Annotated in this window: 194 protein-coding genes, 1 other RNA gene, 5 pseudogenes and 1 CRISPR repeat array; of the genes and pseudogenes, 145 read left to right on the forward strand and 55 right to left on the reverse strand. The window is 44.0% G+C overall.

Annotated features, from left to right (window positions below):
* Nucleotides 1-180: 180 nt before the first annotated feature.
* A complete protein-coding gene (locus JCM15548_RS02210; protein WP_062122249.1) occupies nt 181-2,655 on the forward strand; it encodes a TonB-dependent receptor in 2,475 nt (824 codons plus the stop codon).
* A 156-nt stretch (nt 2,656-2,811) separates the two neighbouring features.
* Here the strand turns inward: JCM15548_RS02210 and JCM15548_RS02215 are convergent, their stop codons facing one another.
* The 3 genes from JCM15548_RS02215 to JCM15548_RS02225 all read right to left on the reverse strand — a co-directional run bounded on the left by JCM15548_RS02215 (nt 2,812) and on the right by JCM15548_RS02225 (nt 6,362).
* The gene (locus JCM15548_RS02215; protein WP_062122250.1) at nt 2,812-3,501 is read right to left on the reverse strand and encodes an RluA family pseudouridine synthase; all 690 of its coding nucleotides are present in this window, start codon (nt 3,499-3,501) and stop codon (nt 2,812-2,814) included.
* 39 nt (nt 3,502-3,540) lie between these two features.
* Nucleotides 3,541-4,359: a 3-methyl-2-oxobutanoate hydroxymethyltransferase gene (panB, locus tag JCM15548_RS02220; protein ID WP_062122251.1), complete on the reverse strand. Its 819-nt coding sequence runs from the start codon at nt 4,357-4,359 to the stop codon at nt 3,541-3,543.
* A gap of 191 nt (nt 4,360-4,550) precedes the next feature.
* On the reverse strand, nt 4,551-6,362 hold the full coding sequence (locus JCM15548_RS02225; RefSeq protein WP_062122252.1) for a hypothetical protein: 1,812 nt from the start codon (nt 6,360-6,362) through the stop codon (nt 4,551-4,553).
* A 293-nt stretch (nt 6,363-6,655) separates the two neighbouring features.
* Here JCM15548_RS02225 and JCM15548_RS02230 point away from each other — a divergent pair, with 293 nt between their 5' ends.
* From JCM15548_RS02230 to JCM15548_RS02265, 9 genes are all read left to right on the forward strand, one after another.
* Nucleotides 6,656-9,163, forward strand: coding sequence for an endonuclease MutS2 (locus JCM15548_RS02230; protein WP_062122253.1), 2,508 nt, complete (start codon nt 6,656-6,658; stop codon nt 9,161-9,163).
* 111 nt (nt 9,164-9,274) lie between these two features.
* Entirely contained in the window at nt 9,275-9,658 is a 384-nt protein-coding gene (locus JCM15548_RS02235) for a hypothetical protein (protein ID WP_062122254.1), read from the forward strand.
* Nucleotides 9,655-13,641, forward strand: a complete 3,987-nt coding sequence (locus JCM15548_RS02240; protein ID WP_062122255.1) for a M6 family metalloprotease domain-containing protein — start codon at nt 9,655-9,657, stop codon at nt 13,639-13,641. The genes JCM15548_RS02235 and JCM15548_RS02240 overlap by 4 nt, the downstream gene beginning before the upstream one ends.
* A 244-nt stretch (nt 13,642-13,885) precedes the next feature.
* Nucleotides 13,886-14,419 carry a hypothetical protein gene (locus JCM15548_RS22650; RefSeq protein WP_227625357.1) on the forward strand — a complete coding sequence of 178 codons (534 nt, stop codon included), beginning with the start codon at nt 13,886-13,888 and terminating at the stop codon, nt 14,417-14,419.
* Between the two features lie 17 nt (nt 14,420-14,436).
* Complete coding sequence (locus JCM15548_RS22655; RefSeq protein WP_262486859.1) at nt 14,437-14,736, forward strand: LytTR family DNA-binding domain-containing protein; 300 nt, start codon at nt 14,437-14,439, stop codon at nt 14,734-14,736.
* A gap of 335 nt (nt 14,737-15,071) precedes the next feature.
* A complete protein-coding gene (locus JCM15548_RS02250) occupies nt 15,072-15,578 on the forward strand; it encodes a YfiR family protein (protein ID WP_083984924.1) in 507 nt (168 codons plus the stop codon).
* A gap of 340 nt (nt 15,579-15,918) precedes the next feature.
* On the forward strand, nt 15,919-16,305 hold the full coding sequence (locus JCM15548_RS02255; protein WP_062122257.1) for a hypothetical protein: 387 nt from the start codon (nt 15,919-15,921) through the stop codon (nt 16,303-16,305).
* Nucleotides 16,306-16,465: 160 nt separating this feature from the next.
* Nucleotides 16,466-17,554, forward strand: a complete 1,089-nt coding sequence (locus JCM15548_RS02260; RefSeq protein ID WP_062122258.1) for a GRAS family protein — start codon at nt 16,466-16,468, stop codon at nt 17,552-17,554.
* 33 nt (nt 17,555-17,587) lie between these two features.
* Nucleotides 17,588-17,986 (forward strand): hypothetical protein, encoded by a 399-nt coding sequence (locus tag JCM15548_RS02265; RefSeq protein WP_062122259.1) that lies wholly within the window; start codon nt 17,588-17,590, stop codon nt 17,984-17,986.
* Between the two features lie 16 nt (nt 17,987-18,002).
* On the opposite strand, the gene JCM15548_RS02270 is transcribed toward JCM15548_RS02265, so the two are convergent.
* A complete protein-coding gene (locus JCM15548_RS02270) occupies nt 18,003-18,512 on the reverse strand; it encodes a Crp/Fnr family transcriptional regulator (protein WP_062122260.1) in 510 nt (169 codons plus the stop codon).
* Nucleotides 18,506-18,679 carry a hypothetical protein gene (locus tag JCM15548_RS21450; RefSeq protein ID WP_157482337.1) on the reverse strand — a complete coding sequence of 58 codons (174 nt, stop codon included), beginning with the start codon at nt 18,677-18,679 and terminating at the stop codon, nt 18,506-18,508. Before JCM15548_RS21450 ends, JCM15548_RS02270 begins: the two co-directional genes overlap by 7 nt.
* A 343-nt stretch (nt 18,680-19,022) precedes the next feature.
* On the opposite strand from JCM15548_RS21450, the gene JCM15548_RS02275 reads away from it, so the two are divergent.
* From JCM15548_RS02275 to JCM15548_RS02315, 9 genes are all read left to right on the forward strand, one after another.
* On the forward strand, nt 19,023-21,161 hold the full coding sequence (locus tag JCM15548_RS02275; protein WP_062122261.1) for a PAS domain S-box protein: 2,139 nt from the start codon (nt 19,023-19,025) through the stop codon (nt 21,159-21,161).
* Between the two features lie 168 nt (nt 21,162-21,329).
* Entirely contained in the window at nt 21,330-21,713 is a 384-nt protein-coding gene (locus JCM15548_RS02280; RefSeq protein WP_062122262.1) for a response regulator, read from the forward strand.
* A 92-nt stretch (nt 21,714-21,805) separates the two neighbouring features.
* Nucleotides 21,806-23,872, forward strand: a complete 2,067-nt coding sequence (locus JCM15548_RS02285; RefSeq protein WP_062122263.1) for a chemotaxis protein CheA — start codon at nt 21,806-21,808, stop codon at nt 23,870-23,872.
* A 10-nt stretch (nt 23,873-23,882) separates the two neighbouring features.
* The gene (locus JCM15548_RS02290; RefSeq protein WP_062122264.1) at nt 23,883-24,395 is read left to right on the forward strand and encodes a chemotaxis protein CheW; all 513 of its coding nucleotides are present in this window, start codon (nt 23,883-23,885) and stop codon (nt 24,393-24,395) included.
* Nucleotides 24,396-24,464: 69 nt separating this feature from the next.
* Nucleotides 24,465-26,534, forward strand: a complete 2,070-nt coding sequence (locus JCM15548_RS02295) for a methyl-accepting chemotaxis protein (RefSeq protein WP_062122265.1) — start codon at nt 24,465-24,467, stop codon at nt 26,532-26,534.
* A gap of 162 nt (nt 26,535-26,696) precedes the next feature.
* Nucleotides 26,697-27,554, forward strand: a complete 858-nt coding sequence (locus JCM15548_RS02300; protein WP_062122266.1) for a CheR family methyltransferase — start codon at nt 26,697-26,699, stop codon at nt 27,552-27,554.
* Complete coding sequence (locus JCM15548_RS02305; protein WP_062122267.1) at nt 27,555-28,640, forward strand: protein-glutamate methylesterase/protein-glutamine glutaminase; 1,086 nt, start codon at nt 27,555-27,557, stop codon at nt 28,638-28,640. It begins immediately after the preceding gene.
* A 226-nt stretch (nt 28,641-28,866) separates the two neighbouring features.
* Nucleotides 28,867-29,835 carry a family 43 glycosylhydrolase gene (locus tag JCM15548_RS02310; protein ID WP_062122268.1) on the forward strand — a complete coding sequence of 323 codons (969 nt, stop codon included), beginning with the start codon at nt 28,867-28,869 and terminating at the stop codon, nt 29,833-29,835.
* Nucleotides 29,836-29,919: 84 nt separating this feature from the next.
* Nucleotides 29,920-30,276 carry a hypothetical protein gene (locus JCM15548_RS02315; protein ID WP_062122269.1) on the forward strand — a complete coding sequence of 119 codons (357 nt, stop codon included), beginning with the start codon at nt 29,920-29,922 and terminating at the stop codon, nt 30,274-30,276.
* A gap of 107 nt (nt 30,277-30,383) precedes the next feature.
* Here the strand turns inward: JCM15548_RS02315 and JCM15548_RS02320 are convergent, their stop codons facing one another.
* From JCM15548_RS02320 to JCM15548_RS24950, 3 genes are all read right to left on the reverse strand, one after another.
* A complete protein-coding gene (locus JCM15548_RS02320; RefSeq protein ID WP_062122270.1) occupies nt 30,384-32,186 on the reverse strand; it encodes a T9SS type A sorting domain-containing protein in 1,803 nt (600 codons plus the stop codon).
* A gap of 383 nt (nt 32,187-32,569) precedes the next feature.
* Nucleotides 32,570-32,656, reverse strand: coding sequence for a hypothetical protein (locus JCM15548_RS26085; RefSeq protein WP_369403669.1), 87 nt, complete (start codon nt 32,654-32,656; stop codon nt 32,570-32,572).
* Between the two features lie 29 nt (nt 32,657-32,685).
* Entirely contained in the window at nt 32,686-34,632 is a 1,947-nt protein-coding gene (locus tag JCM15548_RS24950) for a sensor histidine kinase (RefSeq protein ID WP_062122271.1), read from the reverse strand.
* A gap of 193 nt (nt 34,633-34,825) precedes the next feature.
* Between JCM15548_RS24950 and JCM15548_RS02330 the strand changes: the two genes are divergently transcribed.
* The 5 genes from JCM15548_RS02330 to JCM15548_RS02350 all read left to right on the forward strand — a co-directional run bounded on the left by JCM15548_RS02330 (nt 34,826) and on the right by JCM15548_RS02350 (nt 38,031).
* A complete protein-coding gene (locus JCM15548_RS02330) occupies nt 34,826-35,140 on the forward strand; it encodes an ArsR/SmtB family transcription factor (protein ID WP_062122413.1) in 315 nt (104 codons plus the stop codon).
* A 57-nt stretch (nt 35,141-35,197) separates the two neighbouring features.
* Nucleotides 35,198-35,437, forward strand: coding sequence for a thioredoxin family protein (locus JCM15548_RS02335; RefSeq protein WP_062122272.1), 240 nt, complete (start codon nt 35,198-35,200; stop codon nt 35,435-35,437).
* A gap of 25 nt (nt 35,438-35,462) precedes the next feature.
* A complete protein-coding gene (locus tag JCM15548_RS02340) occupies nt 35,463-35,894 on the forward strand; it encodes a nitrophenyl compound nitroreductase subunit ArsF family protein (RefSeq protein ID WP_062122273.1) in 432 nt (143 codons plus the stop codon).
* A gap of 61 nt (nt 35,895-35,955) precedes the next feature.
* A complete protein-coding gene (locus tag JCM15548_RS02345) occupies nt 35,956-36,654 on the forward strand; it encodes an aromatic aminobenezylarsenical efflux permease ArsG family transporter (RefSeq protein WP_062122274.1) in 699 nt (232 codons plus the stop codon).
* A gap of 57 nt (nt 36,655-36,711) precedes the next feature.
* The gene (locus JCM15548_RS02350) at nt 36,712-38,031 is read left to right on the forward strand and encodes a permease (RefSeq protein ID WP_062122414.1); all 1,320 of its coding nucleotides are present in this window, start codon (nt 36,712-36,714) and stop codon (nt 38,029-38,031) included.
* 96 nt (nt 38,032-38,127) lie between these two features.
* On the opposite strand, the gene JCM15548_RS02355 is transcribed toward JCM15548_RS02350, so the two are convergent.
* On the reverse strand, nt 38,128-38,382 hold the full coding sequence (locus JCM15548_RS02355; protein ID WP_157482339.1) for a hypothetical protein: 255 nt from the start codon (nt 38,380-38,382) through the stop codon (nt 38,128-38,130).
* Between the two features lie 266 nt (nt 38,383-38,648).
* Here JCM15548_RS02355 and JCM15548_RS02360 point away from each other — a divergent pair, with 266 nt between their 5' ends.
* From JCM15548_RS02360 to JCM15548_RS22675, 14 genes are all read left to right on the forward strand, one after another.
* Complete coding sequence (locus JCM15548_RS02360; RefSeq protein WP_062122276.1) at nt 38,649-39,746, forward strand: hypothetical protein; 1,098 nt, start codon at nt 38,649-38,651, stop codon at nt 39,744-39,746.
* A 114-nt stretch (nt 39,747-39,860) separates the two neighbouring features.
* Nucleotides 39,861-40,013, forward strand: coding sequence for a hypothetical protein (locus JCM15548_RS21455; protein WP_157482342.1), 153 nt, complete (start codon nt 39,861-39,863; stop codon nt 40,011-40,013).
* Nucleotides 39,998-40,582 (forward strand): hypothetical protein, encoded by a 585-nt coding sequence (locus JCM15548_RS02365; RefSeq protein ID WP_157482344.1) that lies wholly within the window; start codon nt 39,998-40,000, stop codon nt 40,580-40,582. The genes JCM15548_RS21455 and JCM15548_RS02365 overlap by 16 nt, the downstream gene beginning before the upstream one ends.
* A 159-nt stretch (nt 40,583-40,741) precedes the next feature.
* Complete coding sequence (locus JCM15548_RS02370) at nt 40,742-41,284, forward strand: hypothetical protein (RefSeq protein WP_062122278.1); 543 nt, start codon at nt 40,742-40,744, stop codon at nt 41,282-41,284.
* Between the two features lie 392 nt (nt 41,285-41,676).
* Nucleotides 41,677-44,763, forward strand: coding sequence for a SusC/RagA family TonB-linked outer membrane protein (locus JCM15548_RS02375; protein WP_227625359.1), 3,087 nt, complete (start codon nt 41,677-41,679; stop codon nt 44,761-44,763).
* A gap of 63 nt (nt 44,764-44,826) precedes the next feature.
* A complete protein-coding gene (locus JCM15548_RS02380; protein WP_062122280.1) occupies nt 44,827-46,509 on the forward strand; it encodes a RagB/SusD family nutrient uptake outer membrane protein in 1,683 nt (560 codons plus the stop codon).
* A gap of 62 nt (nt 46,510-46,571) precedes the next feature.
* The gene (locus tag JCM15548_RS02385) at nt 46,572-47,762 is read left to right on the forward strand and encodes a DUF4960 domain-containing protein (RefSeq protein ID WP_062122281.1); all 1,191 of its coding nucleotides are present in this window, start codon (nt 46,572-46,574) and stop codon (nt 47,760-47,762) included.
* A gap of 132 nt (nt 47,763-47,894) precedes the next feature.
* Complete coding sequence (locus JCM15548_RS02390; RefSeq protein ID WP_227625369.1) at nt 47,895-49,385, forward strand: glycoside hydrolase family 32 protein; 1,491 nt, start codon at nt 47,895-47,897, stop codon at nt 49,383-49,385.
* Between the two features lie 69 nt (nt 49,386-49,454).
* Nucleotides 49,455-51,257 (forward strand): glycoside hydrolase family 32 protein, encoded by a 1,803-nt coding sequence (locus tag JCM15548_RS02395; RefSeq protein ID WP_062122283.1) that lies wholly within the window; start codon nt 49,455-49,457, stop codon nt 51,255-51,257.
* 12 nt (nt 51,258-51,269) lie between these two features.
* Nucleotides 51,270-52,610, forward strand: coding sequence for a sugar porter family MFS transporter (locus tag JCM15548_RS02400; RefSeq protein WP_062122284.1), 1,341 nt, complete (start codon nt 51,270-51,272; stop codon nt 52,608-52,610).
* A 37-nt stretch (nt 52,611-52,647) separates the two neighbouring features.
* A complete protein-coding gene (locus tag JCM15548_RS02405; protein WP_062122285.1) occupies nt 52,648-53,520 on the forward strand; it encodes a carbohydrate kinase family protein in 873 nt (290 codons plus the stop codon).
* A 289-nt stretch (nt 53,521-53,809) separates the two neighbouring features.
* Nucleotides 53,810-56,479, forward strand: a complete 2,670-nt coding sequence (locus tag JCM15548_RS02410; protein ID WP_062122286.1) for a hybrid sensor histidine kinase/response regulator transcription factor — start codon at nt 53,810-53,812, stop codon at nt 56,477-56,479.
* A 206-nt stretch (nt 56,480-56,685) separates the two neighbouring features.
* Entirely contained in the window at nt 56,686-57,279 is a 594-nt protein-coding gene (locus tag JCM15548_RS22670; RefSeq protein WP_227625360.1) for a hypothetical protein, read from the forward strand.
* A gap of 163 nt (nt 57,280-57,442) precedes the next feature.
* Complete coding sequence (locus JCM15548_RS22675; protein ID WP_262486860.1) at nt 57,443-58,219, forward strand: Fic family protein; 777 nt, start codon at nt 57,443-57,445, stop codon at nt 58,217-58,219.
* 284 nt (nt 58,220-58,503) lie between these two features.
* Here JCM15548_RS22675 and ssrA read toward each other — a convergent pair.
* The 3 genes from ssrA to JCM15548_RS02430 form a co-directional block, all read right to left on the reverse strand.
* Nucleotides 58,504-58,903: a transfer-messenger RNA gene (ssrA, locus tag JCM15548_RS02420) on the reverse strand.
* A gap of 136 nt (nt 58,904-59,039) precedes the next feature.
* Nucleotides 59,040-59,699 (reverse strand): ribulose-phosphate 3-epimerase, encoded by a 660-nt coding sequence (gene rpe, locus JCM15548_RS02425; protein WP_062122287.1) that lies wholly within the window; start codon nt 59,697-59,699, stop codon nt 59,040-59,042.
* A 26-nt stretch (nt 59,700-59,725) separates the two neighbouring features.
* On the reverse strand, nt 59,726-60,592 hold the full coding sequence (locus JCM15548_RS02430) for a sigma-70 family RNA polymerase sigma factor (protein ID WP_062122288.1): 867 nt from the start codon (nt 60,590-60,592) through the stop codon (nt 59,726-59,728).
* A gap of 523 nt (nt 60,593-61,115) precedes the next feature.
* On the opposite strand from JCM15548_RS02430, the gene rho reads away from it, so the two are divergent.
* From rho to nifJ, 3 genes are all read left to right on the forward strand, one after another.
* Nucleotides 61,116-63,071 carry a transcription termination factor Rho gene (gene rho, locus JCM15548_RS02435; RefSeq protein WP_062122289.1) on the forward strand — a complete coding sequence of 652 codons (1,956 nt, stop codon included), beginning with the start codon at nt 61,116-61,118 and terminating at the stop codon, nt 63,069-63,071.
* A 335-nt stretch (nt 63,072-63,406) separates the two neighbouring features.
* Nucleotides 63,407-64,594, forward strand: coding sequence for an AAA family ATPase (locus JCM15548_RS02440; RefSeq protein ID WP_227625361.1), 1,188 nt, complete (start codon nt 63,407-63,409; stop codon nt 64,592-64,594).
* Nucleotides 64,595-64,668: 74 nt separating this feature from the next.
* Nucleotides 64,669-68,208 (forward strand): pyruvate:ferredoxin (flavodoxin) oxidoreductase, encoded by a 3,540-nt coding sequence (nifJ, locus tag JCM15548_RS02445; RefSeq protein ID WP_062122290.1) that lies wholly within the window; start codon nt 64,669-64,671, stop codon nt 68,206-68,208.
* Between the two features lie 158 nt (nt 68,209-68,366).
* Here the strand turns inward: nifJ and JCM15548_RS02450 are convergent, their stop codons facing one another.
* Nucleotides 68,367-69,080 (reverse strand): FkbM family methyltransferase, encoded by a 714-nt coding sequence (locus JCM15548_RS02450; RefSeq protein ID WP_062122291.1) that lies wholly within the window; start codon nt 69,078-69,080, stop codon nt 68,367-68,369.
* A 240-nt stretch (nt 69,081-69,320) separates the two neighbouring features.
* Here JCM15548_RS02450 and JCM15548_RS02455 point away from each other — a divergent pair, with 240 nt between their 5' ends.
* The 12 genes from JCM15548_RS02455 to JCM15548_RS02510 all read left to right on the forward strand — a co-directional run bounded on the left by JCM15548_RS02455 (nt 69,321) and on the right by JCM15548_RS02510 (nt 83,428).
* The gene (locus JCM15548_RS02455; RefSeq protein ID WP_062122292.1) at nt 69,321-70,331 is read left to right on the forward strand and encodes a dihydroorotate dehydrogenase-like protein; all 1,011 of its coding nucleotides are present in this window, start codon (nt 69,321-69,323) and stop codon (nt 70,329-70,331) included.
* A 420-nt stretch (nt 70,332-70,751) separates the two neighbouring features.
* On the forward strand, nt 70,752-73,457 hold the full coding sequence (ppdK, locus tag JCM15548_RS02460; RefSeq protein ID WP_062122293.1) for a pyruvate, phosphate dikinase: 2,706 nt from the start codon (nt 70,752-70,754) through the stop codon (nt 73,455-73,457).
* Between the two features lie 149 nt (nt 73,458-73,606).
* The gene (gene ruvX, locus JCM15548_RS02465; protein WP_227625362.1) at nt 73,607-74,041 is read left to right on the forward strand and encodes a Holliday junction resolvase RuvX; all 435 of its coding nucleotides are present in this window, start codon (nt 73,607-73,609) and stop codon (nt 74,039-74,041) included.
* Between the two features lie 39 nt (nt 74,042-74,080).
* Complete coding sequence (def, locus tag JCM15548_RS02470) at nt 74,081-74,635, forward strand: peptide deformylase (protein WP_062122294.1); 555 nt, start codon at nt 74,081-74,083, stop codon at nt 74,633-74,635.
* Between the two features lie 247 nt (nt 74,636-74,882).
* Nucleotides 74,883-75,941: a GNAT family N-acetyltransferase gene (locus JCM15548_RS02475; protein ID WP_083984926.1), complete on the forward strand. Its 1,059-nt coding sequence runs from the start codon at nt 74,883-74,885 to the stop codon at nt 75,939-75,941.
* A gap of 465 nt (nt 75,942-76,406) precedes the next feature.
* Complete coding sequence (locus JCM15548_RS02480) at nt 76,407-77,474, forward strand: protein kinase family protein (RefSeq protein ID WP_162198165.1); 1,068 nt, start codon at nt 76,407-76,409, stop codon at nt 77,472-77,474.
* 194 nt (nt 77,475-77,668) lie between these two features.
* Entirely contained in the window at nt 77,669-78,751 is a 1,083-nt protein-coding gene (locus tag JCM15548_RS02485) for a GNAT family N-acetyltransferase (RefSeq protein ID WP_062122297.1), read from the forward strand.
* A 21-nt stretch (nt 78,752-78,772) separates the two neighbouring features.
* Nucleotides 78,773-79,999 (forward strand): hypothetical protein, encoded by a 1,227-nt coding sequence (locus JCM15548_RS02490; RefSeq protein ID WP_062122298.1) that lies wholly within the window; start codon nt 78,773-78,775, stop codon nt 79,997-79,999.
* A gap of 47 nt (nt 80,000-80,046) precedes the next feature.
* A complete protein-coding gene (locus JCM15548_RS02495) occupies nt 80,047-81,081 on the forward strand; it encodes a GNAT family N-acetyltransferase (RefSeq protein WP_062122299.1) in 1,035 nt (344 codons plus the stop codon).
* A gap of 208 nt (nt 81,082-81,289) precedes the next feature.
* The gene (locus tag JCM15548_RS02500; protein WP_062122300.1) at nt 81,290-82,090 is read left to right on the forward strand and encodes a GNAT family N-acetyltransferase; all 801 of its coding nucleotides are present in this window, start codon (nt 81,290-81,292) and stop codon (nt 82,088-82,090) included.
* The gene (locus tag JCM15548_RS02505) at nt 82,072-82,329 is read left to right on the forward strand and encodes a hypothetical protein (protein WP_062122301.1); all 258 of its coding nucleotides are present in this window, start codon (nt 82,072-82,074) and stop codon (nt 82,327-82,329) included. Before JCM15548_RS02500 ends, JCM15548_RS02505 begins: the two co-directional genes overlap by 19 nt.
* Nucleotides 82,330-82,399: 70 nt before the next feature.
* Nucleotides 82,400-83,428 carry a GNAT family N-acetyltransferase gene (locus JCM15548_RS02510; RefSeq protein ID WP_062122302.1) on the forward strand — a complete coding sequence of 343 codons (1,029 nt, stop codon included), beginning with the start codon at nt 82,400-82,402 and terminating at the stop codon, nt 83,426-83,428.
* Here the strand turns inward: JCM15548_RS02510 and JCM15548_RS02515 are convergent.
* Nucleotides 83,423-84,583, reverse strand: coding sequence for an NAD(P)-dependent oxidoreductase (locus JCM15548_RS02515; protein ID WP_062122303.1), 1,161 nt, complete (start codon nt 84,581-84,583; stop codon nt 83,423-83,425). The two genes, JCM15548_RS02510 and JCM15548_RS02515, sit on opposite strands and share 6 nt — an antisense overlap.
* A 366-nt stretch (nt 84,584-84,949) precedes the next feature.
* Here JCM15548_RS02515 and JCM15548_RS02520 point away from each other — a divergent pair, with 366 nt between their 5' ends.
* The 33 genes and pseudogenes from JCM15548_RS02520 to JCM15548_RS02670 all read left to right on the forward strand — a co-directional run bounded on the left by JCM15548_RS02520 (nt 84,950) and on the right by JCM15548_RS02670 (nt 112,169).
* Nucleotides 84,950-85,285, forward strand: coding sequence for a hypothetical protein (locus JCM15548_RS02520; RefSeq protein ID WP_062122304.1), 336 nt, complete (start codon nt 84,950-84,952; stop codon nt 85,283-85,285).
* Complete coding sequence (locus JCM15548_RS02525) at nt 85,243-86,745, forward strand: ABC transporter ATP-binding protein (protein WP_227625371.1); 1,503 nt, start codon at nt 85,243-85,245, stop codon at nt 86,743-86,745. The genes JCM15548_RS02520 and JCM15548_RS02525 overlap by 43 nt, the downstream gene beginning before the upstream one ends.
* Before the next feature lie 3 nt (nt 86,746-86,748).
* Nucleotides 86,749-87,141 carry a sugar 3,4-ketoisomerase gene (locus JCM15548_RS02530; RefSeq protein ID WP_062122306.1) on the forward strand — a complete coding sequence of 131 codons (393 nt, stop codon included), beginning with the start codon at nt 86,749-86,751 and terminating at the stop codon, nt 87,139-87,141.
* Nucleotides 87,116-87,577, forward strand: coding sequence for a sugar 3,4-ketoisomerase (locus tag JCM15548_RS02535; protein WP_062122307.1), 462 nt, complete (start codon nt 87,116-87,118; stop codon nt 87,575-87,577). Before JCM15548_RS02530 ends, JCM15548_RS02535 begins: the two co-directional genes overlap by 26 nt.
* Nucleotides 87,552-88,463 carry a DegT/DnrJ/EryC1/StrS family aminotransferase gene (locus JCM15548_RS02540; protein WP_062122308.1) on the forward strand — a complete coding sequence of 304 codons (912 nt, stop codon included), beginning with the start codon at nt 87,552-87,554 and terminating at the stop codon, nt 88,461-88,463. Before JCM15548_RS02535 ends, JCM15548_RS02540 begins: the two co-directional genes overlap by 26 nt.
* Nucleotides 88,460-88,966 (forward strand): acyltransferase, encoded by a 507-nt coding sequence (locus tag JCM15548_RS02545; protein ID WP_062122309.1) that lies wholly within the window; start codon nt 88,460-88,462, stop codon nt 88,964-88,966. The genes JCM15548_RS02540 and JCM15548_RS02545 overlap by 4 nt, the downstream gene beginning before the upstream one ends.
* A complete protein-coding gene (locus JCM15548_RS02550; protein WP_062122310.1) occupies nt 88,963-89,454 on the forward strand; it encodes an acyltransferase in 492 nt (163 codons plus the stop codon). The genes JCM15548_RS02545 and JCM15548_RS02550 overlap by 4 nt, the downstream gene beginning before the upstream one ends.
* A 19-nt stretch (nt 89,455-89,473) precedes the next feature.
* Complete coding sequence (locus tag JCM15548_RS02555) at nt 89,474-90,046, forward strand: hypothetical protein (RefSeq protein ID WP_062122311.1); 573 nt, start codon at nt 89,474-89,476, stop codon at nt 90,044-90,046.
* On the forward strand, nt 90,043-90,420 hold the full coding sequence (locus JCM15548_RS02560) for a GNAT family N-acetyltransferase (RefSeq protein ID WP_157482354.1): 378 nt from the start codon (nt 90,043-90,045) through the stop codon (nt 90,418-90,420). Before JCM15548_RS02555 ends, JCM15548_RS02560 begins: the two co-directional genes overlap by 4 nt.
* 89 nt (nt 90,421-90,509) lie before the next feature.
* Nucleotides 90,510-91,516, forward strand: a pseudogene (locus tag JCM15548_RS02565) (DegT/DnrJ/EryC1/StrS family aminotransferase).
* Nucleotides 91,517-91,522: 6 nt separating this feature from the next.
* Nucleotides 91,523-92,446, forward strand: a complete 924-nt coding sequence (locus JCM15548_RS02570) for a glycosyltransferase family 2 protein (protein ID WP_062122313.1) — start codon at nt 91,523-91,525, stop codon at nt 92,444-92,446.
* A 13-nt stretch (nt 92,447-92,459) separates the two neighbouring features.
* Nucleotides 92,460-93,395, forward strand: coding sequence for a glycosyltransferase family 2 protein (locus tag JCM15548_RS02575; RefSeq protein ID WP_062122314.1), 936 nt, complete (start codon nt 92,460-92,462; stop codon nt 93,393-93,395).
* Between the two features lie 4 nt (nt 93,396-93,399).
* Nucleotides 93,400-94,388 (forward strand): annotated as a pseudogene (locus tag JCM15548_RS22685) (glycosyltransferase family 2 protein).
* A gap of 6 nt (nt 94,389-94,394) precedes the next feature.
* Nucleotides 94,395-95,381 carry a glycosyltransferase family A protein gene (locus JCM15548_RS02585; protein ID WP_062122316.1) on the forward strand — a complete coding sequence of 329 codons (987 nt, stop codon included), beginning with the start codon at nt 94,395-94,397 and terminating at the stop codon, nt 95,379-95,381.
* A gap of 18 nt (nt 95,382-95,399) precedes the next feature.
* Entirely contained in the window at nt 95,400-96,044 is a 645-nt protein-coding gene (locus tag JCM15548_RS22330; RefSeq protein ID WP_062122317.1) for a CatB-related O-acetyltransferase, read from the forward strand.
* A 48-nt stretch (nt 96,045-96,092) separates the two neighbouring features.
* Nucleotides 96,093-96,968 carry an N-acetylneuraminate synthase family protein gene (locus JCM15548_RS02595; protein WP_062122318.1) on the forward strand — a complete coding sequence of 292 codons (876 nt, stop codon included), beginning with the start codon at nt 96,093-96,095 and terminating at the stop codon, nt 96,966-96,968.
* Complete coding sequence (locus JCM15548_RS02600) at nt 96,959-98,122, forward strand: acylneuraminate cytidylyltransferase (protein ID WP_062122319.1); 1,164 nt, start codon at nt 96,959-96,961, stop codon at nt 98,120-98,122. The genes JCM15548_RS02595 and JCM15548_RS02600 overlap by 10 nt, the downstream gene beginning before the upstream one ends.
* A 30-nt stretch (nt 98,123-98,152) precedes the next feature.
* On the forward strand, nt 98,153-99,538 hold the full coding sequence (locus JCM15548_RS02605; RefSeq protein ID WP_062122320.1) for a glycosyltransferase family protein: 1,386 nt from the start codon (nt 98,153-98,155) through the stop codon (nt 99,536-99,538).
* A 24-nt stretch (nt 99,539-99,562) separates the two neighbouring features.
* On the forward strand, nt 99,563-100,705 hold the full coding sequence (locus tag JCM15548_RS02610; protein ID WP_062122321.1) for a glycosyltransferase family 4 protein: 1,143 nt from the start codon (nt 99,563-99,565) through the stop codon (nt 100,703-100,705).
* Nucleotides 100,698-101,084, forward strand: coding sequence for a hypothetical protein (locus tag JCM15548_RS02615; RefSeq protein ID WP_062122322.1), 387 nt, complete (start codon nt 100,698-100,700; stop codon nt 101,082-101,084). Before JCM15548_RS02610 ends, JCM15548_RS02615 begins: the two co-directional genes overlap by 8 nt.
* Before the next feature lie 11 nt (nt 101,085-101,095).
* Nucleotides 101,096-102,091, forward strand: a complete 996-nt coding sequence (locus tag JCM15548_RS02620) for an O-antigen ligase family protein (protein WP_062122323.1) — start codon at nt 101,096-101,098, stop codon at nt 102,089-102,091.
* Complete coding sequence (locus tag JCM15548_RS02625) at nt 102,088-103,218, forward strand: glycosyltransferase family 4 protein (RefSeq protein WP_062122324.1); 1,131 nt, start codon at nt 102,088-102,090, stop codon at nt 103,216-103,218. Before JCM15548_RS02620 ends, JCM15548_RS02625 begins: the two co-directional genes overlap by 4 nt.
* Nucleotides 103,218-103,412, forward strand: a complete 195-nt coding sequence (locus JCM15548_RS21460) for a hypothetical protein (protein WP_062122325.1) — start codon at nt 103,218-103,220, stop codon at nt 103,410-103,412. The genes JCM15548_RS02625 and JCM15548_RS21460 overlap by 1 nt, the downstream gene beginning before the upstream one ends.
* Complete coding sequence (locus JCM15548_RS02635; protein WP_062122326.1) at nt 103,403-104,113, forward strand: glycosyltransferase; 711 nt, start codon at nt 103,403-103,405, stop codon at nt 104,111-104,113. The genes JCM15548_RS21460 and JCM15548_RS02635 overlap by 10 nt, the downstream gene beginning before the upstream one ends.
* The gene (locus JCM15548_RS25930) at nt 104,059-104,307 is read left to right on the forward strand and encodes a glycosyltransferase (RefSeq protein WP_083984931.1); all 249 of its coding nucleotides are present in this window, start codon (nt 104,059-104,061) and stop codon (nt 104,305-104,307) included. Before JCM15548_RS02635 ends, JCM15548_RS25930 begins: the two co-directional genes overlap by 55 nt.
* Nucleotides 104,308-104,378: 71 nt before the next feature.
* A complete protein-coding gene (locus tag JCM15548_RS21465) occupies nt 104,379-104,543 on the forward strand; it encodes a hypothetical protein (RefSeq protein ID WP_157482359.1) in 165 nt (54 codons plus the stop codon).
* Between the two features lie 19 nt (nt 104,544-104,562).
* Nucleotides 104,563-105,624, forward strand: coding sequence for a glycosyltransferase family 4 protein (locus JCM15548_RS02645; RefSeq protein WP_062122328.1), 1,062 nt, complete (start codon nt 104,563-104,565; stop codon nt 105,622-105,624).
* Nucleotides 105,624-106,910: a phenylacetate--CoA ligase family protein gene (locus JCM15548_RS02650; protein ID WP_062122329.1), complete on the forward strand. Its 1,287-nt coding sequence runs from the start codon at nt 105,624-105,626 to the stop codon at nt 106,908-106,910. Before JCM15548_RS02645 ends, JCM15548_RS02650 begins: the two co-directional genes overlap by 1 nt.
* Before the next feature lie 4 nt (nt 106,911-106,914).
* Nucleotides 106,915-108,546 (forward strand): hypothetical protein, encoded by a 1,632-nt coding sequence (locus tag JCM15548_RS02655; protein ID WP_062122330.1) that lies wholly within the window; start codon nt 106,915-106,917, stop codon nt 108,544-108,546.
* 19 nt (nt 108,547-108,565) lie between these two features.
* Nucleotides 108,566-109,228: a non-hydrolyzing UDP-N-acetylglucosamine 2-epimerase gene (wecB, locus tag JCM15548_RS26090; RefSeq protein ID WP_369403665.1), complete on the forward strand. Its 663-nt coding sequence runs from the start codon at nt 108,566-108,568 to the stop codon at nt 109,226-109,228.
* Nucleotides 109,225-109,740, forward strand: a complete 516-nt coding sequence (gene wecB / locus JCM15548_RS26095) for a non-hydrolyzing UDP-N-acetylglucosamine 2-epimerase (protein ID WP_369403666.1) — start codon at nt 109,225-109,227, stop codon at nt 109,738-109,740. Before wecB (JCM15548_RS26090) ends, wecB (JCM15548_RS26095) begins: the two co-directional genes overlap by 4 nt.
* Entirely contained in the window at nt 109,733-110,956 is a 1,224-nt protein-coding gene (wecC, locus tag JCM15548_RS02665; protein ID WP_062122331.1) for a UDP-N-acetyl-D-mannosamine dehydrogenase, read from the forward strand. Before wecB (JCM15548_RS26095) ends, wecC begins: the two co-directional genes overlap by 8 nt.
* Nucleotides 110,957-110,978: 22 nt before the next feature.
* Nucleotides 110,979-112,169 carry a glycosyltransferase family 4 protein gene (locus JCM15548_RS02670; protein ID WP_062122332.1) on the forward strand — a complete coding sequence of 397 codons (1,191 nt, stop codon included), beginning with the start codon at nt 110,979-110,981 and terminating at the stop codon, nt 112,167-112,169.
* A gap of 63 nt (nt 112,170-112,232) precedes the next feature.
* On the opposite strand, the gene JCM15548_RS02675 is transcribed toward JCM15548_RS02670, so the two are convergent.
* A complete protein-coding gene (locus tag JCM15548_RS02675; RefSeq protein WP_157482361.1) occupies nt 112,233-113,534 on the reverse strand; it encodes a hypothetical protein in 1,302 nt (433 codons plus the stop codon).
* A gap of 4 nt (nt 113,535-113,538) precedes the next feature.
* Nucleotides 113,539-114,825: a hypothetical protein gene (locus JCM15548_RS02680; protein WP_062122334.1), complete on the reverse strand. Its 1,287-nt coding sequence runs from the start codon at nt 114,823-114,825 to the stop codon at nt 113,539-113,541.
* A 265-nt stretch (nt 114,826-115,090) separates the two neighbouring features.
* Here JCM15548_RS02680 and JCM15548_RS02685 point away from each other — a divergent pair.
* The 5 genes and pseudogenes from JCM15548_RS02685 (at nt 115,091) to JCM15548_RS02705 (ending at nt 122,163) form a co-directional block, all read left to right on the forward strand.
* Nucleotides 115,091-115,647: pseudogene (locus tag JCM15548_RS02685) on the forward strand (sugar transferase).
* Nucleotides 115,648-115,707: 60 nt separating this feature from the next.
* On the forward strand, nt 115,708-116,715 hold the full coding sequence (locus JCM15548_RS02690) for a glycosyltransferase (protein WP_062122335.1): 1,008 nt from the start codon (nt 115,708-115,710) through the stop codon (nt 116,713-116,715).
* Between the two features lie 46 nt (nt 116,716-116,761).
* Nucleotides 116,762-117,937: a DegT/DnrJ/EryC1/StrS family aminotransferase gene (locus tag JCM15548_RS02695; protein WP_062122336.1), complete on the forward strand. Its 1,176-nt coding sequence runs from the start codon at nt 116,762-116,764 to the stop codon at nt 117,935-117,937.
* 292 nt (nt 117,938-118,229) lie between these two features.
* Nucleotides 118,230-120,140 carry a polysaccharide biosynthesis protein gene (locus JCM15548_RS02700; protein ID WP_062122337.1) on the forward strand — a complete coding sequence of 637 codons (1,911 nt, stop codon included), beginning with the start codon at nt 118,230-118,232 and terminating at the stop codon, nt 120,138-120,140.
* Between the two features lie 232 nt (nt 120,141-120,372).
* On the forward strand, nt 120,373-122,163 hold the full coding sequence (locus tag JCM15548_RS02705; protein ID WP_062122338.1) for a right-handed parallel beta-helix repeat-containing protein: 1,791 nt from the start codon (nt 120,373-120,375) through the stop codon (nt 122,161-122,163).
* Nucleotides 122,164-122,173: 10 nt separating this feature from the next.
* Here the strand turns inward: JCM15548_RS02705 and JCM15548_RS02710 are convergent, their stop codons facing one another.
* From JCM15548_RS02710 to nifH, 19 genes are all read right to left on the reverse strand, one after another.
* Nucleotides 122,174-123,058 carry a sulfate/molybdate ABC transporter ATP-binding protein gene (locus JCM15548_RS02710; RefSeq protein ID WP_227625363.1) on the reverse strand — a complete coding sequence of 295 codons (885 nt, stop codon included), beginning with the start codon at nt 123,056-123,058 and terminating at the stop codon, nt 122,174-122,176.
* Complete coding sequence (gene modB, locus JCM15548_RS02715; protein WP_062122339.1) at nt 123,043-123,723, reverse strand: molybdate ABC transporter permease subunit; 681 nt, start codon at nt 123,721-123,723, stop codon at nt 123,043-123,045. The genes JCM15548_RS02710 and modB overlap by 16 nt, the downstream gene beginning before the upstream one ends.
* A gap of 15 nt (nt 123,724-123,738) precedes the next feature.
* On the reverse strand, nt 123,739-124,182 hold the full coding sequence (locus tag JCM15548_RS02720) for a TOBE domain-containing protein (RefSeq protein ID WP_162198166.1): 444 nt from the start codon (nt 124,180-124,182) through the stop codon (nt 123,739-123,741).
* A gap of 4 nt (nt 124,183-124,186) precedes the next feature.
* Nucleotides 124,187-124,936 (reverse strand): molybdate ABC transporter substrate-binding protein, encoded by a 750-nt coding sequence (gene modA, locus JCM15548_RS02725; protein WP_083984933.1) that lies wholly within the window; start codon nt 124,934-124,936, stop codon nt 124,187-124,189.
* Nucleotides 124,937-124,954: 18 nt separating this feature from the next.
* Nucleotides 124,955-126,238 carry an alginate export family protein gene (locus JCM15548_RS02730; RefSeq protein WP_062122342.1) on the reverse strand — a complete coding sequence of 428 codons (1,284 nt, stop codon included), beginning with the start codon at nt 126,236-126,238 and terminating at the stop codon, nt 124,955-124,957.
* A 72-nt stretch (nt 126,239-126,310) separates the two neighbouring features.
* A complete protein-coding gene (locus JCM15548_RS02735; RefSeq protein WP_062122343.1) occupies nt 126,311-126,643 on the reverse strand; it encodes a winged helix-turn-helix domain-containing protein in 333 nt (110 codons plus the stop codon).
* A gap of 2 nt (nt 126,644-126,645) precedes the next feature.
* Nucleotides 126,646-126,915 (reverse strand): TOBE domain-containing protein, encoded by a 270-nt coding sequence (locus JCM15548_RS02740; protein ID WP_083984934.1) that lies wholly within the window; start codon nt 126,913-126,915, stop codon nt 126,646-126,648.
* 45 nt (nt 126,916-126,960) lie between these two features.
* On the reverse strand, nt 126,961-128,175 hold the full coding sequence (locus JCM15548_RS02745) for a hydroxymethylglutaryl-CoA lyase-like TIM-barrel protein (protein ID WP_227625364.1): 1,215 nt from the start codon (nt 128,173-128,175) through the stop codon (nt 126,961-126,963).
* A gap of 136 nt (nt 128,176-128,311) precedes the next feature.
* The gene (locus JCM15548_RS02750; RefSeq protein WP_062122344.1) at nt 128,312-128,620 is read right to left on the reverse strand and encodes a (2Fe-2S) ferredoxin domain-containing protein; all 309 of its coding nucleotides are present in this window, start codon (nt 128,618-128,620) and stop codon (nt 128,312-128,314) included.
* A 128-nt stretch (nt 128,621-128,748) separates the two neighbouring features.
* Complete coding sequence (locus JCM15548_RS02755) at nt 128,749-129,774, reverse strand: radical SAM protein (protein ID WP_227625372.1); 1,026 nt, start codon at nt 129,772-129,774, stop codon at nt 128,749-128,751.
* 4 nt (nt 129,775-129,778) lie between these two features.
* Nucleotides 129,779-130,021 (reverse strand): hypothetical protein, encoded by a 243-nt coding sequence (locus JCM15548_RS22690; protein ID WP_227625365.1) that lies wholly within the window; start codon nt 130,019-130,021, stop codon nt 129,779-129,781.
* A 91-nt stretch (nt 130,022-130,112) separates the two neighbouring features.
* The gene (locus JCM15548_RS02760; protein WP_262486861.1) at nt 130,113-131,156 is read right to left on the reverse strand and encodes a nitrogenase component 1; all 1,044 of its coding nucleotides are present in this window, start codon (nt 131,154-131,156) and stop codon (nt 130,113-130,115) included.
* Nucleotides 131,141-131,518, reverse strand: coding sequence for a nitrogenase component 1 (locus tag JCM15548_RS24955; RefSeq protein ID WP_262486862.1), 378 nt, complete (start codon nt 131,516-131,518; stop codon nt 131,141-131,143). Before JCM15548_RS24955 ends, JCM15548_RS02760 begins: the two co-directional genes overlap by 16 nt.
* 19 nt (nt 131,519-131,537) lie before the next feature.
* The gene (gene nifE / locus JCM15548_RS02765; protein ID WP_062122345.1) at nt 131,538-132,866 is read right to left on the reverse strand and encodes a nitrogenase iron-molybdenum cofactor biosynthesis protein NifE; all 1,329 of its coding nucleotides are present in this window, start codon (nt 132,864-132,866) and stop codon (nt 131,538-131,540) included.
* 42 nt (nt 132,867-132,908) lie between these two features.
* On the reverse strand, nt 132,909-134,288 hold the full coding sequence (nifK, locus tag JCM15548_RS02770; protein ID WP_062122346.1) for a nitrogenase molybdenum-iron protein subunit beta: 1,380 nt from the start codon (nt 134,286-134,288) through the stop codon (nt 132,909-132,911).
* A gap of 23 nt (nt 134,289-134,311) precedes the next feature.
* Nucleotides 134,312-135,940 carry a nitrogenase component I subunit alpha gene (locus tag JCM15548_RS02775; protein WP_062122347.1) on the reverse strand — a complete coding sequence of 543 codons (1,629 nt, stop codon included), beginning with the start codon at nt 135,938-135,940 and terminating at the stop codon, nt 134,312-134,314.
* A gap of 14 nt (nt 135,941-135,954) precedes the next feature.
* Nucleotides 135,955-136,320 (reverse strand): P-II family nitrogen regulator, encoded by a 366-nt coding sequence (locus JCM15548_RS02780; protein WP_062122348.1) that lies wholly within the window; start codon nt 136,318-136,320, stop codon nt 135,955-135,957.
* A 97-nt stretch (nt 136,321-136,417) separates the two neighbouring features.
* On the reverse strand, nt 136,418-136,741 hold the full coding sequence (locus JCM15548_RS02785) for a P-II family nitrogen regulator (RefSeq protein ID WP_062122349.1): 324 nt from the start codon (nt 136,739-136,741) through the stop codon (nt 136,418-136,420).
* Between the two features lie 71 nt (nt 136,742-136,812).
* Nucleotides 136,813-137,637, reverse strand: a complete 825-nt coding sequence (gene nifH, locus JCM15548_RS02790; protein ID WP_062122350.1) for a nitrogenase iron protein — start codon at nt 137,635-137,637, stop codon at nt 136,813-136,815.
* 428 nt (nt 137,638-138,065) lie between these two features.
* On the opposite strand from nifH, the gene JCM15548_RS02795 reads away from it, so the two are divergent.
* The 3 genes from JCM15548_RS02795 to JCM15548_RS02805 all read left to right on the forward strand — a co-directional run bounded on the left by JCM15548_RS02795 (nt 138,066) and on the right by JCM15548_RS02805 (nt 139,246).
* Nucleotides 138,066-138,491: a hypothetical protein gene (locus tag JCM15548_RS02795; RefSeq protein ID WP_062122418.1), complete on the forward strand. Its 426-nt coding sequence runs from the start codon at nt 138,066-138,068 to the stop codon at nt 138,489-138,491.
* A gap of 237 nt (nt 138,492-138,728) precedes the next feature.
* Nucleotides 138,729-138,893 carry a type II toxin-antitoxin system HigB family toxin gene (locus tag JCM15548_RS26100; protein WP_439645439.1) on the forward strand — a complete coding sequence of 55 codons (165 nt, stop codon included), beginning with the start codon at nt 138,729-138,731 and terminating at the stop codon, nt 138,891-138,893.
* Between the two features lie 2 nt (nt 138,894-138,895).
* On the forward strand, nt 138,896-139,246 hold the full coding sequence (locus tag JCM15548_RS02805) for a helix-turn-helix domain-containing protein (RefSeq protein ID WP_062122351.1): 351 nt from the start codon (nt 138,896-138,898) through the stop codon (nt 139,244-139,246).
* Between the two features lie 68 nt (nt 139,247-139,314).
* On the opposite strand, the gene JCM15548_RS02810 is transcribed toward JCM15548_RS02805, so the two are convergent.
* The 4 genes from JCM15548_RS02810 to JCM15548_RS02825 all read right to left on the reverse strand — a co-directional run bounded on the left by JCM15548_RS02810 (nt 139,315) and on the right by JCM15548_RS02825 (nt 142,369).
* The gene (locus JCM15548_RS02810) at nt 139,315-139,554 is read right to left on the reverse strand and encodes a Nif11 family protein (protein ID WP_157482363.1); all 240 of its coding nucleotides are present in this window, start codon (nt 139,552-139,554) and stop codon (nt 139,315-139,317) included.
* A gap of 160 nt (nt 139,555-139,714) precedes the next feature.
* A complete protein-coding gene (locus JCM15548_RS02815; protein WP_062122353.1) occupies nt 139,715-140,119 on the reverse strand; it encodes a hypothetical protein in 405 nt (134 codons plus the stop codon).
* A gap of 206 nt (nt 140,120-140,325) precedes the next feature.
* Entirely contained in the window at nt 140,326-140,811 is a 486-nt protein-coding gene (locus JCM15548_RS02820; RefSeq protein WP_062122354.1) for a GNAT family N-acetyltransferase, read from the reverse strand.
* Nucleotides 140,804-142,369 carry a sigma-54 interaction domain-containing protein gene (locus JCM15548_RS02825; protein ID WP_062122355.1) on the reverse strand — a complete coding sequence of 522 codons (1,566 nt, stop codon included), beginning with the start codon at nt 142,367-142,369 and terminating at the stop codon, nt 140,804-140,806. The genes JCM15548_RS02820 and JCM15548_RS02825 overlap by 8 nt, the downstream gene beginning before the upstream one ends.
* A 175-nt stretch (nt 142,370-142,544) precedes the next feature.
* Here JCM15548_RS02825 and JCM15548_RS02830 point away from each other — a divergent pair, with 175 nt between their 5' ends.
* Nucleotides 142,545-142,934, forward strand: a complete 390-nt coding sequence (locus JCM15548_RS02830) for a hypothetical protein (RefSeq protein ID WP_062122356.1) — start codon at nt 142,545-142,547, stop codon at nt 142,932-142,934.
* 7 nt (nt 142,935-142,941) lie between these two features.
* Here the strand turns inward: JCM15548_RS02830 and JCM15548_RS02835 are convergent, their stop codons facing one another.
* Genes JCM15548_RS02835 through JCM15548_RS02845 form a run of 3 tightly spaced genes read right to left on the reverse strand, consistent with a single transcriptional unit; the run spans nt 142,942 to nt 145,562 of the window.
* On the reverse strand, nt 142,942-143,595 hold the full coding sequence (locus JCM15548_RS02835) for a response regulator (protein WP_062122357.1): 654 nt from the start codon (nt 143,593-143,595) through the stop codon (nt 142,942-142,944).
* Nucleotides 143,585-144,547 carry a sensor histidine kinase gene (locus tag JCM15548_RS02840; protein WP_062122358.1) on the reverse strand — a complete coding sequence of 321 codons (963 nt, stop codon included), beginning with the start codon at nt 144,545-144,547 and terminating at the stop codon, nt 143,585-143,587. The genes JCM15548_RS02835 and JCM15548_RS02840 overlap by 11 nt, the downstream gene beginning before the upstream one ends.
* Nucleotides 144,548-144,569: 22 nt before the next feature.
* Entirely contained in the window at nt 144,570-145,562 is a 993-nt protein-coding gene (locus JCM15548_RS02845; protein ID WP_062122359.1) for a TlpA disulfide reductase family protein, read from the reverse strand.
* Nucleotides 145,563-145,874: 312 nt separating this feature from the next.
* Here JCM15548_RS02845 and JCM15548_RS24960 point away from each other — a divergent pair, with 312 nt between their 5' ends.
* Both JCM15548_RS24960 and gap read left to right on the forward strand, forming a co-directional pair.
* The gene (locus tag JCM15548_RS24960; protein WP_262486863.1) at nt 145,875-146,006 is read left to right on the forward strand and encodes a hypothetical protein; all 132 of its coding nucleotides are present in this window, start codon (nt 145,875-145,877) and stop codon (nt 146,004-146,006) included.
* Between the two features lie 293 nt (nt 146,007-146,299).
* The gene (gap, locus tag JCM15548_RS02850; protein ID WP_062122360.1) at nt 146,300-147,313 is read left to right on the forward strand and encodes a type I glyceraldehyde-3-phosphate dehydrogenase; all 1,014 of its coding nucleotides are present in this window, start codon (nt 146,300-146,302) and stop codon (nt 147,311-147,313) included.
* Nucleotides 147,314-147,395: 82 nt separating this feature from the next.
* Here the strand turns inward: gap and fldA are convergent, their stop codons facing one another.
* Nucleotides 147,396-147,902: a flavodoxin FldA gene (gene fldA / locus JCM15548_RS02855; protein ID WP_062122361.1), complete on the reverse strand. Its 507-nt coding sequence runs from the start codon at nt 147,900-147,902 to the stop codon at nt 147,396-147,398.
* A 562-nt stretch (nt 147,903-148,464) separates the two neighbouring features.
* On the opposite strand from fldA, the gene JCM15548_RS02860 reads away from it, so the two are divergent.
* From JCM15548_RS02860 to JCM15548_RS02885, 7 genes are all read left to right on the forward strand, one after another.
* Entirely contained in the window at nt 148,465-149,457 is a 993-nt protein-coding gene (locus JCM15548_RS02860) for a type IV toxin-antitoxin system AbiEi family antitoxin (protein ID WP_062122362.1), read from the forward strand.
* The gene (locus JCM15548_RS02865) at nt 149,435-150,277 is read left to right on the forward strand and encodes a nucleotidyl transferase AbiEii/AbiGii toxin family protein (RefSeq protein WP_062122363.1); all 843 of its coding nucleotides are present in this window, start codon (nt 149,435-149,437) and stop codon (nt 150,275-150,277) included. The genes JCM15548_RS02860 and JCM15548_RS02865 overlap by 23 nt, the downstream gene beginning before the upstream one ends.
* A gap of 107 nt (nt 150,278-150,384) precedes the next feature.
* Nucleotides 150,385-150,738, forward strand: a complete 354-nt coding sequence (locus JCM15548_RS02870) for a GNAT family N-acetyltransferase (protein WP_062122364.1) — start codon at nt 150,385-150,387, stop codon at nt 150,736-150,738.
* 848 nt (nt 150,739-151,586) lie between these two features.
* The gene (locus JCM15548_RS02875) at nt 151,587-152,525 is read left to right on the forward strand and encodes a serine hydrolase domain-containing protein (protein WP_227625366.1); all 939 of its coding nucleotides are present in this window, start codon (nt 151,587-151,589) and stop codon (nt 152,523-152,525) included.
* Nucleotides 152,526-152,562: 37 nt separating this feature from the next.
* Nucleotides 152,563-152,721: a hypothetical protein gene (locus tag JCM15548_RS21470; RefSeq protein WP_157482365.1), complete on the forward strand. Its 159-nt coding sequence runs from the start codon at nt 152,563-152,565 to the stop codon at nt 152,719-152,721.
* A 103-nt stretch (nt 152,722-152,824) separates the two neighbouring features.
* On the forward strand, nt 152,825-154,471 hold the full coding sequence (locus tag JCM15548_RS02880; protein ID WP_062122366.1) for an ATP-binding cassette domain-containing protein: 1,647 nt from the start codon (nt 152,825-152,827) through the stop codon (nt 154,469-154,471).
* On the forward strand, nt 154,464-156,062 hold the full coding sequence (locus JCM15548_RS02885; protein ID WP_062122367.1) for an ATP-binding cassette domain-containing protein: 1,599 nt from the start codon (nt 154,464-154,466) through the stop codon (nt 156,060-156,062). The genes JCM15548_RS02880 and JCM15548_RS02885 overlap by 8 nt, the downstream gene beginning before the upstream one ends.
* 38 nt (nt 156,063-156,100) lie before the next feature.
* Here the strand turns inward: JCM15548_RS02885 and JCM15548_RS02890 are convergent, their stop codons facing one another.
* Entirely contained in the window at nt 156,101-156,589 is a 489-nt protein-coding gene (locus JCM15548_RS02890; RefSeq protein ID WP_062122368.1) for a YehS family protein, read from the reverse strand.
* A 215-nt stretch (nt 156,590-156,804) separates the two neighbouring features.
* Between JCM15548_RS02890 and JCM15548_RS24965 the strand changes: the two genes are divergently transcribed.
* The 3 genes from JCM15548_RS24965 to JCM15548_RS26105 all read left to right on the forward strand — a co-directional run bounded on the left by JCM15548_RS24965 (nt 156,805) and on the right by JCM15548_RS26105 (nt 160,535).
* Complete coding sequence (locus JCM15548_RS24965; protein ID WP_062122369.1) at nt 156,805-158,799, forward strand: DUF6055 domain-containing protein; 1,995 nt, start codon at nt 156,805-156,807, stop codon at nt 158,797-158,799.
* Nucleotides 158,694-160,067, forward strand: a complete 1,374-nt coding sequence (locus JCM15548_RS02900; protein ID WP_083984941.1) for a DUF6055 domain-containing protein — start codon at nt 158,694-158,696, stop codon at nt 160,065-160,067. Before JCM15548_RS24965 ends, JCM15548_RS02900 begins: the two co-directional genes overlap by 106 nt.
* Nucleotides 160,068-160,292: 225 nt before the next feature.
* Complete coding sequence (locus JCM15548_RS26105; protein WP_227625375.1) at nt 160,293-160,535, forward strand: DUF3788 family protein; 243 nt, start codon at nt 160,293-160,295, stop codon at nt 160,533-160,535.
* Between the two features lie 135 nt (nt 160,536-160,670).
* Here the strand turns inward: JCM15548_RS26105 and JCM15548_RS02910 are convergent, their stop codons facing one another.
* Nucleotides 160,671-162,296: an RICIN domain-containing protein gene (locus JCM15548_RS02910; RefSeq protein WP_062122372.1), complete on the reverse strand. Its 1,626-nt coding sequence runs from the start codon at nt 162,294-162,296 to the stop codon at nt 160,671-160,673.
* Nucleotides 162,297-163,005: 709 nt separating this feature from the next.
* Between JCM15548_RS02910 and JCM15548_RS22705 the strand changes: the two genes are divergently transcribed.
* From JCM15548_RS22705 to JCM15548_RS20935, 4 genes are all read left to right on the forward strand, one after another.
* Nucleotides 163,006-164,418, forward strand: coding sequence for a ligand-binding sensor domain-containing protein (locus JCM15548_RS22705; RefSeq protein WP_227625367.1), 1,413 nt, complete (start codon nt 163,006-163,008; stop codon nt 164,416-164,418).
* Between the two features lie 184 nt (nt 164,419-164,602).
* On the forward strand, nt 164,603-165,439 hold the full coding sequence (locus tag JCM15548_RS22710; protein WP_227625368.1) for a helix-turn-helix domain-containing protein: 837 nt from the start codon (nt 164,603-164,605) through the stop codon (nt 165,437-165,439).
* 93 nt (nt 165,440-165,532) lie between these two features.
* Complete coding sequence (locus JCM15548_RS02920) at nt 165,533-167,899, forward strand: glycoside hydrolase family 31 protein (RefSeq protein WP_062122373.1); 2,367 nt, start codon at nt 165,533-165,535, stop codon at nt 167,897-167,899.
* Between the two features lie 213 nt (nt 167,900-168,112).
* Nucleotides 168,113-168,376: a DUF3781 domain-containing protein gene (locus tag JCM15548_RS20935; RefSeq protein ID WP_157482367.1), complete on the forward strand. Its 264-nt coding sequence runs from the start codon at nt 168,113-168,115 to the stop codon at nt 168,374-168,376.
* Between the two features lie 32 nt (nt 168,377-168,408).
* Here JCM15548_RS20935 and JCM15548_RS02925 read toward each other — a convergent pair whose 3' ends face one another.
* The gene (locus JCM15548_RS02925; protein WP_062122374.1) at nt 168,409-168,951 is read right to left on the reverse strand and encodes a hypothetical protein; all 543 of its coding nucleotides are present in this window, start codon (nt 168,949-168,951) and stop codon (nt 168,409-168,411) included.
* A gap of 128 nt (nt 168,952-169,079) precedes the next feature.
* Here JCM15548_RS02925 and JCM15548_RS22715 point away from each other — a divergent pair, with 128 nt between their 5' ends.
* Both JCM15548_RS22715 and JCM15548_RS02935 read left to right on the forward strand, forming a co-directional pair.
* Nucleotides 169,080-169,382 carry a helix-turn-helix transcriptional regulator gene (locus JCM15548_RS22715; protein ID WP_062122375.1) on the forward strand — a complete coding sequence of 101 codons (303 nt, stop codon included), beginning with the start codon at nt 169,080-169,082 and terminating at the stop codon, nt 169,380-169,382.
* Nucleotides 169,383-169,395: 13 nt separating this feature from the next.
* Complete coding sequence (locus JCM15548_RS02935) at nt 169,396-170,337, forward strand: AraC family transcriptional regulator (protein ID WP_062122376.1); 942 nt, start codon at nt 169,396-169,398, stop codon at nt 170,335-170,337.
* A gap of 123 nt (nt 170,338-170,460) precedes the next feature.
* Here the strand turns inward: JCM15548_RS02935 and JCM15548_RS02940 are convergent, their stop codons facing one another.
* The 7 genes from JCM15548_RS02940 to JCM15548_RS02970 all read right to left on the reverse strand — a co-directional run bounded on the left by JCM15548_RS02940 (nt 170,461) and on the right by JCM15548_RS02970 (nt 176,493).
* Nucleotides 170,461-171,270: an NUDIX domain-containing protein gene (locus tag JCM15548_RS02940; RefSeq protein ID WP_062122377.1), complete on the reverse strand. Its 810-nt coding sequence runs from the start codon at nt 171,268-171,270 to the stop codon at nt 170,461-170,463.
* A gap of 11 nt (nt 171,271-171,281) precedes the next feature.
* A complete protein-coding gene (nadE, locus tag JCM15548_RS02945) occupies nt 171,282-172,787 on the reverse strand; it encodes an NAD(+) synthase (protein WP_062122378.1) in 1,506 nt (501 codons plus the stop codon).
* A gap of 84 nt (nt 172,788-172,871) precedes the next feature.
* On the reverse strand, nt 172,872-173,147 hold the full coding sequence (locus tag JCM15548_RS22720; protein WP_062122379.1) for a nitrilase-related carbon-nitrogen hydrolase: 276 nt from the start codon (nt 173,145-173,147) through the stop codon (nt 172,872-172,874).
* Between the two features lie 87 nt (nt 173,148-173,234).
* Nucleotides 173,235-174,392 carry a nicotinate phosphoribosyltransferase gene (pncB, locus tag JCM15548_RS02955; RefSeq protein ID WP_062122380.1) on the reverse strand — a complete coding sequence of 386 codons (1,158 nt, stop codon included), beginning with the start codon at nt 174,390-174,392 and terminating at the stop codon, nt 173,235-173,237.
* A 27-nt stretch (nt 174,393-174,419) separates the two neighbouring features.
* Nucleotides 174,420-174,800, reverse strand: a complete 381-nt coding sequence (locus JCM15548_RS02960) for a polysaccharide lyase (protein ID WP_369403668.1) — start codon at nt 174,798-174,800, stop codon at nt 174,420-174,422.
* Nucleotides 174,725-175,183, reverse strand: a complete 459-nt coding sequence (locus JCM15548_RS02965) for a polysaccharide lyase (RefSeq protein ID WP_062122382.1) — start codon at nt 175,181-175,183, stop codon at nt 174,725-174,727. The genes JCM15548_RS02960 and JCM15548_RS02965 overlap by 76 nt, the downstream gene beginning before the upstream one ends.
* Before the next feature lie 29 nt (nt 175,184-175,212).
* On the reverse strand, nt 175,213-176,493 hold the full coding sequence (locus tag JCM15548_RS02970; RefSeq protein WP_062122383.1) for a lipopolysaccharide biosynthesis protein: 1,281 nt from the start codon (nt 176,491-176,493) through the stop codon (nt 175,213-175,215).
* 184 nt (nt 176,494-176,677) lie between these two features.
* Here JCM15548_RS02970 and JCM15548_RS02975 point away from each other — a divergent pair, with 184 nt between their 5' ends.
* The 15 genes and pseudogenes from JCM15548_RS02975 to JCM15548_RS03035 all read left to right on the forward strand — a co-directional run bounded on the left by JCM15548_RS02975 (nt 176,678) and on the right by JCM15548_RS03035 (nt 190,476).
* On the forward strand, nt 176,678-177,790 hold the full coding sequence (locus tag JCM15548_RS02975; protein ID WP_062122384.1) for an AI-2E family transporter: 1,113 nt from the start codon (nt 176,678-176,680) through the stop codon (nt 177,788-177,790).
* Between the two features lie 107 nt (nt 177,791-177,897).
* A complete protein-coding gene (locus JCM15548_RS02980) occupies nt 177,898-178,470 on the forward strand; it encodes an RNA polymerase sigma factor (RefSeq protein WP_062122385.1) in 573 nt (190 codons plus the stop codon).
* A gap of 4 nt (nt 178,471-178,474) precedes the next feature.
* Entirely contained in the window at nt 178,475-179,041 is a 567-nt protein-coding gene (locus tag JCM15548_RS02985; RefSeq protein ID WP_062122386.1) for a hypothetical protein, read from the forward strand.
* The gene (locus tag JCM15548_RS02990) at nt 179,022-180,230 is read left to right on the forward strand and encodes a hypothetical protein (protein WP_157482369.1); all 1,209 of its coding nucleotides are present in this window, start codon (nt 179,022-179,024) and stop codon (nt 180,228-180,230) included. Before JCM15548_RS02985 ends, JCM15548_RS02990 begins: the two co-directional genes overlap by 20 nt.
* Before the next feature lie 46 nt (nt 180,231-180,276).
* Complete coding sequence (locus JCM15548_RS02995) at nt 180,277-180,789, forward strand: hypothetical protein (RefSeq protein WP_062122388.1); 513 nt, start codon at nt 180,277-180,279, stop codon at nt 180,787-180,789.
* Nucleotides 180,790-180,874: 85 nt separating this feature from the next.
* The gene (locus tag JCM15548_RS03000) at nt 180,875-181,249 is read left to right on the forward strand and encodes a hypothetical protein (RefSeq protein WP_157482371.1); all 375 of its coding nucleotides are present in this window, start codon (nt 180,875-180,877) and stop codon (nt 181,247-181,249) included.
* Entirely contained in the window at nt 181,207-181,554 is a 348-nt protein-coding gene (locus tag JCM15548_RS03005; RefSeq protein ID WP_157482373.1) for a hypothetical protein, read from the forward strand. The genes JCM15548_RS03000 and JCM15548_RS03005 overlap by 43 nt, the downstream gene beginning before the upstream one ends.
* Before the next feature lie 255 nt (nt 181,555-181,809).
* Nucleotides 181,810-182,514, forward strand: coding sequence for a carboxypeptidase-like regulatory domain-containing protein (locus JCM15548_RS21480; protein WP_157482375.1), 705 nt, complete (start codon nt 181,810-181,812; stop codon nt 182,512-182,514).
* Between the two features lie 2 nt (nt 182,515-182,516).
* A complete protein-coding gene (locus tag JCM15548_RS21485) occupies nt 182,517-183,974 on the forward strand; it encodes a TonB-dependent receptor plug domain-containing protein (protein WP_157482377.1) in 1,458 nt (485 codons plus the stop codon).
* Nucleotides 183,934-184,161 carry a hypothetical protein gene (locus JCM15548_RS21490; RefSeq protein WP_157482379.1) on the forward strand — a complete coding sequence of 76 codons (228 nt, stop codon included), beginning with the start codon at nt 183,934-183,936 and terminating at the stop codon, nt 184,159-184,161. The genes JCM15548_RS21485 and JCM15548_RS21490 overlap by 41 nt, the downstream gene beginning before the upstream one ends.
* 4 nt (nt 184,162-184,165) lie before the next feature.
* Nucleotides 184,166-185,044: a DUF4249 domain-containing protein gene (locus JCM15548_RS03015; protein WP_062122391.1), complete on the forward strand. Its 879-nt coding sequence runs from the start codon at nt 184,166-184,168 to the stop codon at nt 185,042-185,044.
* Between the two features lie 123 nt (nt 185,045-185,167).
* Nucleotides 185,168-185,863, forward strand: coding sequence for a T9SS type A sorting domain-containing protein (locus JCM15548_RS03020; protein ID WP_062122392.1), 696 nt, complete (start codon nt 185,168-185,170; stop codon nt 185,861-185,863).
* Nucleotides 185,864-185,870: 7 nt separating this feature from the next.
* Complete coding sequence (locus tag JCM15548_RS03025) at nt 185,871-187,661, forward strand: glycoside hydrolase family 53 protein (RefSeq protein ID WP_062122393.1); 1,791 nt, start codon at nt 185,871-185,873, stop codon at nt 187,659-187,661.
* Between the two features lie 52 nt (nt 187,662-187,713).
* Nucleotides 187,714-189,053 (forward strand): annotated as a pseudogene (locus tag JCM15548_RS03030) (glycoside hydrolase family 1 protein).
* Between the two features lie 121 nt (nt 189,054-189,174).
* Nucleotides 189,175-190,476, forward strand: a complete 1,302-nt coding sequence (locus JCM15548_RS03035) for an L-cysteine desulfidase family protein (protein ID WP_062122394.1) — start codon at nt 189,175-189,177, stop codon at nt 190,474-190,476.
* A 101-nt stretch (nt 190,477-190,577) separates the two neighbouring features.
* On the opposite strand, the gene JCM15548_RS03040 is transcribed toward JCM15548_RS03035, so the two are convergent.
* Both JCM15548_RS03040 and JCM15548_RS03045 read right to left on the reverse strand, forming a co-directional pair.
* Nucleotides 190,578-191,255 (reverse strand): type 1 glutamine amidotransferase, encoded by a 678-nt coding sequence (locus JCM15548_RS03040; RefSeq protein WP_062122395.1) that lies wholly within the window; start codon nt 191,253-191,255, stop codon nt 190,578-190,580.
* A gap of 96 nt (nt 191,256-191,351) precedes the next feature.
* Entirely contained in the window at nt 191,352-192,122 is a 771-nt protein-coding gene (locus JCM15548_RS03045) for a class I SAM-dependent methyltransferase (protein WP_062122396.1), read from the reverse strand.
* A gap of 306 nt (nt 192,123-192,428) precedes the next feature.
* Here JCM15548_RS03045 and JCM15548_RS03050 point away from each other — a divergent pair, with 306 nt between their 5' ends.
* The 17 genes and pseudogenes from JCM15548_RS03050 to JCM15548_RS03125 all read left to right on the forward strand — a co-directional run bounded on the left by JCM15548_RS03050 (nt 192,429) and on the right by JCM15548_RS03125 (nt 207,295).
* Nucleotides 192,429-193,211, forward strand: a complete 783-nt coding sequence (locus tag JCM15548_RS03050; RefSeq protein ID WP_062122397.1) for a sulfite exporter TauE/SafE family protein — start codon at nt 192,429-192,431, stop codon at nt 193,209-193,211.
* 24 nt (nt 193,212-193,235) lie between these two features.
* The gene (locus tag JCM15548_RS03055; protein ID WP_062122398.1) at nt 193,236-193,955 is read left to right on the forward strand and encodes a phosphatidate cytidylyltransferase; all 720 of its coding nucleotides are present in this window, start codon (nt 193,236-193,238) and stop codon (nt 193,953-193,955) included.
* Nucleotides 193,956-193,977: 22 nt separating this feature from the next.
* Complete coding sequence (locus JCM15548_RS03060; RefSeq protein WP_062122399.1) at nt 193,978-194,652, forward strand: diacylglycerol/polyprenol kinase family protein; 675 nt, start codon at nt 193,978-193,980, stop codon at nt 194,650-194,652.
* Between the two features lie 27 nt (nt 194,653-194,679).
* The gene (locus JCM15548_RS03065; RefSeq protein WP_062122400.1) at nt 194,680-195,267 is read left to right on the forward strand and encodes a CDP-alcohol phosphatidyltransferase family protein; all 588 of its coding nucleotides are present in this window, start codon (nt 194,680-194,682) and stop codon (nt 195,265-195,267) included.
* Between the two features lie 140 nt (nt 195,268-195,407).
* Nucleotides 195,408-196,310, forward strand: a complete 903-nt coding sequence (locus JCM15548_RS03070) for a helix-turn-helix transcriptional regulator (protein WP_062122401.1) — start codon at nt 195,408-195,410, stop codon at nt 196,308-196,310.
* Between the two features lie 99 nt (nt 196,311-196,409).
* Nucleotides 196,410-197,177: a CRISPR-associated endoribonuclease Cas6 gene (gene cas6 / locus JCM15548_RS03075; RefSeq protein WP_062122402.1), complete on the forward strand. Its 768-nt coding sequence runs from the start codon at nt 196,410-196,412 to the stop codon at nt 197,175-197,177.
* Between the two features lie 65 nt (nt 197,178-197,242).
* On the forward strand, nt 197,243-198,667 hold the full coding sequence (gene cas8a1 / locus JCM15548_RS03080) for a type I-B CRISPR-associated protein Cas8b1/Cst1 (RefSeq protein WP_062122403.1): 1,425 nt from the start codon (nt 197,243-197,245) through the stop codon (nt 198,665-198,667).
* A gap of 12 nt (nt 198,668-198,679) precedes the next feature.
* A complete protein-coding gene (gene cas7i, locus JCM15548_RS03085; protein WP_173427640.1) occupies nt 198,680-199,777 on the forward strand; it encodes a type I-B CRISPR-associated protein Cas7/Cst2/DevR in 1,098 nt (365 codons plus the stop codon).
* Nucleotides 199,777-200,436, forward strand: a complete 660-nt coding sequence (gene cas5b, locus JCM15548_RS03090; protein ID WP_062122405.1) for a type I-B CRISPR-associated protein Cas5b — start codon at nt 199,777-199,779, stop codon at nt 200,434-200,436. The genes cas7i and cas5b overlap by 1 nt, the downstream gene beginning before the upstream one ends.
* Nucleotides 200,433-202,715 carry a CRISPR-associated helicase/endonuclease Cas3 gene (locus tag JCM15548_RS03095; protein ID WP_062122406.1) on the forward strand — a complete coding sequence of 761 codons (2,283 nt, stop codon included), beginning with the start codon at nt 200,433-200,435 and terminating at the stop codon, nt 202,713-202,715. Before cas5b ends, JCM15548_RS03095 begins: the two co-directional genes overlap by 4 nt.
* Nucleotides 202,716-202,957: 242 nt before the next feature.
* A complete protein-coding gene (gene cas4, locus JCM15548_RS03100; protein WP_062122407.1) occupies nt 202,958-203,479 on the forward strand; it encodes a CRISPR-associated protein Cas4 in 522 nt (173 codons plus the stop codon).
* 15 nt (nt 203,480-203,494) lie between these two features.
* A pseudogene (locus JCM15548_RS26110) lies at nt 203,495-203,740 on the forward strand (SWIM zinc finger family protein); the annotation flags it as partial.
* A 117-nt stretch (nt 203,741-203,857) separates the two neighbouring features.
* Nucleotides 203,858-205,186, forward strand: a complete 1,329-nt coding sequence (locus JCM15548_RS03105) for a hypothetical protein (protein ID WP_227625376.1) — start codon at nt 203,858-203,860, stop codon at nt 205,184-205,186.
* 34 nt (nt 205,187-205,220) lie between these two features.
* Nucleotides 205,221-206,228, forward strand: coding sequence for a type I-B CRISPR-associated endonuclease Cas1b (gene cas1b, locus JCM15548_RS03110; protein WP_062122409.1), 1,008 nt, complete (start codon nt 205,221-205,223; stop codon nt 206,226-206,228).
* A 52-nt stretch (nt 206,229-206,280) separates the two neighbouring features.
* Complete coding sequence (gene cas2, locus JCM15548_RS03115) at nt 206,281-206,544, forward strand: CRISPR-associated endonuclease Cas2 (protein ID WP_062122410.1); 264 nt, start codon at nt 206,281-206,283, stop codon at nt 206,542-206,544.
* Between the two features lie 141 nt (nt 206,545-206,685).
* Nucleotides 206,686-207,027 (forward strand): type II toxin-antitoxin system RelE/ParE family toxin, encoded by a 342-nt coding sequence (locus JCM15548_RS26115; RefSeq protein WP_062122411.1) that lies wholly within the window; start codon nt 206,686-206,688, stop codon nt 207,025-207,027.
* Nucleotides 206,996-207,295, forward strand: coding sequence for a helix-turn-helix domain-containing protein (locus tag JCM15548_RS03125; protein WP_062122412.1), 300 nt, complete (start codon nt 206,996-206,998; stop codon nt 207,293-207,295). Before JCM15548_RS26115 ends, JCM15548_RS03125 begins: the two co-directional genes overlap by 32 nt.
* Before the next feature lie 468 nt (nt 207,296-207,763).
* Nucleotides 207,764-208,513: direct repeats of the CRISPR family, unit length 30 nt; unit sequence CTTTTAACCGCACCAGAGTGGAATTGAAAT.
* Nucleotides 208,514-208,550 lie beyond the last annotated feature (37 nt).

A 208,550-nucleotide genomic window follows, 5' to 3' on the forward strand; every position in this document is an offset into this window, starting at 1 on the left:
ATCAAAGCACTGAGAATGGCCCCCCCCTTTTTAATTTATTCTACAATGGGGTGCCCTCAATAATCGGGCTGAGATCATACCCTCTGAACCTGGTCGGGTAATGCCGACAAGGGAAAGTGTTTATCTCCAACTTATCCTCATTGCAGTTTTGTTTAATTTTTAAATTTTAACTGCTTTAAAATGAAGAAATCTGTTTTATTATTGCTGGGACTGTTATTTGTCTCAGCTATGGCCAGCTCGCAGTATCGTGTGAGCGGATTGGTGACCAATTTGTCAGGGGAAGTATTGCCCGGGGCCATTGTGAGTTTGGGTGAAGAAAACCTGGTGGTGCCCGCCAGCGGTCGCTTTGTCTTTAACGGGGTAGCTGCCGGACAACAAGCACTGGAAGTTCGTTTTCTGGGTTATGAACTGCACCGTCAGGTTTTGAATGTGAATCGCGATTTAGACCTGTCGGTTCGCTTAAGCGAAACCAGTTTTTTTACCGATGAGGTCACCGTTTCTGCCATCCGGGCAAAGAAGACGGATCCTGTGGCTTACACAGAATTGTCCCAAGAAGACATTGAAAAGAACAATTTTGGTCAGGATTTACCCTATCTGTTGAATATGACGCCCGGTCTGGTCGTCAGTTCAGATGCGGGTACGGGCATAGGCTATACCGGCATGCGTTTAAGGGGTACGGATATTACCCGAATCAATGTGACGGTTAATGGTATTCCCTTGAATGATGCGGAATCGCAAGGTGTTTTTTGGGTCAACATGCCCGACTTTGCAGCCTCTGTGAGCCAGGTGCAGGTGCAAAGAGGCGTGGGGACTTCTACCAACGGGGCTTCCTCTTTTGGCGGTTCTATTAATTTCAGCACACTTAATGGTCCCGGAGAGCAAGAAGTAGTGGTGGACAACGCTTTTGGTTCCTATAGTACCTGGCGCAATAGCGTGCAGGTGCAGACCGGCTTATTGGATAACGGATGGGCCTTTGATGCCCGATTATCCCGAATCGCGACGGATGGTTTCATTGATCGTTCCGCTTCCGATTTAAAATCCTTTTATTTTTCGGGGGGCTATTTTGCCGAAGCCACATCGGTTCGGCTGGTGACCTTCTCGGGCCAGGAAAAGACCCATCAGGCCTGGAATGGGGTGCCCAAAGTAAAGTTGGAAAACGATCAGGCCGGTATGGAAAAGCTGATTTATGACGATGGGTGGTCTGAGGCTGAGGCCGAGAATTTGTTTAATTCTGACGCAAGGACCTTTAACCGGTATTTGTATGACAACCAGACGGACAACTATCAACAGGATCATTACCAGCTTCATTTCTCCCACAAACCTTCGGGCAATCTTCTTTTGAATGCTGCTTTGCATTATACCAGAGGCAAGGGGTATTATGAGTCCTATAAGTATAATGAAGATTTTGGTGATTACATCTTGCCTGTCCCCACTATGGTGATTGAGGGGGAAGTGGTGCCGGCACTTGAAATTGAAGGTGATACCATTACCAGCACCGATTTGGTGGCTCAAAAATGGCTGGACAACCATTTCTATGGAGCTACAGCCTCCGCGGTTTACCAATATGCCAATCTTCACATGGTGTTGGGGGGTGGTTGGAATCAATACGATGGAGATCATTATGGAGATGTTATCTGGACGGCTGTGAATGCCGGTATTCCTGCCGATTATCGGTGGTATCAGAACGATGGTACCAAAACGGACCTGAACTATTTTGCCAAGACCACTTATGAATTCCTACCCGGATTTAGTGCCTATGGTGATCTGCAAATGCGGCATGTGTCTTATGATATTCAGGGTTTGCACGACGATCAGCGGGATTTGACCCGCTCGACCAGCTATGTTTTTTTCAACCCGAAATTTGGACTGAATTACGAAATGGAAGCTGGAAAGCGTATTTATGCTTCTGTTGCTGTGGCCAACAGAGAGCCATCGAGAAGCGACTTTCGAGATGCGGACGATGAGGTGGTGCCCCAGGCCGAAAAGTTGATCGATTATGAGCTCGGTCTTGATTGGATGGCAGACCGGTGGGGGATTCAGCTCAACGGCTTTTATATGGATTATCAGGATCAGCTGGTGTTGACAGGAAGAATCAATACGGTTGGTGCCTACATCATGAACAATGTGCCGGAGAGTTATCGGGCAGGTGTGGAACTGTCGGGTCAGGTAATGGTTTCTCCCCGACTGGTATGGGGTGGTAACGTGGTTATTTCAAGCAGTAAAATAAAGAATTTTACGGAGTATGTCGATAACTGGGATACCTGGGGCCAGGAAGTGAATGCCTTGGGAACCACCGACGTGGCTTTTTCTCCCAATCTGACTTTTGCCAGTCGCTTTGAAGCCGAGCCGGTGCAAAACCTGAAAGCGATACTAAACACCCGCTATGTGGGCGAGCAATTTGTTGATAATACTTCCAGTTCTGAACGCCAATTGGAAAGTTATCTGGTGAACGATTTAATTTTACGTTACCAGATCAAGCGTCCGGGACTGCCCCACATTGAGCTCGGAGCACAGATCAATAATCTATTGGATGCGCAGTATGAATCAAATGCCTGGGTCTATAGCTATGTCTTTAATGGCCAGCGTGATGTGTTGGATGGTTACTATCCGCAGGCCGGACGTCATTTTATGGGACAGGTGGTCATTCGTTTCTAGGATCCACGAATAGGATAGAAAAATAGGTCCACGAATTACACGAATTGAAAATTGGTGTAATTGGTGTAATTCGTGGATAAAACATTGTTCTTAGCGTCCCACCCCATCTACCCCATCAACCTAATCCACCCCATTTACCCAATCACCTAAGACCTTTTACTTTTTAACCACATTCGCAAATTCCCGCCACAAATTATCCTCAGTTGGAACGGGGGCGATGATTTCTATCGGTTCTTGTTTGACCGGGTGAATAAAACGCAAATAACGGGCATGCAGGGATATGCCGCCATCGGTATTGGAGCGTGGGGAACCATATTTCAGGTCACCGCGAATGGGACAACCAATTTTGGCCAACTGGGCACGAATCTGGTGGTGCCGACCCGTTTGCAGATCCACCTCTAAAAGGTGGTACTTGGCCGAGCTGGAAATCAGTTTGTAACTTAAGATGCCTTCCTTGGCGCCGGAGCGCATTTTTGGAAAGGCGTGCGACTTGTTCTTTTTACCATCTTTCAGAAGGAAATGACGAAGCGTGGCTTCGTCCTCTTCCGGCAAATTTTGCACAATAGCCCAGTAGGTCTTTTTAATTTCTTTATCCTGAAACATCTTGTTCAAGCGGGTTAATGCCTTGCTGGTTTTGGCAAATAGTACAATGCCCGTAACCGGTCTGTCCAGACGGTGAGCAACGCCCAAATAGACATCACCGGGTTTGTTGTATTTCTTTTTAATGTATTCTTTAACCTTGTCGGATAAAGGTTCATCGCCGGTTTCATCGCCCTGAACGAGGTCGTGCCCGCTTTTATTAATGGCAATCAGGTGGTTGTCTTCGTAGAGAATATCTAACTTCATGTCTGTTTTATCTGTGTTTAATTCATTCAGCGCTACCCTTTAGTACTGCTCGCGTTGGTTGGGGAAGTCTCTGGATTTTACATCTTCTATATAATTGCCTACGGCACCGGTGATTTCAGCATACAGGTTGTGGTAGCGGCGTAAAAAGCGGGGGGAGAACTCCTGGTTGATCCCCAGCATATCATGAATGACCAGTACCTGACCATCCACACCTCCACCAGCCCCAATACCAATAATCGGAATGGTCAACTCCTCGGCCACTTTTTGAGCCAGGGTGGCAGGGATTTTTTCCAGTACAATGGCAAAAACGCCCGCTTCCTGTAAAAGGCGCGCATCTTCAATCAGTTTTTGTGCTTCTTCTTCCTGCTTGGCACGGACGGTGTAAGTGCCGAATTTATGGATGGATTGCGGGGTGAGTCCGAGGTGTCCCATAATGGGAATACCGGCTGAAAGAATGCGGTTGACCGATTCGAGAATTTCAGAACCTCCTTCTAATTTCAGGGCATCGGCGCCCGACTCCTTCATCATGCGAATGGCGGAGGCGATGGCCTCCTTGCTGTTGCCCTGATAGGTACCAAAGGGCAGGTCTACCACAACCATGGCCCGGTGAACAGCTCGTACCACGGAGGCTGCATGGTATATCATCTGGTCGAGCGTGATGGGCAGCGTTGTTTCCCAACCTGCCATCACATTGGCGGCAGAATCGCCCACCAAAATAACATCCAGGCCAGCCTTGTCCACAATTTTGGCCATGGAATAATCATAAGCCGTGAGCATGGTAATTTTCTCACCTTTCATTTTCATCTCACTCAGCACATGAGTGGTTATCTTTTTGGGGCCCTCTTTTGCTACAGACATCTTAAATGAATTTAAATGGCAAAGATAAGGAGTCTTTACAACAAAACGTCAAATACCATCCCGAAAGATAGGATGGAGCGTTACAGTCTTTCTTTCCGTTGTCGATAATGATTAAGGTAGCCTGTGGTATAAAAAAGGCGCAACTTGCGTTGCACCTTTTTGATATAGCTGATGATGTGTTCTCTGGTTGACTAGGCCTTTGACAGGGCTTGTTCCTTGATGTTAAGATGTTTGGCCGAAAGTTGATCCAGTCTCGTCTGACATTTTTTCAGAAGGTCCCTGGTCTTTGCAATGGTTTCATCTGACCAGCCGGCTCCCTTTGTGAACATTTCGTGGTAATACTGAATACCATCCTGAAGATTGTTCAAAAAGTCGTTCCACGACTTTAACTGGCGGTTGTCCGGTGTTGCAAGCTCTTCGAACTCCTCATCAATATAGTCCTGATACATCGTCAGTTCTTTCACAAAGAGATTGGGACGCGCAGGGTGGGTGATGAGGTTGGTCCGGCCGTTGATGTGATCCACCATTTCCTTAAGGGAAGCCTGGCGGGTGAAATAAGCCAGATTGGGACCGGGGCAAACAGATACGCCCGTACCTTCTTTTTTGGTATCCATGCCATGCGCATTCAGGGTGGCTACCCCTAATCCATTACAAATACAGGATTTAACCGTTATTTGCTGAAAAGCTTTTTCGTGCTGTTCGGGTGGCAGGTTTTTGGCTTCGAGTTCTTCAATTTTAATTTTTTGATATTGGCGGGATGCCACACAAATGGGTCGGTCGGTAAACTCTTTGTTAAGCAGGATGAATTTTTTTGTACAGGCAGCTCCCGGCTTGCCTGCTTTTACTTTTTCCTGCTGCTCCAGATCGCGGGAAGCCCCTTTGATGTTGTTGAATCGCACACCAACCGGTGAAACATGGCTCAAAAAGTAATCTTCCTCTCCACCTTTGGCTAAAAGATCGATGGTTGCTGTGTCGATGGACACAGCCTCAGGAACCAGTAAAAATGGAGATCCCCAGCCGATGCTGTCGAGTTGATAGTGTTGGGTCAGAAACTGATGTTCTTCCGCAGTGCCGAGTCCGCCCTGTGCCGTCAGTCGCATTTCTCTTATGGCCGAAGGAACCGTTTTGTTTTTGGCTTCCAGAGCTTTGGTGTAAATCTCAAACAGTTCCTGTTTGAGTTGCTCCTTGTTTTTGCTGAACTCTTCCAGAATGGGGCCCATAAGGAAACCTTGTGTGGCAAAGGCATGTCCGCCACAATTGAGGCCGGATTCAACCCGGAATTCAGATATCCAAAGGCCTTTTTTGGCAAATATTTTTCCCTGAACAATGGCTGAACGGTAATCCGATACTTTCAGAATGATGTTTTTTTTCGATAAGCCTTCGGCGTTGGGATAAAAATCATCGAATTGCTCCATGTAGGTGTAGAGACGGGCATTCATGCCTGCCGATAAGACAATGGACGATTGCAGATCACTGTTGGCAAAACCCCGCAAACTGGCATGGGCATCGTTGTATTCTGTGGGAAGTTTTTCCCCATCCATATAATTTTCCTTATCCAGCTTGGTCATGATGTTGACATCAATGGTTCCCGGCTGAAAATGTTTTTCAATCACCTCTTGTATATGGGAAGCGGATGCGCTGTCCATTATTTCGGACAAGCGGTGTTTCAATTCGGCTGTGTCTGGCAAAAGTTCCAGAAATTTATTGAGCTCTTCCCTTTTGTGGGCCAGATTGCTTTTGAACTCCTTGAATTTTTGATTGACAATGGTGTTGACAACATTCAGGTAGGCCGTTATTCTTTTAGCCCTGAAGTCTTCCATTTTATTAGTGATGCCTGTGAACGGTAGATTGTATTTTGAGGCATAAAACTCGCGCATCCTCTCGGTAAGCATATCATCCACCAGTGAAATGGCTGATGAGATACCCAGATGTGCGACTCTTACAGGAGTGTCAATGGTGTAACCAATTCCCATTACAGGGATGTGGAACGAATGTAATTGCATAAATAGTACTGTTTAAAATAATGTAATCCTATTATTAATTGTGGTCAAATTTTGTAGGCTTGTGGCAATTTGGATGATGTAGTTTCTTATAAGGTACCTCAAATGTAGTGGAAACAATGGCTTGTTATAGTTAATTTTTGTCTTTAGGCTGTAGTTTGGGATCAAATAAGGTCATTTGGGGTGATTGACATGGCTTTTTGTGGACTATTTGAAAATTTGATACGATTTTTATTGTTTTTAGAGTGCCAAACTATTTCGCTATTTTTGCCCTTTGAAACAGAAATTTTATAGAGGTGATATATCCGGAGACTTTTGAACAGAAGCTGAATTTTGGTAAAATCCGCGAACTCCTGTGGGAGCATTGCCTGAGTGGTTTGGGACGTGAATGGATAAGTCGCATGTCCTTTTCAACCTCCTATGAGGAGGTAACTACCTGGTTGCAGCAGACCGATGAAATGCAACGCATTGAAGCGGATGGTGGCGAATTTCCTGTGACTTATTTTATCGATGTCAGGGGGGCTTTAAAGCGCATACGGGTCGAAGGACTCTTTTTAGAGGAGGGCGACTTGTTTGATTTAAGGCGCTCCTTGGGGACTATACGTGATATTATTCGTTTTATCAGGAATAAGGAGGTTGAAGTCTTTCCTCAATTACATGCCCTGGTGGCCGATGTGATGATATATCCCGCTGTGATCGATCGCATTGATGCCATTTTGAATAAGCAGGGGAAGATTAAGGACAATGCCACGCCTGAATTGGCCCGTTTGCGAAAGGAGGTGTTTTCGTTGCAACAGAGCGTTTCCAGACGCATGATTGGCATCCTTAAAAAAGCACAGCAGGATGGTCTGGTCGAATCTGATGTCAGCATCAGTATTCGTGATGGACGCGCAGTGATTCCTGTTCTTTCAGCCAACAAGCGAAAGTTGCCGGGTATTGTTCACGATGAATCGGCCACGGGAAAAACAACCTATATTGAACCTGCCGAAATTGTTGAAATCAATAACGAGATTCGCGAAATAATTTATGCAGAGCGCCGGGAAGTCGCCAAAATACTGGCCGATATCTCTGCTTTTATTCGGCCTTATCTTGACGACTTGCTGTTGGCCTATGATTTTTTGGGAATTATCGATTTCATAAGGGCTAAGGCCCGCTTTGCGCAGCGCATCGAAGGCATTGTGCCTGAGGTGGATAATACGCCTGCTTTTCGATGGGTCGAAGCCAGACATCCCTTGTTATTCCTTTTGCATAAAGCTTTGGGTAAAACAGTCGTGCCCCTTTCCATAGAATTTACTGCGGACGAACGTATTGTGCTGATTTCAGGTCCCAATGCAGGCGGGAAATCGGTTTGTCTTCAGACCGTGGGTCTGGTGCAGTATATGTTGCAATGCGGATTGCCCGTACCTGTTGATGAAGGATCTCGCATGGGTTTTTATGAGCACATTCTCTTGGATCTGGGGGATGAACAATCCATTGAGAACGACTTGAGCACCTACAGTTCTCATTTGCTCAACATGAAAAATTTTGTGCGCTATGCCAATAATCGGTCCCTGCTGTTGATCGATGAGTTTGGAACTGGCACCGAGCCCATGTTAGGGGGAGCCATTGCAGAGGCCGTTCTGGAGCAGTTGAATCAGCAGGGGGCTTATGGCGTCATTACCACCCATTATACCAATCTGAAGCATTATGCCTCGCAGACCGATGGTATTGTCAATGGGGCCATGCAATTTGATACCCATCAGCTTCAGCCCCTCTTTAAGCTGGAAGTGGGCTCGCCGGGTAGTTCTTTCGCTTTTGAAATAGCCCGGAAAATAGGTCTGTCGGAGACCATTCTGGCAGCTGCCAAGGAGCGATTGGGAGAGGATCACATACATTTTGACAAACATTTGCGGGAGATTATTCGTGACAAACGCTACTGGGAACAAAAGCGACGGTCGATTCGCGACCGTGAACGTAAATTGGAAGGTGTTTCAGAACGCTATGAAAAAGAGCTGGAGCAGTTGACACGTGAACGCAAGGGGATTTTGGACAAGGCCAAACAGGAGGCGGCAGGCTTGCTTTCCAATGCCAATAAGGAGATAGAAAATACCATTCGGCAGATTCGGGAAACCCAGGCCGATAAGGAGAAAACCCGGCTTATCCGAAAGGAGCTGGATGTGTTTAAAGAGGGGGTAGATTCACTTGATCAGCAGGATGCCGATACGCAACAAAAGTTGAGGCAGAAAATGGAGAAAATTCAGAACCGCAGGAAGAAAAGCGGTGCTAAAGAAGGCGGGAGACCTGCAGATGAATCACAACTCCTGGAACAGAAGTCATCCAAACCCCCTGTGCCCGACACCATTGCTGAAGGGGATATGGTGAAGTGGCAGGGACAGCCTATTCCGGGGGAAGTGATGGAGATAAAGGGAAAGAATGCGCTGATTGCGTTTGGGCAATTGATAACCAATGTGAAAGTTTCCCGACTGGAGAAGCTGAGTCGCAATGAATACAAGAAGGAGTTACGGAGTGTCAATTCTGTATCAGCCGGTTTGGCTCAGCGTATGCGGGATAAAAAGCTGACATTCAAGCCGGATATTGACTTGCGTGGCATGCGGGCCGATGAAGCCATCGACCGGGTAACCACGCATATGGACGAGGCGGTGATGTGTGGGGTTAGTCAGGTGAAAATATTACACGGCAAGGGAACCGGGGCGTTGCGGCAAATGATTCGGGAGTATCTTGGCACCTTGCCTTTTGTCGTGCGGTACGCAGATGAGCATGTGCAACATGGCGGTTCCGGCATTACGGTGGTTGATCTTGATTAAGAGAGGTTTTTTAAGCGTCGGAAAGGGGGGGTGTTTTTTTAAACCTTTTGGGGGGTAATCTCGTTTATATACAGATTGATGGGTGTTTTTTCGTATTTTAATGGATGATTTATGGATGTTAATCTTTTCCGCAGGGCGCTTCCTGTAAGTTTTTTCCTGATTTTATTGTTGGGGTTTTCTCAAGGATTATACGGCGTAGGCGCTTATCCCTTTCCACAAAAAATAGAACAGACAGATGGTAGCGTTTTGACCATCCGCCTGCATGGGGATGAGTGGTTTAACTGGACATCCACAGTGGATGGTTACCGCATTCAAAGAAATGACTCGGGTATTTACGAATATGCATCTGTTCTTAAGTCGGGACACGCCCAGACTTCAGGCATCAGAGCCAGTGATCCCGATGTCCGTTCCGAAGCGGAACGGGAATTCCTGAATTTTCTGGAGAAGGGCTCCGGCGTTAGCCGGAACGTATTCGGGAAAAGCGTCAGGCAATGACCTCAGGGCTGCTGAAAAGCTCCGGGAATGCGAATGTTTTCACCGCGTCAGGCACACAAAAGTTGTTGGTCATTCTGGCCAATTTTAGTGATACTTCTCCCGGTCACACCCAGCAGAGTTTTGACAATTTGATGAATCAGACGGGGTACAACGGGACCGGTAGTTTCCGCGATTATTATCTTGAGAACAGCGGCGGTCAGTTGGAAATGGTCTCAGTGGTCACCCAGTGGGTAACGGTTCCGAACAACAAGGCCTATTACGGTCCCGAGGATAAGTGGGGTGAATTTGCCATGCATGCTGTTGAGGCTGCCGCGGCTGCGGGGGTAGATTTCTCCGAATTTGATAACAATGGCAATGGTACAGTGGAAGGGGTGGCCATTTTTCACCAGGGACCCGGTCAGGAAGTGACCGGTTCTGAAGAGGATATCTGGTCGCACGCCTGGACGCTTTCTTCGGCGGGCTTTCCTTCTTCCCGACGCACCTTTAATGGTGTTTTGGTGAATGGTTATACCATGCAGCCGGAAACCAGAAATGTAGCCGGAAGCATGAATACCATGGGTGTTGTGGCCCATGAATTTGGACACAATCTGGGATTGCCCGATTATTATGATACCAATACGGAGGATGAATTTTCCTACACGGGGACAGGCAGATGGGATATGATGGCCAGTGGCACCTATAATGGCAGTCCGTCCGGATCATCCCCCGCACACCATAACCCCTTGTCGAAGTTAGAATTGGGGTGGGTCGAAATGGTAGATCTGACCACGGCTGGTCCGATTGAAATGACGCCCATTCAGGAAGGTAAAACGGTTTATCGCATTGGGAGTCCCGTTGAGCACGAATACCTTTTGCTTGAGAATCGCAGGAAAGAAGGGTTCGATGCCTATTTGCCGGGTGAAGGGTTAATTGTGTATCATGCCGATGATCATCAGATCGCTGACAACAGAAATTTGAACACCATCAATGCGAATGAACATCAGGGGTTTTATGTCAAAGCCGCCGGAGGTTCTGTCAATGCGGCCTCGGCACCTTTTCCGGGATCCTTGAATATTACTCAGCTGACGGATGAAACGGATCCTGCTACCATCACCTGGACCGGTGAAGTTTTTAACCGGAGTTTGACAGGCATTATGGAGCAGGGCAACAACGTGGTTTTTGATTACATGGCCGTGCAGAATGGCAGTCCCCTTTCTCTGGAAGTCAGCAGTGTTGAATCCGAGTCGCTGGGTCTGATATGGGAGCCCTCTATGGGCGGGGCCCCCGTGCTACTGGCCTGGAGTGAAAACGGTTCTTTTGGCACACCAGAAGCTGGTCGTTTATATGCTGCCGGAGAGGCCATTACCGGTGGTGGAATGGTGCTTTATTATGGGGCTGGTGAAAGTGCTTTTCTTCATACAAGCTTGCAGAGTTCCAGCCGTTACCATTATAGCATTTGGAGTTATTTGGAAGGTGAATGGTCCGCTTCCCTGTTGACCAGTGCCCTGACAAATCCGATGCCCATTATTGACTTTCCCTGGCACGAAGGTTTTGAGGCCGGATTGACGGATTGGCGACAGGATTTTACAAGTGGGACCTTTGAATGGAAGACGGCCTTGAATGGCGACAATGGACGTCCCGCGGCACCTTATGAGGGTGAGGGGATGGCTTATTTTCATGCCCCGCAGTACGAACAACGAATCACCAGGCTGATTTCTCCTGTTTTGGAGCTGACGGCGGGACAGAATTACTTGTTGGATTTCCGGCATTATCAGGCCGCCTGGGACGGAGACCAGGATTGGTTAAAAGTGCTGGTTAAGCCTGTGAGTGGGAGTGAATGGACCGAACTGGCTTATTTTACAGAGGAAGCAAGAGACTGGATGCAACGCAGAGTGGCCATTCCGTTTTCAGAACCTGTTCAAATCGCCTTTGAGGGGGTTAGTAATTATGGCTATGGTATTGGCGTGGATGATGTGAAAGTCTATGCGGGTCCCTCCTGCGACGTAAGCATTGCAGCCGTTTCAAATATTGTGCTTAATAGCGCCACTGAAACCACCATGAATATAAGTTGGAGCATGCCGGTAGGTACCAATGTGTTGGTGTTAATGAGGAAGAACGATGCGGTGAGTGATTTGCCGGAGGCTGGTTTGGAATATACGGCCAATGCCGTTTTTGGACAGGGAGATTCATTTTCCGATGGCTCTTTTGTGGTGTATGCCGGAAATGGATCCGGTATGGAGATAAGCGGTCTGGATCATACCTCCGATTACCATTTGGCATTTGTTGGTTATACCGACCTTAACTGTTATGCTATGAATCCGGTGAGCACAAATTTTGCTACACTTCAGGTTTTTCATCCCTTAAGTGTTGTTGTGCGTTTTAACGGTCAGCCCATGGAAGGCGTTGGGGTCACCTTAGGTGAGGAGCAGAAAATGACGGATGCAGCGGGAAGGGCAGGCTGGTCCGTTGGTCATGCAGACACCTATCTGCCTTTGTCGGTGGAGCATCCGGGTTTTGTTTCCCATTGGCAACGCTACTTGCCGGATGCTGAGCAGGATCTGACTATTGAATTGGCTGCTGCAGAAATGGCGGTTCCCCGTAATCTGAGACATACCAAGTCGTTGAAAAGCGTGATACTTAGTTGGGACCCTCTTATTGATGAGAATTTTGACGGCTATGAGCCTTTTGTACTGAATTTGGCCGGATGGACCATGGAGGATAAGGATCAGTTGGGTACTTATCCACTTTCCGGGCTCACATTTCCGAATGAAAATTACACCGGATCCTTCATTGTGCTCGATCCTTATTATGAAGGGCTTTTGCAAGCAGATTTTGATATAACCGCCTATAGCGGGCGACAACTGCTGGCCGCCTTCGCATCCGCCTCAGGCGCCAATGATGACTGGCTCATTTCGCCCGATTTTGAGGTTTCAGAAGGAGATGGCTTTCACTTTGTGGCACGGTCTTTATCTGATACTTACGGTCTGGAAAGTATACGGGTGCTGGTGTCCGACCAGTCGGACGGAACTGGCGAATTTGTCCTGCTATCGGCAGAAAGTGAACTTGTGCCTGTTGCCTGGACGGCTTATAGTTACGACCTTTCAGCTTATGCCGGAAAACGTGTAAAGTTAGCGATACAATACGTTTCTAATGATACGCATGCCTTGCTGTTGGATCAAATATCTGTTGGTCCTTTAAATTTGGCAGCGCCTGAATTGGTGGACAGGGAAAGACTTGCCGGTGGTTCAAAAAGAATGTTTACTGCTAGTAGAGTGGGGAAGGCCGACAAGCAGTCCGTGCAACGCGTATCAGGCGCTATTGCACCCAAGAAAGGCCGGATAGTCTATGGTGTAGAATTAAACGGATCAATCGTTGGCGAAACAACTGGTTTCTCAGCCACCGCCTTTTCAATGAATGTCACCGACTGCCTTGGGAATGAGTTTCAGATACAGAGTAAGGATGCGGTTTATTCGGCGGTTTCTGACTGGACAGCCCCTTATTTGGTAAATGCTTGTCACGACGTATTGTTTGTGGTTTATGGCGATGACAATCAGCCTATTGAAGGTGCATTGGTTAAATTTGAAGACCTGGAGGCATGGACAAATGCCAACGGCGAGGTATTGTTTTTGGGCATTGAAAATTTAAGTAATGCCAGTTTTGAAGTCTCCGCCCATGGGTTTGTCCCTGAATCGGATCAGTTAATTGTTATGGACGATATTGAAACCCTTGTGGTTTTGCAATCTGTCAATACAGACAGTACTTCTGTCAGAAATGAAGATATCCAGATTTTTCCCAATCCGGTTTCAGATGCCTTATCGGTACAAGGGATTTATGGAGATATAGAAGTGTCGGTATTTGACTTAAGTGGTCGGGTTGTCAGGCACATGCAGGTTGAGGCCTATTATACATTTAACTTGCCTCTGAGCGACCTGCCATCCGGGGTCTATCTATTGAAATTCAGAGTGGGCGGTAAAGAATTTATTCGAAAAATTGTGAAAGGATAAATGGACTTTTTAATATGGGAAGAAAGCAGATTAGGCCGAAGCTTAATCTGTTTTTTTGTAAATAGCTTTGAACTAAAATAACTGTTGCAAGAAACAAAGAAAATATAAAAATATCTGAAAGCTCTTTGCTTAAAGACTTTTGGGGTGAATGCCAGTTGTTCAGGGGGTGAGTGGTGTAAATGAGGGGTGAATTGAATTGGTAGAATAAATAGTATATCTTTGTGAGCGATAAAAGGAGCTTGTAATGAATGAGTGGAAAAGCAACGCCATACCCGATTATTTTATCAGCCGCAGGAATACGACCCTTCAGGTGTCGTTTACGGCTATCTTTGCTTTCTTTTTTATTAATATATACAGGCCTTTTGGCGCCGGAGAATGGTACGATGTAAGATGGTGGGCTTTTCTGCTGGCATCCGGCGGTCTGGTCCTGGCAGGTATGATTGTTATTATCCTCAGTCGTATGCTCATGTTTGCTGTTAAGCAAAAAACAACCATTACCCGTGCGTATTATGTGGTGATGGTGTCCAGTGAGATTCTATTGATGGGTGCGCTTTATGCCATTCTTGAGTTGATTGTACTTGGCGGAATTCGACCCTTTGGATTATTGTTATATGTGGCGGTTCAAAATACCTCCCTTATTTTGCTTATTCCCTATTCTATGAGTCTGCTTTTCTTTGCCTGGCGGGAGAAGAAAATGAGCCTTGAACCTTGGTGCGGCAAATCAGGAACCGGCCGCGATTCATCCTTTTTAAAGATGAGAATGGGGTGCTTCGTCTGACGCTTAAATCCAATGATTTGATATTTCTGGAAGCCAGTGATAATTACGTTGTTATACACTTTCAGGCAGGCCCGAAAGTCAAATCTTATTTGTTGCGCAATACCCTTAAGCGTTTAGAGTCAGGTCTTAGTGGGTTCCCTTTGTTAAGGTGTCACCGCTCTTATATGGTCAACATTCACCGGGTAAAAATGCTGAAACGTGACAAAGGTCAGTTCAAACTATGGATGGACGATGAGGGAGTTTTAGCCATCCCGGTTTCGCGTAGCTATATACCTTCAGTTACGGGCGCCTTTGAAAATGTCATGGGAATTGTTTAGAATGTTTGCTCTTTTGTTAATTCGCTCATTAGCAGTTTTTTGTCAAAGGTTACCGTTGTTTGATTTATTTAAGGAATTTTCACCAAATGACTGTTTCTTCAATGCCACAAATATATGCCGCATTAAAAAGGAGTCTTTCCTCTTAAATAAGGGGGTGATGCCTATAAAGATGGGGTGTTTAAGCTGTTGTTTCTGTGCTGGTTGTCATCTTTAGGATGGGGTTTTTACAAGGTGTTAGGCGATGGTTTTTTCTTTTTTGCGTTAATTATTATTAATCACGGTAAATCAATGGTTTACAGAGTTATTTTTGTAATGGAATATTTAATTACTGAATTATGAATAAAAAGATGACCTTAATGCTGTTGATGTTTGTCGCATTAGCGACATTCAAAGGAAGCGCGCAGATTGAAAAGCATCAGGCCACATTTATCTACAATTTCACCCGTTTGGTTCAATGGCCCGAATTCTACAAAGAGCCGGTCTTTATTCTTGGGGTTATCGGATCCAATGAAGCCATCACCAAGGAGCTTAAGTCGAGCATGGGAGACCGCACGGTGGCTGGAAAAGAGATCGAAATAGTGGAATTTGCTTCGGGAGCTGATGTCAAAAAGTGCCATTTGCTGTTTGTGCCAGAGAGCAAAAGCGGGCAACTTAACCGGGCGGTCGCCGCCCTGAGCAACCAGCCTGCATTAATTGTAACTGAGAACCAGGGGCGTCAACCAACAGGCTCCGTGATCAACTTTTCCATTGAGGATGGCAAATTGGGAATTCGTTTAGACCAAGAGCTGGCAGAAGCCAAAAAATTATTGGTCAGCCGTCAATTGGTTAATTTTTCAAGATAAGCCAAAGTTATTTTCTCTTATCCGACGGGGCATCTGAGTTTTCTTCAGGTGCCCCGTTTGGGTTTGGGGTATTGGTAGTCTATTGTTTTCAAGATGTTTCCATTCTCTATTGAATTAAATAACTTTATAATTCATTATGTGTTCTGATAGAAAGAGCTTGTTTAATCTTTATTTATCGTAAGGCGTATTGTTTGTAAAGCTAAATTATTGTATTTTGTCGTCTGTTATGCTATTGAATCGGTCAATATACTTGTTTATTAGCAAATCACTCTACCACATATGGTTAATCGAAAATTTGAGACTTGTTTAATTACATAATAATTAACTAATACTTATAACTATGAATGTGTTTTCTTCCCCGGTGATTGCGTTAGAGTATGACGATATTAAGAAGGTTCTTTACCAAAATTGGAATGGTTTTGCATCCAGCATTCAATTTCGCGAGGGCATTGATCAATCTTTGGCTTTTGTTAAGAACAATGAGGTGAAATACATTGTCTCCAATACAAGTGCCCAGCGCCCTGTCGGTCCCGAGGATTCTAAATATGCCGCATCTGTGATGCCTCATTTATTTGCCAATGGCGTTAAAGCCATGGCGTTCATAATGCCAAAAAATGTAATAACCAAATTGGCTTTGAGCTCTTTTGCCAAAGATCAGGGGATGCCGCCAAACGTAAAGTATTTTGATGATTTGGCTGAAGCTGAAAAGTGGTTGTTCACTTTTTAATGAGAACAATCGGCACCGTTAAAAAAAATATTGTTATTTTTGAATTTACACCCGCCTTTGCAACATGCTGGCGGGTGTTATTTATAGAAGCCGTCCCTAACAGTTGATTCATGGATTTTGGCCGGTATCAAAGGGGGATTCGCCAACTAATATATGATATATGAAATCTTTTCCATTGCCAACAATATATGAAGCTTTGAACCTGGTAATGCAAAATTACCCCGATAAGTTTACGGAAGAGTCCAAACTGGAAATTGAAGCTTTATTGGAACATTGCCTGGATGGTTTGGGTGAAAGTTCTGAAAAGTTTCTGGCAACGCTTTTTATTCGAGCCATTCGCAAGCACATTGGTCCCACTACCATTGATGAGCATATTTACCTTAAGCGTTATGAGGTGCCGCAAATTGAATTGTTCAATGTACTTATTCAGCAATTTCCTTTTGTTAGATATAGTCATTCTATTGTGAATCAAACGATTGCTGATATTGTTCAGGGGGAATCTACCGTTACTATTCTTGATATAGGTATCGGACAAGGTATTCAGATCGTTAACTTATTGGAACGATTGAAACGGGTTTCCGGACTCAGAAAAGTGGTGGTTATTGGCGTAGAGCCTTTTGAAGACGCGCTTAATTATGCCGGAGAACTCATTAATTCCATCAATTATCCTTATAATGTGGAGTTTATACCTGTTTGCTCTTTTATAGAAGCGATTGATTTTGCGGAGATTGGAAATATGGTGGAGGCCGCCGGTGGTCCGCTTATCGTTAATGAATCTTTGGCTTTACATCATATACAGCATTTGAACGACAGGCACAAGGTCATTCAATCGGTGCGGGCTTTAAATCCCAAGGCGTTTTTCCTGACTGAACCAAATGTGGATCATTTTGAACCTGATTTTTTCAGGCGTTTTCAAAATTGTTACAATCATTTTTATCATATCTTTCAGGTCATAGACCAGCTACCCGTGGGTGTAAAGGAAAAGAACGGACTGAAGTTGTTTTTTGGACGGGAAATTGAGGATGTCATCGGAGGGAGTGATCATGAGCGATTCGAAAAACATGAGCCCTCTTTTAGGTGGGTGGAGAAACTGACGGTGGGCGGATTTAAAATGGTCAATGGGTTTAAGGGGGTTCCTGATGATATGGGGTATGGCATAAAAGTGGACTATGATGCGTTTAATGGATGTCTGGGCTTTCGATTTAAAACGGAAACCATTATCAGCCTGATACACGCTGAGTGCATTTAATAATAGTTATCTTTGAAAAAAAATATTGGTATAATGGAAATTTTCACCCACGAGAACGCTGTCCTGACCTATGATCCTGAAACCCTGGAGCTTTTACAAACCTGGAAAGGGTATGTTCCCACTGAGCTGTTTCGTCAAGTGATTGATGCGACGGTGGAGCATGTCCGAAAGCACAAAGTCGTCTTTTTGATTTCAGATACTTCCGGACAAAAAGTCGTTAGTAGTAGCGATGCGGAGTATGCCGCATCTGTTATGAAGGTGATGATTGAGAATGGATTAAAAGCGATGGCTTTTGTTATTCCTGAAAATGTCTTTACCAAATTTTCCCTGAAGAAATTTTCAGATGCCGGTCATGGAGATGTGGTGGCCTACTTTGATAGTCTGACAGATGCCCGAAAGTGGGGCGAATTAATGACTTCGAAAGATCGCTAACCATCAGGAAGCTTACTTATCCCAGCCTGCTGAGGGTTTGGATAATTGGCATGCTGTTAATGGTGATGTTTTTGCCATCAATAAGGATGATTTTATCATTCTTAAATTCAGTCAGGGTCCGAATGAAGCTTTCTTTGGTGGTTCCTGAGAATTGAGCCAGTTCCTCGCGACTTAAAGGAAACTCAAACTGTTGGGTGCCATTAAAAAGTTCATAAAAATAGAGAATCACATCGGCCACCCGTCCCGGTAATTGTTTATTGTTGATCGTAATTAGCCGGTTAATATTCTTTTGGGCGGTTTTTAAGGTGTGCCGGATAATCTCCCCGTACAATTCCAGGTTGCTTTTTAGCAGCTCATCCAATTGGTCTTTTTTAATAAACCGGACCCTTGTGTTGGTTAATGCCATTGATGTATAGGCGTTCTCTGAGCCACCTAAAAGACACATTAATCCCATAAAACTTCCCTGATTATTGATTTCAAGAATGTTGTTTCTTCCGTTTGGGTTTTCTTTGATGGTTTTCACCATCCTTCCTCCAGATACAGGGCATGCGAAATGGGGGTGGCGGCTTTGGAGATAACATCCCCCTTTTTATAGGAAACAACCTGACCGGAGGCCAGTAGACTCATCCAATTGGTGAGTTCAAATGGCTGATTGACCAGATGTTTTATCTTTAAGTCTTTATTGTTATTCATTCAAATACCTGCTAGTTTTCCTGCGGATGATAAATATAAGAATTATTTCATTTGAAGAGAATAATTCTTTTGCAACGATCTGGTTATGAGTCGACGTCTGTCAAATTATATTCGGACCTGAGAGTGTTATTTTTTATGTTAGCCGACGGTTGTCTGGTTTTGTTATATATTGAAGGTTAAGTATTTACGCTTGGTGTGTTTGTTTCGTCCACGCTTATGGCATCCGCGCCTCCAGAGTGGTAGAAATACCTGCTCAAATAGATGGATCGTTTTGTCAAATATAAAGTTGAGGCACCATGGCAGAGAGTGCAACAATAAGCTTGTTTTTTCGTAAATTGCTTACATGCTTCAAAACCAAATGAATCCTTTCAATTCCGACTTATATAGGTCCATCCTGCAGCAAAGTCCGGTCTCCATTGTGATTACGGATGTGCGTGGAATTATTGAATATGTCAACCCCAAGTTTTGTCAACTAACCGGGTATCAGTTAGAAGAAGTAATGGGAAAAACACCGCGCATTCTCAAATCGGGCCAGACCTCTGAAGAAGAGTATCGCCTGTTGTGGCAAACGATAAAGGCTGGTCAGGAATGGCACGGTGAGTTTGTTAACTTAAAAAAGAATGGAGAAATATACTATGAATCTGCCGTTGTTGCACCGACGTTTGATGAGACGGGAAAAATCACTCATTTTATTGGAATAAAGGAGGACATTACCGGTCGCATTTTGGCTCAAAGGTCGGTCATGGAGCACAGCAACCGATTAGCCACGCTTTTGGAATCTGGTCAGGCTTTTAGTTCAACCATTGAGATGAACGAGTTGTTGATGATTATAATCAGTAACGGAATGAGTCTTCTGAACATGGATGGAGGTTCCATCTTTTTTATTGTAGGAGATAAAATGGAAGAGGAAGCCTGCCTACCTCAAGTTGTTGATGAAGATTCAGATGTTTTGAAGCGTATGAGTCTTAGGCAGTTTCCTCAAATCAACGACTGTATTGAAAAAAGGGGTGTTGTGGTGTTGCAGGACCTGAATAAGATCTCTTTAACCCCTGAAGAAAAACTTATTGCTAAGTCAAAAGGGGCCAGGTCTTCCTTATTGGTACCCTTTATCATCGATGGAAAGGTGTTGGCTGTTATGGAGCTGGTCTCTAAGAGAATGATAAAATCTTTTTGTCGACAGGATATCGAATTCTGTCAGGTATTGGCAGCACAGGCCTCTCTGGCATTGAAAAATGCCTGGCTTTATAAGAAAGCGGACGGATATGCCCGGGAACTCAAGAAGATTAATACCCAGCTGTCGCATTTAAATGAAGATCTCCGCACCCAAAAAAACAAGGCAGAGGAAAGCGAGCGCTTAAAAACAGCCTTTCTGCAAAACATGTCCCACGAAATTCGCACCCCCATGAACGGCATTTTGGGATTTGTGGAACTCCTGAAGTTAGGGCATCTTTCAGAGGACCTTCGGCAGACCTACATGGGGCATGTGATTAATTCGACCCATCAGCTCTTGAATATTGTAGATGATATTTTGGATATAAGTCGCTTACAGGCCGGAGATGTCATCCTTCGCCAGGAGGAGGTGGATGTGGAGAAGATGCTTGATACGCTCTATGAACATTATTCATCGCGATGCCCATCAGGGCTAACCCTTTTTATGGAAAGGTCGGGCATTCAAGAAGGGAAAAGTTTGATTTCTGAAGCTTCGCGACTGCGCCAGGTGCTCGAGAAACTGTTAGATAACGCCCTCAAGTTTACCAAAGAGGGGGAGGTGCATTTCGGCTATAAACTGTTAAGTGCTGAAAAAATACAGTTTTTTGTCGAGGATACCGGCATTGGCATACAAGCAGAGATGATACCCTTGATCTTTAAGCCCTTTTTTCAGTCGGACATGGCCGCCAATCGTGAATTTGGTGGTAATGGTCTGGGGGTGACGATAGCTGCCCGAATTGTTGAGAGCATGGGAAGTTTTATCAGAGTGGAAACCAAGCCGGGGATGGGATCCTTTTTTGCTTTTGATCTGCCGTTATCTGAAGCTGCTTCCCTGAAATCAGCGGCCGAACCAAAGATTTCATACGGACAACCAAAAGATACTTTTTCCATACTGATAGTGGAAGATGATGAAGTGAATTTTCTCTTTTTGCAAGACGCCCTTAAGGGCAGTGAAGCCGGTGGCCGGTTTAAGATTTTCCATGCCTGGGATGGTTTGGAGGCCCTGGATATGCACCGAAAACATCCTGATCTGGATTTAATATTGATGGACATTAAAATGCCCCGGATGGATGGCCTCGAAGCCACCCGTATCATTAAGGATGAGAATCCTTTTGTGCCAATAGTGGCGCAAACCGCCTACGCCATGACCAGTGAGCAGGAGAAAGCACTGGAAGCTGGTTGTGAAGGCTATCTTTCCAAGCCCATTGAACTGGAGTTGCTTCTGCAGACCGTTTATCAGCACTTAGAGTTGCCTTTAAAAAGCAGGTCCTAAAAGCTGGATCTTTTAGCTTCTAGGTATTGGTCTTCAGTTAATCACCATAGGAAAACAAGGGCTTCGGTGATTTATATCACCACTTTTGTTAAGCTATATCATCTGGTCTTTTGAATCCTCGTTCTATATTTGCCGTATCAGTCATTAGATATTTTAAAATTCAGATACATGCAAAATAGTAGTGGTTACATATTGGTGGTGGACGACTCCCAAACCAACAATGTATTGTTGGAGGCCGTGTTGTCAGAAGGAGGGTATGCTACTCAAATAGCCATGTCTGCTTCGGAAGCGTGGGCTATGATTTATAAAGACCGACCTGCCCTGATTCTTTTAGACCTGTTGATGCCTAAAATTTCAGGTTTTCAGTTGTTGGAGCGTATGAAGGCCAAAGAAGCCTATGCCGGCATCCCGGTGATCATTGTTTCGGCACTGAGTGATCCTGAAACAGCCCGGGTTTTAAAGGATATGGGCGCAGATGATTTTTATTCAAAACCACTGGATATTCCGGGACTATTAAACCGGATTTCGCAACTATATAAAGCCCCTGTATAGGTAAAACCTGCTGAAAATTAGCTGATTAAAAAATAACATGGCGACATGAATGGCATTGTTATGCGCCTGTGTGAACCAATTTATATTGTCTTATGATACCATCTTTTGAGAACTTTCAGTCCAGATTTGTCGAAGAAGCACTGGATAACATCAACGAATTGGAAAGTACCCTGTTGGAGCTTGATTTGTCGCCCAACGACAAAGAGTTGCTTGAGAAAGTCTTTCGAATTATGCACTCCCTTAAAGGTGGGGGTGGCATGTTTGGTTTTGAGCTATTGAGTGAGTTCTCACACCACATGGAAAATATCTATGACAAAATCAGATCCGGCCAGTTGGCTGTTTCATCCAAGTTATTGTCACTTACCTTCCAGTCGGTAGACATCCTGCGGGATCTCGTAAATGTTGAGGTCATAGAATCACCGGAAATAAAGGTCAGGTATCAGGAAATGGTCACGACCGTGGAAAATGTACTCAAGGAGGAAATACAAGTTCAGAAGAGTCAGACCGTGAATGAGGGGAAGCTGACCAGTCCGAATGACATTCCCGAGGTGACAGGGATGGCCACCTGGTATATTCATTTTTACCCGGGTGCCCATGTCCTGGAGAATGGCACCAATCTGTTATACCTGATAGACGAACTGGGGCAAATGGGGCCATTAAAAGCCGTGCCGCGCCTTTTAAATATTCCTGATTTAGAGGGTGTTGAGCCAGAGCGTTCTTTGGTCTTCTGGGATCTGTTTTTGTCCACCGACATGGGAAAAGCCGCCATCATGGATGTCTTTATTTTTGTGGAAGACGATTCAAAAATAGAAATCCAACGTCTTAGTCAGTCCGATTTGTTCACCCAGCCCCAGTTTATAGCCAGGCTGGACACCCTTTGTGAAAACAAGCTTGAAATTGAGCTGGCAGATCTTAGCGAGTTTATGGTGGATGAGCCCATTGAGGAGGGTCTGGCAGCTCCGGTTGTGTTTGACCAACTGGGCCAGACCTCTGAGGGCAAAAAAGTGACCTCCTCTTCCATTCGGGTGGCCTCAGACAAAATCGACGGATTAATGAATATGGTCAGCGAGCTGGTAATTACCCAGGAACGACTCAATGTCATTGCGGCTCAGCATCAAATTCCGGAGCTGAAAATGGTTGCGGAAAATATACAGAAGCTAACCGGTTCCCTTCGCGACAGCGCTTTTAGCATCAGTCTCATTCCGGTGGAAAGTCTCGTGACCCGCTTCCAGAGATTGGTACGTGATCTGAGTTGTAGTCTGGACAAAAAAATAGCTTTCACCACCTCAGGTACGGGAACCGAATTAGATAAGACCATGATAGAGAGTCTGACCGACCCGTTGTTACATATTATTCGGAACAGCATCGATCATGGCATTGAAATGCCGGATATGCGCAAAAGAAAAGGGAAACCCGAGACGGGCTCCATCCATATGGAAGCCGGTTATTCCGGTGCCAATGTGATTGTGAAAATTACCGATGATGGTGCGGGGATTGACCCCGCCAAAATCCGGGCCAATGCCATTGAAAAAGGTCTTATCTCAAAAGACGATGTACTCTCTGACAATGAGGTGCTAAATCTTGTTTTTGCGCCCGGTTTCTCAACTTCCAAAGAGGTGACGGAAGTCTCTGGTCGGGGGGTTGGTATGGATGTGGTCAAACGAAATATTTCCGCCATAAGAGGTGAGGTGTCCATTGAGTCTGTACCCGGTGAGGGGACTACCATATCCATCATTTTGCCCCTTGTTTTGTCCATTATCGACGGGCTTTTGGTGCAGGTTAATCATACCCAGTATATCATTCCGCTCGCCTTGACCGACCGGATTTACTCCATAGGGTCGGACGTGCTTAAGGATGGTTTCATCAACTCGGTCACGCTCAACGGCATTCAATATCCCTTTTATAATCTACGGAAAGAACTGGAGTTAAATGGCGAAGTTCCTAAGCGCTACCAAATGGTCGTGGTGAATCACACAGACACCCGTATCGCCATTGCGGTGGACAAGGTGGTCGGTAAAATTCAGGCCGTACTGAAGCCTCTGGGACGCATGTATCACGACCAAAAAGTAATTTCTGCAGCCACCATTATGGGCGATGGCGGCATTGCCCTGGTGCTGGACACCAATAGCATCGTGAAAGAATTATTAAATCCATCCTAAAATTGACAACATGAATCAAGAAGACGCGAACAAAATCACATCTTACCTTTCGTTTCGACTGGGGGATGAGGTCTTTGCCCTGCATGTCAGCAAGGTGCACAAAATACTGGGAATGACTGAGATTACTGAAGTCCCACGTGCCCCGGCCTACATGAAGGGGGTCATTAACCTCAGAGGCAATGTGCTTCCGGTAGTAGATACACGTATCAAGTTTGGCATGACGCCGAGTGAAAAAAACAAGAGTACCAGCATTTTGGTTATAGAAACCAGCATTTCCGGTGAGTCCATTTTGTTGGGCATAATTGTAGATGCTGTTCAGGCTGTATTGAAAATAGAAGCGGAAGATTTGCTGCCACCACCAAGCATTGGAAAGCAATACCAGTCTGAATTTATTACCAACATGACCAAGGTTAAAGATAAATTTTACATCATTCTGGACATGGATGCGGTTTTTTCTTCAGACACGATGCTCAACATTAAGGAATTGGTGGATGCGCGAGAGAGCGTTACCAAAGACCATTAGAGTCCTTCCAAATAATTCATCTTTAGAGCAATATCCATTACGAAAATTGAACCCATTAAATTGATAAATATGAATTTCAAAGATTTAAAAATTGGTCAAAAAATCGTTGCCGGTTTTTCCGCCATCACAGTGATTGCCCTTATAGTAGGGGTGGTAGGTCTGGTGAGTTTACGCAATGTGAGTCAATCCTTTCATACGGTATCAGATGTCAATATGCCCAGTGTCAGGTATCTTTTGGACATGGAGGCGAACATAGAGCAATTAATGGTCAGTATGAGAACCATGTTGAATCCCAATTTAACCTCAGAGGGGCGTATGGCTGAGTTAAGCAGTGTAGCCGAAAGTCGGGCCGTCTATAACCATGCCATCGACCAGTTTAAGGAGCTGCCTCAGACCGATGAGGAGACCATTATCTGGAATTCTTTTCTGGAATCGGTGAGCGCCTGGCGCGCACTCAATGAGCAATTTGCCGCAGATGTGGATCGTTTAAACCGATTGGATATTCATTATCCCATGGAGTTTCTAAAAAATCTGGAGTTGTTTGAGAAGGATCATTACGCCTTACAGGTACGGGTGGCCAATGCTTTGCAGTCGGGCAACGCCTTTGAGGGCGGTGATGACCATACGGCCTGTAACCTGGGCGTATGGATCCCCACCCTAAATACCGGTAATGCCTCCATTAATACCACCATTGCCAATATGCGCGAACATCATAATACCTTTCACCGCTCGGTGCATGATATCATGGAACTGATAGAAAGGGGGAACACACAAGAGGCTCTGCGTATTTACAATGCGCAAATGCTTCCATCTGCCGATGAGGTGTTTAAGTATTTCAATCTATTGAATGAGCAGGCCGAAGAGGCCGTCGCTTTGTTTCAGAATATGGAGGAAGTGCAAATGAGGGATGCCCATGCCATGTTATTGGAAGTGCGTAAGCATATTGAGGCCATGGTGGAGATTAATTTATCAGGTGCCGATGCGGAAGTAGAAAGGGGGGACCAATTGGTCACTGCCAGTAATATTACCATGGTTTTGGCCATTCTGATTGGTATAGCTGTTGCTTTATTTCTAAGCTTGTTGATTTCCCGCGCCATTACCGTTGGGATTAACAAAGGTGTTGCTTTTGCCGAAGAGGTGGCTGGTGGCAACCTGACCATAGAAGTGGATAAAGGCTTGTTGAGTCAGAAGGATGAAATTGGTCAGTTGGCCCGATCGCTGCAGCAAATGGTGGAGCAACTGCGTGACATCATTGGGGATATCCTGGGAGGCGCAGATAATATTGCCGCTGCCAGTCAGGAAATGAGTGGTACCTCCCAGCAAATGTCGCAGGGCGCCAGTGAGCAGGCTTCATCGGCCGAGGAGGTTTCCTCTTCCATGGAAGAAATGGTGGCCAATATTCAGCAAAATACCGATAATGCCATGGAGACAGAGAAGATAGCGCTTCAGGCCGCCTCAGGTGTTAGGCGAGGCTCTCAAAGCACCGAAATTGCTGTGAAATCCATGAAAGAAATTGCCAAAAAAGTTTCCATTATTGGTGACATTGCCGACCAGACCAATATGTTGGCCCTCAATGCAGCGGTGGAAGCGGCCCGGGCCGGTGAACACGGTAAAGGTTTTGCTGTGGTCGCTGAGGAGGTACGTAAATTGGCCGAACGCAGTCAGATCGCTGCCCAGGAAATTGATGAATTGTCGGAAAGCGGTGTACGCGTTTCTGAAGAGGCCAGTCAGCAATTGGCCAGTATTGTACCCGAAATCGAAAAAACAGCTCAGCTGGTGCAGGAAATTGCTGCCGCTAGTATGGAGCAAAACACCGGTGCCGATCAAGTGAATAGTGCCATTCAGCAACTCAACCAGGTTATTCAGCAAAATGCGGCCGCCTCAGAAGAAATGGCTTCCAGTTCAGAGGAGTTGTCGGGACAAGCAGAGCAGATGAAAGAAGTGGTTTCTTACTTTAGCATCGAAACCAATAGGGGGCGTTTGCGTAAGAGTAGTAAGAATTCCGCGTCGAATTTAAAAAGTGTTAAGGTGGCCACCAAGTCAAAAGCGGACAGTGAGTCACCTGCCAAGGCGTCTAAAGGTCTGGATTTAAAGATGAATCTGGCAGATGCCAGTGATGAAGATTATCAACGGTTTTAATTAATTTAGGCAATAAAAACCTATTCAATGGCCTTGGCAACTTTTTAAAAGAATAGGTTTGAAAAGATACTGGTCAAAGGGTTTTCTTAAAAGCTATTTTACCGTAGTCCATAGCAGGGCATCACTCAGGTGATGCCCTGAAAGGCTAAAAAAAGGATACATATGGTGTTTGATGATATTCGCAATATTTATAAGGCAGAATTGTCGGATGATCAGTTTGATAAACTGGGCGCCTTCATCAACCGGGAGACAGGGATCAAAATGCCTCCGGCCAAGAAAGTCATGGTGCAGGCCCGGTTAAAAAAACGGCTGAAAGAGTTGGGCATTCCCACCTTTGAGGCTTATTTGCAGTATGTTTTTGGAAAGGATGGCATTGAGTCCGAGGTGGTTCATGTTTTTGATGCCATCAGTACCAATAAAACAGATTTTTTTCGCGAGCCGGTCCATTTTTCCTTTTTAAAGGAGCATGTGTTGCCTGAGTTTAAAGCTAAAAATAACAGCAGTACCTTAAAGGTTTGGAGTGCCGCCTGTTCCAGTGGCGAAGAGCCTTATACGCTGGCCATGAGTATCAGTGAGTTTTTGGGGGGCGGCAAGGATTTTGACTTCCGGATTCATGGGACGGATATTTCTACTTTAATTTTGAAGATGGCATTGAATGCGGTGTTCACCGAGGAGCGCCTGCGACCGGCGGTGCCGGAGTACCTGGTGCGAAAGTATTTTATGAAAAGTACCGATGCGGTAAAAAGGACGTACAGGGCAGTTCCTGAACTCAGGCAGAAAATGTCGTTCAGCCGGGTGAATTTCATGGATGAAAGCTATCCGCTTTCGGAGAAATTTGATGTGATTTTTTGTCGCAATGTCTTGATCTATTTTGACCGGAATGTACAGGAGGCGGTGGTTCAGAAAATTTGTCGTTATTTGAAGCCGGGCGGTTATTTTTTTCACGGACATTCGGAGTCTTTGATTGGGATGAATTTGCCGCTTAAAAATGTGCGGCCCACCGTTTTTCAAAAAATATAGATGCAGCTAAAGAAAAAAATAAAGGTTTTGGTGGTGGATGACTCTGCAGTTGTTCGTCAAACACTGGGGGCGATGATCAATGATGATCCGGTGCTGGAGCTAATGGCGACAGCTTCTGATCCTTATGTGGCAGCAAAAAAGATGCTCGATGAAATCCCGGATGTCATCACCCTGGATGTGGAAATGCCCAGGATGGATGGCCTCACTTTCTTGCGTCGCATCATGAACCAGCATCCCATTCCGGTAGTCATCATTTCAAGTCTGACCGAAAAAGGAACAGAAACGGCCATGAGGGCTCTTGAATACGGGGCGGTGGAAATCATTACCAAGCCGCAAATGGACACAAAGGCTTTTTTTCAGGAGTCATCCATACGCATTTGCGATGCCATTAAGGCGGCCGCTCATGCCCGCCTGAAGCGACGTGGACAGGCCTCTTCTGTGCCCATTAAGGTGGAGCCTAAATATTCGGCCGACGCCGTCCTTCCTTCCTTGAAGAGGGGGAGCAGTATGATAAAAACCACTGAGAAGGTCATTGCTGTGGGAGCCTCCACCGGGGGGACAGAGGCGCTGGCTCAGTTTTTGCATGCGCTGCCGCCTGATAGTCCGGGTATCGTCATTGTTCAGCACATGCCTGAGGGCTTTACCCGATCGTTTGCGGAGCGTTTGAACGGATTGTGTGCCATCAGTGTGAAGGAGGCAGAAAACAATGATACCGTCATTCGGGGGCGGGCGCTGATTGCGCCGGGTAATAAACATACCCTATTAAAAAGAAGTGGTGCCCGGTACTATGTGGAAGTCACCGATGGTCCTCTGGTCAACCGTCACCGCCCCAGTGTGGATGTGCTGTTTCGTTCAGTAGCCATGAATGCCGGCGCTAATGCGGTGGGCGTCATCATGACCGGCATGGGGTCCGATGGTGCCAAAGGACTTTTAGAAATGAAAAATGCCGGCGCCCATACCATTGCTCAGGATGAACAATCGTGTGTGGTATTCGGGATGCCCCATGAGGCCATCAAGCTGCAGGCCCATACGCAAATACTTTCCCTTGAATTGATTGCTGCTGCCGCTTTGAAGAAGTCGCACTAAAGGTCATTTTTACACAGGCCATCCCAGAAATGGCCTTTTCATTGCAGGCCATTCTATAAAATTGGTATCTTAGCGAGGCGGTTGCCTTATTCTTTGGGCAACGTGATTGTTTAATTGTTGACCATAAATTTGATAACATGAAACGAGCCATGAGAAAGAGTTCTCACACAGAGAGATGATTATCTGGCGAGTTCCATCTGATAAATAATAAACAAAAAATAAACAGATGAAATTTTTATTGACTATCTCCTTGACCATTTCTGTCATATTGACGGCTTTTACCGCTTGCCAGCAAAAACAACCCGAAACCATTTCGAATCCCATCATGGATGGGTATTATGCGGATCCCAGCATTGTTATTCATGAAGGGGTTTACTATATCTATGCCACCAAAGATCCATGGGGGGGTGAGGATTTGGCGCTTTTCAGCACCACCGATTTTAAGGAATTTACCTCACATACCCTTAACTGGCCGACCAAAGAGGCCTGTACCAGTCCCACCTCCCGTGAAGCCATGGTCTGGGCACCTTCTGTGATTAAGGGACTCGATGGCCGGTTTTACATGTACATTTCAGTAGGCAGCGAAATTTGGGCCGGGGAAAGCGATAGCCCTACCGGTCCGTGGCGCAACATCAAGGAAGATCAGTCGCCCCTTATTCATGGCGATTTATTCCCCGACTATCACATGATTGATGCCGAGGCCTTCATTGATGAGGATGGTCAGGCCTACCTTTATTGGGGGTCGGGTTGGAACTGGGTCAATGGCGCTTGTTTTGTGGCGAAACTGGCGCCGGACATGCATTCCTTTATGGAAGAGCCGGTGAATGTGACCCCTCCCGGATTTTTTGAGGCCGCCTTTATGTTGAAAAAGGACGGCACCTATTATTTGATGTACTCAGATGGCAAAGCCATTGAAGATTCCTACAAGGTTCGATATTCTAGCGGTGACACGCCTTACGGACCATGGGAGGAAGGAGAAAACAGTCCCATTTTGACCACCAATGAAGAGGAAAATGTGGAGGGTCCGGGCCATCATACGGTTTTTGAAAAAGACGGACAACACTATATTCTTTACCACAAAATTTTTCCGCAGGATAAAGACTATGTGCTGCGTCAGTTGTGTGTGGACAGCCTGAATTTTGATGCGGCCGGACATATTGAAAAGATTGATTTTAACGGAATTGTTTGGGAATAGCTCCAGACTTTGAACAAAGCGGACCACTTTCAAGTTAATTGATTGGTGTGAGATTCCCATTGTCAATTAACTTAACCGTATTTTATGAAAGTATATCAAATTAGTCTGGTCAACGCCATCCTTCTTATGGGTTTGGGCATTTGGGGCTATACGGCCTCAGACAGCCCCTCTGTAACGGCACTCATTCCCTTTGTTTTTGGCGTCCTTATTCTGGCGCTCAATCCCGGGGTGAAAAACGAGAAAAAAGGGCCTTCTCACCTGGCGGTTATTTTAACCCTTTTGGTGACGATCGGTCTGGTAATGCCCCTGACAGCCGCCATTGGAAGAGACGATATGGCCGCATTGATCCGGGTCGTGGTGATGATGCTCAGTTCCATTTTAGCCATTGTATGGTTTGTCAAAAGTTTTAGAGATATACGACGGGCGAGGAAGGAATTGTGATTTCTTAGAAGGTCAACCGACAAAAGTTTATTGTTGCGCATTGGATAACAAAAAAGCGGCTGATTCCCTTAAAGGAGCAGCCGCTCTGATTTTCAGGAGTGGTGTTATTACCTTTTAATTAATTTGATGGTTTCTTTTTCTCCTGCATTATTGCTTATGAGCAATAGGTACACCCCTTGTGGCAGGTGACTTCCTGGCACAAACAGCTGTCCCCTGACCGATGCCTGTTGCCAAACCGTTTGTCCCTGAGCAGAAATGAGCTGGAGTGTGCTGATTTGTGGCAGGTGTACATTAAATCCTTTATTAAACACTGTAGGGAAAACCTGGACAGCCGCCAGGCTTTGGTCCTGGGTGGATGTTGCCCCGCCATAGACATATTCTATCTTTTCTGTGGGAGAAAAGGCGCCGTCTTGCTGATCTCTGAAGGAGATGATGGTGGAGGTCCTCAGACTGCCATCATAGGTATTGTCGTAACTGTATTCCTCGTAGCTCATAACTATTTCTCCCATTAAGCTCGAATTGCGACTAACTACAGGATGGCCGTACATGTTCCATTCTTCAAATTCAATGCTTTCCATCATTATCTCCGCTTGCATATAGCGGGTAATGGATTCCTGTGTGGTGGCGGTTGTGTTTTCGATGACTTCATAAAGTTTTACCCATTCATAGCCACAGGGTTCTGAGGTCTTGGTCCACTCATAATCTGTCATGGAAGTATGGTTGGCGCCAACCACCATGATTTGTTTATCTCCCATCATAAAGAGGTCGCAGTTCTCATCGATACCTTCTTCGTAATCGAAATAATAAGAGGTCGTTACCACATCTCCATTTTCTTCTGTTACAGTTGAATAATGATCGTCGGTCACCCACTGCCCGGCTATCCAGTATTGGTGGGTATAATTGCCTTCCGGGTCATTTTCAAACTGCTCAAAATTTTCATAGTTGGCATCGTTGTTCAAGTCTCCATCCGGATCTATGATGTTCTGCTGGGTGGCAAAAAGCACCACCGTCGCATCATCAAAAGAAATGTTTCCCCAATCGTTCCAAACCAGATTGATGTATCTGCCCGTCAACTCATAGCCCGTGCCGTAATCCGTGTAAACCATGGCGCTGGAAGGGGCACCTGCCCCTTCATAAACGAATTCGAGACGCTCACATTCTGTGAAACCTTCTTCATAATAACAGAAGGCCATTTGTGTGAGTTGGTTGTCATTGTTATACGTGTAAGTATCTGTGTATTCTAACTTCCATTCACCATTCTCCCAATAGTACCCATTGACAGAAAGGGTTTGCCCCGCATTATTGGCAACGGATACATCCTTATAGCCGGAAGTCATCTCATAAGCCTCGAGTGTCGGATTGTACATCCAGCTCTCCCATTGGTCGGTGGTGGTATTTCCATCCGTGCTTTCCCAGGATAGCGACTTGCTGCCTCCGGTAATGGCCAGTGTGCCGTCCACCAGTTCCCAGATCTCGTAAATCCAGTTGTCGCCCGAAAGTGAAATTTCTTTCCTGTAGGTGGTCCAGGCAGCCTCTTCGCTGGCTCTTTGCTGGAACCATTTGGTCTCACTGTTTTCCAAGTCGTCATATTCCGTGATAATCCTTAATACCCCACTTATCATTTCAATTTCTCTGCCCTGGGCATCATAGAACAATTCCTGCTGGTAGGCCCAATCGTCGCCCGTCCAGTTATAATGTTTGGAGGATGTAGGATGCTGCGTCACAGTCGCATTTTTGAGTCGCACCGCTTTTTGGGCTTTTTTTATATTTAAAGGTTGGGCAGCGGGTAAAGTGCGCTCACGCACTTTCTTAAAAGAATTTTGGTTTTCACGATTCGTCAATTGTGCGGAGACTGCCGTTGATGCCATCATCAGACCGATGGCCAAAAATAGCGTGGAGAGATGTTTCATAATTTTTTGTTATTAGTTTTTATAAGAAAGGTGTGTTGTTAATATTCGGGTATAGATATCAGGGTAAAATTACAGCCGGAATGGTCGCAATAGCAAGCCAAAAAAGGTGAATATCTCTAAAAAGGACGCCTGATTTTATGAATGTTGCAAAAATAGGGTGCTAAGGACTTATTTTTATAGATAAAAGTGTAACTCTTTGGCCTCGATAAAAAGAAGCTGTATGGCATAAGCCAATTGACTTTTAGAAATGGTCAATTGCTTACATCAGGAGGTCTTCTCGTTTTTTGTGGAAGTTTAGTTAGTAAATTAGGATTGAATTATCCTTGTCTCCCGATAAGGCGCATGCTGTCTGGGCATCACAGCTCTATAATCAATTGGGTCTGTCACCGCTGGAGAATGTAGGGCAAGGTGAAAAAAAATGTGGAGCCTGTGCCCTCTTCGCTTTCAACCCAGATTTCACCACCAAGCATTTCTACATAGGCTTTAGAGATGGCCAGACCTAAACCTGCTCCCTGGTAGGCCTTTTTATCAAAAATGTCAGCTGGATAAAACGGTCAAAAATGGCTTTCTGTCTGTTTTTTGGAATCCCGATACCTGTATCTTTAATATGGAATTGCAAAGACTTGTCTTTCTCTACAAATTTATAACCCAACTCGATAGAGCCATCCGCCGTATATTTGATGGCATTTTTTACCAGGTTCGTCAGTATCGCATACACTTTTTCCCCATCCGTTTTGATGATTGCTTTCTCAGCAGGCAAGGGGCTTTTATATGAGAACGAAAGGCCTTTGGCTTCTGCTTCTGCTTTGAAGAAGCTGTCGATAAATTCAATTTGCTCATTAATATTCACGTCTCTTATATCAACTTTCATAAGACCGGATTCGATTTTAGAAATGTCGATAATGTCGTTGATGATATTGAGCATGCGAATGCCGCTTTTATTTATGATTTCAATATATTTTTGTTGCTGTTCTCCTGAAAGGTCAGGGTTCTTTAGTAAGTTGGCAAAGCCCAGAATGCCGTTCATTGGCGTGCGAATTTCATGCGACATGTTGGCCAGAAAAGCGGATTTTAGGTGATCACTTTCTTCTGCACGTTCTTTGGCTTTAATTAGCTCTGATTCAGTGTTTTTTAGTTTGGTGATGTCAAAGGATAAACCGGCAATAGCCGGTTTTCCGTTGGGTAAATTCAAATAGAACTTATAATCATGAAGCCAAGTGTTTTTACCATTGAGTTTGCAAAAATACTGAAGGTCACATTGTTTTTTTTTCGAACTTAAAATCTCTTTGTCCATCCTCTCAACCAACTCAGCAATGTGGGGCTCAAAAACTGTTTTGGCTGAACTGACTTTGTCATTTGGGCCCACACCGTTAACTTTATCCACCATTCTATTGCGATATAAATGGTTGAGATGCTCATCCTTTATATAGACATAGGCAGGTGTGTTTTCCATGAAGGTTTTAAATATCAACTCGCTATATTTTATTTTTTTCGTGGCAGCTCTGATTTTATAGCGAAGTAATCCTATAAATGTAAACAATGTTAAAACGACTAATAGGACTAAATAGATGGTGCTTTCCAGCCATTCCGGAAATACTTCAATTGCTCCAACATGTCCTTGAGACCATTTTTGTCGTGCCGTATTATAAACAGAATTCCTATCATGCTTCCAATCATGAAGATATTTGTTTAATATCGTTAGCAATTCTTGATTGGCACCTTTTTTTACGGTGAAATAGATATCAAAAGGATTAAAAATAATTCCGCTTGAAAGAAGTTCGTATTCTGCTGATTTTGGAGCCCCAAATGTGTTGTTAACAACGCCTGCATTTACTTTGTTACCCGAGATTAATTTGAATACTTCTTCAAAATCAGTTGTTTCTATAAATACACAGGTAATGGCTAATTTTTCAGTAAGCTGTTTTAAGTATTTGCCATTAAAGTCACTTTTCATGACTGCAATTGTTTTACCTTCCAAATCCAAAATTCCATTTATTTCAGATTTCTTATTTACATACACCTCGCTCCAAACAGTTAACAAGGGAGTGGCTGTGTAATCCATGTAATTAAGGCGTTCTTCAGTGATGGCAACACTTGTTAATAAATCTACTTCGCCGGTTTTGATTCGTTCAAGCCCTTCATCCCAGGAACCATATACAAAGACAAATTCTAAATTTTCTCTTTCGCCAATTTCTTTCAGCGCATCAACATAGAATCCTTTGACATCCCCATTCCTATCCTGAAAAATAGCTGGATAATAGTTAAAGGCACCTACTCTTATAATCTTCTGTGAATTAATAACTGTAAATATTGTAAAGCATAAGACGATAAGGCTAATTGATTTTTTGATCCAGGAATAGTTTGAGTTTTTTATTGTTGGATGGCTTGCCCTGATTCTTTTGGAGCTTGCATGATTCCTTTTAGGTAGCGCCGAGTGGTGTTTCATGGGTTTTTATTATGGTATACAGATGAGTTTGTATTATAAAGATAGAAAATAGAAAAGGATGATTGTTCTTTTGTTCGACTTATTGCGCTAATTTCTAATTTTTTTCTGATTAGTAGTAGACTTTTTCTCTTGTGTTTTGGCGAACCATAAATTTATAAATATCTTTGTTTCGTAAATTTACGAAATGAATGGAATGGAAGTAGTCAAAAAAGAGAAATATTATACGGATAACCAAGAGCGTATGGCTAAGTTGGCCAAGGCGCTTTCCAATCCGGTACGGGTTTATATATTGGATTTTTTGGCCAATAATCTGGACCGTTGTTGTTACAGTGGGGATATGGTAGATGATTTGCCCATCGCCCGTTCCACCCTTTCCGAGCATCTTAAGGAATTAAAAAAGGCTGGCCTGATACAGGGTGAAATCAATCCGCCCTACATCAAATATTGTATCAACCAAGCCAATTGGGATGAGGCGAAAGTGCTTTTTGGGAGCTTTTTTAATCGATAAAAAAATTTGCCTATAAAGTTCGGGTTTTCCCGAAATAAACATTAAACAGAAATTATTATGGAAATAAAAATTTTAGGAACGGGTTGTGCCAAGTGTAAGACACTTGAAAAAGTTACGCGTGAGGTGGTGGAGAAAAATGGTTTTGACGCCACGGTCACAAAAGTGGAAGACATCATGGATATTATGACCTATGGTGTAATGTCAACACCAGCCATTGTGGTCAATGAAAAAGTGGAGATCAAGGGTCGGGTGCCTTCTGCGGATGAAATCAAACAAGTATTGTCAAAATACAAATAACATAAACAACTAAAACATGGTTACAATGAAACAAGTATTTATGATGGGCATGGCTCTTTTTATGGTATTGGGGAGCTTTGCATGCAACGCACAGACTAATAATAAAGCAGAAGAAGCCAAGGTGAGCGATGGCGAGAAGGTTGAAGTGTATTATTTTCATTTTACCCGTCGCTGCATGACCTGTAATGCCGTGGAAAAAGAGACAAAAATCGCGCTTGAACAGTTATACCCCCAGCAGATGGAAGCCGGTAAGCTTACCTTTACAGAGGTGAATCTGGATGAGGAGGGGAGTAAGGCCATAGCCAAAAAAAGTCAGGCCTCTGGGCAGGGGCTGATTGTCCTCAAAGGTGACCAGAGAATTGATCTGACTTCACAAGGATTCATGAATGCCCGCAACCCGGAGAAATTACAGCAGGAGATAAAGAAGGCCATTGATCCTTTATTGGCCAGCAAATAGTCCTGGACCTTGTCTTTTCCCGGACTGATTTTTCTTTCTAAAATTAACTACCGTTGTTTATATGGAGTTGTTACAAAGTGTTTTAGAGAATTCTGATTATGCTTTTGTGACGGCATTGGTATTGGGGCTGATGACTGCCATCAGCCCTTGTCCTTTGGCCACAAATATTTCGGCCATTGGGTTCATCAGTCGTGACATTGAGAACAGAAGAAAAGTGTTTATCAGTGGTTTGGTCTATACTTTAGGCCGCGTGATTAGTTATACGCTCCTGGCCGTCATCCTCTTTTTCGGCGCCAATGAAATGAACATAGCCATGTTGTTTCAGGGCTGGGGAGAACGGGTACTGGGACCGCTGCTGATCATTATCGGGCTTTTTATGCTGGATGTCCTGAAAATTAAGTTTCCCGGAATGTCGGGACTGACCGAGAGAATCGGTGAAAAAGGTAAAGGTAGTTACTGGAGTACCCTATTGCTTGGGATGGTTTTTGCCCTGGCTTTTTGTCCTTACAGTGGTGTACTTTATTTTGCCATGTTGATACCTATAACCATTAGCAGTGTCAGTGGACTCTATTTGCCGGTGATCTATGCTATTGCCACTGGCTTGCCGGTGGTCATTTTTGCCTGGTTGCTGGCCTATGCGGTTGGTAATGTGGGCAAATTGTATAACCACATTAAGATTTTCGAAATTTGGTTCAGACGTTTTGTAGCGGTTCTGTTTATTGGGGTGGGTGTCTATTATACCTTTATCTTTTTCTTCTAAAAAATTTGAATCATCATTTCGAATAAACCCGAAATGTTGTCGTTAATCATTCTGATTATGGAACTAAAGAAAGAATTAAAAATCCTGTTTTGGATCGTTGTTGTGTTTTTGGGAGTATTTTACATGCCCGTTAATAGTCCGGTTTTCAATACCGCCATTGATGCGACGCTCGACTTGTCCAAATGGTATGCCCGTGAGCATGTGATCCTGTGTCTCCTGCCTGCCTTTATAATAGCCGGGGTTATCTCGGTTTTTGTGAGCCAGGGGGCCGTGATAAAATACTTTGGTGCCAAAGCCAAAAGGTGGGTGGCCTATACGGTAGCAGCCGTTTCAGGCACCATTTTGGCCGTGTGTTCGTGTACCATATTGCCCTTGTTTTCAAGTATTCATAAGCGTGGTGCCGGACTAGGGCCCGCAGTAGCCTTTTTGTATTCCGGTCCCGCTATCAATATTTTGGCCATTATTTTAACGGCACGTATATTGGGTTTTGAAATGGGGGTGGCCCGTATTATTGGCGCGGTGGTCTTCAGCGTGGTGATTGGCTTAACCATGGCATTTATTTATCGCAAAGAGGAAAGGTTGAAAGCTGCTGAACAGCTCAACTTTCCGGATGTGCCGGAAAACCGGCCCTTGTGGCAGACGGCCATTCATTTTTTCTCGCTGGTATTCATTCTGATTTTTGCCAACTGGGGTGCTCCGGGCGATGGTGATACGTCCAGTGTCTGGTATTATATCTGGGCCTACAAATGGCACATTACCGGGGCGTTCGGACTGGTTCTGGTTTATTCCATGATCGTCATTTTAAAACTGAAAAGCTGGCAAGTGCTCCTGGGAGCGGTTATTACCGCCTTAAGTGCTTTGTTAATTGCCAATCCGCTGGTGAGTATGGTGGTAGGGATCGCGGCTGTCAGCTCCATTGCCTTAATGGATAAATCAGAAGATGGTGAAAACAGAGAATGGATCATTTCCAGCTGGGGTTTTACCAAACAAATAATGCCGCTTTTGGCCATTGGGGTAGTCATAGCCGGTTTCTTGCTGGGATCCACCCATGATGATGTTTCCATTCCCGGCATAGTCCCCAACGAGTGGGTCGTCTGGGCTGTGGGTGGTAATTCATTGCTTTCTAATGTGCTGGCTTCTATTGTTGGCGCTTTTATGTATTTTGCCACACTGACAGAGGTGCCTATTATTCAGGGGTTGTTGGCTTCCGGTATGGGTAAAGGTCCCGCTTTGGCCCTTTTACTGGCTGGCCCATCTCTGTCGCTGCCCAACATGCTGGTGATTCGTGGTGTCATGGGTACCCAGAAGACGGCTGTTTATGTAGCTATTGTGGTGGTGTTATCGACCCTGGCCGGACTCTTGTTTGGTTCAATTTAATGGAGGGGCTTTTAGTGTTATGTCAATGTTAAGTTTTTCTTAATTTTTTTGGTTGGATGTAAAGGTGCTGTAAAGAATTGTATTTTCGCAGTCGAATTATTCTTGAATTTTAAATTCTTGGGTATGTTCGGCTGTTACTGTAATGTAATATTGGATCGGGTTTTGGTTGTTTAAACGGATGATGTAAGTCCCTTCTTTTATTTTAAGTGTTACCGGTATGTCTAATACTGAACCTACTTTTATAAGTGGATTTTTGTCGATGTCAAATAAGCTGTAACCGACAAAGGACTTTTTCAAAGTGCCGTCAGCGAAGATCTCCGAATGTGGGGTGATAATGGTGAGGTTTTTCAAGGCCTGCTTATGGATCAAAACAGAATCAACGGCAGAAGTACTATCACTATTGGCTGCAATGCCAAGAGGTTTGATTAGCGCTAAGGCGAGAATGGGAACAATTAGAAATATCGATTTTATTGCATTCTATTTAGAATATTATATACATTTCAAATATATAAATGGGACATTACCCAAGGATTAAGCCAGAGTTAATCCTTGTTTATTAATTGAGGATATTCTGGCGATTTAGATGAAATTTTTTACACACAGGAAAAATTGAACCCATGAAGAGTAATTTCTTATTAATCGTGCTTTTGTTGCTTGGTTGTACCCTGCGAGCTCAGGTTGAAGAACAACCAGCCGGGAAGATCAGCGGAACCTTTTTTGTAGACTACTACTACAATGCCTTGAGAGATGACAACTTTGGAGCGCTGAGTAATACTGCTCTGGACGGAGAAGAAGGAGTTAATGGTCTGCAAATCAGGCGGATTTATTTGTCCTATGACTATCGGTTTAACTCCAGTTTAAAAACCAGGCTGCGTTTGGAATCTGATGAGTCCAATTTTACCACTAATATGGGTGGTGACAAGGCCAACAAATTCACGATGTTTATCAAAGATGCCTACCTCGACTGGGGGTATGCTGATGGACACAATCTTATTGTCGGTATTCAGCCCACTCCCGCTTTTAGCGCCTCTGAAAGCAACTGGGGCAACCGGTATATTGAGAAAACCATCATGGATTTACGCAAAGTGGTTCCTTCTCGTGACCTGGCACTTTCTCTCAAAGGTAAAATCGATGGGGATGGGATGTTTAAGTATTGGTTCATGTATGGAAACAATGGTGCAGGAAGTCCCGAGCAAGATAAATATAAGCGGTATTTTGCCCACCTGGAAGTCCTTCCTCTGGCCAATTTCAATTTTACGATTTATGGTGATTATCAATCCCGGGCGTCGATTGACAACACTTTTGTCGCCGATGAAACCTTGTCCAATAATATTTTGACTTCCGCCGTTTATGCCGGCTACAAAATGAAAGATAAGTTTTCTGCAGGGGCAGAAGTTTTTTTCAGAACGGTTCAAAATGGCTATCAGATGGGAGATGATTATACAGACAGCAAAGGCTTTGGCCTTTCTGTTTTTGGGACCTATCATTTTACTCAAAAGATAAATGCCTTTGGTCGCTTCGATCATTTCGAACCCAATTCACATGCCGACGCAACCAATGACAAGCGCCAGTTGATCATTGGCGGGTTGGCCTACAGGCCTAATAGTAAGCTGTCGATTTCACCCAATTTTTTAGTAGAGACTTACGAAGGATCTGATGCGGACGAGGTGGATAGTTCTGTAACTGCCCGATTAACTGCCAGCTGGTCTTTCTAGTTAGGTATTAGTTGCGATTTAATAATTATTTAATTTTAAGGAAAGCTTTAGGATACACTGAGATTGTAATTTACGGTAAAAGGCAAGGGCGCCGGAAACGTAAATGATGATCTTATGAGATATTCCAAAAAATCAGTGTCACAAGAAAAGTGGACAGTAGCCATCAAAGAAACGGTTGCCAGTTTTTTGTTTGTTCTTCTCTATTTCTTGTTGATTAACCCCGTAGCAGAGCAAAACGGCTTTTCTCAAATGTGGCTTGGGGCTTGATTTATACGTTTGTGTTTTTCGCCTTGGTCTGGTACTATCAGCCAAGCGCGAATATTCATGTCTTACCTGTTATTTCTTTTATCAAGGCGCTTCATCAAAAAACGTTTCGGTGCTTTTGGTTAAGGGCTAGCGGTCAGGTGGCCGGGGCTTTTGGTGCTGCTTTTATGGTCTTTTATACACGCCTAGGCAGCTCTAATGATGTTGCATTGATGCCTTTAGATCCATTTTTAACGGGATTGTTTTCAGGTGTTGTGGCCCAGGGAATTTACTTCCTGTATGTTTTTTTGATACATCGCAAAGCTAAGTTTCCCATTTTTCGCGTCTTTTTGTTTTCTATTGGGCTGGGCATTCTTTATTTGGCAGCTAATTTTTTTCACGGGATAAGCTTGTTTAATCCCTTTGGCTTATTGCTTGATTCTCTGCTTGCTTCTCAGACAGGGAACCTTTGGGGCTTGCTGACCGGCCTTTTTGTTCATGCTCTGGTTCCTATACTTTTTATTACCGGTACGCATTATTTTGTGACCTTTTTTTTAAGAAGAAGGTCATGGTCAAAATCTTTCCAACATTAAACCATTGGTTTAGGATTGTTGGTTCAATCTTGAGAAGTTAGGCCATGCCTAAAATGAACCAGTTTGTGATTCCTTTGTTTGGGTTACAGTGACCTAAAGTATTTTGAAAGGCACTGAAGAATCTCGAAGAAATGGAATGAATAAATGAAAACAATAGAGATGCAAAGAAAGAAACTTAGATTAGGATGGACTACCGGTATTTTAAGTCTGGTGTTTTTGGGCTTAATTTCCTGTGGTACTGCTCAGAAAGACAGCAAACAGACAGAAGCAGCACCTGTAACAGAACAGACCCCGGAAGAACCGATGGATGTTGAACAGGACACAGCCACCTTACAGTCTTTAGTTGAAGAAACCGAGCCCATTAAGCTCAATCCGCCGCATGGGGAGCCCGGTCACCGCTGCGAGATACCTGTTGGCAGTCCCTTAAATGCCCCTGCCGGAGTAGAGGAAGCCACCAGAATCAATACTTCCCCACCTCCTGCTACCAGAAGCGAAGCAGGCAGCAATCTGGGTTCCATGGCCCCCACCGTAGAAAATGCCCAACGATTAAACGCCACTCAGGGAAGCCGGACAACCACACCTGCTACCGGCGAAAAACCAAAGACCAATCCGGCGCATGGCCAGCCTGGCACCGTTGTGACATTGCCGTGGGAGCGCCGCTTCCTTAAGCATGACAAAATTGAATTAAGAAGCCAGCCTTAATTACTGCAATCAGCAGTGATTAAGGCTGGCTTTTTTGTGAAGGTGCGCTGTGGAGTTTCCTTGCCAGCATAGCTACTAATGGTTCAAAAGTACACTTTAGGCTTCATCAGTTATTGTCAGAAAGAAGTTCCAAAAGAATAAAAACGGAATCAAACAAATCCTGAATTTTATTTTTTTTGTGATTATATCCATAAATTTCGTGTTGTAAATGATTCTCTTTCTGCGGATTAGGTCGGTGTGCATCAAATTTGATAGCATGTGCAACATATTTGGCCTTTGTTTTTTTAACATCAGATTACATTTGTTGACGTGATTTATGTCAGTCCATTAATGTTTCATCAAATTCGATTACAACTATGAATGAAATTTTGAAAAATCTAAAACGAAGTTGGATGGCAGCTTTGCTGTTGTTGCTACCAGTAATTGGGTACGCTCAGATTCAATCCGTCTCTGGAATAGTAACTGAAAGTGACGGGGTATCTCCTCTTCCGGGTGTTACAATAATTGAAAAGGGAACTACCAATGGGGTTATTACCAATATGGATGGGGAGTATGTGATTGACCTGCAGGGAACTGATGCCGTCCTGGTTTTTTCTATGATTGGAATGGATGATCAGGAGCACGAGATTACCAGCAGTGTGTTGAATGTGTCATTGGAATCCTCTCTTTTAGAGTTGGAACAGGTTGTTGTGACGGGTTATTCATCGCAGCGAAAGGCTGATTTGACTGGTGCAGTTTCAGTGGTTAAGGTCGATGACATGATGAAGTCGCCTGACAACAATCCAATGAAGGCCTTGCAAGGAAGAGTGGCGGGTATGATGGTGACATCAGACGGTAGTCCCAAAGGCAACGCCACCATTCGAATAAGAGGGATCGGAACCCTGAATAACAATGATCCGCTCTATATCATTGATGGGGTACCCACCAAATCCGGCATGCATGAGTTGAACAGCAATGACATTGAGAGCATACAGGTTTTACGTGATGCTTCAGCTGCCAGTATTTACGGATCAAGAGCAGCGAATGGTGTTATTATTGTGACGACCAAAAGGGGAGAGGATGGTCAAACACGGGTGAACTTCGATACGTACTTAACTTCTTCCTGGTACAATAATAAAATGGAAGTTCTTAATACAGAACAGTACGGTCAAGCCATGTGGCAGGCTTATGTAAATGGCGGAGCAAATCCCAATAGTAATAACATCGGCTATAGTTTTGATTGGGGATATGATGAAGCCGGAGAGCCGGTATTGGATAAAATTCTCTTGCCCGAGTATCTGGATGCAGCCCGAACCATGCGTCCTTCCAATACGGATTGGTTTGATGCTGTTACCAGACAGAGTTTGATGCAATCTTATAACCTGTCGTTGAGTAACGGAACCGACAATGGCAATTATTTCTTTTCTTTGGGTTATCTGGATAGTGAGGGTATTATCAAAAACAGTGATTTTAGCAGGATTTCTGTCCGGATGAACTCCGATTATTCTTTATTGGACGGAAAACTGACCATTGGTGAAAATTTCACCCTTAATATGACAGAGGAGTTGGAAGCGCCGGGTGGCATTCTTAACACCGCTTTGCAAGCCCTTCCTGTGGTTCCCGTTTATACAGAAGATGGCCAGTGGGGTGGTCCTGCAGGCGGAATGAATGACCGCCATAATCCTGTTCGATTGCTGGATGCCAACAAAGATAACCGCTATAGGTATTGGAGAACTTTTGGTAATGTGTTTGCCAATTTGGAACCCGTTAAAGGATTAAATATCCGGTCAAGTTTTGGAATTGATTATGGTAATTTTTACAAGCGCAACCTTACGCGCAGCTATCAGTCGGGTTACCTCAAAAATGACTTGTCGGCCGTTAGTATGGAGCAAGGACATTCGCTAAAATGGACCTGGAGTAACACGGCGAACTATAAGTTTGATATAGGCCAGAGTAGCTTCGATGTTTTAGGAGGTATCGAGCATTTCCGTGAGGATAATATCAATTTTTCGGCCTACAAAGAAGATTATGAATTGGAGAGTGCAGATTTTATGTGGCCGGATGTAGGGACTGGCAGGACCAATGCCACCGGGGCATCCACTGGTTACACCTTGCTTTCCTATTTTGGTAAGGTGAATTATGATTACGATTCGCGCTATTTGGCATCTGCCACCATCCGTTATGATGGCTCGTCGAGGTTTGGCAAGAATAACCGTTTCGGTACCTTCCCCGCTTTTTCATTGGGTTGGAGAATTAGTCAGGAAGCTTTTATGGAAGACCTGAGTGGGGTGTTTTCTGATCTGAAGTTGCGTTATGGATGGGGGCAGACCGGTAATCAGGAAATAAGCAATACCGCTATTTACAACATTTTTGTTCCTGACTATGGCGTGGCTGACCCTACCTGGTCTACAGTAAGAGGCACCGCCTACGATATTGATGGCAATGGTGGAGGGATGTTGCCATCCGGATTCCGATTGGTTCAGAGAGGTAATGATGATTTGAAGTGGGAGACCACCACGCAAAGCAATTTCGGGTTAGATTTTGGACTCTTCCAACAAGCTGTATACGGATCTTTGGAATATTTCATAAAAGAGACGGATGACATTTTAGTGATGCCTCCATATCTGGCTGCTATTGGAGAAGGTGGTAACCGGTGGTTGAATGGAGCCTCAATGGAAAATAAAGGTTTTGAATCAAGCCTGGGTTATCGGAAATCTACTTCTGGAGGATTTAGCTATGATATTACGGCCAACATTTCATCCTATAGAAATAAAGTGACGCATTTGCCTGAAGATGTGCAAAATGCTTATGGTGGTGATGGTGATCAGGACAATATTTTAGGACGTCCATTGGGATCAATGTATGGTTATGTGGCTGACGGGATTTTCAAAACAACTGATGAAGTCAACCAGCACGCTCTGCAAGATGGAAAGGGCCTGGGGCGCATTCGTTATAAAGATTTAGATGGAGATGGCGGAATAACCAGCGACGACAGGGCCTGGATTGGCTCCCCACATCCTGATTTTATTTGGGGTTTGAATATCAATCTGGAATATAAGAATTTCGATTTGAGTGTTTTCTTACAGGGTGTTCAGAATATTGATGCGAATGTGCACGCTATGAAAGGAAACACGGACTTCTGGAGTGTTTGGGAAACGGGCTCAAACAAAGGAACACGGTTGTTGGATGCCTGGAGTCCTTCCAATCCCGACTCTGATATTCCGGCGCTTCAATCGACTGATATCAACTGGGAACAACGTTTTTCGACTTACTATGTAGAAAACATTTCTTACCTGAAGTTGAGAAATGTGCAGTTGGGCTATTCTCTGCCAAGAGAATTGTCGCAACGCATCAAAATGGAGCGTATGCGTTTTTATGTGACCGGGCAAAATCTGCTGACAATTACCAGTAAGAATTTTACGGGTGTTGATCCGGAAACCCCCGGATTTGGTTATCCCATCCCGGCTTCCTTTACACTAGGACTCAATGTGTCGTTTTAATATCAATACATTAATTGTTTTGTGTAAGTTTTATTTGACCAGTTAATTTTAAAATATTCACCGATGAAGAAGATAATATTTTCCCTAGTTTTCACAGTTGCCTTCATGGTTGTCAGTTGCAGTGACTTCCTTGAAGTAACACCAAATGCCGTGTTGGATCAGGAACAGGTCTCCGGACCTGAGCAAATTGATAAGTTAGTGGTAGCAGCTTATTCCATGTTGGGAAACGATCACTACGATGCGCCTTTTAGTTTGTGGCCCTGGGGCAATGTACGTAGCGATGATGCTTACAAAGGCGGACGCGATGAAAGCGATATTCAGGATTACCATTTTTATGAGATTTCTGAGAATGTGTTGCCGACTTTTGGCATTCCTGATGCTTTATGGTACAACATGTATGTGGCCATTTCCCGAGCCAATGCTGCGCTTACTGTTTTGAACTCTGTTACCCTTGAGGAGTTCCCTGAGCGGGACGTCCGAATTGGTGAGATGAAGTTCATCAGAGGACACTTTTACTTTATGTTGAAGATCATCTATAAGAACATTCCTTATCTCGATGAAACAGTCCCTGTAGCTGAATATGGTAGTATTTCCAATGTTGCCTTAAGTAATTTGGAGCTGTGGGATAAAATTGCTCAGGATTTTGAGAGTGCCTACGAGTTTCTACCAGAAGACCAGCCTCAAGTGGGCCGTGCCAATAAATATGCCGCAGCGGCTTATCTGGCAAAAACCCGTTTGTATCAGGCCTATTTGCAGGATGAGCAGCACAATGTGACCAATATTGATGCCGGGTTTTTAGAAGAAGTTGTTAAGTATACCGCCATAGTCATGGAGTCTCCCTACCGCCTGGAGGACGACTTTGCCAAAAATTTCTTGCACGGGTCGTATGAAAATGGCCCTGAAGCCATTTTCTCCATTCAGTTTTCAACGGATGATGGAACCATGCATGGTCGTTTGAATTTTTCCGATGTGCTTTCGGTTCCGCAGGGACTCGGATGCTGCGATTTTCACAAGCCCAGTCAAAATTTGGTGAATGCCTTTCGGACAGTTGATGGCTTGCCAGATTTTGAGGATTACAATAGTACAGATGTAGATGTGAACTCTGAGTCAATGGATCCCAGACTGTTCCATACCGTGGCCATTCCCGGTTTTCCATACAAGTACAATGCTACAAGGACTTATGAGGAAGATTGGAACCGAAATCCCGGTGTATATGGTGTTTATGCTTCTTTAAAAGAGAATGTCGATCCTGACAGTGAAGTGTTTATCAATATCGATCCTTTTTATGGTAATTCGAAGAATCGGATTGTTATCCGTTATGCCGACGTGCTCTTAATGAGAGCGGAAGCCCTTATTGAACTGAACCGGCACAATGAAGCATTGGACCTTATCAACGAGGTGAGGGCCAGGGCTCAGTCCAGCACCACTTTTATTCCCTATGCCCCAAATCTGGAAGTGGCGCTTTATCAGCCAGGCGTTAATTGTACCTGGACTCAGGACTTTGCCCGTGAGGCCATGCGGTGGGAGCGACGACTGGAGTTGGCCATGGAAGGCAACCGCTTTTTCGACCTGGTACGCTGGGGGATTGCCGATGAGGTGCTCAACACCTATTATGAAGAAGAAACAAGCAGAAGGTCTTATTACAGCAATGCTGCCTTTGATAAGAATCAGGATGAGTACATTCCCATTCCGCAACAGCAGATCAACTTTAGTAAAGGTTTGTACGAGCAGAATTACAATTATTAATTGAATGTGTATTGGTTTGTTAGTAGAGCATTCAATCCTCAATCATATTAAAAAGAAAAATTATGAAGACGAAATTATTATATGCTATATCGTTTCTGTTTTTTGCCGGGTTGCTGATGGTAGGTTGCGAGCAGTCCTGGAACGAAGGTTCACTCGAACTTGAAGGTGATGTTACGATAAAATCTTTTGTTGTGGATGGTGTAGAAGGTGAGATCAATGAGAAAGAGGGTACGATTGATGTGAAAGTCCCCGATGGTACGAATTTGACTAATTTAAGTGTGCAAATCGATGTTCCTGACGGGGTTGTAATGACGCCTGACATCCGAAGTATACAGGACTTTTCTTCGCCAATTGTTGTGAAGTTAGTTAATGGAAATATATATAATGACTACATCATTACTGTCACTGAGTTATTCTATATTGGCTTTTTAAGTACGAGTTTGAGCGTCGAGGCCATCCTGGAGGACGATGAAAAGGCTGCAGCGGAATGGTTCTTCTCAAATTATGAAAATGGCGAATTTGTTAGTTTTGAAGATGTTCAAAGTGGAGAGGTCGATTTGGCTAAGTACCGTGTTTTATGGTGGTATTTTGATCAAAGTGCAGAATTGCCCGAAATTGCTCTGGATAACACTGTTTTGGCAAGTGTAAATGACTTCTATAAAAGTGGCGGTGGTTTATTATTGAATTCGCATGCCTGTAGATATTTGTGGTCTTTAGGGCGCATTGGTATTCAGGTGCCTATGGTCATAGGATCCGGAGAGGGCTTTGAAAATTCGGATACATGGGGTATAGGTGTGACTTTGCGTCCTGAAAACGGAGGTTGGGCTCATGATGTTAGCAATCATCCGGTTTATAGCGGAATTTCAATGAATGAAGACGGGGACGGTTACAAATGGTTTCCTGTAATTGGTCCCGGTTGGAAAGAGGACCATAATCATGTTATGGAGAATATGCCTGGATATTTTGGTATCGGTCCGAATGATAATCCCGAGATTTATGTAGCCTTTACAGAAGGATTGCAAGCAGAATGGCTTGGCGTTTGGGCAGGGATCAGAGATTACTGGATGGCAGGAGTTGTCGAATTTCTCCCGACAGAGCAATATCAGGGAAGGGCTATTTATCAAGGAATTGGTGGTTTTGAGTTTAACCAGAATGCGCAAGGGGAAATTAATCCTGATGGGGTAAATGCATATCAGGCTAATATCTACAGGTTTACAAGGAATTCATTAAATTATTTGGCCCGTAGAAAGTAATCAACCGGAGGCAAAGAACCTTGGTTCTTTGCCTCTTCCTTCATGAGTCTGGCAACAAAATCTATGTTTAATTAGACAAAAGCGTTATGTCACAAGTAAAAGATTTATTTCAGTTTGGTTTGTTTCTTTTTTTTGAGTTCCATCGTTTTACTTTCATGTGATACTGATGAGTTTGATTATCAAGGAGGAAAAACAGATTTTGAAGATGTATACCGTCCCCAAATTCATTTTTCACCCCAAAAAAATTGGATAAATGATCCCAATGGAATGGTTTATTTGGATGGGGAGTATCATCTGTTTTATCAGTATAATCCATTAGGTACTGTATGGGGAAACATGAGTTGGGGACATGCGATAAGTAAGGACCTGTTAAAGTGGGAGCAGCAAGCTGTTAAACTATACCCTGATGAATTGGGTGCTATTTTTTCAGGCAGTGCTGTAATTGATAAAAACAATACGGCTGGTTTTGGGGAGAATGCCATGGTGGCCATTTACACTTCTTCAGGACAAAAACAGACCCAATCCATTGCTTATAGCACAGATAAGGGACGTACTTTTACCAAGTACTCTGAGAATCCGGTTATTGAAAACCCTGGGATGGCCGATTTTAGAGATCCGAAGGTTTTTTGGCATGAAGCTACCAACAAATGGGTGATGTCTCTGTCAACACATCACACCATTACTTTTTACGGTTCTGCGAATTTAATTGATTGGGAATACTTAAGTGAGTTTAGATATTATGATGGGGGTCCCTATGGCATATGGGAATGTCCTGATTTATTTCCACTTGAGTTTAATGGAGAAAAAAAGTGGGTGTTGCTCGTAAGTACAACAAACGCACCTAATGGTGGTACGGCAACTCAATATTTTGTTGGGAGTTTTGACGGTCTCAGTTTTAAAGCTGATCCCGCACCTTATCCTTTGTGGCTTGATTATGGTCGTGATAATTATGCCGGTGTTACCTGGAGTAATATTCCTGACACCGATGGAAGAGCCATTTTTATCGGGTGGATGAGTAATTGGAATTATGCCAATCAAACTCCTACCAGTGGTTTCAGGGGAGCAATGACGCTGCCGCGTTCATTGTCATTGGTGCAGCATTCGGATAATTATTTACTGTTGGGGTCTGAGGTTGTTTCAGAGATTGAATCTATTGCATCAGATTGGAATAGCGTTTTTACAGGGACGATAGTCAATGAGTCTAAAACTGTAGAGATGGGGATCACTGCCCCACCTGCTTATGAATTGGAGATAGAATTTTCTGACGTTCAAGATACTAACCCGGTTCTCGAGTTGTCCAATGTGCATGGAGATATTGTAAAGATTGAGTTGGATCTGCTCAATGGACAGCTCTATTTTGACAGGCGAAATTCCGGCCATGTGTCCTTTAACTTTGCACATTTCCCCGGTCGTTTTTCTAGTCCCGTGCATTCAGGGTTGGATAAAATTAAGCTCAATGTTTTTGTTGATCAAAGTTCAGTAGAGGTCTTCATAAATGAAGGGTTAAGCTGCCAGACAAACCTGGTGTTTCCCAAGGAAATATATGACCAAATGAACATTGTGTCAGATAATGGAAGTTTGGATGTGAACATTGGGGTTCGGGTTTTTAATTCTATATGGTAATGTAAAGATTTATAGATGGGTTGACGTAAGAGAATGGTTTGAAAGGTTTATTGATTAAAAAATATTTGTATGAAAAGGATTGTGATTTATTTAGTGCTTGCTGTCATTTTTGCTGCATGTAACACCCGGACAGAAGTCGTTGTGCAAAAGGTTGATGATGGAGCTGTTCTTAGTTTTAGTGCAGACTCAAAATACCTGTTAATGCCTATGGAGGATGCAGCTCCGGAGAAGCCAATGGAAGTCGAGGTTAATAACGACCATTTCAACACCTTTGTTATTCGTCCGGCCCATAATCGGATTGATTATTGGGTACCGCTGGATTTATCCAATCTTAATGAGAAGTCGGTCACTATTCTATTGAATGAATTCGAGGGTTATGATTTATTTTTGGACAATGTAAAATTGGCCGACACCTTTGATTATAATTACGATGAGAAATACCGTCCGGCATTTCATTTTACCCCGCCTTATGGCTGGATGAACGATCCCAACGGAATGGTTTATTACGACGGCGTTTTTCATTTGGCCTATCAGTACAATCCTTTGGGAACCAGATGGCAAAACATGAGTTGGGGACATGCTACTTCCAAAGATCTGGTGACATGGGAGCATCAGCCGGTGGCATTGTACCCGGACACTTTAGGCGCTATTTTTTCGGGCAGTGCGGTAGTGGATATGCACAATACCACTGGATTACAATCCGGAGAAGAGAAAACATTGCTGGCCTACTTTACCCATGCTGGTCCAAACGGACAGGTCCAGAGTCTGGCCTACAGCAACGACAAGGGCGAAACCTGGACAAAGTATGAAAAAAATCCCATTCTGACCCATTTTGAAGATGATCCTGATTTTCGCGATCCTAAGGTGTTTTGGCATGCTGACACAGAGCGTTGGGTGATGGTCATTGCCCGCTCCCTAAAGAAAGAGATGGAGCTTTACTCCTCTGACAATGGAATTGATTGGCAGTATGAAAGCAGTTTTGGTCAAGGTCAGGGGGCTCAGGGAGGCATTTGGGAGTGTCCCGATCTGTTTGAAATGGCTGTTGAAGGCGAGGCGGGAGAAAGCAGATGGGTGCTGATTTGCAATCTGAATCCCGGAGGTCCTTCAGGCGGATCAGCTGCTCAGTATTTTATTGGAGATTTTGATGGCCGTGTTTTTACCAATCACGCTGAACCTTCTGACATTAAATGGATGGATTGGGGCAAGGATCATTACGCCACGGTTACCTGGTCGGATGTGCCCGAATCAGACGGCAGAAGATTGGCTATAGGTTGGATGAGCAATTGGGAGTATGCCAACGATGTACCTACTAAGAATTTTAGAAGTGCCATGACGGTGGCGCGTGAGCTCAAATTGGTAACCAAAGGGGAAGAGTTGGTGTTGGCCAGCTATCCTGTGGAAGAGTTGAAGAAACTCCGGACTGAGGAGATCTCTTTCGACCATATTGTGGTTGAAAATGAGCATGTAGTAGATAGTCTTTTGAACCATAACGAAGGAGCGTATGAGTTGACCCTGGCGCTTGATGCTTCTGATTCAGATGTGGCAGGGTTGACCTTGTTTAATAACAATGGTGAAGTGGTTGATATCTCCATCAGTTTGTCCAAGGGTGAATTGTATATGGATAGAACTAACAGTGGATTGACTGATTTTAATGATCGCTTTAAGGCGGTGACTTTTGCTCCGGTGGAGAAAAAGGAAAGGTACGAATTAAGGATCTTGGTGGATAAGGCTTCTGTTGAAATATTTGAAGGCAAAGGATCTACTGTGATGACTAACATTGTTTTTCCAACGGAACCCTACAACCGTCTTAAATTTTATACCAAAGGCGGGAATACCATTGTGCAGGATTTTAAAATTTATCGTTTAAATTAAAAAGTAAGAAGTATGCAATCGAATAAGTATATCTATTGGATAACCTTTGTAGCTATAAACGGGGGATTATTGTTTGGTCTGAATATGGCCAGTGTGGCCGGTGCTGTAAACTCCATACAGGATGTTTTTAGCCTGACAGATGGAGGATTGGGGGCAGTTGTTAGTGTGTTAACCATTGGTTGTCTTATCGGTGCGATTTCTACCGGTTATTTTGCCGATAAATTTGGCAGAAAGAAACTGTTGGTGATGGCCTCCATTCTTTTCTTAATTTCTGCGCTGGGCAGTGCTCTTTCGGGTTCAGCTATTGCTTTGGCTATCTATCGAATCATAGGAGGAATAGCTGTCGGTGCCGTCTCAGTGGCCGGACCCATGTATATTTCAGAGGTTTCTCCTCCGGAGAAACGAGGAACCCTGGTCTCTTTTAATCAGTTTGCCATTGTGATTGGTATTCTTTTAGCCTATGTGGTGGGTTATTTGTTTGTGGGTTTTGAAGATGGCTGGCGTTACATGTTGGGAATTCCAGCTGTTTTCAGTGTTATTTTCTTATTCTTTTTAATGAGTTCCTTTCCCGAAACACCACGTTGGTTAGTGGCCAATAACAAACAGGACGAGGCTTTTTCTGTGCTGTCTAAAGTTGGCGGAGACGTTTTTGCCAGAAAGGCCTTGGGTAAAATTGAGGATTCGCTAAAAGTCGATCGGACAAAAGATAAGGCCCGGTTTTCGGATATTTTTAAGGGAAAGACCGGGAAGGTGGTTTTGCTGGGAACTGTTTTAGCCGCTTTTCAGCAGGTCACAGGTATCAATGCGGTGGTCAACTATGCACCCATTATTTTTGAGTTGACAGGTGTGGCAGGTGAAACGGCTCTTTTGCAATCGATGCTGGTGGGCTTAGTCAATTTTCTGGCTACTATTGTGGCCTTGTATCTCGTTGACAGCTGGGGACGAAAAACACTGCTTCTATGGGGGGCTGTAGGGATGACCCTTTCTCTGGGCTACATTACCTATGCTTTTGCTTTCTCAGGTAGCAATGTTGGTATTTTAATTGCTTTGTTGGGTTATATCGCCTTTTTTGCTGCCTCCTTTGCGCCGGTCATGTGGGTGGTCACCTCTGAGATGTTTCCCAACAGGGTAAGAGGCATGGCTTTATCCTTTTCAACAGCTGTCAGCTGGATGTTTACCTTTGTAACGGTACAGTTCTCACCCTATATCCTGAATCAATATGGTGGAGCCGTACTCTTTGGCTTTTTTGGCTTCTTTAGTTTGCTGGCTTTTGTTTTTGTAAAAATATGGATTCCGGAAACTAAGGGTAAATCCCTGGAACAAATCGAGGAAGAACTGGGGATTGCCAATTAATAAATGTTGAATATTTCTTATTGGAAAAAGAGACGTTATGAATAAAAAAGTAGTAGGAATAGGCGAAATTCTTTGGGATGTTTTTCCCGAAGGAAAGGTTTTGGGAGGGGCTCCGGCTAACTTTGCTTACCATGCCACGCAGCTGGGACTGGAAGGTTATGCGATAAGTGCTGTAGGTAAGGATGATTTGGGTGATCAAATATGGGAAGCCTTGAAAGGCAAACCTTTGCAATGTATGTTGGAGGAAACAGCGTTTCCTACAGGAACGGTAAAGGTTACCTTAAATGGCAATGGTATTCCGGAGTATGAGATCTGCGAAAACGTGGCATGGGATAACATTCCTTTGACCCATGAGATGAAGGAGCTGGCCCAACAAGCAGATGCTGTTTGTTTTGGGTCCCTGGCTCAGCGACATCCGGTCTCCAGAGCCAGCATTCAGGCATTTGTTGGTTTAGTTTCTTCCAATGCCTTGAAGGTTTTCGATATCAATTTGCGGCAATCCTTCTACAATCAAGCGATCATTGTTGATTCCCTCAAGATGGCCAATGTTTTAAAGATCAACGAAGAAGAATTGGTCCGTGTGGCTGAGTTGTTGGAGATCAAAGTGGCCGAGGAAGGACTGATTTGTCAGACCCTTATGGGTGATTACGATCTAAACATAGTGGTGCTAACCCGGGGTGAGAATGGCAGTTTTGTATTCTCAAAAAATGAGACATCGTTTTTAGAAACACCAAAAGTGGAAGTGGCCGATACGGTTGGGGCCGGCGATTCTTTTACCGGTGCCTTTGTGGCAGGTCTGCTAAATGGCAATGACATTGCCCAGGCGCACAAAAGAGCTGTAGAGGTGTCTGCCTATGTTTGCACCCAAAAAGGGGCGATGCCCGTTTTGCCTTCAGCCCTTTTAAAGTAAAATAGTCAATGGAAGCTTTATTGGCAGGCGCAAGGGGGTTGTCCAAATGACTTCTTTGTGCCTGATTTTTATATAGGTTGCATTTGTTGCCATTTCAAACTGCAAAAGGATTTGTTTTCTGAGTCGTTTGCTATTACCTTTTAATGACCTATCTTCATGATGCGTTAATCATTTAACCAAAATTGATTGAAGGGGAATTGTAATGAATGGGTTTTCAATGATAAGAGGGCTTTTGTTTGGATTATTGATAGCTGTCCTTTTCCACAGCTGTGAAAGAAAATCCAGAAAAATGGTGATTGGTGTTTCCCAATGTAGTGACGATGCCTGGCGCGATAAAATGAATATGGAAATGCTGCATGAAACAGCACTTCATAGCAATATTGAATTGATTGTATTGTCAGCCAACGACAACAATGAACAACAAATTCAACACATTCAGCAGTTGATAGATCAAAAGGTAGATCTTTTAATTATCTCTCCTAATGAGGCGGCTCCCCTCACCCCCGTTGTTGAAAAGGCTTATGATTTAGGATTTCCCGTTTTGTTGGTGGATAGGAAAATACTATCGGACAGGTATACTGCTTTTATTGGAGCCGACAACTATGCCATTGGACAGGAAGTGGGCACTTATGTGTCAACTGTTTTGGGAAGAGCCGGGACCGTTCTTGAAATAAAGGGATTGGAAGGATCCACCCCTGCTATTGACCGGAACCAGGGCTTCTATTCCACTACAAGTCGATTCCCTGATTTAAAAGTCGTTGAGAGCTTCGATGCAGAATGGTCTGAAGATATTGCCTATGAAAAAACGCTGGCATTTTTGAATAGTCAAAAGCGGGTTGATCTGATTTTTGCACACAATGATCGAATGGCCTCAGGGGCATTTAAGGCTGCAAAGGAGCTTGGGATTCAAGATTCGATTGCTTTTGTTGGTATTGATGCCTTACCTGGAGAGGATGGTGGTATTGAAAAAGTATTGGAAAAGGAGCTGACTGCGACTTTTATTTACCCAACAGGAGGGGATCGCATCATACAATTGGCTTTGAAAATTCTTAATGACGAGACCTATGAGAAAAACAATCCACTGGTCACGGCCGTCGTTGATTTTACAAATGCCCGGGTGTTGAAACTTCAGAGTGATGAGATTTTGGATCAGAGAGATAAGATTGATTATTTCAATACCAGAATTGATGTCTTTACCTCGCAATATGCCATGCAGCAGTATTTGTTGTATAGTGCCATTGCTATTGTCCTTCTTTTGGTGGTGCTGTCCCTGGTTCAGTACCGGGCCTATCGGTCAAAGACCCTGATGACCATCAAGCTGGAGCAAAAAAATGATGCCATTAGTAAACAAAAGCAAATTGTTGAAGAACAGCGCGATCAGTTGGTGGAGCTGTCCCGAAAGTTAGAAGAAGCCACTTTTGCCAAGCTTATGTTTTTTACCAATATTTCGCATGAATTTAGAACGCCATTGACGCTCATCGCCGGGCCTTTAGGTACGCTTCTGGAAAGTGAAGATCTAAAGAGCAATCAAAAGCGATTGCTGACTCTGGCACAAAGAAATGTTGAGATTCTCCTTAAACTGGTCGATCAGATCATTGATTTTAGAAAATTTGAGACGGGGCAATTGCATTTGGATTTGCAATGGGGAGATATAAAGCAGGTCATTGAAAGTTGGAATGAGTCGGTTCAGGAACTGGCCATTAAAAAGCGGGTGCGACTCAGTTTTAGCTCCATGAGTGATGTGTCCTACACCATGCCCTTTGATTTGCTGAAGTTTGAAAGTATTTATCTTAATCTGCTATCCAATGCCTTGAAGTTTACCCCCTCGGATGGATTCATCAAAGTGAATCTTGCCCAGATTGAAAAGGATGGTCAGCCCTTTTTATCCATTGAAGTCAGCAATTCTGGCAAAGGCATTCCGAAAGAAAATAGGGATCGCTTATTCGATCGATATTATCAGATTGAATCAGGAGCTGGCGGTTCCGGCATTGGTCTGGCCATTGTTAAAGCATTTGCCGAGCTGCACAGGGGTTCTGTTGAAGTAGTTGGAGATACATCCTCAACAACTTTTAAAGTTTTGTTGCCCTATCATCAGCCTGTGGCTGAGATTGGAAAGCATAGTCCTGAAGCCATTGCTGACAGGCCCATGATTCCTGTTGTCCCTCAGCCAACAAAGGATCCTTTTGTCAATGAGCAGGACATTGATGACCGCCAAAAGGTATTGGTCATTGATGACAATCCTGAAATCTGTTCTTATGTGCGGTTGATTTTGGAATCCAAATTTTTGGTTCTGGAGGCTGAAGATGGATTGTCGGGCTACAAAATAGCTATGAAGCATGTGCCGGATTTGATAATTTCAGATGTGATGATGCCCGGGATGGATGGGGTCGATCTCAGTCGAAAGCTAAAGACTGAAATATCCACCAGTCATATCCCTATCATACTTTTAACCGCTTGTTCACTGGATGAGCAACGCATCACAGGTTTAGAAAGCGGCGCTGATGATTATATTTCCAAGCCCTTTAATGTTAAAATTTTGGAGGCACGCATCCAAAATTTGCTTGAAAATCGCAAACGTTTAAAGGAAGTCTTTAGTGCCGGATTTTTCTCTAAGTCCGATTCTCCGGAGCTGGATAAGGATGCAGATCAATCATTTATTAATAAGTTCAGACATTTGCTTGAGGACAATTACACGGAATCTGAATTGAATGTCGAAGATTTGGGACGAAACATGGGGCTCTCCCGGTCGCAACTCTACAGAAAAACAAAAGCCCTGACAAATTACTCGCCCAATGAACTTTTACGTATAATGCGGCTGCAAAAGGCTCAGGAATTAATCAACACCTCAGAGTTGAGTGTCTCTGAAATTGCTTATAGAGTTGGATTCACTTCTCCTTCTTACTTTGCCAAGTGCTTTAAAGATTACTATGACAAAAGTCCAACGGATTATCAAAAGTAATGAACTTGGATGGTTGAGATGAGGATTTTTAACCATTTAAAACTCCCCAAAGCCAAAGGCTTCGGGGAGCAAAAGTGGAGCTGGAGGGAATCGATCGCCACATTGTTGTAATCGTATTTCCTTTTAATGTGTGAATTATATCCATTATTCTCCTTTTGTAATTGTTTTTCTCTTATCTTTGATGGAAGTGTTTTTCCTAAAACAGTATGAAAAATAAATGCATTTCTCCACAGGTGACTTTTTTTCACGGAAGACAAGCACCAGAAGAAGGATTTCTGGAAGGCTATGGAGCAATTATTGAAAACTTTAGCTTGTCTGTAACGCTTCCGGCCAAACTCACTTTAATCAGTCAGAAAAAAAGGAAGTATGAAACCGATGGATGGATGGTCTTTCCTCCAAAATATAAAACTGACAATACACTTTACAGGCAACTTGTTTTTGCTTTAAAATATGAAGGGATCAACCTGTTAATATTTAAAAAGCTATTTGAATCTATTGATCACAACGAACTGGCAGAAATTGTTCAGATGGAACCCACAAGCCAGTACAGCCGGAGAATCTGGTTTTTGTATGAATGGCTCATGAACCATTCACTTGCTATTCCAGACCTGAAGCAAGGTAATTTTGTTCCATTGGTTGATGAGAAACTTCAGTTTGCTGTTAGAGGGGAAAGATCATCCAGCATCGAATTATCAATAATTTGCCAGGAACTCCTGATTTTTGTCCTCTCATTTATAAAACAGAAAGGCTCGAAGAATTTGTTTTCTCCAATTTGCATGATAAAAAAAGTAACTATATAAAAGGGATCCATAAAGATGTGATGCAACGTGCTGCATCTTTCCTACTGCTAAAGGATTCAAAAGCATCTTTTACCATTGAGGCGAAAACCCCGGCACCAATCGGGCGCTAAGATGGGGTAAAGCCATAGGAGAGGCCGGACGTAATCCTCTAACAATAGAAGAATTGCTACGGCTTCAGCAAATCATCATTGAAAGTAAACGGTTCACCAAGATGGGATTTCGAACCGAGGGTGGTTTTGTGGGTGATCGTGAGCGGATAAGTGGTGAACCAATTCCAGATCATATTTCTGCGAGATGGCAAGATGTTGATTGCTTGATTGATGGACTAATCGAGACATCAAACTTATTGGAAGAAAGGAAATTTGACCCTGTTTTGGCAGCAACTATAATTGCCTTTGGGTTTGTATTTATTCATCCATTTACCGATGGCAACGGTCGGATGCACCGTTACCTAATTCATCATATTCTGGCCAAGTTGAATATTGCTCAACAGGGAGTCATATTTCCTGTGTCTGCGTCAATTCTGGATAAGATCGAAGTATACAGGATGGCATTGGAATCGTATTCACATCCTGTTCTTGAATTGATTGAATGGAAAACAACAGCCGATCACAACGTTGAAGTACTTAATGATACCATTGATTATTATCGTTATTTCGATGCCACCAAGCAAGCTGAATTTTTATTTGAGTGTGTTTTTGATACCATCAACCGGATCATTCCTGAAGAAGTCAGCTACATTTTGAAATATGATGAATTCAAGCGGTTCATCGATGATCAGTTCGAAATGCCTGATACATTCGTATCCATGTTGGTCAGGTTTCTTGAACAAAATGGAGGAACCCTTTCTAAGAGGGCAAGGGCCAAAGAATTTGCTGAATTAAAAGCTGGTGAAGTTGAAATAATCGAAAATGCCTTTAAGGAAATTTTTGAAACTTGATGGAACACTTGTTTCCATAGCTTATGGATCCAGAGCCTAGTCAAGCAGTTAATCACCACACATGTCGGTTATCTTTTTCAGAACCAGCTTGGCACTGTTCTTACACGCCCCAACACCACCAGCATGGATCGATGAAACCGGAAATTGTGTGGCTGTTCGCGGATAGAATCCTGATTGGCGGCCCTAAATATAGAAAAAAGATGAAAAGAATGGAATTTTATAAAACACAAAAACCCTTTGTAGTAAAGGGTTTTGAAGTGTTTTGAAAAATTGAAAATGTGTTTTGGTGGAGCTGGAGGGAATCGAACCCTCGTCCAAACAAGTAAGCCATACGCTTTCTACATGCTTATTCTGTTATTGGTTTTCGAACGACGTTTGGGAACAGACACCCGGACGCCGCCTTAGCTTCTTTAGTTTCGCCATGGGGCCAAAGCAACCCTATGACTATCCCCGATTTTTCCACATCTCCGATTCGGGCCGCTTCAGGGAGTAGCACCCGGGAAATGTCTCGTCCAAGCTCCTGGAGCAAGGATAATGCCCATCTACTATACTTCGATTAGGCTGCGAGAGCGTAATTGTTTTCGCCAGTTAATAAAGTTGAGATCCATGATTTACGAGCCGGTATCCCATTGCTCGGCATGCTTACATACCACTTTACCTCGCTGTCAAATCCAGGTCAGCCCCAAAATGGTGTAAGGGTACAAAGATACAAATTTTTTCTGAATCCACTAATTACACGAAGGGCACAAATGGGGTGTTTGAATAAATTGTGATTGATCTTTAAATAATGGATAAAGTGCTTGAATTCAATGCATTATGGTTAAATGTTGTTGCCGTGCTTAAGCTTTTGGATGGCTTCGGACGGATTTTGTGCCTTAAAAACATAGCTGCCGGCTACGAGTACGTCAGCTCCGGCCTGCACCAATGCCTGGGCATTGGTGTCGTCCACTCCGCCATCGACTTCAATAAGGGCAGAACTGTTGCGCTTGAGGATGAGTTCCTTGAGCTTGCTGATTTTTTCGAGCGAACCGGGGATGAATTTCTGACCGCCAAAGCCGGGGTTGACCGACATGATGAGTACCAGCTCCACATCTGTAATGATTTCTTCCAGAACACTTATGGGGGTGTGCGGATTGAGCGTGACGCCTGCTTTCATTCCCTGCTGGTGTATGCTTTGAATGGTGCGGTGCAGGTGTGGACTGGCTTCGTAATGCACGTTTAGCAAATGGGCGCCGGCTTTTTTAAAGGTCTCGATGTAGCGCTCAGGCTGCACGATCATTAAATGGACATCCAAAGGTTTTTTAGCCAGGGCATGCACGGCTTCTACGATGGGAATGCCAAAGGAAATATTGGGCACAAAGACGCCATCCATGATGTCCAGGTGAAACCAGTCGGCTTCACTGTTGTTGATCATGTCAATGTCTTTGGCTAAATGGGTGAAATCTGCTGCTAATAAGGAGGGTGCTATTAATGGTTGCATGGTATTTTTGCTGGTTCTTTATGTTTTTATTCTCCCAGATAAGATCTGAGAATCTTACTTCTATACGTGTGCTTCAGTCGCTTGATGGCTTTTTCTTTTATTTGACGAACGCGCTCCCGGGTCAGATTAAAAAGCTTTCCAATTTCTTCTAACGAGTAGGGAGGTTCGCCGTTCAGACCATAGTAAAGCTTGACAATGTCTGCTTCGCGGGCCGAGAGGGTGGATAATGAGCGTTCTATTTCGCGGCGAAGAGAGTCGTCCAGCAACTGTGAGTCGGGACTGTTACCCTCAGATGAAAGCAATACATCATATAAGGTGTTTTCTTCATCGGCTTTTAGTGGCGCATCCATGGAAACATGTCGCGAAGAAACTTTCAGGGCTTCTTTGACCTCTTTGGGTGCCATGTCCAGAATGTCGGCAATTTCGTTGGCGGTGGGTTCGCGCTGAAACTCCTGTTCTAATCTGGCGAAGGTGTTGTTGACTTTGTTGATGCTGCCGATTTTGTTAAGTGGCAAACGTACAATGCGGGCTTGTTCGGCCAGGGCCTGAAGGATGGATTGGCGAATCCACCAAACGGCATAGGAAATAAATTTAAAGCCACGCGTTTCATCGAAACGCTGAGCGGCTTTGATTAAACCGAGATTCCCTTCGTTGATGAGGTCGGGAAGACTGAGTCCCTGATTCTGATATTGTTTCGCTACCGAAACAACAAATCGAAGGTTGGCATTTATTAAGCGCTCCAGTGCAGCAGAGTCTCCCTGTCGTATTTTTTTTGCGAGCCCGACCTCTTCCTCTGCTGTTATAAGTTGAACTTTTCCTATTTCATGCAGATATTTATCTAAAGAAGGCGCTTCGCGATTGGTAACTTGTTTGGTGATTTTGAGTTGTCTCATACGGTACTTAAAAAAATAGGTTCAGTATAGGTAGCAAGGTCTTGTAATATTAACAAAAAAATGTAATCGGTGTTTCACGTTTTTATGTTTTTTTGATTAATATTGTACAAGTATATAAGTTTTTATCTGCTTATGGAGAAAAAAAACAGGAAAATTTTGATGGTTTAACAGGATTGTTTAAGTTTGCAATGTTTGAGAACCCTGTTTTCTGTTTCCAGACGCCTTGGGCAACTTGTTGTTTAAGTTATCAAAATCAGGCATTGGCTTTTCAACTCTTACATGAAAAGTGGTATCTATCATAAAAAAGATCATGTCCGGTCCATTTAGATAAATTCAATTATCAGGTTTTTACACATGCATAACCATCTTAATCTGAAGCTTGTTCCTTTTTGGGAACTTCTGTGATTGAAAATAAACAGTGCTAAGGCTGTAACTCTTTAATTCCCTGCCGTATATAAGTAACTTGTTCTATATATCCTCAAAAAAAGTCAATTTCGATTGTTTCAAAAGTATTTTATAAATTATGTATGACATTCTTGAATTAAACAAGAAGCTGCTGGTGGATTTACGCACCATTGCAAAAGAATTGGATATTAAGCGCGTTGAGTCCTTTAAAAAGCAGGACTTAATTTACCAAATATTGGATGCGCAAGCCATAAAAGCTTCTGAAAGAACAACAAAGGAGCCGCGTGGCGCTGAAAACAGTCAGGATAAACGCGGACGTCGCGGACGTCCACCAAAATCAGCTGGCGAGCAGCCTGAAAATCCGAAAAGAGCTCCGCACGTCAAAGAAACCAAAGAACCACGTGCTAAAAATCAGCCTTTAGAAAACAAAAAAGAACCGGTTCCTGCTAAGGAACAGACCCGGCCACCAAAGCCTGATGTGCCTCGTCAGGAGAAGGTCGTGGATAAGAAAGAGATGCCATCTAAGCCACAGCCGGCCAAGGCTCAGGCTGTTGCTACTGAAAAAGCTGCTGAGGTTTCTGAAAAGGCGTCCGACAAGCAAGTTCCCAATGCGGGTAAGGAAAAGCGCCAGCCACAGCCCAGAAAGCAGGATGACCATCGTAACAAGAACCGCAATGAGCGTCAGGACGACCGTCAGCCACAAGGCGAACAGGACGACCGTCAACCACAAGGACGTCAGAATGATCCCCAGCCACAAAAGCGTCCAGACGACCGCCAGCCCCAAGGGCGTCAGGATGATCGTCAACCACAAGGACGTCAGGACGACCGCCAGCCCCAAGGGCGCAAGGACGATCGTCAGCCTCAGGGCAGACCGGATAATCAAAATCAGCCCAAGCGCGTCAACGACCGTAATGAAAGGCAAAACAGTCGCAAAGAAGAAAAAGCTTTTGAGTTTGAAGGCATTATATCCGCTTCCGGTGTTTTGGAAATTATGCCCGACGGTTATGGTTTTCTGCGCTCCTCAGATTATAATTACCTCAATTCTCCGGATGATATTTACGTGTCTCAGTCACAGATCAAATTGTTTGGTCTGAAAACCGGTGACATGGTTTTGGGCGCTATTCGTCCACCCAAAGAGGGAGAGAAGTATTTTCCGCTGATTAAGGTGGAATCCATTAACGGTCGTACGCCTGATTTTGTGCGGGATCGTGTTCCTTTTGATCACTTGACTCCGGTATTTCCGGATGAAAAATTCAATTTGACCGGTGGACCAAGATCCAACTTCTCATCAAGGGTGGTTGATCTGTTCTCACCCATTGGTAAAGGTCAGCGCGGTTTGATTGTGGCGCAGCCCAAGACGGGTAAAACGGTTTTGTTGAAGGATATAGCCAACGCCATAGCCTCGAACCATCCTGAGGTCTACATGATCATTCTACTGATTGATGAGCGTCCCGAAGAGGTGACCGATATGGCCCGTAGCGTTAATGCAGAGGTGATTTCCTCCACTTTTGATGAGCCGGCAGATCGGCATGTGAAAGTGGCCAACATTGTTTTGGAAAAGGCGAAGCGCATGACCGAGTGTGGTCATGATGTGGTGATTCTTTTGGATTCCATTACCCGTTTGGCCCGTGCTTACAATACGGTGTCTCCTGCTTCCGGTAAGGTCTTGTCGGGTGGGGTGGATGCCAACGCTCTGCACAAGCCCAAGCGCTTTTTTGGTGCAGCCCGTAATATTGAAAATGGAGGTTCGCTGACTATTTTGGCGACTGCCCTGACCGATACAGGTTCGAAAATGGACGATGTTATTTTTGAAGAATTTAAAGGTACCGGTAACATGGAACTTCAGCTGGACAGGAAACTGGCCAACAAGCGTGTTTACCCGTCTGTGGACATTATGGCTTCAAGTACGCGTCGTGAAGATCTTCTGTTGGATAAGGAAATGATGAACCGGATCTGGATTCTTCGCAATTACTTGTCGGACATGAATGCTGTTGAAGCGATGGAATTCATTAAGGACCGTATGATGAAGACCAATTCGAATGAAGAGTTCCTTATTTCAATGAATTCTCATTAATTGCGGGAGCAAAAAAATAGCGGCTTTTAGTGACGTTATTTTATATAAATACCAAAGGGACTGTCTTTTTAGATGGTCCCTTTGTCGTTACGTGAAAGCAAGCTATAGGCAATGAGTTATTTAAAACAATTCTAAAATACGTTTTTGACTGCTTCCGGTAAAAAACAACATTTTAATTCAAGGAGTTACGCAGGTCGCTGAAAACGGCATTTTTTCTCATTTCTCTTATTTTTACGAGATATAAATAACACAAACTGGTCTGTATTGCAATCTCTATGTGGCAAAAGTGGTTCAACAAATATTAACTTTGTAGTAGATAAAGAAACATATTTACTATGATGCAGGCTTTTTTTAGAACGCATAAGTACCTGCTGGAACATTTAAATGTATCTGTGCGTCGGGGTTTGATGGATGATATTAACTGGGATGACCGGTTGATTGGTGTTGTTGGTACCCGGGGCGTGGGTAAAACGACTTTTTTGCTTGATTATATTGCACAGACTTACGGCAGTGATAAGGTCTGTCTGTACGTTAATTTGAATAACCTTTATTTTTCAAGTCGTTCACTGTCCTCCTTTGCCGATGAATTTCAAAAGACAGGCGGAAAAACACTGGTGCTCGACCAGATTTTTAAGTATCCGGGGTGGGAAGACGAATTGGTGTGGTGTTACGATAACTTGCCGGATTTAAAAATCATATTCAGTGGATCGCCCTTGATGCTGGCTGATAAGGAAGTGGCTCATTTTAACAAGCGGGCCCATATATATCATCTGGAAGGGTATTCTTTCAGGGAATATCTTAATATTGAAACGGGCAGTGATTTTAAAAGGTTCGCTTTGAATGATTTGTTGCAGAATCATGTGGCCATTGCCACTGATATTGTTGACAAAATTAAGCCGCTGGCCTATTTTACCGATTACCTGCACCATGGCTACTATCCTTTTTTTCAGGAGAAAAGTAATTTCCTGGAAAACCTTCTGAAGAACATCAATCTGATACTTGAAATTGACATCAGTTATCTTCAACAAATTGAACTGAAATACCTTCCCAAACTAAGAAAACTTTTGTATATTATAGCCTGCGCATCTCCATTTCAGCCGAATGTTAGTCGCTTGAGCAACGAAGTGGCTACCAGCAGGGCGACCATTATCAATTATTTGAAATATCTTAATCAGGCCAGTCTTATTCATCTCCTTTATGAGGGAGAACCGGAACCGCTGAAGAAGCCTGCCGAAGTATATCTGCAAAATCCTAACCTTTCATTTTCCGTAGCCCGGGGGGAAGTTCCATTAGAGGTCTTACACAAGACTTTTTTTTGTAATCAGGTAGGTTACCGCCACAAAGTTGGTTACAGTCGGAAGGCCGATTTTTTGATTGAAGATCAATACCTTTTTAATGTGGGAGCTCATCCGGATCCACCGGTACGCGCCAATAAATCTCAGTTGACCTGGTTGGCCAGTGAAATGGAAGAGATTGGAAAAGGCCATGAAATACCGCTGTGGTTGTTTGGGTTTTTGGATTAAGCAGCTTGAAGCCTGATTTTATAAGATAATCGAGAATAATTAAATGATTTTTTAACTGTAAAGAGAATAGACAAATGGCAAAAGCAAAGAAGTTTATTACCTGTGATGGGAACTATGCCGCAGCTCATATCGCTTATATGTTCAGCGAAGTGGCAGCCATTTACCCCATTACACCTTCTTCCAACATGGCCGAATACATCGATGAGTGGGCAGCCAATGGAAGAAAAAACATCTTCGGAGAAACTGTTAAGTTGGAGGAGATGCAATCTGAAGCTGGAGCTGCCGGTGCAGTTCACGGTTCCTTACAGGCCGGGGCGCTTACTTCTACATTTACTGCATCGCAGGGATTGTTATTGATGATCCCCAATATGTATAAAATTGCAGGGGAATTATTGCCAGGCGTTTTTCACGTGAGTGCCCGTAGTCTGGCTGCGCAGGCGCTTTCAATCTTTGGCGATCACAGTGATGTGATGTCCACCCGCCAAAGCGGGTTTGCCATGATGGCTACCGGCAGTGTTCAGGAAGTGATGGATCTGGCAGGTATTGCCCATTTGGCATCCATTAAAACACGCATTCCTTTCCTCCATTTCTTCGATGGTTTCCGTACTTCTCACGAGATTCAGAAAGTGGAAGCCATTGATCAGGATGTGTTGGAGCAGTTGCTCGACAAAGAAGCTCTTTTGAAATTCCGTCAAAATTCTTTGAATCCTGAGCGTCCGGTCACCAGAGGAACGGCTCAGAATCCGGATATTTATTTCCAGTCGCGCGAAGCTTCCAATCCTTTCTACAACGCTATTCCTGATGTGGTGGCGGATTATATGGATAAGATTTCCGAGATTACCGGAAGAAAATACCGTCCCTTTACCTATTATGGGGCTGAGGACGCGGAAAATATTTTGGTGGCCATGGGATCGATCACCGATACCATTAAAGAAACCATAGATTATTTGAATGCCAAAGGCGACAAGGTCGGTTTGATTTCCGTGCACTTGTACCGTCCTTTCTCGGCCAAATATTTCTTTGAGGCTTTCCCAAAATCCGTCAAGCGTATTGCTGTTTTAGATCGTACCAAAGAACCGGGAGCCAACGGCGATCCGTTGTTCCTGGATGTGTTGGAGTTGTTCTACGGAAAAGAAAATGCACCTTTGATTGTTGGTGGTCGTTATGGTCTTTCTTCAAAAGACACCACACCTGCTCATATTCTTTCGATTTATGACAATCTGAAGATGAATGAGCCCAAAAATCAGTTCACGGTTGGTATTGTAGATGACGTGACTTTTAAGTCGCTTCCGCTGCTGCCGGAAATTGATTTGAGCACCGATGGAACATTTGCCGGTAAATTCTATGGTTTGGGTTCTGATGGTACCGTAGGTGCCAACAAAAACTCCATTAAAATTATTGGTGACAATACCGATAAATATGCGCAGGCTTATTTTGCCTATGACTCTAAGAAATCCGGAGGTATTACCATTTCTCACCTGCGTTTTGGTGACACGCCCATTCGTTCGCCTTACCTGGTCAATACACCTGATTTTGTGGCTTGTCACGTGCCTGCTTATTTGGGCCGTTACGACATGCTCAAAGGTCTTAAAAAAGGAGGGACCTTTTTGTTGAACAGCCACTGGGATGCCGAGGAAACCCGGAACAAACTGCCCAATGACGTGAAGCGTTACATGGCAGAAAATGATATCCAGTTCTACATCATCAACGCCACTGCCATTGCCGAAGAAATTGGTTTGGGTAACCGCACCAACACCATTATGCAATCGGCCTTCTTTAAAATTGCCAATGTGATTCCTTACGAAGAAACGGTGGATCAAATGAAGAAATTCGTGATCAAGTCGTTTGGCATGAAGGGCGAGGAAATTGTGAAGATGAACCACCAGGCGATTGATCGTGGTGGGGATGTGATCAAAGTGGAAGTGCCTGCAGAATGGGCATCTCTGGCGGATGAGGCTTCCAATGGCAACGGTAAGGCTGTGCCTGACTTTATCAAGAATATGGTGTTCCCCATCAACGCCCAAAAGGGGGATGATTTACCTGTCAGTTCCTTCCTGGGTCGCGAGGATGGTACTTTCCCTGCCGGAACTACGGCTTATGAAAAGCGGGGTATTGCAGTGAACGTTCCCGAGTGGCAGGATGAAAACTGTATTCAGTGTAACCAGTGTTCTTATGTTTGTCCCCACGCCGCCATTCGTCCCTTCTTATTGGATGAAAAAGAACTGGCCGGTGCCCCGGAAGGAACTGTTACGCTTAAGCCTAATGGTAAAGGTTTCGATGGTCTGCAGTACCGCATTCAGGTAAGTGTTTTGGACTGTACCGGTTGTGGTAACTGTGCCGAGGTTTGTCCTTCAAAGACCAAGGCCTTGGTTATGAAGCCGCTGGAAAGTCAGATGGAGCAAACCGATCGTTGGGATTATATGGCCGAAGAGGTTAGCATTAAAGATACCATTCAGAATAAAACGCTCAATGTTAAAGCTTCGCAGTTTGCTCAGCCTTTGTTTGAATTCTCAGGTGCTTGTGCCGGTTGTGGAGAAACCCCTTACATCAAATTGATTACGCAGTTGTTTGGTGACCGGATGATGGTGGCCAATGCTACCGGTTGTTCTTCTATCTACGGAGGATCTGCCCCTGCCACACCTTATTGTGCCGATAAGAACGGTCGCGGTCCGGCCTGGGCCAACTCTTTGTTTGAAGACAACGCGGAGTATGGTATGGGTATGGCCACTGCGGTGGATAAAATGCGTGAGCGCATTGAACTGCGCATGAAGGCAGCTATGAATGAAGTGGCACCGGCCACTAAAGAAGCTTTTGAAGCATGGTTGGCCGCCAAAGAAGATGGCAGCAAAACCCGTGAGGTTTCCAATGCCGTTTTGAAAGCGCTGGAGACAGAGAAGCATGAAGTGGCTCAGGTCATCTCAGAATTGAAAGACTACCTGGTGAAGAAATCCGTATGGATTTTTGGTGGTGACGGATGGGCTTATGACATCGGTTTCGGTGGTTTGGACCACGTTATTGCCAGTGGCAAGGATGTGAACATTCTGGTAATGGATACCGAAGTTTACTCCAATACCGGAGGTCAGGCTTCCAAATCAACGCCGGTTGGCGCAGTCGCTAAGTTTGCCGCTTCCGGTAAGCGCATTCGTAAGAAGGACCTTGGTCTGATGGCCACCACTTATGGTTACGTTTACGTGGCTCAGGTAGGTATGGGTGCCAACCAGGCTCAGTATTTCAAGGCTTTGAAAGAGGCCGAGGCCTATCCCGGACCATCCTTGATCATTGCTTACTCTCCTTGTATCAACCACGGTCTGCGTGGCGGTATGGGTGGTGCACAGAACGAAACCAAACTGGCGGTTGAAGCCGGATACTGGTCTTTGTTCCGTTACAACCCATTGCTTGAGGATGAAGGCAAAAATCCATTTGTGTTGGATTCCAAAGAGCCCGACTGGAGCAAGTTCCAAAGCTTCCTGAAAGGTGAGGTTCGGTATACTTCTTTGATGAAGGCCTTCCCCGAAGCTGCCAAGGAACTGTTTGTAGCTGCTGAAACCAATGCCAAGTGGCGTTATAGTACTTATAAGCGTTTGGCTGAGATCGATTATAAGGTGGTTGAATAAGAACCATCCTGGAGTGATAAAAAAGAGGGGCAATCTGAAGAGGTTGCTCCTTTTTTATTTTTATTAAAGGCAGTTGGAAACTGCCTGAGCGGATTCGACGAAGTTACAAACTTCGCCGAGCGTTGATGGTTGTTGGAAGCTTTGCCGAGTTTAAGGGATTAGATTTTGATGAAGGAAACTTCCTGGAGATTGTCAGATACGGCAAATACTTTGTAGCCGGCAGCATTCAGTTTTTTGACGGCGTTTTGGGTTCTCGAGTGGCCGTCCTGGAACAGGCGATCGTGAAATTCGATGAGCAATTGATGGATGGGGAGGTGGCTGTCGATAATGGAGTCGATGACCTCATATTCAGATCCTTCAATATCCATTTTTAATACGTCAATATAAGAGTGCTTTAGCTCGCGTGCAATGGTATGGAGGGTTTTAATTTCGACCGGAACCGTATTTTGTGTAGAAACATTGCTTTGTTCAACAATGCTGCCGGATACCTCATTGGGGTTTTTGGGTAAATAGAATTGCTGTGTGGTGTTGGTCTTTCCAAGACCATAAGGAAAAAATCGGAAGCCTTTAGGTGTGGGATTTTCTTTAACCCAGGAGATGGAGTTGGGGGTGGGGTCAAAGCCAAATACCTGGCAATGGTGTTGGGCAAGAATGGACTTGTCGAAGGAAATGTCCCGACCGATACCTATAGAATAGACGATGGATTCAGGGCTTAATTGGTCCGGACAAACATAAAAGCCACCATATGTGTTGCCGTACCATTCGGACGGGCATTTCACCTGCTTTTTAAGATGGTTGTACTTGCCCGATAGAAGCTGGCCATGCTTTTTTACTTTAACCAAAACAGGATGAAGCATTTTCTGAAGGGACATCTCTTTAAGTTTAAATTATTTTCGAAATATACTTTTAATTACCAAAGTGTCCAAACATCCAGTGCAACTTAGTCTTAGGGTGCAACATGTGATTGGTTTCTGCTCATCCCTTTTTTAGCCATCGGTCAAAAAAAATTTCAATTTCAAATCTTTATTTGTAATTTGACAATTGTAAATGATGAACAGGTGGGCATCTGAAGAGGTGTTACCAGAATTTGTAACCATTAAAATGACGAAAATATGGATCTTTCAATTAATTACCTTGGACTGAAGCTTAAAAACCCGATAATTGCAGGTGCTTCCAATCTTTCCACCGATGTGAAGAAGGCTTTGGAACTTCAGGAAGCCGGGATTTCAGCCATCGTTTATAAATCTTTGTTTGAGGAACAACTCAATCTGGAAGCTGCTCAAATGCACGATGACATGCATGAGTATGACGACCGCCACGCGGAAATGATCAATCTTTTTCCGGATATTAAACATTCCGGACCCAAGGCGCACCTGATGGCACTTAAGGAACTTAAACAGGCCCTTTCCATTCCTGTCATCGCCAGTTTAAATTGCCTGTACAAGGAGAGTTGGGATGAGTATGCGATGCATCTGGCCGGAACCGGCATTGATGCGCTGGAGCTTAATTTCTATTCAACCATATCTGATGCGGATATAGAACCTGGCACCATTGAGGATGAGCAGGTAGATATTTTAAAAAGGGTCATTGCTAAGGTGAATATTCCGGTTTCGGTAAAACTAAGTCCCTATTATACCAATCCGTTGTCGTTCATTAAAAAGTTGGATGGCGCCGGTGCTTCGGGTTTTGTTTTGTTTAACCGCTTGTTTCAGCCCGATATAAATATTTGGGAAGAAACCCTTGAAATGCCCTATAATCTGAGTCAGGAAGGAGATAGTCGCCTGTCTTTGCGCTACATGGGTCTGTTGTCGGGACAAGTAAAAGGTTCCTTATGTGCCAATACGGGCTTCCTCGAAGGCAGCGATATTGTTGCTGCACTTTTAGCAGGGGCGGACGCGGTGCAGGTGGTGAGCGCCATATATAAAAATGGCACCAAAAACATAAGCCGGATGTTGGATGAGATCAACGGTTGGATGCAGAAAAAGGGTTACCAGTCGGTGTCTGATTTTCAGGGAAAAGTATCCAAGGAAAGCCTCAAGGAGCCGCATGCCTACAAGCGGGCCCAATATGTGGATTTTCTGATGAAAGCCAAAGAATATACCAAAAAGTATCCGGTTAATTAAAAAGCTGTTTTATTGAGCTTTCCATAATTGTATTGTTCGATATTATTGTGTAAGTCGTTGATTTTAAAAGACCTGTGTTTATTGGTTGTGAAAGGATAACTTGTTGAATATCATGTATTTTATTTCACATGTCAACCGAATGATCAATAACCTGTCGATCTATTGATAATTAGATGGACGTTTTAAAGATGAAAGACCGGCCTGCTTGGCCGGTCTTTTTTTGGCTTTATTTTTTATTGAATTTTGTGTTTTATTAATAAGTAGCAGGCGCGGTCTGTTTTTATTGGTGTTGCCTCACTGGTGATAACATTAATTAAGAAAAACTGATGCGTTCTCTATAGTTAAAAAACAAAAAAAAATCAGTTTATTTGTATGTAGACGATATTATTAACTCGATAATTCAAAAACAGAAAAACAGTTATGAGCAAAAAGCGTGTTTACACCTTCGGGAACGGCAAAGCCGAAGGAAAAGCAGATATGAAAAATCTGCTTGGAGGAAAAGGAGCCAATCTGGCTGAGATGAATCTTATTGGAGTGCCTGTGCCTCCGGGATTTACAATTACTACTGAGGTTTGTACCGAGTACAATGAACTGGGACAAGAAAAAGTAGTTGAGCTTTTAAAGGCTGAGGTGGAAGCGGCTATTTCAAACATTGAAAAACTCACAGATACAAAATTTGGTGATTCAAACAACCCCCTGCTGGTTTCGGTTCGTTCAGGTGCCCGAGCTTCCATGCCCGGTATGATGGACACCATTCTCAATCTGGGATTGAACGATGATGCCGTAAAAGGTATTGCTGCCAAGTCGGGCAACGAATGGTTTGCATGGGACTCCTACCGCCGCTTTGTGCAAATGTATGGCGACGTAGTGCTGGGCATGAAGCCTGAGTCTAAAGAAGCCATTGATCCCTTTGAGTTAATCATGGATGAGGCCAAAGAAGCCAAAGGTGTTGAACTGGATACTGAACTGACTGTTGATGACCTGAAAGAGTTGGTAGTGAAATTTAAGAAGGCCGTGAAAGATCAAACAGGCCGTGATTTTCCAACGTCTGCCTGGGAACAGTTATGGGGAGCGGTAATGGCTGTGTTTGACAGTTGGACCAATCCACGTGCCAACTACTACCGACGCTTGAATAATATTCCTGATGAATGGGGAACTGCCGTTAATGTTCAGTCCATGGTATTTGGCAATATGGGTAATACTTCTGCTACAGGTGTTGCTTTTACACGCGATGCAGCCACCGGTGAAGATGTGTTCAATGGTGAATACCTGATCAATGCCCAGGGTGAAGATGTGGTGGCTGGTACACGTACCCCGCAGGAAATTACGCTTGAAGGCAGCCGTCGTTGGGCCAAACTTCAAAGCGTTTCTGAAGAAGATCGCAAAGCCAAATTTCCTTCGCTGGAGGAGACCATGCCGGAACTATATAAGGAACTGAATGTGGTTCAGCAAAAACTGGAAGATCACTACAAGGATATGCAGGATATGGAATTTACCATCCAGTCCGGCAAACTCTGGATACTTCAGACACGAAATGGAAAGCGTACAGGTGCTGCCATGGTCAAAATAGCCATGGATCTGTTACGTGATAAAAAGATAGATGACAAAACAGCTTTGTTGCGTTTGGAAGCTAATAAACTGGATGAATTATTGCACCCGGTTTTTGACAGCGTCGCCATCCGTTCAGCCAATGTACTGGCCAAAGGATTGCCCGCTTCTCCGGGAGCTGCAACCGGCCAAATCGTCTTTTTTGCCGATGAGGCGGCTAAGTTTGAGCAGAGTATTCTGGTCCGCATAGAAACCTCTCCCGAAGATTTGGAAGGTATGAACATTGCTCGTGGTATTTTAACCGCCCGTGGTGGTATGACCTCCCACGCAGCTGTTGTGGCCCGCGGTATGGGTAAGTGCTGTGTGTCGGGTGCCGGTGCTCTGAAAATCGACTATAAGGCACGTACCCTCACCATTGATGGAAAAGTATATGAGGAAGGCGCCTGGATTTCATTGAACGGTACCAGTGGTGAAGTATATGAAGGCAAAGTGTTGACACGCAAGCCCGATATGAGTGGTGATTTTGGTTTGATCATGGACTTGTCAGCCAAGTTTACCAAAATGAATGTGCGCACCAACGCAGATTCTCCCAAGGATGCGCAGGTAGCCCGTGATTTCGGCGCGCAGGGAATTGGTCTGTGCCGCACCGAGCACATGTTTTTTGAAGGTGCCCGTATCAAAGCGATGCGTGAAATGATTTTGGCATCCACTACTGATGGGCGTAAGCGGGCTTTGGCCAAACTATTGCCTTATCAGCGCGAAGATTTTGAAGGTATCTTTGAAGCCATGGCCGGTTACGGTGTGACTGTGCGTCTGCTTGATCCGCCATTGCATGAATTTGTACCCCACCAGTTGGCCACTCAGAAAGAGCTGGCTCAGGAAATGGGTGTAAGTGTGGATGTGGTGAAGGCCAAGGTGGATTCTCTGGAGGAGTTTAACCCTATGTTGGGACATCGCGGTTGTCGATTAGGAAACACCTATCCTGAAATCACTGAAATGCAGGCCCGTGCCATCATCGAAGCGGCCTTGAATTTGAAAGCCAAAGGGGTGGATGCCCGTCCTGAAATCATGGTGCCACTCATTGGTACCTTGAAAGAATATAAAATGCAGGCGGATATTATTCGCGCTACTGCTGAAAAAGTATTTGAAGAGCGTGGCGATAAAATTGACTATCTGGTAGGTACCATGATTGAGATTCCACGTGCGGCATTAACAGCTGATCTGATTGCTGCTGAAGCTGACTTTTTCTCTTTCGGAACCAATGACTTGACGCAAATGACCTTTGGTTATTCCCGTGATGATGCCGGAACTTTTCTTCCTATCTATATGGATAAGGGAATTCTGAAGCATGATCCTTTCCAGGTTTTGGATCAGGAAGGTGTTGGTCAGCTGGTTCAAATGGGAACTCAGAAAGGACGCTCTGTCAAACCAGATCTTAAAGTAGGAATTTGTGGCGAGCATGGTGGCGAGCCATCCTCTGTAGAGTTCTGTCACGGTGTGGGAATGGACTATGTCAGTTGTTCACCATACAGGGTGCCTATTGCCCGTCTGGCTGCTGCACAAGCTGCTGTGAAGTAAGTGTTGTTTTCTTTTTCATATTTGGGGGGACCGTCTTTAAAAAGGGGCGGTCCCTTTTTTATTGATTGCCCCGGGTTTTGTGTCCACCATGCCGATTCAAATATTTTAGTTAATTTTGTCGGCTGGCCGGTGAAAAAACCAGTCGGTTAATGAAAAGGACATTGGGAAGATTAGTTGCTTTTGATGTGGGTAAAAAACGTGTAGGGATTGCGGTCACTGATCCCTCACAAATAATTGCCAATGGCTTAACAACCTTGGTTATACATGAGGTCTTGCCCTTTTTGGTTAAGTATCTTGAGAACGAGCAAGTCGACTTGTTCGTAGTCGGCTATGCCCGGCAAACTAATGGAGAGGACTCTGAATCCATGGCTTATATCAAACCTTTTGTTCAAAGTTTAAAGAACAAGTTCCCGCATATAACTGTTGAATGGGTGGACGAGCGTTACACCAGCCAGATGGCTTTTCAAGCGATGATTGATGGTGGATTGGGGAAAAAGGCCCGAAGGGATAAGGCGATGATTGACAAAATTAGTGCGACCATTATTTTGCAGTCCTATTTAGAATCCCGCGATTTTGGCCGTTGATGAGTGGAAGTATATAGAATTTTTAAAGCGTTTTTTATCATGATTTTGCCTGTTTATGTATATGGTCATCCAGTGTTGCGCAAAGTAGCTACGGAGATCGGACCCGATTATGAAAATTTTTCTGAGCTGCACACCAATATGTGGGAAACCATGTACCATTCTGATGGCGTTGGTCTGGCCGCACCTCAAATCGGGCTCCCCATTCGTTTGTTTGTCATCGATGGGAATGGTCTGGCGGAGGATTTTCCCGAATTGAAAAATTTCAAGCACACTTTTATCAATGCGGAGATTGTTGAAAGAAGCCCTTCTAAGGTTATGGAATCGGAAGGCTGTTTAAGCCTCCCCGGTATTCGTGAGGAGGTGTCCCGTCCCGATCGTATCCGGATTAAATTCCTAGATGAGCATTTTGAACCGCGTGATGAGGTTTATGAAGGCTTTGCTGCCCGTATCGTGCAACACGAGTACGATCATATTGAAGGAAAATTGTTTGTTGACTATCTCTCACCACTACGCCGGCGGCTTATTAAAGGTAAATTGAACGCCATCACGGTGGGTAAGGTGGATGTGGATTATAGAATAAAGTTACCTAAGTAAAGGCATTTCTATTTTAAAGGAGCAAAAAGGCATTTGGGTTTTTAATAAACTCAAAATGCCTTTTTTGCTTTTCATGGTAATGGCGAATGGAGAGGCACTCAAGGTGCAGTTGTTTTAATTGAAACATCTTCTTGATTAGTCAAGTTATTAGCGCAGTTAGTGGAATGGGGTGGGATGCTATGTTTTCATGTTGTAATTTTGTTTTAACAGGGAAACGATTGGTTTTCTGTTCCCAAATTTCTCGATTATGAAAGGTTTAAACCTCGAAGTTCATAGAGTTGATATGGATGCGTGGCGAGTCGATATGGATGCCTTTAATGTTGGTTTATTCAACACATGGCAATGGGTGAGTTCCTTGACCAATGATTTTTCAAAAGATATCTATTTGAATTTTGTACATAATGGTGAAGTGCTTGGGAAGGTGACTGGTTTAATACTCCAAAAGGGATTATTAAAGGGGCAGCACCTCTACTTTACCTCAGGTCCTGCTTTAAAAAAGTGGAATTCTGATATTTTCGCTGAGTGTCTGAAGGCATTGTATCATTATTCTTTAAAAGAAGGTTTTTCGAGGGTTCATATTCGCCCCTTTGAACAGGAGGTTCATGAGGTTCTGGACCTGCCAAATTATTTTAGCACGATGGCCAGGGAACATGTGGTCATTTATTCTGATTTTAAAGAAAAGGTCAAGTTTAAATATGGTTTTAAGCAGAATGCTAAAAAAGCCAGAAAGGCAGGAGCTGTTTTTAAGTCAAGCAGATCATTGGAAGTGTTGGATCGTTTGTTTGAATTGATGGACAACACCAGGGTGAAAAGGAGGATGAAATATGGACATGATTATGACCCGATGTATTTTCTTAATTTGAACAAAAAAGCCCTCACCAAATTGCTGGATACAGGTTTAGGGATTCTGCATTACGCTGAAATAGATGGGGTTATTCACAGTGCTCAGTTTAATATAGAACATGATGGGAGAATTTTTGCCCTTTTGATGGGTTCAGATGATCTGGCTTATAGCAAGGGTATTCCTTCTTTTATTGATCAGAATATTTCCAAAAAGGCTTTTGCGGAAAGGGCCCGGTATTATAATTTAGGTTCAGGGCCTGGTGAAAGTGAGGGCGGACTTGGTCTGCAGAGGTATAAAGAGGCTCAGGGCAGTCGGGAATTGACCAGGTACGGTTATTACACCTACTTCCTTACCTTTCCTTACAAGTTGCTCAATCCTTTAATTCGTCTGAGTAAAGCCTTGCCAGATAACCCTGTCCTGAATTTTGGCAGAAGTGCCATTCGACTTTTAAATTTTTCATAGGCCGCACTTGTTCTCCTGTTAATATGGATTTTGGCCCCATTGCACATAAACTGTTTTTGTTGGCAAAAAAATGTAACAGCCGAATGTGCATTGAAATTAGGCGGCTGTCCGCTTCACAGTGGCGTGAAGATTTGTTTTGGAACTTATAATTGACGTTAATCAATTTTTCCGTTGGGTTTATCAATCAAAACCAATGTTAACAAATTGTTATTTTATTTTTATGGTGGATTTCGTTTTATTGAAAATTCAATAAGGAATTCATAACAACCTTCTTGTCAGGGGGGGCTGCTTAAAAGTTCCTGAGTTTTTCCTTTTTTATCTCCCGGGTGACTGTTGATTGAGGTGCTTGTTTTTGTTTAAAATTATTTATCAGATAAAGAATTGTTTTGTCTGACAAGTTCTTTCGGACGATGCAAAACAGAATATTTGAACTGGTTGTTTTTTTGTGCAATTATAATAGATGGCATGGTTCGCGAGGAATTGTATAATGTTATTAAATCTGATACGTCTGTACGGCTTATTCTCAGGAAGGAAGTCGATGAGATGATTGAACAGATCAATTGGACCGCTATAAACAGCAATAGTAATATCGTATTTCGAGCTGAAGGAAAGAAGGGGGCTGTTTATATACGATTACCGCATAAGTTTCATTCTGGGTTGAGTGTTGTAAAACCCGATGTGGAAAAGGAAGTTCTAATGGCTGTTTCGCAATTGAGGATTGGGCCACAACTACTTCTTTTCAATGAATCGACCGGAATATTGATGACGAAAGCCATTGAAGGATATAAGTTGTCTTTATCACTTTTTTCCAGCAAAAAGTTTCTGAAAGAAATCGTTCATACCATTAAGAGAGTGCATTCTAATGCCAAGGTAAACGGTAGCTTTTATCCTACCGATGAAATTAATGGTCTCGTTCAAAGGGCGCAAAAAGAAGGTGTTCGATTTCCGGATGATTTTGAGGAGCTGATGGTAAAATTGAATGCGATTTATAGCGAGCCGTGGATAAAGGAGGAAGCCTACAGGGTGCTTTCTCATAATGACTTGCATTATGAGAACTTTATTTTTTCTGCCAATAACTCATTGGCGGAAAATTCCACGCGATTTCGATCTTCAGGAATCAAGAATTTCGGTCAAGTAGGCGTGCGGATTTTAGATTGGGAGTATGCGGCAATGGGTAATTTGTTTTATGACCTGTCCTCCCTAACACTTTACTTACTTCCCTATCGGAAGAAGTTTGTTTTACAGACCTATTTCGGTGTTTTTAGAAAGGAAGATTATGACCGTTTACTTAAAATGGAGGTTGTAAGTTCCATTTGGTATGGAGTTGAAGCCCTTTATAAATATAGTTTTACTCAAGATGCATGGTATTTGACGTTTGCTGAAAGTTGTTTTAACAGGGTTAGATCCAGAGGTTTGTTGTATCGCATATATAGAGCATCAGGATTACGAACTATGCGATGGATTATACGGAAGAAGATTTCTGAAATATGGAATAATGAAAACAGGATACAAAAAACAAATCATAATCCTTAGCAGGGAAAAGCATATAAGGCATCGGGAAACATGATAAATTTGATATTATATTATAATCTGGCCGCAGCGACAGTGACAAAGGAGATAAGGGATTATCTGCCTATAAAATGTCGGTGGGCGCTATGCCTCATTTTGTTTCTGGTGTATATAGGATCAATGGTTGATTGTGGGTCTTTTTGAGAAGAAATAGAAAAATGGAAAAAGGAATAATGGTGGTGGAGAAGGATTCTCTGGAATGGAATAAATCTCTTATACATTTTGATCATAGTTTATTTATAACCAGCGAATGGCTTGAGGCTTTGGCCGATGAGTTTTGCCAACCTGTATATTTTGATTTTGTCAAAGGTTCAGAAGTGGTGGCAAAAATTGCGGGACTTACATTCACTCAATCATTCTGGAAAGGAAGGGTTTTGTATATATATGGGGGGCTGGCGATGGTTGAGAGTGATAACAGCATATATGACAGCTGTTTTTTTGTGCTTTATAAGTATTGTGAGGCCCATGGATTTAATAGGATTGAAATAAAGAGCCTTGGTCAACCGATCTCATTTCCTGTTAAAAATAGATTCTTTTACAAAACAGAAATGCTTGAGTTTATTACGGATTTTCCCAAGGATGAATCTGGCATTCGGTATAACCGAAATTTTAAGAGAAATCTAAAAAAATCCAAGGAACATGGCGGACGGTTTAGGGTGGTTACCGAACCTGGTCTGGAGCAGGAGTTAAGACATTTAATGATTCATACCCTGAGTCATCGGGTGAAAAAGAATTATAAGGACTACAATCCATTTTATTTGAAGAATCTTTCTTTAGAGAGTGTCCGAAGATTGCTGGCCAATGGTCTGGGGCGTTTTTATTTAATTGAGGATGAGCAGGGCCTTCAAGGCATTCAGTTAAGTCTTGAAAAAGATGGGAAAGCCTACGGTTTACTTTTAGGGGCTGGTCCTTTATCCTATCAAAACGGGTATCGGCAGTTGCTGGATTACCAAATAATGGAATCCTTGGCTAGCAGGCGTTATCAATATTACAATATGGGCTCCGTTTCGAGTGGTCCAGATGGCGAGGGCTTAGCTGCTTACAAGCTTTCAGCGGGCGCATCGGCCCATGTTTCCTATGGTGTTTATACGCATTTTATGCAATTTCCTCAGCGCTTGTTAAATCCCTTATATGGCCTGGGGTATATTTTATTAAATGCGAAATGGGTAGTGGCTGCCAGACGCTTGTTCATCTGGGTGACCATGCTCTTATTTTCAGAATCAGTGTTGGAATATTTTTAGGCGTAATGTAAATCATCTGGTATGGATAAATTGAACATTGGTAATGGGCGTCAGTGGTGGCCATTGGATTTTGATTATTATCACGCCTATTGGTCGCAAATTGGCATAGAGCGCTCGTTGGCGGTTAGAAAGGATAATTTAAGCGTCCTCGAGGATTTGTTAACCAAGAGTCATATTCATCATTGGATGTATGGCAGTTCTTTATCGACCTTGTTTCACAAAGGCACTTTGTCGCTAACACAAGCTTATGATGAAATGGCGATTGAGGTTCCTTCTTCTTCAAAGGATGAAAATCATTTTTTTAATCAATTGTCTTTGTTAGGATTTGACGTTGTAAATCGTAATGATTTGGTGGTAGTTGCCTATCGAAAAGGGTGTTATGTTAGATTGTTCCGTTTTCAAAAAGGCAAGTTGGGTTATACTTGTGGGACTAACCGATTTTCATTTAGTACTGTAGGTGAGCTTAAGGTTTTAGATTATAATGGGTTGAAATTGCGCACTCCCGGGAATACTCAGGTCTTTATAAATAGGATGCAGAACGTGCCCCTTAGGTTTGTTTGGATTAATTTTCTATCGAACCTTGGAAAGGCTTCCAATTATTGGTCTTTTTACAAACGGATGGTTAGGTTTTACAGCCGGATGGCCAGTGTAAATCTTTTGTTGAATTCCAATTGGCTTTTACGCACTTGTCGCATGGAGGTCAAAAAACTGACAGAGGACGAATTTCGTGACATGTTGATTGAGCCAAATGACTCTCCGAACTGGTATTGGCGAAAAGATCATTATGACCTAATAACAAATCAGCGGAAGTTGTCAAAGGTGGGAGATATTATAGATTATTTCAAAGCGGATAACAGACTTAATTCCCTGACTGACCGGATTGTGGAAACGGAGCTTTTGGATGTGAAAAATGCTCATGTTCCCTTATATAAGAATCTTGATTTTTGGCAAAAGGGAAATAATTATTTCATCAATAGTATTCGGTTTTCGTTTAGAAAGGGTGTTGTTCCCTATGGTGAAGCCTTGGAGTATATTCGAAAAATGAAGTATCCGATTTTATACTCCTCGGATTATTATAAGGGTTTGAAAGTGATGTCAGACATGGAAATCGCTGGTTTTTCGAAGAAAAATTTATTGACCTTTCACAAGGGGGCATGCATACACGGTCGTCACAGAGTCTGTGCCATGATGGGAAGAATCATTCAGGGACAACCATATATTCCTATGTACGCTCTGGTATATGGTTGATGAAGGTGAACATTAGTGTAGGGGTGAAAATATTTAAATAAAATAGGATGCAAAGTTTTTTAGTTGAAGCAAAAGAAGTGACCGCTTTTCAATGGGAAGCCGGTCTGGAAGATTTTTGTTATAGCCTTTTTATAACAAGAGAATGGGTAGAATCCATGCAGGATGGTGCGAGTTCTCCCCTTTTTATCGATTTTATAAGCAAGGGAGAAGTCGTTGGAAAGCTTTCGGGTTTGATCATTGACGGAGGTTGGATGAAAGGGAAATATTTTCATGCATATGCATCGCTGGCCTTGAAAGAACCCAATCAGCAACTCTTTGACGCCTGCCATGTAGCCTTGAAAGATCTCCTAACGAAAATGAGGTTAAGCCGAATCATCATTGGTTCCTATGACCAGCAGCATTCGATGCGTTGCACTTCTGAAGGGTTTGTTGTTACTAAAAGGTATGAGTATCTGGTAAATCCGGGGGCGGAGGATTTTCGTATGAGTAAAGGTTTTAAGAAGAATGTCAAAAAGGCTGAGAATCGGGGCGTTTTTCTTGATATTTCAGATTCTGAGGCATCCCTGCAAAAACTTTTTCAATTATTAGAGTTGACCAGAAAATATCGGTTGATCAAGTACAATGTCAGGTATAATCCTTTTTTTCTGGATAAAATGAACGAATCTTCCTTGAGAAAGCTCCTGAAATCAGGTATGGTTAGTTTTTTTTCGGTGAAAAGCGATGATGGAACAACGAATAGTGTGCAGCTCAATTTGGTAAAAGGAGATCGGGTATACGGGCTTTTGATGGGGTCCGATCTGGTGGCTTATGAGTATGGAATTCCGTCCTATCTGGATTTTCAGATCATATTGGATTCTGCAAGGAGAGATATTAAATATTATAATACAGGAGGAGCTCCCGGTGATAAAGTGAATGAGGGGCTGGATCGGTACAAGCAAGCTATGGGCGGACAAAAAAAGTGGGTTTATGGAGCCACCACCAATTGTCTGGTTTTTCCTTATTCTTTATTAAACCCTTTAATGAAGCTGGGAAGGCGATTGCCTCAAAACAATGTCCTGGTTGATTGGATAAAAAATTGGTAAATTGATGCAGCATAAAGCAATAAGGTTTTTCTATTGGTGAGTTTGGGGCTGTTTCGCATGGCTTTCCAGTTGTTTGATAAACATTGCTCTGCATACTTGGGATTTGTTTAAGTATCTGGTTTTTAAGCATGAACAATCGAGGTTCTTGCTTGTTAACTTGGTGTCAGTGTCACGGTTATCTGACGCTATTAAACAAACCCTGGGTTAAATGAATGTAATGACAATTGAAAAAGTAGATGCTTCTGTTTGGTGTGAGGATATTGAGCGCTTTCAGTGTGGTGTTTTTAATACCAAAGAATGGGTTGAATCGGTTAGCAATCAATACCATTGTGCTGTTTTTTTTAATTTCAAATTAAGTGGAGAGGTTGTCGGGAAGTTGGCCGGTTTGTGGGTGAAGCAGGGAAGAATAAAGGGCGATCAGCTCTTTTTTTATACGGGTCCCGCCTTAAAGGAGCCGAGCCAGGAACTATTGAATGACTGTTGTGGGGCCTTATTGGATTTTGCCCGAGTCGAGTGTATACAAAGGGTGATAATTGGGTCATATGATCAGCCATCTGGCCTGGTATGCGAGGTGCCTGATTTTTACCCCAATGAGCGATACGAGTTTGTGGTGGATCTTCAGCCTGAATCGGGCCATGTTTCCTTTAGCCAGAATCTTAAACGAAATGTCAAAAAGGCCAAAAAGTTGAAGGCGGTTTTGGTTAACAGAGATGATCCCCAATTGATACGGCGATTGATTGAATTATTGAATAACACTCTGGAGCAACGCGTCTCCAAATATGGAAAGGAATACGATCCTTTTTATCTTCCCTATATGGATGAATCTTGTCTTCAGCGCTTGCTGGACATGAAGGTTGGGAAGTTTTATCTGGTGAAATTGGAAGGGGATGAAGTGCCCCACTCTGTTTTGTTCAATATTGAAGTGGGTGGCAGGGTTTTTAATTTATTGGTTGGATCCGATAATTTGGCCTATCAGTATGGCTTAGCAGCTTGGCAGATTTTGAATTGATCCACCAATATAGGGAAGCTGGCGTTCGCTCCTATAATCTGGGAGGAACCGGCGATGCCGGTAGTTCCGGACTCGAAAGGAGCAAGCAATCGAAGGGGGCAGAGAAAAGGATGGTATATGGTGCAACCACGAATTTTTTATGTTATCCGCATCGTTTGATTAATCCCTTGTTGAATCTGGGCCGTTCATTTCCTAAAGATAGTCGAATTGTCAATTTGTTTAAGCAGATTGTTAATTGATTTACGGCATTTTATTGTGACTGTTTAACTATCTTTATGGCAACGCAAAGGAGTCTCACAATAATGCCCAATGATAAAATCACCTGATTTATTAGTTTTAAAGCAAGTTTCGGCTATAAAATGGTCTGCTGATCTGGAAGCATTTCCTTCCGGTCTTTTTCACTGCGCTGAATGGGTTTATGCCTTAAGTGGGAAACAAACACCTGCTATCTTTTTAAATTTTGAATCACCGGAAGGGGAGGTTTTAGGTAAGTTATCCGGATTGATCCTACCGGGGAATCGCCTCATGGGAAGGAAGCTTTATTTCTTTTCATCCCTGCTTCTAAGGGGGCGGGACAAACAACTTCGTTCTGTTTGCATGGAGGCTTTGCAATTGTACGCCCGGCGAGAAGGCTTTTCCAGAGTGCTCATATACTCCTTTGATGCCAGATCTTCAGAATGTCTTAGCTTTAAAGGCTATTATTGCGAAGCAATGCATGAATTCGTCATTGATTTTTCTAAGTCGGGAGGCCATGTTAAGATGAGTTCTAATTTGAAGCGGAATGCCAAAAAGGCCATAAAAGCCGGAGTGAAGATTCATCGGTCAACTTCCATATCCGTTTTGAAAAGAATGATGGATTTATTACTTGTAACAAAAGAGGAGCGCCGACAAAAATATGGTCAGGATTATAATCCCATGTATATTCAGAATATGAATGAAACTTCTCTGGGCAGATTGTTGGACTCTGGAATTGGTGTAATGTATTATTCAGAGCTGGATGGGGAAATCAACACGGTATTGTTTGCTTTGGAAAATCCTCAGCAACTCTATTTTTTATTGATGGGATCAGATCGTGTCGCCTATGAAAATGGGATTCCGGCTTTGGTGGCTCAGCATGTCTCTCATTATGCCAGAGAGGTTGGTAAAATATACTATAATCTGGGTGTTATTCCTCGGGAAAATTCAGGAGGAGCCGGTGTCCGTCAATTTAAACAACAGCAAGGCGCCATTGAACAAATGGGGCATTGCTATTATTCACAGTTTTTAAAATTCCCGGCGCGGCTTTTTAATTTTTGGTTAAAAAGACGTTTCAAGAAAAATGAATCGACCCGTTTATAATTGCTGATAGGTCATAACCGTTTCCAGCCAGGCTGTTAGTGCCAAACTTTCCGGTATTTCCACATCGTCAAAAGTCAGTATTTGTCCCGGTTCAACTTTACGTTTGAGCCAAGCCTGATTGAGCAATCCGATTGGGATCATACCGGGTTGATCGGCCAATTTAACCGCCTCTCCGCGCACATGAAAGGATCCAATGCCCCGGTCGATAAAAGTTCCGTTACTTAATTCCCGTTTGGCAACGGCCGCTACGCCGGTAGTGGGAACGGCGCCATTACTTAATAAAACTTCGCGGGTATTGTAAAAGCGTTTAAGGGTCTTGGGAATTTCAAAGTAACAAAGATGAACGGGTTTGTAATGTAAGTAGAAAGGACCTTCCCCCATCTTATAGGTTCTCAGTCCGGAAGCAAGGTCTGTATCATGCTCCGCCACTATAAAGACTCCGGGGGGAGCTTTTGGTGATATGATATAATCGCTCATGACAATGCCTGTTTTGCTCGCTTCGGCGGCCAATGCCATGGCACCTGTTTCCAGATCTGCGCTTCGCTCCCCAATTAGCCCTTGTCGCGCAATACTCGCGTCAAGACCATTAGCCACCAGCGCTTGCTCAATCTGAAGTTTGGTGCCATCTGTAAAAGAGGTGACCGAATGAAGGGTGAAGCCCTGCTTTTTGGCCCAATAATCCATGTCCTTGACCGAAGGATCCTGATTTAGAAAGCCTTTGATATTGCCATAAACCAAGGGTTTGAAGCCCATTTGGGTGATTTCTTCCTTCAGTATGGCTAAGCAGCCGGGCTGGTCACCGTCTGATTCAGTAATCTGTCCCCGTTTGGATAGCCAGGAGCCGGTAATGACCTGGGTGTCTGCATCCATAGTGACGACAGGCAAATCAAAACCAAAGGCCATGTTGATGATTTCGGTCGAGTAGAGGGCATCACCGGTGCTGACTACCAAAATGTCAGATTTTTCCATCAGGCGTTGGGGACTTGTAGTCACCAAGTCCTGATTGACCTGTAAATCGCCAATGGGTCCTTTTCTACGGGTGAGAATGCCCACTAACTGATATTCGGGCAGTTTTGAAAGTAAAAGTGCCAAACCTCTTCCGATACAACCTGTACCAACGATACCAACTTTGATTGCTTGTGTTTTATTGCTCATAACAATGGCCTTTGCGTAATGATGTTATTGCTTTTTATGTTGAGCAATGTAGGATGTTTTTTCTTTTTTATAAGAAAATTTTGACAGGTGTCGGCTCAAAAAGGACTAATAAAAGATTTTTCATGATTGATGAAAAATGCTTGAATTTTCGGCGTTTTTCCCAATGAATTCAATGGAAAAATCATTCATCGTGTAAAAATTATAATTTGGCATTGAATTGTAACGGTTAATCATAATTTGGTAAAAGATAGGGAAGGGAATGTTAACTTTAGGTGTTTGAAATTAGTGAAATAGCTCAGTTCGGGACTGAGGGAGGCGAAGCTGTATCAGGCCCTCGGATTGTTTACCCATACATAATTATATCCAATGCTTAAATATTTTAAAGAAATCAGTCAGATAAAATATTTGATTTTTTACTACCAGCGTTTAAAATGGCGCATTCCGGTTTTGTTGGGCTTGAGTGCCGTGGTTGCTGTGCTGGATGGTCTGGGCTTGGCCTTATTTATTCCGTTGTTTCAGGTGGCCGAATCGGGAGACACGGCTTCTGCAGATTTGGGGAAACTGGATTTTGTGATTGACTTCTTTAATTATATCGGGATGAGTATTTCCATCGGAAACATTCTCCTGTTTATGATCATTATGTTTGCTTTTAAAGGTTGGTGGCTTTTGTCAGTCTCTATTTTTCGACACAGATACGCGTGAAATTCATGAAGGAGATGCGCATGCAGCTGGTGAATGGATTGTGCAATATTTCTTACCCGGCCTTCGTGAATATCGATTTGGGGCGTATTCAAAATGTTATCACTGCAGAAATTGGGAAGGCTGGCGGAGCTTTGCTGGCCTATTTAAGCACCCTTCAGGCAGCTATTACTTTATCGGGTTATCTGGTGCTGGCTTTTGTGGCCAATTTCAGATTCGCTTTGCTCATAACTGTGGCCGGATTATTGAGCGGCTTTATTTATCGAATTATCAATAAAAAGGTGGAAACCTCTTCTTTAAGTCAATCAATCATAGGCAACGGCTTGCAATCAAAAGTGCTGGAGTCGGTTTGGAATTATAAATATTTAAAAGCGACGGATTTGATTGCCAGGTATCGGGTAAAATTGGTGGGATTGGTGAATGAGGTGGAGGATTTAACCATGAAAATGGGGAAACTCAACGCCATCTCAGGTGCTTTGCGGGAACCTGTCACTATTGGTATTGTAGCGGCGGTTATTTTTGTTCAGGTCGTTTTGTTTGAAGTGTCGATGTTTAGCATCGCCCTCATTTTGGTATTCTTTTACCGTTCCCTTACCAGTTTGCTTTCCCTGCAGAACTCGTGGCAGGGATTCCTGACAAGTTCCGGAGGTATTCATACCGTCCGGGAGCTCTATAATGAATTTGAAGAGAAGGTGGAAAGTCGCCAGCAGGAAGATGTTCCCCAACTGACCAGGGAGATACAGTTCAAAAATGTGGTGTTCTCATACGACAGTGACCCCAGGCCGGTTTTAAACGGCATCTCTCTGACCATTGAAAAAAATAAAACCATCGCCTTTGTGGGGGAAAGCGGTTCGGGGAAAACCACTCTGGTAAATATGTTGGCTGGATTGCTGATTCCCGGTAAGGGACAATTGCTGATTGATGGCGTACAGCTAACCCCTAAGCGTGTCAGGAGCTTTCGGCGCATGATTGGTTATATCACGCAGGAACCGGTTGTTTTTAACGATACGGTGTTTAATAATGTCACTTTTGGTATGGATAAAACGCCTGAGAATATTGAGAAGTTCTGGGATGTGATCGCTAAAACGGCACTGACTGAGACCATTCAGCGCATGCCCAATGAGGAAGATTCATTGTTGGGCGACAACGGCGTGTTGATATCGGGTGGCCAAAAGCAGCGCATTTCTATTGCCCGGGAGCTTTTCAGAGATTGCTCCCTTTTATTGATGGATGAGGCCACTTCTGCGCTTGATTCGGAAAATGAACGCATCATCCAGGCCAATATCAATGAGTTAAAGGGAAAATACACCATTGTTATTATCGCCCACCGTTTATCTACGGTACGCAAGGCCGATGAAATTTATTTACTTGAAAATGGAGAGATTGCTGCTTCCGGGAGCTTTCAGGACCTACAGGAATTGTCACCCAAGTTCCGGAAAATGGTTGAACTTCAAGAGTTTTAGTTTATGGAAGAATTAATTGAGCTCCCCAAAATATTGGATGCCCGGGGAAATTTGACCTTTTTGGAAAACCAACGGCAGTTCCCTTTTGATATTGACCGTGTTTACTGGACCTATGATGTACCGGGTGGCGAAACACGGGGAGGTCATGCCTTTCAAACACAGCAGGAGGTGGTCGTTGCCCTTTCAGGAAGTTTTGATGTGGTGGTGAAGGATAAAAACGGAGAGGAGCGTCGCTATCATTTAAACCGGTCGTACAAAGGGCTTTATTTGCCAGCCCTGACATGGCGTCACATGGAGAACTTCAGCACCAATGCCCTGTCGTTGCATTTGAGTTCCGGTGAATTTAGTGAAAATGAATACATAAGAAATTATGAGCGATTCTGTCAACTGGACTGAGAAGAAAGGTCTGCCAACGGTTTTTGATTGTCATATATATCAGCTGCCCAAGATCAGCGCTGTATCGGGACGGATTACTTCTGTTCAGAATTCGGTAGATATACCCTTTGATGTCAAGCGGGTATTTTATCTCTATGATATCCCTGCCGGTGAAAACCGCGGGGCGCATGCCCACATGGAGTGCCACCAGTTTTTAATCGCTGCCGGCGGTAGCTTTGAGGTGATGGTGGAGGATGGCATTCATTGTAAAACACTCTTTTTAAACCAGCCCTTTATGGGCTTACACATACCTCCCGGCATCTGGGCACGTGAGCAGAATTTTTCCTCGGCCTCAATTTGTCTGGTCTTGACCTCCCACTCCTATGATGAGGCGGATTATATTCGAACCTATGAAGCTTATTTGAAATATCGTGGAATTTCTGAACGGATACATTAAGCAAGCCCCTGATTTCCGGTCGGCCGCCATCAACATTTCCCCCTTTGGTAGCGATGATATATTTAGAAATAACTATATCTGGCGCCATTATAAATCGGAAGAGGAGGCTGTTGAGTTAAATGGGTGGCCCGTAACCATTACCGAAAGTGCCACCAGTGCCCTGGATCTGATTCTGGATAGCTTGTCGCTCAGACCTAAGGACGAAGTCTGGATACTCACTACCAGTGGAAACAGTTACATCAGTGGCTGTGTTACACGAACCATTGAAAAATATTGTGGGTGGAGCCGTCAACAAAGTGCGGCTACAGCGGTTATTTTGGTGAACCACGAGTTTGGTTTTATTTATCCGGATGTAAAATCGCTTCAAAAGCTGGGACTGCCCATTATTGAAGACGCTGCCTACAGTATGTATTCGGAGCTGGATGGGGGGCAACCGGGAAGTGGCGGTGATTTTGCCATCTTTAGTATGGCAAAAATGTTTCCCATGCAGGCCGGCGGCCTGCTCTTTTCTTCTAAAGGGAGGCGATTTAACAGTCGTCTTTCCAATGATGCCCTGAATTATTTTAAGTCGTGTTTCGTTTTTTATCATCAGCACCGGGAGCAGATTATTAAGGCACGAAAGGAAGTTCACCGGCAAATGGCTGAGGTTTTCGCCGAAGCAGGGTTTGCCCCCCGCTTTGAACCTGGCGTTGGTGAAGTGCCCGGCGCTTTCTTGTTTAAAGCGGAAGGGCATGATTTAGAAGGTCTGAAGCATTTTCTGCAAGGCGAGGGCATTGAGTGTAGCGTGTTCTATGGTGAGGACGCTTTTTATCTGCCTTGCCATCAAAATATGACCCGGGGTCATATTGATTATTTACTGACTTTAGTAAAAGATTTTTTGTTATGATTTTATCCAACCTATCCTTTGGTGAAGACGTCACCATTCATCCGTCCACCAAGGTAAACAATGTCCATTTTGGAAATAATATCAAGATTGCCAAAGAATGCACCATCCTGGGCGGAGAAGCACATGTGGTAAAAATTGGTTCAGGTACCATTTTGGGTATGTATGTAACCCTGGAGGGCTCTCAGGCGGATATCGAACTGGGCGAGCATGTGTCCATTGCCCAGCACAATGTGATTGTGTCGGATTGGGGGTTGGCGCCGGGATCTGCCATTAATAAGTTGTTTGCCCGACCGGCAGCTCCTATTAAAATAGGGGATCATAGCTGGATTGGTTCGGGATGTGTGATTGCTCCCGGTGTGACGATTGGGAAGTACAGTATTGTGGCTTCCAATAGCTATGTGGATGCGGATGTGCCTGATTTTGCCATTTTCGGTGGCAATCCGGCTCGCTTCATTCGTTCGATTGACCCGAATATCGTTTTTAATCAAAAAGCCGAAGAATGATACATGCTAATATATTCACCGGTGGACAAGTGGAAGTCGATGAAAGCGCCTCGCTCAATAATACAAAGCTGGGGGATGGTGTTAAGGTGGGACGGCGGACCACCATTTTTGGGAGTCCGCAACGCGTGCTGAAGGTAGGTGCTGGTACCCGTATCGGAGACCACAGCATTATCAATGGATATGCGGCGCAGCTGACCATCGGTGAACGTTGCAGTATTGGTTCGTTTTGCCATTTTATTGTGGATACCGGACCAACGGCCAGTGCGGATATGCTGAAAAGTTTTCCTATTAAAGAAGCGCCTATTAGCATAGGAAATGATTGCCTGATTGGCCACGGCACCATGGTTATAGCCGGAGTCACCATTGGTGATGGCGTGTTTGTTCACCCCAAAAGCTTCGTCAATGCAGATATTCCTCCTTATTCCATAGCAGCCGGGTGTCCCGCCAAGGTTATTGGAAAAGTGAGCGACCAAGAAAGTCAAATTTAAATAGCGGAAAAGAGATTGAATGATGCAGTTTGAGTTAGTCAGATATACAAAAGATAAAGGCCCTGAGTGGGATCAGTTTGTCAAGGATGCATGGAACGGGGTGTTCTTGTTTTATCGGGGCTTTATGGATTACCATGCCGACCGGTTTACCGATCACAGCTTGATGGCATACAGCAAAGGCAAACTGAAAGCTGTTTTGCCGGCCAATGAAAAGGAGGGGGTTTTGTGGTCGCATCAAGGGTTGACTTATGGTGGATGGGTTTTGGGAAACCGGTTTTCGGCCATTGATTTGCAGGATTTGTTCAAGGAAATGGAGGTCTATGCCGCTGGTCATGCCATTCAAGGTGTTGAATACAAGCACAAACCCTTTGTCTTTGAGAAGCATGCCAACGATGCGGATGCATGGGTCTTATGGAACAGTGGTTACGAATTATGGCGACGCGACCTTTCTTTTTATTTTGATCTGAAGAACCATGGCGCTTCGCCCGGGATAAGCGCTATCGGTTTAATAAGTCGGGCCGCAACAACCTGCGTCTCGATACGCAGGGGGATGTGCATCAATACATGGAACTGGTCAACCACAATCTGGTGAATAAATACGACACCTCTGCCGTTCATACACCGGAAGAAGTGTTGCTTTTACAAAAGCGCTTTCCCAATAATTGCCAGACCATTTGTGTTTACCAGGAGGAGCGTTTCCTGGGAGGAGCCTGGTTGTTTATTGACAACGATTTTATCCATACCCAGTATTTTCATTTTAATGATGAAGGCCGAGATTTGTGTGCGGCTGAATTCCTGATAGGACATCTAATGGAGAAGTATGGGGCGACTAAAAGGTATTTGAATTTTGGAACTTCCACGGACAATAACGGTCGGGAATTGAATGTGGGACTGGCGTCTTTTAAGGAAGGTTTTGGGGCGGCAGGTTTTTGTCACGATTTTTACAGAAAAGAGATATGCAGGTAAAGTTTTTGGATTTAAAGGCCGTGAATCAACCTTACTTTCCACAGATGATGGCGGCCACCCGTCAGTTTCTGGAAGGTGGATGGTATATTATGGGCAGCGAGGTGGAAGCCTTTGAGAAGGCGTACGCCGACTACTGTGGTACCGACCATTGCGTAGGGGTGAGTAACGGACTGGATGCGCTTCGACTGATTTTTGAAGGCTATAAGGTTTTGGGGCAACTAAAGGAAGGGGATGAGGTGATCGTTCCGGCCAATACCTACATTGCTTCCATTTTAGCCGTGACTCAAAGTCGTTTGAAACCGGTTTTGGTGGAACCGGATACGGGCACTTTTAATCTGGATCCTGAATTGGTCAAGACCCATATTACGGGAAAGACCAAGGCCATTCTGGCCGTTCATTTATACGGACAGCTGGCCGATATGCCAGCCCTGGCAGCCATCGCCAGTAACCATGACTTGCTGCTGGTTGAAGATGCGGCTCAGTCGCACGGCGCCACCCTCACAGATGGTCGTCGGGCCGGAAATCTGGGGCACGCAGCGGTCATAGCTTTTATCCCGGAAAAAACCTGGGTGCCTTGGGCGATGCCGGTGCCGTTACGACCAATGATAGTGAGCTGGCCGCTGCTATAAAGGCGCTTCGCAATTATGGCTCCCATAAAAAGTATTACAACGTTTATGAAGGTTTTAATATGCGGCTGGACGAGAATCAGGCGGCATGGTTGAGAATCCGGTTGCGTGGACTGGATAAGGAGAATAAGCGGCGTCGGGAATTGGCCGATGTGTATCGCGCTTCCATTCGCCAGGAAGAGGTAACGCTTCCTTTTGAGGCTGCTTATGCCACACATGTGTACCATATTTTTGCCTTGTTGCATCCCCGAAGGGATGATTTGCAGCAATATTTGCTGGAGAAAGGCGTGCAGACCATGATTCACTATCCGGTGCCGCCGCATCATCAGGCAGCCTTTGGTCAATGGTCGGATTTATCCTTTCCCATTAGCGAGAAGATTCACCAACAGGAGTTGAGCCTTCCCATCAGTCCGGTCCATTCAAATGAGGAAATAGCGTATGTAGCGTCCGTAATCAATGAATTCAAGTAGGAAGTAATGACAGATAATATTTCAAAAAACAGGTGTGACGAACTGGTGACGGTGATTGCCTTGTGTTATAATCAGAGCCGATTTTTGCGTAAAACGCTCGATAACATAATGGCCCAAACCTGGCGTCCCGGTCATTTTTATATCATTGACGATGGCAGCACCGATAATTCGGTGGAACTGATCAATGAATGGCTGGAAGAAAATGGTCATCCGGCCACTTTGATTGTTCACGAAAAGAATCAGGGCATCACCCGTACCATGAACCATGCGTTGTCGCTTTGCAAAACCAAATACTTCCATCCATGGCCTTGTGACGATTTAATGATGCCCGATAAAATTGAGAGTCAGGTGACTTACATGGAATCACTCGACTGGCAGCCAGGATTTCTGTATGGGGATATTCAATGGATTGATAACGAGGATAAAGTGCTTCGCGATTCCGTGGTGACCAATCGCAAAAAACTCTTTGAAGACGGACAAATGCCGAGTGGCTTTGTTTTTCCTGAACTGATTAAGCATGGCTGTTTTATCCCAACAGCTTCGGGACTGTATGTTACCAAGGTGCTGCATGATCTGGGCGGATTTGATGAAAAATTGTTTGCCGAAGATTGGGATATGTTTATCAGAATATCCCTTCATTCGGGAATTGCTTATAAAGAGCAGGTTTTTAGTAAATACCGCCGGCACGAACACAGTGCCGAAATGAAGAAGGGCGAAAATTATTGGAAGGGCCGGTTTTTGGTGCTTTCAAAATATCTTGGCATCAGCACGGAGTATGATGCGCTTATTTGGAAGCGCATTGGGGAATATGCTTTAGGAGCTTATGAGGAAGGTTTCTCGGAAGCCGGTCAATGGTTGTGGAAAGCCTTTAAAAACACCCATGATTATCGCTTGTTGTACTATTACCTGCGATTAAAATTTCGGGTTTAATCGGGATCTTAAGATGATGGATGATCAACCTTTGGTTTCAGTAATTATTCCCACCTTTAATAGGGCGTATTTAATTACCGAAACGCTGGATAGTATTTTAAAGCAGACCTACAATAACTGGGAATGTGTGGTGGTGGATGACGGGTCAACCGACCATACCAGGGAAGTGGTAGAAGGTTATGGTCAGAAGGACCCCCGCTTCTCCTACCACAGAAGGCCGGATCATTTGCCCAAGGGGGCAAATGCCTGCCGGAATTATGGTTTTGAAAAAAGCCAGGGTGCCTATATCAATTGGTTTGACGATGATGACATCATGCACCCGGATAAATTGCGCTGGCAGGTGGAGGCTTTGCACCAAAGTCCTTTTAATTTTGCTGTTTGTCAGACCATGATGTTTGAAGGTAAGGTGGAACAAACCATCGGTCTGAGAACGAAGCGAATTGCCTCTGAGGATGCTTTTGAAGATTTTGTGGCCGACCGGATTAAATGGTTGACACAGGCACCTCTTTTTAAAAGGGATTTTCTGCTGAAAGCCGGTTTAAAATTTAACGAGGAATTGCACAAAGCACAGGAATGGGAGTTCTTTGTGCGTTTATTGGCCATTGAAGATAAGTATCTAACGGACGACCGGCCTTTGGTGTTTTTTCGCCAGCATGCCAATAGTATATCCTCAGGGAAAGTCACCTGTTCAAAAATTGAGTCCAGTTTCATGGCTGCTCAAAAGGCCCTGGAATACCAATCCCGCTTATCAGCGCCAACCATTGCCCGACTGAAAAGGAATCTGATCAATCTTTATATTGATTTGCTGGAGAACCGCTTTTTCTCTGCTGCTGCTTTAAGAGGCAGGGAATTAAAACGAATGGATTTTTCCTTTTGGTATAAAATTAAAATTGACCTGACATGGATCGCTTATTTTTTATTCAACCGGGGGTACCGGCTTTTGAAATGATATGATGCAACAAAATTCCCATCCCAAAGTTTCTATTATCATTCCTTGTTATAACCTGGAGGGGTATATTGATACCTGTTTGAACAGTTGTATGGTTCAAAGTTATCAGAATATTGAGGTATTGGTTGTGAACGATGGCTCTTCAGACGGGTCTAAAGCTATTGTGGATGCCTATGCCCGTAGGGACGGCCGGATTCGTCCCATTCATAAATCCAATGAGGGCGTCGCCTGGCACGTCGCACGGGCATTTTGGAAGCTTCGGGGGAATTTCTTTTCTTTTTGGATGGCGATGATACCATTGAAATCAATGCCATGGATGCTTTGGTTCAGGAGGCTCTGGAAAAAGGGGCGGATATGGTTAAGGGAGAATATTCGCTCGAAACAGCTGCCGGATACAGGGATCAAAAGTATGGACGTTATGGGGTTTATGATCGCCTGGATTTTTTGAGGCAGATGCTGAAAGAGCGCTTGTTTCCTTTGTGGGGAATCCTCTACAGCCGTCGCCTCTTTTCTGAAGATCTGGATTATCAGGCAGGTATTAAAAGGGGAGAGGATGCGGCCCTTCTGGCCTTGCTGGTAAGCAAGGCGCAAAAGGTGGTATTGCTCGAAAAAGTAGTCTACTACTACCGCTCACGTCCCGGGTCGATAACCCGTGATGTATCTTTGACCAATTTTGGCGATGCCATTCTGTCCCGCTTTAAAATGGAAGAATATGCACTAAAAGCGGGATTGGATAAAAAAAATGACTTTGAATTGGCAGAGTTTATCTGTTTTTCTGTTGTTTTGTATTTGAAGTACGCGCATGCAGCTCCGGAAATTGATCCGAGCTTGATCAAAAAGAAAATTAAAAGTTATTTAATGGACAATGAAGCCTTCAGAAGGGCCTATAAAAAAGGGTCGCGAAAGAACTATTTGCGTCTGAAGTATTTTTATACCATGTCATTGTCGGACCGCACTTTCGGGTGGGCCTATAAACTTAATATTGCCAGATAGCACATTATGCGAATAGGGGAAAATCCATTGAAGTCGAACATCCAAAATCTGCTGCACAAAAAGCATCGGATTATCCTGCCGTTTTGGATTCCCAATATTGAAGAGGCTTACTTTAAGCAACAGCCAGAAGTGCTTCAGCGCTGCCTGGATTCGCTTACCTCCACCATGGATGCGCAAACCACCAATATCACTCTGATCAACAACCATTCTTGTCGCGCAGCTGCCGAAGTTGCCGAAAGTTTTGTGTCCAAGGGACTTATCGATAAATATGTTGTTCGGAGCGAGAACCGCGGGAAACTGGAACCGATTCTGGCAGAGGCCAGGGCTTCTTATGAGGATTTTATTACCATTGCAGATGCTGATTTTCTTTTTTTTGAGGGCTGGGAATCTGCTGTAGCCCGGGTGTTTTCTGATTTTCCCAAAGCCGGTGTGGTCACCTGTTATCCCTGCCCCAATCTGGCCTTTAAGCACAATACCCAATGGGTGCTTACAGCCCCCTGGCATACAGGAAAGGCTGTTCCTCAGGAAGAAATGGATTTGGTGGATAAAGGTTTAGGGCATGCGGCGGGACAAGGCATATACACCGGGAAGGGGGTTCGGAAGAAGTCGCCCTGGAGCAGTAAGCAGTATTATCTGCAGAAGGGCGATCACCAGGTCTGTCTGGGTGCGGTACACGCCTTGGCCACTATGAAAAGGGATGTATTTCATCAATTGCCTTTTCAAAAAATACCTTTTGTTTTCAAAAATGGATATGAAGAGACTTATTTAGATTATTTTTCGGATCACCTGGGGTATTATCGATTGTCGACCACGCATTGCTACGCCTACCACATGGGCAATACCTTGCCTGACCGCTTGCCCTCACGCCGTGCATTGCCGAAGGATAAGGTGGCGTTTCCGGACTACCGCAACAGGTCGGTTCGTTTGAATCGGTTAAAATTTGCCTGCATAAATCCACTCGTGAGGTTGATGCGGAGATTAAATTGGGTTTAAACAGATAATTGATGAAATATGAGAAGTAAGCTTTATTCTTTTTTTCGGCGGTTATTCGATAGAGTCTATTATGCTGCCCGCCATGTTCGCGGGGCTGTGGTAGGCGGACGAATAAGCGGATTGCGTCATGTATCGTTTGAAGGGGAGAATATGGTTCCTGATGGTTGTACTTTTTCGGGTAAGGTAAATATTGGATTTCGCACTACGCTGGGCATGCGCAATTGGGTGCATGGAAACGTAAGCATTGGAAAATATTGTCAGATAGGGGCTAATGTAATGATCAATGCCACCAACCATCCCGTAAGGTATATGTCAACCTATATCAATAGCAGTTTGTTTAATGGTGAGTTATATCAACTCAAACAAGAGAAAGAAATCAGAATTGGTAACGATGTCTGGATTGGTCATGCTGCCATTATTCTGGGGGGAGTGGTTGTAGGTAACGGGGCTGTGATTGCTGCTGGGGCCGTAGTGACCAAGGATGTACCCGCCTTTTCTATTGCAGCAGGCATCCCGGCCAAGGTGGTCGGTCGGCGATTTTCTGAAACGGTCGGGGATGAAATTGAAGCTCTGTCCTGGTGGGATAAGTCGGATGAAGAACTGGAGCAGTTAAAACCCTTATTTTTTAAAAATCTTGAAGATGCGAACAGCATCTATTCCTGATAATAGGGTGCTTAAGCACCAATAATATAAACTTAATATTTATTTCAGATGAAAGCACCAAAAATTATAGCTGAAATTGGTTGCAACCATAAGGGCGACATGGAAATTGCGCATGAGATGATTGTAACAGCCGCCATTTTTTGTAAAGTGGATGTGGTTAAGTTCCAGAAACGGACCAACCGGGAATTATTGACCGAAGAGGAGTACAATACGCCCCATCCCAATCCCATTAATGCTTATGGTAAGACCTACGGTGAGCACCGTGAATTTCTGGAGTTCGATCTGGACCAGCACCGACAGTTAAAGCAATGGTGTGAAGAGTACGGATTGGTTTATTCGACTTCTGTTTGGGATGTGACTTCGGCCAAGGAAATCACTTCCCTGAATCCGGAATTGATTAAAATACCCTCGGCTTGTAATCAGAACAAGGCCATGCTCACCTATTTGTGTGAGAACTATTCGGGCGAGGTACATGTGTCGTTTGGCATGACCCGTCACGAAGAGGAGAAACAGGTCGTGGAGCTGTTTGAAAGCATGGGACGCAGCAAGGATTTGGTGATTTACAGCTGTACATCCGGGTATCCTGTGCCGTTTGAAGATGTCTGTCTGTACGAGATTTCCCGCTTGAAAGAACACTATGGTCACCGGGTTAAGGCCGTTGGTTTCTCCGGTCACCACCTGGGAATAGCCGTGGATGTGGCAGCCATGACCCTGGGGGCCGAATGGATTGAGCGCCATTATACCCTTGACCGTACCTGGAAAGGAACGGACCATTCTGCTTCTCTGGAGCCCGATGGTTTGCGTCGATTAACGCGCGATTGCCGGGCGGTTTCCAAGGCTTTGAATTACAAAAATCAGGATATCCTCGGCATTGAGGAAGTACAACGCAATAAACTTAAAAAGAATCAGATCAAATGGCAGTAGTCGCATTCATCCCTGTGCGGGGAGGCAGTAAATCCATTCCTTTAAAAAATATTCGTGATTTCTGTGGTAAACCTCTGATTTATTGGAATCTAAAGGCGCTTGAGGCGGCGCCGGGGGTCGACCGGGTGGTGGTTTCTACCGATAGTGAAGATATTGTCAGGACAGTGAAGGGTTTTGGTCTGAGCAAAGTGGCGCTTTTTAGTCGTTCGGCCGAAAGTGCCACCGATACAGCTTCTACCGAGACGGCCATGCTCGATTACATTAATCGGGCAGAAGATCAGCTGAAGTCGGACGACCTTTTTATGCTGGTGCAGGCCACATCGCCCCTGACGCGTGTGCAGGATTTTACAGATGCTTTGGAATGGTTTAAAGCGGGAGGTTTTGATTCCCTGCTCACCTGCGTGCGCTATAAGCGTTTTTTCTGGAATGCCGACGGCAGTTCCAAAAACTACGATTACCGCCATCGCCCGCGCCGTCAGGATTTTGATGGGGAGTTGATGGAGAATGGTGCCTTTTACATCAGCCGGGTTCAAGCCATCTTAAACTCGGGTAATCGCCTTTCGGGAAAAATTGGTGTTTACGAAATGCCGGAATATACAGCCATTGAAATAGATGAGGAGGATGACTGGTTGATGGCTGAAAATTTGATGCGCAAGCATCAAATGACGGAGGTACGTGATTATCGCATGGTGAAATTGTTTCTGACCGATGTGGATGGTGTATTGACCGATGCGGGTATGTATTATTCTGAAAAGGGGGATGAGTTGAAGAAGTTCAATACCCGTGATGGTATGGGTTTGCAGCTCATCAAGGCCAGAGGCATCAAGACCGGCATTGTTACTTCTGAAGATACACAGATAGTGGAGCGTCGATTTAAAAAACTGAAGCTGGATTATTTGTACCAGGGCAAAAAACATGGTGGTAAGTTAGCCGCTGCTCTGGATATTTGTCAAAAAGAGGGCATTGATATCAGTGAAGTGGCTTATATTGGCGACGATGTCAATTGTCTGGAATTGCTATCCAAGGCAGGCTTCCCGGCTTGTCCCGCCGATGCGGACCAAAAAGTACTGGCCATTCCGGGTATTTTTGTGTTGTCAAAAAAAGGTGGCGAAGGTGTGGTGCGTGAGTTTGTTGAAAAAATCATGAACGAATAAGTGGATTGTTGGTTTCATAAAATTGGTTGAATGAAGATATGTTTCTTAGTGCCCGACGGGGTGGGTTTGCGTAATTATCTGTACAGTAAGTTGATGGATGAATTCCCCGATGAGGTGGAAATCATGTTACTGACGGTTTTGCCACAGGAAGTGGTTAAGGATGTGGCTCTGTCGCACCGGCATAAGATTTCGCATGTGGCCATGACCGGCTATAAGGAGTCATTTAAAGGCAAGTTGCTGAAAGAGGTCATTACTTATGCGCGCTTAAGATACAATACCCGCAAGGTGCAGAATGACACCATCATGATTAACTGGACGCGAAAGAATTTTGCTTTTTGGACGCGGCTATTTTTTGCGATGGCGGCTTTCATTGGGTTTTTCTTCTCCTTTTCCTACAAAAGCATTGAGTGGTTGGAGAAACAATACAGTCGGCATTTAAGAAGCACCGGCTATTTTGAGGAGCAAACCCGAATGCTGAACGAACATCAACCGGATGTGATTTTTAGCACCCACCAGCGTTCGCTGGATGGGTCGGTAATTGTTGAGGCAGCGAAGGCTTTGGGCATTAAAACCATTGGAGCCATTTATTCCTGGGACAATCTGCCGAAGGCCCGATTGCTGGTACGGACAGAACATTATGTGGTGTGGTCAGATTATATGAAGCAGGAGATGGCCGACTATTATCCTGAAATCCATTCGGAAAATATTGTTGTGACCGGAACCCCTCAGTTTGAGTTTTATTTCAATAAGGATCTTTACATGGACAGGGCTGCTTTTTTTGCTCAGGAAGGATTGGATCCCAATCGCAAGGTGCTCTGTTTTTCGGGCAATGATCTGACCTTTCCCTGTGATGAAAAGTACCTGAATGATTTGGCTGAGGCCTTGATGCAGATGCCGGAGAAAGACCGGCCGCAGGTTCTATTACGTCGAGCTCCTGTGGATTTATCCGGTCGCTTTAAGCCCGTCATTGAGCAATTTCCGGAACTTATTAAGGCCTCTGATCCTTTATGGAAAACCTACTCAAAAGGGTGGAGTTTTATTGTTCCAACCCGTGAGGATATTAAATTGCTCGTGAATGTGGCATTGCATGCAGATGCGGTGATTAATGTCGGCTCTACCATGGCCCATGATTTTGCAGTCTATGGTAAGCCTGCCATCTATATCAATTACGACCAACCGAGTGTGACGCATTGGTCGGCCGTTACTAACAACCAATACCAGCATTTTCGGAGCATGCCGAATAAGGATTGTGTCATATGGCTCAATGGTAAGGATGAAATAGCTGCTTGTGTCAACAAAGCGATGAACGGCCCCTTACCCGATGCTGAAACACGTGCAGCATGGTTCAGGGTGGTGGCGCTTCAGCCTTTAGCGGAAGCTTCCAAACGTATTGCCGGCACCATCATGTCTCTATAATTTAAATCTTAAACCACGTATTACATGCATATATGTTATCTCTCCTACGAATACCCTTTGTGGGGAACAGGCGGAATTGGCAGCTTTATTCAAACCATTGGCCGGGGGCTGGTGCGTATGGGGCACAAAGTAAGTGTGGTAGGAATTGGTCGCAAGCCCTACACAGAGGAGCTAAACGATGAAGGGGTGGAGATTTACCGTTTGCCCGTTACCCAGTATTTTCGAAAAGCCGGCTTTATCGAAAATGGCTGGCGTATTCGAAAGAAATTGAGAGCCTTGCACGGACAGGTGCCCATTGATGTGGTGGAGGCCCCTGAAGCCTTGATGTTTATGCTGCCTAAGCGAACACCTTATAAAAAGGTGGTTCGGATGCATGGTGGTCATCATTTCTTTGCCGAGAGTGAAAACCGGTCGGTGGAAAAGTGGAAGGGGTATCTTGAGAAACAGTCTTATCAGCGGGCCGATGCCTTTGTGGCCGTCTCTCAATTTGTGAAATCTCATACAGGCAAATATTTGTCCACCGAAGGGCGGCCCATGGAAATCATTCGCTACCCCATCAACGGCGAACTTTTTAGTCAGGCCGACCTGTCTAAAACCATTCCCCATCGTTTGGTTTTTGCCGGTACCGTTTGTGAGAAAAAAGGCATTCGTCAGTTGTTGGAAGCGCTGAAACTGGTCATCCCGAGGTTTCCGGATGTGCATTTGGATGTCTACGGCCGGGACTGGTTTTTTCCGGATAAGCGGTCGTATGTGAATTACCTGAAGGGGGCATTTCCGGAAGAAGTGCTGAGTCATGTGACTTTTCATGGGGCCATTGGCTTGTCAGAGATTCCGTCAAAATACGAAGTGGCGGAGTTGTGCGTTTTTCCATCGCATATGGAAACGCAAGGACTGGTAGCGCCTGAGGCTATGTTCATGGGCAAGCCGGTGTTGTTTTCAAATACGGGTCCCGGACCCGAAACGATTGATCACAAGCGCAATGGCTTGTTGTGTAATCCCCACGAGTCGCTCGATATTGCCGAAAAAATCATTTATGCGCTTGAGCATCCTGAAGAGATGCAAGTGATGGCGCTTCAAGGGCAAAAAGATGCGCTGGAGATTTTTGGATTGGGGCCAATTATTGAAAGAAACCTTCGTTTCTACGAAAAAATACAAAGCAATGATTAACTTAATAGATACGAAAGTTGGTTATGTCACGCTGATTGTTATTCACCTGTTTTTAGGAGTGATGCTCAAGTTGTCACCGGGCATTGTGGCATTGGCCTATCCCTTGATGTTTTTGTTGTTTATGACCGATGTGCTGTACAATCTGGACCGGGGCTCCCGGGCTGGATTTTATGCCCTGCACATGATTGGTTATGAGATGGTTTATAGGATGGCCGGTGCTACCTATTCCTGGGAAATGGGAAAATACGCCAGTATTATTCTGTTGTTATTTGGTCTTTTTGTGGGGGGAGAAAATATATTCCCTGGGTTTTTGTGTTTTTATTGGTTTTGTTACTTCCTGCCATTTTTCTGGTGGAACATCCAGATCCGGAAAGGCTGAACAATATGATTATGTTTAATATTACCGGTCCACTGAGTCTGGTCGTCGCCGGTCTCTATTTTTATAAGCGAGGGGTGCCACAGGATGTTTATTTCCACCAAATGAAATGGGCTTTTTTACCGGCCTTTACCATTATTGCTGCCTTGAGTGTGGTCGCCAGTCTGGCCACTGTTGAGTTTACCAGCGTGCAGTCCAGTTCAGGGGCCTCCGGTGGTTTTGGTCCCAACCAGGTATCCACCGTTTTGGGATGGTTTATTATGCTGGCGCTGTTGTATAAAATTAATGGTGAAAAGATTACCCCTTTTTCGTGGCTCGATTGGGTGATGTTGTTCTATTTGGTTTTACGGGCCTTGCTGACTTTCTCGAGGGGTGGGGTTATGGGAAGTACATTGGCTCTGTTGGGATCCATAACGGTTTTGTATTTTGCTTACCCGGGTTTCAGGCGACAGCTCTTTAAGTCCATGCCTTATGTCACTTTGAGTCTCGCTTTTTTTGTGGGCGTTTTTCTGTTCGCCAATCATTTAACCAATAATTTCCTCCTGTATCGCTACCAGGGGCTGAGCACCACCGAAGCCCTTACTGGTGTGCGTACCGGAAATAGCAATATTCTAACAGGACGGGATGAAATCATGAAAGCAGATTTTCGGGCTTTTTTGGAGCACCCCGGATTCGGTGTTGGATACGGAATGGCTGAAAAGTACAGGGTTCGCTATTATGGCAGCGCTGCTGCGGCCCATACAGAATTTGCCCGCTTACTGTCGGAACACGGTATTTTAGGCCTGTTGTTTATGCTGGTAGGTATGCTTGGTCTGCCACTCTATTTTCTCCTAACGGAAAAGCATCCGCTAACCCGTTGTTTTTTAGTGGCCTTTTATTTGCTGAGCATGTTTACCATGTTTCATGCAGCCATGCGACTGGCATTGCCGGGGGTTCTGTTTGGAGCGGCATTTATGCGGTTCCTACCTAATAAATCTGAGGCTCCTGATAATCTGAAAAAGACTTTATGATTCGTTTTTTGATCATATCTCCCGTCCTTCACAAGAAGGAGCAGTCGCAATACGGTGGTTATACGCCCTATATTCGGGAAATGAATATATGGTTGCGTCATGTGGACCAGGTTCGCGTCATTGCCCCTGTATCCTCCATTCCCCCTGATGCCCTCGAGTCGATGTATCAGCATCCCCATATGGAAGTTGTGGAGGTGCCGTTTATTGAGTTCAAAGGCTTTCGCAAATCCCTTGAATCTGCATGGAAGTTGCCTCTGATTGTCTGGCGCATACTGAGTGGAATGATTTGGGCGTCTCATATTCATTTGCGCTGTCCCTCCAATATGGGTTTGTTGGGCACTTTTGCTCAAATCTTTTTTCCAGCGAAGAAAAAGACGGTGAAGTATGCCAATAACTGGGATTGGAATAGTCGTCAGCCTTTCAGTTACCGCTTGCAACAACGAATTCTGCGCCATACCGTATTAACGCATAATACCAGTGTTTTGGTTTATGGCGACTGGAAGGAGCGTAGTAAGAATATTGTTCCCTTTTTCACCGCCACTTATTCCAGAGATCATCGCTTGCCTGCTCCCATTCGTGATTTGATAGCCAATCAGCCCATTCGGTTGATTTACGTGGGAACCCTGACTTCCAATAAACGCCCCCTGGAATGTTTGAGGTCCTTACAGTCTCTAAAAAATCTGGGTTACTCGGTTGTTTTGGATATGTTTGGCGATGGCAGTCAGCGACCAGAACTGGAAGCTTATATGGAAGCGCATCATTTGACGCGGGAGGTGAAGTTATGGGGTAAGCAAAGTCCCGAAACGGTTGAGGCCTATTTTAGAAAGGCCCATTTTTTGGTGTTCTTGTCCCGTTCAGAAGGCTGGCCCAAAGTAGTGGCTGAGGCTATGTGGTGGGGGTGTTTGCCCATTACCACGGATGTGTCTTGCGTCAGCCAGATGGTGGATGTCAACAGGCGTGGGGTCATCGTTTTGCCCACAGCTGAGGAAGTGAAAGAGGCGATCATTCAGTTGGTTAACCGACCGGAGCGTTATCAGGAAATGTGCCGGGAGGCCATGGACTGGTCCAGAGAATACCATTTGGAGCGCTTTGAAGCGGAAATTGTTAAATTATTGGAAGCCAAATAATGCAGGTATTGACCCTTATCGATTCGCTGATTGCTGCCGGTGCCGAGCGCATGGCTGTCAATATTGCCAATGGACTGGCTGCCCAAGGGGTTGACAGTCATTTGTGCGCCACCAGGGCAGGCGGGCCTCTGGAAGAGTTTGTGGAAGAGCAGGTTCCTTTTTTGTGGCCGACAAAAAAGGGGTATTGGATTTGAAAGCTTTGATGGGGATTCGGCAATATATTCGTAAAAACAAAATTGAGATTATTCATGCGCACTCTTCGTCTGCTTTTTGGGCCGTTGTGCTTAAGATACTGACGCCCGGACTCAGGGTTGTCTGGCACGACCATTTTGGCTTCAGTGAGCAACTGGACGAGCGTCCCTCGTTTTGGTTGAAAATCATGGGGCGTTTTTTCGATCATGCTTTTGTGGTGAACGATAAATTGCATCACTATGCTATTTCTGTGTTGAAAATTCCATCACAAAAGGTTTCCTTTTTGGCCAATTTTGCCGATCTGGGTTCAGAGATGGGATCAGAAGCAGATATACCGGATAAAGACTCAAATCCAAAGCTGGTTTGTCTGGCCAACCTGCGCAGGCAGAAAGACCATGATAATCTGTTGGATGCTTTTAAAAAGGTGGTGGAAGTCTACCCCGGGGCACGCTTGTATCTGGTGGGCGGTCATTTCAATGATGATTACTATCGCCATTTGCAAGGGCGCCTGAAAAATGAAACAGACTTAAACGAAAGGACTTTTATACTGGGCTCTCGGAATGATGTGGCCGCCATACTGGCCAGTTGTGATGTGGGTGTTTTATCCTCCTGTCGGAAGGCCTGCCGGTTTCCCTGCTCGAGTATGGTATGGCTCAATTGCCGGTCGTCTGCACCAATGTGGGAGATTGTGGTTTGGTCTTAGATGGCGGAAGGTGCGGTGAGCTGGTTCCACCCAAAGATGCCGGGGCTTTAGTCCAGGGCATTTTTTCTGTATTAAATCACCCGGAAGTCGCCCAAAACAAAGCCCAATTATTAAAAGAGCGTGTGGAGAGTGAGTTTTCACGGACAGGTGCGATTGAAAAGATACTCAACGTTTACCGCGGTATGGGCAGATGATGGGAGGCAGATAGGGTTGATAGGGCAGATAGGGCCGATGGGGTGGATAGGGTAGAAGGTTGATAGGGCAGATGGGGTGGATAGGGCAGATAGGGCAGATGGGGTTAATGGGGTTGATAGGGTTTGGGGCAGATAGGGTAGAAGGGTTAAATGGTGGTGATGGGGTAAAGGATGATAGAAAATGGGATGAGGTCGTAAGAGGGAGAATGCCGGGATGGCAGACAGGAGAGGATTAAACAAATTAGAAGAAAAAGGATGAGCAACGGAAAAAAGCAAACACTGTTTGTAGGACCTTTTGGTCCACCCTTTAACGGGGACGGTGTTAAAAACAGCTATTTGCGGGAAGGGTTTGAAGAGGTCGGAATAAAGGGTATTCTTTGGTTTGACACCATTGCCAGAAATCAACCCAGGTGGAAAAATAACCTGAAACTGATCCGTTTGATGGTGCGGGCCCACCAGATTATTTTCTCCCTGAACCGGAATGGCCGGTATTATATTATTCCCATTTTTTGGTTGTTAAGTCTCTTCTCTAATAAAAAAGGAGTGCTTTATGTGGTAGGGGGATCATTTGACAAGCAGATGATGAATTCGCTGACTCCCTGGAAGCGCCGGATATTTGTTAAAATGCTGAATAAACTGGATGGCGTTTTTGCAGAATCCATTGCATTAAAAGAAGGTTTGGAAAAGTGTGGCTTAAAGAATGTGGTGTTGGTTTACAATCCCCGAAAGGACGATGGCAGTCAGTGGCAGTTGAACGAGCGTATTAAAAGAAAGGGCGTTTTTGTGTCGCGCGTCACCGCTACCAAAGGCGTGTTGGTATTGCTGGAAGCCATTGTCAATTTGAATAAGTCAGGCAGTAATCTGGAATTGGATATTTACGGCCCGATGGATGCCGCTCACGAAAAGGAGGTTTCCTGCTGGATTAATGAAGCTCAGGGACAAATCCGTTACAGGGGTATTTTGGATCCTACCATGGTACAGTCGGTTCTCACCAACTATCATTTCCTGGCCTTGCCCACCTTTCATTCTGGTGAAGGATTGCCCGGTATTCTGGTGGAAGCAGGCATGGCCGGCATTCCTATAGTAATCACCCGATTCAATGCCTTGCCTGAGTATTTCAAGCACAATGAAAGTGCGTTGTTTGTAGAACCTAAAGATGTGGATGGTTTGGAACAGGCGGTTCTTCGCCTGGTGGGTGATGACCATCTGGCCAATACCCTAAGCAATGGCATCAAAAACGTTGTGGTTCCCTTTCATCTGGAATCAATTATTCAACAGTCGCTGCAGCTTCTGGACGACTATAACTGGAAAATATAATGGATTTCTTTACTTTGCTAGGGTGGACAGGCTTTCCGGTTAAGGAGGCTGCCCAAAAGTTTAAAACATTTAAGCAGGCTTCTCAAAGCCCTGAATGGATGGAGCGCCAAAAGTGGGAGGCTTTTTCCTTTCATTATCAGGGCAACACCAATTATCGAAAGTTTATTGGTGACTATCCTTCCACCTGGAATGAAATTCCGGTCATCAATAAAAATACCATTCGGGAGCATGCCATAGGGCGGGTGCCCGATTTAAATGCCTATCCGAAGTATTATCACCGGCAAACTTCCGGTTCAACCGGAAAGCCTTTTGATTATGCCATTGATTATCTGAGTCATGCCCTGACCTGGCGCTTACTGGAAGACCGTTATCATTCTGCCGGGGTTACTTTCAATGATTTGCAGGCCCGGTTTTTTGGCACACCCTATTCTTTGGTTTCCAAGGTGACGGAGCGGCTCAAGGATCGTTTAACCCATCGCATTCGGTTTAATACGGTTGATTTGTCGGATGACAACATGGAGCGCTGGCTTTCTGCCTTTGGCAAAAAGCCCTTTGTCTATATTTATGGCTATGCCTATCCCATCGTGACCTTTGCCAAATTTCTTACGCAAAGAGGAATTTCTTTGAAAACCGTTGCACCGCGACTTAAGTTATGTATCGTGACTTCTGAAATGTGCAGCCCTGAGGAACAGCAGATGGTGGAAGAGGTGTTTGGGGTACCGGTTTATAATGAATATGGCGCGTCTGAGGCCGGGATTGTAGGTTTTGGCCGCAACAACCGTTGGGAGTTGTCACGGGAGTTGATGCTGACTGAAGTGCTGGATGATGACAACCAGCCCTGTGCCAATGGCGTTGTCGGCAAGGTGGTGCTGACCCCCTTGTTTAACATGGGCACGCCCCTGATCAGGTATGAGATTGGCGATATGGCGGCCATTGATGAGGCCGACGGCGTTCCCTATCTGACCCGTTTACAGGGGCGGATTGAAGAGATGGCCATTCTGGAATCAGGAAAAAAGGTGGCAGGTGATACGCTATTTCTTTACGTGTTTAAGGAGTTTACCAAGCATTGTTCAGAGGTGTCGGAGTATAAAGTGATACAAACAGCACCTGATCGTTTTGTGGTGAATGTGGTAGCCACTCGTGAATTAACTGAGGAAGAGGTGGGGCGCTTGAAAAAGCTGTGTGTTCAGGCTTTGGAGACTTCTGCCAAAATTGAGGTGGTTCGTAAAGAAGTGCTGGATCGCACGCTAATGGGTAAGTTTAAGCGATTTGAGCGCCAGTTTTAGATCTATGATAAAAACCTGTCAGTTACATATAGAAGGAGAAGGCACAGAAAACGCCATTTTGCAGGAAGCGCCATGTTCCGTTAAATATAAGCGCCGCTTTGTCCTTAAAAATGCCACAGGTGTCATTACTGAGCTCAATGCGGTTGTTGAATTTGACGCCCCCATTGTCTCCTGGAGAAATCACGATTACACCTGGGTGGATGCCAGCCGTCAACGGATGGCCCATTTTCATTCGCCCAAAGCGCTACTGCTTAAGAATGGTCATAAAGTAGTGGCTGGTGAAACGCACGGACTGTGGGTGTTTGATCCCAAACATCCCAAAAGGCTTAAGTGGGTGATGGCCGACAGCTGGTTAACACCTCTGTTTAGGTACGATGAGAAAGATGTGATGCATTTTACCCAACCGGATCTCATCCTCGAAAATCCCCTGACTTTCACGTTCTTATTTACCACAGGTAAAATTCCGGAATTCAGTCGGTCCCGCATTCCCTTTTCTGCCATTCTGAATTTCTCGGATCACTGCGATTTTGATTCCCTGGAATTAATGGAGAGGCAAAGAGCGCTTTTTAAAAAATGTCAGGTGCGCATTTCAAAAGGGGCCTTTTTGTTTCACTTTTCCAAGCGTGCATTCAATGTGTCGCTGGAGCGTCAGGGGGACGAGTTGCAGCGATGGGAAGCAGATGGCCATGAGTTGTGTTACCACAGTCTGTCCCAGTCCATTCGACCCGAAAACCAATGGCAAAAAGATTTTGAGGCATTTGAAAACGACGGCCCCCGATGGCCGACCTGGATCGATCATGCTTTTCAGCCTTACAACCTGACCAAGATGGCTTCTTCTGGTTATAAGGTGGCTGATTGGGCGCACAGAATGCATAGGGCGGGCGTTCGTTATTTATGGAATTATCTGGATGGCGGCCATTCAGGAAGGGGCGTTATCAATCAGCTGGATGTCGGACAATTTAGCTTACGTACCTATATACGCACGGCTCTAAAGATTAAAAGTCTGGCCTCTCTGACAGGACTGTTGCGCACATACATCCTTTATTTCAGTGATGAGCAGGCCAAAAAGAGTTATTCTCAGCTGGTCAATAACCTCAGACGAAAACTTTGGAAAAAGGGTCCCGGAGGGATGTGGGGACTGGCGCGGGGACTCGCCTTTCTGGGGGGACGACTTTTTAGTTTGCTGGTGGACAGTGTAAAAAAGGAAGTCTTGCCTGCCTGGCAAAAATACGGCACCACCTTTTTTTCGGCACATTTGGGTGGAAGCCGGTTTTGGTTTTTTCAAACAGTTGAAGTGCATGATTTTATCAGCACATTCTCTGCGGAAAATCTCAAATTGCTGACGGAATCAAGTGGCATTTGTCTGGCCCACACCTATTTTGCCGATGATGACCCGCAAAAACCAGGACGTGTGTTTTTGAATAAGCGCGGTGGGTGGATGCCGGGCATAGAAGACACTTTTCAGCGTATTGGCGATGCTGCTGAAAAAGGCGAGCTTTGGTTGGCTTCTGTTGCGGAGATCGCGGAATTTTTTGATTCATTTCAGTACCTTCGTTTTGATGTGGACGAGCGAGGAAATATCCACCCTATTGTGGAAAAGGGCGGGCAGGACCTGGTTGTCCGTTATGTAGAATAAAAATAAAAACTTACAATTCATGATAAAAGTATTGATTGTTTTTGGAACACGGCCCGAGGCCATCAAAATGGCACCGCTGGTACGGGAGTTTAAAAAAGAGGAAAATGCTTCGGTATTTGATGCCAGAGTATGTGTGACCGGTCAGCACCGACAAATGCTCGACCAGGTTATGGAGGTCTTTGGCATTACGCCTGAGTACGATTTGAACATCATGAAGGCCGGTCAGGATTTGTTTGATATAACCACCGAGGTCCTGATGGGTATGAAAGGCATTTTGGATGAGTTCAAGCCCGATGTGGTTTTGGTTCATGGAGATACAGGGACCAGTACAGCGGCTGCTTTAGCTGCTTTTTACCGCCAGGTGGATATCGGCCATGTGGAGGCAGGCTTGCGGACCTACAACCGGAATTCTCCCTGGCCCGAGGAAATGAACCGTCAGATGACCGGACGGCTGGCCAATTGGCATTTTTCCCCTACTCAATGGGCGGCCAACAATCTTTTGAAGGAGCAGGTTCCAGCTGAAACTGTTTTTGTGACCGGTAATACGGTTATTGATGCCTTGCAAATTGCCGGCAAGGAATTGGAGCAAAAGGGAGCTCTGCTGGAAACGGTACAAAGTAGGCTGAAGGAGCATATTCCAACATTGATGCCATTACAACAGGGGGGAAATTTATTTTGGTGACCGGTCACCGGCGTGAAAATTTTGGCCAGGGTTTCCTGGGCATTTGTGAGTCCATTAAAGAGGTGGCCACGGCCTATCCCGACTGGCAGGTGATTTATCCGGTGCACCTCAATCCAAACGTGCAACAGCCGGTCAATGATTTGTTAAAAGGCATCGACAATGTCTATCTGATACCACCGCTCGAATATTTGCCTTTTGTCTATCTGATGAACAATTGTGCTTTCGTGTTGACCGATAGCGGCGGTATTCAGGAAGAAGCACCTGGCCTGGGCAAGCCGGTACTGGTTATGCGGGACACCACGGAGCGTCCCGAGGCTGTAGAAGCAGGTACGGTTAAGCTGGTAGGTACCATAAAAGCGCAAATCGTTGAAAATTGCAAAGCCTTGATAGAAGATGCTTCTTTTTATAAAAGTATGTCGTCGGCCCAAAACCCCTATGGTAATGGCACTGCAGCCAAAGAAATCGTCAAAGTTCTGAAAGAAAAATATTTAAAACAGACAAGTAATGAATAGTAATACAAGCAAGCGTGTGTCCGTTGTAGGCATGGGTTATATTGGTCTGCCCACGGCAGCCGCAATGGCAGGTAAAGGTATAGAGGTTTTGGGTTGTGACATTAACCCTGAAATAGTCGATATCATCAATCAGGGAAAAGTGCACATCATTGAGCCCGATCTCGATGAGTTGGTGAAGAAGGTGGTGAGCGAGAAGAAACTCCGGGTTTTTACCAGCCCTCAGCCGGCCGATGTTTACATGGTGGTGGTGCCCACTCCTTTTAAACAAAATCATCAACCGGATATCTCTTTTGTGGAGCAGGCTACCCGATCGGTGATCCCTCATTTAAAAGCCGGTGATTTGTTTATCATAGAATCGACCTCCCCGGTCATGACCACTGAGAAAATGGCCGCGGTCATTTTTGAAGAACGGCCCGAGCTTAAAGAGAAGATCTCTATTGCCTACTGTCCCGAACGCGTTCTGCCCGGAAAAGTGCTGTATGAACTGGAGCACAACGACCGGGTGATCGGCGGCATTGATGAGGCATCGACCCAAAAAGCGGCGGCTTTTTACGCCCTTTTTGTGCAGGGAAAGTTGCATGCCACCAATGCACGGACAGCCGAGATGTGTAAGCTGGTTGAGAATTCATCGCGCGACGTGCAAATTGCATTTGCCAATGAGTTGTCCATGATATGTGACAATGCCGGTGTGGATGTGTGGGAGTTGATTGCCCTGGCCAACAAACACCCGCGGGTAAATATTCTTCAACCCGGTTGCGGGGTAGGTGGTCACTGCATTGCTGTGGATCCCTGGTTTATTGTATCTGATTATCCCGAGCATGCCCACGTTATTAAGCAGGCGCGGGAAATCAATGATTACAAATCGGAATGGTGCATCAAGAAAATCATTGAAACCTCCTTGGAATTTGAAGTGAAAAATGGTCGCTTGCCGGTTATTGCGTGTATGGGGCTGGCTTTTAAACCCGACATTGATGATTTGCGGGAATCACCTGCCAAATACATTGCTTCGCGTGTGATTGCTGAGGCCAGAGGTGAAGTGTTGATTTGTGAACCCAATATCGAGAGCCACAGTTCCTTTACACTATCGGCCACCCATGAGGCTTATGAAAAGGCCGACATCGTTGCCTGGTTGGTCAAACATAAGGCTTTTACTACTGTAAAGGTAGCGGATGACAAAGAGGAGTTGGATTTTTGCGGCTTGAGAACCCAATTTTAAAGAACCGGAGATAATTGTGCCCATGAACATCGTTTTAATTACCCAATATTACCGACCTGAAATGGGAGCGCCCCAAAGTCGCCTGTTTGAGATGTTGCGTGGCCTTAAACTGTTGGGCGCCGAAGTCTCTGTGGTCACCGCCATGCCCAATTATCCCGAGGGACGGATCTTTGAACCTTACCGGGGGCGGTTTGTCAGGCGTGAGGAGCGGGATGGATTGGATTTGATCAGGTACTGGTTGTACGCTTCGAATTCGAAGCGTACTTTTCCCCGTATTCTGAGCATGCTGTCTTTTTCATTTACTGTCCTTTTTTCCTGGCGCTTTTGCGCCAAAAAGAAACCGGACTTTATCATTGTTGAAAGTCCACCCCTTACCCTGGCCCTGTCTGCCTGGATATTGGCCAGACTGACCGGTAGTCAATTGATTACCAATGTGTCTGATTTGTGGCCTTTGTCGGCTCTCGAACTGGGTGTTATATCCAGAGGGCGGTTGTATGGCCTTCTGGAAAGGTTGGAGCGCTTCATCTATAAACGGTCAGATGGTATTTTGGGACAATCGCAGGAAATAGTGGATTACATTCGTGAAAGAGGATTTGAAAACACCTATCTTTTTCGCAATGGGGTTGATTTTGAGCGCTTCCGCGAGATACCCTCTCGTGGGGAACAAAATGACAGACGGAAGATCGTCTATGCCGGCTTGTTAGGTTTTGCCCAAGGGATTCTGAATATTTGTCGGTCCATTGACTTTGGAAGTATGGGATTGGAATTCCATATCTATGGTGCGGGGACCGAAAAGGAGCAGATCCTTAAATTCATTAAGGAAAATCCCGGTCGGGGAATTGTTTACAATGGCGTTGTTTCCCGCGAGGACATTCCGGCCATGCTGAAACAGCATGACGGTGCACTTATTCCGTTGACGAAAATGATATATGGGGCGGTACCTTCCAAAATTTATGAGGCCATGGCCGCCGAATTGCCGGTACTGTTCTCCGGAGAAGGAGAGGGTGCACGAATCATTGCTGAACATCAACTGGGGTGGGTCAACCATCCCGGCGATATACCTCAATTGCGCCGCAATCTGGAGGCCTTTGCCAAGGCTGATTTGGCCACTATAAGAGCTACCGGACGACGCCTGGCGGAGACGACCTTTAACCGGCCCAACCAGGTAAAAAATCTTTACGATTATCTGGAAGCCATTGACAAGAAGCCATGACCCGGAGGAAAGAAGCCAACTCTTAAGCCATTGGCGTGTTCGTTACTGAATAAAGACGCGCTTTCAGAGTTGGCTTGTTGGCACAGTTTGGTAGGCTTCCGATTTTTCGGGTTGGTAGGCCATTAATTCTTTGGTGATCTCATCCTCTTGAAATTCAATGGTTTTTCCTTTTATCAGGTAATGTAAAAAGTGTTTGACCAGCCCGGCCATCACCAAAAGGGAGGTAACTGGGTCTTTTTTGGTTAGGTGCATGAACTTCAACTTTCGGTGCTTGATGATTTGACGTATTTTCTCACTTTCCTTACTTTTGTAATAGCGGTAGTCGAGAAAGGACTTTAATTGCAGGGTTTCTTCTATGTATATATATTGGTCACTTGTTGACCGTTTTTTTATCAAAGGAATGTTGGCCAAATGGCAATAAGCAGAAAGTACAACATCTTTATTGCTAACTGATGAGACATATTGTTGACGGTCTATTCGTCCCACCGTGGGTTCAATCACATAATACTGTCCTGTGATTTCATGTTTTTTAAACTCTACCGAACAAAAACCTGAGGTGCCGGATAATTTAAGAATGCGCAGGGTTTCTTGCTCAATAGCTTTGTTTTTAGTGGGGATGGCCGAGCTTGTGTTGCCCAATAGTATGGGATGTTGATGGATTTTTTGCCCACAAAACGTTTCCAGTACCTGACCTTGTGCTGTCAGGTAGGTGAGGCAAAAAAAGACATTGGAATCGGGACCAGGAATCCATTCCTGAACGACCAGACGGTCAACCACCTCAAAAAGTTCCTGACAGATGCTTACCGATTCTTTAAGCGATTTTGCAACAAAGGCTTTTCTGAATTTGTATTTGGCAGCCCAGTCGGGAGACCGGTATTTGGGTTTAATGACCAGGGGGAATTGTAAGTGGGCGAAAGTATTCTGGTTAACTGGTTCCTGATGGCTTACTTCCACACTCACCGGAATTCGTATATTGTTTTTTAAGGCGAACTCATTAAAAAGATCTTTTTCCAGGAGCGTATTCAGAATGCCCTTTTCCGGTAGTTCAAATGAGAAATATTGTTTTAATTCATCCAGGTATTGATAAATAAAAGGATAGAAGGATTCGTTGTTGATGATTAATACGGGCTTGGTTGAAAATTCTTTAGCAGCGCTGATCAATTGCTCCAGTCTTTCTTCATTGTTTTGGGGGGTCACGTATTTTTTATAAGGCAGTCGGCTGAAATATTCAAAATTTTTGCTGGAGGGGAAGAATCCAACTGTTTTTATCCCATGTTGATGCAATGATTTTCCAATGGCATAGCCATGGTCAATCATTTCGAATAAAAAAACCGGGGGCAGTAACGTTTTTTTTGGTTGTGTCATTCGATTAGATTTGTGTTGATGAATAAATCTTTTGATTTTCTTTAATGAGTTGATCAATGGCTCCTTCCTGGCTGAAATATTTTGTATGGCCATGAAACATGTAATAAATGATGTGTTTTAATGACGCACCCAATACCATTAGGGAGAGGAGAGGATCTTTGGAACTCATAAACATAGGGAGGATCTTTTTGGATCTAAGTAGTTTAAAGTATCTTTTCCAATTCATGGTTTTGTAATGGTGGTAGTCAAGACAGGATTTTATATCCAGGTTTTCTTCTAAATAGATGTAGTTATCTCTATGTCGTTTTTGGGGAAGCTCAGGAATACCTGCGAGATGACAATAGGCCTTTAGAACTACGTTTTCTTTTCCCCCCATTGAAAAAAGTTCCTGTCGGTTCATTCGGCCAACTGTTGGTTCAATTACATAAAAATCACCGGTTAAAGCATGTTTCTTAAACTCGACGGAACAGAAACCTGTTATTTGGGCCTCTTTCAAAATGCGATGGGTTTCTTCAATAATATAGGAGTTCTGGATGGGAATGGCAGCGCTGGTATTTCCGAAAAGGGCCGGGTATTGGTGGAACTTTATGCCGCATGAGGAGGCCAAAACTTCACCCTTTGTTGTGATGTAAGTCAAGCAAAAGTGAATATTGGCATCCGGCCCTGGTACCCATTCCTGCATCACCAATCGTTCAGCGGTACTGAAAATAGCTTCACAAGTTGAACGCGCTTCTTCAGGGGAGTTGACCAGCACGGCTTTTTGAGTTTTAAATTTCCTTTTCCATTTCTTGTCTCGATGCTTCGGTTTAATGACAAGGGGGAATTGGAGTCCGTCAAAAACATTTTCTGAAAGTTCATGACCCTTTCTGACCTCTATGCTTAAAGGGATTCTGACATTGTGATGCCGGGCAAATTCATTGAAAAGATCTTTTTCCAGCATTTGTTTTAGCGTTGGGTAAGGAGGCGTTTCAAAGGCAAAGATGCTTTTAAGTTTGTCAAGATATTTATATATAAATGGAAAATAGTTTTCACCGGTTTGTATCAACACCGGTTTTACCGGGCCAAACTCCTTTTGTGCCTCCACAAGAAGTTGAATTAAATCTGTATCGTTTTCGGGAATTCGGTATGTTTTGTATGGAATGCGACTATGCGATTCAATGCATTTTACTGGCGGCAGAAACCCTACGGTTTTTATGCCGTAGGACGATAGTTCCCGGGCAATGGCATATCCATGATCAACCATTTCAAGGATGAATACGGGGGGGAAATCGAATCTCGTTTTTGTTGACATAATTGCTTTTGAAAATGAGTAGTAGCTTTATTAATATGACCCAATTTAGGGCCGTTTAGGGGTGAATCGCAATTTTTTTTTATCAAACGAGGAATATCATCCACCTATGGCCAGTATCGAAAGACTTATGTAGAATTAATCTTAATATCTTTATTGCGTTAAATGTGCCATCGAAAGGTAGGGTTTGTGATGCGATATTATTCCTTTGATTGGTGGTCTTCAAATTGTAATTGATTCGATAATGAAGCGTTTGTTTGATATTGTGATGTCATTGATTGGAGGGGTTATTCTTTTCCCGGTTTTGGCCATTGTGGCTTTGGCGGTTGTTCTTGACTCGGGTTGGCCGGTGTTTTTTGTGCAAAAAGAGTGGGGCGCGGAGGGCTTTTGTTTCCGATGTACAAGTTTCGTTCAATGACGGTTGTGAAGGAAGCGGCTTCCGGCAGTTTTGATGCCGGAGATTCCAGTCGCGTTACCAGAGTGGGACGGTGGCTGCGCAAGAGTAAAATAGATGAACTGCCTCAGCTGTGGAATGTTTTGGTGGGTGACATGTCACTGGTGGGTCCCCGACCGGAGGTTCAAAAATGGGTGGCGGTTTATCCTGAGCGCTGGCAGGTCGTTCACAGCGTTCGTCCGGGCATTACCGACAATGCGTCCATTGAGTTCAGAAACGAGGAAGCGTTGCTGGCCACCTCTGATGCACCTGAAACGACTTACAAGGAGGTGGTGCTGCCACAAAAGTTGGCTTTGTATGAAAATTACGTCCGCCAAAATAGCTTTTTGGGAGATATCCGTATAATTTTTAAAACTATATGGCCTTTTTAAGGCCTCGTTCTCTGCCCGTTGGGCGACTACCATAATGTATTGAAATTTAATTTTTAAAATATGAAAAAAGCAACCGTGTACCTTGACGCTGCCTGCGATATCCTTTATTCATCCTATTATATATATGGGTTGAAACAAATGTTTAAACGCGTGCGATTTTCTGGTAAATATTTCAGATCCTTTCAGCACAACAATACTTTTGTTCCTTTTGTCATTAAAGACGAAAAAGGTTTGCATAAGTTTGTTGTCGATTTTGGCGATAGTTATGTTATTAATGAGGCGGCACTTGATTGGTGTGATGTGTACGGGAAAATCAACATCAATGATGAAAAAAGTCCCTTAAGCAATCACCCCAAGGTGATTGCTATTGGTCCCGGTTTTGGCATCCGGATTTATTCAAAGCCAAAGACCTTGCGACTCGCTTTTATCAATTTTTCGAAGGCGTGGCGCCGGGTGCCCGACAAGCGGCGTTTTTTCGCTGATTACTATGGTCAGCTTAAAAGGCAGGGGATGGATTATTATCAAAAATCTACCTCTAAAAAGGATTATATCTTTTTTGCAGGTGCCTTGTGGAAAAAGGAGCACGAGACCAATCGCTTCAGAGCCAATTATATCAGAGCTTGCAAGCGCTTAAAGGGGGTGGAGTTCGAAGGCGGTTTTGCGCCACGATCCCGTAATGACATTGATGGTTTTGAGGAGCTTACCATGGATCGGAACGTGCCGATGGCTTCCTATTTGCTCAAGCTTAAAGCATCTGCTACTGTATTTAATACACCCGTGATACTGGATTGCCATGGTTGGAAGTTGGGCGAGTTTATGGCCATGGGCAAAGCCATGGTGGCTACACCCATTAAGAATCGCTTGCCGGTAGCCTTGGAGCATGGCGTTAATGTGCACGCTGTTACAGGTGAGGAGGATGAGATCTTTGAAGCACTTGAACGATTGACGTCTGACGATGCTTATCGTCAGAAAATTGAAAACAACATCCACGCGTATTATGAGGAATATGTATCGCCTCAAAAATCAATTGAGTTGCTACTCAAAGGAGCCGGACTTGAATGGAAATAACCAGCGGTGACCGGTATTTAGAAAAAAGCATTAATATTTTGTCCATATGTTGAAAATTCCCTTTGCAAAAGTTTCCTGTAAGGGAAACGAATTTGACTACCTCAAAGAGGTGATAGAGAGTGGTTGGCTGACGACAGCCGGCAAGGCACAAAAATTCGAGGAGTTGTTTGCCCAAAAAGTAGGGGCAACCTATGCCTGTGCGGTGAACAGTTGTACCGCTGCCTTACATTTAGGTATTGAGGCCTTGGGGGTAAAGGACGGCGATAAGGTCTTTGTGCCTTCCATGACTTTTACGGCTTCTGCTGAAGTGGTGCGCTACCTGGGGGCAGATCCGGTTTTTCTGGATGTGGAATATGGCACATCCCTGCTTACGCCCGCTATATTAGAGGCGGCCATTAAAAAGTATCCGGAGGTGAAGTATTTGGTGGTGGTTCATTTTGGTGGCCAATCCGCAGAAATGACCAATGACAACCAAACGGGCATACTGGATGTTTGCCGTAAGCATGGAATCAAAATTCTGGAAGATGCGGCCCACGCTTTTCCGGCATCTGTTAAAGGGCAAATGGTGGGTAGCATGGGAGACATCACTTGTTTTAGCTTTTATGCCAATAAGACCATCACCACCGGTGAGGGGGGGATGCTGACCACCAATGATGAGGCGCTGTATAAGCGGGTTAAAGTGATGCGCTTGCATGGCATCAACCGGGATGTGTGGGACCGGTTTACCTCTGATAAGCCTTCGTGGGAGTATGATGTGGTGGCTCCCGGCTATAAATATAATATGCCCGATGTGAATGCGGCCATTGGTCTGGCGCAGCTGGAGCAGGCAGAAATTTTTCGGGAAGGACGAATGGCCGTTGCTCAATATTATTACGACCATCTGGCAGATTGTGATTGGTTGGATTTACCAGTGTTAAAGGTCGCCATGAGCGAGCACGCCTGGCATTTGTTTCCCCTGGTGCTGAATGCGCAATCTCGCGTGTCCCGCAATCGCTTCATTGAGTTAATGGCAGAAGCCGGGATTGGAACCTCCGTTCATTACAAACCGCTGTTTCATATGACTTACTACAAGGAGACTTATCAGTTGCGGGCAGAAGACTTTCCCAATGCGGAACGTACCTGGCAGGGGACGGTGAGTCTGCCGATATTTCCAGGGCTGAGTGAGGAGGAGTTGGATTACATTGTTAAGACCATCATGAGGATTCAGAGCTCCGACGAATAGGTGTTTCTCCATTATAAGGCATTGCTACCCCACGGCTTCACCGGGGGTTGCTTGTTTTAGGACTAAGAAGTCGCTTTTCCACCTCCTCTTATTTTTCTTTTTGAACCTTGTGTTAGTTTTTTCTGCTTTTACGCTCACTGTTAATTAATTGATGTTAGTGTAAGATACGGCTCAACTGGTAAAAATTGGGTTGAAGATACAAAATCATTGTCCGATATTTGACCTGTGATGTTGTTAGAACTCTATTAAATGGTTCTTGTTTTAATAGTGAAGTTGTCAAATACCCCATACGATGAAGGAATTATTACTTAAAGTGTTTAACGGTCGCATTATCTCCCCTTGGTGGATAATGATCATAGACCTTTTACTTATTTCCAATGCATTTGTGATTGCTTATGTGGTCCGATTGAATGTGATGTTACCGACCTATACGGTATGGGAATTTGTAAGGGGAGGGGCTTATGTTATTTTGGTCTATGGTGTGGTTTTTTATTTCTTCCGCATTCATAAAGGTGTTATCCGGCATACCAACTTTACGGAGTTACGTATGTTGATTGTAGCTTGCGCCGTAGCGCTGGTCATCATGCTGGGTTTACATACCATTGCAGGTTTTATAAATCCCAACTTTGCCATGGTTCCCCGTTTGGTGTTAATGCTCCACTTTATGTTGGTGGTCTTTTTCTGTTTTGGTTTTCGATTGGTGGTACGTGAGACCTATGCCTATTTGACAACGAGTCGGGGGTCAGTTAATACCGTAATTTTTGGAACGGAAGATTTGGCTTTAATTACTCTGGAAGCCATCCGCAATGATAAAGAGACCCCTTATCAGGTGATCGCCTTTGTGGATGATGAGCCTTCCAAATGGAATATGGATCTTAATTCCTTACCTGTTTTAAGTTGGGATCGGATTTTAAAGGGTGGCGGAAAATGGGATGGTATCGAAGAGGTGGTGTTGGCAGTGACCAATATCTCTACCAAGAGAAAGCAACTCATTGCTGATGAATGTATGCGGCGCAATTGGAAACTGAAGGTCATGCCTTCGGTGGGGAATTGGGTGAATGGTATTTCCAATACCGGTCAGATACGTGATGTGCGGATTGAGGATTTACTGGGACGGGATGAAATCCATTTGAATCAGAAACAGATTATGGAGGGACTGGACAATAAAACCATTCTGGTCTCCGGTGCGGCCGGATCTATTGGATCTGAGATTGTTCGTCAGCTCTTGCGCTTTCCTGTGCGACAAATTATCATGTTGGATCAGGCGGAGTCTGCTTTGTACGATCTGGAACAGGAAATCCTTTTGCGACATTTTGATGCCCCGTTTAAGCTTGTTTTGGCGGATGTGACCAACTATAAGCGCATGCGGGCGGTGTTTGAGAAGTATAAGCCGCACATTGTATATAATGCAGCCGCTTACAAACATGTACCTATGATGGAAGATGCCCCTTATGAAGCCATTCGGGTGAATGTGGGGGGCACTAAAATACTGGCTGATCTGTCGGTAGAGTTTGGTGCCGAGAAGTTTGTCATGGTGAGTACCGACAAGGCGGTTAACCCGACCAATGTCATGGGAGCCTCCAAGCGCATGTGTGAGATTTACATTCAATCCATGGCACAGTTGCCAACCATTAAAACCTCCTTTGTCACCACCCGCTTTGGGAACGTTTTGGGGTCTAACGGATCGGTAGTGCCTTTGTTTAAGCGACAAATTGCCCAGGGTGGCCCCATTACCGTTACGCACCCGGAAATAACCCGATATTTCATGACCATTCCGGAGGCTTGTCAGCTCGTCTTAGAGGCGTCATTTATGGGACAGGGTGGAGAAATCTTTGTCTTTGATATGGGTGAGCCGGTGCGCATTGCTGATTTGGCTGAGAAAATGATTCGCTTGTCGGGCTTAAAATTGGGTGAAGACATTGATATCGTTTATAGCGGCCTTCGACCTGGCGAAAAATTATACGAAGAGTTATTGGCATCCAAAGAGAATACCCAACCTACTTATCACGAGAAAATAATGATAGCACGGGTTAAGGATTGCAACTATCAGGAAGTTAATGACCTGGTTCGTTTGTTGCTGGAAATGATTTATAACGAATCAGAAGAAATGGTGGTAGCCCGAATGCGCGAAATGGTTCCTGAGTTCACTCCTCAAAACGACAGGTATAAAAATTTGTTGGTTACCGGACAAATGGCTGTTTGATGACCATTTTATTAATAAAAGCCCGATTCATTTAATCGGGCTTTTTTGTCTTCTTCCTATTTACAATGGTCTAAAGTAGTCTTACCTTTACTCCTGTTATGAATGGCCTTATTCTATCAAAGTGATGGTTTTTTGCAGGTTCGACTTTTTAGTCGAAAACTCTTTGAACCTGGTGCGTCTTGGAAAGTAGTTTTTCATACCTGAATATTATTTAACGAAAATATATGTAAACATGAAACGGATTCTTTTGTGCGTTTTGGCGGTTATTGCGTTATATCCTCAGGTTTTCTCAACCAATTACTTTGTTTCTCCCCGTGGTTCTTCCGGGGGAACAGGTACAGAAGCATCCCCATGGGATTTGCAAACGGCCTTAAATCATCCCAGTGTTGCAGCGGGTGATACCATATGGGTGGCCGGCGGTGAGTATAGAGGCGTTTTTTCTTCCTCCATTTCGGGCCGGGAAGGTGCTCCGGTCATTGTGAGGGCGCTCCCCGGTGAGGAGGTTGTTCTGGATGGAAATGTGCCAGGGAGTGCGAACGGGGTTCTGAGTATTAACGGAAGGTATTCCTGGTTTTGGGGATTGACCATTACGAATAGCGATGCAAGCGGAAATAATTACTATAAAGATGGCGTTTATTTTGTAGGTGCCAATAGTAAGTTGATCAATTGCCGGATATACAATAACGGAGGAAATGGCGTGGGATTTTGGCGGCCGGCACTCAACGCTGAAATATATGGTTGTATTATTTACCACAATGGATTCCGGGGGGATACAAGAGGCCATGGTCATGGCATCTATGCGCAGAACGAGTCAGGCGCCAAGTTAATTCGAGACAATGTGCTTTTTAATTCATTTGGAATAGGCGTCCATATTTACACCGAAGGTGGCGGTATTCAGGGTTTTGTATTGGAAGGAAATACCATATTTAACAGTGGCATTCCGGGTGCTAATTTTATTGACCGAAATCTGATTATTGGCGGTTTTCAGGAAGCTGACCGGATTTTTATCCGAGACAACCACTTTTATAACCGGCCTTCATTTTCATCAAAAGCAAGCGTGCAGTTAGGTTACGCCATTGCGAACAGAAATGCTGAGTTTTCGGGCAATATAATGGTGGATGGGTCACTTTACATGGTTGGTGGATGGAATGCTTTACAAGTAACTGATAATGAGATGGTGTCCAGAAGTTCGGACATGCAGTTGGTGGCTTTCGATGACTTTGGAAACATTACCAATCCTGTGATCAATCACAACGCCTATTACCGGGGCTCATTGAGTAATATGACCTTCCCCTTGTGGAAGACTTTTAGCGGGCAGGATGCCAATAGCACTTACGCGGAATCTGTGCCAACAACAACCCGTCACTATGTCATCCAAAACCGATATGAATCCGGCAGAGCACAAATGGTGGTATATAATTGGGGTCAGCGCAATGATTTGCTGGTTGATTTATCTACTGTCCTTAGTGTTGGAAGTAATTTCCAGATTTGGGATGTCTTGAATTATGCCGGAGGGCCGGTGATAAACGGGATTTATAATGGTGGAGCCGTTCAGGTTCCGCTGAACTTGAACAATATTGAGCGGCCTATCAGGGCTGATAGTTATAGGGATGTGCTGAGCCATACATTGCCCGCTTTTGGTGTTTTTGTGGTTTCCTCTGAGGGAAATGGTTTAACTTCCGGCCTCAAGCCTACCATTACAGAAGCACTCCCTTTGAAAATCAAGAAGTGTTATCCAAATCCAACGGTGGATATCCTGGCTATGGATGTGTATTCCCCGGCGACTGCTGATCTGGTTGCCAATGTGTATGATGAGGGGGGCAGACTGGTGCACAACGAAGCTTTACCAGCCAATATCGGTGATAATACTTTGGTGGTTAATCTGGCAAAATTAGCGGGTGGGGTTTATATTGTGACACTGACTGATGGTGCTTTTACAGACAAGTGTAAAATTCTTAAGCGGGATTTTGCCCTGAATGTGGATTATGAAAAGGAGGATGATGCGGAAATTCCTTTTCATTAGTTACGGTCATTTACATCTTCAGAATCAGTGGGCTGAATGCTTTTGAGAAAACCATTACCCGGTCGCCTTCAGATAGTTTTTCGATATCATTTTGGAAGGCGGTAACTTTTAGGATTTGGTTCATGCCGGTGACAACGGTAAGCAGATAAAAGGCGTCTTGTTTCTGTATTTTTACGATGCTTCCGGTGATTTGTACTTTGCCGCTTATCTGGTTGTTGAGAAATAATTGATCGGGTTTGCCCATTCCGGTAATGGTGCCGTTTTTAATTTGTAACACTTTATGGGCCAGACGGAATACTTCTGTAAGGTCATGACTTACGAGCAGCGTGGTGGCATTGTTGATGCCATGCGCCTTAAGAATCTCGTTTTGGAGTGAAGTCCTGATGTCGCCATCCAGGGCCGACAATGGTTCATCGAGCAAGAGGAAGTCGGGCTTGCGCGCCAATGCCCGTGCCAACGCCACGCGTTGCCTTTGACCACCTGATAGTTTATCGGGTTTGCGGGCAGACAATTCCTCCAGTCCGAACTTTTGGAGCAACTCGTTCACATAGCATTTGTCGCCCTGCGTTTGACCATAGGCCACATTGTTAAATACACTCATGTTTGGAAACAGTGCGTAATCCTGAAACACAAAGCCGATATTGCGTTCCTGCGGGGGTTTGTTGATGCCTGCATCTGAATCGAACCAAACGGAGTTGCCTACTTTCAGGATGCCCCTGTCGGGGTTGGTCAAGCCCGAAATCATTCTAAGCAGCGTTGTTTTGCCAGCTCCCGATTCTCCAAAAAGCACGACCAACTCACCACCTAGCAATTTTACCTTGATGGTTAACGTCATTCTGCCATGAGCAGAAACCAGTTCTTTTTGAACGTCTATCTCAATCACATCATTTTCCATGTGTCACTTTTTTTATTAACCGTGTAAATGAGCGTAAGCATCACAAACGAAATAAGAAACAGAGTGAGGGCGTACTGATTAGCAGCATCGAAATTGAGTGCTTGCACTTCGTCATAAATGGCTATGGAAGCCACGCGCGTTTCACCGGGCATGTTTCCGCCCACCATCAGGATAATGCCGAACTCGCCAATGCAATGGGCAAAAGTCAGTGCAACGGCGGTAATTAAGGAGGGCTTAATATTTGGCAATAGCACCTTAAAGAAAGTGGTCGTTTTGGATTTTCCCAGGGTGTAGGATGCTTCGCGCAGACTGATGGGGATGCTTCTTAATCCGTTGGTCAGGGGCTGAACCATAAATGGCAGGCTAAATACTACCGAAGCCAATAATATACCTTCGAACGAAAAGGCCAGACGCACATCGAATACCTCATTTAAAAATCGCCCAAACCAATAATTGGGACTGTAAGCTACCAATATATAGTAGCCGATGACGGATGGCGGCAACACCAATGGCATGCTCACCATAGCTTCCAGTAAAGGTTTGAATTGGAACCTCGAATAGGCTATGAAATAGCTCATCGGCAGCCCCACCACAAGCAGAATGAGGGTGGTAAAGGTAGCCAGTCTGGCAGTGAGGAGGAGCGTTTCAATGAAAGGTGTTGGCATGGCTTGTTATTAAGTTTATAGTTGGTGGGGGTGGGGGATGGGGGCTTGCGCATTTTTTATACTCTGGACTAAAAAGACCTCGTTGGCTTTGATGAGTGCCGTAACTTCTAAGCCAGTATTTAGTTCCAGTGCCTTTGCCGAGCGGGTGGTGATGGCCGATTGGATGAGGTGTTGACCAAACTTTAAGCTTACCACACTCATGATTTCTCCACATTCAATCTTTTGAACCGTGCAGGGGAGACGATTACGAAGACTTATTTTTCCTGATAAATTAACGGCAATGGATAGCTCTGACTCTTTAAACACAGCAGAAACAGCAGCTCCCTTTGTCAGCCAGGTCGGCAATTCGTCGCCCTCCACAAGAATGGCAGACAACCAGCAGTTGTCGGACTGCATATCCACCAGGACAACACCGTCTGAGCAGGTGATAGCTTCAATTAAAACCGGAATTACGTTCATTTTTTTATTTTTTACCCGGTAACCCAAAGCCGTATTTTTCAAAAATTGGGGTGGCTTCGGGAGACGAAATGTATTTGGTAAATGAATGGGCAAGGGGATTGTCTTTAGCGCGTTTAAGGAAAACATACGCCTGTTCAAGGGGACTGTGAGCAGCCTTGTTCACTAAATAATAGCTGCCAACATTTTTCATGGTGGGTGAAATGGCCAGCGACAGGGCTATAAACCCCAACTGTGCATTGCCTGTGAGGCAAAACTGTGCGGTTTGAGATATGTTTTCTCCAATTATTAATTGGGGTTTGATTTTTTCATACACCCCATAATGTTGCAGTGTTTCAACTGCCTTTTGCCCATATGGAGCCAGGTTCGGATTGGCAATGGCGATCCTGGCCTTTGGATATTGGTTGAGTACCTCAAGACCTGTACTAGTCTCAATAGATGCACTCCATAATACCAATTGGCCGATGGCATATACCTTTACCTCTCCCCAGGTTTGTTCTGTTTCGTATAATTTCTGCGGATAAAAGGCATCTGCAGAAAAGAATAAGTCAAAAGGCGCTCCGTTGACGATTTGCGCATAAAAATTTCCTGATGAGCCATAAATGACTTCAATGTCGTGGTCAGGATTCTTTTTCTTATAAGCTGTTAATAGCTCCTCCATGGCAAAGCGCATGTTTGCTGCCGTTGCAATCCTGACTTTTTGAGCGCCAGAATCTAGGGCAAGCGTCAGAAGTAGTGCTGTTAAAATAGTTCTCATGGCTTGTTGTTTAAGGTTTTATGATTTAAACAGTGCGGGCTTAACCGTAATCATTAAATAGGCCCAATGGTTTGGCCGTAGTTTCACATCATTCAGATTGAAATATTTAGCCGTGGATGAGGTCTTGAAGAATTTACTCAAGCCAAATTGTACCGAGACTTCCCTGGTAGCCCTATAATTCAACAGGACATCCATTTCGCTTCCAATGTTATTGTCGGCCAAAACTCCTGCATAATAAAAATATTCGGCGAATGAGAATCGATGGAAAATACACTCGGCACGTAATTTCTTATTTGCAGTCCACTCTAATCCTCCGTAGAAATCGATTAGCCCATGTTGAGGCAGCCGTACGAAATACTCCATACTTCCGTTGAACGAATGCGAAGCGCCATACAAGCGGTTGAAGGTGTTGGATTTTCCAGACTCAATATCAGCGCTGGACCCGGAAAAATAGTCGCAGCCAATTTTTGCCTTAAGGTGACTGGAAAAGAGGTAATTCATCTTAATGGCCAGCAGGAAGGCACTCAATTCAGAATAGTCGTCATTGTAAACTTTATGGGGATCTTTTCCACCCTGGAAGTAGGCGGTAAAAATGCCCCCAATTCTGGATGAATCATTTTTTAAGACCAGATTTCCGCCATAAGTCATCCGCGTTTGCAGCAAAGAAAAATCATTTGCATCTTCAAAGGCATCACAAACCCCAATCAGAGAAAGGGTAAGACTGTTGTTTAATGGTTTGGATAACCACAAGTAGGCCAAAGCTTTGTAATTCTGATTGTTTGGATATGAATAATCGGCGTTGACAAGGTTGTCGGACGAGTTATTGTAAGCCCATCCGGAATGCACCGATGCAGCGTTTTTCTCATATTTTAACAGCAAAACATCGTGGGCGGTTCCGGTGTAACTCCAAACGGGAGAAGCAAACAACCTCTGGTCGTCATACCTCAATGCCTGCCGGCCCATTTTGATCGAGAATTCGGGCGATATGAGCCACTCGAACCAGCCTTCATACATTTCAATTTTTGAGGTATTCGCTTTATTATTACTGTTGCCCCATATTCGGGCATCCTGCAGAGTTAAGCGTACTTTAAGGCTACTACTTTGGTACTCGGTATTGAACCGTGTTCTTTGGGTTGTAATGACAGCTGCCGTTAAGCTGTCGGGTACCAGCTTTCTGAAGCCTTGCCTGAGCTCCGTTCTTGGCCGAAACTCAGCATCGAAGCGCACCTCTTGTCCGCGCACATTGGTAAGCGTGAACAGGGTCATCCAACCAAGTCCTATTAGTATTAAAGGTTTGCTCATGGTTTTGGTTTTTAGAATATTAGGTTTTAATGCGATATCAACAAGATTAGATAACGCTAAGCAAAAAAAAGGTTATAACCCTACTTCTACATTTAGCTTTTCCACAAGTAAGAGAACATGAGATTCAATAAAACGATACTCCTTAAGCACGCGATGACCATAAGGTGAGAGTTGAGCACCGCCGCCATTGGTTCCGCCTCGTTGTTTTGTTACCAATGGTTCAGGGGCTATGTGGTTCATTTCATTCATCATGTTCCAGGCATGCTGGTAGGATATTTTGAGGTGTTTGGCGGCACTCCTGAGACTCCCATTAAAATCAATTGCCCGCAATAAAGAAGTTTTAGAACTGTCAAGAAAGACAGTTCCGTTCTTTTTGATGTTGATATGGCATTGAATCTCTACCATAGCTATTTACATCCACACCCACATCCATCCTTTGCATCCTTTGCTTCATCACAATGGCAGTCACAGGGAGTTCCGATGATCACCTCGGTTGATTTAATGATGGCAAAGGCCTTTTTGCCGGGTTGCAGTTCGAGGTCCGCAATGGCATCTTTGGAAATGATCGCAGAAATGGTGTTTCCATTGCCTAAATCGAGAATCACTTTTGAGGTGATTAATCCCTCTTCTACTTTTACAATTGTTCCTTTGAGTTGATTTCTGGCGCTTAGTTTCATAATAATTTGAGTTTAATTGAAGTTGTCGACATTTTTATAGCAATTTCATGAATTCATCCATTCACTTTCAATCTGAGTCAGTGAAGTACGCATCAATACAACGGGGTCTTTCGTGATATATAGCGATTGGTCGTGTAGCAATTGGTTGTAAATGTCCATTATCTCCATTTCGGTAATGGCTCTTTTTTGTTGGGCCGATTGTTCTTTAACCTGTCTTAGAACGTCAGCGCAAAAGGCGTCAGACAGGTCTATTTGTAAATTCTTAAAAAAGTAACGGATGCTTTCGCTTCCGCTGTGTTTTCCAAAGACAAAGGGCAGCTCTTCCCGTCCAATGGAACTGGCATTGATGAGCTGGTACGACTGCCTGTTGTTCATAATGGATTTGGTGTGGATGCCTGTTTCATGAGCGATGGACAGTTCGCCCGTGATGGGCTTTGAAGCTGATAGGGGGCGATTGGCAACTTCCGCCACATACCGGGAGAGTGGGGTGAAAATTTGGGTATTGATGCCACAATGGATTTTTTCGCCCAGCTCAAAAGCCATTACCGCCTCCTCCAGGGCTGCGTTGCCAGCCCGTTCTCCCAGTCCGTTGACCGTCACGCTAAAGTTTTTAACACCGGCACGGTAGGCTGAAAGCACATTGGCCGTGGCCATTCCCAGGTCATTGTGGGCATGGAATTCCAGGGGGGCATGTGGACTTGCCTGTAATATTTTCGAAAACAATTGTTCCGTTTTTCGCGTTGTTAAACAGCCTACGGTATCGGCGATTCTGATACGGGAGGCACCCAGGCCTATAGCCGTGCCAATAAATTCATTCAAAAAGGAGGGTTCAGCCCTTGAGGCATCCTGTGCGCCAATTGTTACAAAATGAAAGGCATCCAAGGCATGGGAAATAATGCTTTTCATGTTATGGAACACCCATTTCTGGTCTTTTTGCATGCTTGAGAGAAGAATGTCAGACACCGGAAAGGAAATGTGCACCCCGTCGGTTCCACATTTTTCCGCCGCCTTTATGTCGGCCGGTAAAGCCCTGCACCAGGCTGTGGTAAGGAAGCCAAAACCTGCGTCAATCAGTGATTTGATGTCACTGATTTCTGCGGATCCCATGGCAGGCGTGCCTATTTCCAATTCTGAAATACCGGCTTGCTGGAGCCAATGACAGATGGTCATTTTTTCTTTCAAATTGAAGACCACTCCAGGGGCTTGCTCGCCATCTCGCAAAGTCGTATCAATAAAGTGGGGTTTAATTTCAGAAAACATAGGCCAAATTTTAAGCGTTAAAATATAAAGTCTCCGGAGGCCCATCGGGCGTTGCTCCCAGAAGCACCAAAAGGAGCAATACTACCGTTTGTGCCATGAAACAGGATCCCTCCGGGCCCTCCGAAGACAACATGGGTTAGTTGGAAATCAAATACTTTTCGCAGGGTTCCCCATCTTCAAGGGCATCCAGAATTTCGTCGATGGCCGCTTCTGTTTCCACTTTGCCGTACCACAAATTGTTGGGGTGGATAACAATGACCGGACCTTCGGAACAAACATTGAGGCAACCGGTTGTGGATACCGCCACATCCAGGCCTCTGTCGGTGGCCTCCTCGGTCATGTATTGCAATAGTCCGGCAGCCCCTTTCTTGTTGCAGGCGCCCTGTGCGTCGCCCGCCACCCGAAAGGAATTGCAGACGAGAATGTGATAAGTCGGTTTTTTCATTTTATTTGGTTTAAGTTGATGAGTTTATGGTTTTTTAGTTTATGGTTTATGTGAGTGTTTTGATGAAAATTATATTTCTATAAGACTGCAATTATTTCTGTCTTTAAAAAGAAGCCGTCAAGGGCCAACTACGCGCAGCCCTGGGCATTACCCTTACAGTTACTCCCGCAGCGAAAAGCATCCTGTTTGGCAATGCTGCGGATGGGTTTGTGGTCATACACCCCTTCAAGCCCCTCGTCGATCAATCCTGTCATTTCTATCACTCTAATGCCGGCGTCTCCAATGATGGCTTTGGGGTTTTCGCCCACGCCAGATACCAGCAAGGCGCGGCAATCCTTAAACAGATTGGCCAAATCCAGCCAGCGGTTATCGCCAGATCCGGCAGGTGGTGCCTGGCGTTCCTCAACCAATTGAAAACCCTTGGGCGATTGCTTAAATATATAGAACCCGACAGCTTCTCCCAGGTGCATGTTCACCAAAAGGCATTCCCGCGTAGCCACAGCCACGTATGGTCGCTCTGCTTCCTTGAATGGTTGACGGTTGGCAAATTCCCGCAGCATGACGTGCGTGTCGCTCAAATCCTTACCAAGCAGTCCGGCCGCATCCGCCCGGCACCGGGCGCAGTGCGACATTACCTTCATGTGCTTGGAGACCTGAATGCGGGTCTTGAAAACCATTTTGGAATCGGGCTGGGTCATCTCTTCAAAGGCCGTTCCTTTGGCGGCAATCATGGGAATGCAGTTGATCACATCCGCACCCAGTCCGGCACATACCCGGGCCACTTCTTCGAGGTGGGCATCGTTGATGCCCGGCATGATGACCGAGTTGATTTTGACCGTAATGCCTGCAGCCTTCAGTGCAGGAATGCATTTCAGCTGTTGCCTTAACAGTATTTCTGCGGCTTCGCGACCCCGGTAGACTTTTTTCTTGAAGCGCACCCACTTATAGACCTTAGCTGTTATGTCTGGGTCGATGGCGTTGATGGTAATGGTAACGTGGGATACACCTATTTCTGCCAACTGGTCGACATAAGGAAAGAGGTTGAGACCATTGGTCGATATGCAAAATATTTTATCGGGGAAGGCCGATTTAATGCGCTGCATGGTTTCCATGGTTTCACTGGCATTGGCAAAGGGGTCGCCCGGACCCGCAATGCGACTACCGACAGGTTATCCAGCTTATCATTGAGGGCGGCGAAATACTCCAGAGCTGGAACGGTTTCAGCAGGGTAGAGGTGACGCCCGGTCGACTCTCATTGACGCAATCGAATTGCCGGTTGCAATAGTTGCACTGAATATTACAATTGGGTGCCACCGGGAGATGTACCCTGGCATGTGCGTGTCTGGCCTTCTCATCGAAACAGGGATGAGCCGCCTTGCTATTTGTGGTCTCTTTTATCATATCGCTTGCTTTAATATTTATCCTTTTACCCTATCTCCCCCGACTAACCCTATCAACCCTTCCAACCCTTCCTGCCCTATCCACCCTTCCCCTAAATATACTTGTACCCTACCGGACTGCTCTCCTGCTTATATTCAATGAGCGCATTCACAATGCGATCAAACAGCTCCTGTGTTCCCCGGTAGCCAATATGGTGCATGCGCGAAGCGCCAAAGCGGTCGTGAATCGGAAACCCAATGCGGATGATGGGGATTTTTAGTTCCCGGGCGATGTAGTAGCCCTTGCTGTTGCCTATCATCAGATCCGGCTTCAGGTCCGGCATCATTTCCCGAATGGTGGCAAAGTCGGAGCCATCGGCCACCATGATGTCATGATCGGCCCCAAAAATGCCCGCCAGGGCATTTTGCATGATGCCACTCGAAGCGCCAGAGGCTACCAGCACCGGCTTGATGCCAATTTCCTTCAGAAAGGCGGCCATGGCGATCACGAGGTCTTCTTCGCCATATAGCACGGCTCTTTTTCCGAATACATATTTGTGGGCATCCACATAGGCATCCACCAGGCGACCCCGTTCTTTGAGGTGTTTTTGGGGGATCGGCCTATGGCTAAAATCCCACAGCACCTTAAAAAAGTGGTCGCTGGCTTCAATGCCTATGGGAAGGGGCATGGGCTTTTTGGGGACTTCCATTTTTTCTTCCAAATACTGACCAGCGCTGTTGATGGAGGAGGTGTTGGACTGTCGGCCAACACTGCGGTTAAAAACGGTGCCAAACTCAATAGTAGCTTCTGCCAGTCCGGTTTTCTCCAGATGGGCCACAGGCGTGCCGCCAGTGGGAATCAGTTGGTATTCGCGGGTGTGGACATTGTCGAGGGTCTCTGAATAGTCGGGAAACAAAATAGCGTCTATGGACATGTCCGCACACACTTCTTTGAGGTAGCGTAGGTCGGCCGGCGACACAAAGCCCGGAAAAAGGTTGAGGTGCCTGCCTCTCAGACCTGATACCGCAAAGCGCTTAACGGCAGCGATGCATGCCTGGTGGAAGCCATTCATGTGGGTGCCGCTGTAGCTAGGGGTTGAAACATTAAAGAACAGCGGTGCATTTTCTGCGCCGTTGGTGTTCAGGTAATCGCGCACCAGGCTTCCACGTCCTCGCCAATGGTCTCGCTCAGACAGGTCGAGGCAATGCCAATCACGGCGGGGTGGTACTGACTGATGATATTGTTGATACCCGTCACGAAGTTTTGTCCACCCCCAAATACCGCACTGTCCTCACTGAAATTGGTGGAGGCAATGTCCACCGGCTCCTTGTAGTGACTGATCATGTAACGACGTATGTAGGTGCTGCAGCCTTGTGAGCCATGAATGAGTGGCACACAGCCTTCAATGCCCTTGAATACCAGTGAGGCGCCCAGCGGCGCACACAGCTTGCAGGCATTGCGCGTGGAGCTGGTCCCTTTTTTGGGGGCGGCAGGTTGTATGTTGGTGGTGTCGAACATAGTACTTCGTTTTAGGTGGTTATTTGGTGAATTTCCACACGGGACTCATGACCGTGGCATGTATTTCCTTGGCAAAATTCATCATGCCTTCGTAACCGGCCAGAGCTTCTTTGCGTTCATGGTTGTGGTCGCAAAAGCCAATGCCTATTTTGTGGGCGATGGGGCGCTCTTTTACGCCACCGATGAAGACATCCGCCTGCTTCTCCTTGACAAAGTTGGAGAGTTCCACCGGGTTGGAGTCGTCCACAATAATCGTGTCCTCGTCGCTCAGCTTTTTAATGACCTCATAATCGTCGGCATTGCCCGTCTGTGAGCCCACAATGACCGTCTTCATACCAATGAGTCGCAGCGCCTTAATCAGGGAAATGGCTTTAAAGGCACCGCCCACATAAATGGCGGCTTTTTTGCCCTCGAGCTGCTCCCTGTACCATTGCATGGCAGGCATTAAGCGACTGATTTCTTCCTTGACAATTTCCCGGGCCTTGCTCATCAGCTCCTCGCTTTTGAAAAATTTGGCCACTTCGTAAAGGGCGTCCGACATGTCCTCAATGCCAAAGTAGGAGACATGCATGAAGGGCGTGCCGTATTTTTCCTTCATCATTTTGGCCAGATGAATCATGGAACCCGAGCATTGCACCACATTGAGGGCAGAATTGTGGGCATTGCGAATGGCATCCACGCGGCCGTCGCCCGTAATGGTGGCATTAATGTGCACCCCCATCCGTTGGTAGTAATCCATTAAAATCCAAAGTTCTCCGGCCAGGTTAAAATCACCCAGAATATTGATGCTGTACTGGGGCACCGGCAGGTTAAGCGTTCCGGTCAGCTGAAACAGCGCCTCACAGGCCACTTTGTAACCATCCTTTTTGGAACCCTGGAAACCAGGGGCCTGAACAGGAATGACCGGGATTTGCTTTTCTTCGGCAATTTGTCGGCAGATTTTTTCCACATCGTCGCCAATAATGCCAACGATGCAGGTTGAATAGACAAAGGCCGCCTTTGGCTGATATTTGTCTATCAGCTCAACCAAGCCCACTTTAAGCTTGGGCTCTCCGCCAAAGACCACCTCTTTTTCACTCAAATCGGTTGAGAAGCTCATCCGGTGTAGTTCCGGACCTGAAGACATGGCACCCCGGATATCCCAGGTGTAAGCGGCACATCCTATGGGACCATGAATCAGATGCAGGGCATCGGCTATGGGGTAGAGCACCACCCGCGAACCACAGAACACGCAGGCCCGTTGGCTGACACTGCCGGCCACGCTGGGTTTGTTGCAGACCATCTGTCCGGTTTCAAGGCCGGAACGGGCCACCTGCTTTTGTCGTTCGGTAAGTATGTAACTGGCCATAGCGATACGTGTTATTAATTAAAACTAAAGCGGGAATTAAGACTAAAGCTGGAATTCCACTTTTTCTTCGGGACAGGTGCGGTCCTGGTGATCGAGCAGGGCATTGAGAATTTGGGTGGTCAGGTGGGCCGCACCATTGTAGCCCGTTTTGGGCAGGTAGTTGTGGCCCGACCGGTCGGCAATGGGAAATCCAAAGCGGACAAAGGGCGTGTCTTCATCCCGGGCGATGTACTTGCCATAAGTGTTGCCAATTAACAGATCCACCCCTTCCTGCTTGATCCATTGGTGCATGAGAAACATATCGGCCCGCTCGCCACTTTTAAATTTCGCTTCAGGAATGTCCTTCAGAATTTCCTTCATGCGCACATCAAACAGTTTGCCTGAAGTGCCCGATACCACGTAAACCGGACGCATATCCATGGATACCAGAAATTCGCACAAAGGGATGAGCGTATCCGGGTCGCCCCACAAAGCCACCCGTCGTCCATACAAATTGGTCGCGCTGTCGGCCATCAAATCCACGAGCCTGCCCCGGTCTGCCGTGATACTGTCGGGCACCGGCACATTGGCATGGCGGCTCAGTGACATCAGAAAGCGATCCGTCGCTTTTAGTCCGATGGGAATGTCCACCATATCGAATTTGACCTTGCACTTGTTTTCAAGTGCAATGCAGGCATCTTCGGTAGAGTAAGGGCCCATGCCAATGGTGAATTTGCTGTCGCCCGTCGCGGTCATCTCCTCAATGGTTGTGCCTCCCGCCGGATACATGTGAAATTTACCATCCATCGGGGCATCCAGCACATCGGTGAAGTCGGGAAACAGAATGGTGCGTGCCTCCATCTCTTTCGCCAGTCGCTTGATCTCACGCATATCGGAAGGTTCCATCCAGCCGGCTACCAGGTTCACCACATTTTTCTTCTTGAGGGTGGACGTAGAAAAGTTTTTGACAAAGGAGGTTACCTGATTGGCATAACCGGTAACGTGGGTGCCGATGTAGCTAGGGGTGTTGCAGAAAATGACTTTTTTGCCTTCCGGGATAAAGCCGTCGTCCTTGGCCTTGGAAATAATGGCCGTCATGTCGTCACCAATGGTCTCCGACAAGCAGGTGGTGTGCACGGCAATCACTTCAGGATTATAGACGGTGAATATGGTGTTGATGGACTGTATCAGGTTGGCCGACCCGCCAAAAACGGAGGCGCCTTCGGTAAAGGAACTGGTGGCGGCCATGACCGGCTCTTTAAAGTGGCGGGTGAGCGCGCTTCGGTGGTAGGAGCAACAGCCTTGTGAACCGTGGCTGTGAGGCAGGCAGCCGTGCAGGCCCAGTGCGGCGTACATGGCACCTACCGGTTGACAGGTCTTGGCGGGGTTAATCGTCAAGGCTTTCCTGTCAATTTCTTTGGGCGTAGTGTGTTTTAATAGCATAGTATTGTCAGATTATAGGGTGATTAATAGACATAAGCCGCTTCAATGACCTCTTCACGCTCCCAGGGCGCTTTGAGTTCCTTCCAAATGGAAGTCGAAACCATCATGGCAATGTCGTTGTAGAAATTAATGGCGCCTTTGAATCCGGCGTAGGGACCTCCAGAGTCGTAGTTGTGCAACTGCTTCAAGGGGACACCCATTTTTTGAACCACATATTTCTCTTTGATGCCAGCGCAGAAGATGTCCGGATGGTAGAGCTCAATCAGCTTATCCATTTCATAATGACTCAGGTCATCGATGATCAGGGCGCCTTTTTCCATGTCGGCCATCAGTCCTCCATATTCATTGTACTCCAGGTCGATGGCTTTTTCCAGTTCTTCAATTTTCTCCTTGGTGATGCGCTCTTTAAAGCGTTTTTCATCTTTGGTGACCGTGATTTCCTCGATGTTTCTGGTATCGGCATCTACCTGAATGCTGGGCAGTACCCGGCGACCTTCATAATCATCGCGGTGCCCAAACTCATAACCGGCCGCAATGGTTTTTATGCCCAATTCGCTGAACAGCTCCTGATAATGGTGGGCTCTGGAACCCCCTACAAAGAGCATGGATGTTTTGCCATTGGTTTTGGGCAGCACCGCTTCACGGGCCATGTCGACGGCCGCCATTTCTTCAGCAATGACCTCTTCCACTTTGGCTTTCAGTTCTTCGTCTTCGAAATAGGCGGCCACTTTTCGCAGCGCTTTGGCCGTGGCATCGGCGCCAATAAAGTTGACCTTGATCCAGGGAATGCCAAAAGATGTTTCCAGCATTTCCGCCACATAGTTGATAGAGCGATGGCACATCACCATGCTTAAGTCGGCCGTGTGGGCCTGCTCAAAATGTGAGATGGTAGAGTTGCCCGAGAAAGTAGCCACCAGTTCTATGCCACATTTTTTGAATATTTCTTCCAGTACAAAGGAATCGCCCCCTATGTTGTATTCTCCCAGCAGGTTGATGCGGTATTTGGCGGCACCATTAACCGTGTCGTCGTTGCCAATCAGGTGTTTGTACAGCTGGTTGTTGGCAATGTGGTGACCGGCCGACTGTGATACCCCGCGGTAGCCCTCGCACGAAAAGCCAAAGATGTTGATTTTGTTATCGTATTCTGCCATCATTTGCTTGGCTACATTGTGCACATCGTCACCAATCAAGCCAACGGGACAGGTTGAAAAAACGCCAATGGCTTTGGGGTTGAATAATTCTACCGCCTCACGAATGGCTTGTTTGAGTTTGTCTTCACCGCCAAACACAATGTTTGAGTCCTGCATGTCGGTCGAGAAACAATAAGAAATGAAATTGGCCTCTGCTTCCGTTTCCGGTTTGGTTTGGTTGCGACGGGTCAGCCATGAGTAGTAGCCACAGCCAATGGGGCCATGGGTAATATTGATAATGTCACGTGTGGGCCCTAATACCACCCCTTTACAGCCCGCATAGGTACAGCCTCTTTGGGTGATGATGCCCGGTATGGTGCGGATATTGGCCTGTATTTGTGGAATGGTATCAGGATCGTTGTTGATAATGGCTTTGGCCCTTTTTCGGCCCACCTTTTTTGGGTATTTTTCCACCACTTCGTCGCGGAATTTCTCCAAATCTGCTTTTTTCTTGGTTCCCATAATATCTCCTCCAGTTAGTCTAATGTTAAATCACCCGTCTCGCCCGTTCGCACTTTGATGGCATCAATGGTGTTGACCACAAATATTTTTCCATCGCCGCTTTTACCGGATTGATTGGCTTTAATGATGGTTGTTACGGCCAAATCTTTTTTGTCGTCCGTAACGACCAGAGAAATAACTCTTTTGGATTTAAAGCGTGGCGTTTCAGGAATGTACTCATGCAGGGCCGGGTTTAGATCGGCGGCTCTTTCCAAATCGCCGTGTCCCTGCCCCCTTCCCAGCACCGCCATGGCAGTGAAAGAGGGCAGTCCCGCTTCCGACAAAGCGATCTTTGTCTCCTGCATTTTGGCTATGCGTATGATGGCTAGTATTAATTTCATGTTTTTAGTTTATGGTTTTTAGTTTATGGTTTATGGGTTTTGGTTCAACACTAAACCTTGAACCCTCAACCTTGAACTCCCAACTCCCAACTTTTTTCTATTCTTTGTATCCCGATGATATCGTGTAGGCTTCTTCGACCGGGGTGACGAATATTTTACCGTCCCCAAACTGCCCGCCCTCCACACTGCGTGCTGCATTAATAATGGTTTCGACCACAAAATCCTTGTCTTTATCCGGAATCACCAGCATGAGCATCTCTTTGGGAAGTTCATCGTAGGTGACACTTCCCACTTTCAGACCCCGCTGCTTACCACGTCCGAAAACAGGCAGTTTGGTTACCGCCGGAAAACCGGCATCGAATAATGATTTGAGTACGGCCGGTGATTTCTCGGGACGTACAATGGCTCTTAACATATACATAGCTTTGTGTTTTTTAGTATTAAGTAGATGAAATTAAAATTTCAGTCTATGATAAGAAGGCGTCATAGACCTTAGTTCAATACGCCGAAGTCGATCAATAGACTCTCCAACTCTTCCATTTCCAATGGTGTGGGCAGAACCATCATTTTGTTTTCGTCGATTTTTTTCGCCAGGGCCCTGTATTCATTCGCCTGATTGTGGGTAGGTTCGTGATCAATCACCGTTTTACGGTTGATTTCTGCATGCTGAACCATATTATCGCGCGGGACAAAGTGGATCATTTGTGTGCCCAGCTTTCTGGCAAACTCCTCAATCATGTTGGCTTCGTTGTCGACCTTGCGCGAGTTGCAAATGAGGCCGCCTAAGCGAACCGTTCCAGCTTTTCCAAATTTCGCAATGGATTTGCAGATGTTGTTGGCGGCATACATGGCCATCATTTCTCCGGAGCAGACGATGTAAACCTCTTCGGCTTTTCCATCGCGGATGGGCATGGCAAATCCGCCACATACCACATCACCCAGTACATCATAAAAGACATAGTCGAGTTGCTTGTCATTGTCATAAGCCCCCAATTGTTCCAGTAGGTTAATAGAGGTAATGATGCCCCGACCTGCACATCCAACCCCCGGTTCCGGTCCACCCGACTCCACACATCTGGTATCGCCAAAGCCTGGTTTCAATACGTCTTCCAAATCAATATCCTCGCCTTCTTCGCGCAGTGTGTCCAGTACCGTTCTTTGTGCCATTCCATGAAGCAACAATCTGGTCGAGTCCGCTTTGGGGTCACAACCCACAATCATTACTTTTTTCCCAAGTTCTGCCAGTCCGGCCACTGTGTTTTGGGTAGTGGTGCTTTTGCCAATACCACCTTTTCCGTAAATCGCAATTTTTCTCATGTCCGTATCGTTTAATTGGTTTGTTTGGTAAGTGGCATTGAAAGAAGTGTGCCGCGACTTTCTTTTCTGTCTGGTATAAGTTGGTTTTGTTTTTTATTGGCCTGGAAAACAGTGTTTTGTAGTTGTTTAAAAACACTATTTCAATTAAGTTTAAATAAGCCGTTCTTGTTTTTAGAACCTATTGGTATTAAAAAAATGAAGAAGTTACCAAATGGTAGGAAATCGTTTTGGTTTCTTTGGCAGTAGGGGAGTCGGGGAATAGAAAAGTTTTTGTTTGGGTAGGATGTGCGAAGGCTATATCGTTTTTAATCAGTGTGTTGCCCATTGATGTGCCACAAAATATCATTGGGAATCCCCCAAGAAAGTTTTGTGGCGCGGTTTCTGATTTAGGTTTAGCAAAACCCTATAATAATACCAAAACATGTAATATGACTAGCACTACAATTTCAGCGGATTTTGCCAAGTTGGCCCGGGAGAGTCTGGAACACGCCAATCGGTATTTTTCAATTTTAGACAAAAGTCTGAGCCAATCGTCAAAGTTTAACAATGACCTAAAATACAGTATGGCTTTAATGACGGTAGAGAAATACTTTGTGGCACTTATGGCCTGTTATGAAGAACTGCCATCGCACCATGTGCCACTCGGTTTATACAGGGAAGCTGAAATGGTGGAGGCAGAATTGACTCCATCCATTAAACAGACTTGCATACTCACCGGAAAATTTGAAGGTATTTGTTCATTGGAAGATTTTGGCTATCGCACGCCTTCTTCTCAGGATTTAAGCGATATGATTGAGGGAATGCGGGAGTTAAAAGCATTGACTGAGAAACGAGTGGGGGAGGTCATTGAATAATTCAGTGCGTCTGAGGTGTTGTTGTTTGTTGTATTGGAGATACCTCTCAGGAATTATATCCCAAATTGGGAAGTTTGATTTGGTCTTTGTATCTTTGCAACAAGAGAATTATTGCATTTAGAACTCTAAGAGAGTTTTTTGAAAAGCCCGAATACTCTGATTCCGAAGTGTCTTTAAGAGCTTGGTATCATGATGCTAAAGCAGTAGAATGGAAAAACTCAAATGAGTTGAAAAAGCATTAATAAAAATGCCAGCATTGTCGGAGACGGAAGGGTGGTTTTCAATATTAAAGGCAATGATTACAGATTAGTAGTTGCGATTGATTATGAGTTCCAGGCCATTTTTGTAAGATTCATTGGGACTCATAAACAGTATGATAAAATTGATGCAAAAACGATTTGATTATGGATATTCGACCAATTAAAACAGAGCAAGATTATAGTACCGCCATAGGCAGGATTGAAGTATTGTGGGGAGCCAAAAAGGATAGCCCTGAAGGTGATGAATTAGACATATTGGTAACCTTGGTTGAATCTTACGAGATGAAACATTATCCCATTGCGCCACCAGACCCAATTGATGCCATTAAATTTCGAATGGAGCAAATGGGGATGACAAGTGCTGATATGGTAAAATATCTTGGTAGCCAGAGTCGGGTAAGTGAGATTCTTAATAGAAAGAGAAGACTGACTCTGGGTATGATAAAATCGCTATACAAGGGATTAAAAATACCAGCAGAAATTTTATTGGCTTAATAGACCTGACAAGACAGAACAAAGGATATCGCTTAAAACAGTTTCCCTGGCACTAATTGATCATCCGACTACATGAATCGGGCGAGACAGGTCTTTAGCTGCAGAACGTATTCTCCCTGTTCGTGGCTTTGGCATTGCACCAATAGGGCATTAAAAGTATTCTCCAGCTCCAGAGGCGTGAAGGATAATTCCTGATGGAAGAGCATGTCCATCAATTCCTTTTGATCCTGGCAGGCATTGCACTGCCATCTGAATTCCGCATCCTTCTCAAAGCGCTTTAAGAAAGCATAAGCATGACTTATCGGCATAATCCCTTGTTTTAATTTGTTCATCACCAACCTTTCCCACCCTGTTTTTCCTATCAACCCCCATCCACCCCTTTTCCACTATCTACCCAATCAGCCCTTTTCCCCTATCTACCCTTCCTCACCCTTCCCGCTTCGCGGGACTGCGCTTCGCTTGTCCCCTTTAATTTGAGCAGGTGCTGGAGTGGCAACTACTGCAACTCCCCCCACCACAACTTTTAACTCCCTCCAAAGATGCTTCATAACTATAGTATGGCAGGCAGCGCATTTTAAGCAATTCGAGGTTCATTAGCAGGTCGGTGTTGACCGACTTGAAAATGGTAAAGCCGTTAAAATTGAAGACTTTGACGGCCATGGGCGACAAGGAGGAAGCAATGATGTTGGTGATGCCATTGACTTTGAGTTCTTCAAAAAAGTCGCGTTGACTAACCGGGTAGTCTTTGGTTTCGTACCAGGTGATGTGCCCTTCTGAGGTGTCGAGGATACAGATAGAACCTGATTCGTTTACGCCATCCGCAATAATGTAGCGATGGTCGGTGCTGTCGATGACTGGAATGAATACCTTCATATGATAATTGTTTGGTTTTCAGTTGCGGTATGGAACTCGCTCAGAAATTATCATGCGCTAAAGCGAGATGTTTTCTTTTGGCTCGTTTCATAGCGTTTAGGTTTAAGTAGTGATTATTGTTAAACGCTATTTCAAGGATTGTTCCATTGTTGCTAATGTGTTGTTTGTTTGAGTTTTGGGGTTGAGGTTGTTGTTTGTTCGCTACTTTAAAGTAGCTTTTCCCAGAAGAGCATGGGGGGCTGGCATTCCGTGAAATTCAGACTGCGATAGAGGCTTTGTGCTATGTGGTTGTCGGTGCGGACTTCAAGGTTGACTTTGCAATAAGAACGGTTTTTGGCGAGATCAATCAGGTAATTCAGAAGTAAGCGCCCCAGTTTTTTATTTCTTAATTTGGGATCGACGATTAGGTCGTGCACATTCAGGTAATGGGCTGCCTTGAAGGTGGAGTAATTTGTGAAGGCAACAGCTAATCCGGCATAGACCTCTTCGCAAAGAATAAAAATGGCCAAAACAGATGGATGGTTGGCCAGGTCGCTAACCATCTGCTGCTTTTGTCCATCATCTAAAGGACGCGCATTCCCCATAGGATCTTGCATATAGGCATTAATAAAATGGATGAAAGCCTGTTGGTGATTTTCAAGGCTGAAATCGCAAGTCTGAAAAGTGACCCTTTGAGCGGTTGAATTATTCATGGGATGGTTTTTTCTTAAAGCGTCTGGAATCGATGTCATATTTCTTGACACGGATGCCCATCATACGTTCCGTAATTCCCAGCATGGCGGCTGCTTTGGCCATGTTCCCTTTGGTGGACACAAGCGCATCCATGATCAGTTGTTTTTCATGTTTTTCCAAAATCATTTCGAGCGTACCGGCTTCTGTGGTCCGACTGGAAACGGCGGTCTGTAAGGTAGGGGGAAGGTTGTGCGCCCTTATGACCTTGTCGTTACAGAGGATACAGGCCCGTTCCATGCAGTTTTCCAGTTCCCTTATGTTGCCCGGCCAGTGGTAGACCATCAGCATGTCAATGGCCATGGAAGTGATGCGTTTGATGTCTTTCCCATGTCGCTTATTGAACTTCTCTATAAAATGGTTGGCCAAAACAGGGATGTCGTTGATGCGCTCACGTAAAGCGGGAACAAAGACCGGAAATACATTGATTCGATAATAGAGATCTTCCCGAAAACTGCCGTTGACGATCAGATTTTCCAGATTGCGGTTGGTGGCGCATACAATTCGAACATCTACTTTGACCGGTTTGGTACCGCCCACACGTTCAATTTCCCGTTGCTGAATGACGCGCAGCAATTTGACCTGGGTAGATAAGGGGATTTCGCCAAATTCGTCGAGAAAGATGGTGCCCTTGTTGGCCGCTTCAAAGCGGCCAACTCTTTGTGCTACAGCGCCTGTAAAAGCCCCCTTCTCATGTCCGAACAGTTCGCTTTCGATGAGGTTTTCCGGCAAGGCCGCGCAGTTGACTTTTATAAAAGGCTGTTCTTTTCGGGGACTGTTTTGGTGAATGGCATCGGCGATCAATTCTTTACCAACTCCGCTTTCCCCCCTGATTAAGACCGTGGCATCCGTATAGGCCACCTGTGAAATGAGGGTGAAGACATCCTGCATTTTTCCACTGTTGCCAATGATGAAGTTGGTTTCAATTTGTTCGTTTAACTCACCTTTGAGTTTGAGGTTTTCCTGACGGAGTTGCTCCAGCTCTTCGGCATACTCCTGACGGCGGCGCACGGCTCGACCGATCATGGAACCGACAATTCTCAGGAGGCGCACATCTTCATCAAACATCTGCCTTCTGCCATATACCTTGTGAAAGCTCAGGGAGCCTATTGTTTCGTTTTTGTATCGGATGGGCACGCATATGAATGAGACATCCTCACCATTGACCGTCACGGGTGAATGCATCCGGTTCAGAAACTCACAGGATTCAGAAATTTTGGGTATCAATACAGAACGGCCGGTTTCAACCACGGAGCCGATAACACCCTCGCCCAGCTCATAGCTGATGGAGGGTTGCTCTACCTGCTCAAATCCATAGGTGCCTTCCACAAATATGTTGTCGTTTTGCCGGTTTAAAATGGCCAGAATGATGTGGTGGGCATGTAGGTGCTCTCCCAGCAAAGAGATGACCAGGTTCAGGTTGATCTCTTTGCTGCTCAGTAGATCGCTGAACTCGAGCAAAAGGTTCAATTCACCTCTGCCGTAGCAGTCCTCAACATAAGGTTCTTTAAAATGGTCCATATGGTTAAGTATTAGGTTTAGATGGGGGGCGTGCTTACAAAATTACACAAAATGGATTATTATGGTTCTAAATTGGGGGTGTAATCGCAGAATTTATATTAATTCTAAGTTACACCCCCATATTTTTTGTATATTTATCGGAAAATAGTTGTAATAATTTTTAAACCCCCCGGTTATGAGACATTCTTTGATGAGTTTATCCGGAAATATAAATATCAGTTACAATGGTGATATTTTAGTTGGAGAGTTGCAGTATCGTTTGTTGAATTTGCTTTTATCCGACAATTTGCTGGAAACAGTTGCTTTGGAACTGAGAATCAGTTATCCGAAAGCTGTGGATATGATTAAAGAGATGAACCGCATTGCGCCCGAAAAGTTGGTAGAATCAAGACGCAGCAGAGTCGGTACTGAATTTTTTATTAGTGAATATGGGATGAAGCTGATGAATGCTTTTGCTCAGAAGGAGTTTGAATTGTATATTTTTCTTCAAAAAAGCAACACCCAATTGAGCATGGCCTTTGAAGAGCATGCGGAATCAAAAAATACCTATGATATTGCCATGTAAGTGGTGGCTATACTTCCACCAAATGATTGCGTATGGCAAACACCACTAAACTGGCGGTGTTTTTGCAACCGGTTTTAAGCAAAATGTTGGCCCGGTGTTTTTCAACGGTGCGCTTACTGATAAACAGCTTGTCTGCAATTTCATTGTTGGAAAAGCCCTGGCAAATTTCTATCAATACTTCCAGTTCACGCTCTGATAACTGGTCTTCATCGGTGTTGGAGCCGGAGGTTTCTTTGCGCGCCAGAATAAGGCCCCTTAATAATTGCCGTGAGAAATAGTTGCCGCCATCGGCAACGGTCTGTATGGCCGTTTTTACCTCCTGAATATCACTGTCTTTTAATACAAAACCGCGAACCCCTGTTTCCAGCATCTTGGTGTAATATTCCTGATCGCCATACATCGATAAGGTAATGATTTTTAAATCCGGATTTATTTCCAGGGCCTTGCGAGAGGCTTCAATGCCATCCATCTCAGGCATCGAGATATCCATTAGAACCACATCGGGCGCTACCGCTTCAAATTTGGCAAGAAATTCCTTGCCGTTATAGGCTTCACCTACTACGGAAAACTCCGGTAAGGGATCCAGCAGCGACTTTAAGCCATTTAAAAAAAGGGTGTGGTCGTCTACCAGAAATAAGCTGATGTGTTGGTTATTTTCCATTGTTGGTGGGGATGCTAATGTTGACAAATACGCCTTTATCTTTATTGGAAACGACTTCCAGTTTGCCTTTCATGGATTTGACTCTGCTCAGCATATTGAAATAGCCTGTGCCTACTCCCTGATCGTTTTGAAACAGGTTGGTGGCATCAAAGCCAACGCCATTGTCTTTATAGACCACTTCAATTATGGCATCATTGAGGTCCACGGCAATGTCCACTCGCGTAGCCCCCGAGTGTTTAATGGAGTTGTTAATCAATTCGCAAACCGACCGGTAGACAACTATCTCAAGTGCCGGTGAAAAGCGCATATCCATAGTGTTGGTCTTAAAATAGACCTTGACACCTTTGCTTTGGTTGACTTTATTGACAAAGTTACGGATGGCTTTGGCGGGACCAAAATTGGTCAGAATATGGGGGCTCAGGTTGTTGGATATGTCCTGTATGCTTTTGATGGCCTCACTGATGGCCAGATTGGTGTTTTTAATGACCGACTGGGCTGAGGGGTTGGTTTCAACTGCCGCCAAAGAAGAAACCGACATTTTAATGGTTGACAGCAAGGGGCCTAATCCGTCGTGTATTTCGGTGGCAAAGCGGCGGCGTTCGCGCTCTTCCGCCTGGATAACGGCATTAAGCAAGGCCTTTTCCTGATTGCGGGTTCTCATCTCTACCTGCTTCATGTGTTTGAATATCTTTTGAATGAGAAACACACCTACAGCAAAAAAGAGGCTGGTGATGGCGCCCAGCCAAATGTAGAAAAGCCTGAAATACTGTGGTTTAAATTCGGTGACAAAGGGAAGGAATTCCGCCAGACGCTGCACCGCCATAAAAATGAAACCAAAGGAGATCAGGATCCAGGAGAGGTTAAATTTGGTGACTTTGGTGAGTTTGACAGCCACAGCGGCTGCAAAAAACTGCAGGATGATCGTGATTGCAAGTGTTATAATCAGTGCCATCTTGTCTGTTTAATTAACCGGATTACTCAGTGTAGAGGGATTCGAGCTTCCCTAACAGGTCTTCGCCCAGCAGAGTGTGGGCTACAATGATCCCGTCTTTATCCACCAGAAAGTTGGTCGGTATGGCCCGCACCCCATAAAGGGCAGCCGGCTCGCTTTTCCAATGGTTCAGATCCGAAACATGCGTCCAATTCAGATTTTCCATTTCAATGGTTGAAACCCATGCTTCACGCGTTCTGTCGAGTGATACCGAGAAAATATGAAAACCTTTGTTGCCGTACTTTTCGAAGGCCTCTTTGTGAAAAGGTTTTTGGCGACGGCAGGGACCACACCAGGAGGCCCAGAAATCGATGAGCATGTAGCCTTCACCCAGACGGTCGGACAAGCTGATTTCTACCCCGTTCACCGAAGGGGCGCTGAAATCAGGTGCTTTTTGTCCAATGGCCACCGACTCCAGGGTTTCAACCAGCTTTTCAAGCGTTTTAACATAGGGGGTGGTCCATAGCGTAGTATCGAGCAAGGCGATGTTTTCTTTAATCTGGTCGGCCGACAGGCGATAGGCGTAATGCCGGTATAGCGCATAGGCCGAAACCAGGGACGCTGGACGTGCCTGAATGTATGCACTGATGTCGGGGTCTTTCAATTTCTGATAGGCCACATATTCATCATGCAGGGCCGAGCCGGTAACGGTTGATTCGCGGTAGTAATTTTCAGGATTGAGTTGGATGTCAACGGCGCCTTTCTCCAGAAAGACCATGAGGGGCGACTTGGTGGTATCCACACTTAAACCATATATTTCGGGCAATTCCACATTTAGCTCAAAGGTAAAGCTGCCATTTTCTACTTTTGCAGAATCAATGACTCTGTACAGACGGTCGTCGAACTTTTGAAAATAGACCTTCTCGGCTGAAGATGAGTTGAGCTTGCCCGTGACCAAAAGGTCGGGTTGCCCCTGACAGCCCAATAAAATGGAGGTGGCGATGGCTGAAATAAAAAAATGCTTGAATCGGATCATTATATGAAGGTTTTAAATTTTAACGGACTACAAATATACAATTGTTCCTTCAAAGAAGGGGGGTGTTCTTCAAAAGAAGGTACATGTCTGTTATTCCCACGCCACTGTTACTTTGGGGTTTTGTGTGCTGAAAACAGGCGATTGGAGGGGGGTTGCCCGGACAAGGCCACAGACGACAAAATAAAGTGATAGCGGGATGAAACCTAAGCGGCATTTTTTACGTTATAAGGATATGACAATTGAATAATAACCTGTTTATTGTTGTATGAATAAATGATTTACCCTATTTTTGCCATCAAAACACGTAGCGTTATGAAGAAATTAGCAACAGCATTTGTTGTTCTGTTATTTGTGGCCTTTGCTTTTTCATCTTGTAAGAGCTTTGAGGATTGTCCTGCCTACGGGCAAGCTGAGACAACAACAGAACTTCCGGCACAGGCCTAATCAACTTATTGGTTTTTTAAGAGCCAAAAAAAGGAAATCAATGATTTCCTTTTTTTTATTGGGGTAAAAACACGGTCCATTCCTTTGAAATCAAAGCTTTCAGTTCCTGTGCTATAAATGAGCCGCTTACAGATACTCTCCAATTAACTTCATTTCACACTTCTTGTAGTAAATCAAAGCAAACAACGCTTGACGGTTTGCCTGATTTTTTATACTTTTGTATCGCAAAATGAGGGATCTCATAGTGCATTGCATCCTTTATCTTTCAAATAATCACTTAAAACAAATATAACATGTCAAAAATTAAAATTGGTATCAACGGATTTGGCCGTATTGGTCGTTTGGTGTTCCGCGCCGCTCAAAATTTTAATGATGTACAGATTGTAGGTATCAACGACTTGGTTGATGTTGACTACATGGCTTACATGCTTAAGTATGATTCTACCCATGGTCGTTTCAATGGTACTGTTGAAGTGAAAGACGGTAACCTGGTAGTTAACGGTAACGTTATCCGCGTAACTGCTGAAAGAAACCCTGCTGACCTTAAGTGGAATGCCATTGGCGCAGAATATGTTGTTGAGTCAACAGGTTTATTCCTTGACAAAAAAACAGCACAAGGCCATATCGATGCCGGAGCCAAGAAAGTAATCATGTCAGCTCCTTCAAAAGATGATACCCCCATGTTCGTTTGTGGTGTGAACCTTGATGCTTACACCAAAGATATGCAGTTTGTTTCTAACGCTTCATGTACCACCAACTGTTTAGCTCCTGTGGCTAAAGTGTTGAACGACAAGTTTGGTATTGTTGAAGGTTTGATGACAACTGTTCATGCTACCACTGCTACTCAGAAAACCGTTGACGGTCCTTCTATGAAAGACTGGAGAGGTGGACGTGGCGCTGGTCAAAACATTATCCCTTCTTCTACTGGTGCTGCTAAAGCTGTAGGTAAAGTTATTCCTCAGTTGAACGGTAAATTAACCGGTATGGCTTTCCGCGTACCAACTCCTAACGTATCTGTTGTTGACCTGACTTGCCGTTTAGAGAAAGGTGCCACTTATGCTGAAGTTTGTGCTGCTATGAAAGCTGCTTCTGAAGGTGAATTGAAAGGTGTTCTTGGTTACACGGAAGATGCCGTTGTTTCTAACGACTTCATTGGTGAGACCCAGACTTCAGTTTTCGATGCTACTGCCGGTATTTCTTTGAATGACAACTTTGTAAAAGTTGTTAGCTGGTATGACAACGAAATGGGCTACTCAACCAAAGTGGTTGAATTGGTTCAGCACATGTACAAAGTTGACCAGGCTTAATTTTAAGCTATTGTCACTCTTTATATAAAAGGCCCCGCGTAAGCGGGGCTTTTTTTATGCCTATGCCGAATTCTATTTTTAATTAAATGAGCGGTTTCAGTTTCGCCACCCATTCGCTGATCCGTTGATCGGTCAGGTCGCTTTCATTGTCCTCGTCCAGTGCAAGCCCCACAAAGTTGCCATCAAGCACCGCCCGGGAATCGTCAAAATCGTAATGGTCGACCGGCACCTGTCCAATCACCCTGGCCCCACCCTGGATCACCACTTCATATAGCTCTGCCATGGCATCCACAAAGGTGTCGGGGTAAGCACCCGAGTCGCCCAGGCCAAAAAGCGCCACGGTTTTTCCTTTCAAATTGGCTTTCTTCAATTTGGGCATGAACCGCTCCCAGTCTTCCTGCAGGTCACCATACCCCCAGGTGGGTGTGCCCAGAATAAGAAAGTCACCATCTTCGAGGAGTTGAACATCGCTGACGTCGGCAATATTGGCCAGGTGCAAATCCATGCCGGAGAATTCCTTGCTGATGGCATGAGCCACTGTTTCGGTGTTTCCTGAGTCGGAGCCGTAAATGATAGCTATTTTCTTCATAAAAATATGGTTATGACTGATTTTATATGGTAATGAATCGATAGAATTAATCTAAACAAAGAAAGTGGTTTACACGGGACTTTGCAATCACAATTAATAAGGATTTTTTGGGTGTTGTATCCCGATGTGCCAAAACAGATGCCGAAAGAAGCCAGAGAACTAGCGAGTTTTCTGACCTTGGTAATCGATACAACCACCAAAAGTCTTTCTCCCAGATGGACTGTAAGTGATATCAGGTGCTTCGAAAATGGATGTCATGGAATGGTAAGGGTTGGGATGGTCCCTTCAAATGAAATTCACTGGAAGTGTTGTCATTGCGAAAACGAAGGTTTGATAAGTGAATGGCAGGGCACGAAGTGGGATAATAGATAGTTTTTACATGTTTTGTAAATCTGGGATAATGAGTCTCATGCGGAATTGAATAGATGAACCTGGGCCCTGTTGATGCATGGGTAAAACACTAAAACACTTTATTTTTCTGTTTATAAGTTTGTTTAATTCACCCTTGTTCATTATTTTTGAATGTTCATCCTTGCTGAACTTTTAATTTTATTGAACAATAATGCCTAGAGACAATGATTTTATTTTTGAAGCTATTGCTTCCTTAGAAGAAATAACAGGGATTCCCATTGCTTTTGAAACCGTCAGGAAAGGCTATGATGTAGTACTTCAAATTTACAATGAGACCTTTTATTGCATTGCTAAAAAAAATGCTAAAAATGCAAATTACGGCATCATAATGTCTGCTTTGAAGGATATTAATCATTTACAAAACAATATCGTTATTGCTGACTATCTGACTAAAACCACAACAGACGAGCTTAAACAAAATGGCATCAATTATCTTGATGCATCAGGAAATGCTTTTATTAAAACAAGAGATTTTTTTGTTTATGTCGAAGGTAGAAAAGCAAAAATCAATAAGAATACGAACCAAACTCGGGCATTTCAGGAAGCAGGTTTGAAGTTAATCCTATTACTTATCTCAAATCCTGAAACGGTGCAATTTTCTTATAGAGAATTAGCAGAAAAAACCGGAATTGCTTTGGGGTCGGTAAGTAATATTTTTAATGAACTGGAAGAAAGCCACTACTTATTGAAAACAAGGAACAAAAGGGTTCTGAAAAAACTGGATGAAATCATTGAACGTTGGGTGATTGCCTACAATGAGCTGTTAAAACCTCGTTCTTTCAGGAAAAGGATGAGGGCTATAGGAAATGAATCTTTGGTATCTCTCCTGAGTAATAGAGATATTAAACTCTATTTTGGAGGAGAACCTGGAGGACAACTTTTAACTGAGCATCTAAAACCCAAAGATTATGTCATCTACACGAACGAAGAATTAAGCAAAGTAGCAAAGGAGTTGAAACTGGTTCCTGATGAATCCGGAAATATTGAACTGTATAGCAAATTCTGGACCGACAGTCTTCATTTGAAAAACGAATATGCAGCTCCTCCTTTGGTTGTATATGCTGATCTAATTGGAACTGGGAACAATAGAAATATAGAAACAGCTAAAATCATTTTAGAGAATGGATTACAACATATCAAGTGATAAACTGGAACATCCAATATTAAAAAAGCTGTTAGACGAGTTGATTCCCGTATTTAAAAAATTGGAAATCAAGTTTTTCGTGATCGGAGCAACAGCCAGAGATATCATTATGGAGCTTCATGGAGCAAAGTCAGGTAGGAGAACTCAGGACATTGATATTGCCATAGCTGTGGATAAATGGGAAGAATTTTCAACTGTTGAAAAGGAGCTGGCGAAACTTTCTAATTTCAAGAAACATACAAAACAGATGCAAAGGTTTTTGTATATTGAATATTTTCATTTAGACATAGTTCCTTATGGCGGAATTGCAACTGCCGAAGACAAAATTTTCTGGCCGCCTGATCAATCTTTTGCAATGACTGTGCTTGGTTTTGAAGAAGCAGAAAGAGATTTGGTCAAAGTTAAGATAGATGAAACATTGGAAATTGACATTGTTTCATTGGCAGGAATTTTTATTTTAAAATTGGTGTCCTGGAAAGACAGACATCATAAAGGCAATAAAGATGCGGATGATTTGGGATTTATTCTACTGAACTATCTAAATATCTACGAAGAAAGAGCTGCGATGGAGCATTATAAGGAGGTCTATGAAATTGAGAATTTCACCATCACAAAGGCTGGATCATCACTATTGGGCATCGATATTAACAAGCTCTTATCTGACAATGAAGCCAACAAAGCTAAATTAAAAGTTATTATTGAAACAGAATTAAATTCAAAAGAGAACAGTGTGTTATTCAGTCAAATACTAGAAACAAATCACTTTAAGTTTGATGAAATAATGGATTGTTTTCAAATCTTCAATCAAAAAATAGTGTAAGCCAATATTATGGATATTTGTTTAATTCAATCCAAAAGAATTCCATTCTACCTGCGAGCCAGGGGCCAAGGTGCCCCCCCCCTTTTATTCAAAAAACACCGGCCAGTATGTGTGTCCATGGCCACTTATGCCAGCGCGATGAACAAGAAAAGGAATCATCCACCGTTTTCGATTTTCCAACGTTGACAACTGATCGATTTGTATTAAGGCAGTTTAATCGTAAGGACCTGGAAAACGTTTATAAAGGTTTGTCAGACCCTCGTGTTATAAAATACTATGGGATAAGTTTCGATACATTGGAAGCGACAAAAGAACAAATAACATGGTTTAGGGATTTAGAACAAAACAAAGCTGGAATATGGTGGGCCATCTGTAACAAAGATGATCTGAATTTTATTGGAGCAGGTGGCTTAAATGATTTAGACAAGGAGAACCGAAAGGCTGAGATTGGCTGGGGCTAATGCTGATCCTCTTGCGAATCTTGTTTTTTTTCATTAATTATGATGATCTATTTAAAAGCCAAAATTATGGAAACACAAGCATGCGCTGATTGCTCCTTGCGTAAAAAGTATGATAAGAATCCCAGATCGTTTACTGGTAGATTTTGGCGATGGCATATTGGTTTTTGCCCGGGCTGGAAGAAATATTTCAATTCTTTGAACGATGGCGAAAGACTGGAGCTTTCTGCAAAATATCATTTGAAGAGGTAGATTTCAGGGAATTCGTATTTGCTTTAGATAATCTGTTTCCCTTTTATAACCGTTGATATGATTCAAAAGCAAAAATATCAGGGACTGATTGCAGCTTGTGGTATGAACTGTGGATTATGCATTGGATATCTTCGGGAAAGGAATCCATGCGGAGGCTGTTTTAAAAAGGACGATTTAAACAAGCCCAAATCATGCAGAAGTTGTGCCATCGTAAATTGTGAATTCTTAAAGAGAACAGCATCTGGTTTTTGTTACGATTGTGAAAAGGATCCTTGTTCCCGATTAAAACAATTGGATAAACGTTACCAGACAAATTATGGGATGAGCATGATAGATAACCTCAATTTCATTAAAGCGCATGGGATGAGTGGATTTCTGAAAAATGAGGAAGCCCGATGGACCTGTAAGGTTTGTGGTTCTGGTGTATCTGTACATAGGGATTTTTGTTTGAACTGTAAAGCAGAACTGAGAGGACATTCTTCTTAAGTCTCATCTATTTAGAAAATGATATGAAAAGGAAGTACTTAGTTCGAATAATATTGCTTGTTGGGACGCTTATATCCTTATGCTTTGTTCCCTGGCCTATTGTAATAGCCTGGTTGGAACCATTGCCTGATACCGTTCAGGAACAAGTTGATAAAGTATCTGATTATGGGTTTGATGGCATTGTTGTTTATGTAGATGAAGCTGGAGAACAGCCCGTTTTGTTTTCTGCCGGTTACAAAAACAGAGAAAACAAAATACCCGCCGATCCCAATGCCTTGTTTAAAATAGCCAGTGTAGGCAAACTATACAATGCTTTGGCGGTCACAAAACTCGTTGGAGCAGGACTGCTATCCTTGGACAAGACGCTGTCTGACTACCTCCCTGAATTGAAGAATAGAATAGAGAATGCAGACCAAATCACCTTGGAAATGATGGTTCGGCATAGAAGTGGCATTCCTAATTTCACCGATTCCTATAACTATTGGGTTCATCCCAAAGAAAATGACGATGAAAAGCTGGCATTAATTCTGGATCAACCTGCCAGGTTTGAACCAGGCCAGGATTATGAGTATTCCAATACCAATTATTTATTGCTTGGTAGAATTATGGATAAGGTGCTTGGATACAACCATTTTCAGTTTATACAGACAGAAATATTGGATCCCCTGAATTTGAACCACACTTTTGGTTCTATTCAGGAGGTAAATATGGATGATGTCATGAGTGGTTACTATGTTGGTTATGATAAGGATTTAAAATCAGATGATAATGCTTCTATGTTAGCAACCGCTGAAGATTTGGGGCGATTTATAAGGGCATTAAATGACGGTTCGGCCTTTAAAAACAAAGTTGAACAGGAAATTTATAGCTCCATATATGAGTACGGGCATACAGGATTGATTCCCGGTTATCAAACAATAGCCAAATACCATGCAGAATTAGATGCGGTGGTTATTCAATTTACTAACACTGTTGATTTTGAGGGGTATAATTGGAGCCTGTCGGAGGTCATGTATAACCGGATAATTAAAATACTAAAAGGAAATAATTAGCCAACAAATTTTTCTCGATTGTGAAAACCGAATGTTTTTGCGGTGTTTATTTCTCTTTTTGTTTGGTGCTTTGTTGCTTGGAGCTCAGCCGTTTTTTGAAGATACGGGCGGCCATTCCTCCGTGCTTTTACCTGTAGGAGATGTTGTGCGGTTAAATACGGCCGACAATAGTCTCAAACTGGGGTATTATTTTTAATGAGAAGCATACACCCGGGGCTTTAACAATTTTAGTGTCTTTTGTTAAAACAATTTTCGCTGCCATCAGTTATTATGGTGAATCAGGAAGAGAGAAATAATCAATGGTTTTAAAAGATGAAAGTGCATCCCGATGGCTGTCTAAATGGATGACCGAAGCAAAGAAATTCTATATTTCCGCTTCGGCATTAACACTTTTAAGCGCTGGATGTTTTGTTGTTTTTAGCTGGTACTTGTCGGATTTCGCTGCTACCTGGCTCGTTCTGGGTCAGGTTATACCTCAAAAGCTTTTGTATGCATTGGCATTCCTGGCAGGCAGATATGTCTTCGCCCATTTTTCGTCCTTAATCAATTACAGGGCTGGCAATATTATTGTTTCTAAAATCAAAAGCTTGCTTTATCCCAAATTGTTGAATGACAATCAATCAGATGCCATATCGAGTGCTTTATTGGTGACCAGGGTGAGCGACGACCTGAAGCCTTATTTCTCATTCTTTATTCCCTATGCCACCGCCTCGGTTTTGGTGGGGATTTTATTATTGATCGTTAGTTTTTGGTTCGAGAAATGGGTGGGAATTACGCTATTAATCACCTTTGTGATTATTCCTTTGCAGATGATAATGATTGGTGTGGGCGCTGAATCCCTTCATAAAAAGCATATTAATCTTTTTTTGAAATACTCGGCGGTTTTCTACAACCGCCTTCATTCAATTGCCGAAATTGTGAATTTGGACAATTTAAAGCCACAATACCAGTTTTTGTCGGAAAAAAGCAGAGCCCTGAATCAGGCCACCACCAATGTGATGCGGGTGGCCATTCTGTCGTCGGCCGTATTGGAACTCTTTGTCTCCATTGCCATCGCGGGCGTGGCTATTTATTTGGGAATGAGCCTGCTTGGAATCATTCCCGGTTCCAATTACGGCAAGGGCTATGATTTCCACATTGCCCTGTTTTTGCTCATGCTGGCACCCTATTTTTTCTTTTATTTACGGAAGTTCGTGAGTGCCTATCACGACCGGAACAAGGCGCTGGCATCGGCCAAATTAATTATGCCCCTGTTGAAAGAGAGCAGTGAAGCACCGGTTTCCGTTGAAAACGGAAACTTGCAGTCGGTTGAAATCAAAAATTTGAGCTTTTCTTATCCCGATTCGATGGTCAAAGTGCTGCACAACATTCATCTAAGGCTGCCAACAAAGGGGCTTGTTTTGGTGAAAGGTATTTCAGGTTCTGGAAAATCAACGCTTCTTAAGATCCTTTCAGGAAACCTGATAGTGAAAGAGGGCCTGGTGTCGGTGAACGGAAATAACAACCCATGGTCGGTTCAGTGGTTGAAAGCCAACTCGTCCTACATGAACCAGTTTCCCTTCATTTTTGATGGAACATTGGGTTACAATGTTTTCCTCGACAGGGAGAAGGAAACCGAAGGTCCTTATCCTGAATTTTTAGATAAGGTGCTGGCTAAAAAGGAAGACGGATGGCAAACCGTGTTGAGCCACAATGGAAAACAGCTCTCTGGGGGTGAAAAGCAATTGGTTACCCTTGCCCGGATGATGTTATTCCCAAAGCCAATCGCCATTCTGGATGAACCTACGGCCAATCTGGACAGTGAAACAGTGGCGATCATTCTGGCGCAAATTGAAAAAATGGCCCAAAACAAGTTGCTTATTGTAGCCTCGCACGAGGAAAAGTTTGATGCTATTGCCAACCAAATCCTGAATTTAAACTGGGGGGAACAGATGACGTATGAGTAAGTTTTTATTTAAACAAATATTTAAGCCCCTGACGGGGCGTTGGCTGTCGGGCATTCTGCTGCTTTTGTTCTGGACAATTGCTTTTATAGCGCTTCCTGCTATTTCGGGTTGGTTTATTGCCACTTGTAGTCTGGTTTTCATCACGGCCAACACCATGTTTTCCTATTTGGTTCCATCATCCATCATCCGTTTGCTGACCTTGCTGCGCACGGCTACAAGATATTTTGAGCGTCTGGAAAATCATAAAACCACCCTCGATGCCCAGCGTAGCCTGCAACTGAAGATTTTCGAGTCGGTCGCCCGCTTACCTTATTTCAAAAAGCAAGTCAATAACAATTCATCCATCCTTGAAAATAGCACGCATGGCATCGATTTGGTATTGAATCACATCCTCCTATGGCTTTTACCCTTTACGGCCCTGATTATTTCACTGAGTATTTATTTCCTTTTTTTGAATGTGTTTTCGATGGCAATAGCCCTTGAATTTTTGATTTCATCGGCCATTCTTCTGTTTCTTATTCCTCAATTCATTTTCCTGAAAAACCGAAAGCTCTACAAGGAACTCAAAGCGCTGAGGGACGATAACAATCAGGCACTCATTCAAAGTTTTAGGGGACGGATAGAAATTTCCAAGTATCACTTAGAGCAGAAGGCCATTCATCAGCAAGAGCAGCAAAAGTTGCAGCTCGAGCGTTTGGAAAACCAATTGCAAAGCAATTCGTTTTCGCTGCAAATGATAGTTGGTTTTGGTTTTAGTTGTATCGCCATATTCATCCTTTGGGATTCAAGTAATCATGGTCTCAGTGCCCAATTGTCCACCGGTATTTTCTTTGGTATTATGGCCCAGGTCGAATTGGCTGAAATTCTTTTTTCGGGCAAGTCGGAAAAAAGCTCCGTGGAACACCAAATCAAGGATATTGACACCATCATTGAACAGGGAAAACAGCCGGTTGAAAGGGTTCAGGTCCGGTCCGGACTGGAAAGCCTGAGTCTGGAAAAGGTAAGCGCTAAAATTCCGGAGACACCTATTGTAACCGAAGAAATCTCCCTGGAAATTAAAAAAGGTGATTGGATCGCCCTTTGCGGGGAAACAGGCAAGGGGAAGACCACTTTCCTGAATAGCCTGTTCTATCCTGAATACCGGCGTAGTGGCACCTTACGATGGAACGGCGATGCTGTAATAGCTCATTTGCCAATTCCTGAGTCTGTTTATGTTACCCAAAAAGCCTATTTGCTTACCGGAACCTTGCGTGAAAATTTTGAGGGGTATCCCGGTGATGAGATAGAGCAAGCCGTGAAAACGGTTGACCTGACAAGTTGGTATTTGTCGCTCCCGAATGGCTTAGACAGTTGGTTGGGCGAAAATGGAGAAACCCTGAGTGGCGGACAGCGTAAAAAACTGTTGCTGGCACAGGCCCTTCTCAAAAAGCCGCAACTCCTGGTGGTGGATGAACCAACAGCTGGCATCAGTTCCGAAAATGCCATGGCCATTTTCCGAAACATCAAACTCGAATATCCGGACATAACCATACTCATGGCCACCCATTTAAAAGATTTTGAATCTGAAGTGGACAGGGTCGTTCGTATTTGATTATTCCCAGCGGGGATTATCTATCAGGAGAGACGGAGCTAATTCTTTTCATGGCCTTTGGGTGTATCTTCCCCAATGTGTTTTTTTTGCAAGCCCGTTAAAAAATAGCGTAAAAACTGATCGTTGCAAGCTCGGTATTGCTTTTGGCTGGGATGGCGAAAAATGGCACTCAATTCGTGCTTGCTAATCTGAAATTCAGCCAGTTTCATGATTTCAATAATGTCCTCATCTTTGAGGTTCAGGGCTATTTTTAACTTTCGGAAGACGATGTTGTTGTTCAGGCGTTTCTCGACAATGGGTGGCGTACCCTCCTTTTTTCCCCTTTTTTCATTGATCAAACCATTAAGAAAAATGGCCATTTCAGGGTCGTTGAGGCTGAGAAAGGTCGGATCGTCCTCCTTTTTCAACCAATCACTAATTTGTGAACGGCTTACCTGAAGATCGGCCAAAGCAAAAAGTTCGATCATTTTGGAATCGCTGAAGTCGAATATGTAACGAATGCGGCGCATTACATCGTTGTTGGTCATGCTTTATAATTTTTTGGTAAAGGTACGATAATCCATTTAGGTTTTTAAATGGTCTTCCACCACTTGTAAAAAAGGACAGAATGTCTAATATGAGATACATATTTTCGATTTTGATTCAGACCCTGTAATGGTTGAAAGGTATTTTTACCATTATTAAATGGACAAGAATCAATTGTTTAAATAATTGACCAAAATACCTTTTCAAAAAAAATATTATGAAAAAACATCTACATCGTTACGGACTGGTTATATGGCTTGTATTTGTCAGTCTTTTGACCGCCTCTGCCAACCAAATGGGGGAAATCCTAACCATTGATGGTAAAAAGTACGAGCTTTTAAGCGGGAATCTGATAGCCAATCCCGGCTTTGAAAACGGCTTTACTGGCTGGACGGATGCGACTTCGTCGGCCGCGACGCTCACATCCGCTAAATTCAATATGGCCACCTCAGGTGGCATTAACAATTCGAAGTATTTGGTTGGACTGACCAACGAAAACAGCAGCTCGTCAGGATCCATTGGCACCGGATGGTCCATTGAAGCAGGCAAGAGCTATCTTTTCGTTTATCATGTGAAGTACCTCAATGCCTCTGCAGCAGCCGGGTCGGAATTGTACCTTAAGACCTCCCTTACCAACGATAAAACCTCGTCGGCCGAACCAAAGGTGGTCATTAACACCACGGAGGTTGGCGAAGGTGGCATCTGGACGCAGAACCATGTGTTCTTCACCAATGCCAATCCTGCCTATAGCAGCCTTATGGTTCGATTTCGTTGGTTGGACAATCGTTTTGGTTTTGATGACTTCATGCTTTACGAGGCTGTTGAGGTGGTGAATACCGAAGCATTATCAGAATTAATCAATGAAGCCCAAATTCTTTACGACGTTGAGGCCAATGGCGCCGATGTGTTTCAGTCGGCCATTACCAAAGCAGAGGGCTATTTGTCGAGCACCTCGGCGACCGAAATTACGCAGGCCATTGAAGATTTGCAAACGGCCATAAGTACCTATCAATATGCGAATGCGTCTTCCGACGCCCCGCTCGACATGACTCACTTTATTGTGAATGCCGGTTTCGACAACAATACCTCCTCCGGGTGGGAAGGTGCGGGTACTGTGAACTATCACGAGGTGGAGTTCTATCAGAAGACTTTCAATATGTATCAGGTGGTGAGTGGACTGCCAGCAGGAAAATACCGTTTAAAAGCACAAGGTTTTGAGCGTCCAAAGAGCAACGATGGCGGTGCTGCCTACCAAGCCGGAAGTGAAACGATTTATGCGCAATTTTATGCACAAACTGCGGGCTATTCAGAAGTAAACACCTCCTTTAACTCCTTGTACGAGCATACTTATACGGGTGCCGGTTCGCAAAATGGATATGTCAACACTATGGCCAGTGCGGAAATCATGTTCTCTAACGCATCGGGAGGCAATTACGAGATGGAATTGTTAAATATCCTCATCAACGAAGGGGCCAGTCTCCTCATTGGTGCCAAATCCGATTTTCAGCAAACGGGCTATTGGGTGCTGTTTGATAATTTCAGGTTGGAATATCTGGGGGCGACTACTTCTGACGATCTGGCCATTGCCATTAATAACCGTATTGAAGAAGCTCAGTGGTTGCTTACTCAGCACGTTAACACGGCCTCTAGTGAGGGTCTGAACACGGCTATTGACCAGGCGCAGGCAGCCACTATGGCCAATCCGCTGGTGGCTGATGATCTGACGGCTGCCAAAACGGTCATCGACGAGGCGATTACCACAGCCAATACTTCCTTCACCGCCTATGAAAATCTGCAAAAGGCCATTGATGATGCTAAGCGAATTTTGGGTTTTCTGGACAAGGCCGATGAAATAACGCAACTTCAAGATGCCATTGAGGCAGCTGAGCTCAGTTATCAGGATTTGGGGTTGGCACTGATACAAATTAACAGCGCTACTGCCCGACTAAAGACGGTCACAAAAAGTGTGGGCAAACAAATCTATGTGCCCACGTGGATGATGGGGGATGTGTATGACCCATCCAACAACTGGTCGATTGAGCGGAGTAAGCAATCGAAAAACTGGATTATTTTTTGGGAACCTGGATATGGCGATGACCCCGGCGCATGGTGGACGATTGTCTGGAAATTGCCGAAAAGAGTTTTGTTTATTATGCGGATTCACTCAAGTTTATCCAGCGTGGTGCCTCCAAAACGGATACCTATAAAATGATTATTCGACTGCGTTACTCAACGGATTGGGAGGCCTCCGGATCGGGGGTGGATAATACGATAGGACTATTGACACTGACCACTCCGGCCATAACATCGAGAGGGGGACAGACGGTGGCCCATGAGGTGGGGCATTGTTTCCAGTACCAGGTTCATTGCGACAACAACGATATGAATGGCTGGATGTATGGATTTGGCGCTAATGCTTCCGGCGGAAACGGCTGGTGGGAACAATGTGCGCAATGGCAGGCTTACAAAGTGTACCCTTCACAACAGTTTTCCAATGAGTGGTTCAGCGGATATTTGAGTAATGTTCATAAGCACGTTTTGCATGAATCGCCCCGCTACAACAACTTCTTTATTCAGGATTACTGGACTTACCTGCATGGCAACGATATCATAGGCCGTTTGTGGAACGAGTCGGTTAAGCCAGAAGATCCGGTGGAGACTTACAAAAGAATTACAGGCATCTCGCAGAGCCAGTTTAACGATGAAATGTGGGAGAGTGCGGCCCGGTTTGCCACTTGGGACATTCCCAAATTAAAAGCTTTGGGAGCTGGTGTAATTGCTTCACGTCCGCAGACAAAGATGAATAATCAAGGGGACAATGTGTGGCGAATCGATCCCACTGTTTGTGTCGAAAACTATGGACATAACATCATTCGGCTCAATGCACCGACGACGGAAAAAACCATCACCGTTTATTTTGAGGGATTGGCAGGAATCGACGGTTATCGGAAAAATTATGCGGGTCTGGATGGATGGCGCTACGGTTTAGTGGCACTTCTGAAAGATGGTACCCGTGTGTATAGTGAGGTAAAGGCTGCCAGCATGTCGGTCAACCAAGGCCAAGGAAGCATCAGCTTTGACTGTCCCGCCAATTCCAGCAAACTTTGGCTGGTGGTTTCTGGTGCTCCCAGTGAGCACTGGCGGCATGCCTGGGACGACAATGACGACAACGATGAACAGTGGCCCTATCAGGTGAGCTTCAATAATACCAATATATTTGGCTATGCCAATGTGGTGACATCCCTTCCTCTGAATCATGCATCGGAAGCAGGCTTGGACATCTTTGTGGATGATCGCACGCTGACCATTGGTAACATTCAAACCGACGCGAATATTCGTATTTACAATGTGGCGGGCAGTTGTGTGGTTAATGAAAATGCAAGCAGCGGAAGCTATAGCAGTCAATTGGCACCTGGTGCTTATGTCGTGAGCGTAAGAACTAAACAATATGTTGTTTCGCAAAAGGTGTTGATACAATAAAATAACCATTTGAGATGGGAGTGGGCTGCCTGACAGGAATGAATCCTGTCAGGCAGCTTTTTTCCTACAGGCGATATAGGAAATTTTCGAACAAATTGATAAATTTGGTATTATGTTAAAATTCTATCTTAAAGGATCGATTTATGAAACCAGACGCTGAAATTCTACTTCTCCGCGATGAAGGAGTTGTACCGACAGATTCCGTTTTGGAGGACGTCACCGGCAGTGTTTAAGAAAAAAACGGTTTTTTGGCTTTCGGTTTGGGACGGTTTTATAAGGACAAGTTTTTACTTCACCGAAAAAACCAAACCTGGCGTTTTGTCCTTGAATATTGATGACGAATTAAAGCAGAATCTTGAGAGTGCAAAGCCCATTGGGAAATTGATTCCCTTGGTTTTTGATATCGTGTCGGATGATCAGCTGGTTGATTTTTATGAAATTGTAAAATATAAGAAGGGGCTAAAATGAAAAGGGAACATGTTTGATTTTTGTAAATGATAAAAGCCTACTAACCAACAATCAGTTGACTAGCAGGCTTCTATGATTATTGAAATAAAGAGTTCTACAACTTAACCCAAAATACTGATAAGGATGTTTATAAGGTTATTTTTTGATAATTTTTTGGTTGACCGACCACTCGTCGCCGGAAATGTTTACGAGGTAAATACCCGGAGTAAACATGGATAAATCCAATTCAGATTCTCCACCGGAAACTACTGTGCTTAATACTGTTTTTCCACTGATATCAAATACCTGAACGGCTACTTGTTCGTAATCACCCGGTATTGCGATGGTCAGACTGGATACCACAGGATTGGGGAACATGGCGATTTCACTGACTTCAACATCAACATTTTCAGCAGATATGCTGGCCGATTTTAAAATCGGAACCAATAGCCATTGTGCATTAGCATGAGTAGTGTTGGCCCACTGTCCGGCCACAGATCCATTGGTCGTATATCCCATACCATCCAGAAACAGGCCGGTACCACGATTCTGAATGCGCACATAATCGCCACTGTAGACTTCGATGCTCCATTGTGAATTGACATGAGTGGTGTTGGCCCATTGTCCGGCCACAGACCCATTGGAGGTACGTCCCATACCATCTATAAATAAGCCGGAACCTACATTGCGCAATTGGTAATAGCCGTCTCTGCTGATAACTTCCCATTGAGAATTGACATGAGATGTGTTGGCCCATTGTCCGCAATCAGCTCCATTGGTGGTGCGTCCCATGCCGTCAAGGTACAGACTTGTTCCCCGATTCCTGATTTGATAAGTGCCCTCTAAACCGTTGCAGGTCGTACTTACATTGGCATAGCTGCCTGATCCGGTAACCGTTACACCACTGTCGCAACAGCCGGCTTCAACCCTCGAGTTGACGGTGTTTTCCAACCAAATTCCCCGACCAGTGCCCCATTGATCAACACAGTTGGTGATTTTACAGTTTTTTAATTGGATGTTGTTGCTGCCGGAAAGGACAAAAAATCCCCGGCCGCATTCATTGGCATACAACATATCAATCACTACGTTGCTGCAGCTATTGGCAAGCCGCAAGCCGGCATATCCCGCGCCATAGCTACATCTATAGGCATCCACCGTTCCGATGGTTCCATTGATGGTTTTATTTAGAAGAACGCCACATCCACCTAGATTTCTGGCCACAATTCCGTCTGCATAAAAGCCATCTACGCCATAAGTTTCCAGCCCATGACTGCCATTGTCCTCAAATGTGCAATTTATAACTTCTACATTGCTGACCCAGCGACCTTCTTCGTAGGGGCGACTGGGGTGACTGTCAATACGGATTCCAATACCACCACCTTTAACCGTAATATTCTGAAACGTCAGATCTCCGGCTCTGCTGGTACGAATCCCCATGCCTCCGCCATAATTGTTCAACGTAAAATCATACATGCTGATGGGGCCGGAACCTTCAATATGAAAGCCGTTGCCGCCGTGGCCCGAGGTGAAGGTGTTATTATGGCCGTAGAAAGTGAGACCGGGACGGAGGAAAATGGTTCCTGATAAGGTTCCACCAGTTAAAATATGTACCTCACGGTTTCCGGTGCCAATACAGTTTGTAATCGCAGTTGCTAAATCGGTAGTAGTGCCCTGGTCTACATTGTTAATGCGCCAGACATAACTGTTTCCCGATTGACGCACTTCGTTTGTATATGCAAGTAGTGCATCGTTGATAAAAATAGTACCAATAGTATAAGGCAAATACTCAGGGATAATTTGGTAAACTTCGACATGATTTTTCGTTTTTTGGTTAAAAGAATTAAGTTGTAGAGGATTGGGTTTTGTATAATTTTTACATATTAAAAAGTAGTTATTTTGGTAATATTTGTTGATTTTTTGTGTAATTGATTGGAATACAATTATTAAATTAAAAACTAGGCCTTGTTGCCTGTTTTTCGCATTGGCGCAATATATGTAAATATTTTAAATGTATGTTAATTTTTATACAGTTTTGTGTATTTCTAGATTTAGTCATCCGTAAACCCTTGTTGAAAGTTAAATCCCCGTGTTTTTATTTTTAATATTTCCTACCTTGTTATCCAAGATGGTTAAAATGTATATACATCCATTGGTTCTCCCGGGGGCATGGGAAAAGTCATTTATTATCTCCTTGTCGCTGTTTAGCAATGAGAAACCCATGGTCAATTAGTTTTGTTAACATTTCCATGCTAAATTTACCCCCTCTTTTTGTGGTAAAGTTGGTGATGGCTTGCTGGTTTTATCGTTATTGGGAGTTTTTTTGATTGTATTTTGATTGAAATGATATGAGTCGCCTTGCAAATATTATTACCCTGTTCCTGTTGGCCACAAATGTGGCTCGGCAAGTGATTTTTTATTTTCTACGATCAATGTTTCTCATGGCTTGAGTGATAACCAGGTACGTTATATTCTACAACTCCCTGATGGGCGTATGGTATTTACAACAAGCGGAAGCCTGAATGTTTATGATGGTTTTCGCTTTAAGTATATTCATCGCAAAACCTCTGATATACATCCCTTAAAAAAATATGATGGCCATTATCGAATGTACCAATCTGAGGATTCTCTTCTTTGGATAAAGGATGCGCAAAAACTGATGTGTGTTGATCTGCATCAGGAAGAATACCTTTCGGATCTGGGGAAATACTTTAAGCAACGGGGCATAAATGAAGAGGTGGAGGACTTTTTTGTGGATTCTGAGCAGCGATGGTGGTGTTTAACAGCAGAGGGGCTTCTTCAATACGATACGTCTGAGTTGCTTGAAATATCGGACAATATAGGTCGATTGCAGGATTTGGCATCCGATAAGGACCATTTGTATTTGTTTTACAATACTGGCGCGGTTGTTTGTTATGATCTGAAAACAAAAGCCAAGAGCTATGTGGAGTCGGCTTATCCGGTAGATGAACAAGCGCATTTTAGCAACACTTCACTGGTAGTAAAGGGGAATGACGGCTTTTTTCAATTGCGGAATGGAAGTAAGGGGGGATTTTTCTTTTTTGATCCCCAAAAGCGCAGTTGGGAAAAATGGCTTGAAACAGAATATACGCTGAATACCTTGGTTGTAGCCGGGGATGGAAGGGCCTATATCAGTTGTACAAATGGCTTTTGGGTTATTGATAGAAAAAAGGGTGATAAGCAGTACTTTCCCAACCTGAAGACAGTTAACGGCAGTACCATTCATACGGAAGTCAGCACCCTGTTTTTTGATAAACAGGGTGGCTTATGGTTGGGGACTTTTAATAGGGGATTGTTGTATCATCATCCCTCAAGGTATAAGTTTGTCCATATTGGACGCACTTACTTTCCTGAATCATCTGTGAATGATGTTATTGTGCAATCCTTTGCTGAGGATGCTTTTGGGAATATATACCTAAGGACCGAAACCGAATTTTATCAGTTTAAGGCACTCGAAGCGTCGGGCTATAACTTACTTCCTGTTTCCAGGGATTTGCTACCCAACCAGGTCTTTGAAAAACTCAATGAAGATACAAGGCAGGTATTCCAAGGGCATTCCTATCCGGCTTTTCATATGGATGGGAGAGGCTGGAAATGGTTAGGCACACCGGATGGATTAAAACTTGTCAGGCCGGAGCAGCAGGAGGAACAAATGTTTTTTACAGAGGATGGTTTGAGTAATAATTTTATTCATGCCATACTGGAAGACCGGCAGCACCATCTTTGGATAACCACCAGTTATGGCCTGTCAAAGGTGCTGGTTGACTCCGTGAATGAAAACATTCAATTTATTAATTATAACTCGCTCGATGGTACGCTCGAAGGGGAGTATGCAGATGGCGCAGCCTTTGAAGCGCGGGATGGGACCTTTATTTTGGCGGGGTAAATGGTTTTAATTTCCTTAAACCGGAGCGAATTTCGTCTCCTCCTTTGCCTTTTAAGCCTGTATTTACCAACTTTTCCTTCAAGGGAAAAGGATTGAAGCCGGGAATCGTTATGAGGGACGAAAAATATTGGCCCGAGCTACGCCTTACACCAAAGAGATGGAGCTTTCTTTCAATCAAAACTTTTTGACTTTAGAATATTCAGCTCTCAATTATCTGAATCCGTTTCAGACACGCTACCGGTATCAATTGGCGGGCATCGATAACGACTGGATGGAGGTCTTTTCCGGTAGTGAAAATTTTCGGACCAATGGTATCCTTAGTGTTTCCTATACCAATTTGCCTCCGGGAGAATACCTGTTTCGTGTTATGGCTTCAGATAACAATAACCAATGGGATGCCACAGCTTCAGAACTGAAGATTATCATTCATGCGCCCTGGTGGAAAACGAAAACAGCTTATGCTTTATATGCCATTTCGGTTTTGTTAATCATGGCCCTAAGTGTGTTTTTATACTTGAATTACACTAGGAAAAAGTGGGAACGAAAGCATCGGGAGGAATTGCTTTTACAGAGAATTCGCCACCTTATTCAACAACAACAGTTGCTGGAAGGAGAAAAGGAATCCAATACGTCAAAAAAAGCGACCAACCTTAAACACTCTGAAGGTACTAACCCATTGAGCCCCGCTGATGCCGAGTTTTTATCCAGGGCCATTAAGGTGGTTGAACAAAATTTATATGAGCCCAATTACTCCGTTGCGCAGCTCAGTCGCGATTTATGTATGGATCGCACGGGTCTTTACCGGAAATTGATTTTGTTGATGGACAAATCTCCTTCCTCCTTTATTCGAAGAATTCGATTGCAACGGGCCGCCCGGTTAATACTTGAGGAGGACCTTAGTATCACAGAGGTAGCGGAAAAAGTCGGATTTAGCAGTTCAAGTTACTTTAGTAAGTGTTTTCAGGAAATGTATGGGTGCCGGCCATCCGAATATGCTGAAAACATCAAAAATTCAACATAATTGTTGCTGGTTTCAACCTGCGTGTTGTTCGCTCTTGCATGGTATGCCTACTTTTACCCATAGATATTTCTATTGTTAATAAAATTGATAATTATGAAAATGATTTCAGTGGGAAAAATTTTTATGGTGTTGCTTTTTTTCAGCACAACAGCCATGGCCCAAAATTTTCAGGAGACGCCAAATGGTCTTAAAACCACCATTCATTCAGTGGATGTGGAGGTTCAATTCTACACGCCAACAACGGTTCGAATAATAAAGTCACCTGAAGGCAGGGAGTTTGTTAAGAATAGCCTGTCTGTTATTGAAGAACCTCAAAATTTAAAGTTGTCCGTTAAGCAGACGGGCCAACTTGCCCAGGTTAAAAGTGACCAAATGGAAGTCTCTATCAACCTGGAAACCGGAAAGATTTCCTTTTTCGATCTGAGTGGCCGGTCTTTACTGCAGGAAAAAGAAAAGGGCGTGAGTTTTGTCGATTTCAAGGATGTTGAAGAAGAAACCTTACGTGTTAAGCAAGCTTATGTGCTGGAAAAAGACGAAGCAATTTATGGTTTGGGGATTCTGCAAAACGGAAAAATGTCACAACGCAACCAAACAAAGTACCTTATTCAGGGGAATACGGAGGACGTTATTCCCTTTTTCCAATCGGTTAAGGGTTATGGCCTGTTTTGGGACAATTATTCGCCGACGACCTTTGCGGATAACGAGCAAGAAACCTCCTTTGAATCAGAAGTTGGTGATGGCATTGATTACTATTTTATGTACGGCAAAAACGCCGATGGCGTTGTTGCCTGTATGCGTAACCTGACCGGACAGGCGCCCATGTTCCCGTTATGGACCTATGGTTTCTGGCAAAGTCGTGAACGTTACAAAAGTCAGGATGAATTACTGGGTGTGGTCAAGAAATTCAGGGAGTTGAATGTGCCCATTGACGGTATCATACAGGACTGGCAGTATTGGGGCAGTAACTATCTCTGGAATGCCATGGAATTCCTTAATCCGGGCTTTCCAAATCCTCAAAAAATGGTGAACGATGCGCACGATATGAACGTTCACATGATCATATCCATCTGGTCCTCCTTTGGTCCCAAAACCAAGCAATACCAGGAGTTGGAGGAGATTGACGCGCTGTTGGATTTTACCACCTGGCCGCAGTCGGGCATACAAGGTTGGCCACCCAACATGGATTATCCTTCGGGGGTAAGAGTATATGATGCCTATCATCCGGCTGCCCGCGATATTTATTGGAAATACCTGAAGGAGGGCCTCTTTTCCTTGGGCATAGACGGTTGGTGGATGGACTCTACCGAACCGGATCATTTGGATATTCAACCGGAAGATTATGATAATATGACCCACATGGGGTCCTTCCGGAAAGTCCGCAATGCCTATCCTTTAATGACGGTGGGTGGGGTTTACGACCACCAAAGAGCGGTGAGTTCCGACAAGCGTGTGTTTATTTTGACACGGTCTGCTTTTGCCGGCCAACAGCGGTATGGGGCCAATACCTGGACAGGCGATGTGGTGGCTTCGTGGGAGGCGCTTAGAAACCAGATTCCTGCAGGATTGAACTTTTCACTGACCGGCATTCCGCATTGGAACACCGACATCGGCGGTTTCTTTTTATGGGAATTTAAAAATCCACTTGACAATCCCGACTATAGGGAACTTCACGCACGATGGATGCAGTTTGGTACTTTCTCGCCCATGATGCGCTCGCATGGTGAGGGTTATCCGCGTGAAATCTATCAGTTTGGGAAAAAGGGCGATCCTATCTATGATGCGATTGAGAAGTACATTCATCTGCGCTACAGTCTGTTGCCCTATATTTATTCCACTTCGTGGGACATCACAGCCAACCAATCGAGCATGATACGTGCTTTGGTGATGGATTTTGCCGATGATACCATGGCATTAGACATCAACGATCAGTTTATGTTTGGGAAATCACTTTTGGTTTGCCCTGTGACCGAAAGCATGTATACCATTGATGGCAAAGCCGATTTCAGTCAAACGAAATCCCGTGAACTCTATTTGCCCAAAGGTGCCAACTGGGTTGATTTCTGGACAGGCGAAAAATTGGATGGCGGCCAAACCATCCGTAAGGAAACGCCCCTTGATATCATCCCATTGTATGTCAAAGAAGGTTCGATTTTGCCTATTGGACCTCAGGTCCAATATGCCACAGAAAAACCATGGGACCACCTGGAACTGAAAGTGTATGACGGAGCAGATGGCAGCTTCCTTTTATATGAAGATGAATTCGACAATTACAATTATGAAAGTGGTGCTTATTCTGAAATTCCCATTTCATGGAACAATGCCGCCCGAAAATTGACCATTGGTGCCAGGAAAGGCTCTTTCAAGGGCATGCTTAAGAGCCGTAAGTTCACCATTACCCTCATTGACGGAACTACAAAAACGGTGGATTACAATGGAAAAAAAGTGGTAGTGAAATTATAGTTTTACCATTCTTCGCTGAGCTCTTGATTTAGAGCCCGGCGAAGTTTGTTTTGTGCCGGGTAAAAAAATGGAAATTATTAGAATGGGGAAGGCATCAGATTCTGTAAATCCCAATTTTGGCTTTCAGGTTTTGACAATGATTTATGGCAAAAAATCAGCCGGTAAAATTGAGAATCCCAGGTGGTGAGGTGTTCTTTTAAGTCAGGAGATTCTATGTGCATCAATAAATGGGAAATATTAGACAAGATCTGTTACACAGACCTTGTCTATGGAAGAATCAATAAAAAGTTAAAAAGTCAGCTCTCTATGGCGCAAATTGAAGAGCTGCTTTTTCAGGTCATCCAAAAAACGTCTGCCGATGATTTTCAGCGAATCGGTAAAAATATTTATGTCACCAATGCCGAAAAGGGGATGCGCATCACCATCAACAGAAATACTTTTCGGGTCATTACTGTGGATGAGGTGATGAAGAAGTAGTTTTCTCGAAGCGCTTTTGGCCGGATGTCCTTTTATTTGAGAGCCTCTTTCCGATAGATGATTTTTTTATTGGGGACATCATAAATTTCGGTAATCGGACTATCCTTGAAGCCCTGTTCGACTGAAAACTTATTTAAAGCCGGATAGACTTTAAGAATGCCGACCATAAATGACAGTCCCCCTTTCATCGGAAATTCAGTCACAATGTAATCGTCTACCGGCAAGGTCTTGAGCTTGTATAGACCGGATAATTGGGCAACCACTGCGCTGTCTGCATGGTCCAACAGGCAACCTACCTCGGAACGCAATTGTTCTTTAGCCACATTTTTGGGGTTGTCGTAGAAAATACCGATGCCTTTGGTGGTTTCAATTTTTTCTTCGTTCAATAAGGCGTAATAGATTTTGTCTGTGTACTTGGGAGTCTGTCTGTAATCTCCGGTAACGCTTTCATAAACCATGGTTTCTCCGCCTGATTTCTCCACCTGGATGCTGATTTTTTTGAAGCCGCCATAATAAGCGTAAACCAACACAAGGAGGAGGATTAATACGGCAAGGATGAGGAAGGTTGTTTTCATAATGATGGTTTTTCTTTTTGGATATTGAGCAAGTTAATTGTGTCATAAATTTAAATGTTTTGTTCGAAATTATTGCGCGCTGATTATTTATATTTTTCGTTATTTTGTTGGTAGTTTAACCAACTTCAATGGCCGAAGATAAGCCACGACTAACCAGATTGATCGCCATCCTGACGCAGTTACAATCCATGCGGATTGTAACTGCCAGATCTATTGCCGACAAACATAAGGTTAGTATCCGAACCGTTTATCGGGACATCAGAACGCTGGAACAATCGGGCATTCCAATTTTTACTGAAGAGGGCAAAGGTTACTCTCGGGCCATTGTGTTTCAGCTTAATCAGGAAATTCCTGTAATGGAATTAAAAGCATGCATCAAGGCGACTTTAATGTATCACAAGGTAAAGCACCATATCACTTTAGGGATTTAATGAGGATATTGAAATGAGTGAGATCAAAAAACTTTATTCCGAATACCTGTCTCGTATTAACAAGACTTTCGATTATATCGAATTACATCTTGAAAAGCCGATGACATTGGAGGAATTGGCCACTGTGGCCAATTTTTCGAAGTTTCATTTTAGCCGGATTTTTCAGTCCATTGTTGGAGAAACGCCTTTCCAGTTTATTTTGTGCGTCAGATTGGAGAAAGCGGCGATGCTTGTCCGGACAAATAAAAATGATGGCATTTCTGAAATAGCCTATAAATGTGGGTTCTCTGATGTTGCCATTTTCTCCCGAAACTTTAAAAAATATTTTAATGAATCTGCTACGCAATACAGGGAGAGGAAATATGAAAATAGCAATTTAAGTCAACAGCACAGCAAGGGTCGTCAATGCGATGAAAAGGCCACGCCCTACCTTTGTCCTGATTTAAAAACCATTAAATGGAGGACAAATATGAAACTAAACAAAAGTGTGGAGATCAAGGATCTTCCGAAAATGACAGTCGCTTACATCAGGCACATTGGCCCTTATAAGGGGAATGAACAATTATTCGAGAGCATCTGGACCCGATTGTTCACCTGGGCCGGACCGCGTGGTTTAATTGGTGGAGAGGATTTTCAATCACTGATTATTTATCATGATGATCCCAATGTGACCATTGAGGACAAGTTGAGAATGAGCGTCTGCATTACGGTACCTGCTGACACCAAGGTGGATGGGGAGGTCGGAAAAATGGAGCTTGAGGCGGCCAAATATGTTGTGGCCCGTTTTGAACTCACCGCTCAGGATTTTCAGGAGGCCTGGGATTGGATTTATGGTCAGTGGTTCCCGACAAGCGGTTATCAACCCGATGATAAACCTTGTTTTGAGGTTTATCCGGAGGAGCCAAAAGACGGGAAATTTATAGTGGATATCTGCGTTCCTGTGAAACCCCTTTAAAAAGTGCCTACGAGAAACTGCCAGGAGGCAGTTTCTCCTTTTAACCTTTAATCTGAATATCAAAATGGAAAACATTATACACTCGATCGTTCAAACATTGATAAAGAACATCTAACCAACTCCTTATTGAAAGGCATCGATGATTTCAGAGATGGAGCCGGGCCTGCTGTTTTCCAATTGTCTTAAAGCGTTTAGAAGGGTCAGTCCGTGACTGGCATATAAATTTCGCACGCTTTCTTCTGAAACCTTAACCCATGCGAAATCCGCCGCATCATCGCCCGCTTTCAAGACCATTTTTTGCGCTACGTCGAATGCCAGATGGGTATGTATGGCGGTGGTCTCTAACCATGCATTGTCGGTGTTTCTGGGATCGTCAACGTATCCTTGCGATACGGTACTTTCATAAAGAGGATGGGCGAGCGCTGTTTCGCTCATGGAAAGTTCTTCCGCCAATTCTCTGTTACGGGTGAACAAGGCATCTTCACCCGGATCGACCATTCCTCCAGGAAAGGCATATTCCCCTGTGTCTTTGCGGGATATGGCCAATAAAAGCAGTTCATTTGTTGGGTTGACTGTTGTAATGATGGCATCGGCCGCAAAATTGGCGCCCCACTTACCCAGAACGCCACGTCCGCAGATGCCTGTGCGCCCCAATGGGTTGAGCGGAAGACCCTCTGAATTGAATTGGACTTCGCCCATGAAACTAATGAAGGGATGTTTGACATCTTTTATCGCTTGTGGATCGGCCCATGGGGTGTTTGGGTCCAATACACCAGGGGCATTATAAGCCAGGGGGAGGTAGTCGGTAAAGTCTGTTGACCAGGGCACCTTATGGTTGGGCACCTCAAAGCGGGCCGGATACAAGCGGTGTTTTTGTGTCCTTGATTTTCGGTGCCATTGATAGTCGGCCAGCAATGCTTCGTATAGTGTCATGCCAAAAGGTATTAGGACAACAATTTTTCTTTTAATTTTAAATAGGCTTGGGTGAAGTGGGTGCCATTTTGCGCCTCGCGCAAATCGAAGCCAAAGGCTCGTTTGCTCACGGCAAGAATTGGAGGCGCCTGAATGCGTTTAAAGTAGCTGTTTTTAAACAAGCGCCATTTATGTTCCAGATCTGTAATGAAGGCTTCTGCATCCTTGAAATAATGATCCATCAAAGAAGACTCACAATGGATGATGTCACCGAGCGTTCCTTTCGCATAGTAGTGCAGGATGTCTTCCGGGTCGAAGCGAAACTCCACAAAGGCACGGACCAGCTTGTCGTGGTAGGGATAAAAGATGGGATCGCCTTTTCCTTCATCCACATTCTGCTCGCTGTTCAATTCAGCCGAAGCAGGAATGTCGAAAATGGTTGAGGGAATTAATTCCTTACCCTTTTGCGCGTTGATGAAACGCGCCAGTTCGTAAACTTCCGTTTTGTATAAATCGGCTATGGGCGCCAGAGCGCCGTTGATATCCCCATAAAGCGTGGCATAGCCAAAGGCTGTTTCTGTTTTATTGCCATTGTTGACAAAAACGGCATTCAGGGCTGAAGCAACTCCGGCCAGAATGCGGGAGCCCCGGTCGCGCGCCTGAATGTTTTCACGGTTCAGCCCCGAAAGTTGAATGGGCACTTTTTGATGGCTGCCATCCAATCGCTCAAAAACCGCAGCTTCCAATTCTTGGATGGTGTTGGTATAAGAATTCTGGATGGAGATAGAGGTGTAATGAATCCCCAAATTTTCCGCGAGCAGACGGGCCGCATTTTTGGTGGTTTGGGAATTGTATTGGGAGGGCATATTAATGGCATATACGTTTTCCGAACCCAAGGCCTCAGAAAGCAGGGCAGCACTCAGCGCTGAGTCAATGCCGCCACTTAAGCCAATGACAACCTTTTTTGATGGGAAGTTGGCAAAGAATTTTCGAATGCCATAAATCAGGCCTGTCAACAATTCTTGCCGGTCGCGCTCCTCACTTATGGAGGGGTCGGACTGGACCTGATGGTCCTGATCGAATAGCGTGGCCTGGATGGTTTCTTCGGTATAATCACCGGCTACTTTCTGGAGACTGCCATCCGGATTATAGATGGTGGAATGGCCATCGAACAGAAAAATGGTTTTGCCATTGTTCTGGGTGCCCACGTTGTTGGCATAGACAAAATAGACGGGATGTTTTTCGATGTGCTGGCGCACCACCGAGTGGCGTTTGTTGTTTTTGCGCCAGGTCCATGGTGAGCAAGATAGGTTCACAATCACCTCTGACCCGTTTTCCAGCAACAGATCGATGGGTTTAACGCTATAGTCGTCGCTCCACATATCTTCACAAAGGATCACCCCTACCTTACGTTGGGCACCGCTGAATTCTATTTCGAAAGGCTTGAGTCGTTCGGATAGTGGCCAACCACTGTCCGCTGCCTCCTTCCGCAGGGAATAAAAATGGCGCTCATCATCGAACTCGCGGTACTTGGGCATCAGTGTTTTGTGAATGCATCCGGAGCGACATAGTCCCCATTTTGAGCGATGAAGGCTGCATTGTATTTGCGAACGCGACCGTCTTCATTTTTTTGTCGGGTATCTATATCGACATTCCCCCACACAGCTACGATGTCTTGTGTGGCATTTTTTTATAACGGCGTTGTAATGGTAACAATCCTTGACAAAGGCGGTGTTTTCCCACTCATCCCCTAATAAATATCCGGGCACGGCCATTTCCGGGAAGACAATCATCTCATCACCGGCCGCTCTTGCCTTTTTAATTTCAGCAAGCATCTTTTTTACATTGATATCTGGATGTCCAGGAACCACTTCCATCTGGACGACAGCTATTTTCATATTCGCTGATTTGTTGGGTAAAGCACGAAGATAATCATTTTTTGAGCATGGTCCGGGCCCCCTGTCATGGTCTTGTTGGATAAGGATTTATGGATGGATCATTTTTAAACACAACTCAATTTCCCCGGGGTTACCTGTGTATTTGCCCTCGCTGTCGGACAGCTTTACGGTAGGGATGTAGGTGGCGCCGGCATTGGGTTTGGCCGCTTTTAATTTAATGACCATGTTCAAAGGTTTTACACCCACATCATTGGTTAAATAGGTGCCAATTCCATACGAGTCTCTAATCCGTCCATTTACATGTGCTTTAATCTCCTGCACTTTTTCAAAATCGAGGGCATCGCTGTACACCACTTTTTTGCTTTGGGGATCTATTCGGTTGGCAGAATAGTGCTCCAGCACTTTATCCGTGAACAATAAAGGGTCTCCACTGTCCCAGCGCACCCCATCGTATAATTTCGCATATTTGGTATTGAAGCTATCGAAAAAATTGTCGGTGGTATACGTATCGGTCAGGGCAATGCCCAGATTGCCCTGATACACGTCTACCCAATTCTCCATGGCCATTTCGTTGGCTTTGCGGTAGCCGAAATGGGCGCCATGGTACATAAACCATTCGTGGGGATGGGTGCCCATGGGCGTCAGGTCATGCTTCATGGCCAAATATAAATTGCTTGTACCTTGCAAGCCTGTTTTGAGATGCGTTTTAAATATTTCCACAATGCGGTTTTGCACCTCAAAAGAGAAACGGCGCCGAGTCCCGAATTCTGATATGTTGGCACCAATGGCAGCAAATTTCTGAGCCTTCTCAATGGCTTTGGGTTCATAATTGTCGGCCGCCTGATGGGTCAGTTTAAAATAGAGTTCAGAAATGATGGCCATCAGCGGCACTTCCCATAAAACAGTTCTGTACCAAAGGCCTTCAATTTCAATGTCTAAATCCCCACCAATCTGGTGGATGCGAACCTCTTCCGGATTGAAACGAAACCCTTTAATGAGGTCGATGAACACCGGATCGAAATAATAGCACCTTTTTCGGATAAAGGCTTCCGCGTCTTTGCCCAGGCAAAGACTTTTCATGGCATTCACCTCTTCGCGCAGCGCTTCGGCAAAGCCTTCGGGAAAGACCGTCTTCCCACGGTTAATAAATTGATAGATCACCTCCGCCAGAGGAAACTTTTTCTGGATGGCGTTCATCGTTGTGAACTTATACAGATCGTTGTCGGTGAAATCACGTATAATCATTATGGTTGGTTTTAGAGCAATCGTAGTTTAATACTCAACGGCAAAATTCTTGAAAAGAAGAAACTGATATGAAGAGGGGGCATAAGAGGGATCATCGCCGCCCATAAAACAGGAAAACAAAAGCTGGTCAATTTTTAAGTTCTCTGTTTTTCTGAAGCATATGTTTTTGAGAACCAACCCCTCCTTCTGGTTCAGGGAACAGCGGACTTCACCATTGCTTTGGTCGGGAGCGTTCATTTTTATTTGGAGTTCTATCGTATTCCAGGTGCCGCATTCCAAAAGGGCCGGTTGACTGTTCCATCTAAGAAATTCATGTTCGCCAAAGTCGGTTTTCATGCCTGCGTGGTATAAATAGGCACATAAGGTGCCTTTTTCTTTAAACATAAATCGTACACTCCATCCATCCATCCATTGGGGATATCACCGCCTGAGTTGGCAGATCCTCCGGCAAGTCCGGGCAGTTTCCCTCCCTTTACAAAATCAAAATCCGCGGGAACAAAAACTTTATAGGATAGGCTGGCTTGCTCAACGGGCCTTTCAAAGGGAACCTTCCAGCTGCAGCCCGGAAAGGTGCCATATTTGTTTTTGGGGAAGACTATTTTTATACCATTTTTTCCTTCGAAAGGAAAAATAGAAACCTGGTCAACACGCTTTTTTAACATTAATACAAATTGGGCGAACCTGCCCAGGATTAAACGACTCCCTTTGGCACTAAAGGCTTTTTTCAAGTGGGCTTCTTTCAATAAACCTGCATGGCATTGGTCAAAATCACTAACAATTTGAATCTTCATAAATACAAAATTTTATGAATGAAATTGAATTAAACAGGGGTGTTTTTAAGGGCATTTTTTAAAAGGTTGTAATTATTCACGAAAGCAGCGCGACTGAAAATGGGTTGATATATGGAAGTCTCCAGATTGGATTTAATATGGTGATTCTGTATGATCAGAATGCAAACATATCCAATATTGGTCGCAATGGCCGTTCCATAAGCCGACAAATGAGGGGTTAGCCAAATGGATAACGCAATGATAATAAACATGCCCATAAAGCTGGTGATTAAATTGACATGATGCTTGCCTATAGAGGCAAAATAGAACTCGATGATGATGGATTGTCCAAAAATCAATGAGGAGGGCAATAGAATCAGGATTAAGTATTTTAATTCCTCAAATTCATGGCCAAACAGGTAAATATAAAATGAAGAAGGGATCAGTGCCAAAAAAAGAAAGGCCAGTCCCTGCAACCAAAAGGATGCAAAAATGAAATTCTGAAATACGGATTTGTGAAAAGCCTTCTTCGTATTTATCATGCGGGAGTAGAACACCAGGGAAAGACTTTTACTAATGATCCAGATGGATTCTGTTATGGAAATGGCGTTTGAATAAACACCTACCTCGCTGGTGGATGAAAAATAATCCAATATAAAATAGGCACCTCTGAAACTAATCAATTGTATGATGGTCGCTGATTGATGCAGCAGACCATAGCGAAGCATGTTGAAAAAATCCTTCCATATAAGGCTGTAATCGGTGCTTAATTTTTCTTTGAATAATTGAAAAAAACCTTTGAGACTAAAGCAGAGAAGAACGACGTAACTGAATAGTAAGGCATAAATATAATACTCAACCGAGAAGCTTCCTTTTACCCAATAGAAACCAAAAATAAAAGCAATATGGGACAATGGCTGACTAAACAAGGCCAAGTTATAAAAAACAATTTTCTCCTTGATGATAAAAATTGAAAGGTTATTGCTGACCAGAGATGATATAAAACTGGTGAAAACGATGTAAACCACATAATCATCATTCACCAGGGGGACCAATCTCAAGAAGACGTACAACGCCAAAGATGAGAAGACCGACCAAATATAAACTATCAGATAGTAGTTTAAGGAGGGTTTTCTCGGATATAAATAGGTCAATGGCATGAGGCCCAGAATGCTTAGGGCTGTTATTGAAAGGGTCAAAGTGGTAAGGTACAGCCCTTGAACACCTTTGCCCTCAGCGCCAATCCAGTTGGAGATTAACACGGCAATTACCAAATTTATAATACCTGATAATATTTTTGTTATGAAAGTGGATGCAATTCTTTTTAACATGGCATTTGATCCGGAAAACTAGTTAAACAATGGTCTAGCCTCCTATTCATCAGATAATCGTTTCAGACGGTTGTGCAAACATATCAAAATTAGCTGATATTTTTTTAGTTTAACTAAGAAAATTATTTCCTACATTTGATTGATAATCTTTGCTTTTAGTCAAGAAATATAAAACTTTTAACAGATGCATTTGTCCTTTAAAAACCTGTTCTTCACGATTGCCTCCGTTTTTGGCATTTTTGCGATTTTAATTTTGGCTAAACCAGTGCTTATCCCTTTGGCTTTTGCCTTTTTGGTGGCGTTTATTCTTTTTCCGGTATGTCAGAAATTTGAAGCCTGGGGAGCGAATAAAATATTCGCTGCATTTCTCTCCATGTTGTCCTTGTTTTTGATCATTGCGGGAGGCCTTTTTCTTTTCTCGACCCAAATCATTGACCTCTCGGAGAATCTGACCGAGTTTAAGGAAAAAATTCTGGAGATATTCACAGATCTCACCTTGTTTATCAATCAAAACTTTTCTTTTGTCCCCGAGCTCGAAAGGGGCGAATTATTGGAAAAAATTAAAAGCGGGTTAAGTAATTCTGTGGGAACACTTGTTGGTCAGACCTTTAGTGGTACAGCTGCCTTTTTTACCGGACTGATCACTTCCATCGTCTTTACGTTTCTTATTTTAATATACAGAGATGGTTTGGTTAATGCTTTGGTACAATTTTTCCCGGAGAACCATCAAGATAAAGCCCATAAGATGTTTAAATCTGTGCAACAGGTTGGTCAGCAATACCTTTTTGGGATGTTCATAATTGTTCTTGTCCTAGGATTTACGAATAGTATCGGACTTTTGATTATTGGCATTGACAATCCCTTCTTATTTGGTTTTTTAGCGGCCATTCTGGCCATTATTCCGTACGCCGGAACACTGATAGGGGCTGCTATTCCTGTTCTCTATGCATTTATGTCCTATGATTCTCTATGGATGCCCATATCTATTGCTCTTTTCTTTTGGGTTGTCCAGTTTTTTGAAAGTAATTTATTGACCCCAAAGATTGTTGGGGGAAATTTGAAAGTGAATGCTTTTACCTCCATTTTAAGTATTATTGTTGGTGCTTCGGTATGGGGAGTTGCCGGAATGATTTTGTTTTTACCCTTTTCTGCCATGTTGAAAGTCGTTTGCCAGGAGTACATTGAGCTTAAGCCTCTTGCTCTGTTGATTGGCGAAAAAAACTACACCGATTCTGAAAAAGACGACAAGCCTGGCCTACTCAAAAAATGGGGCGAAAAAATCAAAGGCTGGTTTTAGTCTTTTATCCGCCACTTTCTACTTTTCTGTCAAATTATACCATTTTTGTTTTAGTTGGATGCAACCTTCCTGAAAAGCAGGTGTCTTTTACCTAAAAGCATTGATCCTTGTCGCCAATACAACTTGACATACACAAAGATATAGTTGAAAAAGCCCGAACCGGGAATTCGAAGGCCCAGCGTGAGCTATACCATTTGTATGGGCGATCGATGTATAATATCTGTTGCAGAATGATGAACAATAGTGCCGAGGCCGAGGATATGTTGCAAGAAGTTTTTATAGAGGCCTTTACCCGCCTGGATAGCTTTCGGTTTGAATCAACCATTGGTGCATGGCTCAAACGCATTACCATTAACAAGTGCATCAATGAGCTCAGAAAACGTAAAGTGGAACTGGATTATGGCAGCATCAACCCCAATGTTATGGTGGAAGAAGAACAGGAAGAAGATGACGTTGAGGTGGCCCTTTCGGTGGACCGGATTAAACATGCCATGGGGCTGTTGCCCGATGGATACAGAGTGGTGTTTTCATTGTACATGTTAGAGGGGTACGACCATGAAGAAATTTCCAGAATCCTTAATATCAGTGAGTCTACCTCTAAAACGCAACTCTTAAGGGGCAAGAAAAAAATAATTGAAATTTTAAAAGCCGGTGAAATTCAAACTCCCGGGAAAAATTAATAATATGGGCAAGCACAATTCATTCGATGATTTTATCAAGCGCAACAGGGAGGCATTCGATAGCCAGATGCCTTCCGATCAGCTGTGGGATAGAATTGCCTCTGAGGTAAATGTTTCCCAGTCGGGCAAGCGCCAGTTATGGTTCAACCATGCCAGGCGCTATGCGGCCGTCGCCCTGGTCTTTTTATCTGTTGCAGCAGGGCTGCACATGGTTTTCTTTTCATCTGTTGAGGGCGAAGACCTGCAGGCCTCATTGGTCAGTAAAGAAATTAATGATGTTACTTATTTCTATGAGACCGAGATAGAAAGAAAAAGAGAACGCGTAATGGCCTTAACGGCTGAAATACCTGCCATAGAGCAGGAAATAGAAATGGATTTTGAAGCCCTGGACTTGGCACTTAAGGAACTCAAGGCCGATTTGAACGATGATGTGGCCAATTCAGAAGTGCTCACAGCCATGATACAGAATTACCGGTTGAAACTTCAAATTCTGGAACAAATACTGGAATTTGTTGAACCAACTTCAACAGATAATAATACGGAAGATGAGAATGATACATTTAGTTTGTAGAGTCATAATCCATGCCTTGTGCTTTAAATGGACGGGCCTTCAACAGCGACATGCCTGTTTTAGGTTGGTACTGTTTAACAAGGTGATTTATATGGGCAGGGTTTTTTCGCCCTTTGTTATCAGTACGTTCTTACTATTGGTGGGTTTTTCAGGTGGAATGTCTGCCCAAATGTATGAAGATACCTGGCAGTCTGTTAAGACCTACCCGGCCCAGCCGGGCATTAATCTGGCAGTTAATAATAAGTATGGTTCTGTTTTGGTCACCATCTGGGATCGCGACTCGGTGAAAATTGAGGTGACCAGAAAAATTTTTGAGAAAAGCCGGGACCGTTTAAACACGCTGCGTGATAATATTGATATTGACTATCAGGTTTTTTCAAACGGCCTTTCTGTTGAAACAGTATTTGGTAGTCGGCATTCTTCTTTGGTTCGTGATTTACGGGAGATGGCCAACCTGTCGTTGTCCGACTCCCGGTCAAGAATTGACTATAAAATATACCTGCCTGCCCATGCCAACCTCAAAATAACAAATAAATATGGCAATGTTGTACTACCATCCATGGATGGCAAAGTGAATGTGGATTTATCCAATGGCGATTTTCAGGCGCGTGATCTTAATGGAGAAGTAAATCTTACCCTGGCCTTTGGCAAGGCCATCCTTGGCCATCTTAAGAAGGGAGTTGTATCGCTGAATTTCGTTGATTTTAGCGGTGAGCACATGGAGCAGTTGCAATTGGAGGGGCGGTCGTCAGAGATAAAAATCCAATCGGTGGATGTTTTGGATTTGACATCGCGACGTGATAAGGTTGAAGTGGCCAAGGCGGGCTCTGTGGTTGCCGACGGTTATTTTTCTTCTTTGAAATTTCTGGAAGTAGAAAGGCAGGCCAGTTTAAAGCTGACCTACGGTGAATTAACGCATATGGTGCTCACTCATACGATTCAACAATGTGACATTGTCAGTCAAACCTGCAATGTGAATTTGACACTCTTAAACCCCTTGCCCTACCGGGCCAGGGTCAGGCAAACCCGGGGGAGCATTTCCTTACCAGCCAGTGTGCAAAAGGGAGAAACCACCTCCCAAATGCGCAATGATCTGGATTTCGAGACTTTCTTTTTCGGAAGGAAGGATGCGGCCAACAAGTTCAATATTAATATTTCTGATTCTGAACTGAAAATTAATCACCAATGATGCAACTTGCTTTTTGTTTTTGTGTCATTATTAAAACGAATTTCCAATGCGATTGATATTTTTTAAATACTCTGTTTTTTTCGTTCTTTTCTTGGTGGTTGGTACTGCCCGCTCTCAGGATTATGAAAAGGCCATCAAGGTGAAAGGGTTTTCAGGATTGGGGGTCAGCTACAAGCACCTAACGGGTTTTGAGAAAGGTTATGAAGTGGGGATTCATACCGCCGATGATTGGGAAAGTCTCTCCTTTCTGAGAATATTCCAACGACCCGCCTTTCCAAAAATTTCTGACAAGTGGTTTTTGTGCTACGGTTATGGTACCCATGTTTCTTTTTACCGTTCCTACTCTGTTTACAATCCTTTTAAGCCCTTTGATGCACCCCGGACCTACAACCGGACGTTTATTTCCCCGGGCTTTGACGGAGTGGTTGGTTTTGAATATCGAATGCTGAAGAACCCCTTTCTTATTTCGTTTGATATCAATGCCAATTTTGAGATTTTCGGACCTGATTATTTCAGGGTTAATGCCTACAATACAGTAGGCCTGGCTTATGTTTTTTGAGACAGCTTTTAAAAATTGCGCGCGATTAAAAGTTACCTATAGAGTTCAATTCGTTTAAATAATAATGTAAAAAAAATAAATGCAGATGAAAAAGCTATTAAGTATAATACTGCTGGGTTTGGTATTACTATCCGTTACGGCCCATGGTCAGGAGGCCGAAGATGAAAAGATGAGAACCGTGTTTGGAAGTCCCGATGTTACTTCTGTGGGTGGATATGGAGGGTTTGATATGGGTTATACGCAAGTGGACCAATTGGATGCTGTATATGTCGGCGCCAGAGCCATGGCCGTTATCAATCATTCCCTGGCTTTTGGATTGGGCGGAAAAGCGGTCATTTCAAGACCGGTGAATGATGTTCACCTCAACCATGAATATGAATTTGCCGGAGGTTATGGGGGCGTTTATATTGAGCCATTGTGGGTGCTTTTAACCCTGTTCACCTCTCCTTTCCCGTGTTGATTGGTGCGGGTGGTGTGGGCTACATCCGACACTGGGGCGAACGCGATGATTTTGATAATAATTGGGAGGTGGATGAAGACAGTTATGCCTTCTTTGTCTTTGAACCCGGCGTGGAAATTGAATTCAATGTCATTGAATGGATGCGATTTGCCCTTGTGGGCAGTTACCGCTTCACTTCTGATGTGAAACTCAATTATAAAAACAGTGTATTTGGAGAAACGGCCTACGGAGGAACCCCCATTGCATCCACCGATTTGATGAGGTCTTATAACGTGGGTGTGGTTGTTAAATTTGGTCTTTTCTAGTGGCAGGGCCATCTGCTGCTTACTATTTCTAAACCTTTTCTTACTGGCTATTGTTTCCGGACTGCTGGTCAATAGAAACCTTTTCTTAACAATATAAGTTGTTGAGGTGGTCCATATTTGTCTAAATTGTCCGACAGAAAATAAGTGTTAATATGCTTGTTAATAGTGTTTTATGCTTGTTAATAGTGCTTTGTGGTGTGTTGTGAGGCCAGTCAATAGCTGAATTTGAGGTTTAAATTTATTAAAAGAAGAAAAATGAATCGTGTATTATTATATGGCCTGTTTCTGTTGGCCATTTTGTTTGCCATAGAAGTAGTGGCAGAGGAACCGGAGGCGCCTGCCCGCCAACCAGTTGTCAGTGGTTACATCAAAGATGCCGAAACGGGTGAAGTATTGCTGGGGGCCACCGTATATGAAAAAGAAAGTGGTTTAGGAACGGCCTCCAACCTTTACGGTTTCTATAGCTTTTCCACCCCGGAAGGAGAGAAGACGCTGGTATTTAGTTTTATGGGGTATGTGTCTCAGGAGCACCGGATACGGGTGGAAGGTGATCATTCGCTAACGGTCAGTCTGGCCCCCAAGGTGGCCGAACTGAATGAAGTCAAAATTTACGGCAATAATTCGCACACCCGTCTGGATGATCCCATGATGGGGGTGCAGCGGATCCATGCCGATGTCATCAAACAAGTCCCCGCTCTAATGGGTGAAGTAGATGCCATCAAAGTGCTGCAACTGATGCCTGGTGTACAGGCAGCCAGTGAAGGGTCCAGCGGTTTTAGTGTGCGGGGCGGCAATCCCGACCAGAATTTGGTGTTGCTCGATGAGGCCATTGTTTACAATGCCGGACACCTCATGGGCTTTTTCTCCGTCTTTAATAACGATGCCATCCGGGATGTCAACCTTTACAAGGGTGACATCCCGGCACGCAGCGGTGGCCGTTTGGCTCCGTACTGGATGTGAGAATGAAGGACGGGAATTCTAAAAAACTATCGGCCACCGGTGGCATAGGTACCATATCTTCCCGGTTAACGCTCGAAGGACCTTTGGGATCAGAGAAGACCACCTTCATTCTGGCCGGCCGTCGCACTTATGCCGATATGTTTCTGCCGTTGTCCTCCGATGAAGCCGTGAAGGATAATAAACTCTATTTCTATGATTTTAACGCCAAGTTGAATCATACATTCAGCGACCGCGACCGGATTTTTGTGAGTGGTTATTTTGGACGGGATGTCTTTGACAATAATTCTTCACGGATGGATTTCGGGAACCGGACCCTGACAATGAGGTGGAACCACGTCTATTCGCCCCGCTTGTTTTCCAATATGACCTTTATCCACAGTAATTATAATTACCTTTTGGGCAACGAGAGTTCAGATGTGGAGGGCTTTGAGTGGAAAGCAGACATGCAGGATTTAAGTCTCAAGGCTGATTTTAACTACTACCTGAACCCGAACAATGAGATCACTTTTGGTGCCCAATCCATTTATCACAACATTGTTCCGGGGCATGCCAAAGGTACCGGCAGCTCCTCCATCTTTAATGAGCTTAAGATGCCGGCCAGCCACTCTCTGGAACATGCGCTTTATGCCGAAAACAAGCAAAAGATAAGTCCGCGACTCACCCTGCGATATGGTTTGCGCTGGTCTGTGTTTCAGAATATGGGCAAGGCCACTTCCTATGGATTCGACCAGGACTATGAAGTCACCGACACCATGAATTACGAGAAGGGCGAAGTGTATAACACGTATCAGGGGCTGGAGCCCCGACTGGGCATTACCTATATGCTCAATGATCAAACCAGTCTGAAAGCCAGCTATTCCCGCACCCGCCAATACATCCACCTGGCCAGTAATTCTACCGGAACTACGCCGTTGGATGTGTGGTTTCCTTCCTCGCCCAACGTGAAACCCCAAATATCCGATCAGATATCGGCCGGTATATTCCGTCATTTTTTGAACGATGCCTTTGATGTTGGGGTTGAGGTTTTTTACAAGGAGATGCAAAACTCCATCGATTTTAAAGACTATGCCGACCTACTGTTGAATGAATTGTTGGAAGGCGAGTTGCGCTTTGGGAAGTCCCAGGCCTATGGCGTGGAGTTTTTAACCCGTTTTGATTATGGTCGATGGAACGGATGGGTCGGTTACACCTGGAGTAAGTCTCAACGCAAGATGAGCGGTATCATTGAGGACGATTGGTACTTCTCGCCCTATGATCATCCCCACGATTGTTCTGTGGTGGTCAATCACAGAACCAGCCAGCGGGTTTCAATTTCTGCCAACTGGATCTATTACACGGGTTCTCCGGTTACCTTCGGTGGGACGATTCGAGAGCAGGGGAGACATTCTTCCCATTTATTCCAAACGAAATGCAGAGCGGATGCCCGATTACCATCGCCTGGATGTATCCCTGACACTTAAAGGGAAAAACCGGCCCGAGCGAAAATGGGAAAGTGAATGGGTCTTCTCGGTTTACAATGCCTATGGACGGAAAAATGCCTGGGCCATCAATTTTCAACAAGACGAGGATGATGCCTATAAAACCAAGGCCACCAAGCTTTATCTGTTTTCTGTGATTCCGGCTGTTACCTATAATTTTAAATTTTAAGGATATGCGTTTTTATAAATACTGCTCAGTTCTGTTGGTTGGCTGTTTGTGGCTGACTGCTTGTGAGGAAGACATTGAACTGTCACTGAATGGTGATCAGCCCCGACTGGTGGTGGATGGCGCCATCACCACCGATACCATGGCTCACAAGGTCAAATTATCTTTCGGGCAATTACTTCGACAATCAGCCATGCCCCGCGTAAGCGGGGCCGTGGTGACCTTGTCCGATGGGGACGACACCTTTGTTTTGCAGGAGTCGGATGATGCTCCGGGAGAATATCTCACGTCCGATTCCTTTTTCGGTCGCCAAAACACCCTCTATTCCCTGGAAATATCCAATGTGGATGTCAATGGAGATGGCCGGGAGGAAGTTTATACTTCTGAGAGCTATTTAAATCCGCTCATTGAAACGGATTCGGTATCTATCGGCTTTCATCGCATTTGGAAACTATGGCAAATCAATCTTCACGCCCATGACCCGGCCGGCGTTGAGAATTATTATCTGTTTAATCTATACATCAATGGGGAGCTGTACTCCGACCGTTATGGTAAAATGAGTTATACAGACGACCGCTTTTTTGATGGCAGCTTTGCCGACGGGGTGTGGATTTTTGCGCTCGACTCAGAAGATGATGAGGAGAATCTGGTTCCCGGAGATGTGGTGACACTGGAAACATGGATGGTTGAAAAAAGCTACTACGATTTTGTGAATGCAGCGGAGGAGGAAACCGGTGTTAAAACGCCCCTTTTCTCCGGACCTCCTGCCAATGTACCCAGCAATATCAGCAATGGGGCTTTGGGACAATTTGCGGCCTATGCCATTTCCCGGTATTCTGTCGTGAATGAATTTACGGCCGAAGAGATGCTTGAAATGGCCCAATAAGCGGCAAAAAGTATGATTTCGATAACAAATGGAAAGATGGGAACAAATGGATTTTTTAATGATTATTTAGGTTTGTTGTGTTAATAAATTCAAGCATACTAACCATTATTAAAAAATCGAACCATGAGAAAAATTTACCAAGCACTGCAAGTGTTCTTCCTCTTTTGTTTGTTGTCTGCTCTCAGCCTTTCAGCTGCCTATGCCCAGGTTGATGTTACCTTTCGGGTCAATATGGAGGGACAGGATGTTTCCAACGGCGTATGGATGACCGGAGAACTCAACGCCTGGGAATTTACCGCCTTAACACAGGAAGGAGAAACAGACGTTTATAGTGTTACGCTGTCGCTGGAAAGTGGCATGCAGTATATTTATTACTATAGACTCACGAATGATTGGGCTGGACCGCGCGAAGAAGTACCCGCCGAATGTGCCAATTCCATTGATCGTGTGGGAACTGAGGCTCCCTGGGAAGGAGATCGGTTGGTGATTGTACCCGCAGAAAGCACCACTTTGGATGTGGTATATTACAGCGGTTGTGCCGTTGATGGCGTAACAACCAGCGTGGTTAATCCGAAAGCAGATGAAGCGACAGGGATCAGCATCAGGGCCTACAACGATCAGGTTCAGGTTACCATTCAGGCGGATTTATTGTCAGGCAATAGTGCTGTCGTAGATGTAATGGATGTGAACGGACGGGTTCTGAATAGTTTGGAAACCAGAGAAACCGTGACTTCATTGAGTTCCCCGGGTAAAGGCATTTATTTTGTCAGGGTGCGTGTGGGAGATTGGATAGCTGTTGAAAAAATAATCCTTCTTTGATTCTGTTATGAGAAAAATCGACAAGGCATTGCAAGTGATTTTCCTGTTTGGTATGGCGTTGATCCTCAATCTTTCCGCTGCCCATGCACAGGTGGATATAACCTTTCGGGTCAATATGCAGGGACAGGATGTTTCCAGCGGTGTGTTTATTACAGGAGAGCTCAATGATTGGGCCTTTACGCCATTGACACAGGAAGGTGAAACCGATGTTTACCAGGTGACGCTGTCACTGACCAGTGGTGCTCAGTATATTTATTATTATAAACCGACTGCCGCCTGGGATAACCTTCGTGAAACAGTGCCTGTCGAGTGTGCCAATTCCCATGAAAAAGATGGTGGCTGGGAGGGTGATCGCATGATCACCGTGCCAGCCACTAACAAAATTCTTGACGTGGTTTATTATGGTGGTTGTTATGAGGCACCTATTGTGACCGAACCTGGAGAACCATCCTTTGATTATATTTTGGGTGTGGACTTGTCCTACATCAACCAGGTAGAAGATCATGGCGGGGTATATAAGGAAAATGATGTTCAGGCAGATCCCTATCAATTGATGGGCGACAAGGGAGCCAATCTTTCGCGGATACGACTGTGGCACAGTCCGGACTGGGTCAAAGATGTTTATGGTGCCTCTACTACTGTTTACAGTGGTTTTCAGGATGTTGCCCGTAGTATTGAACGGTCTCATAACGCCGGCATGCAGGTATTGCTGGATTTTCATTATTCTGATACCTGGGCCGATCCCGGGCACCAGGATGTGCCGGTCGCCTGGAGAAATATCACCAGTCTGGAAGTCTTATGTGATTCGGTTTATAATTATACCTATGCTACACTAAGCGACTTGCAAGCTTTGGGGCTTTTGCCGGAAATGGTGCAGATTGGCAATGAAACCAATCACGGGATGATGATCACCAACACGCCTGCAGGTTTTCCTTCACTTAATGTGCACAATGGCCAATGGGCCAGTTTTGGGAAGGTGGTCAATGCAGGCATCCAAGCCGTGCGGGATATTGAGGCGGAACACAATAAGGAAATTGTCGTGGCGCTTCATGTGGCGGATCCTAAGAATCTGGCTTCATGGACCGGGAATGTGATCAATCAGGGGAAGGTGACCGACTTTGAAATAATGGGATTCTCCTATTATCATATTTGGCATACCGATGTTTCTTTTGATGCTTTACCCGGATTGGTATCTAATGTGAAGCAGCAGTACAATAAGGAGATTGTAATTATGGAGACGGCCTACCCGTTTACCACTGGCTGGAACGATCATTACAACAATATTTACACAGAAAACCCGCTGGAAGGTTTTCCTTATACCGTTGAGGGACAAAAAGATTTTTTAACCACACTGAATCAAAACATATTGGATGCTGGCGGAATGGGCGTCATATACTGGGAGCCAGCCTGGATTTCTTCAAATATGGAAGATCTTTGGGGTGTTGGTTCCAGCTGGGAAAATTGTGCCTTCTTCGATTTTGATGGTAACCTCACCTCAGTAGTGGATTATTTTGATTTTGCCTCTGGCATCCCAAATAGTATTTCGCCTATAAGTGAGGTGGGTTCAAAAGATATCAGCATTAAGGGTTATAAGGATTATGTGAGCGTTGAGATAAAGCCTGAATTGTTATTGCGGGATACGGCAATAATGGAGCTATTAGATCTTAGTGGACGCACCATCAAAAGGCGACAAACCTCAGAAGCTAAAACTTATATTCAATCACCCCACAAAGGTCTGCATTTTGTCAGAGTGAGCGTCGCCAACCAAATGGTGATCGAAAAAATAATGATTTTGTAACATCCGGCTGTCCCGAATACTGTAGCTTTGTCCTTTAAAACAGTTGTTTAATATGCTTAAAAGGAAGCAATTCGGGAAGTTTTTTAAATGGGGCGTAACCATCAGCGCCTTTCAGAATGAAGGGGCTGCTTTTGAGGCTGGTAAATCGGCCTCCATCTGGGATATCTTTACATCGGATGTTCAAAATATAAATGATGGTCATTTGCCCGGTGAAACAGCCGGGTTTTACCATAACTATGAAGCCGATATTTTGCAGGCCCGCCAGATGGGCCTGGATGTCTTTCGGTTTTCCCTGGCCTGGTCGCGCATTCTGCCGAATGGAACGGGAACACCCAATCCCAAAGGACTGGACTTCTATAACCGGGTGATAGATGCCTGTGTGAAAAATAAGCTGGAGCCCTGGGTGACCATTTATCATTGGGGTTTACCGCAGGTTCTGGAGGATAGGGGCGGCTGGACCAATCGGGAGGTGGTTGATTGGTTTTTGCATTTTACCGATGTGGTGACCAGTGCTTTTGGTGACCGTGTGAAGCACTGGATTGTAATGAATGAGCCTATGTCATTTACAGGATTGGGTTATTTTACCGGCTATCATGCCCCTGGTCGCAATGGTATTGGTAATTTTATGAAAGCCGCACACCATCCACGCTTTGCATGGCAGAGGGGGGACGGATGGTTCGGCGAAATGTGGAAAATGCGGTAGTCGGTGTGGCTTTATCCTGCTCCTATGTGAAATCCACCAATCAATTGTTTTTTAATAAGCGGGCAGCCAAACGGGTGGAGGCCTTGCTCAATCGATTCTTTATTGAGCCACTTCTGGGGCTTGGTTACCCCACCGATATAATGCCGGCACTCAATATTATCAAATCCTGTTTTAAGCCCGGAGATGCTGAGCGTTTGCCGTTCGACTTTGACTTTATCGGTCTACAGTATTATTTTAGGGTGGTGGCCCGGTTCAGCTTGTTTCCTCCTGTTTTGTTTGCCACTGAGGTGCCGCCAAGCCAGAGAAAAAAGAAGCTGACCAGCATGGGACTGGACGCCTATCCAAAAGGGTTGTCGCATCTGCTGGATTTTTATATGGGCTACGATGGTATCAAACAGATTGTGCTCACGGAAAGTGGTGTTTGCTATACCGATTTTTTAAGAGGAGATAAGGTGAACGATGCGCTGCGAAAAAAGTACCATCAAAAAATGCTGAAACAGGTCAAAGGCGCCATACAAAGAGGCGTTCCGGTTACCGGGTATTTTGTGTGGACGCTGGTTGATAATTTCGAGTGGCGGGAAGGTTTTCAGCCCCGGTTTGGGTTGGTTTATAATGATTTTGAAACGCAAAAGCGCACCCTAAAGGCTTCTGGTGCCTGGTTCAGGGATTTTCTTACAGACAATGAGTAGCTGGTTATGACGACTAATGTCGAAAGTCATGCTCCATTTATCTAAAATGTTCCATTTTTGCTGTGGGGATGTTTGGATACCTTACGATATCCCGGATGATTAATGAATTATTTGTCTGCGCATGAACAAAGAAAATCGGGATGCCATTTTGGCCCTTATCAAACGGGAAGTTGTTCCGGCCATTGGCTGCACGGAACCGGTGGCTGTGGCATTGGCTGTAACCAAAGCCAGAGAAGTGTTGGGTGAAAGGGTTGTGAAGGCGGAGGTGTTTCTGAGCCGGAATATTCTGAAAAACTCTATGGGGGTGGGGATTCCCGGTACCGGTATGATTGGTTTACCCATCGCCATAGCCTTGGGAATTGTTGTGGGCAAGTCGGACTACGGATTGGAGGTTTTAAAAGATTTGAATCCGGAGGTATTGGCACAAGCCAAGGAGTTGGTGGCTGCACAAATTAGTTCTGTCCAATTAAAGGAAGATGTTCCCGATAAGCTCTATATTGAAGTGCACTGTTATGGTAACCAAAGCCATTCAAAGGTTATAATTTGTGGTAGTCACAATCATATTACTTATGTTGAAGCCAACGGAGCTGTTCTTTTGGATGAAATGAGCAATGGCCGTTTCAGAAAAGCTGAAACAGATGAGGTAGAATTGTCCTTTGATACCATTTATGATTTTGCGACAGAAACTGCGCTGACAGACCTTGAATTTATTCTGGAAGCAGCCGAGTTGAATAAATCAGCTGCCAAAGAGTCGCTGAAGGGACCTTTTGGTCATTCAGTGGCCCGGGTATTACAGAGTTCCTCTTTTCAGGACATCATGGGAAGTAGCATTTATAATCGTTTGGTAGCCGTTACCGCTTCGGCTTGTGATGTGCGTATGGCCGGTGCCATGGTTCCGGTTATGAGCAACTCAGGAAGTGGCAATCAGGGGATAACCGCCACCTTGCCGGTAGTGGTCTTTGCCGAAGAGATGAATAAGTCCAGGGAGCAATTGGTTCGTGCCCTCGCCCTCAGTAACCTGATGGTTATTTACATTAAACGCGGCCTGGGCCGCTTGTCGGGTCTCTGCGGTGTAACCGTTGCCGGTATTGGCGCATCGTGCGGCATGACTTATTTGATGGGTGGCAGCAGAGAGCAAATAGCCTTTTCGGTCAAAAACATGATTGGCAATATGACCGGAGTCATTTGCGATGGCGCCAAACCCAGTTGTGCACTTAAAGTGTCCAGCGCCGTATCAGCAGCTATTTTCTCTTCCATGATGGCCATGGACAATAAGGTGGTTTCCGCTCTGGAGGGCATTACCGATAATGATGTGGACCAAACCATAAGGAATCTGACCGACATAGGCTCAGAGGGCATGACCCAAACCGATAAAATGGTTCTGGATATCATGGTCAATAAAAAGCAGGATACTCGGGGATAACCTCCATTTGAAAATAGCCCTTTATCCATGAATTAAAAATGACAATATCAACCTTCGTGTGAAATTTTTGATGCGCAAATGGGCAAAGCCTTGTGAGTGGCTTACTCTGTCAAGCGGGTAAGAATATCTGACAAGTAGCTGTTCAGTTGCAGACAGTGATGGGTCTTTCGGATTTGCTCAGAGCTTTGGACATAGGTTTCCTGATAGTCATCTACGTTATCGCTTGCCAGCAGAGCGGACAGGGATTCCGGGGTGGTTTCAAAATGAAACTGAAAACCAACAACCTGGTCGCGGTAAATAAATCCCTGGTGGGGGCAGCCTTCACTCTTGAAAATGTGTAGAGCGCCTTTGGGTATGTCAAACATGTCACCATGCCAGTGAAAAGCCACAAAGGACTCAGGGAGATCGGCCAATAAGGGATGGGTGTTTTCAAGCGTTGCCGGAAACCAGCCGATTTCTGTATGTGGCGCTCGTGCCACTTCAGCTCCAAGTACATGGGCCAGTAATTGGGCGCCCAGACAAATACCGAGTACACGTTTATCCATGGCAATGGCGCGACTGATATAGGCCTTTTCTTCTTTCAGCCAGGGATGCTGTTCTTCATCAGAAACCCCCATTGGGCCACCCATGACAACAAGCAGATCTATTTCTTGAAGGTCTGGTAGTGGTTCCTTATCATATAACTTGGTGCCACTCAATAGATGGCCTTGGTCTTTGGCCCACTGCTCGATATAACCGGGGCCTTCAAAATCGACATGTTGTAAGTAATGAATGTGCATATTGAATTTCTTTGCAGACTAATTATTCTCATGTAAAGATAGTGAAAAATGAAGCGGTCTGATTATTCAAAAATAGTCAGACCGCTCGCTTTCAGCCTAGATTTTCTTCCCTATGAAGAAGGTATAGCCATAGAAGTCGCCATACTTATCGTACAGCACTGCCTCATGCTTAAGATAAGCAATCAGGTCTTCTGCCGTTGAATTGCCCCGGTACTTTTTTAGGAACAGTTCCTGAGCTGTCACCTGAGGCTTAAAAAAATGGTCGGTCCAGCAATCCTTCGGTAAAATAAACGCAGCCACAGGCAAATATCCTGCCGCTTGCATCTGCGTGACCTTAACTGGGATGGTATCTATTTCCGGATAGGCTTGCCAAAAGGTGCTGATTTCTTCGGGCTGCTTTTCGGTGAACCACACTGCCTCGGTGACAGCGATATACCCGCCTGGCTTTATGAATTTTCGCCATTCTTCCAATCCTCTTTTAAAGCCGATATTGTAAATGGCGCCTTCTGACCAGATTAGGTCCAGCTCCTCTTCTTCAAAGGGCAGGTTTTCCATAGTACCGACAAGGCCTTTGACCCTTTCTGTTAACCCCGCTTCCAGCGCATTTTGATTAAATAACTCGATGAAACGTGGAAAAAGATCGATGCCGGTAATAGAGCCTGGTGCCTGTTTTCCCAAGACCATGGTCTGTCCCCCGGTGCCACAACCAATGTCGGCTATTTGTGATTCTTTTGTGAGCCCATCTATAAAGCTCAAAGCTTTAAGGGTGACTTCAGGACTCCCCGGTCCCTGCCTTTTTACATTGGAAAAATATTCACAGATTAATTGAAGTTCGAATGCGTGAATCGAAGAATTATTGTTACTCATGGTATTTCAATTGAATGTTTAATATATGGACATGGTCATTTAGGGGACAAGAAAATGCCCCGAAATAATTATGGATAACCTCAGAGAAATCCAAGGTTATTTACCTCACCAAATCCATTTTAGTAATAAACATCCAAAGTTTTTTAGTGTTACAAATTTGATGCTTTTATTTTAAAAGGACAATGGTTTTTTAGGTGATTTTTGAAAATTTCCCTTAACTTGAGTTTTTGAGCATGATAGGCTGGTATATGCCGGCTATTCCTTTGCAATTTTGCTGTTGAATTAAAACATTCGCCAATAAATTTTATGTGGTACTATTCTTCCATTGAACCCGTGTATTACCTGTTGCCGATGATTGGCTTTTTGGTGGGACTCTTTGGTTCATTGTTGGGAGGAGGGGGCGGATTTGTTTTTCTGCCGGTGCTGACGCTTTTGGTGGGTGTGCCTGCACAAATGGCTGTCATAACCACTCTGGTGGCCACCTTGCCGGTCTGCCTGGTTGGTTCATTCGCTCATTTTAGAAAGGGGCATGTGGATATCAAGGTGGGCTGGGTTTTTGCTTTGGCCGGACTGGCAGGAGCTTTTGGCGGCGCCATGGTGTCGCAAAGTCTCACCTCGTTTCAATTAAAACTGGGATTCGGGATATATGCCGGCGTCATGGCCATCAAATTGTTTTGGGATACATGGAACCGATCTCGATCCCTTTCATCAAAGGGTTCGTCCAGACGCCATATGAAAAGTGTTTTTTACGGTTTTTTAGCTGGAGGTATTACCGGAACCTTTGGTGTGAGTGGAACGGCACCAGTTATGGCGGGCCTGTTTTCGATGCAGATGACACTGAAGGTCGTGGTAGGTACTTCCATTTTAATTGTCCTGGTTAATACCGCATTTGCGGCGAGTACCCATTTTTTATTGGGAACCGTTGACCTGACGCTGGTGGCATTTTTAACGGCAGGCTCGGCCTTGGGGGCGCTTTTGGGACCAAGAGTACTGGTCTTTTCTGATCGCTCAAAAAAGACAGAACCTCTTGTTCGATATGGCTATGCATTGGTCATGCTGTTGATTGGTGTTTTGATGATCCTGGGTTAAGAAATCTAATTTTGAAAGGAAGAAATGATACAAACCATTTATTGGATTATTATAGGTTATTTTTTGTTGGGGGCACTTGGCTTTTTCTTTATTAACCGACGCAAACCTGCTGCTGAGGCCCGGCAAAGCTATGTGAAGTTTGGGGTCTATTTTCTGCTGGTAAATCTGTTGTTCTTCAGTATGGTGATGACACCCGTCTGGTTTGATTGGCTGGCAGGATTAATAGTGATCGGAGGCATGGCAGAGCTGGTGTTTGTTTTTAAACGTGGAGGTTATCGCCAAAAGATGTTTTTCACCATAGCCCTGCTTGTTTATGCTTGTCTGGCCTTATGCTTGCTTTATTTCAGTCGATTAGAAGCAGGGTTGATGCTGTTTGCGTTTTTGGTGTTGTCCATTTTTGACAGCTTCAGTCAGATCAGCGGACAGCTTTTTGGTAAAAGAAAACTGGCCCCAAGTGTTAGTCCGAATAAAACAATGGGAGGTTTCATTGGGGGCGGAGTGACGGCCTTATTGAGTGTGTTTTGGCTTCGACAATTATATGGCGCAGATATCTGGGATGCTTTGGCTTTGGCAGCAGGCATCATGTTTTTTGCCTTCTGGGGCGATTTGGCTGCTTCGTATTTTAAGCGCCGTTATGGAGTGAAAGATTTTAGCAAAGTGTTGCCCGGACATGGAGGCCTTTTGGATCGTTTTGATAGTCTGCTGGCAGGAGGGGCATGGGTGGCGCTGGTGACCTATTTTTAAGCAATTGAAAACAGGAATTGAAATGGATAATATTCTTTTACTGGCATTTTTTTATTTGATAGGCATTTCATTGCTCTTATTGTTTAATGAGATGAATTACCGGCGACTGAATCTGAAAGGAGAGGTGACGCGTAAGTTTGCCCATTTAACAGCCACGCTGGCTACGGTGCCCTTTCCCTATATTTTTGATTCACCTTGGTACGTGCTGGCACTGGCGGTTCTCTTTTTTTTGGCCTTGCTTATTACCCAGCATAGCAAATATTTAAAATCCATTCACGACATCCAACGAAAGTCGATCGGCAGTTATTTGTTACCTCTGGGAATTTTTTTATCCTTTTATTTATCCTGGCATTTTGAGCATAAGTTTCTGCACATTCTGGCCATGCTGATTTTGGCCATTTCCGATCCGGCCGCTGCCCTTTTGGGACTCAATGTGGAGAAGTTTAACGGACAAATTAAATTGATCGGACATCGCTTCGATAAGACCTGGTTGGGTTCAGCCGCCTTTTTCAGTTCAAGTTTGATCATCAGTCTGATTGCCCTGTATTTTAATCGTGAATTGTTTGACATAAAAACCTTTTATGTGGCCCTGTCAGTAGCTCTGGTCAGTACCCTGGCAGAGTTGTTCAGCTGGCGGGGATCTGACAATCTGACCATTCCTTTGAGTGTTATTTTGGTTTTGCTGTGGTTGCTTTAAAGCATTGTTAAAAGAAAGAAATTTGGTATGAAGAGAATTATGTACAAAGGGGAAAATATTCTGAATCTCCCCAACGCCTTTAGTTTATACCGGGTACTGGTGTTTCCGGTCATCTTTTATATGGCCCTGACCGGGCAGGAGAGTTGGTTCGTTGTTTTGCTTTGCATAAGTCTGGTGACCGACATTATTGATGGCAGTCTGGCCCGCTTGTTAAAGTTACAGACCAATTTTGGAGCGGCACTGGATAATTTGGGCGATATTCTCACCTATGCCATGGCACTGCTGGGATTATTTTTATTTAAGTGGTCCGTTATAGAACCCCATGCCTGGATTCTGTGGATATTCCTGACGGTATTTGTCGCCAGCTACCTTGTATCCTTTCTGCGATTCGGAAAAATTCCCGGCCTCCACCTTTACTCAGCTGTTACCGCCGGTTACTTGCAGGGCCTTTTCTTTTTTGTGCTTTTTGTCTTCGGTTTTTACCCCTGGTTTTATTACCTGGCCATAGGTTGGGGCGCCATCGCTTATACCGAAAAGATTTTGGTTCTGCTCAAACTCGATGATATTCGCATAGGCGTTAAAGGCTTATACTGGTTGATGAGGGAGGGGGGATGAGGCCTTGTGGCATCCTTTCTTTTATCGCTGGTGGATCAGGAGAAACCTCTTTTAGGGTTGATAAAAATCAATGTTTTTCGGTTTATTTAAAGTATATTTATAGCTGTATACTTTTGTGAAATCTTTTTACCTGTCACCTTATGCCGGATCAGCCCAAATTATCCTCCCTTCTAGAAATTATTATGCTGTTATCCAGCGGCATTAAATACAGTATAAACCAGATAAGCGATCGTTTGGACCTTACCCCACGCACCACCCAACGATACCTTAAAACCATCCGTGACGCGGGTTTTATTATCCCCCGTCCCGTCAACGGGCTCTATTTCATCGATAAACAGTCGCCATACTTTAAAGAGTTGAGTGAATTGGTGCATTTCTCCCGTGAAGAAGCCCAGATTCTCTACAATGCCATCCATGCCATATCCAACGAGAATACCATTAAGCAGAACCTTATTCAAAAGCTTTTCGCCCTTTATAAGTCGCCGGTAGTCGCCAATATTCTGGTCAAACAGCAGCACTCGAACAATATTCATCAATTGATCAAAGCCATTGAGCAACGCCGAAAGGTCGTTTTACACAATTACCAATCGGCCAACAGCAGCAAACAATCCAACCGACTGGTAGAACCCTATAAATTCACCACCAACTACGTCTCCATTTGGGCTTATGACCTTGAAAGCGGGCAAAATAAGATCTTCAAAAATTCGCGCATCGCTTCTGTAGAAATGTTGAATGAATTATGGGAGCATCCAGACAGCCATCAGGAGGCAGAAATGGACCATTTCCGGATGAGCACAGAAGAACGCATCCCCGTTCGTCTTTCCCTCACCCTGCGGGCCTGCGAACTCCTGAAAGAAGAATTCCCTCTGGCCGAAGGCCACATAAAAGAAGTGGCTCCCTCGCAATACGAATACCAGGCCACCGTGTTCAGCCTCGAAGGCGTTGGCCGCTTTGTTTTGGGCCTCTGCGATGAGGTAACCATCCACGAACCGGAAGCTCTCAAACTTTTTATTCAAAAAAAGATGAATTCTTTTTTAAAATGACACCAGTTGGCATTTTGGGTAAGTAGGTTTGGAGGGTGAATTTATGTTAAGGCTAATAAGTAATGAGTTTTTATTATGAGTTGTAAAAATATAAATTGAATGAGATTTGAATTAACATTTACACGAGTTGGTAAACAGCGGATGCTACCAATGGACTATCAATATTACATAAGTGCATGGGTGTATAAAGTTTTAAGACAGGCGGATTCTGAATTTGCAAAATTTTTGCATGAAAAGGGATACGGGAATTCAGAGGTCAAACTCTATAAACTCTTTTGTTTCTCAAGACTCAGTTTTGGAAGACCGGTAATGTGGAAAGACAAGGGGCTGTTTGAGATAAATAAACGCGAGATACACCTGCAATTAGCTTTTGATGTCCATGAGATAGTAGGGAATTTTATAAAGGGACTGTTTATGTTGCAAGATTTTTATCTGGGTGATAAGTTTAACGGAATTGATTTTAAAGTCAGCAATGTAGAAGGCCTGACAAGTCCCGCGTTTTTACCTGTTGTGAGATATCAGTTACAAAGCCCTTGGGTCGTAAGTATACAGCCAGAAGGGCGGAAACATGCCAAATACCTGTCCCCTGATGATTCGGATTTTGAAGAATTAGCCGTTAAGCATATTGCAGAAAAGTATAAAAGTACCCGGTTAGAAGAGCCAGGCGATATCAGTTTGAAAATAACCACACCATTTAAGCGCTCAGGCTTTTTATTAAAACCCGGCACCAAGGAAGAAACCCGTGTAGTAGGGAATATATTTGATTTTGAATTAGCTGCTGCCCCCGCAGTGCACCAAATGATTTGGAATGCTGGAATAAGCGAGAAAAGTGCCAGCGGGTTTGGATGGGTAGAGGTGCCGAAGTAGTCTTGTGGATTAAAGTTTTAAATCCTATTTGATTTGGGATATAACCCCATTATAAACGAATTAGTATGAAGCAGAATTATAATAAAGTTGATTATGAGTGGCTTACAAGGTCTACTGGTGACCCGTTTGCTGATGCAGGAGGTTATGCCATTGAATACCTTTCGGAGAAATTTCCTGAAAAGGATATTCTTGAATTAATCGAATACATTACAAAAATATATGTTGAGAAATGGGGAGGAAAACTGCATGCCTTTTTTCTCAATTCTAAAGTTACGCAAGCCGCTTTTCAAGGACAAAAAAAAATCGATGAAACAAACAAATACTTTGAAGGAATGGTTAACGAGACGCACTCTTCTGAAGTTGGTTTCTGTCGTATTACCGGACAAGAAACTAAATTGTTTTTTGGTGGCCGGGACAACTCTATAATGACAGGATCAGGAACCTTAATTAATTTTCATCACTTTTTCCAAAAGGGGATTTCCCTTTCAAAAGAAGCTCTGATTCGAATTCACTTTGTTCCATTTGCATGCCAGCAACTGCAAGGAAGAATCAGTTTGTTACAGAGCAGTAATAAGAATCTTAGCAATTTGTTTGTAAAGCTTACTGTTGAAAAAAATCTTCATGATATTGGAATTGGTCTTTCCGAAGGAGTGGCAAAATCAGATTTAAATAAGCCAGCTAACTCCATATTCTATTTTATTGATTATGCGCTTTCTAAAATTCAGGATTTTGGAGATGGAAAGGCTATTCCCTCATTAACTCTTTACCATTTTACGAACTTCGGTGCAAGTCCGGAAATTCAGTTGTATCAACTTCCTGCAAAAGTGTTTCTTTTTTATAGAACTTGTATGCAACCTAAATTTCGTGAGGATTGGCAAAAGTTTGTTCGGTCAAATTATTTTGATGGCCAGCATAAAGGGGCTAAATACAATCATCAAACTGAAAAATTTGAATATGTAAAATCGAAAAAGATTGAGATTATTGATCAGACCGATTATAGACAATGGCTTAATGTGGTATATAATAAGCTCTTAAATGGTGAAAATATCAGAATGTATTTTCTTAGATGGTCACGCAAGCACTCGTTTAGCTTTGAAATAGTAGCAATATATCAACAAAACATTATAGGTATGAAAAAAGAAACCATTAGCAAGATTAAAGAATTGGCAGCATTTCTGGTCAGAGAAGAAGACTCAGATAAAATTAAAAAGCGGATTAAGGCATTGGATGGTGCCAAAAACGCAGCGGCCTTGCGGCGTTTTATATTAAAAGACGTGGTTTCAGCGAACTATTCTACAGGAAACAAGAATCCAATTGTCTCGTTGGATGATTACATAAATTATTTATTTCCTGATGGTTCCTTTTGGGCTGAAATTAGAGATCTTTTGTTAATTGCGGTTTATCAGGAAATGCATGAAAGGGAATTAATATCTGAGGAATTAAAAATAGAATTGGAATCAGAAATTGAAAATGAAATTACTAACGAATAAACCAAAAAAATCATGAAAAATATCAAAACCCAAGGATTTGTATTAATTGATGTTGATGTAGTGGCATTAAATAATGCCGGCAAAAATACTCAAAGCAATAACGACAACGCAGTTGCAACTAAAACAATCCGAAAAAACGGACGTAGTTATGTTTATGTATCGGGTCAGGCATGGCGATACTGGTGGCGTGAAGCTTTGCAGAAAAATGCAGATTGGAATTTATCTCCAATTACCCGAGATGGAAAAATTGCTTTTACCAATGCTAATCCGCTGAAGTTTCCTGATGATGATGTGTTTGGCTATATGCGTGCAGCCAAGGATGCCGAACTAGATGAAAATGGTGAACCTGTCAAAGATAAAAAGGGTAATGTCAAAATGACAAATGTGACAGTAACTCGAATATCTCCTTTAAAGAATTCAGCAATTATCTCCGCTGCTAGTGTTAGGCCTGAACAGAATTGGTCAAGCATGACGCGTCAACAAGGAGACGCCGTTCCTTACGAAAAACAGGAATATAGTGCAATTATGAAGGGAATGTTTAGCTTAGATCTTTCTATGGTTGGGACCTTCTCTAATTATGATCGTACTGGATTTAAAAATCTTTCAATCATATTACAAGAAGAAGCATTGAATAATGGAGCGGAGGAAATTGATGATCCTTACGTGTTGGATGGAAAAGGGAATCCGAAGAAGCTGATCAGATTAGCAAAAGGTATCCGGGAAAAAAGGGCAACTGACACCATTCAGGCTTTAAAAATTATCTCTGGAGGAGCAATGCAGACCAATAACATGGGTGATGTAACTCCCAAATTTATTATCCTGGGAACTACTAAAACAGGAAATCACCCGTTTAGTCATATTGTTGGCAGTAAGGGACAACGTGACGAGGAAGTAGTCTTCAATATTGAAGGCTTGGTCGAAGTTTTAAAAGATTACAAAGACACTTTCATTGGCTCAGTATTTATTGGTCGCCGAAGTGGTTTCATGGATGAAATTACTGATGATTTGAAGACACTGGAAACAATGGAAGATATTCCAACTGTAAAGGTGCTGTCGGTAAATGATGCTATCGACCAGTATTGTGAACAAATGAAATCTCAAATTGAATAATGAAAGCATTCCGTTTAAAATTGAACTCGTGGACTTCGAGTTTCAGATATCCCAACCTAATTTCGGGTTTCCAGCCTACGCTTGAGGTTCCTCCTGTTAGCACGGTTATGGGCTTGATTAATGCGGCATCTGGAAAGTATTTACAGAACAGGAAAATGGAGTTTGGTTATTACTTTGATTTTAAAATAAAGACGATAGATTTGGAAACTATTTACCAGATTAAGGCTAATGGTAAAAATTATCCTGACAATGCGGTCAAGTCAAATGTAATGCACCGTGAGTTTTTGTACGATTGCCGACTTTTCTTGTACCTCGTTGATGAAGATTTGGTTTCGTGTTTTCGAGAGCCTGCCTATCAACTCCTGTTAGGGCGAAGCGGGGATTTGGCTGGAATTGAAAGTATTAAAGTAGTCGAAATGCAGGAGGTGCAAGATGCAAGATTTGGAGGTCAGGTTATTCCGTTCCACGGAAACAATTTGCCTGGGCAAATTCAAGCTTTACCTAAATATTTTAGTAACACCATACCTCGAAAAAATATGGGAACTGAGCCGTACTCTGTAATTTCTTATAATAATCCGGTTAACTCCCAACTGCATGGTTATAGGTCTGTACTAGAAGAATTTGACAGTGATATTTTCTTTCACAAATTTGAAGTATGATAACTACAACAAAGGAGGTTCTGGCCAAATCAGAACCTCCTATTTCACTGAAACAACACATTGATGAATGTTTGGGGGTGTGCGAATCACTTCGGAATGCATTTGAACGCCTACCTGTAGGCGATTCAGATCGTTTTTGGCAATTAATTCGATTAGGAATCATTTTTCATGATTTGGGAAAATCCCATTCTGAGTTTCAAAAGATGCTTTCCAAGGAGCGCACTAATTGGTATCATCAGAGACATGAGCTGTTTTCAGTCTCTTTTGTGGAACAATTGGAATTACCAGAAGAGGATAAATCGATATTGAAATTAATTATTGCTGGACACCACAAGGACTTCAATTTTCTTTTTGATCATATTCAACATGGTTATAAAACTGGTGAGGATTTATTTTCATTTGGAGAGGATGGGAAACTGGAATGGGATGAAGAAACCCAGAAGCTAAATCAGCAATTCATACAGGCCTTTTTGAAAGAGTATAATGTCCCATTCAAAATTAGCTCATTAACCTTTCCTCTTCAATTGATTAAAGATTATGCTCGTAATCCGATTAACGCGAGTAATATAGTTTTTCAGGAGTTGTTAATGGCTGCCGGAGCTTTGAAACAATGCGATCATTCGGCTTCCGCCGGAATATTTAAAGTGAACGTTTTAGAAGAAAAGCATTTTAATTTTCTATACGATACCGAATGGAGACCATATTATCACCAAAAGAGGTCTTCGGAAATTAATGGGAATATTATATTGACAGCTCCAACAGGCTCTGGAAAAACAGAAGCCTCGTTAATGTGGCTTCATAAACAGATTAAGGAAAATGGACAAGGACGAACCTTTTACATTTTGCCGTTCACAGCTTCAATCAATGCCATGTTTGAACGACTTGACCACAAGATGCAAGGAAATAATGAAATTGTTGGAGTTGTTCATGGAAAACTGACGGAGTACATTGAAAGTCGGTTCGGGGAAGAAGATTATAGTTTGCAAAATGAAAAGATTAAATATGAGCTTAAAGATAGTTTTCGAGCCCTAGTTCCTCCTTTAAAAGTTACAACTCCCTTTCAATTGCTTAAATCTATTTTCGGTTTGAAAGGTTTTGAAAAAGGTATTTTTGAAATGAGTGGTGGCTATTTTATTTTTGACGAAATTCATGCTTATGATCCTGAAGTAACCGCACAAATCAAAGTTCTCATCGAGTTTGCTTCCCGATTTCTGAATGTGAATGTTTGTCTTATGACTGCCACTTTGCCAAGCTTCTTGAAAAGGGAATTTTCTGAAGCATTAGGGAGTTATACAGAAGTTTGTGCAGATGAAGAGTTATACCAATCATTTGTTCGGCACCGAATAAGAGTGAATGAAGGGTTACTTTTCGATCATGTTGCTGATATTCAGCTTCGCTTAGATTCAGGTGACAAGGTGTTAGTTGTTAGTAATACTGTAAAACAAGCTCAAGCTATTTACAAAATTTTGAATGCTTCAAAAAAAGTATTGCTTCATAGCGCTTTTAATGGAGTGGATCGTAACCAGAAAGAGAATGAATTGAAATCAGATGATGTAAAGCTTTTGGTGGGAACTCAGGCGATTGAGGTCAGTTTGGATATTGATTACGATGTTATTTTTACTGAGCCTGCCCCGCTTGATGCATTATTGCAACGATTTGGGCGTGTGAATCGTCATCGGTTAAACGGTCATTATCGTTTACCCTGCGATTGTATCATATTTTCCAAACGCAACGATGTGGACAAATATATCTATAAAAATGAGGAGATTATTTTTAGAACTTTGAATGTGCTTCGTGAAATAGAAGCTATTAATTCAGGAGTAGTTTCCGAAATCGAATTGCAAAAATACATTGATCAGGTTTATCCTGATTGGTCGGTCAAGGATAAGGACGATTTTGACCGAGTTTATTCCCATTTGAAAGCAGATGTCCTGGAAAACCTTTCTCCCTTTATTTTTTTTCCACATCGCGAAGAGGAATTTGAAAAACAATTTGATGGAATAAAAGTGTTGCCCTCTATAAAGGCGCATGAATATCAAGAATTGCTGGAAGCAAACAAATTCATCAAGGCTGAATCTTTGAAGGTTTCCATAACAAAACAACGTTTTGCATCGTTGATTTCTAAAGAAGGTATTCAGCGTGAAGTTTCAGCTTTTCAACTTATTCGAAAAGAAGTAATCAAAGAGCAATCTTATTTTATCATTAATCGAAAATATGACGATAATTTAGGTTTGCAATTAGATGTTGAAGAAAGCAGTCAGCAGTCACAGTTTTATTAAAAACCAACATTGTCAAAAGCTGCGCGATAAGAAAACAGTAGTAAACAAGAATATAAGCAATACAGCACTAACTTTATGTACAGCCACTTTCTTTTAAAAGCGGAGCAAAGAGTTTGCCTTTCTCTTAAAGGTTATGCCCTCATCATGAATCCAATATTGTTTTTTCAAGGCTCTGTAGCTGCTGAATCTATTTATGTAGGCAAAAATTTATTAATGTGAACTCATAAGAAGTAATCAAGGTCATGCAAATAACCGGAACTCATTTCAACTATTATCAAGTATGTCACCGTAAACTTTGGTTATTTGCCAATGGTATTAACATGGAGCATACCAGCGATTTGGTGGCTGAGGGCAAACTGATACATGAAAATACTTATCCTTTTCGTAGTGATAAATATACAGAGATTGAAATTGATGGGGTTAAAATCGACTTCTACGATGCCCGAAATAAGGTGGTACACGAAATAAAAAAGAGTCGGAGCCATGAGGAGGCGCATGAGTGGCAAGTGAAATACTACTTATTTGTGTTGAAGAGAAACGGTATAGATGGCGCCACCGCTGTACTGGAATATCCAACTCTGCGAAAAACGCTAAATCTGGAGTTGTCAAAAGATGATGATGAGAAAATAGTAGAAATGCGGCGACAAATAGAGGAAATCATCTCGACTCCAAATTGTCCTCCGCTTTTGAACAGCAGAAAATGCCGTAATTGCTCGTACTTCGACTTTTGTTATTCGGGGGAAGGTGAAGAATTGCCATTGTAATCCATTTTTTTTCATATGCAGTTATATCTAGACAATTTTGACTCTGAGATCGACCCGGTTATTGTTGACCGGGGGCTGGCGTATTACTATTCAAATGCCATAACTGAGGCTGTTGAGTATCCTGAAGGACATTGGACTGCCAGCGTTGAAGGGAGCGATGATTATACCGTGACTATTGACTTTCTTGGCAATAAGGTTCTTGACTGGGATTGTGACTGTCCGTACGATAAGGGTCCGGTTTGCAAGCATGTGGTGGCTGTTTTACGGTATGTAAAGAATCTGGTAAAAGGTGACGAATCCATTGGTGTCACAAAAAGTAACGATGAAAAATCGCAACAACTTTCGTCTCTTGAGACCGCCACAAATATTCTGTCCCGAATGACGGACAATGATTTGCGTGATTTTGTTTCGCAGCAGCTTCATTTCGATGATTTGTTCTTAAACTCTTTTTTGATGGCGTTTCCCGATAAGGATCAATCAAAATTATCCGAAGATAGGTATAGGCAAATTATCCGTGAGATTGCTCTGAAGGCGGCCGATCGGTATGGTTATATAGATTACTACCATGCAGACGATTTTGTTAGCCCTGTATTAAGTTTGCTGGATGATGCCAGCAAACGTTTGACAAAAAGTAACGTTGATGAAACGTTCGCTCTTGTTTCTGTAATTATGGAGGAAACTCCTGAATTGGCTATGGAGATGGACGACTCAGGAGGCGGCATTATGATGATTTGGGAGGATGCTTTGGAGGTGATGTGTCAAATAAATGAATTGGCTCAACCAGCGTTTAAAGATGTGATGTTTAATTATTTTGTGACGCAGTTGCCCTTTGAGCGCTATAATAATCTGGGTTTAGACGATTCTTTATTGAGTCTTCTTGGAAAACTTGCCTATACAAAAGAACAAGAAAAATGCCTTTTGGAATTGATAGACCAAAGAATCAGAACTTTGGGAAAGGAATTTAATATTAGGGGGTTGCTGCAAATTAAAATTGATTTTTTTGAAAGACAAGGCAGACTAGCCGAAGCGTGGGAGGTCGTTACAGCGAATCTTAATATTACTGAATTTAGGATGAAAGTTATCGACCGTTTCATTTTTGAGAAAAAATTTGATGAGGCACGCAGATTCTGTAGGGAAGGTATTATTCTGGAAAAGGGCGATCGCTATGCTTGGTCTCCCGGTTCTAAGTACAAGGAAAAGCTTTTGGAGATAGCTCAAAAAGAGCCCAATAAAAAAGAGATATTGGCACTGGCTGAAGATTTGTTTTACTCAACGCAATATCAGATTAAGTATTTTAAGTTGCTGAAAGATAATTGGCCTAAGGAGGGATGGGAAAAAAAGCGAAATTTAATCATTGATCGCATAAAAGGTTCGGATGCCAAAGGGAGTTTTCAAAGTGCGTTTGCTCTGGCCAAAATTTTTTCTGAGGAAGAACTTTATGACCGTTTGCTCAAGCTCTTACAAATCAATCAAACATTTATGGTGTTTGTGGATGAGTATGCAAAGATTATTGCCGGATACTATCCGGCCGAGGTTGTGGAATTATACTCTCAGGCTATCCTTAATTATGCAGAAGCAACAGGCCGACCGGTTTATAACGAAACCGTGAAATATTTGAAAAACTTGTCGGATTTAGCTGGCGGCAAGGATGTTGCCGCCAGGTTGGTCTCACATTTCCGACAGGTTTATAAAAACCGGAAAGCATGATGGAGATACTAAATAAACACTTTTAATCCAAGCCATGAAAAAAACCTACTACCTTTTTAATCCAGGGCAGTTGAGCCGAAAGGACAATACGCTAAAATTCACACCGATGGTTGAGCCGGGCAACCCTGTTGCCGCTCCTCGGTATTTGCCTGTTGAGGGTATTGAGGACTTGTACGTTTTTGGATCACTGGATGCTAACAGTGCCCTCTATAATTTTCTGGGGCAAAGCAATATTGCCGTACATTTTTTTGACTATTACGAAAACTATACAGGCTCCTTTATGCCACGTGACCAGTTGCTGTCTGGTCGCATGCTTATGGCACAGACTTCGCACTACACGGATAAAGTCAAACGCCAGACCATTGCAAGGAATTTTATTGACGGAGCATCTTTTAACATCCTTAAAAACCTAAAATACTATCACAATCGCGATAAGGATATGGCCGAAATAATCGAAAAGATTGAAACCCTGAGATTATCCATTGCCAACACTTCTGCCATCGACCAGTTAATGGGCATTGAAGGCAATATTCGGATGACCTATTACGATGCATTCAATCTCATAGTCAACGATTTCTCCATGGGTAATCGTACCAAACAGCCACCACAGAACGAGGTGAACGCGCTTATCTCGTTCGGAAACATGATGTGCTACAGTCAATGCCTGCGTGCCATACACCAAACCCAGCTCAACCCGGTAATCAGTTACCTGCACACGCCTGGCGAACGCCGCTACTCTCTGGCACTTGATTTGGCCGAGATTTTCAAGCCGCTTTTGGTGGACAGGGTTATCTTTAAAGTGTTAAATAAAAAGGCGATACAGGAAAAGCATTTCGACCGCCAACTTAACCGCTGTCTGCTTAATCCATCGGGTAAAAAGATATTTGTACAGGCATTTGAAGAACGCCTCAACGAAACCATTAAGCACCGTAAACTGAACCGAAATGTGAGCTATAAACACCTGGTGAAATTGGAGTGCTATAAATTAAGTAAACACCTCTTGGATATTGAGGAGTATAAACCCTTTAAAATGTGGTGGTAGAATCCTTCTATATCAAGCCAGAATTTTTCCAACCAAAATAAACTACCTTCTTATGTATATTATTCTTGTTTATGACATCAACCAGAAGCGTGTAGGGAAAATGCTCAGACTTTGCCGTAAATATCTGAACTGGATTCAAAATTCTGTATTTGAAGGTGAAATTTCAGAAGTAAAGCTAACAGAACTAAAATTTAACGCTTTAAAAATCATGAATCCTCAGACTGACAGCTTGATTATTTTTAAAACTCGGCAAGAAAAATGGCTTGATAAAGAAGTTATTGGATTGGAGCGTGCTGATATTGATAATTTCCTGTAATTACTGTGTTTCCAACTACAGTTTTGAGCCTCTAACACTGTATTATAGATCTTCTGTTGGACTTCCTGCAAGACCTGGAAAATTTTCGGCCGCATAGATATAGAAAAAAAGAAACTAATTAGTTACATTTGTAGTATCGTCATGAGAATACTTGAACCCTACAAAGATTATTTTTGGGAGTTTTATAACCCACTCCCACAGAAGGTGAAAGAAAAAGTTGATTACGTTTTGCAAATTGTAATTTCAGTGCAAAGAATATCGACTAATTTCTTTAAACACCTTGAAGATGGAATATATGAAATCAGAATCGAGGTGGGGCGCAATATTTATCGAATATTTTGTTTTTTCGATGATAACAAACTTGTGATTTTACTGCATGGCTTTCAGAAGAAAACCCAAAAAACCCTGAGAAAGGAAATCGAACAAGCCAAAAGAATAAGGAGGATGTATTATGAAGACAAAGAATCCCAAAACAATAAATGAACTCCTTGACCAGAATTATGGCAAGGAAGGAACCAAGACTCGTGACGGTTTTAAGCAAAAAGCAGAAGCCTTCATGGTTGCGGAGTTGGTAAAAGCATCTCGTAAGAAAGCCAATTTAACACAGCAACAACTGGCAGAAAAATTGGAGGTGAAAAGGTCGTATATTTCGAAAATAGAAAGGGCTTCAAGTGACGTTCGGATCTCAACCTTGCGGAAAATTATTGAAACCGGATTAGGAGGAAAGCTTCATGTTAGTGTTGAATTTTAAAATGGCTTTCAGGCCGTAGTTCATTGGAAAATATAGGCATTGCCTTGTAAAAAAGTTTTGTTATTAATCAGTATTTTTTCATAATCAGGGCTGAACCTCCAGTTCTATTTCTCATATTAATCCAGTTCTCTGATTTTTTTGTTACCTCAAAACAATAGTTTCTTTAAATATCAGATAAAATACAGTTTTAAGTCGTTCGTGATGATGTCGGTAAGGCGTTGATTATGAATAAGATAAATAATTTAAGGTTGTCGTTCCACCTGCAAATATTATTATTTCATAACAAAGAATGCAATTCATAATAGAAGAAAGTTCTTTGACGTACTGAAAATCAATTATATAAATGTGGTTGTCGATCCTCGGTCTTTTTTGAACTTTCAGGCATCGACAACTTTTCGCTTGCAAAACACCATCCAAAAGCTATCTTTACACCAGTAATGTCGTTATTTTTTTGTGAAAAACTAACGGCTTTTAACCGCACCAGAGTGGAATTGAAATTCAACTGTGATTCCGATAACGGCGAACAGGTACCCGCTTTTAACCGCACCAGAGTGGAATTGAAATAGGTACCGGGCAATATCCGTAACAGAATGCTGGCGCTTTTAACCGCACCAGAGTGGAATTGAAATTAGCTTAACCGGTCGGTAAGCTGCATCCCTTTCACTTTTAACCGCACCAGAGTGGAATTGAAATCAGTGAGTGAGAATCATTTGTGAAGAGACAGTGTCTCTTTTAACCGCACCAGAGTGGAATTGAAATTGAAAAGATTGTCACCGGCAATCATGAGGAGACTCTCTTTTAACCGCACCAGAGTGGAATTGAAATCGGTCACACCCTGAGGGGTATCGGTTCCGGCACCGACTTTTAACCGCACCAGAGTGGAATTGAAATACTCAATAAAATATTCCCTATCTGGGTATTTCTCCTTCTTTTAACCGCACCAGAGTGGAATTGAAATTAAAAAGGGCTAATGGCTTGATATAACGAAAAAAGCCTTTTAACCGCACCAGAGTGGAATTGAAATAACATTGCGAAAAGAATTATAGTTTTTGTACTTCCTTTTAACCGCACCAGAGTGGAATTGAAATTCCAAAAATCGTAACTGCTACCCCGGTGAGCCATCTTTTAACCGCACCAGAGTGGAATTGAAATGATTGTAAGTCAAAGACATATCCTCGTTCACAACCACTTTTAACCGCACCAGAGTGGAATTGAAATGGGCTAGCGAGGTTACAAATGCACTCGCACCTGCGCC

It is taken from the genome of Geofilum rubicundum JCM 15548, from assembly GCF_000974365.1.
GTDB lineage: Bacteria > Bacteroidota > Bacteroidia > Bacteroidales > Marinilabiliaceae > Geofilum > Geofilum rubicundum.

Bases quoted from the DNA above. Each gene is read 5' to 3' on its own strand.
- JCM15548_RS02210 (WP_062122249.1), top strand. From the start codon at position 181: ATGAAGAAATCTGTTTTATTATTGCTGGGACTGTTATTTGTCTCAGCT.
- JCM15548_RS02215 (WP_062122250.1), bottom strand. From the start codon at position 3,501: ATGAAGTTAGATATTCTCTACGAAGACAACCACCTGATTGCCATTAAT.
- panB (WP_062122251.1), bottom strand. From the start codon at position 4,359: ATGTCTGTAGCAAAAGAGGGCCCCAAAAAGATAACCACTCATGTGCTG.
- JCM15548_RS02225 (WP_062122252.1), bottom strand. From the start codon at position 6,362: ATGCAATTACATTCGTTCCACATCCCTGTAATGGGAATTGGTTACACC.
- JCM15548_RS02235 (WP_062122254.1), top strand. From the start codon at position 9,275: ATGGATGTTAATCTTTTCCGCAGGGCGCTTCCTGTAAGTTTTTTCCTG.
- JCM15548_RS02240 (WP_062122255.1), top strand. From the start codon at position 9,655: ATGACCTCAGGGCTGCTGAAAAGCTCCGGGAATGCGAATGTTTTCACC.
- JCM15548_RS22650 (WP_227625357.1), top strand. From the start codon at position 13,886: ATGAATGAGTGGAAAAGCAACGCCATACCCGATTATTTTATCAGCCGC.
- JCM15548_RS02250 (WP_083984924.1), top strand. From the start codon at position 15,072: ATGAATAAAAAGATGACCTTAATGCTGTTGATGTTTGTCGCATTAGCG.
- JCM15548_RS02255 (WP_062122257.1), top strand. From the start codon at position 15,919: ATGAATGTGTTTTCTTCCCCGGTGATTGCGTTAGAGTATGACGATATT.
- JCM15548_RS02260 (WP_062122258.1), top strand. From the start codon at position 16,466: ATGAAATCTTTTCCATTGCCAACAATATATGAAGCTTTGAACCTGGTA.
- JCM15548_RS02265 (WP_062122259.1), top strand. From the start codon at position 17,588: ATGGAAATTTTCACCCACGAGAACGCTGTCCTGACCTATGATCCTGAA.
- JCM15548_RS02270 (WP_062122260.1), bottom strand. From the start codon at position 18,512: ATGGTGAAAACCATCAAAGAAAACCCAAACGGAAGAAACAACATTCTT.
- JCM15548_RS21450 (WP_157482337.1), bottom strand. From the start codon at position 18,679: ATGAATAACAATAAAGACTTAAAGATAAAACATCTGGTCAATCAGCCA.
- JCM15548_RS02275 (WP_062122261.1), top strand. From the start codon at position 19,023: ATGCTTCAAAACCAAATGAATCCTTTCAATTCCGACTTATATAGGTCC.
- JCM15548_RS02280 (WP_062122262.1), top strand. From the start codon at position 21,330: ATGCAAAATAGTAGTGGTTACATATTGGTGGTGGACGACTCCCAAACC.
- JCM15548_RS02285 (WP_062122263.1), top strand. From the start codon at position 21,806: ATGATACCATCTTTTGAGAACTTTCAGTCCAGATTTGTCGAAGAAGCA.
- JCM15548_RS02290 (WP_062122264.1), top strand. From the start codon at position 23,883: ATGAATCAAGAAGACGCGAACAAAATCACATCTTACCTTTCGTTTCGA.
- JCM15548_RS02295 (WP_062122265.1), top strand. From the start codon at position 24,465: ATGAATTTCAAAGATTTAAAAATTGGTCAAAAAATCGTTGCCGGTTTT.
- JCM15548_RS02300 (WP_062122266.1), top strand. From the start codon at position 26,697: ATGGTGTTTGATGATATTCGCAATATTTATAAGGCAGAATTGTCGGAT.
- JCM15548_RS02305 (WP_062122267.1), top strand. From the start codon at position 27,555: ATGCAGCTAAAGAAAAAAATAAAGGTTTTGGTGGTGGATGACTCTGCA.
- JCM15548_RS02310 (WP_062122268.1), top strand. From the start codon at position 28,867: ATGAAATTTTTATTGACTATCTCCTTGACCATTTCTGTCATATTGACG.
- JCM15548_RS02315 (WP_062122269.1), top strand. From the start codon at position 29,920: ATGAAAGTATATCAAATTAGTCTGGTCAACGCCATCCTTCTTATGGGT.
- JCM15548_RS02320 (WP_062122270.1), bottom strand. From the start codon at position 32,186: ATGAAACATCTCTCCACGCTATTTTTGGCCATCGGTCTGATGATGGCA.
- JCM15548_RS26085 (WP_369403669.1), bottom strand. From the start codon at position 32,656: ATGCTTGGTGGTGAAATCTGGGTTGAAAGCGAAGAGGGCACAGGCTCC.
- JCM15548_RS24950 (WP_062122271.1), bottom strand. From the start codon at position 34,632: ATGAAACACCACTCGGCGCTACCTAAAAGGAATCATGCAAGCTCCAAA.
- JCM15548_RS02330 (WP_062122413.1), top strand. From the start codon at position 34,826: ATGGAAGTAGTCAAAAAAGAGAAATATTATACGGATAACCAAGAGCGT.
- JCM15548_RS02335 (WP_062122272.1), top strand. From the start codon at position 35,198: ATGGAAATAAAAATTTTAGGAACGGGTTGTGCCAAGTGTAAGACACTT.
- JCM15548_RS02340 (WP_062122273.1), top strand. From the start codon at position 35,463: ATGAAACAAGTATTTATGATGGGCATGGCTCTTTTTATGGTATTGGGG.
- JCM15548_RS02345 (WP_062122274.1), top strand. From the start codon at position 35,956: ATGGAGTTGTTACAAAGTGTTTTAGAGAATTCTGATTATGCTTTTGTG.
- JCM15548_RS02350 (WP_062122414.1), top strand. From the start codon at position 36,712: ATGGAACTAAAGAAAGAATTAAAAATCCTGTTTTGGATCGTTGTTGTG.
- JCM15548_RS02360 (WP_062122276.1), top strand. From the start codon at position 38,649: ATGAAGAGTAATTTCTTATTAATCGTGCTTTTGTTGCTTGGTTGTACC.
- JCM15548_RS21455 (WP_157482342.1), top strand. From the start codon at position 39,861: ATGAGATATTCCAAAAAATCAGTGTCACAAGAAAAGTGGACAGTAGCC.
- JCM15548_RS02370 (WP_062122278.1), top strand. From the start codon at position 40,742: ATGCAAAGAAAGAAACTTAGATTAGGATGGACTACCGGTATTTTAAGT.
- JCM15548_RS02375 (WP_227625359.1), top strand. From the start codon at position 41,677: ATGGCAGCTTTGCTGTTGTTGCTACCAGTAATTGGGTACGCTCAGATT.
- JCM15548_RS02380 (WP_062122280.1), top strand. From the start codon at position 44,827: ATGAAGAAGATAATATTTTCCCTAGTTTTCACAGTTGCCTTCATGGTT.
- JCM15548_RS02385 (WP_062122281.1), top strand. From the start codon at position 46,572: ATGAAGACGAAATTATTATATGCTATATCGTTTCTGTTTTTTGCCGGG.
- JCM15548_RS02395 (WP_062122283.1), top strand. From the start codon at position 49,455: ATGAAAAGGATTGTGATTTATTTAGTGCTTGCTGTCATTTTTGCTGCA.
- JCM15548_RS02400 (WP_062122284.1), top strand. From the start codon at position 51,270: ATGCAATCGAATAAGTATATCTATTGGATAACCTTTGTAGCTATAAAC.
- JCM15548_RS02405 (WP_062122285.1), top strand. From the start codon at position 52,648: ATGAATAAAAAAGTAGTAGGAATAGGCGAAATTCTTTGGGATGTTTTT.
- JCM15548_RS02410 (WP_062122286.1), top strand. From the start codon at position 53,810: ATGGTGATTGGTGTTTCCCAATGTAGTGACGATGCCTGGCGCGATAAA.
- JCM15548_RS22670 (WP_227625360.1), top strand. From the start codon at position 56,686: ATGAAAAATAAATGCATTTCTCCACAGGTGACTTTTTTTCACGGAAGA.
- rpe (WP_062122287.1), bottom strand. From the start codon at position 59,699: ATGCAACCATTAATAGCACCCTCCTTATTAGCAGCAGATTTCACCCAT.
- JCM15548_RS02430 (WP_062122288.1), bottom strand. From the start codon at position 60,592: ATGAGACAACTCAAAATCACCAAACAAGTTACCAATCGCGAAGCGCCT.
- rho (WP_062122289.1), top strand. From the start codon at position 61,116: ATGTATGACATTCTTGAATTAAACAAGAAGCTGCTGGTGGATTTACGC.
- JCM15548_RS02440 (WP_227625361.1), top strand. From the start codon at position 63,407: ATGATGCAGGCTTTTTTTAGAACGCATAAGTACCTGCTGGAACATTTA.
- nifJ (WP_062122290.1), top strand. From the start codon at position 64,669: ATGGCAAAAGCAAAGAAGTTTATTACCTGTGATGGGAACTATGCCGCA.
- JCM15548_RS02450 (WP_062122291.1), bottom strand. From the start codon at position 69,080: ATGTCCCTTCAGAAAATGCTTCATCCTGTTTTGGTTAAAGTAAAAAAG.
- JCM15548_RS02455 (WP_062122292.1), top strand. From the start codon at position 69,321: ATGGATCTTTCAATTAATTACCTTGGACTGAAGCTTAAAAACCCGATA.
- ppdK (WP_062122293.1), top strand. From the start codon at position 70,752: ATGAGCAAAAAGCGTGTTTACACCTTCGGGAACGGCAAAGCCGAAGGA.
- ruvX (WP_227625362.1), top strand. From the start codon at position 73,607: ATGAAAAGGACATTGGGAAGATTAGTTGCTTTTGATGTGGGTAAAAAA.
- def (WP_062122294.1), top strand. From the start codon at position 74,081: ATGATTTTGCCTGTTTATGTATATGGTCATCCAGTGTTGCGCAAAGTA.
- JCM15548_RS02475 (WP_083984926.1), top strand. From the start codon at position 74,883: ATGAAAGGTTTAAACCTCGAAGTTCATAGAGTTGATATGGATGCGTGG.
- JCM15548_RS02480 (WP_162198165.1), top strand. From the start codon at position 76,407: ATGGTTCGCGAGGAATTGTATAATGTTATTAAATCTGATACGTCTGTA.
- JCM15548_RS02485 (WP_062122297.1), top strand. From the start codon at position 77,669: ATGGAAAAAGGAATAATGGTGGTGGAGAAGGATTCTCTGGAATGGAAT.
- JCM15548_RS02490 (WP_062122298.1), top strand. From the start codon at position 78,773: ATGGATAAATTGAACATTGGTAATGGGCGTCAGTGGTGGCCATTGGAT.
- JCM15548_RS02495 (WP_062122299.1), top strand. From the start codon at position 80,047: ATGCAAAGTTTTTTAGTTGAAGCAAAAGAAGTGACCGCTTTTCAATGG.
- JCM15548_RS02500 (WP_062122300.1), top strand. From the start codon at position 81,290: ATGAATGTAATGACAATTGAAAAAGTAGATGCTTCTGTTTGGTGTGAG.
- JCM15548_RS02510 (WP_062122302.1), top strand. From the start codon at position 82,400: ATGATAAAATCACCTGATTTATTAGTTTTAAAGCAAGTTTCGGCTATA.
- JCM15548_RS02515 (WP_062122303.1), bottom strand. From the start codon at position 84,583: ATGAGCAATAAAACACAAGCAATCAAAGTTGGTATCGTTGGTACAGGT.
- JCM15548_RS02520 (WP_062122304.1), top strand. From the start codon at position 84,950: ATGCTTAAATATTTTAAAGAAATCAGTCAGATAAAATATTTGATTTTT.
- JCM15548_RS02530 (WP_062122306.1), top strand. From the start codon at position 86,749: ATGGAAGAATTAATTGAGCTCCCCAAAATATTGGATGCCCGGGGAAAT.
- JCM15548_RS02535 (WP_062122307.1), top strand. From the start codon at position 87,116: ATGAGCGATTCTGTCAACTGGACTGAGAAGAAAGGTCTGCCAACGGTT.
- JCM15548_RS02545 (WP_062122309.1), top strand. From the start codon at position 88,460: ATGATTTTATCCAACCTATCCTTTGGTGAAGACGTCACCATTCATCCG.
- JCM15548_RS02550 (WP_062122310.1), top strand. From the start codon at position 88,963: ATGATACATGCTAATATATTCACCGGTGGACAAGTGGAAGTCGATGAA.
- JCM15548_RS02555 (WP_062122311.1), top strand. From the start codon at position 89,474: ATGATGCAGTTTGAGTTAGTCAGATATACAAAAGATAAAGGCCCTGAG.
- JCM15548_RS02570 (WP_062122313.1), top strand. From the start codon at position 91,523: ATGACAGATAATATTTCAAAAAACAGGTGTGACGAACTGGTGACGGTG.
- JCM15548_RS02575 (WP_062122314.1), top strand. From the start codon at position 92,460: ATGATGGATGATCAACCTTTGGTTTCAGTAATTATTCCCACCTTTAAT.
- JCM15548_RS02585 (WP_062122316.1), top strand. From the start codon at position 94,395: ATGCGAATAGGGGAAAATCCATTGAAGTCGAACATCCAAAATCTGCTG.
- JCM15548_RS22330 (WP_062122317.1), top strand. From the start codon at position 95,400: ATGAGAAGTAAGCTTTATTCTTTTTTTCGGCGGTTATTCGATAGAGTC.
- JCM15548_RS02595 (WP_062122318.1), top strand. From the start codon at position 96,093: ATGAAAGCACCAAAAATTATAGCTGAAATTGGTTGCAACCATAAGGGC.
- JCM15548_RS02600 (WP_062122319.1), top strand. From the start codon at position 96,959: ATGGCAGTAGTCGCATTCATCCCTGTGCGGGGAGGCAGTAAATCCATT.
- JCM15548_RS02605 (WP_062122320.1), top strand. From the start codon at position 98,153: ATGAAGATATGTTTCTTAGTGCCCGACGGGGTGGGTTTGCGTAATTAT.
- JCM15548_RS02610 (WP_062122321.1), top strand. From the start codon at position 99,563: ATGCATATATGTTATCTCTCCTACGAATACCCTTTGTGGGGAACAGGC.
- JCM15548_RS02615 (WP_062122322.1), top strand. From the start codon at position 100,698: ATGATTAACTTAATAGATACGAAAGTTGGTTATGTCACGCTGATTGTT.
- JCM15548_RS02620 (WP_062122323.1), top strand. From the start codon at position 101,096: ATGTTTAATATTACCGGTCCACTGAGTCTGGTCGTCGCCGGTCTCTAT.
- JCM15548_RS02625 (WP_062122324.1), top strand. From the start codon at position 102,088: ATGATTCGTTTTTTGATCATATCTCCCGTCCTTCACAAGAAGGAGCAG.
- JCM15548_RS21460 (WP_062122325.1), top strand. From the start codon at position 103,218: ATGCAGGTATTGACCCTTATCGATTCGCTGATTGCTGCCGGTGCCGAG.
- JCM15548_RS25930 (WP_083984931.1), top strand. From the start codon at position 104,059: ATGGCTCAATTGCCGGTCGTCTGCACCAATGTGGGAGATTGTGGTTTG.
- JCM15548_RS21465 (WP_157482359.1), top strand. From the start codon at position 104,379: ATGGGGTGGATAGGGCAGATAGGGCAGATGGGGTTAATGGGGTTGATA.
- JCM15548_RS02645 (WP_062122328.1), top strand. From the start codon at position 104,563: ATGAGCAACGGAAAAAAGCAAACACTGTTTGTAGGACCTTTTGGTCCA.
- JCM15548_RS02650 (WP_062122329.1), top strand. From the start codon at position 105,624: ATGGATTTCTTTACTTTGCTAGGGTGGACAGGCTTTCCGGTTAAGGAG.
- JCM15548_RS02655 (WP_062122330.1), top strand. From the start codon at position 106,915: ATGATAAAAACCTGTCAGTTACATATAGAAGGAGAAGGCACAGAAAAC.
- wecB (WP_369403665.1), top strand. From the start codon at position 108,566: ATGATAAAAGTATTGATTGTTTTTGGAACACGGCCCGAGGCCATCAAA.
- wecC (WP_062122331.1), top strand. From the start codon at position 109,733: ATGAATAGTAATACAAGCAAGCGTGTGTCCGTTGTAGGCATGGGTTAT.
- JCM15548_RS02670 (WP_062122332.1), top strand. From the start codon at position 110,979: ATGAACATCGTTTTAATTACCCAATATTACCGACCTGAAATGGGAGCG.
- JCM15548_RS02675 (WP_157482361.1), bottom strand. From the start codon at position 113,534: ATGACACAACCAAAAAAAACGTTACTGCCCCCGGTTTTTTTATTCGAA.
- JCM15548_RS02680 (WP_062122334.1), bottom strand. From the start codon at position 114,825: ATGTCAACAAAAACGAGATTCGATTTCCCCCCCGTATTCATCCTTGAA.
- JCM15548_RS02690 (WP_062122335.1), top strand. From the start codon at position 115,708: ATGAAAAAAGCAACCGTGTACCTTGACGCTGCCTGCGATATCCTTTAT.
- JCM15548_RS02695 (WP_062122336.1), top strand. From the start codon at position 116,762: ATGTTGAAAATTCCCTTTGCAAAAGTTTCCTGTAAGGGAAACGAATTT.
- JCM15548_RS02700 (WP_062122337.1), top strand. From the start codon at position 118,230: ATGAAGGAATTATTACTTAAAGTGTTTAACGGTCGCATTATCTCCCCT.
- JCM15548_RS02705 (WP_062122338.1), top strand. From the start codon at position 120,373: ATGAAACGGATTCTTTTGTGCGTTTTGGCGGTTATTGCGTTATATCCT.
- JCM15548_RS02710 (WP_227625363.1), bottom strand. From the start codon at position 123,058: ATGGAAAATGATGTGATTGAGATAGACGTTCAAAAAGAACTGGTTTCT.
- modB (WP_062122339.1), bottom strand. From the start codon at position 123,723: ATGCCAACACCTTTCATTGAAACGCTCCTCCTCACTGCCAGACTGGCT.
- JCM15548_RS02720 (WP_162198166.1), bottom strand. From the start codon at position 124,182: ATGAACGTAATTCCGGTTTTAATTGAAGCTATCACCTGCTCAGACGGT.
- modA (WP_083984933.1), bottom strand. From the start codon at position 124,936: ATGAGAACTATTTTAACAGCACTACTTCTGACGCTTGCCCTAGATTCT.
- JCM15548_RS02730 (WP_062122342.1), bottom strand. From the start codon at position 126,238: ATGAGCAAACCTTTAATACTAATAGGACTTGGTTGGATGACCCTGTTC.
- JCM15548_RS02735 (WP_062122343.1), bottom strand. From the start codon at position 126,643: ATGGTAGAGATTCAATGCCATATCAACATCAAAAAGAACGGAACTGTC.
- JCM15548_RS02740 (WP_083984934.1), bottom strand. From the start codon at position 126,915: ATGAAACTAAGCGCCAGAAATCAACTCAAAGGAACAATTGTAAAAGTA.
- JCM15548_RS02745 (WP_227625364.1), bottom strand. From the start codon at position 128,175: ATGTTTTCTGAAATTAAACCCCACTTTATTGATACGACTTTGCGAGAT.
- JCM15548_RS02750 (WP_062122344.1), bottom strand. From the start codon at position 128,620: ATGAAAAAACCGACTTATCACATTCTCGTCTGCAATTCCTTTCGGGTG.
- JCM15548_RS22690 (WP_227625365.1), bottom strand. From the start codon at position 130,021: ATGATAAAAGAGACCACAAATAGCAAGGCGGCTCATCCCTGTTTCGAT.
- JCM15548_RS24955 (WP_262486862.1), bottom strand. From the start codon at position 131,518: ATGTTCGACACCACCAACATACAACCTGCCGCCCCCAAAAAAGGGACC.
- nifE (WP_062122345.1), bottom strand. From the start codon at position 132,866: ATGGCCAGTTACATACTTACCGAACGACAAAAGCAGGTGGCCCGTTCC.
- nifK (WP_062122346.1), bottom strand. From the start codon at position 134,288: ATGCTATTAAAACACACTACGCCCAAAGAAATTGACAGGAAAGCCTTG.
- JCM15548_RS02775 (WP_062122347.1), bottom strand. From the start codon at position 135,940: ATGGGAACCAAGAAAAAAGCAGATTTGGAGAAATTCCGCGACGAAGTG.
- JCM15548_RS02780 (WP_062122348.1), bottom strand. From the start codon at position 136,320: ATGAAATTAATACTAGCCATCATACGCATAGCCAAAATGCAGGAGACA.
- JCM15548_RS02785 (WP_062122349.1), bottom strand. From the start codon at position 136,741: ATGTATATGTTAAGAGCCATTGTACGTCCCGAGAAATCACCGGCCGTA.
- nifH (WP_062122350.1), bottom strand. From the start codon at position 137,637: ATGAGAAAAATTGCGATTTACGGAAAAGGTGGTATTGGCAAAAGCACC.
- JCM15548_RS02795 (WP_062122418.1), top strand. From the start codon at position 138,066: ATGACTAGCACTACAATTTCAGCGGATTTTGCCAAGTTGGCCCGGGAG.
- JCM15548_RS02805 (WP_062122351.1), top strand. From the start codon at position 138,896: ATGGATATTCGACCAATTAAAACAGAGCAAGATTATAGTACCGCCATA.
- JCM15548_RS02810 (WP_157482363.1), bottom strand. From the start codon at position 139,554: ATGCCGATAAGTCATGCTTATGCTTTCTTAAAGCGCTTTGAGAAGGAT.
- JCM15548_RS02815 (WP_062122353.1), bottom strand. From the start codon at position 140,119: ATGAAGGTATTCATTCCAGTCATCGACAGCACCGACCATCGCTACATT.
- JCM15548_RS02820 (WP_062122354.1), bottom strand. From the start codon at position 140,811: ATGAATAATTCAACCGCTCAAAGGGTCACTTTTCAGACTTGCGATTTC.
- JCM15548_RS02825 (WP_062122355.1), bottom strand. From the start codon at position 142,369: ATGGACCATTTTAAAGAACCTTATGTTGAGGACTGCTACGGCAGAGGT.
- JCM15548_RS02830 (WP_062122356.1), top strand. From the start codon at position 142,545: ATGAGACATTCTTTGATGAGTTTATCCGGAAATATAAATATCAGTTAC.
- JCM15548_RS02835 (WP_062122357.1), bottom strand. From the start codon at position 143,595: ATGGAAAATAACCAACACATCAGCTTATTTCTGGTAGACGACCACACC.
- JCM15548_RS02840 (WP_062122358.1), bottom strand. From the start codon at position 144,547: ATGGCACTGATTATAACACTTGCAATCACGATCATCCTGCAGTTTTTT.
- JCM15548_RS02845 (WP_062122359.1), bottom strand. From the start codon at position 145,562: ATGATCCGATTCAAGCATTTTTTTATTTCAGCCATCGCCACCTCCATT.
- JCM15548_RS24960 (WP_262486863.1), top strand. From the start codon at position 145,875: ATGAAGAAATTAGCAACAGCATTTGTTGTTCTGTTATTTGTGGCCTTT.
- gap (WP_062122360.1), top strand. From the start codon at position 146,300: ATGTCAAAAATTAAAATTGGTATCAACGGATTTGGCCGTATTGGTCGT.
- fldA (WP_062122361.1), bottom strand. From the start codon at position 147,902: ATGAAGAAAATAGCTATCATTTACGGCTCCGACTCAGGAAACACCGAA.
- JCM15548_RS02860 (WP_062122362.1), top strand. From the start codon at position 148,465: ATGCCTAGAGACAATGATTTTATTTTTGAAGCTATTGCTTCCTTAGAA.
- JCM15548_RS02865 (WP_062122363.1), top strand. From the start codon at position 149,435: ATGGATTACAACATATCAAGTGATAAACTGGAACATCCAATATTAAAA.
- JCM15548_RS02870 (WP_062122364.1), top strand. From the start codon at position 150,385: ATGTGTGTCCATGGCCACTTATGCCAGCGCGATGAACAAGAAAAGGAA.
- JCM15548_RS02880 (WP_062122366.1), top strand. From the start codon at position 152,825: ATGGTTTTAAAAGATGAAAGTGCATCCCGATGGCTGTCTAAATGGATG.
- JCM15548_RS02885 (WP_062122367.1), top strand. From the start codon at position 154,464: ATGAGTAAGTTTTTATTTAAACAAATATTTAAGCCCCTGACGGGGCGT.
- JCM15548_RS02890 (WP_062122368.1), bottom strand. From the start codon at position 156,589: ATGACCAACAACGATGTAATGCGCCGCATTCGTTACATATTCGACTTC.
- JCM15548_RS24965 (WP_062122369.1), top strand. From the start codon at position 156,805: ATGAAAAAACATCTACATCGTTACGGACTGGTTATATGGCTTGTATTT.
- JCM15548_RS02900 (WP_083984941.1), top strand. From the start codon at position 158,694: ATGGTGGACGATTGTCTGGAAATTGCCGAAAAGAGTTTTGTTTATTAT.
- JCM15548_RS22705 (WP_227625367.1), top strand. From the start codon at position 163,006: ATGGTATTTACAACAAGCGGAAGCCTGAATGTTTATGATGGTTTTCGC.
- JCM15548_RS02920 (WP_062122373.1), top strand. From the start codon at position 165,533: ATGAAAATGATTTCAGTGGGAAAAATTTTTATGGTGTTGCTTTTTTTC.
- JCM15548_RS20935 (WP_157482367.1), top strand. From the start codon at position 168,113: ATGTGCATCAATAAATGGGAAATATTAGACAAGATCTGTTACACAGAC.
- JCM15548_RS02925 (WP_062122374.1), bottom strand. From the start codon at position 168,951: ATGAAAACAACCTTCCTCATCCTTGCCGTATTAATCCTCCTCCTTGTG.
- JCM15548_RS22715 (WP_062122375.1), top strand. From the start codon at position 169,080: ATGGCCGAAGATAAGCCACGACTAACCAGATTGATCGCCATCCTGACG.
- JCM15548_RS02935 (WP_062122376.1), top strand. From the start codon at position 169,396: ATGAGTGAGATCAAAAAACTTTATTCCGAATACCTGTCTCGTATTAAC.
- JCM15548_RS02940 (WP_062122377.1), bottom strand. From the start codon at position 171,270: ATGACACTATACGAAGCATTGCTGGCCGACTATCAATGGCACCGAAAA.
- nadE (WP_062122378.1), bottom strand. From the start codon at position 172,787: ATGCCCAAGTACCGCGAGTTCGATGATGAGCGCCATTTTTATTCCCTG.
- JCM15548_RS22720 (WP_062122379.1), bottom strand. From the start codon at position 173,147: ATGAAAATAGCTGTCGTCCAGATGGAAGTGGTTCCTGGACATCCAGAT.
- pncB (WP_062122380.1), bottom strand. From the start codon at position 174,392: ATGATTATACGTGATTTCACCGACAACGATCTGTATAAGTTCACAACG.
- JCM15548_RS02960 (WP_369403668.1), bottom strand. From the start codon at position 174,800: ATGGATGGATGGAGTGTACGATTTATGTTTAAAGAAAAAGGCACCTTA.
- JCM15548_RS02965 (WP_062122382.1), bottom strand. From the start codon at position 175,183: ATGAAGATTCAAATTGTTAGTGATTTTGACCAATGCCATGCAGGTTTA.
- JCM15548_RS02970 (WP_062122383.1), bottom strand. From the start codon at position 176,493: ATGTTAAAAAGAATTGCATCCACTTTCATAACAAAAATATTATCAGGT.
- JCM15548_RS02975 (WP_062122384.1), top strand. From the start codon at position 176,678: ATGCATTTGTCCTTTAAAAACCTGTTCTTCACGATTGCCTCCGTTTTT.
- JCM15548_RS02985 (WP_062122386.1), top strand. From the start codon at position 178,475: ATGGGCAAGCACAATTCATTCGATGATTTTATCAAGCGCAACAGGGAG.
- JCM15548_RS02990 (WP_157482369.1), top strand. From the start codon at position 179,022: ATGATACATTTAGTTTGTAGAGTCATAATCCATGCCTTGTGCTTTAAA.
- JCM15548_RS02995 (WP_062122388.1), top strand. From the start codon at position 180,277: ATGCGATTGATATTTTTTAAATACTCTGTTTTTTTCGTTCTTTTCTTG.
- JCM15548_RS03000 (WP_157482371.1), top strand. From the start codon at position 180,875: ATGAAAAAGCTATTAAGTATAATACTGCTGGGTTTGGTATTACTATCC.
- JCM15548_RS21480 (WP_157482375.1), top strand. From the start codon at position 181,810: ATGAATCGTGTATTATTATATGGCCTGTTTCTGTTGGCCATTTTGTTT.
- JCM15548_RS21485 (WP_157482377.1), top strand. From the start codon at position 182,517: ATGAAGGACGGGAATTCTAAAAAACTATCGGCCACCGGTGGCATAGGT.
- JCM15548_RS21490 (WP_157482379.1), top strand. From the start codon at position 183,934: ATGCCCGATTACCATCGCCTGGATGTATCCCTGACACTTAAAGGGAAA.
- JCM15548_RS03015 (WP_062122391.1), top strand. From the start codon at position 184,166: ATGCGTTTTTATAAATACTGCTCAGTTCTGTTGGTTGGCTGTTTGTGG.
- JCM15548_RS03020 (WP_062122392.1), top strand. From the start codon at position 185,168: ATGAGAAAAATTTACCAAGCACTGCAAGTGTTCTTCCTCTTTTGTTTG.
- JCM15548_RS03025 (WP_062122393.1), top strand. From the start codon at position 185,871: ATGAGAAAAATCGACAAGGCATTGCAAGTGATTTTCCTGTTTGGTATG.
- JCM15548_RS03035 (WP_062122394.1), top strand. From the start codon at position 189,175: ATGAACAAAGAAAATCGGGATGCCATTTTGGCCCTTATCAAACGGGAA.
- JCM15548_RS03040 (WP_062122395.1), bottom strand. From the start codon at position 191,255: ATGCACATTCATTACTTACAACATGTCGATTTTGAAGGCCCCGGTTAT.
- JCM15548_RS03045 (WP_062122396.1), bottom strand. From the start codon at position 192,122: ATGAGTAACAATAATTCTTCGATTCACGCATTCGAACTTCAATTAATC.
- JCM15548_RS03050 (WP_062122397.1), top strand. From the start codon at position 192,429: ATGTGGTACTATTCTTCCATTGAACCCGTGTATTACCTGTTGCCGATG.
- JCM15548_RS03055 (WP_062122398.1), top strand. From the start codon at position 193,236: ATGATACAAACCATTTATTGGATTATTATAGGTTATTTTTTGTTGGGG.
- JCM15548_RS03060 (WP_062122399.1), top strand. From the start codon at position 193,978: ATGGATAATATTCTTTTACTGGCATTTTTTTATTTGATAGGCATTTCA.
- JCM15548_RS03065 (WP_062122400.1), top strand. From the start codon at position 194,680: ATGAAGAGAATTATGTACAAAGGGGAAAATATTCTGAATCTCCCCAAC.
- JCM15548_RS03070 (WP_062122401.1), top strand. From the start codon at position 195,408: ATGCCGGATCAGCCCAAATTATCCTCCCTTCTAGAAATTATTATGCTG.
- cas6 (WP_062122402.1), top strand. From the start codon at position 196,410: ATGAGATTTGAATTAACATTTACACGAGTTGGTAAACAGCGGATGCTA.
- cas8a1 (WP_062122403.1), top strand. From the start codon at position 197,243: ATGAAGCAGAATTATAATAAAGTTGATTATGAGTGGCTTACAAGGTCT.
- cas7i (WP_173427640.1), top strand. From the start codon at position 198,680: ATGAAAAATATCAAAACCCAAGGATTTGTATTAATTGATGTTGATGTA.
- cas5b (WP_062122405.1), top strand. From the start codon at position 199,777: ATGAAAGCATTCCGTTTAAAATTGAACTCGTGGACTTCGAGTTTCAGA.
- JCM15548_RS03095 (WP_062122406.1), top strand. From the start codon at position 200,433: ATGATAACTACAACAAAGGAGGTTCTGGCCAAATCAGAACCTCCTATT.
- cas4 (WP_062122407.1), top strand. From the start codon at position 202,958: ATGCAAATAACCGGAACTCATTTCAACTATTATCAAGTATGTCACCGT.
- JCM15548_RS03105 (WP_227625376.1), top strand. From the start codon at position 203,858: ATGACGGACAATGATTTGCGTGATTTTGTTTCGCAGCAGCTTCATTTC.
- cas1b (WP_062122409.1), top strand. From the start codon at position 205,221: ATGAAAAAAACCTACTACCTTTTTAATCCAGGGCAGTTGAGCCGAAAG.
- cas2 (WP_062122410.1), top strand. From the start codon at position 206,281: ATGTATATTATTCTTGTTTATGACATCAACCAGAAGCGTGTAGGGAAA.
- JCM15548_RS26115 (WP_062122411.1), top strand. From the start codon at position 206,686: ATGAGAATACTTGAACCCTACAAAGATTATTTTTGGGAGTTTTATAAC.
- JCM15548_RS03125 (WP_062122412.1), top strand. From the start codon at position 206,996: ATGAAGACAAAGAATCCCAAAACAATAAATGAACTCCTTGACCAGAAT.